The 230,686-nt window shown below is 46.3% G+C and carries 218 protein-coding genes, 1 pseudogene and 1 other annotated feature (1 of these 220 cut by a window edge); of the genes and pseudogenes, 200 read left to right on the top strand and 19 right to left on the bottom strand.

Going from position 1 to position 230,686, the window contains the following annotated elements; all coding sequences use genetic code 11:
* From ABIE27_RS11500 to ABIE27_RS11460, 9 genes are all read left to right on the top strand, one after another.
* Positions 1 to 306, top strand: the 3' portion of a protein-coding gene (locus ABIE27_RS11500; protein ID WP_429350561.1) for an ATP-binding protein. The gene continues 1,458 nt to the left of window position 1, outside the view; 306 of the gene's 1,764 nt are visible here — the last part of the coding sequence; the start codon falls outside the window, past its left edge; it ends in the stop codon at positions 304 to 306.
* 82 nt (positions 307 to 388) lie between these two features.
* Complete coding sequence (locus ABIE27_RS11495; RefSeq protein WP_123064390.1) at positions 389 to 1,333, top strand: alpha/beta hydrolase; 945 nt, start codon at positions 389 to 391, stop codon at positions 1,331 to 1,333.
* A 169-nt stretch (positions 1,334 to 1,502) separates the two neighbouring features.
* Complete coding sequence (locus ABIE27_RS11490) at positions 1,503 to 1,751, top strand: hypothetical protein (RefSeq protein ID WP_161556920.1); 249 nt, start codon at positions 1,503 to 1,505, stop codon at positions 1,749 to 1,751.
* Between the two features lie 41 nt (positions 1,752 to 1,792).
* Positions 1,793 to 2,506, top strand: a complete 714-nt coding sequence (locus tag ABIE27_RS11485; RefSeq protein ID WP_429350560.1) for a class I SAM-dependent methyltransferase — start codon at positions 1,793 to 1,795, stop codon at positions 2,504 to 2,506.
* Positions 2,507 to 2,640: 134 nt separating this feature from the next.
* Entirely contained in the window at positions 2,641 to 3,075 is a 435-nt protein-coding gene (locus tag ABIE27_RS11480; protein WP_240036831.1) for a GNAT family N-acetyltransferase, read from the top strand.
* A gap of 208 nt (positions 3,076 to 3,283) precedes the next feature.
* Positions 3,284 to 3,742, top strand: a complete 459-nt coding sequence (locus ABIE27_RS11475; RefSeq protein ID WP_123064394.1) for a MarR family winged helix-turn-helix transcriptional regulator — start codon at positions 3,284 to 3,286, stop codon at positions 3,740 to 3,742.
* Positions 3,739 to 6,906 carry an MMPL family transporter gene (locus tag ABIE27_RS11470; protein WP_429350559.1) on the top strand — a complete coding sequence of 1,056 codons (3,168 nt, stop codon included), beginning with the start codon at positions 3,739 to 3,741 and terminating at the stop codon, positions 6,904 to 6,906. The genes ABIE27_RS11475 and ABIE27_RS11470 overlap by 4 nt, the downstream gene beginning before the upstream one ends.
* Before the next feature lie 183 nt (positions 6,907 to 7,089).
* Complete coding sequence (locus ABIE27_RS11465) at positions 7,090 to 7,752, top strand: GDSL-type esterase/lipase family protein (protein ID WP_240036833.1); 663 nt, start codon at positions 7,090 to 7,092, stop codon at positions 7,750 to 7,752.
* An 86-nt stretch (positions 7,753 to 7,838) separates the two neighbouring features.
* Positions 7,839 to 8,954 (top strand): phosphotransferase enzyme family protein, encoded by a 1,116-nt coding sequence (locus ABIE27_RS11460; protein ID WP_161556921.1) that lies wholly within the window; start codon positions 7,839 to 7,841, stop codon positions 8,952 to 8,954.
* Positions 8,955 to 9,063: 109 nt separating this feature from the next.
* Here the strand turns inward: ABIE27_RS11460 and ABIE27_RS11455 are convergent, their stop codons facing one another.
* Positions 9,064 to 9,741, bottom strand: coding sequence for a tetratricopeptide repeat protein (locus ABIE27_RS11455; protein WP_429350558.1), 678 nt, complete (start codon positions 9,739 to 9,741; stop codon positions 9,064 to 9,066).
* 107 nt (positions 9,742 to 9,848) lie between these two features.
* The gene (locus ABIE27_RS11450) at positions 9,849 to 10,727 is read right to left on the bottom strand and encodes an AraC family transcriptional regulator (protein ID WP_123064397.1); all 879 of its coding nucleotides are present in this window, start codon (positions 10,725 to 10,727) and stop codon (positions 9,849 to 9,851) included.
* Positions 10,728 to 10,920: 193 nt separating this feature from the next.
* Here ABIE27_RS11450 and ABIE27_RS11445 point away from each other — a divergent pair, with 193 nt between their 5' ends.
* A complete protein-coding gene (locus ABIE27_RS11445) occupies positions 10,921 to 12,438 on the top strand; it encodes a tagaturonate reductase (protein ID WP_429350557.1) in 1,518 nt (505 codons plus the stop codon).
* Positions 12,435 to 13,949: a UxaA family hydrolase gene (locus ABIE27_RS11440; protein ID WP_429350556.1), complete on the top strand. Its 1,515-nt coding sequence runs from the start codon at positions 12,435 to 12,437 to the stop codon at positions 13,947 to 13,949. The genes ABIE27_RS11445 and ABIE27_RS11440 overlap by 4 nt, the downstream gene beginning before the upstream one ends.
* A gap of 131 nt (positions 13,950 to 14,080) precedes the next feature.
* On the opposite strand, the gene ABIE27_RS11435 is transcribed toward ABIE27_RS11440, so the two are convergent.
* On the bottom strand, positions 14,081 to 16,111 hold the full coding sequence (locus ABIE27_RS11435) for a beta-galactosidase (RefSeq protein WP_429350555.1): 2,031 nt from the start codon (positions 16,109 to 16,111) through the stop codon (positions 14,081 to 14,083).
* A gap of 125 nt (positions 16,112 to 16,236) precedes the next feature.
* Here ABIE27_RS11435 and ABIE27_RS11430 point away from each other — a divergent pair, with 125 nt between their 5' ends.
* The 18 genes from ABIE27_RS11430 (at position 16,237) to coaD (ending at position 39,154) form a co-directional block, all read left to right on the top strand.
* The gene (locus ABIE27_RS11430; protein ID WP_123064400.1) at positions 16,237 to 17,070 is read left to right on the top strand and encodes a helix-turn-helix domain-containing protein; all 834 of its coding nucleotides are present in this window, start codon (positions 16,237 to 16,239) and stop codon (positions 17,068 to 17,070) included.
* Positions 17,071 to 17,372: 302 nt separating this feature from the next.
* On the top strand, positions 17,373 to 18,161 hold the full coding sequence (locus ABIE27_RS11425; RefSeq protein ID WP_429350554.1) for an alpha/beta hydrolase: 789 nt from the start codon (positions 17,373 to 17,375) through the stop codon (positions 18,159 to 18,161).
* 65 nt (positions 18,162 to 18,226) lie between these two features.
* Positions 18,227 to 18,886 carry an SGNH/GDSL hydrolase family protein gene (locus tag ABIE27_RS11420; RefSeq protein ID WP_123064402.1) on the top strand — a complete coding sequence of 220 codons (660 nt, stop codon included), beginning with the start codon at positions 18,227 to 18,229 and terminating at the stop codon, positions 18,884 to 18,886.
* A 14-nt stretch (positions 18,887 to 18,900) separates the two neighbouring features.
* Positions 18,901 to 19,782 (top strand): SMP-30/gluconolactonase/LRE family protein, encoded by an 882-nt coding sequence (locus ABIE27_RS11415; protein WP_123064403.1) that lies wholly within the window; start codon positions 18,901 to 18,903, stop codon positions 19,780 to 19,782.
* 346 nt (positions 19,783 to 20,128) lie between these two features.
* The gene (locus tag ABIE27_RS11410) at positions 20,129 to 23,203 is read left to right on the top strand and encodes a X2-like carbohydrate binding domain-containing protein (RefSeq protein WP_429350553.1); all 3,075 of its coding nucleotides are present in this window, start codon (positions 20,129 to 20,131) and stop codon (positions 23,201 to 23,203) included.
* A gap of 276 nt (positions 23,204 to 23,479) precedes the next feature.
* Positions 23,480 to 25,021, top strand: coding sequence for a response regulator transcription factor (locus ABIE27_RS11405; RefSeq protein WP_123064404.1), 1,542 nt, complete (start codon positions 23,480 to 23,482; stop codon positions 25,019 to 25,021).
* A 23-nt stretch (positions 25,022 to 25,044) separates the two neighbouring features.
* A complete protein-coding gene (locus tag ABIE27_RS11400) occupies positions 25,045 to 26,814 on the top strand; it encodes a cache domain-containing sensor histidine kinase (RefSeq protein WP_123064405.1) in 1,770 nt (589 codons plus the stop codon).
* Between the two features lie 331 nt (positions 26,815 to 27,145).
* Positions 27,146 to 28,444, top strand: a complete 1,299-nt coding sequence (locus ABIE27_RS11395; protein ID WP_192895096.1) for an extracellular solute-binding protein — start codon at positions 27,146 to 27,148, stop codon at positions 28,442 to 28,444.
* Positions 28,445 to 28,574: 130 nt separating this feature from the next.
* Complete coding sequence (locus ABIE27_RS11390; protein ID WP_123064406.1) at positions 28,575 to 29,474, top strand: carbohydrate ABC transporter permease; 900 nt, start codon at positions 28,575 to 28,577, stop codon at positions 29,472 to 29,474.
* Positions 29,467 to 30,297, top strand: a complete 831-nt coding sequence (locus tag ABIE27_RS11385; protein ID WP_123064407.1) for a carbohydrate ABC transporter permease — start codon at positions 29,467 to 29,469, stop codon at positions 30,295 to 30,297. The genes ABIE27_RS11390 and ABIE27_RS11385 overlap by 8 nt, the downstream gene beginning before the upstream one ends.
* 175 nt (positions 30,298 to 30,472) lie before the next feature.
* A complete protein-coding gene (locus ABIE27_RS11380; RefSeq protein WP_429350552.1) occupies positions 30,473 to 33,523 on the top strand; it encodes a glycoside hydrolase family 2 TIM barrel-domain containing protein in 3,051 nt (1,016 codons plus the stop codon).
* Positions 33,524 to 33,719: 196 nt separating this feature from the next.
* Positions 33,720 to 34,025 carry a hypothetical protein gene (locus tag ABIE27_RS11375; protein WP_090923916.1) on the top strand — a complete coding sequence of 102 codons (306 nt, stop codon included), beginning with the start codon at positions 33,720 to 33,722 and terminating at the stop codon, positions 34,023 to 34,025.
* A gap of 111 nt (positions 34,026 to 34,136) precedes the next feature.
* The gene (locus ABIE27_RS11370; RefSeq protein ID WP_123064409.1) at positions 34,137 to 34,427 is read left to right on the top strand and encodes a hypothetical protein; all 291 of its coding nucleotides are present in this window, start codon (positions 34,137 to 34,139) and stop codon (positions 34,425 to 34,427) included.
* 25 nt (positions 34,428 to 34,452) lie between these two features.
* The gene (locus ABIE27_RS11365; protein ID WP_429350551.1) at positions 34,453 to 34,890 is read left to right on the top strand and encodes a hypothetical protein; all 438 of its coding nucleotides are present in this window, start codon (positions 34,453 to 34,455) and stop codon (positions 34,888 to 34,890) included.
* Between the two features lie 270 nt (positions 34,891 to 35,160).
* Positions 35,161 to 36,027: an AraC family transcriptional regulator gene (locus tag ABIE27_RS11360; RefSeq protein WP_429350550.1), complete on the top strand. Its 867-nt coding sequence runs from the start codon at positions 35,161 to 35,163 to the stop codon at positions 36,025 to 36,027.
* An 832-nt stretch (positions 36,028 to 36,859) separates the two neighbouring features.
* Positions 36,860 to 37,657, top strand: a complete 798-nt coding sequence (locus tag ABIE27_RS11355) for a hypothetical protein (RefSeq protein ID WP_429350549.1) — start codon at positions 36,860 to 36,862, stop codon at positions 37,655 to 37,657.
* Between the two features lie 377 nt (positions 37,658 to 38,034).
* Positions 38,035 to 38,646: a 16S rRNA (guanine(966)-N(2))-methyltransferase RsmD gene (gene rsmD, locus ABIE27_RS11350; RefSeq protein WP_123064529.1), complete on the top strand. Its 612-nt coding sequence runs from the start codon at positions 38,035 to 38,037 to the stop codon at positions 38,644 to 38,646.
* Position 38,647: 1 nt separating this feature from the next.
* Entirely contained in the window at positions 38,648 to 39,154 is a 507-nt protein-coding gene (coaD, locus tag ABIE27_RS11345; protein ID WP_123064530.1) for a pantetheine-phosphate adenylyltransferase, read from the top strand.
* Here the strand turns inward: coaD and ABIE27_RS11340 are convergent.
* Positions 39,132 to 40,466 (bottom strand): nucleoside recognition domain-containing protein, encoded by a 1,335-nt coding sequence (locus ABIE27_RS11340; protein ID WP_123064413.1) that lies wholly within the window; start codon positions 40,464 to 40,466, stop codon positions 39,132 to 39,134. The genes coaD and ABIE27_RS11340 overlap by 23 nt on opposite strands.
* Positions 40,467 to 40,731: 265 nt before the next feature.
* On the opposite strand from ABIE27_RS11340, the gene ABIE27_RS11335 reads away from it, so the two are divergent.
* Positions 40,732 to 41,772 (top strand): SepM family pheromone-processing serine protease, encoded by a 1,041-nt coding sequence (locus ABIE27_RS11335; protein WP_123064414.1) that lies wholly within the window; start codon positions 40,732 to 40,734, stop codon positions 41,770 to 41,772.
* A 342-nt stretch (positions 41,773 to 42,114) separates the two neighbouring features.
* Here ABIE27_RS11335 and ABIE27_RS11330 read toward each other — a convergent pair whose 3' ends face one another.
* Both ABIE27_RS11330 and hmpA read right to left on the bottom strand, forming a co-directional pair.
* Entirely contained in the window at positions 42,115 to 43,359 is a 1,245-nt protein-coding gene (locus ABIE27_RS11330) for a nucleotidyltransferase (protein ID WP_123064415.1), read from the bottom strand.
* 346 nt (positions 43,360 to 43,705) lie between these two features.
* Entirely contained in the window at positions 43,706 to 44,941 is a 1,236-nt protein-coding gene (gene hmpA, locus ABIE27_RS11325) for an NO-inducible flavohemoprotein (protein WP_429350548.1), read from the bottom strand.
* 512 nt (positions 44,942 to 45,453) lie between these two features.
* Here hmpA and ABIE27_RS11320 point away from each other — a divergent pair.
* From ABIE27_RS11320 to trmD, 19 genes are all read left to right on the top strand, one after another.
* On the top strand, positions 45,454 to 45,960 hold the full coding sequence (locus ABIE27_RS11320; protein ID WP_090923907.1) for a YceD family protein: 507 nt from the start codon (positions 45,454 to 45,456) through the stop codon (positions 45,958 to 45,960).
* Between the two features lie 65 nt (positions 45,961 to 46,025).
* Complete coding sequence (gene rpmF / locus ABIE27_RS11315; RefSeq protein ID WP_090923906.1) at positions 46,026 to 46,199, top strand: 50S ribosomal protein L32; 174 nt, start codon at positions 46,026 to 46,028, stop codon at positions 46,197 to 46,199.
* A 400-nt stretch (positions 46,200 to 46,599) separates the two neighbouring features.
* Positions 46,600 to 47,148, top strand: a complete 549-nt coding sequence (gene fapR / locus ABIE27_RS11310) for a transcription factor FapR (protein ID WP_240036837.1) — start codon at positions 46,600 to 46,602, stop codon at positions 47,146 to 47,148.
* Positions 47,145 to 48,140: a phosphate acyltransferase PlsX gene (gene plsX / locus ABIE27_RS11305; RefSeq protein ID WP_123064418.1), complete on the top strand. Its 996-nt coding sequence runs from the start codon at positions 47,145 to 47,147 to the stop codon at positions 48,138 to 48,140. The genes fapR and plsX overlap by 4 nt, the downstream gene beginning before the upstream one ends.
* A gap of 8 nt (positions 48,141 to 48,148) precedes the next feature.
* Complete coding sequence (locus ABIE27_RS11300; protein WP_123064531.1) at positions 48,149 to 49,138, top strand: beta-ketoacyl-ACP synthase III; 990 nt, start codon at positions 48,149 to 48,151, stop codon at positions 49,136 to 49,138.
* Positions 49,139 to 49,163: 25 nt separating this feature from the next.
* Positions 49,164 to 50,102 carry an ACP S-malonyltransferase gene (gene fabD, locus ABIE27_RS11295; RefSeq protein ID WP_429350547.1) on the top strand — a complete coding sequence of 313 codons (939 nt, stop codon included), beginning with the start codon at positions 49,164 to 49,166 and terminating at the stop codon, positions 50,100 to 50,102.
* A 255-nt stretch (positions 50,103 to 50,357) separates the two neighbouring features.
* On the top strand, positions 50,358 to 51,107 hold the full coding sequence (fabG, locus tag ABIE27_RS11290) for a 3-oxoacyl-[acyl-carrier-protein] reductase (RefSeq protein ID WP_090923903.1): 750 nt from the start codon (positions 50,358 to 50,360) through the stop codon (positions 51,105 to 51,107).
* A gap of 151 nt (positions 51,108 to 51,258) precedes the next feature.
* Entirely contained in the window at positions 51,259 to 51,492 is a 234-nt protein-coding gene (gene acpP / locus ABIE27_RS11285) for an acyl carrier protein (protein ID WP_024630176.1), read from the top strand.
* 174 nt (positions 51,493 to 51,666) lie between these two features.
* A complete protein-coding gene (fabF, locus tag ABIE27_RS11280; RefSeq protein WP_429350646.1) occupies positions 51,667 to 52,905 on the top strand; it encodes a beta-ketoacyl-ACP synthase II in 1,239 nt (412 codons plus the stop codon).
* Positions 52,906 to 52,918: 13 nt separating this feature from the next.
* A complete protein-coding gene (gene rnc, locus ABIE27_RS11275; protein WP_429350546.1) occupies positions 52,919 to 53,617 on the top strand; it encodes a ribonuclease III in 699 nt (232 codons plus the stop codon).
* A gap of 418 nt (positions 53,618 to 54,035) precedes the next feature.
* Positions 54,036 to 57,605 (top strand): chromosome segregation protein SMC, encoded by a 3,570-nt coding sequence (smc, locus tag ABIE27_RS11270; protein WP_123064421.1) that lies wholly within the window; start codon positions 54,036 to 54,038, stop codon positions 57,603 to 57,605.
* Between the two features lie 101 nt (positions 57,606 to 57,706).
* Positions 57,707 to 58,720 (top strand): signal recognition particle-docking protein FtsY, encoded by a 1,014-nt coding sequence (gene ftsY, locus ABIE27_RS11265; protein ID WP_123064422.1) that lies wholly within the window; start codon positions 57,707 to 57,709, stop codon positions 58,718 to 58,720.
* A gap of 141 nt (positions 58,721 to 58,861) precedes the next feature.
* Complete coding sequence (gene trhA / locus ABIE27_RS11260; RefSeq protein ID WP_123064423.1) at positions 58,862 to 59,509, top strand: PAQR family membrane homeostasis protein TrhA; 648 nt, start codon at positions 58,862 to 58,864, stop codon at positions 59,507 to 59,509.
* 269 nt (positions 59,510 to 59,778) lie between these two features.
* Positions 59,779 to 60,129: a putative DNA-binding protein gene (locus ABIE27_RS11255; RefSeq protein ID WP_123064424.1), complete on the top strand. Its 351-nt coding sequence runs from the start codon at positions 59,779 to 59,781 to the stop codon at positions 60,127 to 60,129.
* A 68-nt stretch (positions 60,130 to 60,197) separates the two neighbouring features.
* Positions 60,198 to 61,574, top strand: coding sequence for a signal recognition particle protein (gene ffh / locus ABIE27_RS11250; protein ID WP_123064425.1), 1,377 nt, complete (start codon positions 60,198 to 60,200; stop codon positions 61,572 to 61,574).
* 54 nt (positions 61,575 to 61,628) lie between these two features.
* Positions 61,629 to 61,901 carry a 30S ribosomal protein S16 gene (rpsP, locus tag ABIE27_RS11245; RefSeq protein ID WP_056700527.1) on the top strand — a complete coding sequence of 91 codons (273 nt, stop codon included), beginning with the start codon at positions 61,629 to 61,631 and terminating at the stop codon, positions 61,899 to 61,901.
* Positions 61,902 to 61,924: 23 nt separating this feature from the next.
* Positions 61,925 to 62,155 carry a KH domain-containing protein gene (locus ABIE27_RS11240; RefSeq protein WP_123064426.1) on the top strand — a complete coding sequence of 77 codons (231 nt, stop codon included), beginning with the start codon at positions 61,925 to 61,927 and terminating at the stop codon, positions 62,153 to 62,155.
* Between the two features lie 292 nt (positions 62,156 to 62,447).
* Complete coding sequence (gene rimM / locus ABIE27_RS11235) at positions 62,448 to 62,960, top strand: ribosome maturation factor RimM (protein WP_123064427.1); 513 nt, start codon at positions 62,448 to 62,450, stop codon at positions 62,958 to 62,960.
* A 1-nt stretch (position 62,961) separates the two neighbouring features.
* Complete coding sequence (gene trmD, locus ABIE27_RS11230) at positions 62,962 to 63,723, top strand: tRNA (guanosine(37)-N1)-methyltransferase TrmD (protein ID WP_123064428.1); 762 nt, start codon at positions 62,962 to 62,964, stop codon at positions 63,721 to 63,723.
* Positions 63,724 to 63,820: 97 nt separating this feature from the next.
* Here trmD and ABIE27_RS11225 read toward each other — a convergent pair whose 3' ends face one another.
* Positions 63,821 to 64,768, bottom strand: a complete 948-nt coding sequence (locus tag ABIE27_RS11225) for a polysaccharide deacetylase family protein (RefSeq protein WP_192895097.1) — start codon at positions 64,766 to 64,768, stop codon at positions 63,821 to 63,823.
* 406 nt (positions 64,769 to 65,174) lie between these two features.
* Here ABIE27_RS11225 and rplS point away from each other — a divergent pair, with 406 nt between their 5' ends.
* The 8 genes from rplS to ABIE27_RS11185 all read left to right on the top strand — a co-directional run bounded on the left by rplS (position 65,175) and on the right by ABIE27_RS11185 (position 72,060).
* The gene (gene rplS, locus ABIE27_RS11220) at positions 65,175 to 65,516 is read left to right on the top strand and encodes a 50S ribosomal protein L19 (RefSeq protein WP_024630190.1); all 342 of its coding nucleotides are present in this window, start codon (positions 65,175 to 65,177) and stop codon (positions 65,514 to 65,516) included.
* Positions 65,517 to 65,820: 304 nt separating this feature from the next.
* Positions 65,821 to 66,441, top strand: a complete 621-nt coding sequence (gene lepB, locus ABIE27_RS11215; RefSeq protein WP_111269987.1) for a signal peptidase I — start codon at positions 65,821 to 65,823, stop codon at positions 66,439 to 66,441.
* Positions 66,442 to 66,476: 35 nt separating this feature from the next.
* On the top strand, positions 66,477 to 67,340 hold the full coding sequence (gene ylqF, locus ABIE27_RS11210; protein ID WP_123064429.1) for a ribosome biogenesis GTPase YlqF: 864 nt from the start codon (positions 66,477 to 66,479) through the stop codon (positions 67,338 to 67,340).
* Positions 67,341 to 67,754: 414 nt separating this feature from the next.
* On the top strand, positions 67,755 to 68,459 hold the full coding sequence (locus ABIE27_RS11205) for a ribonuclease HII (RefSeq protein ID WP_123064430.1): 705 nt from the start codon (positions 67,755 to 67,757) through the stop codon (positions 68,457 to 68,459).
* A gap of 30 nt (positions 68,460 to 68,489) precedes the next feature.
* On the top strand, positions 68,490 to 70,598 hold the full coding sequence (locus tag ABIE27_RS11200; protein WP_429350545.1) for a DNA ligase: 2,109 nt from the start codon (positions 68,490 to 68,492) through the stop codon (positions 70,596 to 70,598).
* Positions 70,595 to 70,906, top strand: a complete 312-nt coding sequence (locus ABIE27_RS11195; protein ID WP_123064432.1) for an EscU/YscU/HrcU family type III secretion system export apparatus switch protein — start codon at positions 70,595 to 70,597, stop codon at positions 70,904 to 70,906. The genes ABIE27_RS11200 and ABIE27_RS11195 overlap by 4 nt, the downstream gene beginning before the upstream one ends.
* Positions 70,900 to 71,298: a YraN family protein gene (locus tag ABIE27_RS11190; RefSeq protein WP_123064433.1), complete on the top strand. Its 399-nt coding sequence runs from the start codon at positions 70,900 to 70,902 to the stop codon at positions 71,296 to 71,298. The genes ABIE27_RS11195 and ABIE27_RS11190 overlap by 7 nt, the downstream gene beginning before the upstream one ends.
* Before the next feature lie 210 nt (positions 71,299 to 71,508).
* A complete protein-coding gene (locus ABIE27_RS11185) occupies positions 71,509 to 72,060 on the top strand; it encodes a nitroreductase family protein (RefSeq protein ID WP_123064434.1) in 552 nt (183 codons plus the stop codon).
* A 108-nt stretch (positions 72,061 to 72,168) separates the two neighbouring features.
* Here ABIE27_RS11185 and ABIE27_RS11180 read toward each other — a convergent pair whose 3' ends face one another.
* Together ABIE27_RS11180 and ABIE27_RS11175 are read right to left on the bottom strand one after the other, a co-directional pair.
* Positions 72,169 to 72,831 carry a hypothetical protein gene (locus tag ABIE27_RS11180; RefSeq protein WP_429350544.1) on the bottom strand — a complete coding sequence of 221 codons (663 nt, stop codon included), beginning with the start codon at positions 72,829 to 72,831 and terminating at the stop codon, positions 72,169 to 72,171.
* A 106-nt stretch (positions 72,832 to 72,937) separates the two neighbouring features.
* Positions 72,938 to 74,548, bottom strand: a complete 1,611-nt coding sequence (locus tag ABIE27_RS11175) for a YifB family Mg chelatase-like AAA ATPase (RefSeq protein WP_429350543.1) — start codon at positions 74,546 to 74,548, stop codon at positions 72,938 to 72,940.
* A 410-nt stretch (positions 74,549 to 74,958) separates the two neighbouring features.
* Between ABIE27_RS11175 and ABIE27_RS11170 the strand changes: the two genes are divergently transcribed.
* The 106 genes from ABIE27_RS11170 to ABIE27_RS10645 all read left to right on the top strand — a co-directional run bounded on the left by ABIE27_RS11170 (position 74,959) and on the right by ABIE27_RS10645 (position 183,249).
* Positions 74,959 to 75,414, top strand: a complete 456-nt coding sequence (locus ABIE27_RS11170) for a MarR family winged helix-turn-helix transcriptional regulator (RefSeq protein ID WP_123064437.1) — start codon at positions 74,959 to 74,961, stop codon at positions 75,412 to 75,414.
* Positions 75,415 to 75,663: 249 nt separating this feature from the next.
* Positions 75,664 to 76,824 carry an ADP-forming succinate--CoA ligase subunit beta gene (sucC, locus tag ABIE27_RS11165; RefSeq protein WP_123064438.1) on the top strand — a complete coding sequence of 387 codons (1,161 nt, stop codon included), beginning with the start codon at positions 75,664 to 75,666 and terminating at the stop codon, positions 76,822 to 76,824.
* Positions 76,825 to 76,887: 63 nt separating this feature from the next.
* The gene (sucD, locus tag ABIE27_RS11160) at positions 76,888 to 77,817 is read left to right on the top strand and encodes a succinate--CoA ligase subunit alpha (RefSeq protein WP_090923883.1); all 930 of its coding nucleotides are present in this window, start codon (positions 76,888 to 76,890) and stop codon (positions 77,815 to 77,817) included.
* 244 nt (positions 77,818 to 78,061) lie between these two features.
* Positions 78,062 to 79,192, top strand: coding sequence for a DNA-processing protein DprA (gene dprA, locus ABIE27_RS11155; RefSeq protein WP_429350542.1), 1,131 nt, complete (start codon positions 78,062 to 78,064; stop codon positions 79,190 to 79,192).
* Positions 79,193 to 79,285: 93 nt separating this feature from the next.
* Positions 79,286 to 81,385, top strand: a complete 2,100-nt coding sequence (gene topA / locus ABIE27_RS11150; protein ID WP_123064440.1) for a type I DNA topoisomerase — start codon at positions 79,286 to 79,288, stop codon at positions 81,383 to 81,385.
* A gap of 17 nt (positions 81,386 to 81,402) precedes the next feature.
* On the top strand, positions 81,403 to 82,746 hold the full coding sequence (gene trmFO / locus ABIE27_RS11145; RefSeq protein ID WP_429350541.1) for an FADH(2)-oxidizing methylenetetrahydrofolate--tRNA-(uracil(54)-C(5))-methyltransferase TrmFO: 1,344 nt from the start codon (positions 81,403 to 81,405) through the stop codon (positions 82,744 to 82,746).
* A 24-nt stretch (positions 82,747 to 82,770) separates the two neighbouring features.
* A complete protein-coding gene (gene hslV / locus ABIE27_RS11140) occupies positions 82,771 to 83,313 on the top strand; it encodes an ATP-dependent protease subunit HslV (protein WP_090923879.1) in 543 nt (180 codons plus the stop codon).
* 115 nt (positions 83,314 to 83,428) lie between these two features.
* Positions 83,429 to 84,835 (top strand): ATP-dependent protease ATPase subunit HslU, encoded by a 1,407-nt coding sequence (gene hslU, locus ABIE27_RS11135; RefSeq protein ID WP_123064442.1) that lies wholly within the window; start codon positions 83,429 to 83,431, stop codon positions 84,833 to 84,835.
* A gap of 1,004 nt (positions 84,836 to 85,839) precedes the next feature.
* Entirely contained in the window at positions 85,840 to 86,247 is a 408-nt protein-coding gene (flgB, locus tag ABIE27_RS11130) for a flagellar basal body rod protein FlgB (protein WP_123064443.1), read from the top strand.
* Between the two features lie 5 nt (positions 86,248 to 86,252).
* Positions 86,253 to 86,705 (top strand): flagellar basal body rod protein FlgC, encoded by a 453-nt coding sequence (gene flgC, locus ABIE27_RS11125; RefSeq protein ID WP_123064444.1) that lies wholly within the window; start codon positions 86,253 to 86,255, stop codon positions 86,703 to 86,705.
* Between the two features lie 55 nt (positions 86,706 to 86,760).
* Positions 86,761 to 87,075: a flagellar hook-basal body complex protein FliE gene (gene fliE, locus ABIE27_RS11120; protein WP_123064445.1), complete on the top strand. Its 315-nt coding sequence runs from the start codon at positions 86,761 to 86,763 to the stop codon at positions 87,073 to 87,075.
* A gap of 131 nt (positions 87,076 to 87,206) precedes the next feature.
* Entirely contained in the window at positions 87,207 to 88,793 is a 1,587-nt protein-coding gene (fliF, locus tag ABIE27_RS11115) for a flagellar basal-body MS-ring/collar protein FliF (RefSeq protein ID WP_123064533.1), read from the top strand.
* Between the two features lie 11 nt (positions 88,794 to 88,804).
* On the top strand, positions 88,805 to 89,821 hold the full coding sequence (fliG, locus tag ABIE27_RS11110) for a flagellar motor switch protein FliG (RefSeq protein ID WP_123064446.1): 1,017 nt from the start codon (positions 88,805 to 88,807) through the stop codon (positions 89,819 to 89,821).
* The gene (locus ABIE27_RS11105) at positions 89,814 to 90,671 is read left to right on the top strand and encodes a FliH/SctL family protein (protein WP_123064447.1); all 858 of its coding nucleotides are present in this window, start codon (positions 89,814 to 89,816) and stop codon (positions 90,669 to 90,671) included. Before fliG ends, ABIE27_RS11105 begins: the two co-directional genes overlap by 8 nt.
* Entirely contained in the window at positions 90,658 to 91,977 is a 1,320-nt protein-coding gene (gene fliI, locus ABIE27_RS11100; protein WP_123064448.1) for a flagellar protein export ATPase FliI, read from the top strand. The genes ABIE27_RS11105 and fliI overlap by 14 nt, the downstream gene beginning before the upstream one ends.
* A 10-nt stretch (positions 91,978 to 91,987) precedes the next feature.
* Positions 91,988 to 92,437, top strand: a complete 450-nt coding sequence (fliJ, locus tag ABIE27_RS11095; RefSeq protein ID WP_123064449.1) for a flagellar export protein FliJ — start codon at positions 91,988 to 91,990, stop codon at positions 92,435 to 92,437.
* Between the two features lie 43 nt (positions 92,438 to 92,480).
* Entirely contained in the window at positions 92,481 to 93,419 is a 939-nt protein-coding gene (locus tag ABIE27_RS11090; protein WP_123064450.1) for a MotE family protein, read from the top strand.
* A 37-nt stretch (positions 93,420 to 93,456) separates the two neighbouring features.
* Positions 93,457 to 94,920, top strand: a complete 1,464-nt coding sequence (locus tag ABIE27_RS11085) for a flagellar hook-length control protein FliK (RefSeq protein ID WP_123064451.1) — start codon at positions 93,457 to 93,459, stop codon at positions 94,918 to 94,920.
* Between the two features lie 19 nt (positions 94,921 to 94,939).
* The gene (locus ABIE27_RS11080) at positions 94,940 to 95,497 is read left to right on the top strand and encodes a flagellar hook capping FlgD N-terminal domain-containing protein (RefSeq protein ID WP_123064452.1); all 558 of its coding nucleotides are present in this window, start codon (positions 94,940 to 94,942) and stop codon (positions 95,495 to 95,497) included.
* The gene (locus ABIE27_RS11075; protein WP_123064453.1) at positions 95,494 to 95,877 is read left to right on the top strand and encodes a TIGR02530 family flagellar biosynthesis protein; all 384 of its coding nucleotides are present in this window, start codon (positions 95,494 to 95,496) and stop codon (positions 95,875 to 95,877) included. Before ABIE27_RS11080 ends, ABIE27_RS11075 begins: the two co-directional genes overlap by 4 nt.
* Before the next feature lie 81 nt (positions 95,878 to 95,958).
* Complete coding sequence (flgG, locus tag ABIE27_RS11070) at positions 95,959 to 96,777, top strand: flagellar basal body rod protein FlgG (protein WP_123064454.1); 819 nt, start codon at positions 95,959 to 95,961, stop codon at positions 96,775 to 96,777.
* A gap of 66 nt (positions 96,778 to 96,843) precedes the next feature.
* A complete protein-coding gene (locus ABIE27_RS11065) occupies positions 96,844 to 97,065 on the top strand; it encodes a flagellar FlbD family protein (protein ID WP_123064455.1) in 222 nt (73 codons plus the stop codon).
* The gene (locus ABIE27_RS11060) at positions 97,065 to 97,523 is read left to right on the top strand and encodes a flagellar basal body-associated FliL family protein (protein WP_123064456.1); all 459 of its coding nucleotides are present in this window, start codon (positions 97,065 to 97,067) and stop codon (positions 97,521 to 97,523) included. The genes ABIE27_RS11065 and ABIE27_RS11060 overlap by 1 nt, the downstream gene beginning before the upstream one ends.
* 39 nt (positions 97,524 to 97,562) lie before the next feature.
* A complete protein-coding gene (gene fliM / locus ABIE27_RS11055; protein ID WP_123064457.1) occupies positions 97,563 to 98,561 on the top strand; it encodes a flagellar motor switch protein FliM in 999 nt (332 codons plus the stop codon).
* Positions 98,551 to 99,861 carry a flagellar motor switch phosphatase FliY gene (gene fliY, locus ABIE27_RS11050; RefSeq protein WP_123064458.1) on the top strand — a complete coding sequence of 437 codons (1,311 nt, stop codon included), beginning with the start codon at positions 98,551 to 98,553 and terminating at the stop codon, positions 99,859 to 99,861. Before fliM ends, fliY begins: the two co-directional genes overlap by 11 nt.
* Positions 99,862 to 99,889: 28 nt before the next feature.
* Positions 99,890 to 100,255: a response regulator gene (locus tag ABIE27_RS11045; RefSeq protein ID WP_090923862.1), complete on the top strand. Its 366-nt coding sequence runs from the start codon at positions 99,890 to 99,892 to the stop codon at positions 100,253 to 100,255.
* Positions 100,256 to 100,266: 11 nt separating this feature from the next.
* Positions 100,267 to 100,803, top strand: coding sequence for a flagellar biosynthetic protein FliO (locus tag ABIE27_RS11040; protein WP_123064534.1), 537 nt, complete (start codon positions 100,267 to 100,269; stop codon positions 100,801 to 100,803).
* Positions 100,800 to 101,555 (top strand): flagellar type III secretion system pore protein FliP, encoded by a 756-nt coding sequence (gene fliP / locus ABIE27_RS11035; protein WP_123064459.1) that lies wholly within the window; start codon positions 100,800 to 100,802, stop codon positions 101,553 to 101,555. Before ABIE27_RS11040 ends, fliP begins: the two co-directional genes overlap by 4 nt.
* Positions 101,556 to 101,580: 25 nt before the next feature.
* On the top strand, positions 101,581 to 101,850 hold the full coding sequence (gene fliQ, locus ABIE27_RS11030) for a flagellar biosynthesis protein FliQ (protein WP_123064460.1): 270 nt from the start codon (positions 101,581 to 101,583) through the stop codon (positions 101,848 to 101,850).
* Positions 101,851 to 101,860: 10 nt separating this feature from the next.
* Complete coding sequence (gene fliR / locus ABIE27_RS11025) at positions 101,861 to 102,649, top strand: flagellar biosynthetic protein FliR (protein ID WP_123064461.1); 789 nt, start codon at positions 101,861 to 101,863, stop codon at positions 102,647 to 102,649.
* Positions 102,646 to 103,755: a flagellar biosynthesis protein FlhB gene (gene flhB, locus ABIE27_RS11020; protein WP_123064462.1), complete on the top strand. Its 1,110-nt coding sequence runs from the start codon at positions 102,646 to 102,648 to the stop codon at positions 103,753 to 103,755. The genes fliR and flhB overlap by 4 nt, the downstream gene beginning before the upstream one ends.
* A 24-nt stretch (positions 103,756 to 103,779) precedes the next feature.
* A complete protein-coding gene (flhA, locus tag ABIE27_RS11015) occupies positions 103,780 to 105,813 on the top strand; it encodes a flagellar biosynthesis protein FlhA (RefSeq protein WP_123064463.1) in 2,034 nt (677 codons plus the stop codon).
* A complete protein-coding gene (flhF, locus tag ABIE27_RS11010) occupies positions 105,810 to 107,174 on the top strand; it encodes a flagellar biosynthesis protein FlhF (protein ID WP_429350540.1) in 1,365 nt (454 codons plus the stop codon). The genes flhA and flhF overlap by 4 nt, the downstream gene beginning before the upstream one ends.
* Positions 107,171 to 108,058: a MinD/ParA family protein gene (locus tag ABIE27_RS11005; protein WP_123064465.1), complete on the top strand. Its 888-nt coding sequence runs from the start codon at positions 107,171 to 107,173 to the stop codon at positions 108,056 to 108,058. Before flhF ends, ABIE27_RS11005 begins: the two co-directional genes overlap by 4 nt.
* A gap of 32 nt (positions 108,059 to 108,090) precedes the next feature.
* Positions 108,091 to 109,536: a protein-glutamate methylesterase/protein-glutamine glutaminase gene (locus tag ABIE27_RS11000; protein ID WP_123064466.1), complete on the top strand. Its 1,446-nt coding sequence runs from the start codon at positions 108,091 to 108,093 to the stop codon at positions 109,534 to 109,536.
* Between the two features lie 32 nt (positions 109,537 to 109,568).
* The gene (locus ABIE27_RS10995; RefSeq protein WP_429350539.1) at positions 109,569 to 111,641 is read left to right on the top strand and encodes a chemotaxis protein CheW; all 2,073 of its coding nucleotides are present in this window, start codon (positions 109,569 to 109,571) and stop codon (positions 111,639 to 111,641) included.
* A 43-nt stretch (positions 111,642 to 111,684) separates the two neighbouring features.
* Positions 111,685 to 112,146, top strand: coding sequence for a chemotaxis protein CheW (locus ABIE27_RS10990; protein ID WP_123064468.1), 462 nt, complete (start codon positions 111,685 to 111,687; stop codon positions 112,144 to 112,146).
* 9 nt (positions 112,147 to 112,155) lie between these two features.
* Positions 112,156 to 112,776 carry a chemotaxis protein CheC gene (locus ABIE27_RS10985; RefSeq protein ID WP_123064535.1) on the top strand — a complete coding sequence of 207 codons (621 nt, stop codon included), beginning with the start codon at positions 112,156 to 112,158 and terminating at the stop codon, positions 112,774 to 112,776.
* Positions 112,769 to 113,266 (top strand): chemotaxis protein CheD, encoded by a 498-nt coding sequence (locus tag ABIE27_RS10980; protein WP_123064469.1) that lies wholly within the window; start codon positions 112,769 to 112,771, stop codon positions 113,264 to 113,266. Before ABIE27_RS10985 ends, ABIE27_RS10980 begins: the two co-directional genes overlap by 8 nt.
* A 3-nt stretch (positions 113,267 to 113,269) precedes the next feature.
* Positions 113,270 to 113,710 carry a hypothetical protein gene (locus ABIE27_RS10975; protein WP_429350538.1) on the top strand — a complete coding sequence of 147 codons (441 nt, stop codon included), beginning with the start codon at positions 113,270 to 113,272 and terminating at the stop codon, positions 113,708 to 113,710.
* 15 nt (positions 113,711 to 113,725) lie between these two features.
* A complete protein-coding gene (locus ABIE27_RS10970) occupies positions 113,726 to 114,514 on the top strand; it encodes a FliA/WhiG family RNA polymerase sigma factor (RefSeq protein WP_123064471.1) in 789 nt (262 codons plus the stop codon).
* A gap of 60 nt (positions 114,515 to 114,574) precedes the next feature.
* Positions 114,575 to 115,984 (top strand): DUF342 domain-containing protein, encoded by a 1,410-nt coding sequence (locus ABIE27_RS10965; protein WP_429350537.1) that lies wholly within the window; start codon positions 114,575 to 114,577, stop codon positions 115,982 to 115,984.
* Positions 115,985 to 116,035: 51 nt separating this feature from the next.
* Positions 116,036 to 116,350: a hypothetical protein gene (locus ABIE27_RS10960; RefSeq protein WP_123064473.1), complete on the top strand. Its 315-nt coding sequence runs from the start codon at positions 116,036 to 116,038 to the stop codon at positions 116,348 to 116,350.
* Between the two features lie 63 nt (positions 116,351 to 116,413).
* Entirely contained in the window at positions 116,414 to 116,995 is a 582-nt protein-coding gene (locus ABIE27_RS10955; RefSeq protein ID WP_429350536.1) for a hypothetical protein, read from the top strand.
* Between the two features lie 2 nt (positions 116,996 to 116,997).
* Positions 116,998 to 117,624: an endolytic transglycosylase MltG gene (locus tag ABIE27_RS10950; protein ID WP_123064475.1), complete on the top strand. Its 627-nt coding sequence runs from the start codon at positions 116,998 to 117,000 to the stop codon at positions 117,622 to 117,624.
* Positions 117,625 to 117,867: 243 nt separating this feature from the next.
* Complete coding sequence (gene rpsB / locus ABIE27_RS10945) at positions 117,868 to 118,566, top strand: 30S ribosomal protein S2 (RefSeq protein WP_024630243.1); 699 nt, start codon at positions 117,868 to 117,870, stop codon at positions 118,564 to 118,566.
* A 123-nt stretch (positions 118,567 to 118,689) separates the two neighbouring features.
* Positions 118,690 to 119,340, top strand: a complete 651-nt coding sequence (tsf, locus tag ABIE27_RS10940) for a translation elongation factor Ts (RefSeq protein WP_123064476.1) — start codon at positions 118,690 to 118,692, stop codon at positions 119,338 to 119,340.
* A 232-nt stretch (positions 119,341 to 119,572) separates the two neighbouring features.
* Positions 119,573 to 120,301 carry a UMP kinase gene (pyrH, locus tag ABIE27_RS10935; RefSeq protein ID WP_111270032.1) on the top strand — a complete coding sequence of 243 codons (729 nt, stop codon included), beginning with the start codon at positions 119,573 to 119,575 and terminating at the stop codon, positions 120,299 to 120,301.
* Positions 120,301 to 120,855 carry a ribosome recycling factor gene (gene frr / locus ABIE27_RS10930; protein ID WP_123064477.1) on the top strand — a complete coding sequence of 185 codons (555 nt, stop codon included), beginning with the start codon at positions 120,301 to 120,303 and terminating at the stop codon, positions 120,853 to 120,855. Before pyrH ends, frr begins: the two co-directional genes overlap by 1 nt.
* A gap of 89 nt (positions 120,856 to 120,944) precedes the next feature.
* Entirely contained in the window at positions 120,945 to 121,712 is a 768-nt protein-coding gene (locus ABIE27_RS10925; RefSeq protein ID WP_123064478.1) for an isoprenyl transferase, read from the top strand.
* Positions 121,713 to 121,728: 16 nt separating this feature from the next.
* On the top strand, positions 121,729 to 122,523 hold the full coding sequence (locus ABIE27_RS10920; RefSeq protein WP_123064479.1) for a phosphatidate cytidylyltransferase: 795 nt from the start codon (positions 121,729 to 121,731) through the stop codon (positions 122,521 to 122,523).
* Between the two features lie 72 nt (positions 122,524 to 122,595).
* A complete protein-coding gene (locus ABIE27_RS10915) occupies positions 122,596 to 123,735 on the top strand; it encodes a 1-deoxy-D-xylulose-5-phosphate reductoisomerase (protein ID WP_123064480.1) in 1,140 nt (379 codons plus the stop codon).
* A 113-nt stretch (positions 123,736 to 123,848) separates the two neighbouring features.
* Positions 123,849 to 125,120, top strand: coding sequence for an RIP metalloprotease RseP (gene rseP / locus ABIE27_RS10910; RefSeq protein WP_123064481.1), 1,272 nt, complete (start codon positions 123,849 to 123,851; stop codon positions 125,118 to 125,120).
* Positions 125,121 to 125,182: 62 nt separating this feature from the next.
* Positions 125,183 to 126,637 (top strand): proline--tRNA ligase, encoded by a 1,455-nt coding sequence (gene proS, locus ABIE27_RS10905; RefSeq protein WP_123064482.1) that lies wholly within the window; start codon positions 125,183 to 125,185, stop codon positions 126,635 to 126,637.
* Between the two features lie 148 nt (positions 126,638 to 126,785).
* Positions 126,786 to 131,108, top strand: a complete 4,323-nt coding sequence (locus ABIE27_RS10900) for a PolC-type DNA polymerase III (RefSeq protein ID WP_123064483.1) — start codon at positions 126,786 to 126,788, stop codon at positions 131,106 to 131,108.
* Positions 131,109 to 131,376: 268 nt separating this feature from the next.
* Positions 131,377 to 131,838 carry a ribosome maturation factor RimP gene (rimP, locus tag ABIE27_RS10895; protein ID WP_123064484.1) on the top strand — a complete coding sequence of 154 codons (462 nt, stop codon included), beginning with the start codon at positions 131,377 to 131,379 and terminating at the stop codon, positions 131,836 to 131,838.
* 124 nt (positions 131,839 to 131,962) lie between these two features.
* Complete coding sequence (nusA, locus tag ABIE27_RS10890) at positions 131,963 to 133,060, top strand: transcription termination factor NusA (protein ID WP_123064485.1); 1,098 nt, start codon at positions 131,963 to 131,965, stop codon at positions 133,058 to 133,060.
* Between the two features lie 28 nt (positions 133,061 to 133,088).
* The gene (gene rnpM, locus ABIE27_RS10885) at positions 133,089 to 133,397 is read left to right on the top strand and encodes an RNase P modulator RnpM (RefSeq protein ID WP_123064486.1); all 309 of its coding nucleotides are present in this window, start codon (positions 133,089 to 133,091) and stop codon (positions 133,395 to 133,397) included.
* Positions 133,390 to 133,719: a L7Ae/L30e/S12e/Gadd45 family ribosomal protein gene (locus ABIE27_RS10880; RefSeq protein WP_342555501.1), complete on the top strand. Its 330-nt coding sequence runs from the start codon at positions 133,390 to 133,392 to the stop codon at positions 133,717 to 133,719. The genes rnpM and ABIE27_RS10880 overlap by 8 nt, the downstream gene beginning before the upstream one ends.
* Positions 133,712 to 136,300: a translation initiation factor IF-2 gene (gene infB / locus ABIE27_RS10875; RefSeq protein ID WP_429350535.1), complete on the top strand. Its 2,589-nt coding sequence runs from the start codon at positions 133,712 to 133,714 to the stop codon at positions 136,298 to 136,300. The genes ABIE27_RS10880 and infB overlap by 8 nt, the downstream gene beginning before the upstream one ends.
* A gap of 25 nt (positions 136,301 to 136,325) precedes the next feature.
* The gene (gene rbfA, locus ABIE27_RS10870; RefSeq protein WP_090923831.1) at positions 136,326 to 136,691 is read left to right on the top strand and encodes a 30S ribosome-binding factor RbfA; all 366 of its coding nucleotides are present in this window, start codon (positions 136,326 to 136,328) and stop codon (positions 136,689 to 136,691) included.
* 19 nt (positions 136,692 to 136,710) lie between these two features.
* Entirely contained in the window at positions 136,711 to 137,688 is a 978-nt protein-coding gene (locus ABIE27_RS10865) for a DHH family phosphoesterase (RefSeq protein WP_123064489.1), read from the top strand.
* Entirely contained in the window at positions 137,682 to 138,605 is a 924-nt protein-coding gene (gene truB, locus ABIE27_RS10860; protein WP_123064490.1) for a tRNA pseudouridine(55) synthase TruB, read from the top strand. Before ABIE27_RS10865 ends, truB begins: the two co-directional genes overlap by 7 nt.
* A 69-nt stretch (positions 138,606 to 138,674) precedes the next feature.
* Positions 138,675 to 139,613, top strand: a complete 939-nt coding sequence (locus tag ABIE27_RS10855; RefSeq protein ID WP_429350534.1) for a bifunctional riboflavin kinase/FAD synthetase — start codon at positions 138,675 to 138,677, stop codon at positions 139,611 to 139,613.
* Positions 139,614 to 139,773: 160 nt separating this feature from the next.
* On the top strand, positions 139,774 to 140,043 hold the full coding sequence (gene rpsO / locus ABIE27_RS10850; RefSeq protein WP_056700672.1) for a 30S ribosomal protein S15: 270 nt from the start codon (positions 139,774 to 139,776) through the stop codon (positions 140,041 to 140,043).
* A gap of 258 nt (positions 140,044 to 140,301) precedes the next feature.
* On the top strand, positions 140,302 to 142,404 hold the full coding sequence (pnp, locus tag ABIE27_RS10845; RefSeq protein ID WP_123064492.1) for a polyribonucleotide nucleotidyltransferase: 2,103 nt from the start codon (positions 140,302 to 140,304) through the stop codon (positions 142,402 to 142,404).
* 179 nt (positions 142,405 to 142,583) lie between these two features.
* Complete coding sequence (locus ABIE27_RS10840; RefSeq protein ID WP_192895098.1) at positions 142,584 to 143,579, top strand: polysaccharide deacetylase family protein; 996 nt, start codon at positions 142,584 to 142,586, stop codon at positions 143,577 to 143,579.
* Positions 143,580 to 143,681: 102 nt separating this feature from the next.
* Positions 143,682 to 144,962, top strand: a complete 1,281-nt coding sequence (locus ABIE27_RS10835; protein ID WP_429350533.1) for a M16 family metallopeptidase — start codon at positions 143,682 to 143,684, stop codon at positions 144,960 to 144,962.
* Positions 144,928 to 145,371 carry a dUTP diphosphatase gene (gene dut / locus ABIE27_RS10830; RefSeq protein WP_111270048.1) on the top strand — a complete coding sequence of 148 codons (444 nt, stop codon included), beginning with the start codon at positions 144,928 to 144,930 and terminating at the stop codon, positions 145,369 to 145,371. The genes ABIE27_RS10835 and dut overlap by 35 nt, the downstream gene beginning before the upstream one ends.
* A gap of 189 nt (positions 145,372 to 145,560) precedes the next feature.
* A complete protein-coding gene (gene dpsA, locus ABIE27_RS10825) occupies positions 145,561 to 146,460 on the top strand; it encodes a dipicolinate synthase subunit DpsA (RefSeq protein ID WP_090923824.1) in 900 nt (299 codons plus the stop codon).
* Positions 146,457 to 147,053, top strand: a complete 597-nt coding sequence (locus ABIE27_RS10820; RefSeq protein ID WP_123064494.1) for a dipicolinate synthase subunit B — start codon at positions 146,457 to 146,459, stop codon at positions 147,051 to 147,053. The genes dpsA and ABIE27_RS10820 overlap by 4 nt, the downstream gene beginning before the upstream one ends.
* A gap of 71 nt (positions 147,054 to 147,124) precedes the next feature.
* Positions 147,125 to 147,310: a hypothetical protein gene (locus ABIE27_RS10815; RefSeq protein ID WP_161556922.1), complete on the top strand. Its 186-nt coding sequence runs from the start codon at positions 147,125 to 147,127 to the stop codon at positions 147,308 to 147,310.
* A gap of 47 nt (positions 147,311 to 147,357) precedes the next feature.
* Positions 147,358 to 148,575, top strand: coding sequence for an aspartate kinase (gene dapG, locus ABIE27_RS10810; protein ID WP_090923822.1), 1,218 nt, complete (start codon positions 147,358 to 147,360; stop codon positions 148,573 to 148,575).
* 47 nt (positions 148,576 to 148,622) lie between these two features.
* The gene (gene dapA / locus ABIE27_RS10805; RefSeq protein ID WP_123064496.1) at positions 148,623 to 149,501 is read left to right on the top strand and encodes a 4-hydroxy-tetrahydrodipicolinate synthase; all 879 of its coding nucleotides are present in this window, start codon (positions 148,623 to 148,625) and stop codon (positions 149,499 to 149,501) included.
* A gap of 512 nt (positions 149,502 to 150,013) precedes the next feature.
* Positions 150,014 to 151,663, top strand: a complete 1,650-nt coding sequence (locus tag ABIE27_RS10800) for a ribonuclease J (protein ID WP_429350645.1) — start codon at positions 150,014 to 150,016, stop codon at positions 151,661 to 151,663.
* A 245-nt stretch (positions 151,664 to 151,908) separates the two neighbouring features.
* A complete protein-coding gene (locus ABIE27_RS10795; protein WP_123064537.1) occupies positions 151,909 to 152,673 on the top strand; it encodes a ClpP family protease in 765 nt (254 codons plus the stop codon).
* Complete coding sequence (locus ABIE27_RS10790; RefSeq protein WP_123064498.1) at positions 152,670 to 152,903, top strand: YlzJ-like family protein; 234 nt, start codon at positions 152,670 to 152,672, stop codon at positions 152,901 to 152,903. Before ABIE27_RS10795 ends, ABIE27_RS10790 begins: the two co-directional genes overlap by 4 nt.
* 90 nt (positions 152,904 to 152,993) lie before the next feature.
* Positions 152,994 to 155,768: a DNA translocase FtsK gene (locus ABIE27_RS10785; protein ID WP_429350532.1), complete on the top strand. Its 2,775-nt coding sequence runs from the start codon at positions 152,994 to 152,996 to the stop codon at positions 155,766 to 155,768.
* 180 nt (positions 155,769 to 155,948) lie between these two features.
* A complete protein-coding gene (gene sleB, locus ABIE27_RS10780; protein ID WP_123064500.1) occupies positions 155,949 to 156,782 on the top strand; it encodes a spore cortex-lytic enzyme in 834 nt (277 codons plus the stop codon).
* 126 nt (positions 156,783 to 156,908) lie between these two features.
* On the top strand, positions 156,909 to 158,192 hold the full coding sequence (gene yfmF, locus ABIE27_RS10775; RefSeq protein ID WP_429350531.1) for an EF-P 5-aminopentanol modification-associated protein YfmF: 1,284 nt from the start codon (positions 156,909 to 156,911) through the stop codon (positions 158,190 to 158,192).
* 2 nt (positions 158,193 to 158,194) lie between these two features.
* Positions 158,195 to 159,475, top strand: coding sequence for an EF-P 5-aminopentanol modification-associated protein YfmH (gene yfmH, locus ABIE27_RS10770; protein WP_429350530.1), 1,281 nt, complete (start codon positions 158,195 to 158,197; stop codon positions 159,473 to 159,475).
* Between the two features lie 57 nt (positions 159,476 to 159,532).
* Positions 159,533 to 160,297: an elongation factor P 5-aminopentanone reductase gene (gene ymfI, locus ABIE27_RS10765; protein WP_123064503.1), complete on the top strand. Its 765-nt coding sequence runs from the start codon at positions 159,533 to 159,535 to the stop codon at positions 160,295 to 160,297.
* A gap of 174 nt (positions 160,298 to 160,471) precedes the next feature.
* Complete coding sequence (locus ABIE27_RS10760; protein WP_123064504.1) at positions 160,472 to 160,735, top strand: DUF3243 domain-containing protein; 264 nt, start codon at positions 160,472 to 160,474, stop codon at positions 160,733 to 160,735.
* A 198-nt stretch (positions 160,736 to 160,933) separates the two neighbouring features.
* A complete protein-coding gene (locus ABIE27_RS10755; protein ID WP_123064538.1) occupies positions 160,934 to 161,701 on the top strand; it encodes a DUF3388 domain-containing protein in 768 nt (255 codons plus the stop codon).
* Positions 161,702 to 161,767: 66 nt separating this feature from the next.
* Positions 161,768 to 162,850, top strand: coding sequence for a RodZ domain-containing protein (locus tag ABIE27_RS10750; protein WP_429350529.1), 1,083 nt, complete (start codon positions 161,768 to 161,770; stop codon positions 162,848 to 162,850).
* A gap of 73 nt (positions 162,851 to 162,923) precedes the next feature.
* A complete protein-coding gene (locus tag ABIE27_RS10745; RefSeq protein ID WP_167375816.1) occupies positions 162,924 to 163,088 on the top strand; it encodes a hypothetical protein in 165 nt (54 codons plus the stop codon).
* Positions 163,089 to 163,682: 594 nt separating this feature from the next.
* Positions 163,683 to 163,961 carry a hypothetical protein gene (locus ABIE27_RS10740; protein WP_429350528.1) on the top strand — a complete coding sequence of 93 codons (279 nt, stop codon included), beginning with the start codon at positions 163,683 to 163,685 and terminating at the stop codon, positions 163,959 to 163,961.
* A gap of 187 nt (positions 163,962 to 164,148) precedes the next feature.
* Positions 164,149 to 164,640, top strand: a complete 492-nt coding sequence (locus tag ABIE27_RS10735; RefSeq protein WP_090923812.1) for a YajQ family cyclic di-GMP-binding protein — start codon at positions 164,149 to 164,151, stop codon at positions 164,638 to 164,640.
* A 317-nt stretch (positions 164,641 to 164,957) separates the two neighbouring features.
* Positions 164,958 to 165,545: a CDP-diacylglycerol--glycerol-3-phosphate 3-phosphatidyltransferase gene (pgsA, locus tag ABIE27_RS10730; protein ID WP_123067084.1), complete on the top strand. Its 588-nt coding sequence runs from the start codon at positions 164,958 to 164,960 to the stop codon at positions 165,543 to 165,545.
* A 109-nt stretch (positions 165,546 to 165,654) separates the two neighbouring features.
* Positions 165,655 to 166,911 (top strand): competence/damage-inducible protein A, encoded by a 1,257-nt coding sequence (locus ABIE27_RS10725; protein ID WP_123067085.1) that lies wholly within the window; start codon positions 165,655 to 165,657, stop codon positions 166,909 to 166,911.
* A 240-nt stretch (positions 166,912 to 167,151) separates the two neighbouring features.
* A complete protein-coding gene (gene recA / locus ABIE27_RS10720) occupies positions 167,152 to 168,216 on the top strand; it encodes a recombinase RecA (protein WP_123067086.1) in 1,065 nt (354 codons plus the stop codon).
* Positions 168,217 to 168,460: 244 nt separating this feature from the next.
* Complete coding sequence (locus tag ABIE27_RS10715; protein ID WP_429350527.1) at positions 168,461 to 169,231, top strand: regulatory protein RecX; 771 nt, start codon at positions 168,461 to 168,463, stop codon at positions 169,229 to 169,231.
* A gap of 312 nt (positions 169,232 to 169,543) precedes the next feature.
* Positions 169,544 to 171,088 (top strand): ribonuclease Y, encoded by a 1,545-nt coding sequence (rny, locus tag ABIE27_RS10710; protein ID WP_123067087.1) that lies wholly within the window; start codon positions 169,544 to 169,546, stop codon positions 171,086 to 171,088.
* Between the two features lie 80 nt (positions 171,089 to 171,168).
* Positions 171,169 to 171,963 (top strand): TIGR00282 family metallophosphoesterase, encoded by a 795-nt coding sequence (locus ABIE27_RS10705; protein ID WP_123067088.1) that lies wholly within the window; start codon positions 171,169 to 171,171, stop codon positions 171,961 to 171,963.
* Between the two features lie 117 nt (positions 171,964 to 172,080).
* On the top strand, positions 172,081 to 172,341 hold the full coding sequence (locus ABIE27_RS10700) for a stage V sporulation protein S (protein ID WP_007430104.1): 261 nt from the start codon (positions 172,081 to 172,083) through the stop codon (positions 172,339 to 172,341).
* A 118-nt stretch (positions 172,342 to 172,459) separates the two neighbouring features.
* Positions 172,460 to 173,440, top strand: a complete 981-nt coding sequence (locus ABIE27_RS10695; RefSeq protein WP_429350526.1) for a dipeptidase — start codon at positions 172,460 to 172,462, stop codon at positions 173,438 to 173,440.
* Positions 173,441 to 173,671: 231 nt separating this feature from the next.
* Positions 173,672 to 174,244 carry a phosphate propanoyltransferase gene (gene pduL, locus ABIE27_RS10690; RefSeq protein ID WP_429350525.1) on the top strand — a complete coding sequence of 191 codons (573 nt, stop codon included), beginning with the start codon at positions 173,672 to 173,674 and terminating at the stop codon, positions 174,242 to 174,244.
* Positions 174,245 to 174,549: 305 nt separating this feature from the next.
* Positions 174,550 to 176,106 (top strand): tRNA (N6-isopentenyl adenosine(37)-C2)-methylthiotransferase MiaB, encoded by a 1,557-nt coding sequence (gene miaB / locus ABIE27_RS10685; RefSeq protein ID WP_123067090.1) that lies wholly within the window; start codon positions 174,550 to 174,552, stop codon positions 176,104 to 176,106.
* A gap of 334 nt (positions 176,107 to 176,440) precedes the next feature.
* Positions 176,441 to 176,854 carry a RicAFT regulatory complex protein RicA family protein gene (locus ABIE27_RS10680; protein WP_090921137.1) on the top strand — a complete coding sequence of 138 codons (414 nt, stop codon included), beginning with the start codon at positions 176,441 to 176,443 and terminating at the stop codon, positions 176,852 to 176,854.
* Between the two features lie 131 nt (positions 176,855 to 176,985).
* Complete coding sequence (locus ABIE27_RS10675) at positions 176,986 to 177,390, top strand: PaaI family thioesterase (protein WP_123067092.1); 405 nt, start codon at positions 176,986 to 176,988, stop codon at positions 177,388 to 177,390.
* Between the two features lie 84 nt (positions 177,391 to 177,474).
* Positions 177,475 to 178,284 carry an NUDIX hydrolase gene (locus ABIE27_RS10670; RefSeq protein WP_090921102.1) on the top strand — a complete coding sequence of 270 codons (810 nt, stop codon included), beginning with the start codon at positions 177,475 to 177,477 and terminating at the stop codon, positions 178,282 to 178,284.
* Between the two features lie 129 nt (positions 178,285 to 178,413).
* Positions 178,414 to 178,971 (top strand): cysteine hydrolase family protein, encoded by a 558-nt coding sequence (locus ABIE27_RS10665; RefSeq protein ID WP_123067093.1) that lies wholly within the window; start codon positions 178,414 to 178,416, stop codon positions 178,969 to 178,971.
* Positions 178,972 to 179,063: 92 nt separating this feature from the next.
* Entirely contained in the window at positions 179,064 to 180,518 is a 1,455-nt protein-coding gene (locus tag ABIE27_RS10660; protein ID WP_123067094.1) for a nicotinate phosphoribosyltransferase, read from the top strand.
* Positions 180,519 to 180,923: 405 nt separating this feature from the next.
* On the top strand, positions 180,924 to 181,568 hold the full coding sequence (locus ABIE27_RS10655) for a hypothetical protein (protein ID WP_123067095.1): 645 nt from the start codon (positions 180,924 to 180,926) through the stop codon (positions 181,566 to 181,568).
* 13 nt (positions 181,569 to 181,581) lie between these two features.
* The gene (locus tag ABIE27_RS10650) at positions 181,582 to 182,589 is read left to right on the top strand and encodes an oxidoreductase (protein WP_429350524.1); all 1,008 of its coding nucleotides are present in this window, start codon (positions 181,582 to 181,584) and stop codon (positions 182,587 to 182,589) included.
* A 93-nt stretch (positions 182,590 to 182,682) separates the two neighbouring features.
* Positions 182,683 to 183,249: a hypothetical protein gene (locus ABIE27_RS10645; protein ID WP_429350523.1), complete on the top strand. Its 567-nt coding sequence runs from the start codon at positions 182,683 to 182,685 to the stop codon at positions 183,247 to 183,249.
* Positions 183,250 to 183,291: 42 nt separating this feature from the next.
* On the opposite strand, the gene ABIE27_RS10640 is transcribed toward ABIE27_RS10645, so the two are convergent.
* The gene (locus ABIE27_RS10640) at positions 183,292 to 183,810 is read right to left on the bottom strand and encodes a MogA/MoaB family molybdenum cofactor biosynthesis protein (protein ID WP_429350522.1); all 519 of its coding nucleotides are present in this window, start codon (positions 183,808 to 183,810) and stop codon (positions 183,292 to 183,294) included.
* Between the two features lie 170 nt (positions 183,811 to 183,980).
* Here ABIE27_RS10640 and ABIE27_RS10635 point away from each other — a divergent pair, with 170 nt between their 5' ends.
* The 6 genes and pseudogenes from ABIE27_RS10635 to ABIE27_RS10610 all read left to right on the top strand — a co-directional run.
* The gene (locus tag ABIE27_RS10635) at positions 183,981 to 185,078 is read left to right on the top strand and encodes a CobW family GTP-binding protein (protein ID WP_429350521.1); all 1,098 of its coding nucleotides are present in this window, start codon (positions 183,981 to 183,983) and stop codon (positions 185,076 to 185,078) included.
* 72 nt (positions 185,079 to 185,150) lie between these two features.
* Entirely contained in the window at positions 185,151 to 185,489 is a 339-nt protein-coding gene (locus tag ABIE27_RS10630) for a four-helix bundle copper-binding protein (protein WP_123067098.1), read from the top strand.
* A gap of 77 nt (positions 185,490 to 185,566) precedes the next feature.
* Positions 185,567 to 185,858, top strand: a binding site (T-box leader).
* Between the two features lie 66 nt (positions 185,859 to 185,924).
* The gene (gene argS, locus ABIE27_RS10625) at positions 185,925 to 187,700 is read left to right on the top strand and encodes an arginine--tRNA ligase (protein ID WP_429350520.1); all 1,776 of its coding nucleotides are present in this window, start codon (positions 185,925 to 185,927) and stop codon (positions 187,698 to 187,700) included.
* Positions 187,701 to 187,841: 141 nt separating this feature from the next.
* Entirely contained in the window at positions 187,842 to 188,387 is a 546-nt protein-coding gene (locus tag ABIE27_RS10620; protein WP_123067100.1) for a hypothetical protein, read from the top strand.
* Positions 188,388 to 188,516 (top strand): hypothetical protein, encoded by a 129-nt coding sequence (locus ABIE27_RS10615; protein ID WP_275670056.1) that lies wholly within the window; start codon positions 188,388 to 188,390, stop codon positions 188,514 to 188,516.
* Positions 188,517 to 188,540: 24 nt separating this feature from the next.
* A pseudogene (locus tag ABIE27_RS10610) lies at positions 188,541 to 188,675 on the top strand (ElyC/SanA/YdcF family protein); the annotation flags it as partial.
* A 216-nt stretch (positions 188,676 to 188,891) separates the two neighbouring features.
* On the opposite strand, the gene ABIE27_RS10605 reads toward ABIE27_RS10610, so the two are convergent.
* Positions 188,892 to 190,985 carry an ABC transporter ATP-binding protein gene (locus ABIE27_RS10605; protein WP_429350519.1) on the bottom strand — a complete coding sequence of 698 codons (2,094 nt, stop codon included), beginning with the start codon at positions 190,983 to 190,985 and terminating at the stop codon, positions 188,892 to 188,894.
* Positions 190,986 to 190,997: 12 nt separating this feature from the next.
* The gene (locus ABIE27_RS10600; RefSeq protein WP_123067103.1) at positions 190,998 to 192,743 is read right to left on the bottom strand and encodes an ABC transporter ATP-binding protein; all 1,746 of its coding nucleotides are present in this window, start codon (positions 192,741 to 192,743) and stop codon (positions 190,998 to 191,000) included.
* Between the two features lie 525 nt (positions 192,744 to 193,268).
* Here ABIE27_RS10600 and ABIE27_RS10595 point away from each other — a divergent pair.
* Both ABIE27_RS10595 and ABIE27_RS10590 read left to right on the top strand, forming a co-directional pair.
* On the top strand, positions 193,269 to 193,568 hold the full coding sequence (locus ABIE27_RS10595) for a HesB/YadR/YfhF family protein (protein WP_123067104.1): 300 nt from the start codon (positions 193,269 to 193,271) through the stop codon (positions 193,566 to 193,568).
* A 56-nt stretch (positions 193,569 to 193,624) separates the two neighbouring features.
* On the top strand, positions 193,625 to 194,074 hold the full coding sequence (locus ABIE27_RS10590) for an NUDIX domain-containing protein (protein ID WP_123067105.1): 450 nt from the start codon (positions 193,625 to 193,627) through the stop codon (positions 194,072 to 194,074).
* Positions 194,075 to 194,256: 182 nt separating this feature from the next.
* Here ABIE27_RS10590 and ABIE27_RS10585 read toward each other — a convergent pair whose 3' ends face one another.
* From ABIE27_RS10585 to ABIE27_RS10575, 3 genes are all read right to left on the bottom strand, one after another.
* On the bottom strand, positions 194,257 to 194,769 hold the full coding sequence (locus tag ABIE27_RS10585) for an ADP-heptose synthase (protein WP_123067106.1): 513 nt from the start codon (positions 194,767 to 194,769) through the stop codon (positions 194,257 to 194,259).
* Between the two features lie 197 nt (positions 194,770 to 194,966).
* Complete coding sequence (locus ABIE27_RS10580) at positions 194,967 to 195,410, bottom strand: DUF441 domain-containing protein (RefSeq protein WP_090921075.1); 444 nt, start codon at positions 195,408 to 195,410, stop codon at positions 194,967 to 194,969.
* 5 nt (positions 195,411 to 195,415) lie between these two features.
* Positions 195,416 to 196,435: a YpdA family putative bacillithiol disulfide reductase gene (locus ABIE27_RS10575; protein WP_123067107.1), complete on the bottom strand. Its 1,020-nt coding sequence runs from the start codon at positions 196,433 to 196,435 to the stop codon at positions 195,416 to 195,418.
* A 179-nt stretch (positions 196,436 to 196,614) separates the two neighbouring features.
* Between ABIE27_RS10575 and ABIE27_RS10570 the strand changes: the two genes are divergently transcribed.
* The 5 genes from ABIE27_RS10570 (at position 196,615) to ABIE27_RS10550 (ending at position 201,480) form a co-directional block, all read left to right on the top strand.
* Complete coding sequence (locus tag ABIE27_RS10570; protein ID WP_123067108.1) at positions 196,615 to 197,208, top strand: metalloregulator ArsR/SmtB family transcription factor; 594 nt, start codon at positions 196,615 to 196,617, stop codon at positions 197,206 to 197,208.
* 578 nt (positions 197,209 to 197,786) lie between these two features.
* A complete protein-coding gene (gene rsgA / locus ABIE27_RS10565) occupies positions 197,787 to 198,806 on the top strand; it encodes a ribosome small subunit-dependent GTPase A (RefSeq protein ID WP_240037246.1) in 1,020 nt (339 codons plus the stop codon).
* Positions 198,807 to 198,863: 57 nt separating this feature from the next.
* Positions 198,864 to 199,202 (top strand): L,D-transpeptidase, encoded by a 339-nt coding sequence (locus ABIE27_RS10560; RefSeq protein WP_123067109.1) that lies wholly within the window; start codon positions 198,864 to 198,866, stop codon positions 199,200 to 199,202.
* A 131-nt stretch (positions 199,203 to 199,333) separates the two neighbouring features.
* A complete protein-coding gene (locus tag ABIE27_RS10555) occupies positions 199,334 to 199,855 on the top strand; it encodes an N-acetyltransferase family protein (RefSeq protein WP_429350518.1) in 522 nt (173 codons plus the stop codon).
* A 143-nt stretch (positions 199,856 to 199,998) separates the two neighbouring features.
* On the top strand, positions 199,999 to 201,480 hold the full coding sequence (locus ABIE27_RS10550; RefSeq protein ID WP_429350517.1) for an aldehyde dehydrogenase family protein: 1,482 nt from the start codon (positions 199,999 to 200,001) through the stop codon (positions 201,478 to 201,480).
* Between the two features lie 647 nt (positions 201,481 to 202,127).
* Here ABIE27_RS10550 and ABIE27_RS10545 read toward each other — a convergent pair.
* Complete coding sequence (locus ABIE27_RS10545) at positions 202,128 to 202,367, bottom strand: hypothetical protein (protein ID WP_110892980.1); 240 nt, start codon at positions 202,365 to 202,367, stop codon at positions 202,128 to 202,130.
* Between the two features lie 420 nt (positions 202,368 to 202,787).
* Between ABIE27_RS10545 and ABIE27_RS10540 the strand changes: the two genes are divergently transcribed.
* From ABIE27_RS10540 to hrpB, 10 genes are all read left to right on the top strand, one after another.
* Positions 202,788 to 203,108, top strand: a complete 321-nt coding sequence (locus ABIE27_RS10540; protein WP_090921061.1) for a hypothetical protein — start codon at positions 202,788 to 202,790, stop codon at positions 203,106 to 203,108.
* Between the two features lie 54 nt (positions 203,109 to 203,162).
* A complete protein-coding gene (gene essC, locus ABIE27_RS10535) occupies positions 203,163 to 207,167 on the top strand; it encodes a type VII secretion protein EssC (RefSeq protein WP_429350516.1) in 4,005 nt (1,334 codons plus the stop codon).
* A gap of 16 nt (positions 207,168 to 207,183) precedes the next feature.
* Positions 207,184 to 208,014 carry a hypothetical protein gene (locus ABIE27_RS10530; RefSeq protein WP_123067113.1) on the top strand — a complete coding sequence of 277 codons (831 nt, stop codon included), beginning with the start codon at positions 207,184 to 207,186 and terminating at the stop codon, positions 208,012 to 208,014.
* Positions 208,015 to 208,020: 6 nt separating this feature from the next.
* On the top strand, positions 208,021 to 208,569 hold the full coding sequence (locus ABIE27_RS10525; protein WP_123067114.1) for a WXG100 family type VII secretion target: 549 nt from the start codon (positions 208,021 to 208,023) through the stop codon (positions 208,567 to 208,569).
* 182 nt (positions 208,570 to 208,751) lie between these two features.
* Positions 208,752 to 209,027 (top strand): WXG100 family type VII secretion target, encoded by a 276-nt coding sequence (locus ABIE27_RS10520; RefSeq protein WP_123067115.1) that lies wholly within the window; start codon positions 208,752 to 208,754, stop codon positions 209,025 to 209,027.
* A 156-nt stretch (positions 209,028 to 209,183) separates the two neighbouring features.
* Positions 209,184 to 211,238: a hypothetical protein gene (locus tag ABIE27_RS10515; protein WP_429350515.1), complete on the top strand. Its 2,055-nt coding sequence runs from the start codon at positions 209,184 to 209,186 to the stop codon at positions 211,236 to 211,238.
* Positions 211,239 to 211,272: 34 nt separating this feature from the next.
* Positions 211,273 to 212,025 (top strand): vWA domain-containing protein, encoded by a 753-nt coding sequence (locus ABIE27_RS10510; protein WP_123067117.1) that lies wholly within the window; start codon positions 211,273 to 211,275, stop codon positions 212,023 to 212,025.
* A gap of 10 nt (positions 212,026 to 212,035) precedes the next feature.
* Positions 212,036 to 212,878: a protein phosphatase 2C domain-containing protein gene (locus tag ABIE27_RS10505; protein ID WP_429350514.1), complete on the top strand. Its 843-nt coding sequence runs from the start codon at positions 212,036 to 212,038 to the stop codon at positions 212,876 to 212,878.
* A gap of 210 nt (positions 212,879 to 213,088) precedes the next feature.
* On the top strand, positions 213,089 to 213,895 hold the full coding sequence (locus tag ABIE27_RS10500) for an SDR family oxidoreductase (RefSeq protein WP_123067119.1): 807 nt from the start codon (positions 213,089 to 213,091) through the stop codon (positions 213,893 to 213,895).
* 357 nt (positions 213,896 to 214,252) lie between these two features.
* Positions 214,253 to 216,781, top strand: coding sequence for an ATP-dependent helicase HrpB (hrpB, locus tag ABIE27_RS10495; RefSeq protein ID WP_123067120.1), 2,529 nt, complete (start codon positions 214,253 to 214,255; stop codon positions 216,779 to 216,781).
* A gap of 43 nt (positions 216,782 to 216,824) precedes the next feature.
* Here hrpB and ABIE27_RS10490 read toward each other — a convergent pair whose 3' ends face one another.
* Complete coding sequence (locus tag ABIE27_RS10490) at positions 216,825 to 216,989, bottom strand: hypothetical protein (protein WP_161557065.1); 165 nt, start codon at positions 216,987 to 216,989, stop codon at positions 216,825 to 216,827.
* A 163-nt stretch (positions 216,990 to 217,152) separates the two neighbouring features.
* Here ABIE27_RS10490 and ABIE27_RS10485 point away from each other — a divergent pair, with 163 nt between their 5' ends.
* Positions 217,153 to 217,761 (top strand): general stress protein, encoded by a 609-nt coding sequence (locus tag ABIE27_RS10485; protein WP_123067121.1) that lies wholly within the window; start codon positions 217,153 to 217,155, stop codon positions 217,759 to 217,761.
* 204 nt (positions 217,762 to 217,965) lie between these two features.
* Here the strand turns inward: ABIE27_RS10485 and ABIE27_RS10480 are convergent, their stop codons facing one another.
* On the bottom strand, positions 217,966 to 218,166 hold the full coding sequence (locus ABIE27_RS10480) for a hypothetical protein (protein WP_123067122.1): 201 nt from the start codon (positions 218,164 to 218,166) through the stop codon (positions 217,966 to 217,968).
* 22 nt (positions 218,167 to 218,188) lie between these two features.
* Between ABIE27_RS10480 and ABIE27_RS10475 the strand changes: the two genes are divergently transcribed.
* From ABIE27_RS10475 to ABIE27_RS10455, 5 genes are all read left to right on the top strand, one after another.
* Positions 218,189 to 219,421, top strand: coding sequence for an acyltransferase (locus ABIE27_RS10475; RefSeq protein ID WP_123067123.1), 1,233 nt, complete (start codon positions 218,189 to 218,191; stop codon positions 219,419 to 219,421).
* Positions 219,422 to 219,615: 194 nt separating this feature from the next.
* Positions 219,616 to 219,990, top strand: a complete 375-nt coding sequence (locus tag ABIE27_RS10470; protein WP_123067124.1) for a helix-turn-helix transcriptional regulator — start codon at positions 219,616 to 219,618, stop codon at positions 219,988 to 219,990.
* 2 nt (positions 219,991 to 219,992) lie between these two features.
* Positions 219,993 to 221,009: a Gfo/Idh/MocA family protein gene (locus tag ABIE27_RS10465; RefSeq protein ID WP_123067125.1), complete on the top strand. Its 1,017-nt coding sequence runs from the start codon at positions 219,993 to 219,995 to the stop codon at positions 221,007 to 221,009.
* Between the two features lie 295 nt (positions 221,010 to 221,304).
* Positions 221,305 to 222,561 (top strand): MFS transporter, encoded by a 1,257-nt coding sequence (locus ABIE27_RS10460; protein WP_429350513.1) that lies wholly within the window; start codon positions 221,305 to 221,307, stop codon positions 222,559 to 222,561.
* A gap of 89 nt (positions 222,562 to 222,650) precedes the next feature.
* On the top strand, positions 222,651 to 223,436 hold the full coding sequence (locus ABIE27_RS10455) for an ArsR/SmtB family transcription factor (RefSeq protein WP_429350512.1): 786 nt from the start codon (positions 222,651 to 222,653) through the stop codon (positions 223,434 to 223,436).
* Between the two features lie 267 nt (positions 223,437 to 223,703).
* Here the strand turns inward: ABIE27_RS10455 and ABIE27_RS10450 are convergent, their stop codons facing one another.
* Positions 223,704 to 224,270, bottom strand: coding sequence for a TraR/DksA C4-type zinc finger protein (locus tag ABIE27_RS10450; protein WP_429350511.1), 567 nt, complete (start codon positions 224,268 to 224,270; stop codon positions 223,704 to 223,706).
* A 201-nt stretch (positions 224,271 to 224,471) separates the two neighbouring features.
* On the opposite strand from ABIE27_RS10450, the gene ABIE27_RS10445 reads away from it, so the two are divergent.
* The 8 genes from ABIE27_RS10445 to ABIE27_RS10410 all read left to right on the top strand — a co-directional run bounded on the left by ABIE27_RS10445 (position 224,472) and on the right by ABIE27_RS10410 (position 230,566).
* Positions 224,472 to 224,849, top strand: a complete 378-nt coding sequence (locus ABIE27_RS10445; protein ID WP_123067129.1) for a DivIVA domain-containing protein — start codon at positions 224,472 to 224,474, stop codon at positions 224,847 to 224,849.
* 41 nt (positions 224,850 to 224,890) lie between these two features.
* Positions 224,891 to 225,340 carry an Rrf2 family transcriptional regulator gene (locus ABIE27_RS10440; RefSeq protein WP_123067130.1) on the top strand — a complete coding sequence of 150 codons (450 nt, stop codon included), beginning with the start codon at positions 224,891 to 224,893 and terminating at the stop codon, positions 225,338 to 225,340.
* 17 nt (positions 225,341 to 225,357) lie between these two features.
* Entirely contained in the window at positions 225,358 to 225,855 is a 498-nt protein-coding gene (locus tag ABIE27_RS10435) for a metallophosphoesterase family protein (protein ID WP_123067131.1), read from the top strand.
* A 278-nt stretch (positions 225,856 to 226,133) separates the two neighbouring features.
* The gene (locus ABIE27_RS10430) at positions 226,134 to 227,054 is read left to right on the top strand and encodes a sugar phosphate isomerase/epimerase family protein (RefSeq protein ID WP_123067132.1); all 921 of its coding nucleotides are present in this window, start codon (positions 226,134 to 226,136) and stop codon (positions 227,052 to 227,054) included.
* Positions 227,051 to 228,223 carry a Gfo/Idh/MocA family protein gene (locus tag ABIE27_RS10425; protein WP_123067133.1) on the top strand — a complete coding sequence of 391 codons (1,173 nt, stop codon included), beginning with the start codon at positions 227,051 to 227,053 and terminating at the stop codon, positions 228,221 to 228,223. Before ABIE27_RS10430 ends, ABIE27_RS10425 begins: the two co-directional genes overlap by 4 nt.
* A gap of 299 nt (positions 228,224 to 228,522) precedes the next feature.
* On the top strand, positions 228,523 to 229,620 hold the full coding sequence (locus tag ABIE27_RS10420; protein WP_123067134.1) for a Gfo/Idh/MocA family protein: 1,098 nt from the start codon (positions 228,523 to 228,525) through the stop codon (positions 229,618 to 229,620).
* Positions 229,621 to 229,938: 318 nt separating this feature from the next.
* Positions 229,939 to 230,319 carry a DUF7674 family protein gene (locus ABIE27_RS10415; RefSeq protein WP_240037248.1) on the top strand — a complete coding sequence of 127 codons (381 nt, stop codon included), beginning with the start codon at positions 229,939 to 229,941 and terminating at the stop codon, positions 230,317 to 230,319.
* Between the two features lie 106 nt (positions 230,320 to 230,425).
* A complete protein-coding gene (locus ABIE27_RS10410; protein ID WP_161557068.1) occupies positions 230,426 to 230,566 on the top strand; it encodes a hypothetical protein in 141 nt (46 codons plus the stop codon).
* Positions 230,567 to 230,686: the final 120 nt, after the last annotated feature.

Below are 230,686 nucleotides of genomic sequence, written 5' to 3'. Positions count from 1 at the left end.
AACACGGATGGCAGTCAAACGTTGCTCAGCATGTTGCTGGAGATGTACCGTGCGGAAACGCCGGGTAAAATTGAGGACCTGCGCAGGCATGTTGTTTCAGCCGATCATGAAGCGGCAGCCGAGACAGCCCATGATTTGAAATCAGGAAGTCTGAGCCTCGGTATTAGTTATCTCTCAACGTTGTTCAGCCAGATTGAGGAATACGCGAAACAGGAACGAACCCATCAAGCAGAACCATTGCTGGACAAGCTTCTTCCCGCGTACCAGGTTGCTTGCGGAGCGCTTCAGCAGGTTAACAAAAGTTGAAGCATGCTAGGTTGTGAAGCATTATAACCTGATTAAACATGGAGTCGCTATAACTCATTGACTGAAATGGAGGATCTTTTACATGATATTTTATGGGCTGGCGGCTCTCATAATAACAATAATGGCTCTGCTATGGGGCGGAGGGCTTTATTTCTTCAAGACAGCCATTCGTCGTACACCGAAAACATTTTTGGCGGATAACCCCAATCTTAAGATGGAAGTGGAAGATGAACTGATCAGCACTGTTGCTGATTTACACTGGCTTGATGCTCAGGATAGCAAGACCGTTACCATTCAGTCTCAAGATGGATTGAGACTTTCCGGCATCTGGCTCTCATCAAAGAACGAGTCTGCAAGAACAGTTATTCTGGCTCACGGCTACTCGGGGAAAGGCAGAGAAATGGCGGGGTTCGCCCGATTTTACGCTGAAACTCTGGGTTATCACGTATTAATGCCGGATGATCGCGGACATGGTCAGAGTGAAGGAGAGATCATCGGATTTGGCTGGTTAGACCGGAAAGACTATATTCAGTGGATCGGTTGGGTTCTGGATCATGTGGACAAAAATGCAGATATTGTTCTGCATGGCATATCGATGGGAGGTGCCACTGTGCTGATGACAGGCGGGGAAGAACTGCCGGATCAGGTCAGAGCCATCGTATCGGACTGTGCGTATACCTCGGTGGAGGAGGAATTGACGTTTCAGTTGAAGCAGTTGTACAAGCTACCGGCCTTTCCGTTCATTCCGGTGACCAGTTTGATTACCAAATGGAAAGCAGGGTACTCGTTTAAAGAAGCATCCGCACTGAAACAACTAGCCAAGGTTAACGTTCCTGTGCTGTTCATCCATGGTGAGGCGGACATGTTTGTGCCAACGGAAATGGTGTATCGTTTGTACGAAGTTTGTAAGGCAGAGAAGGAACTGCTGACGATTCCCCGTGCAGGTCACGGAACGGCGTTTCAGGTTGATCGCGAGAAATATAAAGCGGTGCTAGAAGCTTTTTTGCAGAAACACATGCCGCGTTGAGAGAGGGTTCACTGATTACCTAAATGTTGTTAAACTTTCAGTTATATATTGACCATCCAACATAGATTTCACTTGGAGGGAGATAGATATGCCACGTTTTTCAAGAGAATGCTCGTATTGTCATCAACCTATGGGAGCGGATGAATTCAAATGTAAGTCGTGCGGCAATATGGTAACGACCAAAACGGCAAAGCCAGATCAGCCATATATGGTGGAGTATGAAGAATCGACATTGGATCGTTACTCTATGGTACTGCTCGTCATCATGACGATATTTTTTGCGCCTATTGCGATGACTGTCGGTGGAATACTGTTATTTAATGACTATGCGAGTAAACGAGATGCGGGGAAAATACTTGTCACGGCCAGTTTAGTCATGATGGTGATCTATATGATTCTTTTCTTCGCTTTTGGGTGAACGTTACTGTAAGGTCTAAATCCATTACAGGAGGTACCGGAATGCGAGAAGAACAGTTTGAGGCTGCTCGTCAAGCTGAAGCGGGATATCATTCTAACTTTTATAAAAACAATGAACTGTTTGAAGAAGGAACATGGATGTCCAGACCCATGCCTATGGTGGTGGAGATGTTGGAACGTTTGCTTGTTCATAAACAACAATTACGTGTACTTGACCTGGGATGCGGTGTGGGCAGACACACCATACCGATTGCACAACGTTTGTCAGACACAAACAGCGAGGTTATTGGCGTGGATCTGCTGGATGAAGCGGTAGACGGACTTCGTAAGTATGCGAAGCAGTATGAGGTGGATCACATCGTTCAGGCCGAAAAAGCAGATGTTGAGCATTACCGGATTCAACCGAATGCCTTTGATTTTATTGCGGCTTGTTCATGTTTGGAGCACACATCCAGCAAAGAGGCCTTTCTTGAAACAGTGGAGCGCTTAAAAGAGGGAACCCGGCTCGGAGGTATCCATTGTATTACGATGAGTACCAGTGTGGAAGAAAAAGAAATCCAGACAGGCCGTCAGATCGAGCCATTGATTGAATTGAACTTGCCCACATCCGAAGTCATCGCATTACTGGAACAGGCCTACGAGGACTGGAACATTCTGTTTCAGGAGCATGTAACCCAGACGATCCAAGAAGAGAAGTATGATGAACCTACAGAGTTTCGTTGCGAGTTGCTTCGGTTTGCTGTGCAGAAAGACTAAGTACTTTTCTTGAACTTTGCAGCGATACCGTCTACAATACGATAGCGGGTTGAGTTAGACCTAGATCGATAGTAGGCTGAACAGGTTTAAACATTCTCGGCACGAGAAGTACGTATATTGGAGGAATTGTTTTGTTGAAAAATTTGAAGCCACGACTGCAGGAGCCGGAAGTACAAGAGTTGCTCTCATACGCTATCTTTCCTGACCCGGATCAGGTCACTCAGACGGTACAGCAGTATGTTACACAAAGTAACCTGTTTTTGACCGGATATGAGGATGAAGGGCAGCTGGTCGGTCTAATTGGCTATGAACATACGGGAACGAGCGAAATTACGATTCGCCATATTGCAGTTCTGCCTGAGAACCGCTTCAAAAATTATGGGCGGGGCATGATTTCACAGCTTCTAGCAGAGTACAATCCGGATACTTTGATCGCAGAGACAGATCAGGAAGCGGTGGAGTTTTACCGAAACACAGGATTTGTTGTCTATAGTCTTGGCGAATTGGTTCCAGGTGTGGAGAGATTCCGCTGTGTGCTTGAGAAAGAAGACGATGAGCACGATGTTTAGCGAGGGATGTGCGTAAAGCATTCTGTGTATAATCTTATACGAAAATTCAGATAGGATATTTGGCTTGGCAAAGGTGCTGAGCCGGATGTCCTGTTTTTTTGTTTAAAAAGTAGGAGAAAAGTATTGCTTTGCGCTATAGTTTCATTATAGAATAGTTTTGCTGACGAATAGTTCGATAAGTGAACTAATTTTGGGAGGAAAAAAATATATGAACATTCCAGATGCCAAAAGTTTGGTAAACCGTTATCTGGATGCGTCTTTTCTGGTTAACAAACGGTTTGATACCCAGATACGAGAAAAGGTAGGGCAGACAGTCACAACGGATCAGTTTTGTGCACTGCGTCTCATACATGAGAAGCCTGCCTGCACCCCCTCTGATCTTGCAGAGCTGCTATGTGTGGGCAAGAGCAGCATTACGGCTCTGGTCAACAAGCTGGCTGATCGGAATCTGGTGCATCGTACAGGGGATGAGCGTGATCGTCGTGTCATCTATCTGACTCTGACCGAGGAAGGTCTTCAGATTTACAAGGAAACCGAGCTGGAAATTCAGAAGGTTCTTGAACCTTACTTGAAACATTTTACACCAGAAGCGGTTCAGAACTTTATTGAATCTTTTGAGAAGCTGGCAGCGCTGCTAACACAAGAAGAAGGGCTGGAGAAGCAATGAGAGCGATATTAAAAGGACGCTGGTGGATCATGGGGCTGTGGATTGTCGCGGCCGCTGTATTGATGTTTACCGCGCCAAACATGAGTGAGTTAATTCGGGAGAAAGGGCAATTCTCGGTTCCCGAGGGGTACTCTTCCACAAAAGCAGCTGCAATTCTGGATGAAGCTGCAGCTCAAAATGGAGAACAGAAAGGTACCTCGATCGCACTGGTATTTTATAATCCGGATGGTCTTGGCAAAACAGGCAAACAAGAGGCGGAAAAGGCAGTTAAATTACTCGAGGCCGATAAAGAAAAACTCGGCATTTTGTCTGTTCTGGACCCATTCTCACAGCCAGAACTGTCAGACAAAATGATCTCGAAGGATGGTAAAACCATTCTGACTTCACTCTCGATTGAAATGGGTGACCGCACCGTAAAGGAAATGCGGAATGATCTGAATGGTGCGCTGAAATCAGTGAATGTTGAGCATTATATTACAGGTAAAGGTTTGATTGATGAAGATACGATTGAGAGTTCTCAAGAAGGACTCAAGAAATCGGAATACATTACGGTTGTCTTTATTTTGCTTATTCTTTTCCTCGTATTCCGCTCGTTCGTAGCTCCATTTGTACCGCTATTGACGGTGGGGATCAGTTACATCGTATCCCAGCAGATTGTTGCGTTCCTGGTCGATGGGGTTAACTTCCCACTTTCGACGTTTACACAGATCTTTATGGTTGCGGTCATGTTCGGGATCGGTACAGACTACTGCATTCTATTGATCAGTCGGTTCAAGGAAGAGCTTGCACACCATGAGAACACATGGGATGCCATTATCGCTACATACCGCACCGCAGGTAAAACGGTGTTTTTCTCAGCTCTAGCAGTGCTGGTTGGATTCGTGGCCATCGGTTTTGCACAGTTTATGTTGTACCGTTCTGCGGTCGCTGTTGCTGTAGGAATTGCCGTGATGATGCTGGCACTCGTGACGATTGTGCCGTTTTTTATGGCTGTACTGGGCAGAAAGTTATTCTGGCCGTCTAAAGGGTCGCTCGAACATGCCGAGAGCAAGATCTATGGTGCAGCAGGTAAATTCTCACTTAAACGTCCGTGGGCGGCTTTGTTGATTGTTGCCGCAGTTACTGTGCCTCTTTTGGCGACATACGACGGGAAGTTATCATTTAACAGTCTGGATGAGATTGGTGATAAGTACGATTCGGTCAAAGCCTTTAACATTATTTCAGATAGCTTTGGACCAGGTGAATCCCTCCCAGGTCAGATCGTCATTCAGAATGACGAAACGATGGATAACGCCAAATATATGGCTGTGGCAGAGAAGATTAGCCGCGAAGTAGAGAAAGTTCCCGGGGTTGCGGGTGTTCGCAGTATGACCCGTCCAACGGGGGATGAGATCAAAGATTTTGAAGTAACAAAACAGGTAGGCACACTATCGGATGGTCTGGGCGAGGGCAAGACAGGCCTGGATAAAATCAGCGATGGTCTTAGCAAAGCGAGTAATGAATTGAGCAAAAATGAACCCCAGCTTAAAGAGGCCGCAAACGGAGCAGGTCAGCTAACCAAGGGAACAAGCCAGCTGCAATCTGGTATTACGCAGCTCAGCGATGGACTGAAGCGCATTGAAAAAGGTATTCGGGATGGATCATCTGGTGCAGGGGATCTGAAAGCCGGTCTTCAACAAGCTAAAACCAGTGCAGAGCAACTCGCCAAAGCGAATGATCAGTTGTTGCAGGCTTATCGTCAAGCTGGAGCAGGTGTTGCTGCGCTGGGCGATGGAACGAAGGAACTGGAGCAGCAACTGACAGGTGTTTCAACAGCTTTGACGAGTCTTACAGCATCTTTCTCGGCTCTGGAGGAGCGTTTCCCCGAGTTGCAGCAAGATGCTGACTATCAACGCATCAAAGGTACAATAGGTCAAACCGGTTCAGGCACAGCGCAGCTTGCGCAGGGACTGTCCCAAATTCAAACGAATCTGAGTGCAGCGGCGGCTGGAATCAATCAAGCGAATGAAGGTTTTGCTTCCGCAGCATCCGGACAGAAGGCTTTGGCCGATGGTCTGGGTCAGATTGTAACAGGTATTGGTCAACTGGAGACAGGATTGAAACAGGCTGCCGATGGTCAAGGTAAAGTGATCAAGGAGATTCCTTCGATCCAGAACGGTCTGGGTCAACTTCAGGGAGGACAGGAGAAGATCCAGAAGGGCTTCTCGGATCTCAGTGGTCAATTAACACAACTGACAGACGGCTTGAATCAAAGTGTTGATGGAATCAAGAAGGTATCAGGTGGCTTGGATTCTGCTCAGGATTATTTGACACAACTGCAAAATTCACCGGATTCGGATCTCGCAGGCTGGTACGTACCTGAAGAAGCCTTGAATAACAAGGACTTCAAAAAGGTGTTTGATACGTACCTGTCCAAGGATCGCAAAACGATGACGCTGGATGTTATTTTTGCAGAAAATCCGTATGGTACAGAAGCGATTGGCCGTGTGCCGGATATCGAAGCAGCAGTACATCGTGCAGTTCAGGGCAGTGCGCTTGAAAAAGCTGACGTTGCTGTGGGCGGTGTAACGAGTACATTTGCCGATTTGCAGTCGATCTCGAACAAAGACTACACACGTACGGTTATGCTGATGCTGGCAGGAACTTTTATCATTCTGGTGATCTTGCTTCGTTCTGTTATCATGCCGATTTACCTCATTATTTCGCTGCTGCTTGCGTACTTCACATCGATGGCACTTACGGAAGTAGTCTTTGTGAATATCATGGGTTATGCCGGAATCAGCTGGGTTACGCCATTCTTTGGATTCGTTATGCTGATTGCGCTTGGCGTAGATTACAGCATCTTCCTTATGGATCGATTTAATGAAAACAAAGGGTTGAGAGTACAGGATGCGATATTGTACGCGATGAAAAACATGGGAACCGTCATCTTGTCCGCGGCGGTCATTCTAAGTGGAACTTTCGCTGCGATGTACCCATCCGGGGTACTCTCGATGATGCAAATTGCTACCGTTGTTCTTAGTGGTCTGGTTCTGTATTCCCTATTATTCCTGCCATTCTTCGTACCCGTGATGGTGAAGATGTTCGGGCGGGCGAACTGGTGGCCGTTCCGTAATAAGGAACAGTCGGAATCTTCCGAATCGAATCATACCATTGGCATGTAAACATCTGGCATGTATCATCATTGATATGTTGATATTTCATATGGAAGGGAGGCTCTGCCGCATCATGCGGCGGGGCTTTCTTTTTTTATAATATTCATCATGGACACAAAGATGGGTACGTGCCTAAGGACACTATCCCGCGCTTTGCCGAATCGATCTTCATAGGATATAGGGAGTTCATGAATGATCAGGGAGATCAGCAGAGAGAGGGGCGGCGGGATGGTATATCGTTATGTAGCTATAGGGGATTCCTTGACGGTAGGTACAGGAGCATTGCTCGGAACCGGATTTGTTCCAATCTATCGCCGTATGGCGGAAATGAACCTTCGTACATTTGTATCTATGGACAATTTGGGTGTAAACGGACTAACATCGGCAGAACTGCAGCAGATGATTAACGGGCATCCTCGAGTGCGTCAAGCGCTGCGTGAAGCAGATATGATTACGGTATCCATTGGTGGTAACGATCTGATCCGTACATTTAAAGCTAGCGGGGGTATTCCCAATGCCGGGAAAATGACACAGGTGCTCGGTGAAACACGTCATCATGTATCTCAGGTCATGAGACAAATTCGGCAGTTAAAAGGGGATCAGAAGTACTTTGTTCGTTCCATTGGATTGTACAACCCGTATCCACAGTCAACCGAAGCTGCATATTGGGTGCGACAGTACAATTCTTATCTGAATGGTGCAGGTTCAGGCAACTATGCATGTGCTCAGGTGTACGACAAGTTTGAAGGGCGTGAGCGAGAGTTGCTGTTCTGGGACAGAGTCCATCCAAACGCAAGGGGATATCGGATTATCGCGGAGCAGTTGAATCGAACGGGTTATGTTCCTTTTGCTTGAAGCCTGAAGAAGACTAGACCCGCCTTACAACTTCCGATATGATGAAAGAGTTCGTACAAATTATCATAACAGAGGAGTTCGAATCGGTGTCTAACAAACAGCAAAATTCTCTTCTTCCAACGGAAAAGCAACTCATCTCTGAAGTGTTAGCGTTATACGGCTTCAGATCGGAGTGGCAAGGTAAGCGCAGCAATGGAGGTATGAATAACTCTACTTTTGTGCTTCACACCAGTGATGAAGATTATGTTATGAGACAATACGAAACACATAATGATCAAGCGAAAATAGCTTTTGAACATGGCGTGCTTACGGCACTGTCCAATACAGATTTTGAACTTCATTCCCCAACACCAGTCATTTCATTATCTAGTAGCAGCCGTGAGGACGCAGATCAAGAATTTAAGGAAAGTAATCATTCTAATGAGGAAAATAGGCAGACTTACCAAATTGTACGAGATCATATCACGGGAACATTTAAAATCGTGACTCTGTTTCGTTATCTGAAAGGTGTTAATCCGGTATGGGATTCCCCCGATCAATTGCTTCCTTTGGGACGGGCAGCAGGACATCTCTCAACAGCGCTTGCCAAGCTTAAATTGGAACTTGAGCCAGTATACCCGCCATATTACCGGATCGACGAGGCTTATCCGCTGTGTACACCAGAACGTTTACTAAGAATGTGCGCTTCGCCGCCGGAAACGCTGGAGGCTTGTACTGATGAGTTAAGGCAGTTGCAGGATGAACTGCCAGGTTTGTTCAAAGCACTGCGTGGAATGGAGCAGCTTCCGCATCAAATCGTGCATGGTGATGTGAACGCATCCAATGTGCTTGTGGATCCAGAAGGCAACATGAGTGCGATTCTTGATTTTGAGTTTGCGACCTGGGATCTTCGGGTCATGGAACTGGCGGTTCCGATGTCTGACATGCTGACCATGGACAAGAGCGAAGAATGGATGTGGCAGGCGCAGGCTAATCTGGTGCAGGGGTTTCGAGAAGAGGTTGAACTCACCGCTGACGAACTGGAAGCCATTCCGCAGCTGATCTTGCTGCGAAGTTTGGACGTGGTGATGCATTTTATCAGCAGGATGCTGGAAGGGACAGATAAACCAGAAGTGGCCGCAGGACAAATTGTGAAACTGAAACAGCGAATGGACTGGATGCAGCGGAATGAAGAACAATTACGTCAATTGTTAATGAAATAACATACGTGGAAATAAATAAAATGCACTGGTTTTGCTATGGATAAAAAGCAGAACCAGTACATTTTTCTTTTTTTGTATGATGCTTGCTGACATACGGAGGCAGTTCAATCTACAAAGCACGTTTTCGGAACCAACTGCGGACAGCCCAGCGCCGTTCCTGACGTTTTTTATATTTGGGCAAGGAACGATACACATTCAGGGATTGATCATATGCCTGTTTGGCATCATCATTACGTCCTAGCGAACGGTATACCGAGCCAAGCAGATAAAAGGCTTCACTGGAGGAAGAATGAATTTCCTGAAATTGCTGTACATAATGAAGGGCTTTGTCACGATCCGTATCCTTGAAGGCTGTAGCCAGATTCAGATAAGGCTGTCCGTACTTCACTCTAGGGTTAATCTCAAGTGCGTGCAGAATATGACGTTCGCCCTCCGAGATTTTGCCCAGATACAGTTCAGTTGTTCCCAATGCTTCCCAGTATTCAGCAGACTGCTCGTAAGGGCGTTCCAGTTCAAGCAAAAAGGTATGTGCCTCACTGTAACGTTTGCGTTCAATGAGCAATCGGGCTAATTCAAGCTTGGAAGACACTTCGTTAGGATTCAGAGCTAGCTGCTGTTTCAACCGGGAAATGTTACGCATGCGTTTGATGGGTTTAGTGAAGCTTGGAAATACGCCGACAAAGCGACGATCGAGGAAGTACAGGATAACGAGCAAAATCAGAATGGCAAGGAACGGATTTCCAATGATCTGCCAAAGCAGGCCAAAAATAAGAAATTTAATAATCACAGGTTCAACTCCAGTAACAATGTAATCGTGTTGCACAGACCTTGAATATCATACCATATCCTATCTTGGAATAATATGTTTGTGTGTGTATGTGCCCGTCTCACTTCCTAGCGATGACGTACCATCGTTCTGCGATATGCAGCTGGTGTCGTGCCCGTCAGTTTCTTGAACTGTCTGTAAAAATGAGGCAAACTATCAAATCCACAAGCGTCTGCGACAGCTGCCATCGTTTCATCCCCATTCAGGAGATGCTCTTTTGCCATAATGACTCTACGAGCGAGGACATAATCTGTTAATGTCATTCCTGTGTAGCGCTTGAATGCCCGGCTAAGATGGGCAGGAGACACGGCAGCTTGTTGTGCAAGCTCAGGTAAGGTCAATCGATTGCGCAGTTTAAGATCAATGTCAGACAGAATCGAGGACAGCCATGACGGAGCAGGCAGTGATGTTGTAGCATGACCAGGACCAGTGGCTGATTCCAGACGTTCAAGGAAAATAAGCAAGAGTTGCAATCGGAGCAGTGCGGCGTGAGAGCTCAGATGATGATCGGAACGAAACTCGGCATGAATATCATCAATGAAGGCAGACACTTGTGCCTGCTCGGCATGGTTCAGCTGCCTTTTGTATATTCGCCGTTTGCGGCAACGTTCAAATGGGTGTAGCAGGGAGGAGGACATGCCTCCGGCAGTTGAAGCCAGTAACCCCGGACTGAAGAACAGTGCTGAAGAGGTAACTGGATTACCCGCATCAGGCAGCGCACGGTGCACGGTACTGCCTGGAATAAGAAATAAATCTCCTTCCTGCATATCTTCGAGACCCGTATCAATAAAAATACTTCCCTGTCCCCGATAGACATAGATAATTTCATGCCAGTCGTGCAGATGATCCGGTAATTCATTTTGCGGAGATTTCGTATCACTATAGACAAGGCGAAACGGTATGCCCGATTCGGTCTCAATGGTGGTGCGAACTGGTGAATGTTCCATAAGGGCTCCTTTGGAGACAATGGTCTCAGATAAGATGTCAATTCTGATCAAAAAACAGTATATTTAACGCAATATAAGCAATTTAATTTCCTTTTATTGATGATACAATGAATTTAAAGCGTTTACAATAAAAGGATGCCAGCTTTTGCTGTTCGCATTCTGAGTTCGCAAATAATCGGTGAGGTGAGTGTCCATGTCTGCAAGCACAAAGCGGCCAAGATTGAAGCTGCATCTGCTCGGCAATGATAGTCAGCGCAAATGCAAAGAAATGATTGAACGTCCCGTCAAAGTTTTGCAGATCGGGGAAGGTAATTTTTTACGGGGATTCGCAGACTGGATGCTTCATGAAAGTGCTCGGCAAGGCAAGTTTCACGGCTCTGTAGCCGTGACACAGCCTCGGCCTGGTGGCAAGGCCAAGCTGGAGCAGATTCGTGATCAGGATGGACTATATACAATGATTACGCGTGGTCTCTCTGAAGGAAAACGTGTGGAACGTACGGAAATGGTCTCTGTCTTCTCCCAATTTATTAATCCGTACGAGGAGTGGCAGACGTTTCTGGAACTTGCGGAATTGCCATCGCTTGAATTTGTAATCTCGAATACGACAGAATCCGGCTTGAAATATATCCAATCAGACTACATCCCAGGAGAACCCGTTCAATCCTTTCCTGGTAAATTGACGGTTTTCTTGCATCAAAGATATGTACGTTTTGCTGGAGATCCATCGAGAGGACTCATCCATCTGCCATGTGAATTGCTGGAGGGCAATGGTGATGTTCTGCGAGAATGTGTGCTTCGTCATAGTGAAGATTTCGGATTCTCAGACAGCTTCCGCTCCTGGATCGAACATCATAATCTGTTCTTGAACAATTTAGTAGATCGTATCGTAACGGGTGCACCTACCCAAGAAGAGGCAGAAGCCCTCACTGAACGCTGGGGTTATGAGGATCAACTGATTAATACGGCAGAACCTTATCATTTCTGGGCAATCCAAGGCGAGGAGTCGCTGGACAAGCGCCTTCCATTGAAACAAGCAGGACTCAATGTGCACTGGGTTAAAGATTTGAAACCATATCAGCTTCGGAAAGTGCGCATCCTGAACGGCTCACACACACTGATGTCTTCTCTGGGCTTGCTTCGCGGTAAACAACATGTAAGAGAAACAATGGAAGACCCGCAGTTTAGTTCTTGGATTAGGCAAGCGGTGCTTGAAGAGATTGTGCCTGCTATGGATATGCCTGAGCTGGGATTGGAGCAATATGCGGAAGAAGTCTTCGAACGTTTCTTAAATCCATACATTGATCACAAATTGCAGGATATTGCACTGAATACGGCCGGTAAATTCAAAGTACGTGTACTGCCAACCCTGCTCGCCTATGAACAGAGTCAGGGAAGCTGGCCTGAGCGGTTAATACAAGGTTTTGCCGGATTCCTCTATTTATATCGCCCATTGCAGACGCAGGAGGGCTACAAAGCTCAGCTTTTGAGCGGAGAAACGATTCCACTCAGAGATGATCCTGATGTACTGGCAGCTTTGGCGGCTCATTGGGAAGGCTACGGTCACTCGACCAGTGGAACGGATGAACTGGAGCAAAGAGTTGCTGCGGTTCTCTCCAATGAAGTGATCTGGGGAGAGAATCTGGATGCAAAACAAGGATTGCGAGCAGCACTCGTACATGAAATCAGTAAACTGGAAGGTGAAGGGAAATGAGTACAACAAGCACAATCAACGACTGGATTGCGATCCAGCCTCAGGACGATGTCATCATAGCACTTCGCGATTATGTGAAGGGAGAGCGTATTGATCTGACGGATGGTCACTCGTTCACACTGCTGGATGATGTACCTAAAGGTCACAAAATCGCTGTGCATGATCTTGCACAGGGAGCAGACGTGATGAAATATGGCTTTTCCATCGGCATCGCCCAGGAAGCAATAGCGCAGGGGAACTGGATACACAGCCATAACTTGAAGACAGGTCTGCATGGATTGCTTGAATATGAATATCAGCCAGGACAACCGATGACGATAGACATGCCTCCTGAACATTTGCGAACTTTCGATGGTTATTTGCGTCCGAATGGGGAAGCGGGAATTCGCAATGAAATCTGGATCGTCAATACCGTTGGATGCATTAACAAGGTGTGTGAAGCTCTCGCACGGATGGGACAGTCCCAGTTCGGTACTCGGGTTGACGGCGTGTATCATTTTCCGCATCCTTTCGGCTGTTCCCAGCTGGGGGATGACCTGAAATATACTCAGCAGTTGCTGGCTTCGCTGGTCGAGCATCCAAACGCTGGGGGTGTACTGGTCATTGGTTTAGGTTGTGAGAATAACCAGGTGGATCAGTTCCGTGAGTGCATCGCACCGGAATATCGGGAGAAGGTACGTTTTCTCAAAGCGCAGGAGACCGAGGATGAGTTGGAGGAAGGACTGCGTTTAATGGAAGAGCTGGTTGAGCTTGTGGAACAAGAGAAACGTCAGCCGCTGCCACTCAGCAAACTGAAAATTGGTTTAAAATGCGGAGGTTCGGATGGTTTATCCGGCATCACGGCGAATCCACTCGTAGGCGCTGTTGCGGATCTGCTCGTTGCTGCGGGCGGGACAGCGATTCTGACAGAGGTTCCGGAGATGTTCGGTGCGGAGACGATTCTGATGAACCGGGCCGCAGATGAGCATGTTTTCAACGATCTGGTAGACCTTGTGAATGGTTTCAAGCAATATTTCGTGAATCATGGTCAAAATATCTATGAAAATCCTTCGCCGGGTAACAAAGCAGGCGGAATTACGACACTTGAAGAAAAATCACTCGGATGCACGCAAAAGGGAGGACGCTCTTCGGTTGTCGATGTGCTCCGGTACGGTAAACGGGTGACCAAAACGGGTCTGAACATTGTAGAAGCACCAGGCAATGACCTGGTTTCCGTGACCGCTTTGTCTGCGGCAGGAGCGCATATCGTACTGTTTACGACAGGGCGCGGCACACCGTTTGGCGGTCCGGTACCTACGGTTAAAATTGCAACGCAATCGGATCTGGCGAACCGTAAAAAGCACTGGATTGACTTTAATGCAGGTCAGCTGCTTGAAGGGCAGACGATGGAACAGGTCAAAGAGCAATTATTCAGTCAGATTATTGATATTGCTTCAGGACGTGCACAGACCCTTAGCGAACAGCATGGTTTCAGGGAGATCGCGATCTTCAAAGACGGAGTTATTCTCTAAACCTAATCTACGTGTTGCAAAATAAAACAAGACAACAATCCGGCGATTGGTAATAACCTGCCGGATTGTTGTTTTATTTAGGTCGGAGTTTTATGCGCGCTTAGCGAGCGGTGCAACATGAAATATACCGCTTACGATGTGCGTTCGAAAATGTGTACTCCGCGGGCTTCAATACTAATCTGTCCGGTGTAATCCGTGCCTGTTAACAACTCACGAACGCTCGAATTACCGAGATCATATGACTGCGGGGAAGCATTGTGATTCATGACAAAAAGATAAGTTAACCCGTCTTTCGTACGTGCACTTACTTCGACACCTTGCGGGGTTTCGAGCAAAGGCTTAATATTTTTTTCGGCTGCGAGCTCTGCAAGTAAACCTTCGAGGAAAATGTTATCCGGATCAGAGGCGACGTACCAGGCTTGCCCTTGACCAAAGGTGTTGCGTGTAAGTGCAGGCATGCCTTGATAGAAGTCTTCACCGTACTCGGCAATCACTTCTGCACCTTCACTGTGCAGGAGATCGCATAACATACCGCATTCGTATACGCCTTCAAGTGCGCCCAATGTTTCCTTCAGAACGATGCTATTCTTCTGTTCAGGCAACAAGGCATCAATCTCTTCGACCCAGATGCCAAGCAGGTTTCGAAGCTCACCGGGGTAACCGCCAGTGGTCACGAGATCATGCTCGTTGACAATTCCGCTAAAGAAGGTGGTCAGGAAGGTGCCGCCGGCCGCAACGAACTGCTCCAATTTTGCAGCAAAGCCTGGTTTGACCATATAAAGTACAGGCGCAAGAAGCAGATCGTATGAGCTGATATCGCTGTCTACACTTACAATGTCCACTTGAATGTTGCGGTGGAAGAATGCTGAATAATATTTGTGAATTTGCTCGACGTATTTCAGAGCCACTGTTGGCCCGCTTGATTTTTCAATCGCCCACCAGTTATCCCAATCGAAGACAATCGCTACCCTGGACTGAACTCTAGCATCAAGAATGGTGTCACCAAGCACCAGAAGCTCTTTTCCAAGCTCTGCAACCTCTCTAAACACCCGTGTGTTTTCATGTCCCGCATGTTCAATGACGGCACCATGATACTTCTCGCATGCACCGACGGAACGGCGAAGCTGGAAGAACATCACGGTATCTGCGCCGTGTGCGACGGACTGATAACTCCATAGACGCATGACACCAGGGCGTTTCAGTGAGTTATAAGGTTGCCAGTTTTGCTGGCTGGGTGTCTGCTCCATCAGCATAAATGGCAGACCGTCTTTGAGGCCACGCATGAGATCATGAGCCATGGCGGTATAGCTGATGGGTGTCGCGAGACCGGGATAACTGTCCCAGGACACGATATCCATATATTTAGCCCATTTGAAATAGTCCAGTTGTTTGAAAAAGCCCATTAAATTTGTAGTAACGACGGAGTCGGGGATATGCTTTTTAATGGCATGATACTCAAGCAGGTAACATTCCAACATACTGTCTGAATTAAAGCGGGAGTAATCTAGCGAGATTCCTTGAAAAGATGAACTGTTATGTCCCCAATGTTCACTTAGATTGCTTGGAAGCACAATCTCGTCCCAATCATAGAACGTATGGCCCCAGAAGTTTGTGTTCCATGCTTTGTTGACCTGTTCAATGGTTTGATAACGTTTCTTGAGATATACACGGAATGCTTTTTCGCAGTTTTCACAATAACAATCGCCGCCATATTCATTGGAAATATGCCAGACAAGGACTGCGGGATGGTCTTTGTATCGCTCGGCGAGTTTGTCTGCGATGATTTCGGAGTACTTCCGGTAGGTCGGACTGTTCGGGCAGGAGTTATGCCGTCCGCCAAATTTCCGTTTGCGTCCGTCCGCATCTACGCGCAGGACATCGGGGTAATTTTTGGCCATCCAGGCTGGGTGCGCAGCGGTACTTGTAGCAAGGCAGATATATACTCCGTTTTCATATAAACGATCAATTAATTGATCCAGATATTCAAAGTTATACGTCACCTCGTCAGGCTGAATGAGTGCCCAGGAAAAAACGTTAATCGTGGCCATATCAATACCTGCCAGCTTAAACATGCGGAGGTCTTCCAGGTGGGTCTCATGATCCCATTGTTCAGGGTTGTAATCGCCTCCATAAAACATTTTAGGTAATTTGCTGCTGATCAATGTGCTCACCTCTTGTATAAGAATAAACCTATACTATATGATACATATGACTTTTAAAATATAATAAAAGTAATGATCGATATAAGAATATGGAACTAGATTCTATTATGTTTAAGGAGGTTACCATGCTCATTTCACCGGGGCATCAGCGTTATTTTATGACACCGCGGGACCAGCCGCTTCCGCTATATATCGAGAGTATAGGATATAACGGAAATCAGGAAAAAGTCTCCAGACCAGCGGGTTATCCGTATTACCACTGGCTGCAAACGGTCAAAGGAGCAGGAGAGTTCGAGCTATCAGGAACTTCGGTCATTCTGGGCGAAACCTCGGGTATTTTACTTCCTCCAAATCTGCCTCATGGATATGCTCGTGTTCAAAGCGAGTGGGAGACCATCTATATTACATTTGGTGGTTCACAGTGTGCCGGCATCGTAGATTCGTTAGGTTTGGGAGAGGCCGATATTCGTCAGTGGGAGACAGATAGCCCACTAAACGATTATGCTCAGCATGTGCTGAATTCGATCGGGAGTGACCAGGATTTATCCGGGCTGGAAGCTTCGGCGGACATGTACCGTTTTTTGATTTTGCTGAAAAAACACGGAATGACCGGCAATCGCTCCTCCATCTCTCAAGCTGTAGCAAGACTTGCTCCGCTGCTTGCCTTTATGGAGCAACATTACGGCGACCCGGACATCGGGCTAGAGCAAATGGCATGGATTATCGGAATCTCATCCAGGCATATGAATACGCTGTTTAAACAATCCTTTGGCATAACGGCCTACAGTTACTTCATTTTGCTTCGCATACGTAAAGCCAAAGAAATGCTGACGGGCAGTATGGAACTTACGATCAAGGAGACTGCGGCACGGGCTGGGTTTCGGGATGCCAGTCATTTTGTTGCTACATTTCGGCGGATTGAAGGGGTTACACCTGAACAGTTTCGCAACTTGTACTAGGGCGTGTCTTGAAACCGACTGAAGTGCATCTTTTACCACCTTTTCGCCCCCTGCTGCGTCACTTTCCCTTGATGTGCCCCGTCACACCTGCGGGAAACTTCCTGGCTTGGAACAAAAATTCGGCAAAATCTGCTTCCTTCAGCGTTTTCAGACACGCCCTAATCGAGACCAGGTTGAACAAAAAAGATATGCAGAAGGGTATTGATGCTTCCTTCTGTTGCCGTTATGATGATATCGAATCCTAGAATCGAAAACGATTAAACGAATCTATTCCATATGCATGAGAGAGGATGAGTCCGATCATGAATTCAATTATTCCTTTGTGGGAGCAGGCCGCCCCGCACGCAGCTGCAGGTCATGAAGACGAAATGCCACATCTAATTCCTTTTATTCAACCGGGTTCCGAGAGCGCTGTCATTGTATGTCCAGGGGGCGGTTATGGTCATCTCGCTGACCACGAGGGAGCACCTGTTGCTGCGTTGTTAAATCGCGCCGGAATCAGTGCTTTTGTACTCAAATATCGAGTAGCACCGCACAGTCACCCGGCACCTCAGGCGGACGGGCAGCGTGCAATCCGTTATGTACGTGCTCATGCGGAACACTTCGGGATCAACCCGTCCAAAATCGCAGTACTTGGCTTTTCGGCAGGTGGCCATCTCACAGCAACATTGGGTACGCAGTACGATGGTGGACAACCGGGACATGAGGATCGGATTGAACGGGAAAGCTCTAGGCCGGACCGAGTCATTCTCTGTTATCCGGTCATCACGATGGAGTCTTATGGACATGCCGGCTCGCGTATCAACTTGCTAGGCGAGGATGCAACCGAAGAACAGATTCAAGCTTTCAGTGCAGAGCGACAGGTTCGAGCAGATGCTCCTGAAGCATTTATCTGGCACACGAGTGATGACCAGGCTGTACCCGTGGAGAACAGTTTGCGATATGCCTTGGCTTTGGGTGCGCATGGGATTCCATATGATCTTCACATCTTTGAAAAAGGTCCACATGGTCTGGGGCTAGCGGAGCATGATGACACGGTTCGAGTATGGTCTGATTTGTGTCTCACTTGGCTTAAAAATCAAGGCTGGTAATGTTGGCACACACTTTATTTTGCCAGTGAACAAACGGATCAATATCCAGCAAAGGGGACAGCGCCATGAAATTGCAAAAGAATGACAGACTTCTTTTTATCGGGGATTCCATTACGGATTGCGGACGAACACATCCTGTAGGTGAAGGAAGTTCAGGTCTGGGACACGGTTACGTGGCACAGGTGTATGCAATATTGCGGTCCATTTATCCAGAACTGATGCTGCGAGTGCAGAATGTGGGTAATAGTGGGAATACCGTTCGTGATTTGAAGCAACACTGGCAACAAGATGTGCTTGATCTGAACCCGGACTGGTTGACTATTATGATCGGTATTAACGATGTATGGCGTCAGTTCGATCATCCGCTCGCGGATTCACAGGTGTTTCTGGAGGAGTACGAGACAACATTGCGTGAGCTGGTTGCATCCGTGCGCCCGAATCTGAAAGGCCTTGTGCTTATGACACCCTATTATCTTGAAGCGAACCCGGAAGATCCGATGCGGGCGACGATGGATATCTACGGAGATGCGGTTCGCAGGGTGGCATCGGAGTATGACGCGCTGTTTGTAGATACGCAAGCAGCATTTGCGCCACTGTGGGATCATTTTTATACATCGGTTCTCACACATGATCGAGTACACCCAGATGCTACGGGTCACATGGTACTTAGCAAAGCTTTTCTGGATGCGATTGGATTTGAATGGACGAGAAATACGAAATCCTAAGAAGGAGCGATATTATGAGTCATGTAACTGTAGTTGTGGATACGCCAGCACAATTGGGAGAAGGACCAAGCTGGGATGCGGAAAATAATCGTTTGTTATGGGTAGATATTGAAGGGTTTAAGGTACATGCATACGAACCCGAGACAGGTAAGGATCAGGCTTATGATGTTGGTGAACATGTCGGAGCAGTGGTTCCCTATCGTGGAGATGAAGTGATCGTTGCACTACGAAGCGGCTTCTATACATATCATCTGCTCACGGGTGAGAAGCAAGCGATCGCGGACCCTGAGCAAGACAAAGCTACCAATCGGTTTAACGATGGAAAATGTGATGCATACGGTCGTTTTTGGGCTGGCACGATGAGCCTGAACAACGAGCAAAAGGCTGGATCGCTATATTGTCTGGAGGAAGGAAAGCCTGTACGCAATATGGTGCAGCAAGTATCCACCTCCAACGGTCTGGGTTGGAGCCCGAATCGTGAGTCCATGTATTATATCGATACGCCGACACGCTCCGTGGATCGTTTTGATTTTGATCTGGCTTCAGGTACGATCTCCAATCGGAAGAGTATCATTTCAGTTCCGGAAGATATGGGATTCCCCGATGGTATGACTGTGGATGCTGAGGGTATGCTGTGGGTGGCCCACTGGGGTGGAGGAAGAGTTACACGCTGGAACCCGGAGACAGGGGAACTGTTGCAGCAGATTGAAGTGCCTGCAGATCAGGTGACTTCCTGTTGTTTTGGCGGCCCGAATCTTGAAGATTTATATATCACTACCGCACGTATCGGAATTAAGGAAGAGCGCTTACAGGAAACGCCGCAAGCCGGTTCACTATTTGTCGTTAAGCCTGGTGTTCAAGGGCAGGAAACTCATGTTTATGGACGAAAAGCTTAAGCAAAGTCAGCAGAAAAAGTTATAGTGGGTTTAAAGGTGCTGTGAGAACAGCATCTTTTTTTGTTTTGCTAAAGCAAAGAATTACAAATTTTTTTTGGAAAGTGGTTATTTGCACAGAGGGGAAAAACGTTTTCTATCGAATGTTATTATTGAAAGAATTATCCATTTTCCGGCGGTTTTCGATAACATTTGTAAGCGCTTAACAATGAAGTGAAGTGAAGGGAGGTGAGGCTCCTCTAAAGGATTAGGTATGGATTCGTCTGATACGCCATCATCAGCAGGATGAGACAGCGGGGATAGACCGAATTGCCAAGATGTACAAACGTGAAAAGGAGGAGTTGTCGAGATGAAAACGTGGATGAGCAAGTTCCGAATCCTGAGTTTAAGTGTGGCTATTGTTACAGCTTCACTGGGTGGTCTGGGGATGGCAGGAACTTCAGAGGCGGCGCCGAGTGAGGCCTACGAATGGAAAAGCGTCGTTACTGGCGGAGGCGGAGGTTTTATACCCGGCATCATCTTTAATGAATCTGAAAAGGACTTGATCTATGCACGCACCGATATAGGAGGAGCTTATCGCTGGAACCCGGTGGACAGCAGCTGGACTCCGCTTACTGACTTTGTAGGCTGGGACGACTGGAACAATAACGGGCTAGATGCACTCGCCTCCGACCCTGTTGATCCGGATCGGGTGTATATGGCGGTAGGGACGTATACGAACTCATGGGTAAAAGACAACGGATATATCTTCCGTTCCACTGATCGCGGAGATACGTGGGAGAAAACCGAGTTACCCTTCAAGGTTGGAGGGAACATGCCTGGACGTTCCATGGGGGAGCGCCTGGTTGTAGACCCGAATGATAACAGCATTTTGTATTTCGGAGCTCGCAGCGGCAACGGATTATGGAAAAGTACAGATTATGGGGTGACTTGGAGTGAAGTAACCAGTTTCCCGAATCCAGGTAACTATGTTGAAAACCCAGCCAATGAGTATACAAGTGACATCATAGGTCTGGCCTGGATCACTTTTGATGAAACAAGCGGCTCTGCGGGACAGGCCTCACAGACCATTTATGTCGGCGTAGCTGATAAAAGTGAAAGTATATATCGCAGTACCAACGGCGGTTTGACCTGGACTGCTGTTCCTGGACAACCTACGGGTTATCTGCCTCATCATGGGAAAATGGATGTAGATGGAAGTTTATATATAACCTACAGTAATGGTGCTGGCCCCTACGATGGGACGAAAGGGGATGTCTGGAAGCTGAATACAGCAACAGGTGTATGGAAGAACATCAGTCCTGTACCAAGCAGCAGTTCGGACAACTACTATGGTTATGGCGGCTTGGCCATTGATGCACAGGAGCTTGGTACATTAATGGTTGCAACGCTTAATTCCTGGTGGCCGGATGCTATCCTGTTCCGAAGCAAGGATGGTGGAGATACTTGGACTCGGATATGGGATTTTGAAGGTTACCCTGACCGCAAATTCAGATATACGCAGGATATTTCCGCGGCGCCTTGGTTAACCTTCGGTGTGAATCCTGCACCGCCGGAAATCTCGCCTAAGCTGGGCTGGATGATTGCTGCTCTGGAAATTGATCCGTTTGATTCCGACCGATTGATGTATGGAACGGGGGCAACCATCTACGGAACCAACAATCTGACCGATTGGGACGAGGATAAGAAAATTAACATTTCCGTTATGGCCAAAGGCATTGAAGAAACCAATGTCATGGATTTGATTAGCCCGCCAAGCGGAGCGAATCTGCTCAGTGCACTCGGTGATGTTGCCGGGTTCCGTCATGATGATCTGACCAAAGCTCCAGCGACGATGTTTACGAATCCGAATTATCCTTCAACGGAGAGTATCGACTTTGCCGAATTGAGCCCGAACACGATGGTACGGGTGGGTAAAGCGGATTACACGGTTGATCCCAACGCGAAGTCTATTGGCTTATCGAGCGACGGTGGAAAAACGTGGTACAAAGCAAGCGCAGAGCCGTCAGGTACTGCCGGAGGCGGAACCGTTGCCATCTCGGCGACAGGCAACCGTCTGGTATGGAGCACATCGGATCGCGGTGTATTCCACTCTGCCGGCGGTAATTCATGGACGGCAAGCACGGGCATACCCGCTGGAGCCAAAGTCATTTCCGACAGAGTCAACCCGAGCAAGTTCTATGGCTTCGCCGCAGGGAAAATTTACGTGAGTGTTAATGGCGGAGCATCATTTACTGTATCTCCAGCTACCGGGCTCCCTGCCTCAGGCAATTCGGACCTCGACGCTGTACCAGGTGTAGAAGGAGAACTGTGGTTTGCTGGAGGGAATGAAGAAGAAGGACCCTATGGATTGTGGCACTCAACCGATTCTGGAGCGACCTTTACGAAACTTTCCAATGTAGAAGAAGCTGACAGCATCGGTTTTGGTAAAGCAGCTCCCGGGCAGAATGTTGTCGCCTTGTATGCCGTAGCACAGATTGATGGAACTCGCGGATTTTTCCGTTCTGATGATGGTGGTACGAACTGGGTGAGAATCAATGATGATCAGCATCAGTACGCCCGAGTAACCACAATTACAGGTGACCCGCGAATTTATGGCAGAGTCTATCTCGGTACCAACGGACGCGGAATACTGTATGCGGACCCGGTTAACGGCAATGGGGGCACACCAACTGTCCCGAATTCGACCATTACCCCGGTAACGGCTCAATTTGATCTGAATGTGGATCAGCAGGCCAATATTCCTGTCACATTAACACTTAACGGTCATACACTAACCTCTATTCGGAACGGAAATACGATACTTGTAGCCGGAACCGACTATACCGTTGCGGGTAACCAGGTTGTGCTTTCAAAAAACTATTTAGCCACATTGTCCAAAGGATCAGCTGTGTTAACATTCCAGTTTAGTGCAGGCAATCCTGCGGTGCTGAACCTGACCATTAAGGATACAACAGTGGTCATCCCAGGTGGAACAATTCGCATCGAGATGTACAATGGAACAACGGCAGCTGCAGGCAGTTCAATCACTCCTAAATTCAGATTAACCAATACCGGCACGACCCCACTCAATCTGTCCGATGTAAAAATTCGATATTACTATACGATTGACGGTAGTCAGCCTCAAAATTTCTTCTGCGATTGGGCTGCTGTGGGAAGTGCCAACATTACCGGTACGTTTAGTTCCATTACTCCGGCATTACCAGGAGCGGATCATGTGTTAGAAATCGGATTCAAGGCAACTGCGGGAACGCTGAACGCAGGACAGAGCACGGAAATCCAGACTCGCTTTTCCAAAGACAATTGGACTAATTACAATCAAACGGACGATTATTCCTTTGAAGGAACGCATACCTCTTACGCTGATTGGTCTAAAGTAACAGGATATGTTGCCGGTCAGCTTGAATGGGGAATGGAGCCGTAACATTCGGTCCGTGAATGAATTGAGAAAATAAAAATGAACAAGAGGTCTCAAGATGCCCAATTAGGTCGTGGCGTTTTTGGGACTTCTTGTTTTGTCGAATTATAGTGTAAACTATAAGTAGTTACTATTGCTTAAACATAGGATTTAAGATATAACAATATGTACGATTATTATAATGTTCATGTAACCGCTAACAAGAACAACTTCAATAACCAACATATAGAGGGTTAAACGGTACAGATATAGAGTGATAGAAGAGACAGGGGGGTCGCGATCATGAACCGGTTGTGCAAGGTGCTGATTGTTGACGATGAATTTCTGGTTAGACAGGGTATTAAGCACCACATGAACTGGGAAGCTGAAGGGTTTAATATTGTCGGAGAAGCATCCAATGGCGAAGAGGGCTTGCAACAGGTGGCGTTGTTAAAACCGGATATTGTCATTACCGACATCGTGATGCCTGTTATGGACGGTGAAACTTTTGTTCGTACACTCAAAGCGGGTTATCCGCATATTGAGGTTATTGTGCTGAGCAGTTTCAGTGAATTTGAATATGTTCGATCTACATTGCAGCATGGAGCGGCAGATTACATATTGAAGCCCAAGCTGGACACGAATGAACTTCTGGAAGTGCTAAGACGTACGGCAGGCAAAATACCGGAGCTTCAATATGAGCCTTCCCATGATGGCTGGCGTCTTGGTCAGTTAATGGAGAAAATGTTGTCCGGATTTACGCTGGACGAAGACAACGAAATGCCTGTTATTCGGGAAAACTTTCCGTTAGGCGCTTTTCGTTTACTCGCATTTCAGGTGGCTGAAGGCAGTTTGAAAAATCAGGATCATGAACAGATTGAAGCTGAGGTTCGAAAACGGATGCCTGAGATTGAATGTGCCATTTTACCAGCTGACAGCCAATTGTCTGTTATGTTGCTGAACATGAAACCTGAGCAAGATGAAGGTACGGTTGAACAGGTCAGGGAATGGGCTTCGGAAGCAGGAGCAGGACAGAATTCTCCGGTGTGGGTGCTTAGTGAGAGATTTCATCCTTTTGAAAAGATGGGAACCATCTATCGTGAGCGTCTGCTTAAATTAATGGAGTTTTGCTTCTATTATACGAATCGTGCGATTCTAATTGATGGTGAGCTTCCGCCAATGCATCCTGCTGGGTATCAATTCAACGTCAATATGTTTTTGCAGCATGTAAAACGCAATCGGGTGGAAACGGCCAAAGAATATTTGCATGAACATGCAGCGACACTAGGGAGAGACTACATTGCTGATGTATTTGAGATCAAATCATTTTTGGGTAACTTGATCTTTAATGTTACGATTACTTTGGCAGATATGGATGTGCAGTCAGCAGGGCTTGAAGAGAGTAAATATACGTATTTTAAAAATGTGGATGGAGCGTCGACGCTTTCAGAAGTGATGCTGGTTCTGGATCAATTCATGACGGAGGTTCAGGAATGTGTTTCCGGTTCAGGGGGCAAACGAAGTGATCCGAATATGACCATGTTGCTGGATTACATGCATGCAAACTATGACCAGCCCTTGGGACTGTCCGAAGTGGCCAAACATTTTCATTTTAACCCGTCATATCTATCCAGTTACTTCTCGTCACATAAGAAAGAAGGATTTAATGAATATCTGAATAAGATTCGCATTGAGAAAGCGGAGGAATTGCTGCGATCGGATGATGTCACGATATCGGAAATTAGCAGCATGGTAGGGTATTCAGATCACAGTTACTTCTGTAAAGTGTTCAAAAAATTCACGGGACTATCTCCAAGTCGCTATCGGCGTAAATTTTGGGCTTAACTAGAAATGGATGAGATTACTTCATGAAAAAGTGGAAAAATGGCTTGTCGCGTCTCGGATTGTTCCCCAAGCTAATTCTGGTTATGGTTGTCAGTATAGTTCTGGTATCGGTGCTTATATTGTGGACAACGATTCATATGTCGACCAACCTGTTTACTGAAACGTTCAGTATCACGAATTCGAAGGTGCTGAGCCAGATTAAAACGAATTTTGATGCGTTTAACGACTCTATTGCTGCGGTGACGAACAATGTAGCGCAAAGTGGAGCTATTCGGGGGTTTCTATCGGATGGGGATGGGGATTCGGTTACCATGTCCAAATCGTATTACAGTATGCGTGAAACGATGAAGCGGGTTCAGTCCATCATTGAGTTTTATGAAGTAGGTATAACGATTGCAGGGGTAAATGGACGAAGTTTTTCGACTAATCCCTCATACATCCAGAAAACAGCGGAAGAATTAAAACAGGATAAGATTACGAAGGCAGCGACCGAATCGCCCAGCCGTCTAATCTTCGATGACTATCAGGCCCAAACCAAAGAGGGTACATTGCAAATGATCTCTGCGACCAAATCGTTGACGGATCGAACGCGAAGCAGAATTTATGGTACGGTTTATATCACGATGAGAGAAGAGTCATTCCGTCAGTTCTATGCTAATTTTACAAGTCGGGGCAATGACGTCGTCATCATGAATGAAAAAGGCGAGATCGTATCCTCTAACCGGGAAGACTGGATTGGCACGACTCAACCTGAACTGTTATCATATGCCGAAACCATAAATGAAACGGCACCCAAAAACATTACGGCACGAGTCATGGGGCAGGATAGCATCATATTATCTGAATATTTGCCCTTTTACCGTTTGTATATGGTGAACATCGTGGATAAGGAATCTGCGATGGGACAGCTCATTGATATGAAAACGGTCGCGTTGATCTGTGCTGCGATTGTGTTTGCGGCTCTGTTGCTGGTATTCCTGATTACGAGTCAGATGACGAAGTCGCTGCGCAGACTGGTCAAACAGATGTCCAACATTACGAAGAGCGATCTGGATAACTATATCCCGATCAGCGGCAGTTATGAGAGCAGGCAGTTAGGTCATGCCTACAATTATATGCTGGATGAATTGCATGATTACGTGGATCAGCTTGTACAGACGCAACGGGAGCAACGTAATGCTGAGCTTGCGGCGCTTCAGAGCCAGATTAATCCTCATTTCCTGTATAACACCTTGGCTTCTGTCAAAGTTCTGGTACAGCAAGGAAACAAAGACCGGGCCGCGGAGACGATTAATGCACTGATTGGTTTGTTGCAAAATACGATTAGTGATGTCAGAGAAACGGTGACGGTAGAGCAAGAAGTCGAGAACCTGAAAAACTATGTCTTTATTAATCATGTGCGTTATGGTGGACGGATTAAAGCAGCCTTTTACGTGGCACCGGACTGCACGCATTATCATGTTCCCAAGCTGGTGATTCAGCCATTTATCGAAAATGCCTTCTTCCATGGCTTTATCAAAAAGGAAACAGGCACGATCCATGTGATGGTTTCCCGCGCGGGAGAATCATTAGTGTGCGAGATTATGGATAATGGAGATGGCATTGAAGGACTTAATGTAGAAGGGGCACTGCCCAATCCGAAAAATAATCGTCAGCTATTCAGCGGTATAGGGATTCGAAACGTCCATGACCGAATTGAGCTTCTGTATGGCTCACCCTATGGTGTGACGATTATGAGCAACGTCGGAGAGGGGACGAGAGTCACTGTAACGCTGCCGCTGATTACAAGTTAAATAGCTCATAGACATTTCAAAATTCACGGACCCTTCATTTCTGATACCCAGAGATGAGGGGTTTTTTATATTCCAAATCATAAACGACTTGCATAGTTGTAAAATGTTCAGCTCAAAATAGTACAAAATCAAAAGAAAGTACAAAAAACCAAATTATGTGCAACCGTTTTCTGTAAAGGTTTTCATTGTGGCAATAAGAAGACAAATCTGCACAAAATTTTTACTAACGAATGGAGAAATGGGAATGATAAGATGAATACATCGAAAGCAACCGCTTTCAGAAAACGCAAACAAATTTACAAACAAAGAGGTCGAAGGGGAGTTGAATGGTTTGAAAAAAATGTGGGTATTGATGCTCGTAACGGTATTGCTGTTGTCCGCATGTTCATCCGGCGGTGGAGGTAAAGAAGCTGCTAGCGGTGGTGGCGGCGAGAAAGCAAAAGAAATTACGATCTGGGCTTGGGATAAAGCATTTAACGTCGCTGCTCTGGAGCAAGCTAAAGCCATTTATCAAAAAGAAAACCCTGATCTGAAAATCAACATCATTGAGAATGCTCAAGATGCGATCATTCAGAAGCTGAACACTGGATTGAACTCCGGAACAAGCAGCGGTCTGCCAAACGTAGTTCTGATTGAAGACTATCGTGCACAAAGCTTCCTGAGTGCTTATCCAGATGCGTTCAAAGATTTGTCTTCGACAATCAAAGCTTCCGATTTTGCAGAGTATAAAATTGGACCAACTTCTTATGAAGGTAAACAATACGGGATTCCGTTTGACTCCGGCGTAGCTGGTTTGTACTACAGAACAGACTTGCTTGAGCAAGCAGGCTACAAAGCTGCTGATCTGCAAGATATCACATGGGATGATTACATCAAAATCGGTGAAGCTGTAAAAGCAAAAACGGGTAAAGAACTTCTGTCTCTGGACCCGAACGACCTGGGTATCATCCGTATGATGATCCAAACTGCAGGTAAATGGTACACAGCTGAAGATGGTAAAACACCTGATCTGAACAACAACCCTGCATTGAAAGAAGCGTTCGAAACATACAAAAAAATGATGGATGCTAACGTTGTTAAATTGCACTCCGACTGGAGCCAATTCGTTGCCAATGCCAATAACGGTGACGTAGCAACAATTCCTACAGGTAACTGGTTCTCACCATCCGTTCGTCAAGAAGCTTCCCAATCCGGTAAATGGGCTGTAGCTCCAATGCCGAAAATGGCTGGTCAAGCAAACTCTGTACACGCATCCAACTTGGGTGGTAGCTCATGGTATATCATGAACGATGTTCCTGGTGCAGATCAAGCGGCTGACTTCATGGCTAAAACTTTTGGTTCTGACAAAGAGTTGTATCAAGAATTGTTGACTAAAATCGGTGCAATCGGTACGTACACACCGGCTGTTGATGGTGATGCATACAACAAACCAGACGAGTTCTTCAGTGGTCAAAAAATCTTCGCTGATTTTGCTAACTGGACTAAAGAAATTCCAAAAGTAAACTATGGTAGCAACACTTATGCAATTGAAGATATCTTGGTTGTTGAAATGCAAGCATACCTGAACGGTAAATCCATTGATGACGTTCTGAATGATGCGCAAAAACAAGCTGAGGCACAATTAAACTAATATCCCAAGGTAACTTATAGAACCTAGGAAACAACGGAGCCATCTCCCTTGTCCGGCGCAAGTCGAGCTGGACATGGTGAGAGGCTCTGTAGGTTCTACCCATGTTGCATGGAGAGAGAGGAGCCATACTGTGAAAGCCATAAATACAGGAGACAGTCTCCAAAAGAAAAATAATTTGACTGGATGGGCTTTTGTTTTGCTGGCTGTTGTCGGAATTGTAGCATTCTACTTCTATCCGATGATTCAAGCGCTGCTCTTATCATTCAAGTCAGGCAAAGGTGCCAACCTTGAGTTTTCGGGCCTCGCAAACTACAAAAGATTGCTCGTTGATACCACGTTCCGTACGGCATTATCAAACACGTTTATTTACTTAATCATTCAAGTACCTTTAATGATCATTCTCGGTTTGTTCATTTCCGTATTGCTGAATGACAGCACACTGCGTTTCCGGAGCTTTTTCCGTACAGCAATTTTCTTGCCTTGTGTAACTTCACTTGTTGCTTACTCGGTTGTATTCAAGTATTTGTTCGCACCGGACGGTATGGTAAACCAGGCTTTGATGGGTTTACACATTATCGGCACACCAATTCAATGGATTACTGACCCGTTCTGGGCTAAAATTACGATCATAATCGCCGTTACTTGGCGTTGGACCGGATATAACATGATTTTCTATCTGTCATCCTTGCAAAACATCGATCAATCGATCTATGAAGCAGCGAAGATTGACGGAGCGAATGCTTTCACTCAATTTTTCAAAATCACTGTACCTTTGCTTAAACCGATTATTCTCTTTACATCCATTACATCAACGATTGGTACACTGCAAATCTTTGATGAAATTATGAATATTACCAAAGGTGGTCCGGGTAACGCGACCATGTCGATCTCACAATACATCTACAACCTTTCGTTTAAATATTCACCGGACTTCGGTTATGCAGCAACCGTTTCGTATTCCATCGTAATTCTGATCATTATTTTGTCCATCATCCAGTTCAAAGTGGCAGGTGATAATAAAAATGGCTAAATCAAGAGCAAAACGCATTTTCACATATGTTTTCCTGTCCGTCGTCGCTTTTATTTCCATCTTCCCATTTTTCTGGATGATCGTCAGCGCTACAAACAAATCGGTAGACGTAACTAGAGGCACTTTGCTGCCGGGCTCTGCTTTGATTGAAAACATCAATAAATTGCTCGACACCACGAATCTGATTCAGGCACTGGGCAATTCAGCGATTATCTCGATCGTGTCAACCATTCTTGCTCTCTTGATTGGTTCCATGGCAGGTTACGGGTTTGAAGTATTCCGCACAAAATCCCGCGATGTCGTGTTTAACATCCTGTTGATGTCGATGATGATCCCGTTTGCAGCGATTATGATTCCGCTCTATCGGATGTTTGCAACCATTTCGAGTGCAGCACCGGCAATCGGAATTAATACGATGGCTTCGGTTATTATCCCGACCATCACAACAGCGTTCCTGATCTTCTTCTTCCGTCAGAACACCAAAATGTTCCCGAAAGATTTGCTGGAAGCTGGACGTATTGACGGTCTGAGCGAACTGGGGATTTTCTTGAAAATCTATATGCCTACGATGAAAACAACTTACGCAGCAGCAGCGATCATTACATTCATGAGCAGCTGGAACAACTATCTGTGGCCACTCATCGTATTGCAAACGCCGGATCAGCAAACCATTCCGCTCCTGATCTCCAACCTGGGTGCAGGTTATGCTCCGGATTACGGGGTTATCATGACCGCAGTTGTTATTGCAACACTTCCAACTGCACTGGTGTTCTTCATTATGCAAAAACACTTCGTTGCAGGTATGGTTGGTTCCGTAAAATAAGCATAAGTGCATAACACGTCCAACTGGACGAATGCAGGAAAGAAGGGAGGACGCCTGTACAGGCGTACCTCTATCTTTTTTGTATAGAAGCAGAATCAAACACTAAGCGTAAGCTTCAATGAACTCACAACGAAAACTCATAACGAAATTCGCATTATAGAGGGAGAGAGAGCCGATGAAAGCAACAAAAGCAGATATCAACTGGTTAGGGGACGTAAGTGTATTTGAGGTAAACCGTCTTCATGCCTATTCCGATCACCGCTATTATCAAACGATGGAAGAGGCTGTGGCTTCTGCTGAGATGGCACTTCGTTACGATCTGAATGGAACATGGAAATTCAACTATTCCATTCGTCCGGATTGCCGTCCTGAACTATTTTATACGTCCGAGTACTCCAGCGAAGGCTGGGATGATATCGAAGTACCGGGACATATCCAGCTTCAAGGTTACGGACAGATTCAATATGTGAATACGCAATATCCGTGGGATGGATTGAATGAACTTCGTCCGCCGGCTCTGCCGCAGGATAAAAACGCGGTGGGTAGTTACATTCGCACATTCCATCTGCCAGCAGGCTGGGAAGCGAATCCGGTATACATTTCGTTCCAAGGTGTGGAATCAGCATTTTATGTATGGCTGAACGGAGAGTTCGTAGGCTACGGGGAAGACAGCTTCACACCATCTGACTTTGACCTGACACCGTTCCTGCAAGATGGAGAGAACAAACTGGCGGTTGAAGTATACCAACGAAGCACAGGCAGCTGGTTAGAGGATCAAGACTTCTGGCGTTTCTCCGGTATTTTCAGAGATGTATATCTGTACACAGTGCCGGCTGCACACATTCGTGATGTTCATGTTCGTACCGATTTGGATGCTTCATATACGAATGGTACATTGGAACTCGATCTGAAACTGGAAGGAAAAGCGGCAACAGGTGCGCGGATCGAAGCTGAGCTGTTGGACAAAGAGGGCAACTCAGTTAAACGTTTAGACGGGAATGTCGTGGACGACGGTCTGCTACAACTGCGTGAAGAAATTGGCCAAGTCAACCTCTGGAGTGCAGAGATTCCGTATTTGTATCGTTTGTACATCCGTGTGTATGATGCAGCTGGCAACCTTGTGGAAGTTGTTCCTCAAGCCGTTGGTTTCCGCAAATTCGAAATGATCGACAAAGTGATGCACATTAATGGCAAGCGTATTGTGTTCAAAGGCGTAAACCGTCACGAGTTCAACCCGCGTCGTGGTCGTGCGATCACGAAGGAAGATATGCTGTGGGATGTGCGTACGATTAAACAAAACAATATGAATGCCGTTCGTACATCACATTACCCGAACCAAAGCTTGTGGTACGAACTATGCGATGAGTACGGACTCTATGTGATTGATGAGATGAACCTGGAAACGCACGGCTCTTGGCAAAAGCTTGGCGCTGTTGAGCCTTCATGGGTAATCCCTGGCGATAAGCCGGAATGGCATGACATTGTTATGGATCGTGCAATTTCAATGGTGGAACGTGACAAAAACCATCCGTCCATTCTGATCTGGTCTTGTGGTAACGAATCCCATGGTGGTGAAGTGATCTACAAAGTGTCCCAATACTTCAAATCGGCAGATCCAACACGTATGGTTCATTACGAAGGTGTGTTCCACGACCGCCGTTTCAATGACACAAGTGACATGGAATCCCGGATGTATGCAAAACCGGCTGACATCGAGGAGTTCCTGAACGATAACCCGACCAAACCATATATTAGCTGTGAGTACATGCATGCGATGGGTAACTCCATTGGCGGTATGCATAAATACACGGAACTGGAAGACAAATATCCGATGTATCAAGGTGGATTCATCTGGGATTACATCGACCAATCCATCTACAAAAAAGATCGTTACGGTAAAGAGTATCTGGCATATGGCGGGGACTTCGGCGATCGTCCATCAGACTATTCGTTCTGCGGTAACGGGATTGTGCACGCAGATCGTAAAGTGACAGCTAAAATGCAGGAGGTTAAATTCCTGTATCAAAATATCAAGCTGTTCCCAAGTCGTGACGGCGTTAAAATTGTAAATCAGAACCTGTTCGCAGACACATCTGCGCTTGAACTGGTGTACAGCCTGGAGCATGAAGGGCATGAAGTATTGCGCGGCACACTGGATGTAAATGTTGCTGCGGAAAGTGAAACCGTAGTAGAGCTTCCTTTGAATGCAAAGGCTCTTGAAGGTGGCGAATATGCTGTCAACGTGGCGTTTGTACTGAAAGAAGCAACGCTGTGGGCTGACAAAGGTGACGAAGTAGCATTTGGCCAGTTTATTTTCACCCAAGAAGGTAGCCAAGCATCTGTTGCAACAGATAAAAACGTTGTGAGCGATATTCAGGTGGTCGAAGGTGACGTCAACATCGGCGTTCGCGTTGGTCAAACGCATGCGTTGTTCTCCAAGCAGTTTGGAACACTGGTTTCCCTGAAGTTCTCCGGTCGTGAAACAATTGCGATCCCGCCTGCACCACTGTTCTGGCGTGCAACGACAGACAATGATAAGGGTACAGCAATGGGCTTCGAGCTTGGTGCATGGTATGCTGCCAGCCTGTTGCCGCGTTCTGTAGAATGGAAGCATGAACAAAAATCGGATCAATACCGGATTGAGTTCACCTATAAATTGAACATCTCGGCAGATGTAGAGGTGAAAGTGATCTATACGGTGCTTGCCGATGGAAGTGTACATGTGCATAACACGTACAAAGGTACCGAAGGATTGCCAAACTTGCCAATCCACGCATTGTCTTTCAGAACATCTCCAGATTATGAGAACGTGGAATGGCTGGCAATGGGACCAGAGGAAAACTATTCGGATCGCGCATTTGGCGCTCGTCTGGGCATCCATGGCAGTAAGGTTGCAGATACGATGGCTCCATATCTCGTACCGCAAGAGTCGGGTAACCGTACAGGGGTACGCTGGGCTAAGCTAACGGACAATGCTGGACGTGGTTTCAAAATTGAAGCTTCCGGTGCACCGGTAGAGTTGAATGTTTCACCATATACAGCGTTTGAATTGGAAAATGCGCAGCATGTGTATGAGTTGCCACCCGTGCATTACACTGTCGTTACGGTAGCCGGCAAACAAATGGGTGTTGGCGGTGACGATAGCTGGGGCGCTCCGGTACATCCGGAATATCAAATTCCTTCCAATGGTGAGCTGAGCTTTGAATTCGTTATTCGTTCACTGTAACAGGGAAATATACGGCAAGAACAACAGGTGATGTTGCCACCCGTGTCAATGTAGCGGTAACTTGGCTTGAAGCGTGATCATATCAAATGCAGAGGTTCCCTTGGATGGGGCCTCTGTTTTTTTGTTTTCCCTTATTGAAACCGTTCTCGCTCCATTCTCGTAGAGTACTGGACAAAGATACTGAGGAGGGGACAGAATGAGCAGGAAAGCAAAAACGGGGGTATGGGTGACGGTGATAGCCGTTCTGGGAATCATTGTAGGATCATTTATTTGGTATTTTAATACGGCTTCCGGTGAACGCGCACTTAAAACGATGAGATCCAATAACGCAGGTGGTTTAGAACGGGTAGTGAAGGTGTACAGCAATTCGGGTGAACTGATTCAAACGTACGAGGGCAAGATTGATGTGCAGGATACGGAGTACGGAAATAAAGTGCTGTTTGATCTGAATGGCAAACGTGTTGTGATCTATAATGCAACGATTGTGACGGAAGAGAAATGAAAGTTGTGAAGTGAAGGGTATTCTGGTGATCCAGAGTACGTAGACAGATCAGGATACATAATCCTACTTCTGTGGTAAAATTAAGGAAAAATGAGAGTCGAGTGATTCGGAATGACGATGTTTCTTGTTGCTCTTGCGTTGCTGGGCATGTTAGCCTTCTATAGTTTGCTGGCTTATGTATTGATTCGTTTTATTTCAAAAAGAGCGTTTAAAGTGACGTTAACTAAATTAGAAATGTTGGAGATTATAACCGGGCTTGCTTTGATATTTGTCGTGTTCCAAGGCATTCGATGGGGATCAACTTCTACGATCTTACCGTCTATATTGCTTATCGCACCGTTAATCAATATGCGTATTTCGAATCGTAAACAAAGAGAACGCCTTAAACAAGAATTTACTTAAGTTGTTGTGGATAGGAGGGTGTGCTTTGATTCTGAGCAAAACAACGGATACGTCAGGGCTGACCAAAGTTAGCGAGCTATCTGATGAGTTGCAGTCTGTTTTTGATAAAGCCGCTGAAAAGTATGCTTCATGTAATATTGAATTGTACTTTGTGTTCCGCTGTCTGCCGGAAGATTACGGACGCAAATCAAGCGTCAGACATGTGAAGGCAGAAAAAGTGATCTATTTCGATATGACGGTTAGTGAAGACCGTTATAAGACTTGGAGTAAAAGCAGGCAGCGATATGCATTAAGCCATGCGTTGTATACATTTCTCAGCGAAAAGATAAAGAAGTATAAAGTGGATGGTCTGGACACCGATGAATTTATTGCTGATATGGGGATGTGGCTTAAAGAGGTTGGGTGGCTACAGACGGAAGAGCAAGCAGATCTGGGGGAGTTTGAAGAGAAGTATAGATCGTGAAATATCTGTATTGTGTACTGTGGAAATCGGGCGAGAATGAAACGTACACATGTACGTGAGGCAAGACTGGGCGTTCCTATTCTCGTTCTTCCGATTATCAAAATGGAACAAGGTAACGAATACATATGAGAGTTAATCTTTAAGCTCTTTGAATAGACAAATGATAGCATCTCCTAACAAGAAGATCATTAAGGTTTCTTTTACACTGTAGAAGAAAGGAGATGAGAGATCCTGGAAATATTCAAATTACTTCACCAATCCATTGATTATGTGGAACGACATCTTCATTCACCGATTGAGATTGAAGATATAGCTAGGGCAGGCATGAGTTCGAAATACCATTTTCAGCGAATGTTCCATGCAGTAACCGGCGTAACCGTTACCCAGTACGTAAGAAATAGACGTCTCACACTTGCCGCTCAGGAGTTAGCAGGGACAAACTGTAAAGTTATTGATGTTGCACTTAAGTATGGTTATGACAGTCCAGCAGCATTTACAAAAGCGTTCCAAAGGATGCATGGGGTAACACCTCTTGAGGCAAAGAAAATGAATGTGAAACTTAAAGCATTCCCTCGAATCTCCTTTCAAATTCAGGTTAGAGGGGAATCAGAGATGAATTATCGAATTGTCGAGGAAAAAGGCTCTATTGTATTTGGAAAAAGCGTTCTCATCCATGAAGATGCGTATAAAGAGGTACCCGTATTTGTGGAGGGCATTTGGAAAGATGGGACTCATGCTCAGATACTCGAGTTGTTAGAGAGACCGGATGGAACATTGTTATATGGTTATCATTATGATTTCGCTGAGGATGGTTCGAAGCGTTATTTAATGGGAGCAGAGGTGCCAGAGGGCATTCAGGTATCGGATGAATTCACCGTTCTTCATATACCTGATCAAACTTATGCCGTTTTTGACAGTGGAGGTAAGATGGCAGATGATGTCGAGATTGATTTGAGTATTTTGAATGTTTGGAAACGGATCTACACCGAGTGGTTCCCGTCAACGAGTTTTGAACAAGTGGAAGGACCCTGCATAGAGAAATATTACTGGGTGGATGATCAACATCAAAATTTCATCACCGAGGTATGGATTCCGGTTCGTAAAATTGCAGAAGGCATTAAAAGATTTAAGAAATGATTTATCCACTCTACAAACAAAAAGAAGCTCTCGTATGAGAGCTTCTTTTTGTTGTAAGAACGTTGGCTTCTACGTCTTCAAAAGCACTAACTACTGCTTTGTCCACCGATTTGACAACCGACTATTTCTTACGTGTCATGATATTACAAGAAACACTCTCCACTAAGTGAGAGAGTGATATGTCTATTTTACTAAGGACGATTCTTTTTTTGCGTTGCTATGATCTTTTAGGCTAATAAATAGTTTTATTATTCTTCCTACTCCTACTAAATAATCAAAGGTGACTTAACCTTTAACAATTCACCAATTGTAGCGACAAAGTTCATAGTCTTATTATTTCCAATGTACTAGTATACAAAGTGTAAATAGAAAATATTAGAAAAAATTCTAATAATATAGAAAAAAATATCAAAGGTTAAGAAACTTTCATTTTGCTGAAGAAGATAGTGATGTAAGGAGGTGATTTCGATGTAGACCCTGGATCAGTGAAATTCTATCTCAATTAGTTAGTCCTTGTAACGGGTTGTGGTTTGATTGAAAACTCATGGGGAGAGCTTGGAGACCAAGACCGTGTCTAACCAAGCGACGCTTGTCCGCTCCCATCCTCGACGATATCAAAACCAGCCAAAACAGGTTTTGTTCGTATCGGAGTATGAATCTTAGTAGCAAAATGTGCGCTATCATCCAAAACGAGTATACATCAATTTGTAGGAAATTTTCTCGAAGGTAGCCTCTTCAACGACAAGTCTATCTCAGGTTTTCTTATCTTCTGAGTAGTTTCACAGATTCAAGTGCAATAGAGCAAAACTATATAATATTAAAAATTAAACAAATGGAGGATTTTGAAATGGAAGGTAAAATATTTAAGCTATTATTGACCGTTTCCTTTACATTTAGCACTCTATTTGCTTCAAGTGCAGTTTCGGATGCCATGCCTAGTTCCAATGCGTCAACTGTCAATAGTATGAATCAACATCTTGAGGAGAGTATACTTCTAATACAAGAGGATCTTGAGAAACAAGGGACTAGTATTGAAGCAGGTTTAACAGACCTCGCTCTTTTATTTGAACAGCAAAAACAAGGGAGTTCTGATCTCAAAGAGATCGAAAAGTTGGAACAACTAGTTAGTACAATTGGAGACTTATCAACAGACTATAAAAATTATAAAAATGGGGACTTATCGACAAATAAAAAAAATAACATTACTTTGCAGGCACAAGGGTCGATTTACGCTCCAGCAGTTGCAGCAATTGCTAGTTGGTTTGGATCACAAGGGTACCTTTTATCTGCAGAATTATTGTTACATGCTAAAGATAATACAATCTATATGTCTAACTACAGTCCAGCTTACGGCTCTCGTGTTAGAAGTTCTTCAGTAACTCAAAGGATACTGGCAAGTTCCGCGAGATCAGGTTCGGGAGAATTTCCTAATTCGGGAGGCCAGATAGACAGAGATCTTTATTATGCAATACATTATTTTAACTGGACGAAAACCCCGTCCTTTCTTATCTCTGATGTATATGATTTTGCACCTGGTCAGTATAGTGGTCTTGCAGGTACGGCTGTAAACGCTATGTATTTTGCTCAGCAAGAAGGGTATCTAACACCATACAAGGTTTTGTGCAGATAATTAATCTTTATAAAAACTAAAAGACATATTAGCTCCTGGGTATTACCCTCGTTAAACAGAGATAAAAAAAGAACTATTAAAGGACGTTCCCAATCAGAACTCAACTGCGGAGAGATGATATGTATTTCAACAAAAATAGACCCTCTTTCGAGGGTCTACTTTTCATGGGAGAGGAGAAACCGGACGAAGAGCTTATGGGGAAACGTAAGTCTTCTCCGCGGTTGTCTACGACACTTGTGATGTCGATAATTATAGAATGGCCCAAGGGTTTCCTTTTTATACATATTGGCCAAGAGTATTTTTCAAACGGAACCGGAGTGTGGTACGATAGCTTTAAGAATAAATATATGTACATAGAGAGAAAAGGTGACGTATTCGTGAGAGTGGTATCTGGAAGTGCGAAGGGCAGGCCGCTGAAGGCTGTTCCCGGCACAGGTACGCGTCCAACCACTGATAAGGTGAAGGAAGCGTTGTTTAGCATGATTGGCCCTTATTTTGAGGGCGGAGCAGCATTGGATCTGTTTGCAGGCAGTGGAGGTCTCGGGATTGAGGCACTCAGCCGTGGCATGGACAAGGCTGTTTTTGTTGATCTGGAATCGAAAAGTATTGAAGTAATCCGTGCGAATCTGAAGGCTACGAAGCTGGAGGATCAGGCGGCTGTATATCGTAATGATGCGGGTCGGGCGCTCAAAGCGCTGGCTAAACGCAATACAACCTTTGATCTGGTGTTTCTCGATCCGCCCTATCGCATGAAGAACGGACACGAGTTGATGTTAACGATGCACGAACTGGAACTGCTTACCCAAGGTGCAACCATCGTGTTGGAGTATGAATCCAAACATGAATACCCGGAGCAAGTTGGCCCGTTTGAACAAACGCGCAAAGCGGTGTACGGAGAGACAGCGGTATCCATATACGATTATGTACCTGTTGCGGCAGAAGATGAGCAAGAAAACCGCATCACAGAAGAGGAGGCTCCTCATGACTGAAATGATTCAGCGGCAGGAACGCATTGCCGTATATCCAGGAAGCTTTGATCCCGTAACGATGGGGCATCTTGATATTATTGCGAGAGCGTCGAAACAGTTTGATCGTGTCATCGTCGCTGTCTTGAACAATATGAGTAAAAATCCACTGTTCACCGTAGAAGAGCGCAAAGAGCTAATCCTTACTGTAACCAGCCACCTGCCGAATGTGGAAGTGGATAGCTTCCGTGACTTGACGGCTAATTATGTAAGGCAAAAGGAAGCGTCGGTTATCGTTCGCGGTATTCGCTCCGTAACCGATTTCGAGTATGAGTTGCAGCTCGCGTCGACCAACAGCAAGTTGAACCCGGATGCGGAAACGATTTTTATGATGACTAACCCGAAATACTCCTACCTCAGTTCCAGTATCGTTAAAGAAATCGCCCACTATCATGGTGATGTAACGGATCTGGTATCGCCTGAAGTTGAAGCTGCGCTTCGCCAGAAGATCAGCGGGAAAAAAGGCGGTTAATCCATAAGGTAAGGCCCGAGAGACTAATCATTACCCCAAGAAGTAAAGCGAGACTTAGGGCTGCTGCAGGGAAGCTGTTCCAGATGAGTTGCCATGTACTTATGGTGTCTGGAAATTCCAGAAACGGCCAATAGAATAAAGAGTCTGAGCGCTCCACTGCAGTGGTCTGCCACGTGGTCGATACTTCTGTGGTATAACGGCTGAATGGTTCCCACAACCAGAGGGTAAGGCCAAAGGCAGCTAACCCATGTCCTAATCGAACGATAACGAAAAATAGCATGGATTGCAGTCCAGGCATGGCTGTTCTTAGCATCGATGAGACTTGCAAATGCGAGCATACGCCTCCCCAGCCAAGCGCACCTGCCAGGAATGCCATCAGTAGGGCGGGTGCTATTGCTGTTTTGCTAATGTGGTATGTCCCTAAGTGAAGCTCCAGCACAGAAGGCCAGACTGCAGCTGAAATACCGGGAGTCAGGTAGAGTGAGAGCAACCGGATGAATACTGCAAAAACGATGATATACCCTCCAGTTAACATTAGAATCTGTACGGCCTGAGATACGGTGTCACCCAGTAATTTGCCAAAACCTCGTGCATCCCGGCTATGTGCTTCTCTAGCGGCGAGCAACATACGCGAACCGATGCGAAGTTTCTGAGAATTCTGAGCTAAGGGATGCAGTTGCTTCATTTCGGTCTCTGCTTGATTTTGGGCTGGTGAGAGAGAATGGACAGCTTTGTTAGATGATATGGGGTCTGGTACAAGATTTTTTTTTAGGGATGCAGGGATGAAACGAATGGCAACCGCGGCTGCAATCCAGCCGCTAATCCAGTGTATAATGAGGAGAAAATATCCGGCAGCAGGGTTATGTAGAAAAGCACCTCCAACAACAAGCAGAATCATCATGGGGTTGGCAAAATGAGCTGCTGCCGCAATAATAACCGCCTGCCTGGCGGTCATTTGTTGATCCTTGACTAATCGAGATACGGCATCTGCGGCGGCTGGAAAGCCTCCACACATGCCCACAGCGAGAGCGAAGCCGGCATGGCCTGGCAGCTTGAACAAGCGCCTCATCATGGGCTCTAGCAGAACCCCCAAGGCGTGGGTAAAGCCAAACGCGGTCAGCATCTGGGATAACATCAGGAACGGCAACAGGGCTGGAAAGACAATTTTCCACCAGATGTCCAGTCCCTGAATGGATGCGTCGAAGGCTTCTTTCGGAGATGCAACTATCGCAACAACCAGCATGAATGCACTAGTGCTTAGGAATACAGTTCGTACCAAACCGGGACTTCGAGCTTCACTGGATACGGTCATCGTTTCACCTCATATCAATTAACGCCTCTCGGGCATTGGGATTACAATGGACGGCCGAATCACGTTCGTAAACGGTTCGGCCTTGACCGGATAGACGGCGAATCATACTGCGGCCTATCCGGCCTGTACCATTGTATGCAGGAACAACAAGGTGTTAGACTTGGATTGTAATCATATGTAATAAGATGAGCTGAATAATTACAGGAAAGCAACTCTTGTGGAGTGGATTCAGCTTGTAGAGAGATAAAGAACGGAGGCTCATGAGATGAATCGGTTCCGGAAAACAGGTGGTTTCAGAGCTTCGATCTATGTGATCGCGGTGGCTCTGATTGTCTATCTTACGGTGTACATGCCAACGCCGTATATTATTTATACGCCTGGCAGCGCGGATGAAGTTAAACCGATGGTTACCGTGAAGGACGGTGACAAAGATGAAAAGGGCGTATTCATGATGACCACCGTGTCGGCGACGTATGCCAATTTATTTTTGCTAGCTACTTCGTACTTTGATAAAAATGCGCAATTGGATAAAAAGGAAGATCGTCTGCGTGGCAAAAGCGAAGCGGAATACTCCGCTGAACAGGTCTGGTTCATGAGTGATTCGCAATCCTCTGCCATGGAAGCGGCCTATGAGAAAGCGGGCATTACATACTCCATTGTGCCTGAGCACATCTTTGTGTTTGGTCTTTCGGAAAATCCCAAACCGGATGGGGATATTGAACCTGGAGACATTATTCTGGGTGTGAACGGTACAGCTACACCGGATAATAATGTGCTTGCCAAAGAGCTGGAGGGGAAAAAAGCCGGGGATACAGTGGAGATGCAATTGGAGCGCGGCGGTGAAACGATTAGCCGGGATATCACGCTGGTTGAGGTGAAAGACAGCAAGACAGGCAAGATGCGAACTGGGCTTGGAGTAATGATTGGCGCGGTGCAGAAGGTGAAGCCGGAAGACCCGAACAAACAAATCACATTTTCAAGCACACAGGTAGGGGGTCCTTCTGCCGGGTTAATGTTCACGTTAGAGATTTACAATCAGTTAACTCCTGGTGATCTGACCAAGGGACACCGGATTGCGGGTACAGGTACGATTACGAAAGATGGTGTTGTAGGAGCGATTGGCGGTGTGCAGCATAAAATTGTCGCTGCTGACCGTAAAAAGGCGGAAATCTTCTTTGTACCGAAAGATAATTATAAAGAAGCCGAGGCCAAAGCAAAAGAAATCAACACCCCTATGAAGCTTGTGCCCGTTAGCACACTTGATGATGCTCTGACTTACCTGAACACCATGTCTGTAAAGTCGTAAGTGGAATGAGATTGTCTTAAGATTGGGCTTAGAAGAGCCTGGACAGTGGCCTCTTTTAAAATATGAAGGTACGCTGGAAAACAGGAGATTCATTAAAGAAGAGCGTAAATCAGTGAGAAGAACGATGTAAAAGTGAGTACCAAGGTCAGGTTGAATATTACGATAAGTGTTATGCATTGGTAGGATATCCGTGTAAGCCATTGCTTTTAAAAAGGACGAAATGACGAAATCCCCTGTGATGACAGCCAAAGGCTGGGCACAGGGGATTTTTAGTTGGTTTTATGGTTTGCATCCTATTGGCATTTATGCATGTTGTAGCTTTGATTCATAGGGCGAGATGAATCAGATTCTCATGGGTGATTCGTAGTAGTCGCTATACATTATGCGTGATATGTTGCGCGAATCCTCTTGGTCATGGGCAAGAGCATAGGCGGCTTGCGCCTGGATATCCAACTCCAGTTGAGCATGATCAAACGTGGATGGCTTTGTTACCACAGGCAGGGAGGCTGTTTTTTTCATCTGTTTGAGCAGACTCTGGCCTGTTGAAGTAAAGCCGAGGACACGCAGATATCCGGGGCCGGTGGCTAACTGCTCTGGTGAACACTCGTCCTTCGTGTGGTTCAGGAGCATGTGGGCGAGCATGCGCTGCAGTTTGGTGCGCGTGTAACGGCGGGTTTTGAGTGCATTCAGGAGAGCTTCGACGGAAGGCTCTGGGAGCTGGGCGAGCGTTCGCATCAGCCGATGCTCTAGCCCTTCCGTGACTTCGGCGATGCGTTCCAGCTCGGAGGCACGGCGGGTAGCCGCGATGTGCAGCAGCGGCTGGGCAAAGCGCTCCCAGTGCATGGGAGCGCGTCCTTCTTGCCATTCGCGATGCAGAATGGCAAGTGTTGCCGCCGGCACGTATGGTGCGGCGGCGTTGGGCCCGTCCGCCAGCAACAGGCGGCGGACAGCTGTGGCACTGGCGATCGCCCCCGGGCCGGGCGTCGCCTGGTGATAGGCGGCACCGGTACGTGCCGCCGTCAAGGGCTGGATCGCGCTGCCCAGCCGTTGCAGCGCGATGAGGTAGTGCAGCCCAAGCGAATTGTTGGGCTGCTCCAGCAGTGCCGCGGCGTCGTTAGCATCGACGCCGCCGGGCGCCAGCGCCGCCGCCGCGCCTGCGTACGCGGCGGGGTAGCTGGCGCCTTCCCGCAGGCGGCGCGCGATATCCTCGCGCAGCCCTGCGGGCTCCACAGCCAGCACGCGCGCAATGCGCTGCAGGCTGTCGATGTCGCCGGACTCGCTGCCAAAGCAGAGCGAGTCCACAACCCCGGTGCGGTGCAGCAACGATACCGCACCAAAGGCAAACCACTCCGCCGGTTGAACCGCGTAGGCAACCGGCAGTTCAAGCACGAGATCGGCGCCAGCATGGAGCGCCATCTCGGTGCGTGCCCTTTTACCAACGATGGCGGGTTCGCCACGCTGGAGAAAAGGGCCGCTCATCACGGCAACAACGGCGTCTGCTCCGCTTAGCCGCCGTGATTCATTCAGATGATGCACATGTCCGTTGTGCAACGGGTTATATTCCACAATAACGCCTACAGCTTTCACGAGCGTTACTCCTTCCTGCCGCGTTAAAATCTCCCATAGGGTCGTTAATCACGCGGGTCATGACTTTTTTACAATATTAGATATAAATAGTCTGTTCACCGTCAAAGCTCATTTTACCTCTTTCATCATAGAGTAGAGCTGGCATTAGAGCAAATGATGAAAAAAGGCACAGAACCAGCATCCGCAGATGCTGCCTGTACCTGAAATATAGCCCTGATTATCTTTAAGAAAACTCCCATAAGAAAAACTGCCTAAGGAACGACCTAAGAAGTAACCGCCACTTCCCCGAAATCCATTTTTGTGCTCGCCAGATGAATTTTACACATTCTTCGGCTGTATTTTATGCTCACACATTCTCCGCAGCAGGAACAAGACTGGCTTTTGGCCCGAAAAATTCATAATGGATACGATCTGATGCAACACCGATGGACAGGAGCTCTGCATATACCGAACGCATAAACGTGACAGAGCCGCACAGATAATAGTTCGCATCCGGTTCTTGAATGACTTGACGAAGCCAAGCCGCATCCATGTATCGCCGTTTATAAACTAGCTCATTTTCCAGATCAGAATCAGCAGAAGAGGTGTAACAATAGTGCGCGTTAAGATTAACATGCTCCTGAGACAGTTGATCTACATGATCGCGGAACGCGTGCGATAAGCCGTTTGGGCTAGCATGTAGAAAGGTAATGGAACGCTGATCATCCGACTCCACCAGTGTATTTAGCATGCTAACCATAGGGGTTATGCCTGCACCTCCGCTTAACAGCACAACAGGACGCGGATCTTCTAAATCCAATATGAAATCACCCGCAGGAGCGGAGAGTTCGACCAGGCTTCCCTCTGTAATATGATTGTGAAGATAATTCGAAATTACACCGTCAGGACGATCCGATCCGCCTGATTCACGTTTCACGGATATACGATAATAGGGTTTGCCAGGTGCGTCGGAAAGGGTATACTGACGAATCTGGGTGAATTCCTGTCCGGCAGGCTGAATTTTAATGCTGATATACTGTCCTGGCTTGTACGAAGAGATAGACTTGCCATCTTCCGGTATCAAATAAAACGAAGTGATGAGTTCGCTTTCTTGCACTTTCTTCGCAACTTTGAAGGTTCTGAAACCGTCCCATCCACCCGTTTGATTTGCGGCTTCGCTATACATATCCTGCTCAATACCAATAAAGGCATCGGCAATCACTTGGTAAGCATCGCCCCAAGCAGCTAAAATTTCATCGGTTGCAGCTTCGCCGAGCACATCTCCGATGGCTTGAAGCAGGTAAGTGCCGACGATAGCGTACTGTTCAGGTACAATGCCAAGGCTGCGATGTTTGTGAGCAACCTGACGGACGGCTGGCAAAATAGCCGCGAGGTTATCAATGTGCAGTGCCGCGGTGTAAACCATGTTGGCGAGTGCCGCTTGCTGACGACCTTGTTTTTGATTTGCATGATTGAAAATGTTTAATAGCTCCGGATGAGCCGTAAACAGCGTTTGATAGAAATGGCGTGTAATGGCTTCTCCATGAACTTCAAGTACGGGTACAGTAGATTGGATCACGTCAATCGTTTGTTGGCTTAACATGTAATTTCCCTCCCGATATTTTTTTGGAATATCAATGATAGATTGTTATAAAAATGGTTGTGAAATTTTGCTCTGTGATTGAATCTACAACAAGTATAGGTATCGGGTTTAGGGACCTGTGTGACATAGATCACACCAATCGTTAACGATTGGTGACCGATGTGAGGAGTGGAGAGTATCAGATAGTAAGTAAGGGATAGAATCATAAGTATAAGTGTTAGAGATGACTTGTAGTTATGATGGAGTAGGTCTATAATAGATCAGATGTGACGGTTTAATCGGAGTGATCGTTTTCCAGAAAGGGTGTAAAGTTAAAAGTGTTGACAAACCTCTTGGAAAATCGGTATAATGATTTTTGTTTGTTAAGTCAGTTTCATAAATCTTTTGTGAGTGACAGATAGCATACATACAGTCAGGAATGAACGCACATATTAGGATCGTCTTGTACTGTATACTGCCGCCATTCGTTAGACAACTATTTATGAAATTGGTTTCGTTTGGAGTGATAGAACATGATAATGCCATTTCGCAAAGTGGCAACCAGTGATCGCCCCCTGCGCTTTAACGAACAGTGGGATATCAAACATCTGGTTTCTAACCGACAAGATATCACAGCCGTTACCCCGCTGACTGCGGATTTGTCTGCAGAGATCAGAGAGGAGAACGTTGTGGATGTTCATGGCAAACTGACAGTAGGAGTGGACATGTTATGCTCCCGTTGTCTCAAGCCGCTAAGTGAACATTTTCATATTGATTTTCATGAGCAATTCAAGCAGGGAAAACAACCAGAGGAATTATCTGAGGACGACGATACTCTCTATGTGGATGAGGATAGCGTTGATCTGAAAGGTTATGCCGAGGAAGCTTTTCTGCTGGATCTTCCGTTTGTACCGCTCTGTAGCGAGACATGCAAGGGACTTTGTCCTAAGTGTGGCCATGAGCTAAACGAAGGTGACTGCGGTTGTGATAACCAGGTTATCGATCCGCGGCTTGCAGGACTCAAGGATTTTTTTAAATGAGCATGATTGAAAATCGAACGTAACAACTACCTGCAAAGGTTGATTTTGATAAGGAGGTGGGAATAATGGCAGTACCTCAACGGAGAACGTCCAAGACGCGTCGCGACAAACGTCGCACTCACTTTAAATTGGCTGTACCGGGCATGGTGAAATGTGAACAATGCGGCGAATTGAAGCTTGCTCACCACGTGTGCAAAGTGTGCGGAACGTACAAAGCAAGAGAGATCATCTCTCAATAATAGCTACACATCAAGCAACACTTCATTTCGATGGGGTGTTGCTTTTTTGTGTGAAGAAAAAGCGAACGAATACGCTTGTTCGAGCGAGTTTGTATGCGTGGTACATATGTTCATTTAGTACTTTGATGAAGTGATGTGAATTTGTTATACTAGCCTTTCTTTTTGACAAAGGATGAGATATACTATAGTTTAGTACCAGGTTCTAAGATTTGACGTTACATACAGATCATCATAAACTTTTATTTTACAAGCTCTCTGAATAAGCAGGGCTACAGCATATAAAGAAGTAGGTTTGAAAGAGTGAACTTAACCAACAAGGTGGGTTCTGGAAACGATATAGCGGGGGGTGTCAGGCATCGAGCGTTTACCGAAGAGACAGAGGCAACAGCAGTTAACCAAAATGATAGACGAGAATCCGTTTGTGACAGATCAGGAGCTTACACGTCAATTGAAGGTAAGTATCCAGACGATCCGTCTTGACAGGCTGGAACTTGGCATACCGGAGCTTCGGGAACGGATGAAACTGATGGCGGAGCGCTCGTATGATCAGGTGCGATCACTGCCCCTGCATGAGATTATCGGTGATATTGTGGATTTACAGCTGGACAAGAGCGGGATATCCTTATTTGAGATCAAAGAGGAACATGTTTTTTCAAGAACAGGTATTGCCCGCGGGCACTATGTCTTTGCACAAGCGAATTCACTTGCAGTCGCTGTCATTAATGATGAGATTGCGTTAACCGCTTCGGCAGATATACGTTTTGTTCGCTCTGTTCGTTTGGGAGAAAAGTGTATTGCCAAAGCATATGTGAAATCAATTCCCGGTCAGAAGGGGAAAGCCAAAGTTGAAGTGTTCACCTATGTTGGTGAAGAAATGGTGTTCCAAGGTAATTTTGTGATCTATCATTCAGGTGGAGAAGACAGCAAAGAAGGAGGTCATTTGGAATGAAAATCGTCATTGATGCCATGGGAGGAGATCATGCTCCTGCGTCAACCGTAGAAGGGGCTATTGCCGCGGCTGCGGAATGGGCGGATACACAGATCGTCCTGGTTGGCGATGAAGCCAAGATTGAACCTCTTTTAAGTCAGTCTGGAGCTAGACCGGCCAACTTGAGCGTTCGGCACGCTTCCGAAGTGATTGGTTCAGATGATGAACCGGTAAAGGCAGTAAGGCGCAAAAAGGATTCTTCCATGGTTGTAGCCGGACGTATGGTTAAAGAGAAGGAAGCCGATGCCATGATCTCGGCAGGGAATACAGGAGCGTTAATGACGGCTGGTTTGCTTGTTGTAGGCCGGATGGACGGGATTGAACGTCCTGCACTTGCCCCCATGATTCCTACGATGGATGAAGTAGGTGTACTTGCCCTAGACCTTGGTGCGAACATGGATGCTAAGCCGGAACATTTGGCACAATACGCGCTGATGGGCAGTTTGTATCGGCAAAAAGTACAAGGTATTGCATCTCCAAGAGTGGGATTGCTCAACGTGGGTACAGAGCCAGGCAAAGGCAACGAACTGACCAAACATGCCTATCCGCTGTTAGAACAGCTTCCGATTCGTTTTGTGGGGAATGTAGAGGCGCGTGATGTACTGACTGGTGCCTGTGATGTGCTGGTGTGTGACGGGTTCGCCGGCAACATCTTGCTGAAATCACTGGAAGGTGCGGCAGGAGCGATTTTCGGCCTGCTCAAAGAAAAGTTTACCTCATCCTTCAAAAATAAACTGGCTGCGGCGGTGCTCATGCCTGAATTACGCGGACTTAAGAGCAAGCTTGATTATACGGAGCACGGCGGTGCCCCATTACTAGGTTTGAGCGGATTGGTCGTCAAAAGTCATGGTTCCGCGGATGGCAATGCGATTAAAAATGCCGTGCGTCAGGCACGGATTGCAGTACAAAACCAGTTGGTGGACAGCATATCTAAGGAAATTAGTGGGAAGTGAGTGACGATATGAATAATTTGCGCCCGGTAGGGATTATTGGTACAGGTAAATATGTACCAGAGAAAATTTTGACAAACAGTGATTTGGAAAAAATGGTCGATACGAATGACGAGTGGATTGTCAGCCGTACAGGAATTAAGGAGCGGCATATCGCTGCACCGGATCAAGCCACTTCTGATTTAGCCTATGAGGCGGCGATAAGAGCGCTTGAATCTGCGGGCATGACAGGCAGTGATCTGGATCTGATTATCGTTGCTACAATTACACCGGATTCCTCTTTCCCGTCGACAGCTTGCATTCTGCAGGATAAATTGGGTGCCAAGGGCGCTGCTGCATTTGATTTGTCTGCTGCTTGTTCCGGGTTTGTATATGGTCTTGCAACGGCAACCAGTTTCATTCAAAGTGGCATGTACAATAACGCGCTTGTTATCGGTGCAGATTGTTTGTCACGTATTACGGATTATACAGACCGTAACACCTGTGTGCTCTTTGGTGATGGAGCAGGGGCTGTCGTTGTTGGTGAAGTTCCGCAAGGCCGCGGTTTCAAAGCATTTGATCTCGGTGCAGAAGGTGCAGGGGGCAGCCTGCTTCAAATCGAAGGCGGTGGTTCACGTCTGCCGGCAAGTGCGGAAACGGTTGAGAATAAAAAGCATTATATTTATATGAACGGCCGTGAAGTGTTTAAATTTGCTGTTCGTGTCATGGGTACAGCAACGATTGAAGTTCTTCGCAAAGCTGGCATGGATCGTACCGATGTTGATCTGTTCGTTCCGCATCAGGCGAATGTACGTATTATTCAATCGGCTATGCAACGACTGGAACTTCCAGAGGAGAAAGTGGTTGTCAACGTAGACAAGTATGCTAACACGTCGGCAGCATCCATTCCACTTGCACTGGTTGAAGCTGCAGAAGAAGGCCGTATGAAAGCAGGAGATACTGTTTTGATGGTCGGCTTCGGCGGCGGTTTGACTTGGGGCGCATCCGTACTCGTATGGTAAACTAGACAGCTGGAGGATGAACGAAATGGGTAAAATCGCTTTTGTATTCCCTGGACAGGGATCACAAAAAGTAGGTATGGCCAAAGATGCATATGAGTCTGTACCTGCAGCCAAGGAAGTTTTTCGCACAGCAGATGAAACGCTGGGCTTCTCCCTGAGCAACCTGATTTTTGAAGGACCAGACACGGAGCTGAAACAGACATCCAATACACAGCCGGCTTTGCTCACCGCGAGCATTGCACTGCTGGAGGCTTTCAAAGAAAAAGGAATTGAGGCAGACTATGCTGCTGGTCATAGCCTGGGCGAATACAGTGCATTAGTGGCAGCGGGTGTTCTTTCTTTTGAGGATGCTGTGCGAATCGTCCGGGCACGTGGCCAATATATGGAAGAAGCTGTTCCAGGTGGACAAGGAGCAATGGCTGCTATACTGGGTGCAGATCGGGAAGCGCTGGGGGTGCTTTGCCGTGAAGTATCAGAAAGCGGACAGGCAGTTGAACTGGCCAACATCAACTGTCCTGGACAAATCGTTATTTCAGGTGTAAAAGAGGGCGTTGATGCCGTGTCAGAACGGGTGAAGGAAGCAGGCGGCAAACGCGCACTTGCACTTGAAGTAAGTGGTCCGTTCCACTCTTCACTGATGAAAGGCGCCGCAGAGAAGCTGGCGGATAAGCTGAGTACAGTTACGTTCTCACCTGCCAAGCTTCCTGTAGTAGCTAATGTAACCGCAAGACCTGCTGAAGAGGGACAATTTCAGAACTTGCTTACGACTCAGGTCTATTCTCCGGTTTTATGGGAAGACAGTGTGACTTGGCTGATCGAGCAAGGTGTGGATACGTTTATTGAGATTGGTTCAGGCAATGTATTAACCGGTTTGATTAAAAAAACAGATAAAACCGTAAAATTATACAATGTAAACAGTCTTGAAACCTTGGAAGCAACCGCAGCTGATCTTAAAAATAATTAAATCACATAAGTAGAACTATTTATTTACACTTTAGCGGAGAGGACAGAAAAACCTGAAAAAGCGAAGCTAAAATTCTTATGAAAGAAAGCTGCATCGGAAACAAATGCTTCGCCTTTATCACCGGATTTTCCCTTTGGAAAAGGGGATTAAAAAAATCTGGGGATAACAGCGATTGGAAGGTTATTCTGTCACCTTAGTGCATGTGTAAATAACTTAGGTTCAACTTATGTAGATTCAGGGAGAGGAGGAATGGTTATGTCTAAACCGTTAGAAGGTAAAAATGCATTAGTGACCGGAGCGTCCCGCGGAATTGGCCGCAGTATTGCACTTGCCCTGGCTGAAGCCGGAGCGAATGTAGCTGTAAATTATGCGGGTAGTCAAGCTGCGGCAGAGGAAGTAGCCGAGGAGATCCGTGCAAAAGGTGTTCAGGCGATTACGATTCAGGCGAATGTAGGTCAGATGGTTGAAGCGGAACAGATGGTGAAAACGACGCTTGAAGCATGGGGCAATGTCGATATTCTGGTGAATAATGCGGGGATTACACGGGACAACCTCATTATGCGGATGAAAGAAGAAGAGTTCGATCAAGTCATCGAAACGAATCTTAAAGGGGTGTTTAACTGTCTGAAGGCAGTAACACGTCCAATGATGAAGCAACGTTCAGGAAGAATTATTAACATCTCTTCTGTTGTAGGCGTGCTGGGTAATCCGGGTCAAGCCAACTATGTGGCTGCTAAAGCGGGAGTTATCGGTTTAACGAAGGCTTCTGCTCGAGAACTTGCTTCTCGCGGAATTACGGTGAACTGTGTTGCACCAGGTTTCATTGAAACCGATATGACTAAAGAATTGTCTCAAGAGCTGGTCGATGGTATGCTTAGTGGCATTCCGTTGTCCCGTCTGGGACAGCCGGATGAAATTGCTGGTGTGGTTACATTCCTTGCATCAGAAGCTTCATCTTATATGACAGGTCAAACACTGCATGTCGATGGCGGCATGTACATGTAAATTTCCTGGACTTTGAATCAAAGTCGGGGAACAGGCGCTGGACGATCCGAAATGCCGGAAAAAGGCCGGGTTCCCCGGCCGGGAGCCGCATATGTCTTCTATGGCATTTTGCCTGCGATTCTCGTATAATACCAAGGAGGAGGTGAACCGGATGTCCGATGTATTGGAGCGTGTAAAACGCATCGTCGTCGACCGCTTGGGCGCAGACGAAGCTGAAGTTACACTTGAAGCATCTTTCAAAGAAGATTTGGGTGCTGATTCTTTGGATGTAGTGGAATTGGTCATGGAATTGGAAGATGAATTCGATTTGGAAATCTCTGATGAAGATGCAGAAAAAATTACGACCGTAGGTGAAGTTGTAAACTACATACAATCTCATACCTAAAGTCAATTCAGTCCCGCTCCTGTTTTCGAACAGGCGGGACTTCTCATCATTCATTGGTTTTTCACATCCCGCAGACAAGGTGCTTGCTGATCTTTGGAGAGGCGTCTTGCATTCAAGTCTGCGGATATTCCCACAAAATACTTGCGTAATGCAGTCGATATAGAGGTGAGTCGGTTGAAACAAAGAGTTGTAATTACCGGAATGGGCGTAATGACATCGCTCGGAAAAGACTTAGAAACGTTCTGGGGCAGTTTAATGGCAGGAAAGTCCGGAATTTCTCAGATTGAGGCATTTGATGTTAGTGAATACACGACACAGATTGCAGCCGAGATCAAAGATTTCAACCCGGAAGAATATATGGATCGAAAAGATGCACGGAAGATGGATCGTTTTGTACAGTTCGCTGTGGCAGCTGGTTTCAAAGCGGTGGAAGATAGTGGTCTGAAAATCAACGAGAACATTGATGCAGAGCGTTTTGGCGTATCGATTGGTTCTGGTATTGGTGGATTAGGAACTTGGGAAGATCAGCACAATGCGCTTTTGCAAAAAGGCCCTAAACGTGTGAGCCCGTTCTTTATCCCGATGATGATTTCGAATATGGCATCTGGACAGATGTCCATTTCACTGGGTGCCAAAGGACCAAACATCAACGTTGTTACCGCTTGTGCAACAGGAACACACTCCATTGGAGATTCGTTCAAGCTGATTGCCAATGGTGATGCGGATGCAATGATCTGCGGCGGTGCTGAAGCAACCATTAGGCCAACAGGACTTGCAGGTTTCTGCGCGATGCGTGCAATGTCCACACGCAATGATGATCCTACGAAAGCAAGCCGTCCCTTTGATACAGGTCGTGACGGATTTGTTATGGGTGAAGGTGCCGGAATTCTGATTCTGGAATCTCTGGAACATGCTCAGGCTCGTGGTGCACGAATCTACGGTGAAGTAATCGGTTATGGTCTGACAGGTGATGCTCACCATATGACAGAACCAGATCCAGATGGTGCAGCACGTTGCATGACGATGGCGCTTCGCAATGCTGGCATTCAGCCGGAAGAAGTGGATTACATCAATGCACACGGAACTTCAACACCGGTAGGTGACCGTTCCGAAACGTTGGCCATCAAAAAGGCGTTTGGCGATCATGCGTACAAGCTAGCCGTAAGTTCCACCAAGTCGATGACAGGGCATATGCTTGGCGCTGCGGGCGGGGTAGAGGCTGTGATCTGCGGATTGTCCCTGACACATCAGACACTGGCTCCAACGATCAACCTGGAAGATCAGGATCCTGAATGTGATCTGGACTATGTACCTAACGTTCCGCGTCAAACCAAAGTGAATGTAACAATGTCCAATTCCTTTGGATTTGGCGGTCACAACGCCACCATTATTCTCAAAAAATTTGAAGCATAAGGGGCTAGTTCGTTTGAGTGAAGATCTGAAGCAGTTACAACAAAAACTTCAAATCAAATTTGACAACAGACAGCTTCTAAAACAAGCGTTTACCCATGCTTCTTACGTAAACGAACATCGATTCAGTCAACATCAGGATAACGAACGTCTGGAGTTTCTGGGCGATGCTGTATTGGAGTTGACTGTATCGGAGTACTTGTATCATCTGTATCCTAACCGTCCGGAAGGAGAACTAACAAAGATGCGGGCATCCATTGTCTGTGAACCTTCCCTCGTCAAATTTGCTGAAGCGCTCAGTTTTGGACAATATGTACTTCTTGGAAAAGGTGAGGAATTAACCGGAGGACGTACACGTCCAGCTCTTCTGGCGGACGTGTTCGAGTCATTTATTGGTGCATTATACCTGGATCAGGGTCTTGAACCTGTGCGAGCATTTCTGGATCAGCATGTGCTTCCGTTAATCGTTGTTGGCAGCAAGCTGCAAATGAGTGACTACAAAACAGAGCTGCAGGAACTCACACAGCATCACAATATGGGGGCTCTGGAGTACCGGATCGTCGAAGAGCGGGGACCAGCCCATGAACGTGAGTTTGTCTCGGAAGTCCATATGGGCCAAGAAAGACTTGGCCGAGGTACAGGACGCTCCAAAAAAGAGGCGGAACAACAGGCAGCATCTGCGGCGCTTGAACGATTGAAGCTTCCAGAGGCCTGAATTGTACCAGGCAGAGCTTAGACAAACGAAGAGCAAAGAGCAGCCCGCGGGCCCGCCCCGGCGGAAGTAATCGGCCGGACTGCTTTTTGCTCTTTTTTTTGTAAAGAGACTCGGGAGGCATTATCGGATCTTTTACTATATAAGTTGAACTATTCATTTACACTCTAACGGAGAGGACAGAAAAAACCTGGAAAAGCGAAGCTAAAAGCTTTCTGCAAGAAAGCTACATCGGAAGCATAAGCTTCGCCTTTATCACCGGATTTTCCCCTTTGGAAAAGGGAATCAAAAAAATCTGGGGATAACAGCGATTGGATGGTTATTCTGTCATCGGAGTGGGCTGTGTAAAATCTTTAGTTCAACTTATATAGGTGCTGAAAGCATTAATTGAAATTTGCAAGAGGAGGTGACGAGAAGCCCTATGTTTCTGAAACGAATAGAGTTGGGTGGATTCAAGTCATTCGCCGACAAAACGGAAATGGAATTTGTTCGTGGCATTACAGCAGTTGTAGGTCCGAACGGAAGCGGTAAAAGTAATATATCCGATGGAATTCGCTGGGTATTGGGGGAACAAAGTGCAAAGTCACTCCGTGGCGGTAAAATGGAAGATATTATTTTTGCAGGCAGCGATGCGCGTAAAGCTGTCAACTACGGAGAGGTTTCCCTTACACTGGACAACGAGGATCATGCACTCGCTCTGGATTTCGGTGAAGTGACCGTGACCCGCCGTGTTCATCGCAGCGGGGACAGTGAGTATTTTATCAATAAACAATCCTGTCGCCTGAAAGATATTACCGAACTGTTTATGGATACGGGGATTGGTAAAGAGGCTTACTCGATTATTGGACAAGGACGAATTGAGGAGATCTTGAGTACTCGTTCCGAGGATCGTCGGGGAATCTTTGAAGAGGCTTCAGGGATCGTTAAATATAAATCGCGCAAACGCGATGCAACGCGCAAGCTGGATGAGACAGAGCAAAATCTGCTGCGTATTCACGATCTTGTAACCGAACTGGAAGATCAGATCGGCCCGCTTAAAGAACAATCCGAGAAAGCCATGCATTACAAACAACTTCGTTCCGAACTCAAATCGAAGGAAATTTCGATGTATGTATATCAGATTGAACAGATTCATGCTTCCTGGAGCAAAGCGAGCGAACGTCTGGAATCACTCAAACACGAAGAGGTTGGATTAGCGGCGATTGTATCAACGCATGACGCGAAGCTGGAGAATGATCGGAATGCACTGCGTCTGTTGGAAGCGGAGACGGAAGAACTTCAATCTGCTTTGCTGCAGTTTAGTGAGGCAACAGAGAAAAGCGAAGGGCATGGGGAACTGCTTCGGGAGCGAGCGCGGCATCTGCAAGCGAATCAGGAGCAACTGAGGGAAACGCTCGCGGTGAGCGAGGAGAGACATCGGGAGCGTGAAGCTGAGCTGATTGCCTTGCGGGAGAAGTTTAGCAAGCTTGAACTGGAACTGGCTGATGTGAAAAATCGCTTGTCTGAAGAAGAAGCCAAGCTGGTTGGTGTTACGGGCGGAATAAGTCAGCAACAGGAGGAGAGCCTCAAAGGGAACTTGCTGGAACTGATGAATCAGATGGCGCAGGCGCGAAACGAAATACGGTATGTGGATCAGCAGAAAGAAACGCTGGAGCGCAGAATGAACCGTGCATCAGAAGAATCCGGCAAATGGGAAGAACAGAAAGAAACGTTAGAAGGCCGTAAAGCTGACATTCAGAAAAAAGTGGTTCGGTTAGGTAAGGAAATCAGTGAACTGCGCGGGGGTTATATTTCGGAAAGTGAACGGCTACAGTCGTTGCAAAAACTTTTGGAAGAGAGCCGCAGCACCGTACGTAAATGGGAGCAAAAGCGTGAGGCACAAGTGTCCCGCCGGGATACGATGAAAGAAATGCAGGATGATTTTGACGGCTTCATGCTGGGTGTAAAAGAAGTGCTCAAAGCTTCTCGGAAAGGGACGCTAAACGGAGTACATGGTGCAGTGGCAGAACTCGTTAAAGTTCCTGAGAAGGTCGAACTTGCGGTAGAAACAGCGATGGGGGCTGCGCTACAGCATATCGTCATGGAGAACGAGGCAGTATCGAGACAGGCTATTGCTTTCTTGAAGCAACGCCAACTAGGACGTGCAACCTTTCTTCCGCTGGACGTTATTCGTCCCCGTTCAATCGGTGCTGGCGAACGCTCTATGGTTGAGGGGATGGATGGTTTTGTCGGCATCGGTGCTGAACTGGTACAGTATGACTCAAGATATGCCTCAATTATCGGCAGCTTGCTCGGCAATGTCATTATTGCAGAAACGTTGGAGTTTGCGAATAAAATTGCAGCGCGTTGTCAGTATCGCTTCCGCGTTGTAACCCTCGAAGGAGATGTCGTCAACGCTGGCGGTTCCATGACAGGCGGCAGCCAGCACAAAAAGAATGGCAGTCTGCTCAGCCGCAAGCGGCAGCTGGATCAGCTGGATCAAGATATTCTGGATACCGAGCAGCAGATTGTGAAGCTGCATCGAAGTGTGGAAGACGTCAAAACTCAGCTGGAGCAGTGTCAGGATAAACTGGATCAGTTACGTCAGTCTGGTGACGATACCCGAAATGCAGAGCAACAAGCCTCGATGGAGATGAAGCAGCTAGAACATGAACTGCGCCACGTATTGGAGCAAGTTGCTGTGGCAGGTCAGGAAAAGAGTGGTTTCACCGAAGAAATCAAGGAACTGGACAAATCCCGGCTTGAAGCGGAGAAGAAACTTGAGCAGCTTGAGGAAGAGGAGAGAGCAACTCATCGCGCTATTCATGCGGCAGAGTTTGCCCGGAAGGCCAATGAGTCTGCAAAAGAAGAGCTGCAAACGCAGTTGACCGAACTGAAAGTGCGGGAAGGCAAGCTGGATCAGGAACGCTTCTCAAATGAGGAGCAATTGCGGAGACTGGAGCGAGAGGTCGATTCACTAGTCAAAGATCTGCGTCAGAATCGTACGTTGCTCGCTTCAATGGAAGCGGATTTCAAGAAAACACAGAGTGAAAGTGTAAAACAGATTGAAGATTTAAACGAGTACAAGCTTAAAAAGGCACAGGCTTCTCAAGAATTGGACTTCAAACGTGCCGCGCGCAGTGAACTGTCCCAAAAGCTGGAGCTGGCCGAGAGTGAAACGAAGGAGCAGCGCACACAGCTCAAAGCCGTGGAAGAGCAGATGCGTCAGACTGAAATTTCTGTGAACCGTCTGGATGTTGAACTGGAAAATATTTTGCGTAAGCTGACGGATGAATATGAGTTAGGCTATGAGCTTGCCAAAGAACGTTATCCAGTACCCGAGGATGTGGAGAGCACACAAGCAGAGGTACAGAAGCTAAAACGTGCGATATCGGCTCTTGGCGATGTGAACCTCGGTGCAATCGAAGAGTTCCAGCGTGTGAATGAGCGGTATGAGTTCCTGAACGAACAGAAAAATGATTTGGTGGAAGCCAAAACGACACTGTATCAGGTCATTAAGGAAATGGAAGATGAAATGGCGAAGCGGTTCAAAATTACGTTTGATGCGATTCGCCGCGAATTCGGCACTGTATTCACAAAGCTGTTTGGCGGAGGCCGTGCTGATTTGGTTCTGATGGACCCTGAGCGACTCCTCGAAACAGGCATTGATATCGTAGCCCAGCCACCAGGTAAGAAACTGCAAAATCTGCAGCTGTTGTCTGGCGGAGAACGGGCCTTAACAGCGATGGCACTGCTCTTTGCCATTCTGCACGTGAAACCTGTACCATTCTGCGTACTGGACGAAGTCGAGGCTGCACTGGATGAGGCGAACGTCGTTCGTTTTGCCCAGTACTTGCGTGAGTTCTCTGAACAAACCCAATTTATTGTGGTTACTCACCGGAAAGGCACGATGGAAGAAGCAGATGTCCTATATGGGGTTACGATGGAAGAGGGCGGAGTATCCAAGCTTGTTTCGGTTAAACTGGAAGATGAGGAAGCGGAAATTGCCTAATTGCATCGAGACTAATGCGCGCTTCAAATAAGGATTCATTTCATTTTCACAAAAAAACATTACTATTAACGATTTAATTATGTACACGATGGAGGGGCTTTATGAGTTTCTTTAAAAAGCTACGGGACAGCATTGCAAGTAAAACGGAGTCCGTCACGAAACAGTTCAAGGATGGCCTGGAAAAGACACGCAAAGGGCTTGTGGAAAAAGTAACCGATCTGGTCATTCGCCGCAAAAAAATTGATGAGGAATTTTACGAGGAACTTGAAGAAATTCTGATCGGAGCAGACGTAGGTGTCAATACGGTCATGAATCTGATCGAAGACCTGCGCGCAGAAGTGAAGAAACGCAAAATTGAGGATGCGGCCGAGTTGCAGCCTGTGTTGTCCGAGAAACTGACAGATTTGCTTCGTGGGGAACAAAACAATGAACTGAAAATGAATCCGGATGGCATTACAGTTATTTTGTTTGTTGGTGTGAACGGTGTTGGTAAAACAACCACGATCGGCAAGCTGGCTCACCGTTTCAAGCAACAGGGGAAAAAAGTCATTATGGCAGCGGGCGATACGTTCCGCGCTGGAGCGATCGAGCAACTTGAAGTATGGGGACAGCGTGCCGGCGTAGATGTGATCAAACAGCAATCTGGTTCTGATCCGGCTGCTGTTATGTATGATGCGGTGCAGGCGGCGAAGCAGCGCGGAGCCGATGTGTTGTTATGTGATACGGCAGGCCGCTTGCAAAATAAAAGCAACCTGATGGACGAGCTGAACAAAATCTATCGTGTCATTCAGCGTGAGATTCCAAGTGCGCCACATGAAGTGCTGATGGTGCTGGATGCCACGACAGGACAAAATGCGCTGAATCAGGCCAAACTTTTCGGTGAGAAAAGTGGTGTAACGGGTCTTGTGTTGACCAAGCTTGATGGAACAGCTAAAGGTGGTATTGTGGTTGCGATTCGTCAGGAGCTGGACCTACCTGTGAAGCTGGTTGGTCTTGGGGAGAAGATTGACGATCTGCAGGAGTTTGATTCTGAGCAGTTTGTTCACGCGTTGTTTGCAGGATTAATTCAGGAGCAACCAGCAGAGGGTGCAGAAGACGAGAATACGCAATCCTGATCTTGATCTTGGGTCGTAAACGAATAATCATATTCATCGTATTGCCGCTGCATCATGTGAGAGCTCACGTGTAATGTCATCGGCAATACGTGTATAATGAAAGGTAACTGATATTGTACTGGGTTAGAAAGGAAGGTTGATATGGCCAATACCTATACCTATTCCCGCCGTGAAGAGGTCGCTAATGCCGTGACACATGGAATTGGTGCTGCGCTTAGTGTAGCTGCGTTAGTGTTGTTAATTGTATTCTCCAGTATGAAAGGCACGGCCTGGCATGTTGTAAGTTTTACAATCTATGGTATTACCATGCTGATGCTCTATACGAATTCAACATTGGTGCACGCGCTCAAAGAGGGAAAGGCAAAAGATTTGTTTGAGTTTTTTGACCACTCTTCCATCTATCTGTTTATTGCAGGCACATATACACCGTTTTTATTCGTCGCAGTTCGTGGAACACTGGGCTGGACGCTATTCGGTGTCATCTGGGGCATTGCACTGGCCGGAGTGATCTTCAAAGCCTTTTTCACCAAGAAGTTTCTGTTTATGTCGACGATCTTCTACATCGCGATGGGGTGGCTGATCGTTATTGCTTGGCAACCGCTTGTGACAGTCATTCCCACAGGTGGGATTGTGTTGTTGGTTGCAGGAGGCCTGATGTATACGCTGGGTACATTGTTCTATGTATGGAGAGGTTTCCCGTTTCACCATGCGATCTGGCATCTGTTTGTACTGGCAGGCAGTATTCTGCATTTCTTTGCGGTCTTAATCTATCTGACTCCGCTTCGTTAGAAGCGTTAAACGAAGCGTCTCTTCTTTAGGGATGTTTCGTTTTTTATTTTGGTACGGGGTTGAAAGGCTTCTAGTTTGCTTTATGGAATAGAAAGAAAATAAGGCCTTATAACGCCTATAGATGGCATTTTTAAACTGTCCATGGCAGGCTTTTCATCTCTTTTTATTGTGACAAGTATTTTTGCTTGACATCCTGATTTGTTTTAGGTATTATTAGGAACGTTGCAAGAGTGTAAAGTGTTTTTCCTTGACGAAGGGAGTGCCCCGATATGAGTCAAGAAAACCGGCTTGAGAAAACAAACCGGATTAACTTGCTGTTTGCCTTTTATGAATCACTGTTGACAGAGAAGCAGCAAACGTTTCTGAAATATTACTTTCATGATGATTTTTCACTTGGTGAAATTGCAGCCGAGTTTGAGATCAGCCGCCAGGCGGTATACGAACATATCAAGCGTGCTGAGCAAGTACTCGAAAACTATGAAAGCAAGCTTGGCTTGCTGGAGAAGTATGAAAGACGCAGCCGCTGCCTTGAAGATTTACAACAAGCACTGGAACGCGCTGGCGTTACCGTGGATAACAACAAACCAATACACGATCTCGTTGCTTTGCTGGGAGAATAACCATTGTTTGCAGTGAAGTGAGACGAATCGGTCCTAAAATGGAATGGAAGCATGAAGGAGGTGGGATCATGGCATTTGAAGGATTAACGACCCGATTGCAGAATGTGTTCAGCAAGTTGCGCGGCAAAGGCAAGGTGTCTGACGAAGACGTAGCCGAAGCGATGCGCGAAGTACGTCTGGCATTGCTTGAAGCGGATGTAAACTTCAAAGTGGTCAAGGAATTCATCGCCAAAGTGAAAGAGAAGGCTGTCGGCAAAGAAGTAATGGACAGCTTTACACCCGGAATGGTCATCATTGACATTGTTAACAAAGAGTTAACAGAGTTAATGGGTGGAAGTCAGGCTAAGCTGGCGAAGGCAAACAAACCACCTACGGTCATTATGATGGTTGGTTTACAGGGTGCGGGTAAAACGACGACTTCCGGTAAACTGGCAAAAATGTTGCAAAAGCAAAATAGCAGACCTTTGTTAGTTGCAGGTGATATTTATCGTCCGGCTGCGATCAAACAATTGCAAGTTCTGGGAGAGCAGTTGAAGGCGCCAGTGTTCACCCTTGGTGATCAGACAAGCCCGGTGGAAATTGCTCGCCAAGGTTTGCAACATGCAAAAGATAACGGACATGATTATGTGATCGTGGATACGGCCGGACGTTTACATGTTGATGAAGAATTGATGGAAGAGTTGCGTCAGATTCACAGTGTAGTAACCCCGGATGAAGTATTGCTGGTTGTTGACAGTATGACAGGCCAGGATGCTGTTAATGTGGCAGAGCACTTTAATCAGCAACTTGATCTGACCGGAGTTGTACTGACCAAACTGGATGGCGATACGCGTGGTGGTGCGGCACTGTCTGTTAAAGCAGTTACAGGCTGTCCGATCAAGTTTGCTTCCCTGGGAGAGAAACTTGATGCACTGGAGCCATTCCATCCGGAACGTATGGCTTCACGTATTCTTGGTATGGGTGACATGTTGTCCTTGATTGAAAAGGCACAGTCCAATATTGATACCGAGAAAGCGAAGGAAATGGAACGGAAGATGCGGAATGCAGAATTCACGTTCGAGGATTTCCTGGAGCAGATGGATCAGGTGAAAAAGCTTGGACCAATTGACCAGATCATGGATATGATTCCGGGTATGGGCAAGATGAAACAAGCGAAAGACCTGAAGGTTGATGATAAACAGATGGGCCGGATCGAAGCGATTGTCTATTCGATGACAACCGAAGAGAAACGTAACCCGGATATGATTAACCATAGCCGCCGGAAGCGGATTGCTACCGGAAGTGGAACGTCGCTTGCAGAGGTGAATCGTCTGATCAAGCAGTTTGATGAGATGCGCCGCATGATGAAGCAGTTCTCGGATATGATGGGCCCTAAAGGCGGCAAGAACAAAGCAATGAAGCAGTTGAAAGGTCTCGGCAAAGGAATGAAGTTTCCTTTCCGTTGATTGAACAATAGCTTACATGGGAACCAGATTTCATTGAAGGAGGTGAATTTTCAAATGGCAGTTCGTATTCGTCTGAAACGTATGGGTGCTCACAAAGCTCCTTTTTACCGCGTAGTGGTATCGGATTCCCGTTCCCCACGTGACGGTCGTTTTATCGAGGAGATCGGTTACTACAACCCGGTTGAACAACCGGCTGTTGTTAAGATCGATGAAGATAAAGCATTGCAATGGCTTCAAAACGGTGCGCAAGCATCCGACACTGTCCGCAACTTGCTCAGCAAAGCGGGCGTGATGAAGAAATTCCACGAGTCCAAATTATCTAAATAAGGTGCTGATTCGGAGGGTCATCTATGGAAGAATTAGTAAGCATAATTGCTAAGGCTTTGGTCGATCATCCGGATGATGTGGCGGTTCGGACGGTTGAGAAAGACCGGCTTGTCGTTTATGAGTTGACGGTGCATCCCGACGATGTCGGAAAGGTGATCGGAAAACAGGGACGAATCGCAAAATCTCTTCGTACGGTCGTCACATCAGCAGCAGTTAAGATGGATAAACGGGTTACCGTCGATATCATATCTTAAAGATATACGAAAGGGGGTTAGGATGAATGTCCTAGCCCCTTTTCGTGCATGCTGAACTTATCATTTAATTGTTTAATGGGAATTTAGGATTAAAATTAATTTGGAGATTACACTTTAACGGAGCGGGCAGAAAAAATCTGAAGAAACGAAGTGTTCGCCTTTAGCACGGGATATCAACCTTTTGATAATATATTCAAGATATCCGGGGATAACAGCGATCGGAAGATGTTTCTGACTGCGGAGTGTGGGTGTAATCGGTTATCATTTTGATTGAATTTCGTAGGAGGATTGTATGGCAGAGTTTATGAATGTAGGTAAAGTTGTAAATACGCATGGAATTCGCGGCGAGTTAAAGATCATGCCTTTGACTGATTTTCCAGAAGTACGTTTCGCCAAAAATGCTGAATTATTTTTGTTTACCCCGGATAATCGTCCGGTGCCGGTTACAGTGGAATCTGCGCGTTTGCATAAAAATATGTATATCGTTCGTCTGAAAGAATACGGCAACATTAACGAAGTGGAGAAGTTCAAGGGGGGGATAGCGAAAGTATCCAAGGAAAACCTTGCTGAACTTGAAGAAGGGGAATATTACTTCCACCAAATCGTAGGGTGTGCTGTCATTACGGAAGAGGGAGAGACACTCGGAACGATTTCGGAGATTCTCACCCCAGGTGCGAATGATGTATGGGTAGTCAAAACCCCAGCGGGAAAAGAAGTTCTGATTCCGGTTATCGACGATGTTGTTCTGGATGTGGATGTAGAGCAGAAGCTGGTCAAGATTCACCTGATGGAAGGACTGCTGTAACATGAAGGTGGATGTATTAACGTTATTTCCGGAAATGTTCGATGGAGTGTTCGGCACGAGCATTCTGGGTAAAGCACAGACCAAGGGGCTTGTCTCGCTTGGGGCGACCAATTTCCGCAATTACGCAACCAATAAACATAACACTGTCGATGATGCACCTTATGGCGGCGGTGGAGGCATGGTGCTTAAACCTGACCCGATTTTTGCTGCCGTAGAGGATGTTTTGGAACAGCGTGGAGAAGCTGCCTCCACGATGAAAGCTCCCCGGATTATTCTGATGTGTCCACAGGGCGAGACGTTTACACAGAAAAAGGCGGAAGAACTGGTTCAAGAAGATCATCTGATCTTTATTTGCGGTCATTATGAGGGATATGATGAACGTATCCGTGAATTTCTGGTGACGGATGAACTATCTATCGGTGACTATGTGCTGACTGGCGGAGAACTACCTGCCATGGTGGCCATTGATAGCATTGTGCGGCTGATTCCAGGCGTACTAGGGAACGAGACAAGTGCAGTGACAGATTCGTTCAGTACGGGGTTGCTTGAGTACCCTCATTACACCCGCCCACCGGAATTTAGAGGCATGAAGGTGCCGGATATGCTCTTGTCTGGGCATCATCTGAATATCGAGGCTTGGCGGAGAGAACAGTCGCTGATTCGTACGTTGGAGCGCAGACCTGAATTGTTAGAGTCGGCAGATCTGACAGAGAAGGAACGGAAATGGCTGGAGCAGTACCGTGCCGAACAAGATAAGAAATAATTAAAGATAAAGCCGAGTGGACAGCTTAGACTGTATCCATCGGCTTTTTGAATTAATCAAGGCAGAATTGAATTATTCGTTTGAAAGTAATACTAGTCTAGAACCGCTCACTGAGTATATTGGAACCCGTTTGTAGCAGGGTAGGGAGATCGGTATCATTTGTAACGGTTAAGCGAGGTAAAACCATAGGTGAATCCCCAGGGTGAACGAATCCGGGTCTAACCGTGAATCCCATGCGATATCCATGCTGATGGAGTTTGTAAATCATTTGTTCACTGAAATATCCATAAGGGTAGGCAATATAGGGCGTATTGATACCGATATGTTTGATCTGTTCAATATCGTGATCCAGCAGGCTTGTATCCAGCGTAACGGGCAGATCGTCTCCACATACCATATATCCTTTGTGATGCAGGTTAAAGGTATGGCTATTATACTCAAATACATCGCTTCCTGCGGCCATCTCTTGCTTGGAGATATCGCTTTTTTTATTAGGGTTAAAAGCGACTGGTGTGGACTGAATTCGGCTACCTATGACAAAAAGGGACGCATGGAAATGATATTTTTTGAGTATGGGATAAGCCAGCGTATAATTGTTTTGATATCCGTCATCAAAGGTAATGACAAATGATTTCTCGGGTAGAGAGATTTCACCGTTAACGTATTGTTCAAGCTGAGCCAGAGTAACGGTTCGGTACCCACTTTCGTATAAATATTTCATATTCTGCTCAAACACATCCAGGTCAATGATGGATTTATTCTTTGGCTCGTGATTGTCTACTTTTGGCGTAACATAATGATACATGAGAACAGGAACTTTTGTAGCCGTGCCTTGTTTGATAACAAAGTTAGAGCGATCCAGCTTGGAACGAAGCGAAAAGTCCGAGTGAGTTAACGTGAAGAATTTACGTTGTACGATATTCCAAGACGAGCATGCCTTGTGGGATAACGCGTTGGTGGGATGATTAACAGCATAAGCGTATAATGTAACGGTGCATGTGAGTAATGCAAGTGCGGCTAACAATAATTTTTTGAAGTATTTCATGTCTCTCCTGGTTCTCCTTTAGCATTCATCTATTTCTTAAAATTCGTTACGCTGCTCGTGTAATGAGCTTTTAAGTACATGATAGACGATCTTCTATGTCGGAAAGTTACATTATTTTATCCACGAGAGCGGTTGACTTTTTAAAAATGGACCAAAACTTTTCACCTATTTTCTAAGAAGAGAAGAAGTGGATACGAGAATTGCGAACTATGGGCTGATGATAAAAAAACACAGATGTATGTAAGATGATCTATTATAAATTTGTTTATTTTAGCTTGTGTTTTAATATGCCACGTGATATAATAATTCTGTTATGTGGAATACGGCGGTCCTCTATGGATAATGAAAGAGACAAGGTGATCTCTGGAAGAAGTATGAACGCCTGTACGGAAGGAGGGAGTCATAGATGAATATCGTTCAAGCGATTACACAAGAACAACTTCGCAAAGATATTCCGAGTTTTCGTCCTGGTGACACTTTGAAAGTGCACGTTAAGGTAATCGAGGGAACTCGTGAGCGTATCCAATTGTTCGAAGGTGTTGTGATTAAACGCCGTGGTGGTGGAATCAGTGAGACTTTTACAGTTCGTAAAATTTCTTACGGTGTAGGTGTGGAAAGAGCTTTCCCGCTTCATTCCCCTAAAATCGATAGAATCGAAGTGGCTCGCCGTGGTAAAGTGCGTCGTGCGAAGCTTTATTATCTTCGTGAACTACGCGGTAAAGCAGCGAGAATTAAAGAAATTCGTTAATATAACGGATACCGGGAAGGGCTTGGAGACAAGCCCTTTTCGTTTTTGTCCGGGAAAAGTTGAACCGGAGGTACACTTCCGAGTAAAATGGTATGGCGGATATGCGGCGTAAAGTCCGGGAGGATTGCGAAATCAGTTATCCAAGGCATTTGAATTGTGGTTCAATGTATGGTTGTAATGCTTGGCTGCAAGAATTACATAACTGAGTTGAATAATTTGTTTTCTCTAGTCTTATGTAGGGAGGAAGCAAAAAGCTGAATGTATACTGCTATAATCATGTACTGTGAAGAGAGGAAGATCTTGAATGGAACAAGAAGTTCAACAGGACCAGGGCATACCTGCGGAAGAAAAAAATAATCGATCCAAAAAAGCGAAAAATGAAATTGTCGAGTGGTTGAAGGCCATTGTCATTGCACTCGTGCTTGTCATTCTGATTCGCTGGTTGCTTTTTAAACCATTTGTGGTGGACGGGCCGTCCATGCAACCGAATTTCTCGACAGGAGAACGTGTCATTGTCAATGAGATTCTGTACGATATCCGTGAGCCAAAACGTGGTGAAGTCATCGTCTTCCATGTACCTTCCGAAGGACGGGATTTCATTAAACGTGTTATCGCGGTAGCGGGAGATACGGTGCAGGTTCAGGGGGACACGGTAACGGTCAATGGACAAAAGGTGAATGAGACCTATATCCAGGGCGCTATTGATGCGGCTGAAGCTAACGGTGGAACGTATAACGTGAAGGATTTCCCGAATGAACAATTCCCAGATGGTAAAGTGCCAGCGGGTCATGTGTTTGTTATGGGGGATAATCGACCAAACAGTACAGATAGCCGAATGATCGGATATGTATCGCTGAAAGATATTATTGGCCGTGCGGATGTTATTTTCTGGCCTATTGGAGAAATTAAGTGGATCAACCACTAAAATCTAAAGTATGTATTAAATGAGGTGAAGACAAGGTGACGATACAATGGTTTCCAGGTCATATGACCCGAGCCAGACGCCAGATTCAGGACAAGTTGAAGCTCATTGACGTGGTCATCGAACTATTGGATGCCCGTCTGCCTGTCTCCAGCCGTAATCCGATGATTGACGAAATTTTGATGGATAAACCCCGCATGATTTTGCTGAACAAGTCGGATTTGGCGGATGCCAAAGTGACGCAAGAGTGGATTGAGTATTTTAAAAAAGAAGGTATTACAGCGTTCCCTGTGGATGCTTCGACAGGTACGAATGTCAAAGATATTCCTGCTCAGGCACGACTTCTTCTAAAGGAGAAGATTGATCGTCAACTGGCAAAAGGCATTAATCCCCGAGCCGTTCGAGGATTGATTGTCGGTATTCCCAACGTAGGTAAATCCACATTGATCAATCGTTTGGCTGGACGGAGCATTGCTGCAACTGGAGATCGTCCAGGTGTAACCAAAGGCCAGCAATGGATTAAAGCAGGCAAGGACATGGAACTGCTGGACACACCAGGTATTCTGTGGCCGAAATTCGAAGATCAAAATGTGGGATACCGTCTTGCTGTAACGGGTGCGATCAAAGAAGAAATCCTGAATGCAGAAGATATCGCATTTTTCGGAATCAGTTACCTGATGCGTTATTATTGGGATGCGCTGGAAGAGAGATATGGTCTTCAGGAGTTCTCCAGAGATGCGGATGATTCGGACAGCGTTATTGCCATTATGGAGCAGGTCGGCCGAATCCGCGGGTGTGTCATCAGTGGCGGACGGATTGATCTGGAGAAGGCATCGCGAGCATTTCTGCGGGAGTTACGAGCAGGCAAGATGGGGCGTTTCTCCATGGAAGCTCCTTACTAATCGAAAATATCCTTACAAGAGCCGAAAGAAGCGGCCGTTACCGGATTACCGGGAACGGCTTTTTTTTGTGTTTTGAAGGCTACAGGGGATATAAACCTAGCGTAAATATGGTAAAAAAATGAATTTAAGTGTGCTTTGTGGAATTGTTTGTTCTGTATAGGAGCTGTCCTGAAATCATGCTATGATAAATGATGTTGAAAATTTGCAGAACATGAGTTTGTATGTATTCAATTTAAAGCTATGACAACCGATAAATGAAGACATCAGGATATTTTTATGAATACTTTTAACATGAAACATTGTGCAGTAATACGGTTAAGCAGAACAAATATGCGATGGCCTACGTCTAATTTAATTATATACATTACATGGGATTACACAGTTAGATGAAACATGGGTGAGGAGATGAACAGAATGACAGCAAACCATGAAATGCCGGAGCTTGCATTGCCAGAACTGCAACGCAAATCGAAGAAAAAGAAAAAAGAAACTAGCGAACCCCGGGATCTTTTGTTGTATGAGCGGGAGTATTGGGGGAGCGGGTTTGAATATATCGCAGGAATTGATGAAGTGGGACGCGGATGTTTGTTTGGAGATGTGGTAGCGGCTGCAGTGATCCTGCCCCAAGGGCTTATTTTGGAAGGGGTCAATGATTCTAAAAAGTTGTCAGAGAAGAAGCGTGATACGTTATATGACATCATTATGGAGAACGCGCTGGCTGTAGGTGTAGGATATGCAGATGCGGAAACGATTGATCGTCTGAATATTAAACAGGCCGCCAGACTAGCCATGAAACGTGCCGTAGAGGCACTTGATGTAACACCTCATTACATGCTGGTGGACGCGGAAAAGGTGGATTTGAATATACCGCAGTTATCTATTGTTAAAGGGGATGCAAACAGCCAATCGATCGCTGCGGCTTCCATTGTGGCCAAGGTAACGAGAGATCGGCTGTGCAAGGAAGAATGGGATACGTTATACCCACAATATGGTTTGTCGGTACATAAAGGATATGCAACTCAATTTCATCGGGAACAGATTATGGCACTCGGCGCAACACCGATGCATCGGCGTAGCTTTCTCGGTAATTTATTAGGTGAGCAACAAACGTTGTTTTAAATGAACGGGAACGGAAAGGAGGGGAACGAGTTGAATATCAGCTCCATGATTCGTGGTTTAATGGGAGACAGTAAACCCGGAAATGTTAAGCCACTTGAACTAAAGGAAGGTCAGGTCGTTCGTGGATCTGTCGTCAGTGTATCGGATGATGGTGGAGAGGCTGTACTTCAGATTCAAGGAGTACAAGTGCGTGCAAAACTGGAGACTCCGCTCCGTCCGGGTGAGACGACACTTCTGCAGGTTCAGCCTCCAGGTGAAAATGGTATAACCGTAATGAAACCAGTTGCTGGTTCTCTTGCAGAATTACCACAGGCTTCATTGAATAATTTGTTGCAAGAGGTAGGCTTGGCGGATACCAAAGACAACCGGGAACTGCTTCTTGCCATGCAACGGAGTGGGCTTCCGCTGACCAAGGATAATATAGCGATGGTGCAAAACATGATGGGAGCCAAACCTGCACAGGTGCCTGTGGAGGAATGGATACAGGCGGCAGGCATTGCCTTCCAGCGTGGGTTGCCTGTTACGGCAGAAACGGTGAAAGGATTACATCAGACCGTATTTGGACCTCCTTTGCACCAGTTGTTAAGTGGTCTTGCAGATCAACTGGAGTCACTTTTGTCTCAAACGGTGGCAGGTAAGCCGCTTCTTGACGGAGCAGCAAGCTCGAAAGCAGGAGCGACTACAGGACAGGCTGGAGCTTCTGCAACGTTTCCGAATGTGGCTATTCAGCCGGAAGAAAGCACGCCAGCGGTAAATGTGAGCAGACCGGGAGTTGGAACGCCATTAGTCTCTCCTGCGGCATCACAGCCGAATCAGGTTCAGACTACTCAAGCGACGGGTGCAACAGTTGCTGCAACTGGCGTGGAAGGTGCAGTAGAAAGCACACAGCAGCAGGTTAAAGGGAACGGGAACGTGCCGCTGAATGCAGGCCAGGCGAATAGTGGACAGACAGGGGCTGAGGCTGCTGCGAAGGATGTTGCCAGCCAAGCGGAAACGGCTGGCAAAGGGAATGCAGGTATTCCGTCAGGCACTGGAATACCTGGGGAAGGCCCGCCGCGCGCTGCGGATGCGGGCCAAGTTGTAAGCCGCCCGGGCACACCGGGGGCGGCGGAAGCTGCGGCTGGCCGTGCAAGTGCTGGCCAGCCGGAAGGTGCGGCCGTGCGTGCAGACGGCCGCGCAGACACGCCTGCTGCTGCGGCAACACCGTCCGCAGCAGGGCAGGCAGCGCAAGCAGCGCCTACGCCAGCACAGCTGGCGCCAAAGCTGCTTGCGCTGCTGGACGCGCTGCGCAGCGCGTCCACTGCCGCACCGGCACAGCCGGGTGCGGCAACGCAAGCCGCCCCTGCTGCGCAGCAGGGCGGCCCAGCGGCTGCGGCTGCCCTAGGCTCGCCGCAGCCCTTGCCAGCCGGCGCTGATGCGCAGCCGGCTGGCGGTGTTGCCGCCGCACCTGCAGGAGCGGCGGCGCCCGCGCCCGTCACCCACGGGGGAGACCCGTGGGTGGGGCGCGTGCTGAAGCTGCTCGGTGCGGAGCACGAGCAGCAGGCCGTTCACGGCGCGGCGATGCAGCCGCGCGTGGGTGAGGCAGCGAGTCCGGCGAACACGGACACGCTCAAGGGTTTGCTGCTGCAACTGGCCAGCAGCGATAGTGCTCCGGCGGCGCTGAAAGATGCCGCCAATCAAGCCATACAATACCTGACAGGTCAGCAGCTATTGCTTACAACCGATCGCGGTGCAGCGTTTGCGCAAATGCACTGGTTTATCCCCATCACGGGTCCGGACGGGGAACAGACGGCCTCTGTGCAGATTCAATCACGCCGCGGTCCGCGCGGGGAGTTGGATGCCTCGAATTGCCGTTTGCTGTTTGACTTGGATATGAAAAGTTTGGGACATACCCTTGTTGATGTACATGTGGTCAATAACATTGTCAGTTTGCGTGTTCTTAATGATCGGGAAGAAATGGGAGCGCTCTTGGAGAGTGGACGTGAAGTGATCCATCAATCGCTGGACAAGCTTGGATATCAGCTGTTGACCTTCCGGGCAGAACCTTGGCCGGCAGGGCAGGAGCCCGGGACGGAGCGTAAGATGACTGCTGCCGATTATAGCCCTGAGCGATACAAAGGGGTGGACTTCAAGGCATGAAAGAGGAATCAGCACAGTCGGACCTGTTATCGAAAAAAGCAGTTGCGCTAAAATATGTTCCAGGAGAAAGTGAAGCACCTGTTGTCGTAGCCAAAGGCCGTGGCAAAGTGGCTGAAGCCATTCTGGACAAAGCCAAGGAAAACGGCGTTCCCGTACAGGAGGACGCAGCTTTAGTTGAAGTGCTCTCCAAGCTGGATCTGGATGAACAGATCCCGACAGAATTGTATCAGTTGGTAGCAGAAGTGCTTACCTATGTTTATCGAGCCGATCGGCTTGCTTCAGGCCGAAGTGATAACGAATCATGGTAGAACAGGGATCTGGACAGAAGCCTAGTGGCAAGCTGACTCGTCAGCAGAAGGGCAAGATCGGCGAAGAGGAAGCTTGCCGTTGGTTAAAGGAACAGGATTATTGTATCCTGCAACGAAACTGGCGTTGTCGCAGCGGAGAAGTCGATATTATTGCAGCACGTGAAGAGTTGTTGATTTTTGTTGAGGTGCGAAGCCGAAGTTCCCATTCAGGATTCGGAACTCCACAAGAGTCTGTCGATCAGCGCAAAATGCAACAGGTTCGTTCGACGGCGGCCGTTTATATGCAAATGACCGGAGAACATACTCGTCAGATTCGATTTGATGTCATTGCGGTGATGATGAACCATGACGGGGAGATCCTGTCCATAAATCATCTGGAAAATGCATTTTAGCTTTGAGTTAGTTGATAAAAAAAAAGGATGAGCTTTTAGACAAGTGTAACGTCTAAAGTTCATCTTTTTTCATTTGATTCGTATTTAACTGCACAAACGAAGAGACCGTTAAGTTTTTCTTATCTGCCGTCCTTTGAATCTGGTCAACAGAGAGGTGTATAATGAAAATTGCAACCTGGTGTGTACCATTTGGAGAGGGAGGCATGACCCATGAGTAAAACGACGAAGACAATCAACGAAGTCCGCCATGCGATCGAGAATCGCCGCACCGTCAAAAAATTCAAGAAAGATCCTGTTCCAACGGAGCAAATCATCGATTTGCTGGATACAGCCGTTTGGGCACCTAACCATAAATTGCGTGAGCCGTGGAGATTTGTGTTGTTTAATGGCAAAGGACGCAAAAAGCTCGCAGAGGCCATCGAAGCCGAGATGGGTGAGGACAACAAGTTTTCGGCGAGTGTGCAGCAGGTGCCTGCCATTTTGCTTGTTGTGCTGGAGGAAGACCCGAGACAAGCGATTTGGGATGAAGATTTCGCCGCAGTCAGTGCCATGGTTCAGAACTTTATGCTCGCAGCATGGAGCGAAAATATAGGCACGTTTTGGGTGACCAAACCATTTTTATATGCACCTAAATTTCGGAAGCCACTAGGTATCAAGGCAGGAGAAAAGATTATTGGTATGATCTATATGGGATACCCCGATGTCATTCCATCCGCGAAAGAGCGTACACCTGCCAAAGAGAAGCTAACGTTGTTTGAATAAAAGAACTCCATTCGAGACCACATACATGTGGTCTTTTTAATTTGCGATAGAGATTGGTGACAAGCTGCAGAGTTAGACAACGCCTAAATTCCCAGGCAATCAAACGGATCAGCTGTTTCGTAATAATAGCTCCTCAAGCATGCTTAAATATTCCCTCTTAATCGTTTTCTTGTCTTTTAGCTTTAACAATAATTGATAAAAACCTTCCCTATAATCAGAATAATGTGAGATGTTCGCTTTTTCCATCATTGCTGCAAATCGATTTTCAAACTGTTGCGCATCACGCATCATGTATTTATAATTCATCACCCATAGTTTCATCAGATGGATCCAATGATCATTTTCAAACTGTGTTTTGTCATAGACCAAATTCCTGTCGGTATTTAGAATACCGATATCATAAAATGTAAAAGGGTTATCTCCTCCAATAAATGTGGATATCAAAAATTTATCGGGCATCAGGCTGTTTGCATAGTCATACCAAGCCGGTTGGAACTTTGCTTTTACACTTTCGGTTACTTCGTACAATGCGATGTCTGGAGTAATATCTTTAATTGATAGCAATATATCTACATCTGAGTAATCGTCTGAGGTTTGTTCAACACGACTGCCGATTACATCTATTTGGGTTATAAAGGGCAACCCTTCTATGTGGTCTATTAACTGTTCGGTCAAAGCTTCACTATTGGATGATCCCACGATATCCCCTCCGATAAGCTCTCTGTATGAAAAGAAACGTTCATTTAAATTATGATCGCCTTTCCCTGCCATCTCACTTTTGAATGTGTGCTTGTGTTGCCATCCACGCCGTATATGTACTCCTCATTAACATGTAAGGAGAGTGCATATACGGCTTATATAAGAACGGAATATAGTATTAAAACAAACTCAAGTCTAACTGCCGATATTGTATGGCTTCCGCCACATGGGCTGTCACAATCTCACCTTCATGATCCAGATCAGCAATGGTTTGTGCCATTTTCATAATTCGGTCATGGGCACGCATGCTCAGGTTCAGCGTCTGTATCGTTTGATCCAATAACTGCTCTGCTTCACGAGGTAGACGGATTGTTTTCCGTAAAAATGTGCCAGAGAGCTGACTGTTCCAGCGCATTGAACGGTTCGTGTACCGTTTGGCCTGAATGGAATGGGCTTCCATCACTTTGGCCTGCATCTCGGCAGATGAAGGAGAAGTACCAGCCATACGCCAATCTCCTGGTGGGGGGACCTCAACTTGGAGATCGATACGATCGAGCAGTGGGCCCGAAATTTTTGCCCTGTATGCTGCTACGCGAGCCGGGCTGCAGATACAACGCTGCTCCTCCGCCTGAGCGGATAAATATCCGCAGGGGCAGGGGTTCATCGAACAGGCCAGCATGAATTGAGCGGGAAAAGTGAACGCAGCCCTTGCCCTACTGATTGTAACCGTCTGATCTTCTAGCGGCTGTCTTAGTACTTCAAGAACCTGACGCTGGAACTCTGGTAGTTCATCCAGAAACAAAATTCCGCGATGAGCGAGACTGACCTCGCCTGGCTTTGGAATGCCGCCACCCCCAATCAAGCCTGAGGTAGATATCGTATGATGAGGTGAGCGAAAAGGTCTGTCAGCGATCAGCCCTTGGGGAGCTTCTTTTAGATGCCCTGCAGCACTTAACACTTTCGTTACTTCAAGCGCTTCTTCTTCCGATAAAGGGGGTAAAATCGTCGGTAGTCGTTTAATCAACATCGTTTTGCCTGTACCGGGTGGACCAACTAACATGATATTATGCATGCCCGCAGCGGCAATCATTAGTGCACGCTTGACATGATGTTGTCCGAGTACGTCACTGTAGTCTTCGTGTGGAGAAGAAAACATTTTTCTACCCTCACTTAACCGTTCACTGGACAGTCCAGAGATATAGAGGTGACTGTAGTCTTGTAATATGATTGGTCCCGCACTCATTGTTCCCCCTGATGTGTTGCCATTTAATCCTTGGGATGTAGGGGGATGTTCAGGAGCGAGGTCCTTCAGATGCCGAAGCCCATAGATCCCGATTCCACGAATCAAACGTGCCTCCTCCACGTTCTCATAAGGAAGCAGAACCGAAGTAAAGCCTTGCCTTTTGGCTAGATCAACCATGGACAACATACCGGGTACAGGCCGGATTGAACCATCCAGTGCCAGTTCCCCGAGAACTAAAGTGCGTTCCTGTGGGGGAAGAATAAGCTGACTGCTGGTCGTAAGTAAAGCAATGGCAATAGCAAGATCAAAGGAGGAGCCTTCCTTGCGCAGATCAGCTGGGGCCAGATTAATCGTAATGCGCTGCAAAGGATACTGATACCCACAGTTTTTAATCGCCGCCCGAACGCGTTCTACCGCCTCTCTGACGGCCGAATCCGGTAGTCCGATAATTGAAGTCAGAGGTAAACCATTAGATAAATCCGTTTCAACTTCAATTAATACCCCGTCAATTCCATACAGACATGAGCTATACAACTTTCCGTACATAACAAGGAAACACCTCACTCGAATAGTTGGCTCCGCGCAGGGCGAGCCGGTCTCGAATTAAGGTGCTTCCTCAGCTTCTACTAGCATTTTATATAAAAGGAATCAGAGCGTCAACCCGGTGTGAATGGTTATGCAATGAGTTTGTCTGAATCCTGAATTGTTCTAATGATCCTCCCTGGCATAAGTGGGTTATCCGTCCCTTTTGATCACCTGTAATTATATTTTATGCAACTTAATTTAACATGATTAAATAAGAAAGTAAAATAATTTGTGCTCAATTATTCTTTTTTTAATCTATTTTGTGATAAGATAGTAATAGGGAAACTCAATTCGCCATAAATAAAGGTGAAGCAGCATGATTAACCCAAGAGTTGCAATTTAAAGTATATTAGGCAGGTGAGATAGACAACATGCAGACAGACCGTTTAAAGCTGGATAATCAATTATGCTTCGCCATATACGCTTGTTCACGTGAAATCACAAAATTGTACCAGCCCTATTTGGAGGTGCTTGGTGTAACGTACTCTCAATATCTGGTTTTAATGGTATTATGGGAGCGGCAGGAATGTACGGTGAAGGAGATTGGCGAGGCCCTATACCTCGACTCAGGTACGCTGACGCCTCTTCTCAAACGTTTGCAATCAGCTGGTTTCATCCATCGTGAGCGCTCTGCACAAGACGAACGTAAAGTGATGATTACACTAACCGATGCAGGACGTGAGCTTAAGAATAAAGCATTATCCATACCTGAAGCCATTCAGGGAGATGCTTGCTTGAACAGCACAGAGTTTGAAATGTTGCTGGGACAGTTTAAGGGCTTACTTGAGAAAGTTCATGAAACAAATATGAACACCGCAAAAAAATAATAATAAAAGCCTCTAAGTGATGAAAAACCTTAGCCTACTCGGTTGAGGTTTTTTCCATATATATCCAAGCATTCACAAAAAGGGATCATATCCATATCAAAATACTGTCTATTAACCATTACTTTTTTAAGGAAAGCGTTTTAAAAACATGTTACAATGAATTGGGTTTAAGTGAAAATAGTCAACATATGTCTTTTGTTCGTCTACCAACCCGCCTTGTTGCAGTCATGTTGATAGGAGGATTCGAGAATGAATATCCATGAATATCAAGGAAAAGAAGTACTGAAACAGTATGGAGTTACCGTTCCAAATGGAAAGGTTGCTTATACAGTCGATGAAGCGGTTGCGGCCGCAGAGGCACTGGGCAGTCCGGTGACTGTAGTTAAAGCGCAGATTCACGCAGGAGGCCGGGGTAAAGCTGGCGGCGTGAAAGTGGCAAAGAGCTTAGAGGAAGTTCGTGCCTATGCATCCGAAATTTTGGGCAAAGTATTAGTAACCCATCAGACAGGACCAGAAGGTAAAGAAGTAAAACGTCTTTTGATTGAAGAAGGATGCGATATCCGCAAAGAGTATTATGTGGGTGTTGTTGTCGATCGTGCTACAGGACGTGTAGTCATGATGGCTTCCGAAGAAGGCGGAACAGAGATCGAGGAAGTCGCTGAAGCTACACCTGAGAAAATTTTCAAAGAGGTTGTTGACCCTGCAATCGGATTGCAAGTGTTCCAAGCTCGCAAGCTGGCTTACAGCATCAAAATTCCGAATGAACTCGTGAATAAAGCTGTTAAGTTTATGCTTGCGTTGTACAAGGCATTTGTCGAAAAAGATTGCTCCATTGCCGAAATCAACCCGCTGGTTGTTACCGGAGATGGAAACGTTATCGCGCTGGATGCAAAGCTGAACTTTGACTCCAACGCTCTCTTCCGTCACAAAGATATTCAAGAACTTCGTGACCTGGATGAGGAAGATGAAAAAGAAATCGAAGCTTCCAAATATGACCTCAGCTACATAGCGCTTGACGGCAACATCGGCTGTATGGTTAATGGTGCGGGGCTTGCGATGGCTACGATGGACATCATCAAATATTATGGCGGCGACCCGGCCAACTTCCTTGATGTTGGGGGCGGTGCTACCACGGAGAAAGTTACAGAAGCATTCAAGATTATTTTGTCTGATGCCAAAGTAGCTGGAATCTTTGTTAACATCTTCGGTGGTATCATGCGTTGTGATGTCATTGCCAATGGTGTTGTTGAAGCCGCGAAGCAGCTTGGCCTGACTAAACCGCTGGTTGTTCGTCTTGAAGGAACTAACGTGGAACTTGGCAAACGCATTCTGGGTGAATCCGGATTGAATATCGTTCCTGCTGATTCTATGGCCGATGGTGCACAGAAAATTGTTGCCCTCGTAAAATAAGTTCATTCCTTCGTACCGGAGCTGTCCGGGAATTGAAAAATAACCGTAAGGATGTGAAGCAACGTGAGTATTTTGATCGATAAAAATACAAAAGTCATTACGCAAGGCATTACGGGTTCAACGGGAATGTTCCACACGAAGGGCGCATTGGACTACGGAACCCAAATGGTAGGCGGTGTTACGCCAGGTAAAGGCGGAACCAATGTTGACATCACGCTGGAAGACGGTTCAGTAGTCAGCTTGCCGGTATTCAACACGGTGCAGGAAGCGAAGGAGGCTACTGGCGCAACAGCGAGCGTCATCTATGTTCCTCCTGCATTTGCAGCAGATTCCATTATGGAAGCTGTTGACGCAGAACTGGATTTGGTCATCTGTATTACTGAAGGTATTCCGGTGTTGGATATGGTCAAAGTAGACCGTTTCATGGATGGAAAAAATACAGTATTGATTGGTCCTAACTGTCCAGGTGTTATCACACCGGGCGAGTGTAAGATCGGCATTATGCCAGGATACATTCATATGCCAGGACATGTTGGTGTCGTTTCACGCAGTGGAACACTGACGTACGAGGCTGTTCATCAGCTTACAACTCGTGGTATTGGTCAATCTTCTGCAGTAGGTATCGGAGGAGACCCAGTTAAAGGCTCCGAGTTCATCGATATCTTGAAACGTTTCAATGAAGATCCACAGACACACGCTGTCATCATGATTGGTGAGATTGGTGGTACTGCGGAAGAGGATGCAGCAGAATGGGTAGCGGCTAACATGACTAAGCCGGTGGTAGGATTCATCGGTGGTGTTACAGCGCCTCCAGGCAAACGTATGGGTCATGCAGGTGCGATTATCTCCGGTGGTAAGGGTACAGCCAAAGAGAAAATTGCAAAGCTGGAATCATGCGGTATTAAAGTTGCTCCAACACCAGCCGAAATGGGTTCCACTTTGGTAAGTGTGCTCGAAGAACGCGGTATTTTGAATTTGTGCACGACACATTAATCTGATCCCGTTATAATAGAAGAAACAGCTCGGAAATGACTCATTTCTGGAGTCGTTTATTCAGGAAACGGTAAAGGTAAGCAACCTTTTGTCCTTTAAATAGGGCGAAGGGTTGCTTTTTTTGCGTTTTTTTTTAGAAATGTAGACGAGCCTTAAAGTGCAATTGGCGCAAGCGCTTGCAATTTATCGTTGCTTATCACACAATATGAGGGGAGTTTTTCTCTCCTTTACGGGAGGCAGAAACATGGAAGAACGTTGGATTTTGTTAGGGCTCTATGAAATGGAAGGCATCGGGAAGAAAAGTATTGCAAAATTGATAACAGGCCAGCATTCGTTGCAGGAACTGCTTTATTATGAGGAAGGAGACTGGATTGAAGCTGGACTGAAAAAAGATCAGGCGACTCGTTTGGCTAGAGAGTTTGATACTGGCTGGATTGAGAGTAGAAGAGAGCAGGTTTATCATCGCGGGATCGAGGTTATTACTTATCTGGATTCAAATTATCCTATATTAATGAAGGAAACCGCACAGCCGCCTTGGGTGATGTACGCTCGAGGAGACACTCGGTTATTACATCAACCTTCAATTGCCATGGTAGGAACAAGGATGCCAACCGTTTACGGACGTAAGGTTGGTGAAAAGCTCGCGGAGCAATTGTCTGATGCGGGATTAACCATTGTAAGTGGACTTGCCAGGGGCATAGATCGTGTGTGTCATGAAGCTGTATTGCGAGCAAATGGTAAAACTATTGCTGTTTTTGGCACAGGGGTAGATATGGTTTACCCACCGGAAAATACGAGCCTTGCAGAACAAATTGCGGAAACAGGTCTGCTTTTGTCAGAATACCCTCTGGGAACTAGAGCTCGTCAGGGGCTTTTTCCCGAGCGAAACCGGATTATCGCAGGATTAACATTGGGAACGCTCGTTGTAGAGGCTGATATACGAAGTGGCTCACTGATTACTGCTGATGCCGCACTGGAGGCAGGCAGGGATGTTTTTGCGGTTCCAGGGCCGATAACCTCGCCGAAGAGTCGTGGGGCACATAACTTAATTCGTCAGGGGGCCAAATTGGTCACTTGTGCGGCTGATTTATTGGAAGAGTATCATTCGGACTTGCAAAATGCAGAACAACTTCCTTACAATAGAGGACGTTCGGCAGAAAACGCGAGCTCTGAAGAGCAAGGTTTGTTTCCGGCGGTGGAGCTTTCTACAGACGAACAACGTATTATCGTTTTAATTGAGCAGGAAGAGCAATCTTTGGATCAACTTATTGAGCAATTAGGTTGGGATTTTGGACATTTACATTCAGTTCTGTTATCTTTAATCATAAAAAAGCAGATTAGCCAATTACCAGGAACCAAATATGCTAGGGTATGACGATGCTGCAACCTGTGCAGTATGTGGAGTATATAATACGAAGTATGAAGTGAAGTACATGAACAGTTTCATGACTGAGAGGAGGATGAACCTATGGCGGATGCACTCGTAATCGTGGAGTCGCCCTCAAAGGCGAAGACGATCGGCAAATATTTAGGTAGCAAGTTCATCGTGAAAGCTTCGATGGGACATGTGCGCGATTTGCCAAAGAGTCAGATCGGCGTTGAGGTAGAGAATGATTTTAATCCGAAATATATTACGATCCGCGGCAAAGGTTCAGTATTGAAGGAACTTAAGGATGCACGCAAGAAGGTGAAAAAAGTGTATCTCGCGGCCGACCCCGATCGTGAGGGTGAAGCCATTGCCTGGCATTTGGCACATGCACTTGAACTGGATGACACGGCGGATTGCCGAGTTGTATTTAATGAAATCACCAAACAAGCGGTTAAGGACGCATTCAAAACGCCGCGTAAAATAAATATGGATTTGGTCAATGCACAGCAAGCTAGGCGCATTTTGGATCGGCTCGTTGGGTACAAAATCAGTCCACTATTATGGAAGAAAGTAAAAAAAGGATTATCAGCAGGACGAGTTCAGTCTGTTGCCGTCAAAATTATTTTGGATCGTGAAAATGAAATTGACGAATTTGAACCGGAAGAGTACTGGAGCATTACAGCCAAACTGAGTGCAGATGGCAATCCGTTTGAGGCAAAGTTTCATAAGTTGAACGGCACGAAAACAGAGCTTGGCAGTGAGGCTGAAGTACAGGCGATTTTGAAACAGATCGAAGGAGCTGACTTTACGATCAAGGAAGTGAAGGAGAAAGAGAGAACTCGAAATCCTTCGGCACCCTTTACAACAAGTTCACTACAGCAGGAAGCGGCACGTAAACTTAATTTCAGGGCTTCCAAGACGATGTCGGTTGCGCAACAGCTTTATGAAGGTGTAGACCTTGGAAAAGAAGGCACAGTCGGTCTCATTACGTATATGCGTACAGACTCGACGCGTATTGCTTCTTCTGCGCAGGAAGAAGCCAAAGAATATATCGTTGGAAAGTATGGCGAGACATTTGCACCAGAGAGCCCGCGTAACTATTCGAAAAAGGCTTCAAACGCTCAGGACGCCCACGAAGCGATTCGTCCGACTTCCATTTTGCGTGATCCAGATTCGATTAAATCGTTCATGAGTCGTGATCAGTTCCGCTTATATAAGTTGATTTGGGAACGTTTTGTAGCCAGTCAGATGTCTTCGGCTATTCTGGATACACTTTCGGTTGATATCGCTGCGGGAGATACAATCTTCCGTGCGGCGGGTTCCAAGGTGCGCTTTCAGGGTTTCATGAAAGTGTATGTAGAAGGAAACGACGATGGTACAACCGAGGAAGACCGTTTGTTGCCTCCGCTCAAGAGTGGAGATGTGCTGGAGAAGCAGGAGATTGAGCCTAAACAGCACTTTACGCAGCCGCCGCCACGTTATACCGAAGCACGGTTGGTTAAAACCTTGGAAGAGCTCGGCATAGGTAGACCGAGTACATATGCGCCGACACTGGAGACCATTCAGAAACGCGGATATGTTGCGATCGAAGAGAAGAAATTTATGCCGACAGAGCTGGGAGAGCTGGTCATTGAGCAGATGGAAGAATTTTTCCCGGAAATCCTGAATGTAGAGTTTACCGCTAATATGGAAGGTGATCTCGACCATGTAGAGGAAGGCTCTGAAGATTGGGTTAAAGTGCTGGCTGAATTCTATGAATCTTTCGAAAAACGGCTGGAGTTTGCTGAGGAAGAAATGAAAGAGATCGAGATCGAAGACGAGGTGTCGGATGAGATCTGTGAGAAATGTGGCAAGCCGCTCGTGTATAAACTGGGTCGTTTCGGAAAGTTCCTCGCATGCTCAGGGTTCCCTGACTGCCGCAATACGAAACCGATTATTAAAGACATCGGTGTAACTTGTCCGAAGTGTAAGGAAGGGCATGTGGTGGAACGCCGCAGTAAAAAAGGACGTATTTTTTATGGCTGTGACAAATATCCGGAATGTGATTTTGTATCTTGGGATAAACCTTCCGCTAAACCTTGTCCGAGCTGTGGATCGTTAATGATCGAGAAGCGAAACAAAAAAGGAACAAGATTGCAGTGTACTTCATGTGATCATCAGGAGCCGGTGGAAGAACCGGAAGATGAATCAACGGATTAGCATAATGATGGGGGTAAATGATTTTGACAAGTGAACAACAAGTAACGGTAATTGGAGCGGGACTGGCTGGATCAGAAGCGGCGTGGCAGATTGCCAGTCGCGGTGTGCGTGTGAAGTTATATGAGATGAGACCGGTTGTCAAAACACCGGCTCATCATACGGATAAATTTGCAGAACTCGTATGCAGTAACTCTCTGCGTGCCAATGGACTGGCGAATGCTGTTGGCGTTCTAAAAGAAGAGATGAGAATGTTGAATTCGCTCGTACTCGGGGCAGCTGATCGACATGCTGTTCCGGCAGGAGGAGCTTTGGCTGTTGACCGGGATGGCTTCTCGGGTGAGATTACATCGACATTGCATCAACATCCGCTGATTGAAGTGGTGAACGAAGAACTAACTTCGTTACCAGAGGACGGGATAGTTGTTGTTGCGACTGGACCACTGACTTCGCCGGCGTTGTCCGAGCAGATTAAAGCATTAATGGGTGAGGAATACTTCTATTTTTATGATGCTGCTGCTCCGATTATTGAAAAAGATTCCATTGATATGAACAAGGTATACCTTGCCTCTCGTTATGATAAAGGAGAAGCGGCTTATCTCAACTGTCCCATGACAGAAGAAGAGTTTGATATCTTTTATGAAGCTCTTATTACCGCAGAGGTTGCTCAGTTAAAAGAGTTCGAAAAGGAAATCTATTTCGAAGGCTGCATGCCGATTGAAGTCATGATGAAACGGGGCAAACAAACAGCATTGTTTGGACCTATGAAGCCGGTAGGCTTGGTTAACCCGCATACAGGTGAATTGCCTCATGCTGTAGTACAACTTAGACAGGACAATGCAGCGGGAACGTTGTATAATCTGGTGGGCTTCCAAACGCATTTGAAATGGGGAGAACAAAAACGTGTCTTCTCACTGATTCCAGGTCTTGAAAATGCTGAGTTTGTGCGTTTCGGTGTCATGCACCGGAATACATTTATTAACTCACCGAAGCTGCTTCGTCCAACGTACCAATTCAAAGAGCGTCCTAATTTGTTCTTTGCTGGTCAGATGACAGGGGTAGAAGGATATGTTGAATCTGCCGCATCGGGTCTCATTGCCGGCATGAATGCAGCTAAAGCAGCATTAGGACAAGAACTTGTTGTATTGCCGGTAGAAACGACACTAGGCAGTATGGCTCAATATATTACAACAGCGGATTTCAAACACTTCCAGCCAATGAATGCTAACTTCGGTTTGTTGCCAAAATTGGAAACGAAAATTCGTAACAAAAAAGAAAAAAATGAAGCACTTGCAAACCGTGCCCTGGATGGCATCGCCAAGTTTGCTGCTTCAGAAGGTCTAACCGTTCCAGAACGCGTATAAATTATTCGTGGGGGAGCTGATATCATGGATATGTCATTTCATGCGACAACGATCTGTGCTGTCCGTCATAATGGCAAGGCAGCGATTGCGGGCGATGGTCAGGTAACTATGGGCCAGAGCGTTGTAATGAAGAATACAGCCAAAAAAGTAAGACGTTTATATCGTGGACAGGTTGTTGCTGGGTTTGCCGGTTCTGTAGCCGATGCAATTACACTGTTTGAAAAATTCGAAGGTAAACTGGAAGAGCACCATGGCAATCTGCAACGGGCTGCTGTTGAACTTGCGAAGGACTGGCGGCAGGATCGCATTCTGCGGAAGCTCGAAGCTTTGCTGATCGTGATGGACAAAACAGGAATGCTTCTTATTTCAGGCGGTGGCGAGATTATCGAGCCGGACGATGATATCATTGCAATCGGTTCAGGCGGTAATTTTGCTTTGTCCGCTGCGCGGGCGCTGAAACGCCATGCTGGACAGATGGAAGCAAAAGATATCGCGCGTGAGTCGCTTCAGGTGGCTTCCGAGTTGTGTGTATACACGAATAGTAATATTATCGTCGAAGAATTGTAGCAACAAAGAAATCTCCCGTACAGGACAAGATGCTGCATCTGCTCCGGTTTACGTTAAGGAGATTCTTTGCTCTTGTGGCAGAATTGACGTCAACATACTCGTAGGAGGGAAGTATATGAATTCTCAAGCTTTAACGCCAAGACAGATTGTTGCGGAACTGGATAAATATATCGTAGGTCAAAAACAGGCGAAGAAATCAGTGGCCGTAGCGCTTCGTAATCGCTATCGACGCAGTCTTTTGCCAGAAAATACACAGGATGATATTGTACCTAAAAATATACTGATGATTGGACCTACAGGTGTCGGTAAAACGGAAATTGCGCGTCGTCTTGCAAAGCTGGTAGGGGCACCTTTTGTAAAAGTCGAAGCAACCAAGTTTACTGAAGTGGGATATGTCGGACGTGATGTGGAATCCATGGTTCGGGATTTAATTGAAACATCCTTGCGTATGGTCAAGCTTGAGCGAACTGAAAAAGTGAAGGATAAAGCGGAAGAAGCTGCTAACGAGCGCATTGTACATATATTGGCTCCTTCTCAGTCGAAGTCTAAAAACCAGCGTAATCCGTTTGAAATGATCTTTGGAAACAACGGGAATGGAAATGCAGCGCAGGATCAGGATGAACCTGAACCTGATGCAGGTGTAGCCGAACGTCGTCGTAAAATCAAGTTTGATCTGTTGTCTGGTAAATTGGAAGATGACATCATTGAGATTGATGTAGAGGACAATACGCCGAACATGATGGATATGTTTGCTGGCCAGGGTAATGATCAGATGGGCATGAACATGCAGGAGATGTTTGGCAGTTTGTTGCCGCGTCGTACGAAGAAACGTAAATTGGCGATTAAGGAAGCGCGTAAAGTGCTTATTCAAGAAGAAGCGAGCAAATTAATTGATATGGATGATGTGACTCAGGAGTCCATAAGACGTGCAGAGCAGACAGGCATTATTTTCATCGATGAGATTGATAAAGTAGCCAGTCAAGGTCGTGGAAGTGGGCCAGATGTGTCTCGTGAGGGAGTTCAGCGTGACATTCTACCCATTGTCGAAGGATCAACGGTCATGACCAAGTATGGGCCCGTCAAAACGGATTATATTCTGTTTATGGCGGCTGGTGCATTCCATGTGGCTAAACCTTCGGATCTGATTCCAGAGCTTCAGGGGCGCTTCCCGATTCGTGTAGAGTTGAACAGTCTTACTCTGGAGGAGTTTGTCTCCATTCTAACGGAACCTCAAAATGCGCTAACGAAGCAATATGTCGATTTGTTGCGCACAGAGAATATTGAGATTGAGTTCTCGGAAGAGGCAATACGGGAGATTGCCAAGCTCGCGGAAGCTGTTAACCAAAACACAGAAAACATTGGAGCTCGCCGTCTGCACACCATATTGGAAAAACTTCTAGAAGACTTGTCCTTCGAGGCTCCTGAGCTTACGTTGGAACGTATGGTGATTACACCAGAGTATGTGCGTGAAAAATTACATGATATTGCGACCGATCGAGATTTAAGTCAGTACATCCTTTAAGTAAGAGCAAAGAGGAATAAATGTAGCTTGTATTACCACATGATATGATGGTTGTATGGAGTAAAACTTGGGGTATGTATCAAAAACAGTAGACATTCTTTCATATGCTCTGTGCCTTTTGTGCAGATCATGCTGTGTTAGGTGTCGTGTTTTTGAGTACGTACCCTTATTTTTATTATGATCTAACCTTTTCTGATGATTAGACCGATAAAAGAGAGGTGGCGACAATTTATGTTAGAAACTAGGACTTGGGCCGCATTTATATCAGTATAAAGGGTAGCGGGTTAGTTGGTATTCCCATTTTTAAGCAACCATGAATTTCCATTAAAAGAATTTTAATTATTTAAATGTTATCTGTTGCTAAGCGAATAAGCTGGAAAAGTTTGCGCAAATGCGCAAAACGTCGTTTTGTGGAAAACAGAGAAGGCAACAATTATTTTCGAAATATAAAATAGTAGTGACCTATACAATTGTTAAGAAAGTGTTGCGTCAGAAATGATAGATGGAATGAGTTCCTATACATAAAATGTGAAATAAAATAGAGTCGACTTCCTAAAAATACAATGTACTATAAGCTTAAAACCCTAATATGGCGGTAAAATATACTAAACTTAACAAACAGAAATTCTGATGTGGAAAGGTACATTTAGATGTGTTCAGACTGAAATGCAGGCGGGAATAATGAGTTTTATTTTAAGAATGTTTAAGGCGATGCCTCAAGATTGTTAACACATTTTTGATTTGGGACTGAATATTTACGAAAAAAATCATATTTTGCAGAAAATACACAAAAAGCCCTCTCTTTAAGAAAAGATAGGGCTTTTTTCTTATTGTAATATATCCCAAACTCGAAGAAACTTATGTTATACGACAACATCAGAGTTAATTCTACTTAAGTCCTAGAAAACCGTGTAAACACGAATGTTTTTGTCGAAAAAACAACAGCAGTTTCGCGCAAAAAGATTCAATCTTTTTCCATATATACTAATGAGAGGAGGGATATTGTGAATCTTTTAAACGATATCAGCTTTAAAAGATTACAAGGTGCGCTCGATGCGTCGAACATGAGACAACGAACGATATCTGATAACGTAGCGAACGCCGATACCCCGTATTTCAAGCGATCAGACGTTTCTTTCGAAGAAATGTTACAGGATCAGATGAGCGGCGGTTTACCTGTTCTTAAAGGAAAAGTAACGGATCCAAGGCATTTTGTCATAGGTCCTTCCTCTTCAGTACCGACACCAGTAGTTAATATGGACCAGTCCACTTCCATGAATAATAACCAAAATAATGTGGACATTGATCGAGAGATGAGCCTTCTGGCGGATAATCAATTGCGTTACAACGCTTATATCCAGCAAGTAAACGAACAAATTAAAATGATGCGAGTAGGCGTAGAAGGGAGATAACCACGTTGAACATTAGCAACAGTTTCGGAATCAGTGCCTCGGCTCTTACAGCTCAACGTTTGCGTATGGACGTTATTTCTTCCAATATTGCAAATGCAGAAACCACGCGCGCGAGCATGTCGAATGGGGTCGCAGTTCCCTATAAGCGCAAAATGGTAGTACTTGAACCGAATAAAACATCCTTCAGCACGATGTTGCAAAACCAGATGCGTGGCGGAGGTTCAAGTGATGGTGTCAGAGTAACCGAGATTCGGGAAGATCAGTCACCATTCAAGCCGGTCTATGACCCGACTCATCCAGATGCAAACGCAGAAGGTTACGTGTTCATGCCTAATGTGGATATTGCAAAAGAAATGGTCGATATGATCTCGGCTTCACGTTCTTATGAGGCTAACGTGACCGCACTGAATTCAACCAAAGCGATGATTTCTAAAGCGTTAGAAATTGGAAAAGGTTAACTGTTGCATTCTTCGACAACGATCTAAAAAGAAGAGATAAAAGGGAGGGACATTCATGATTCAGAACAATATGTTTAACACTCAGGGAGTTCAGCCGTTGCAGATGAAGAGTGTGGCAACTGAAAATAAACCTTCTACACCAGCCGAAAGCATTCAGAGCTTCGGTACATACTTACAAAATGCACTGGGTTCTGTCGCCGCACAGGAAACTCAGGCCCATGAAATGTCAAATCAATTTTTGGTAGGTAAAGCGAATGTTGATCAGGTGTTGATTGCTTCGGAACAAGCCCTGCTTAGTCTGCAACTTACCACTCAGGTACGTAACAAAGTGGTTGAGGCATATCAAGAGGTTATGCGCACGCAACTATAAGATTTCATTTGCGCAAACAGTAGCGCTGATCATTACGACAAGCAGCTGCGATGCTGCTCCTGAACAAAGCTAGGAGAACGCTCAGGCTTTTGTCAGGACAGACTAAGCAAAGTTTCGGATGGGGTGACAGAGTGAATGAGAGAATTGCCCAGTACAGGGACAAGGCTTCACAGTACTGGAATAGCTTTAGCAAAAAGCAGAAAACATTATTTATTTCAACCTTCCTATTTCTGATTTTGGCAGCAGTGGTTCTCACGATGCAGTTATCCAAGACAGAATATGAAGTGGCGTTCACAGATTTAAATGCAAGTGATTCAGCTGGTGTAATCAATTATCTGAACTCCTCTAATATCCCATATAAACTTAGCGCGGACGGAAAAAGTATTTCTGTACCTAGTACAGATGTAGCGCTAACGAAAGTGAATATCGGATCCCAAGGCATTATTCAGAATGGTTCCCTTGGTTATAAAGCGTTTGAAAGCTCATCATCACCAATCGGCATGACAGATAAAGAGTTTGATGTGAAATACAATAATGCGTTAAATGGAGAAGTTGAAAAGCTGCTCCAGCGCATGCAGGGGATTCAGGATGCCAAAGTCCTTGTTAACATGCCAAAAGATAATATCTTTGCAGGCTTGGAAGAACAGGACAAAGCTTCGGCTTCCGTAGCGTTGCAGTTTAAACCGGGGTATCACCCGAACCAGGCAGCTGTAGATGGATACTTTAATTTGGTTAAAACAGCTGTTCCGAACTTGCCCATCGAGAACATCACCATCACGAACACGGATGAGGCTGAACTCGTTCCAACCGCTCGCGGTGGCAGTGGTGGCTTGTCATCTGAAGTGCAGGAGAATATGGCATTACAGAAAAAGTTTGAGAGCGACGTACGAAATAACGTGAAGCAATTCCTCTCTCAAATTGTAGGTGAGGATAAGGTCAACGTTCTGGTGGCCTCCAAACTGAACTTCGATAAAGTGACAAGTAAAGAAAATCTCGTTACACCTGTTGATCAAGAGAACATGAAAGGGATCGAGATCAGTGTGCAGCAAATTCAGAAGAGTTACACCGGTGGAGCAACTCCGACAGGTGGTGTAGCAGGAACCGGCCAACAGGATGTGCCTGGGTATCCTTCTTCTGATTCCAATAGCAATGCGAATTCGGAAGAATCATCAAGTACGATCAATTATGAAGTGAATCGAATTGCCAAAGATATCATTTCAAGCCCATATACTGTAAAAGATTTAACCATCAACGTGGCGGTTGAACCACCCGCAGGGCAAACCGAATTGCAACAGCCTGTTCGAGATGCGATCGAAAATATTCTAGTTAATATCGTTCGAGCGTCATTGGCAGACTCAGGCACAACGATAACTGACGCAGACCTGACAAAAAAAGTATCCGTCATGTCACAGGGCTTTGCAACAGCTGCAGATGCAAATACGGGCTTCCAGTTAACACCAGCGATGATGTGGGGTGGCGGAGCACTTATTGCGGTCTTGATCGCTGCGGTAGTGATCTTGTTAGTACGTCGTCGTCGTAAACAAAATGAGATTCTAGAAGAGGAAGAAATCCCGCTTCCAGTAGCAACAGAGTTCCCGTCCATAACACTGGACAGTGTGACGAACGAAAGTCAGGTGCGCAAACAATTGGAGAGTTTGGCCAAGAAAAAGCCGGACGAATTCGTCAATCTGCTGCGTACGTGGCTGGCTGACGAATAGAGGTGAACGCATTGGCAAAAGCAGGCAATGCCGGATTAACTGGCAGACAAAAAGCAGCAATATTGTTAATTACATTAGGTCCGGAAGTGTCTGCTCAGATCTTTAAACATCTCCGAGATGAAGAGATTGAGCAACTTACGTTGGAAATTGCCAACGTGCGCAAGGTTGACGCATCCGAGAAAGACATGATTATGTCCGAGTTCCATCAGATTTGTTTGGCACAGGAGTATATCTCTCAGGGCGGTATTACCTATGCGAAAGAAATATTGGAGAAAGCACTTGGTTCCACCAAAGCGCTTGAAGTTATTAATCGTTTGACAGCTACGTTGCAAGTTAGACCGTTTGACTTCGCACGCAAAGCTGATCCGAATCAGATTCTGAACTTTATTCAGAATGAAAGTCCACAAACGATTGCACTTGTACTGTCTTATCTGCAATTTGAGCAAGCAGCGGCCATTTTGTCCTCGCTCCCTCAGGAGAAACAAGCAGATGTTGCTCGCAGAGTAGCTGTGATGGACAGCACATCACCAGAAGTTATTTCACAGGTGGAACGTGTGCTGGAACAGAAGTTGTCTTCTACAGTGACGCAGGATTATACAAATGCAGGCGGTATCGAATCCATCGTTCAGATTTTGAATGGTGTCGATCGGGGGACGGAACGTACGATTTTGGACTCCCTTGAGATTCAGGATCCGGAACTTGCAGAAGAGATCAAAAAACGGATGTTTGTTTTCGAAGATATTGTCAATGTGGACGATCGCTCCATTCAACGTATTATTCGGGATATCGACAATGCCGATCTGCAGCTTGCACTTAAAGTGGCAAGCGAAGAAGTGCGTGAAGCCGTATTCCGTAATATGTCGAAACGGATGTCCGAAACATTCAAGGAAGAGATGGAATTCATGGGCCCTGTGCGGCTTCGTGATGTGGAGGAAGCTCAGACACGTATCGTAGGTACGATCCGCAGACTGGAAGAAGCCGGTGAGATCATTATCGCACGTGGTGGAGGAGATGATATCATTGTCTAATTTGATTAAATCTTTCCAGTATGTACCGGTCGAAGACCATAAAAGGCTCGAAAATCATCACCATTACGGCAGTGAAGAAGAGACTGGATTGGATGAGGACGGTGCGGCAGGTTCTGAATCGGAAGTGCTTCAGGCACGAGTCGATGAAGAAACGGAACGTCTCACTGCTGAGATGCTGGAAGATGCCAAGGAGTTTGCGGAAAAGCAGGTGCGTGATGCTTCAGAAGAGGCGGAGCGAATGCTTCAGGAAGCCCAGGAACAGATTGATCGCTGGTGGCAGGAGCAACGAGAGCAGGATGAACATCTGACTGAAGCTCTCCGCGCTCAAGGCTTTCAGCAAGGGTTTGAAGAGGGACGAGCACAAGCTGAACGGGATCTCCAAGTGAAGATCGAAGAGATGATGAAAGAAGCACAAGCCGTGCTTCAGGAAGCGTACGTAGCCAAAGAACAGATTATTCAGGAAGCTGAGCCGTTTCTTGTTGAACTTGCATGTGGCATTGCGGAGAAAGTGATAGATAAACAGCTTACGGTAGAGCCCGAACAAACGATTGAACTGATACGTCAGAGTTTGTCCAGAAAAAGAGAGCAGGGGCAGATCACGCTCTGCGTGGCGCCTGATCAATTTTCTTTTGTACAAGCAGCTAGGGAGGAACTGGCTCTTTCCATTGATTCGCAGGCAGAGTTACAGATTTTGCCTGATGCTACGGTTAAAGATAAGGGCTGTGTTATTCGTTCTTCATTTGGAAGTGTTGATGCAAGAATCGATACACAGCTTGCCGAGATTAAAAAAGAACTGATCCGCATAGCACTTGAGGATGAGGAGCGAAGAAATCAACATGAAGGTTCTTAGTTCACAGCGTTATATGGAGCATCTGCGGCAATTCGATCCTGTGCGTATAAATGGAAAAGTAACCCAGGTCATTGGACTTATGGTGGAATCAGAAGGACCGGATGCCAGCATTGGCGACGTATGTTACATCTATCCTGGTAAATCTGCCAAGCCGTTGCAGGCTGAAGTTGTAGGGTTCCGGGATAACAAGGTGTTGCTTATGCCACTGGGGGAACTTCAATCCATTGGTCCGGGCTGTGACGTGGTCGGAACCGGTAAACCCTTAGGTGTACAAGTAGGATCTGAATTGCTTGGTAAAGTGCTGGATGGACTCGGACAGCCGCTTGACGGTTCATTGTTGCCGTCTCGAATGCCGATGTATTCCACTTCCAATACCCCTGTTAACCCGATGGATAGACCGCGTGTGCTTGAAACGATGAGTGTGGGCGTTAGAGCAATCGACGGTTTGCTCACTGTAGGAAAAGGACAGCGTGTGGGTATATTTGCAGGTTCAGGTGTCGGAAAAAGTACATTGATGGGGATGATCGCTAGGAATACCGCTGCAGATGTGAATGTGATTGCACTGGTGGGTGAGCGTGGACGTGAGGTTCGTGACTTTATTGAAAGGGATCTTGGTCCGGAAGGCTTGGAACGGTCAGTCGTGATCGTAGCAACGTCAGATCAGCCTGCTCTGATTCGAATCAAGGGAGCTGTCATAGCAACGACGATTGCGGAGTATTTCAGAGATCGCGGTATGAACGTGATGTTAATGATGGATTCGGTAACCCGTTACGCAATGGCGCAGAGGGAAGTCGGCTTGGCTGTAGGAGAACCGCCGGCAATGAGAGGTTACACTCCTTCCGTTTTTGCAAGTCTACCGAAACTGTTAGAACGTGCAGGGACAGGGCCGACAGGGTCGATAACGGCCTTCTATACCGTGCTAGTCGATGGGGACGACATGAACGAACCGATTGCAGACGCAGTCCGAGGGATATTGGACGGTCACATCGTGTTGAACCGTGCGATAGCGAATAAAGGCCATTTTCCAGCGATTGATGTGCTTGCAAGCATTAGCCGTGTCATGAAGGACATCGCTCCTGAAGAGCAGATTGATGCGGTTAACAATATGAAACGTCTGATGGCTGTATACAAGGAGTCCGAAGATCTGATCAACATCGGTGCCTATCAAAGGGGATCAAATGCCGCCATAGATGAAGCAATGGATCAGATTGATCATATCTGGAATTTTACGAAGCAGAAAGTTGATGAAAAGGTAACGTTGAGTGAAGTACAGGAGCGTTTGATTCTTGAATTCGCAAGGAGATGAAGGGTAAACGATGAAATTTCGATATCATTTCCAGAAGGTTGTTGACCTGAAAAGCAATGAGAAGACACAGGCTGAATGGATGTTATCCACAGCGATCGGCAAACTTCAGACGGAAGAAGAGCACTTGTTGCAATTGATTAATGATCGAAATAATCTGATGAACATTATTCAAGCAGCAACTGAAAATTGTGCTTCCGTATCTAGCTTGCAGGAAATGCAGCGATATGCATATCACCTTGACGAATGCATATCGCGTAAGAACAGTGATGTCGAGCACGCTCAGGTCAATGTGCAGCGGAATCAGAGCTTTCTGAATGGTAAAGTGATTGATGAAAAAGTGTGGCTTGGAGCGAGAGATAAGGCTAAAGGCAGATTTCAGCAGGAGATGCTCCTCCGGGAACAGAACGATCTGGACGAGATGGCTACTGTACGCTTCGCCGCCAAAGCCCGCGCGAACTGATGTGAGCCGGATGCGAAGTTGTCTCGTGAAGGAGGAATGAACGGTGGCTGTAAAAGACACTGATATCGAAAAAGAGTCCGGGAGTGGATGGGAAAAGTTTCTCATGATTTCGATCCCGATTGTATTTACGGTTGTGCTCTTAGGTGTACTGCTTACTCTATTTAATGTAGATATTCGGAATAACGCGCTCGAACTTGCCAAAAAAATTCCTGTAGTCAAAAATTGGGTGCCTGATCCGGTGCTTGATCCTGAGAAGGAAAAGTTGGAAAAGAGCGAAAAGCAGGTTGAGAGTGCGGAAGCAACGATTGAAAAGCTGAAATCTCAGGTCACTGCGAAAGAAGCAGAACTCAAAGCGGCCAAAGACGCGGCTACTGCGGAGACGCAGAAAACGGCTGATCTGCAAAAGAAACTGAATGACGCGAATAAGGCTGCTGAAACAGCTGCAACTGCTGAACCGGAAACCGAAAGTGATTATCAAAAGCAGATTAAAAGTCTGGCTAAGATGTATGCTGACATGAGTCCAAGTAAAGCTGCGCCGATTTTGCAAAATATGACGAATGAAGAAATGGTGCTTATGTTAAGTGCGATGCAGTCGACTGCCCGGACGAAGGTGCTGGAAAAGATGGACCCGAAGACAGCAGCGGATGTGACCATGCTGATGAAGGATGCAAAGCCTTCAGGCGATCTTGCTTTGGATGCCCTGCAGTCCCGATTGAAGAAGGAAACAGCAGCAGCGACCACGACAACAGCAACCAACAGTAAGAACTTGGATAAAAATCAGTTGAGCCAGACCTTTGCTTCGATGTCTGCGTCAAGTGGAGCCAAACTCTTGCTCGAAACTTATAAAATAAGCCCGGATAAAACACTGACCATACTCAATTCAGTCAATGATGCAACTCGATCTCAACTGTTGGAAAACATGTCAAAAGAAGATTCGGTTGAGACAGCCAAAGTGTTAAATCGGCTAATGGGCAATAAGTAGCAACTCTATCCTTAACGCATGGAGGGGAGGTGAAAAAATGTCACTCGTATATCAAATGAACGCTGCAGCTTCTTCCAAAACATCTGGCTCATCACAGTCATCCACAGCGCAGGCCAAAGGTTCCGTTACGGGAACTGGAGCTGAGTTCTTGCAGACACTGGCACAGTCATTGGCTGGGGGAAGCGGAACTGGTGAAGGTACTGATGGGACAAATGGTGCATCAACAACAAAGACGTCTGCTCCGCTGATGTTTACTTTTGCCTCAGAAAATGAAGAAAAGAATACATCTGTAACGGATGCGTTAAGTTCACTATTCGTTGATACTGATTCGTCAGATTTAATGGGAAAACTCGAAAAACTATTTGGTGATCTGGATACGTTAGATAAAGCGTTGGAAAATGATCCGTCCATGCTTGCAGGTCTTCAATCGTTGATCCAGCAATTGTACGCATTATTAAGTAAAGATTCGGACGGAAATCAGCAAGCTTCGTCAAGCGAAGTCGGTTCTAATTTAGATCAAGCTACCGAATCTGTATCTGCTGTCGATCTGTCTCAGCATCCGGCTGCAGTCCGCTTTGTATTACAGGATGTGCTAACACAATTGTCAACACAAGTTCTTAAACAAGATAGTAATGTAGTCAAGCAAGCTCCGGAATTCCAACAGTTGCTTCAGCAGTTGCAAAGCCAGTTGAAGGAAGCCGGAGTCGAAACGGATGGCAAAAAAGGTTGGTCTGAACTCAAATCGATACTGGATACATTCTCAGCAATAAAGGATGCATCTGTTCAATCTCTTAATGTTGCTCCGACTACTGTACACAAAACAGATGCAAAAGCAACTCAGATCACTGCATCTGCAGGAGTGCAAACAGAATCTAAAGCAACAACAGTAACGGTTAAAGCTGATTCAGCACCCGTTACCGATGCGGAATCTGTAATCCATCATTCGAACATTGTAACAGCTGGGGAGTTATCCTTGCGAAGCTCAGGTACAGCCGTGAGCAAACCTGCTGAGCCTGTCATGCAAGCAACGAATTTTGCTAAGGAAATGACGCAATTTGTGGTGAGCAAGCTGGATATCGTGAATCAAAAAGGATTTTCTGAAGCCACAATCTCACTCCGCCCTGAGCATTTGGGGAAATTGGATGTACAGATTACATTACAAAACGGACAATTGGTTGCCAGGTTCATGACTGAACATGTCATGGCGAAGGACATGCTTGAACAACAGATGATGCAATTACGTTCCTCGTTACAGTCTCAGGGCATTCAGGTGGAACGGCTTGAGGTCACTCAGAACAGTTCGCTCGGATCCGAAATGTATCAGGATGGCGGACGTCAACAAGGGAATCAATCTCAGCAACAAAGACGTTCCCGTGAGCGTGGGGAGCATACCGATGAAGCTGTGACATCTGCGGGACTGCAGGAAGAGTTGCGCAACTGGCGTAGCGAGCAAGTGGAAGGCAACGAAATTCTGAGAGATTCATTTACTGCAGAGGCTTAAACAGGGATGAGGTGAATATATGGCAAATGAAATTGTTTCTACAAATAATACGTGGCCTAATTACGCTGCTGCGAATAGGGCTACAACAAGTGCTTCAACGAAAGAACTTGGTAAGGATCAATTTCTGAAAATTTTGATTACACAGTTGCAGAACCAAGATCCGATGCAGCCGATGGAAGATAAAGAGTTTATCGCACAAATGGCGCAATTTAGCTCGGTGGAGCAACTGGTCAACATTTCTACGCAGCTCAAAACGTTGAATCAGTCACTTGGAGCGGTATCGGGCATGATTGGCATGGAGATTAGTTGGCTTTCTTCTGATAAAACAGACAATGGTACGCTTCGCCAGGGTATTGTAGATTCTATCATTGTGCGAGACGGGGTTCAGTATGCAAAGGTAGGTAATGACGAAATTAAACTGGATGAAATTATCCAGGTGAACCGTGCCAAACAAGCCGAAGAAACGAAGTCGTCTGTCCAGAATGTTCAAAGTGATACTTCAAATTCTAATGGTAGTGACCCGTCTGATGTAAATGTCGGGAAGAGTGAATCCGAAGATCGAGAGCAAAACATATGAGTGATCGCATAACCGTTGGACAGTTATATACTGGCCCCGTTACTCCCAATTTGCTTCGCAAACCCCAAACGGGGGACACATCTAGCACACCAACTAAACCTTTTGCTCAAGTACTGGAAGACAACCTGTTAAAACTCAGCAACCATGCAGCTAAACGATTAGAACAGCGTGGCATCGAGTTGAAAACCGAGCAAATGAAGAAAATTGGTTCTGCACTGGATAAGGCTGCTGCCAAGGGAGCAAAAGAGTCTCTCATTTTGATGCAGGATATGGCTTTTATCGTAAATGTCAAAAATCGTACTGTCGTTACAGCAATGGATAGCGCAAGTATGAAAGATAATGTCTTTACTCAAATCGATAGTGCTGTAATTATTTCTTAGCCGGCTGGCCCTTCTCGGGAGCCGGAATGCCGCTGACCGACTGACGCGGCAACCAATATAAGGCTGGGAGGATTTTGTAAAATGTTGAAATCGATGTACTCAGGCGTTTCCGGGATGAGGGGTTTTCAAACCAAACTCGATGTCATTGGTAATAATATCGCGAATGTAAACACGGTTGGATTTAAAGGAAGCCGAGTGATGTTCAAAGACATTATGAGCCAAACGACTAAAGGGGTAACGGCTCCAACGGATACACCTTCGGGTGGTGTCAATGCACAGCAAATAGGTCTAGGTGTTTCCGTAGGATCAATTGACACAATGCACTTGGCAGGAAGCCCGATGACTACCAATAATCCAACCGACCTTCGAATCAATGGAGATGGATTTTTCTTGGTGCGTTTGAGCGATGCGCAAGAAGTACCTTATTTGACTCGTGCGGGTGATTTCCACGTTGATGCTGCTCGTAACCTGGTAACTTCTGACGGATTGTTCGTCATGGATAATGGCGGTGCGAACATCACAATCCCGGATGATGTTGTATCCTTCACCATTGGGCAGGATGGGTTTATCAATCAAACGATGGCTGATGGAACGACTCAAGCCGGAGCACAGCTTGGGATTGGTAAAGTTGTTAACCCTTCAGGTCTTGAGAAAATTGGCGGCAACTTGTACCGCATGACGGCGAATGCCAATCCGGATGGTGCGCTTGCTCCGGTGACAGCAAATAGTGCAGAAGACGGTACGGGGGCTATCATTGCCGGTCAGCTCGAAATGTCAAATGTTGATTTGACGAATGAATTTACCGAGATGATCGTGGCACAACGTGGTTTCCAAGCGAACTCCCGGATCATTACAACATCAGACGAAGTGCTTCAAGAGGTCGTTAACCTGAAACGTTAATAACTGATTAGTGATTTTGAAATGGTGGGGGAGCTTGCTCCTCCACTATGATTGAGGGGGCTTGGCATGATTTCAGTTACGCGGTTAAATGGTTCTCCCATGTGGTTAAATGCGCTGATGGTCGAGATCGTGGAAGAGACGCCGGACACGTATATTACTCTGGTAACGGGAAAAAGATTAATCGTGCTTGAAAAGGCCGATGAAGTGATTACCAAAATCAAAGAATACAACCGTGAAATTGGAGTTCAGGCAGCCACGATTAAAGTGCAGCAAACGGAGGAGTCCTGATGAAAAAGATGATGCCCTGGATTGCAACAGCATTGCTTGCAATCACACTCATTGTGGTCGTAGTTTTTGTATTTATGCAAGGTCAAGGCAAGAGCGACAATACACATACAGCGGCAGCTGCTGAAGAAAAAAAACTGACTGCAGATGAAATTGTAGAGGTTTCATCCGAGCTTGGACAGATTAAGACCAATTTGGCTGATGGAGATCGTATTATTATGGTTAGTTTCTCTTTCAAGTTATCGGATAAGAAAGCTAAAGAAGACTTTGAAAAAATTAAAAGTATCACGGTTAAGCCAATCATTATTGAGGCACTTGCGGACACCAAGGCTGAGGCACTGAGTTCGGCCAAAGGTATGAAACAATTCAATGAGAGACTGACGGCGCTGATTAATGAAGCATTGCCTGAGCCGAACTTGAAAAGCACTAACGTTTCAGACATTGTTATAGCACCAATGTAATGAATAGAACAAGCTGTAGATCTGTAAGGGGGTGAGAACATGGTGGATGTATTATCACAAAACGAGATTGACGCCCTATTAGCAGCCCTTTCTTCTGGTGAAATGGACGCCGAGGAATTGAAAAAGGAAGAAACTCAGAAGAAAATCAGATCCTATGATTTTAAGCGAGCAGTTCGTTTTTCCAAGGATCACATTCGAAGCCTGACGCGTATTCACGAGAACTTTGCTCGTTTTCTCACCACTTATTTTTCGGCCCAGTTGCGGACGTTCGTTCAGATCAATGTCGTGCAGGTAGAACAGTTGCCTTATGACGAGTTTATTCGTTCTATTCCCAAGATGACGATTTTGAACATTTTCGAAGCAGAGCCATTACAGGGACGAATGGTAATGGAGGTTCACCCCAACGTGGGTTATGCCATGCTGGATCGTCTACTTGGAGGAACAGGCAGTGCTCCGACCAAAATTGCAAGCATGACGGAAATTGAGACGACAATTATGGAACGGATATTCAGCCGAGCCTTTGAAAGTTTGCAGGAAGCTTGGAAGACGGTACTGGATATATCGCCAAGAATGGAAGCGTTGGAGACGAATCCGCAGTTTATGCAGATTGTATCCCCCAATGAGACCATTGCCTTGATCTCACTAAGCACCAAAATTGGTGATACCACGGGCATGATCAATTTGTGTATACCGCATGTCGTTCTTGAGCCTATTATGTCCCGGTTATCAACGCACCAGTGGTTTGTTTCGGAGAAGAAAACGAGAGCTCCGGAAGAATACGAAGCGCTGAAATCACGTGTAAACAAAGCCAAATTACCTGTTGTAGCCGAACTTGGTGAATCCAGAATTTCGATAGCCGAGTTTTTAGGATTATCGGTTGGTGATGTCATCACGCTGAATAAACCGGTGGAAGAGGGGCTTTCCATTAAAGTTGGTGACAGGCTGAAGTATATCGGCAGTCCAGGAACCATTAAGGACCGTGTGGCTGTGCAAATAGATCAAATTGTCACCGAAGGAGTTGAAGAATTTGACGAGTAAGGATTATTTATCCCAGGAAGAGATCGACGCTTTGCTTCGGCAATCGGAATCCATCTCGAGTTCTGAACCCGCTGAGAAAACGGTTGATGATTTTCTAACGGAGCTGGAACAGGATGCCCTGGGCGAGATTGGTAACATCACCTTTGGCAGTGCTGCGACTGCGTTGTCCACACTATTAGGCCTTAAAGTGGATATTACAACACCTAAAGTATCAATTATTAGCCGAACACAGTTCGAAGAGGCTTTTCCTAAACCACATGTTGCTGTTCATGTGAACTATGTGGATGGATTCGAGGGCATTAACTCACTGGTTATCAAAAAGAGAGACGCGCAGATTATCGCTGATCTAATGTTGGGCGGTGAAGGAAATCCGGCCGACGAAGAATTGAACGAAATTCACATTAGTGCGGTACAGGAAGCGATGAACCAAATGATGGGGTCTTCTGCCACATCTATGTCGACCATCTTCAACCGGTTTGTTAATATTTCTCCTCCAGGGATTGATATTCTCAACTTGGAAAGCGGCGAGGGTGTGACCAATCTCCCGCCAGATGAAACACTTATTCAAGTTTCGTTCCGTCTGTTAGTAGGGGATCTGATTGATTCGAATCTGATGCAGCTGCTTCCTGTACATTTTGCGAAAAATATGGTGGATATGTTAATCGGAGGTGCTCAAGAGTCGACCTCCAGTGCTCCTGTAGCTTCAACACCCGAGCCTGCGCCGACACCACCACCTGTTGCGCCTCCTACGCCAGCGCCAACGCCGCAACCAGCTATGGAGCAGCCGCCAGCGGCTCATCAACAGATGCCTCCACATGTTCCACAGCAGCCAGTTCAGGACTATAGTGGATATGGTCAAGCTCCGATGGGGATGCCTCCACAGCAACCATACGGTATGCCACCGCAGCAACCATACAATATGCCACCACAGCCAGCTTACGGCGAACCTCAACACTATGGTGGTGCACCAAATAGGAATGTGAATGTACAGCCTGTTCAATTCGCCAATTTGCAAAATGGGGCTTTTGCTCATGTGGACGAGAACAATTTGAATTTATTGATGGACATTCCCCTTAAAGTCACCGTAGAATTAGGAAGGACCCAGAAGCAAATTAAAGATATATTGGAATTATCACAAGGTTCGATTGTCGAACTGGATAAGTTGGCTGGTGAACCTGTCGATATTTTGGTCAATAACAAACTGATCGCCAAGGGAGAAGTTGTCGTCATTGACGAAAACTTTGGTGTTCGTGTTATAGATATTCTAAGCCAATGGGACCGTATTCAGAAATTACAATAAGCACAATCTAGGGAGGATTTGAACCAACATGGCAAACCGAATTTTAGTCGTAGACGACGCTGCATTTATGAGAATGATGATCCGGGACATTTTGTCCAAAAATGGGTACGAAGTCGTAGGAGAAGCACCAGATGGTGCACAAGCAGTTGAGAAGTTCAAGGAACTTCGTCCGGATCTGATTACAATGGATATTACAATGCCTGAGATGGATGGTATTGCTGCTCTGAAAGAAATTAAAAAAATTGATGCAAATGCAAAAGTAATTATGTGTTCTGCAATGGGCCAACAAGCAATGGTTATTGATGCCATTCAAGCTGGAGCCAAAGATTTTATCGTTAAACCTTTCCAATCTGATCGGGTTATCGAAGCAATCAGCAAAACACTGGGAGCTTAAGAAACATGTTGATGGCTCAGGGGGGTACTCCAGAACCAGCTGGCGCGGGAATCAATTATTATCTACAGCTAGTATGGGTGATTGTTGTCCTGGCCGTCATCCTGGTTCTTATTGTCTACCTGATCCGATTCTTGAACAAACGAAATCAGCAATGGTTTCGAAGCGGAACCATTCGCATTCTGGGCGGAGTCGGACTAGGGCAAAACAAGTCACTGCAAATTTTAGAGATTGGCGGAAACGTTTATTTGATTGGTGTGGGCGAGAATATACAGTTGCTGGATAAGGTTTCGGATTTGGAAGAAGCACAGCGAATCATAGATTCCTTTGAACGGGATGCTGTTTCACAGCAAGGAAGCCTTCCACCCATCATAGCCAAGCTCGCTAAACGTCTTCGTAAAGAAGAGCCGCCTCGGGAAATGGAAATTGAGGACACTGCTTCTTTTCATGAGATGTTTGAGTCCAAACTTCGGCAGATGCCAAACCGTAAAGAGAAGATGGAGAAGCTCCTGGATCAAGACAATACTACAGATCGGTCGAGGGATTCATGAAGAAAAAGATTTGGTTAGCGTGTTGTTTCATAGGACTTATCAGCCTGGCATCCGTTACGGTGGCTTTTGCCGAGCCGATTCCTAATATTGATATACAGATTGGGAACGGTGATGGCAGCACGCCAAGTACTAGTTCATTATCTATTATTCTATTAATTACCGTGCTTAGCATAGCCCCGGCATTGCTGGTACTGATGACCAGTTTTACTCGGATTGTTATTGTGCTTGGGTTTGTCCGAACTTCACTTGGAACCCAGCAGATGCCTCCGAATCAGGTGTTGGTCGGTCTGGCCCTTTTTCTTACACTTTTCATCATGTCTCCTACGTTGTCTTCCATTAATCAGGTTGCATTGCAACCTTACCTTAAAGGAGATTTAACACAAACGGAGGCGCTGGAAAAGGCAGCAGATCCGATTAAGAAATTTATGTTTACTCATACGCGTGAGAAGGATATCTTACTGTTCATGAAATACAATCAGGCGGAACAGCCTAAATCGTATCAGGATATTCCAATTACGGTAATGGTACCGGCATATGCAATCAGTGAGCTCAAAACAGCTTTCCAGATGGGGTTCATGATATTTATTCCTTTCCTGGTGATCGACATCGTTGTGGCGAGTACGCTCATGGCCATGGGTATGATGATGCTTCCCCCGGTCATGATCTCATTACCTTTTAAAATACTGCTCTTTGTTCTGGTAGACGGGTGGTATCTGGTAGTCAAGTCACTGTTGCTGAGTTTTAATACTTGAACCGGAGAGTTAAAGGAGGACGGTCATGACTTCGGAGTTTATTATCGGTCTGGCCGGAAAAGCAGTATACACGTCATTGCTGGCCAGTGCACCTATGCTTATACTAGCTCTGGTTGTAGGACTTATGATTAGTATTTTCCAAGCAACGACTCAGATTCAAGAGCAGACGCTCGCCTTTGTACCTAAAATTGTTGCAGTGCTGCTGGCGGTGCTTTTGTTCGGGCCTTGGATCTTGAATATATTAATCGATTTTACGTTTAACATACTCGACAATTTGTACAGATACATAGGGTAGGCTTTAGCCGATGGAGACATTGCTGCAAAGTTTCCCTGTTGCTCTGCTTATGTTTTGTCGAATAGCCTCATTTTTTGTAACTGCACCGGTCTTTTCAGCTCGAAATGTACCTACATCGTTTAAAATAGGGATATCTGCTTTCGTAACGTTGACAGTATATATGACCTTTGGAATTCATCAAACCGTTCCAACGGACTTGAGTTACATTCTGCTAATAATCAGAGAAATTCTCATCGGTCTACTTTTGGGATTTGTGGCTTATCTTTTGATGACGGCTGTACAGACTGCAGGTGCATTTATTGATATCCAGATTGGTTTCGGTATAGCTAATGTGTATGACCCGATGACAGGTGCATCCGCACCTCTTACAGGTAACTTTAAATATGCTTTTGCTGTACTTCTTTTTTTAACTATGAATGGACATCATTATCTGCTGGATGGCATCGTATACAGTTATCGATGGATCCCGCTATCGAATATATTCTTTTTGAAGATGGCGGACGGCAGCATTGCGGAATTTCTAGTACGTACGTTAGGAGAATCCTTCATGCTTGCTTTTCAGATGGCCGCTCCCATTGTGGTTGCTCTGTTTCTGACGGATGTAGGGTTAGGCTTTTTAGCCAAAACGGCTCCACAGTTTAATGTATTTGCTGTAGGTATGCCGCTCAAGGTACTCGTTGGAATTGCTATTTTGCTCCTGCTGGTTCCCAGCTTCGCCTTTGTGTTTGGTCAATTGTTCGAGGTCATGTTCCGAACAATGGAAAAACTGCTTGGGACAATCGGACAAAGGCCGGGATGAGTGAAACGGAGGACAGGATTCAGATGAAACTTCAACTTGACCTCCAGTTATTTTCTGGGGAGAAAACAGAGAAAGCCACCCCTAAAAAGCGGCAGGATACACGGAAAAAGGGCCAAGTCGTCAAAAGCATGGAATTATCCGGTGCCTCGATTCTCCTGTTTACATTTCTGACCATGATGATGTTTAGCTCGTTCTATAAAGAGCGCATGGTAAAGCTGTTTACGGATATTTTTATTAATCGACTCAGCATGAATGTTACCGAAGAAAATGTGATGGCACTAATGATGCGTTACGGGATTGAAGTGATGTTGTTGCTCGCTCCCGTGTTGCTTGGCGCAGCTCTGATTGCGTTAATCGTTAACTACATGCAAGTGGGTTTTCTTCTTATAGGTGAGGGCTTAAAGCCGAAGCTCGAGAAATTAAATCCAATCAAAGGTTTTAAAAATATTTTTTCACTTCGTTCATTAGTGGAATTTGCAAAATCCATATTGAAAATGTCTATTATCGGCTACCTTGTATACAGCACGATTATTAGTTACCAGTCTGATATTGCTTCATTATCACACTTTTCAATGGATGCGATTTTACAGTTCGCCGCTTCAATTACTTTGAATCTTGGTGTCAAAATTGCAGTTGCACTCTTAGTACTTGCCGTATTCGACTACATGTACCAGAAGTACGATTATGAAAAGAATATACGCATGTCGAAGCAAGATATCAAGGATGAGTATAAGAAAATGGAAGGCGATCCGCTGATTAAGGGCAAAATTCGGGAGCGTCAGCGTCGTATGGCTATGCAGCGTATGATGCAGGAAGTACCGAATGCAGATGTAATCATCACGAACCCGACACACTTTGCAGTAGCATTGAAGTATGAGGGGTCTGAGATGGAGGCTCCGCAAATTATTGCTAAAGGGCAGGATTATGTCGCTCTGCGCATTAAAGAAATTGCCAAAGAACACGGTGTGATTACGATGGAAAACAAACCACTGGCACGGGCATTGTTCCAGAGAGCTGAGATTGGTGACGCTATACCGGCCGATTTGTTTCAAGCTGTAGCCGAAGTGCTGGCTTATGTATATAAACTTAAGGGCAGAACGAAATAACAGGGATCGGAGGCCGTACATTCATTGAAAACAAAAGATTTAGCTATCCTTGCGGGTATTATCGGCATTGTGTTGATGATGATTCTCCCGATCCCCATCTGGCTGCTCGATATGTTGCTCGTTATCAACATCTCTATTGCTTTGATGATCTTGCTTGTTGCCATGAACAGCAAAGAAGCATTACAGTTTTCCATATTTCCGGCGTTGTTGCTCATTACTACGTTGTTCCGGCTGGCACTTAACATCTCAACTACCAAGCTGATTCTGGGTAAAGGCGATGCAGGAGCGGTTGTTGCAACATTCGGTAGCTGGATTGCCGGAGGCGAAATCGCAATAGGTTTCATCGTGTTTTTGATCCTGGTTGTGGTACAGTTCATCGTAATTACCAAAGGATCCGAGCGCGTAGCTGAAGTAGCGGCAAGGTTTACTCTCGATGCAATGCCTGGTAAACAAATGAGTATCGATGCGGACTTGAATGCTGGTTTGATCAACGAACAGCAGGCGCGTGAGCGTCGTTCCAAAATTGAACGTGAAGCCGACTTTTATGGAGCGATGGATGGTGCCAGCAAATTCGTAAAAGGAGATGCCATTGCAAGTATTATCATTCTCCTGATCAACCTGATCGGTGGATTTATTATCGGTATGACGGTACACGGTCTCGACTTTGCAACATCACTCTCCACATACTCGGTATTGACCATCGGAGACGGATTGGTTAGTCAGATTCCCGCGCTGCTTATTTCAACTGCAGCAGGTCTGATCGTAACCAGAGCTTCATCGGAAGGAAACTTGGCTGAAGATATTACCGGCCAGTTGTTTACATATCCGATACTCATCTATATCGTAGCTTTTGTTATTGCGATGCTGGGATTCTTTACGCCAATTCATGTGATTACGACGCTCCCTCTGGCAGGTATGCTGGCTTTTGCCGCCTGGCGAATGCAGAATAATCTGAACTTGAAACAAGAGGCGGAAGAGCAATTGGAAGAAGAACAGCAGATTGAAGAGGTCAGAAGTCCCGAAAGTGTTATTAATTTACTTCAGGTGGATCCGATCGAATTTGAGTTTGGTTACGGCTTGATTCCACTGGCTGACAATCAACAAGGTGGAGACTTGCTTGATCGGATTATTATGATTCGAAGACAATGTGCGCTTGAGTTGGGTTTGGTGGTACCAGTCATCCGTATTCGTGACAATATTCAACTAAGGCCCAATGAGTATGTAATTAAAATTAAGGGTAATGCGGTTGGTGGCGGAGAACTGCTTCTGAACCATTATCTTGCGATGAGTCCTGGATATGATGAAGAGTCTGTAACAGGAATCGAAACAACAGAGCCGGCTTTCGGTCTGCCTGCGTTATGGATTGATGAAGTGACTAAAGATCGGGCAGAACTCGCTGGATATACGGTAGTCGATCCGCCTTCTGTCGTTGCGACTCATCTGACAGAACTCATCAAAAAACATGCACATGAACTGCTTGGAAGACAAGAGACGAAGGCGCTTGTGGACAACCTGAGAGAGAATTATGCTGCACTGGTGGATGAACTGATTCCTTCCGTCCTATCCATTGGTGATGTACAAAAGGTACTAGCCAAGTTGCTGCGTGAGAAAGTATCGATTCGAGACATGGTTACCATCTTTGAAACGCTTGCAGACTATGGAACTTATACGAAGGATCCAGATGTGTTAACGGAGTACGTTAGACAATCGTTATCTCGTCAGATTACACAACAATTCTCGCAAAAAGGTGAAACCCTTCAAGTGATTACGGTTGGACCAGGTCTTGAGAAGAAAATTGCTGAAAGTGTGCAACAATCAGAGCAAGGCAGCTATCTTGCGCTGGATCCAGTCTCTACTCAAAGTGTGTATCAAAAACTGAGTGAACAAGTAAATCGTTTGATTCAATCGGGTCAACAGCCCATCGTGTTAACTTCTCCAACCATTCGAATGTATCTGCGTCAGGTGATTGAACGAACGATGCAGGATATTCCGGTGCTTTCCTATAGCGAGTTGGAGCCGAATGTTGAAATTCAAAGTATCGGGGTGGTGAACTTATGAGAGTAAAACAATACGTTGTTGAGACCATGCCCGAAGCTATGCTTCAAATTCGCAAAGACCTGGGAAGTGACGCCGTCATTCTGTCCACCAAAGAAATTAAGGTGGGCGGAGTGCTCGGGATGTTCCGCAAAAAACGTATCGAAGTGGTTGCAGCAGTAGATAAAGAACAGTCCAATCAAGCGAATGGTTCTTCTGTTAAGAAAGCGCAAAATTCATTTACGCCTGTGCCTCGTTCGTTTGTACCTGAAGCTTATGCTCAAACCGCTCGTTCGTTTGTAGCTGGTTCCGATGACAGAGGAACTGTAGCGACGGAGGACCAAAAAGGGCAGGAGAAACCGGCGGCTGTTCAATCTGTATCCAAATCGAGTGGTATAGATGAAAAAATGGATTACGGCTCAGATTTTCTGAGCAGTGAGCATAAACCGCGACCGCAAGGGGCGGATTTTTCGGGTTTAACGCCTAGTGTTCAAGATCGTGGTTTGGACCAGCAACAGGACAAGCTGTTGAACGAGTTACAAGACTTGAAGCAGATGATGACCAAGCTTTCCAAGCAAGGTACCGTTGCGACAACAATCCCTGAAGAATTAATGAAAAGCCAAGAGCGGCTTACGGATCAAGAAATTTGGCCGGAAGTATGGGAATCATGGTTTGAACCTATTGAGCAGGGGTTAGCCGAGGGTAAATTGCAAGAATCGGATGTCGAAGAGGCACTTCGGTTGGAGGTAGCGACTTTTCTGAAAGATCGCATTCAAGAGGGCATTATGCCTAGCACTCGGATTGTATACGTGGCTGGACCTACAGGAGTCGGAAAAACAACGACGATTGCCAAGCTGGCTGCGGAGCAGATGTTTAAAAAACAACGTAAAGTTGGCTTTATTACTTCAGATACGTACCGTATCTCTGCAGTTGAACAGCTAAGAACGTATGCATCGATTCTGAACGTGCCGCTTGAAGTTGTGCAGTCGCCAGGTGATACGCAACGTGCCATCTCACGGCTGGAAAACTGTGATCTGATCTTTATGGATACGGCAGGCAGAAACTATAGAAATGAATTGCTTGTCTCCGAACTGCAGAGTCTACTTGCGCCTGTTGAGAACAGTGAAACCTTTCTCGTGATGAGTATGACTGCTAAAAGCATGGATATGGTACAGATTACGGAGCATTTCAGTAAATATGGATTGGATAAAGTGATCTTTACCAAAATGGATGAAACTGGAACGTGCGGCCCGCTGTTTAATCTTCTTCATCGTTTCCCGCTCAAACTGGCGTATGTGGCAAACGGTCAGAATGTTCCAGATGATCTGCTGAAGCCTGATGTGGAATGGTTGTCCAGGGCTTTATTGGGAGAAGAAATACGATGACGGATCAGGCAGCATCACTCCGAAGTTTGGTCTCTGCGCCACTCGAGAACGATGAAAGCAAAGTGAGTAACCGTTCCTCCAAAATTATTACGGTAGCTAGTGGTAAAGGTGGGGTGGGTAAGTCCAATTTCACACTAAACTTTGCACTAACTCTTCATTCTATGGGTAAAAAGGTACTGGTGTTTGATGCAGATATCGGTATGGCAAATATCGATGTTTTAATGGGAACTTCTTCTTCCTATAATCTGTATCATCTTTTATACCGACATAAAACTATAAGGGAAATCATACAACTTGGTGCTGATGGCCTGCCATATATTGCAGGGGGGTCGGGAATGAAGGAATTATTCTCTTTGTCTGATCGTGATCTGGAGTTTTTTGCCAGTGAAGTGGAGGACATTGCGCAAGAGATGGATTACGTCATTTTCGATACCGGGGCGGGCCTTTCCAGGGAAAATATGAGATTCATCGGTGCTGCTGATGAATGCCTGATTGTAACTACTCCTGAACCGACTTCAATAACGGATGCTTATGCCTTAGTTAAAGTCATGCACGGCCAGGAGCATGCAACTCCTTTTCGAATGATCGTAAACCGGGTTGAAGATGAAAGGGAGGCGGAGCGTGTAGCAGATAAAATCGCTGGAGTGGCGAGGAGGTTTTTGCAAACAGATATCCCGCTCTTAGGGTATATTTCGGAGGATGCTCAGGTTGTGACAGCGGTGAAGAAACAGATGCCTTATCGATTAGCCTATCCTCATTGCAAAGCTTCTAAAGATATACAAAAACTTGCCCTTCGATATCTGGCTGTACCTGCAGCTCCGGAATCCGGAACCTTGTCAGGAATCAGGGGATTTATGAAAAAGTGGCTTAAACGAACAACATGATTTCTGAATAAAGGAAACAGAGGTGACACAATATGGCGGTCTATCAGGTATTGGTTGTCGATGATTCCGCTTTTATGCGCAAAATTGTGACGGATTTAATTGAAGCGGACTCAGAGTTTAAGGTTACGGCCACTGCGTCAAACGGCAAAGAAGCCATCCAAAAAGCATTAGAGTTGAAACCTGATATCATCACGATGGATGTCGAAATGCCGGAAATGAATGGACTGGATGCGCTAAAATCAATCATGGAGGACTCCTTCATTCCTGTGATTATGCTCTCTGGTATTAATGAACAAGGTATGAAAGAGACCATTATGGCTCTTGAAGCTGGCGCATTTGACTTTATTCGTAAGCCTTCTGTTGTGCATGATCAGGATATTGCTCAGGTTGGCAAAGCCTTGGTTGAACGAATGCGTGCTGCCATGCATGAAGTGAAGCGAAAAGCTGAGCGTAAAGAATCGATCAAAAAAATGGAGGCTTCCCGCAGTACTATGATTCCTCCAGTACAACCGGTGAAGAAGGATGAGGCAACGAGGGAGATGGTTGAACCGCTTCAAAAAACAGCTCCGCCCATACTTCCAAAAAGCGAGCGTTCATTTGAAAAGCGTACTGAAGTCTCTCAAGCTAAAAAGCAGCCAAGTGTCCCGCCTTCTCCTCCGAAATCGGAGCGTACGATCACGAAAAAGGATGGCTTAGGTAAGCCTGATCAATCTGCTCGGACGAAAACGGATATAGCAAGCAAGCTGCCTGTGAGCCCACTGCAAGCCCGTAAAGAGGTCAGATCGCCAGAGGTGCCACGGCTCCCTTCGAAGCAGCCAGTAGCCAGTTCTGCACCTGTTCCTGCGAAGGAGCCAGTTAAACTTAATACGGCGTATAAAGCTTCAGCGGGATCGGAAGGATCGTTCAACAAACTTGTTGCGATCGGCTCTTCAACCGGTGGACCAAGAGCTTTGAAGACTTTACTTGAACAGTTGCCAGCAGATTTGCCAGCCCCAGTTATTATTGTGCAGCACATGCCGCCTAATTTCACCCGTTCACTTGCACAACGGTTGAATACATTTAGTCCGCTCCATGTAGTCGAGGCAGAAGACGGTATGGTGCTTAAAAAGGGAACGGCTTATATTGCGCCTGGTGGTTTCCATTTGAGAGTTCACAAGGCAGCAGATGGAAGATTTATCTTGAAGCTGAGTGAGGATCAACAAGTGAATGGGCACAGACCTTCAGTGGATACGATGTTTGAGTCGCTTCTGCCGTTTACATCTTTACAACGACATCTTGTTCTCCTGACAGGTATGGGAAGTGACGGGGCGCGTATGATGAAAAAATTATACGAGACTGGAGTCACATCAACTTTTGCCGAAAATGAAGAAACTTGTGTTGTCTATGGTATGCCGCGTTCAGCTGTAGAGCTGCAATGCGTGCGTCATCTTCTGCCCTTACAGGAGATTGCGCCAAGACTTGTTCAAGCAGTGAAATAACGGAGTGTAACTTACGGAGGAGGTGCCTCACAATGGACATGAACCAATATTTATCCATGTTTATTGATGAGTCTAATGATCATCTACAATCTCTTAACGAAAACATGCTACAACTAGAAGCGAATCCGGAAGATCTGGGTATAGTGCAGGTCATCTTCCGCTCAGCTCATACTCTCAAAGGTATGGCGGCAACCATGGGATTCGAGGATTTGGCTTCACTGACACATAAAATGGAAAATGTACTAGATATGGTTCGTAATGAAAAGTTGAAAATGCAGGATTACATTTTTGACACCATGTTCAAGAGTTTGGATGCTTTGGAGACTATGGTTCAGGATATTACCGGAGGCGGTGAAGGTAAAGCGGATGTCTCCTCCATTGTTGCTTCGCTTCAGGCTATTGAAAGTGGCGAATGGACAGGAGGCAGTGCTCCTGCTGCAAAAGCAGACAAGCAAACGAACTCCTCGATCTCCAATGCTGTAGAACTGGACGAATTCCAATATTCAGTTCTTGATCAGTCGATCGCAGAAGGCCACCGTGTATTCTATATTGATGTCATTGTGAGTGAGCATAGTCAGTTAAAAGGTGTTCGGGCATACATGGTATTTGACATGCTTGAGCGTTCAGGTGAGGTCGTTAAGGCTTATCCTTCTGTTCAGGATATCGAGCAAGAGAAGTTTGAGCGCAGTTTCTCGTTGTATTACATAACGACTAAAGAGGCGCAAGAACTGGAAAAGGGCATTATGAGCATCTCGGAGATCGAGAGTGCCAAATTGATTCAGCTGGATCAAGAAACGTTGCAGCAGATGACGAATCAGGTGGCTGCCGCAGTTGCGGTAGAAGAAGCACCAGCCCCTGTGATTAGTAAGGAAGCGCCTGCTTTAGATTCGAAGCCTCAAGAAGAAGGTAAAGCAGCTTCCACGAAGGCAGCAACGCCGAAACAGGCAGCTGCACCTTCACGCACAATTCGCGTGGACATTGAGCGTCTTGATGTACTGATGAACTTGTTTAGTGAACTATTGATCGACCGTTCACGCCTTGAACAATTAGCTAGTGAGACAGGCAATAACGATCTGTCGGATACTGTAGCCCACTTGAGCCGCGTGAGTACGGACTTGCAGAACATCGTACTGAAATTGCGGATGGTTCCTGTAGATACAGTCTTTAACCGCTTCCCACGAATGATTCGTGACTTGGCTAAAACATTGGATAAAAAGATCGATCTCGTCATTACAGGTGCTGAAACAGAACTGGACAGAACGGTTATTGATGAAATCGGAGATCCGCTTGTGCATCTGTTGCGTAATGCGGTTGACCATGGGGTTGAATCCATCTCGGAGCGTGTTGCAGCTGGAAAACCGGAATTGGGTACAGTTAATCTGCGAGCTTTCCACAGTGGCAACCACGTGTTTATTGAGATCGAAGACGATGGTAAAGGGATTTATCGTGACAAACTCCTGCAAACAGCGATCAAACGAGGCGTTGTGACGGAGGAACAAGGTGCGAAAATGAGCGATGATGAAGTTAATCAATTGTTGTTCGCTCCTGGATTCAGTACAGCTGATAAGATCTCGGATATATCTGGCCGCGGAGTAGGTCTAGACGTTGTAAAATCTAAAATCACTTCGCTTGGCGGTAATGTAACCATTACATCAACTCCAGGCAAAGGTACGAACTTCTCCGTACAGCTTCCATTGACTCTGTCTATCATTGCTGCAATGCTTGTACGACTTGGTTCAGAGAAGTATGCAGTTCCATTGTCTTCGATCGTAGAGACCGCGATTGTACAGCGTGAGCAAGTTCGTAATATCCATGGCAATAAAATGATTACGTTCCGTGAGTCTTTGATTCCGTATCTGTCATTAAGCGAAGTTTTCGGAGTGCCGGATTTCAACGATGCGGATGAGAAAGAAACCGAGATTGTTGTGATTCGAAAAGGAGAGCGTCTGGCAGCTGTCGCTGTTGAAGAATTCATTGGTCAGAGTGAGATTGTTCTGAAGTCTATGGGCACGTATCTTCCTACGATTGAAGGAATCTCCGGTGCGACGATACTTGGAGATGGACAAGTGGCTCTGATTCTTGATCCAAACGCATTTATTAAATAAGCATGATGATGGAGTTTTAAATCGAATAGGGAGGTTTTTTTACATGGAAGAAGAGTTGAAAGTCATCGTCTTTAAATTGGGAACCGAAGAGTATGGTATTGAGGTAGACAAGGTTCAGACTATTGAGCGCATGATGCCCATTACCCGCGTTCCCAAAACACTTTCCTTTGTAAAAGGAGTGATCAACCTGCGTGGTGTTGTTATTCCGGTTATTGATCTCCGCGGACGCTTCTCCCTTGCGGAAACGGAGTATACAGATCAAACACGGATCGTCATTGTTGGTGTTGACGATATGCAGGTTGGTTTTATCGTTGACTCGGCCAATGATGTTATCGACATTAAAAGCAGTTCGATCGATACTCCGCCAGAAGTGGTTGGCGGCGTGAAAGCAAGATATCTTCGTGGTGTTGCGAAATTGGAAGATGGCCGCTTGTTGATCATGCTCAACCTAAACGAAGTATTAAATAAAAGCGAGATTGTGCAGCTGGAAAGTGTTGAGGGCTAGCACGTGGAGATGTTTAACCGATTTGAGGGTTTCCAAATGGATGTGCTCAAAGAGGTCGGTAATATTGGAGCAGGCAACGCCGCTACGGCGTTGTCTCAACTCCTTAACAGGCCGATTGATATGGGCGTACCCACCGTTCAGATGCTTCCATTTGAGGAGGTTGCTGAGAAGGTGGGTGGGGATGAGCGCATTGTAGTCACAATATTTCTTCGTGTAGAAGGTGAAGCGCCTGGCAATCTCTTCTTTATGATGACACCAGAGGCTGCTAAATTGTTATTGAACCGTCTTGCTGGCTTTGAGCTAAAAGAAGGCTTGGCGTTCACTGATATGGAACATTCAGCGCTATCAGAGATTGGAAACATTCTCGCTGGATCTTACCTGTCTTCTCTGGCGGATTTCACAAAGTTATCGATGTATCCAACGGTTCCGGGGCTGGCGATTGACATGGCAGGAGCAATCCTTAGTTATGGGCTATTGCAATTTGGAGAGATGGGCGATGCGGCATTATTGATTGACACTTCTTTCTTTGAAGGTGAAGATCAAGTAGAGGGACAGTTTTTCCTCATTCCTGATCCATCGTCATTTGCCAAGATTTTCGAATCGCTAGGGGTGCCACTGGACCATGATTGAGGACAAGAGCATCGTTAAAGTCGGTATGGCGGATCTGAATATCGCTCAACTTCCTGGCGTAATCCGTACAACTGGCTTAGGGTCATGTGTGGGGCTAACGATGTATGACCCACATTTAAAACTCGCTGGAATGGCACATGTCATGCTTCCGAGTTCAGAGATTGCCCGGGAGGGTAATCTGAACACGGCTAAATACGCGGATACAGCATTGCCAGAATTGCTTGAGAAGATGCTGAAGATGGGCGCGTCTCAATCCCGAATTGTATCTAAGATGGCCGGAGGTTCGCAGATGTTTGCTTTCTCGGGTGCAGGGGATACAATGCGAATCGGACCACGAAATGCAGATTCCTGTCGGGAAATGTTGGAACAGCTCAAAATTCCACTTTTGGGCGAAGATACAGGAGGAAATTACGGTCGAACTATCGAAATGAATTGTGAGACAGGACTTTTAACTATTCGTAGCGTACAAATGGGTGTAAAGGAATTATAATACATGATAGGAAACTACCGCATTAATCTTGGAGCAGGCATAGTCGGATTCGTTCTGACTTTTTTTGTAGCATTCAGCAGCAATGTGTTGATGACCAGTTTAATACGCGGATTAATTGGATTCGTAGCCTGGTATGTTCTTGCATATGGTCTGCGTTGGGGATTGGGAATATTGTTTAACCCTCGTGTAGAAAATGGATCTGGGTATGATTCAGAGGGGACTCAAGATCTAAGAGGTTCACAGGTGGACATCAAACTCGAAGACGATGGACAAGAGCTGAATGACTTGCTCAAGAACGGACAGAGCGACTCCGCCGGGGCTGATTATCCGCCATCTGAGACGAAAGCTCCAACGGGATTTGCCCCTTTGGATCCGCCTAAACTTGTCCGGACCAAAGACCCGGAGGAGTTGGCGCAGGCCGTTCGTCACCTGACAGACAAATAAGGAGGGTGAAGGCGATTGAACGAGCGTAAAGCTTCACATTTGAACCATTCAGATCTGTGGGAAAAGTGGAAAGAATACGGAGATCTTGAAGCAAAAAAAATGTTGATCGAAAAATATCTTCATATTGTTAACTATGTGTCTGGCCGTCTGGCCGTCGGTTTACCCAAAAATGTTCCGAAAGATGACTTGGAAAGCAATGGGGTAATGGGTCTCATTGATGCATTGGAAAAATTCGATTATGAACGAGGCTTGCAATTCGAGACATACGCTTCATGGAGGGTTCGCGGAGCCATACTCGACGGATTACGTCAAGGAGATTGGGTTCCCAGGTCTGTACGTGAGAAAGCGAAACGGATTGAAGATGCCTACCAGCAACTGGAGCAGACCTATTTGCGTTCTGTCAGTGATGAAGAAATGAGTCAGTATTTGGACGTGTCAACCAAGGATTTTCAACATATGCTTCAGGAGGTGGCAGTGATGTCGCTCTGCTCGCTGGAAGATCCGATTCGGGAAGAAGAGTCAGAGACACGTCTATCTTTAATGGTAGATGAAAAAGCCAAAAATCCGGATTACAAAGTCAATGAGTTTTATTTAAAAGAAGCGTTGGTGCAAGGGCTTGAGAAGCTGACAGTGAAAGAACGAACGGTGGTCTCCCTTTTATATTATGAAGACCTTTCTCTAAGTGAAATTGCAGAGGTTATGTCTCTTTCACCGTCTCGTATCTCCCAATTACATTCCAAAGCCATATTGCGGCTTCGCGGCACACTGGATAAACAAAAAGATCTACTGATGCGTAAAGACTAGAGAGCAGAAGTGAACCACATGTATAGGGAGTGGACAGGCTACAAAGGAGGAAGATCTGCGTTGACACAACGGACTGCTATGGAAAAATCACTAAACGTTGTTTTATCCGATGATAAATGTATCGCTTATCTTGAATATTACAACGAAGAAGAGGGCTTTTCCTGTACCGCGGAAGAGCTTGAACAATTTGTGGAGAGCAAGGGCGTTAAACATGGTCTATTGCGAGAAGCATTATTAGTTTTTGTGAATAACCCGTCTGCCTACCTGAAAGATAAATGCAAGATAGCCGAAGGCGTTTCTCCTGTACAAGGGATCGATGGATATATTCAAGTCTTGATTGGTAAAGAAGATGACAACGAGCAACGACCGCTCGAAGCAGAAGATGGAAAAGTGGATTACAAAGAGCTGATCCGGTTAGACAATGTGCGTAGTGGTCAGATCATTGCAAAGCGTATCGATCCTGTAGATGGCATACCAGGCAAAGCAGTGACTGGTGAAGAGATTCCTTTTCGTTCCGGAAAAGAAGCTCGATTCAAGGTTGGAAAAAACGTTGTTGTCAGTCCTGACGGCTCTGCGATGTATGCTGCAATTGACGGCTTGGTGAGTAGAACAGATGGAAACAAACTTAACGTATTTCCAGTGTATGAAGTCAATGGTGATGTCGACTATAAGCATGGAAATATTGACTTTGTAGGTAACGTCGTGATCCGAGGCAATGTGCTTACTGGCTTTAAAGTAAAAGCGGCAGGTGACATTCGTGTCGTCGGAGGTGTCGAAGGAGCAGAACTGGAGGCAGGCGGCTCTATCGAAATTACCGGTGGGATCATCGGTTACAACAAAGGTTTAATTCATGCCGGGCATCATGTGAAATGCACATTCATTCAAGAAGGCAATGTTGATGCAGGTGAAGATGTACTTGTGTCCCAAAGCATTATGCACTCCAACATCCGTGCGGGTCACGCTGTAATCTGTGCAGGAACAAAAGGGCTTATCGTTGGCGGCTCGACACAGGCCGGAGAGCATGTATCTGCGCGTGTTGTAGGTAACACAATGTCTACAGTCACCTCGATTGAGGTTGGTGTGTTACCCAGACTCCGAAACGAAATGAATGAATTGCGTAAGGAAATGAGAGAACAGATGGATTCCTTGGACAAAACCAAGAAAGCATTGACTCTTCTGGATCAACTGGCAGCAACAGGACAACTAACGCCAGACAAGATGGCGATGAGAATCAAATTAAACTCAACTCAGAAATCAGCTCTTCATCAGACTGAAGAAATGAAAATGCGTATCTTGGAAATTGAAAAGGTACTTGAAGATACAAGTAGAGCTCATGTTGATATTTTGAAGATGATCTACGGGGGCTCTAAAATAGTTATCGGCAGATACACGAAATTTATTAAAGATCCCGTTAGCCGAATGTCATTTTATTATCAGGACGGAGATATTACCATGGTGCCGTACGTTTAAAACTAGCAACAGCCTTTTGAGGAAATCCATTCGAAACCGTGAGGTGAGCGTATGAGTTTCAAAGCAGTGGAGTTGCAGATTGCGGTGCCGCGAACAAGTGAAGCGGGACGGTATCAAAGTGAAGCCCAGCAGAGACCGGTTACCGACCAGAATCTGCTCGCTGAACAGACGAGTAAAGAAGCCAATGAAGCACGGCAGCGCAGTGAAGCCCTGGCTGAGACGTCGCATACTTCGGTACGAGATGGTCATGCTGACGGGGGAGACCAGCATAGTGGTACTAATGGACGGGAGACGATGGATGAGCAGGAGCACTTCAAACCTGCTGAGCATCCCTACAAAGGTAAACATATTGATCTGTCTATGTAAAAGACTACAAACATGCTGGAAGCTTGCGCCCGAGGTTGGTCGTAACAAAAGGAGAGAAGCAATTTGTCACCATGGATCATTATTGTCATATTAGGAGCTTGCGCAATTGCTTATGCACTCATTATGCCTCGAAAAGACAAAGTACAGCAACCATCGCATCAGTTGGTGCAGGAGATGGAGTCAACGCTCGAACATTACATGACAGAGATTGAACAAGATAACGATGCTCTTATTCAACGTGTGGCTGAACTTAAAGGGGAGGCCACTGCAGCAGATCAGCGGATGCACTCACAGCTTCAGCAATTGCAACAACGGCTTGACCAGCTGGAGCAACAAAAGGGTAAGACCACTGAACTCAACCCTGCAGAGATCATCATGAGCCAGAGATCAGAGGGTTTACAAGCACAAAGCCTCATGGACAGTGTTATGGCTGAAACGAATCAACAAATGGCATCAGCATCAGAGCTGCAAGGTAACCCAGAGCAAGAAGAAGATCCGAAGCGTGAATCGATTAAAGATCGTTACACAGAGCTTTTTAGGCTATATGATGAAGGAAAGTCTATGGATGCTATTTCTAGACAAACAGGCATACAGCTTGGTGAGGTGCAATTGATACTGCAGCTTGCAGAGCGGGAGGAGAGCTGACCATGGACAAGCGATCTTTGTGGATTGGTATAGGAAGCGGCATGATTACTGGAGCAATCCTGCTTCAACTAGCCACGGTAGGGCAAAAGGCCCTGTCTGACAGTAATCTGGAACCTGTACAACCTGACAATTGGACGAAAGAACAACTGGAAACAGCTGCAAAGAGTCTGGATATGAAACTGGTGGGTACCCAAGACGAGTTATACACGGAAGCCGAGTGGGTGTTAAAGAAAAAGCAGGAAAGCAGCCAGATGCAAGGGAAGTCGGCTGAAAAACCAGAGCAAACTACCTCTGCTGCACAACCGACAGAACCAAAGCAACCACAGGAGCCAGAGTCCAGTAATGTAAAAACTCAAGCACAGACAAATCAGCCAAAGACCAATGCACCTGTGACGCCAACTAAACCTAATGGACCCGCTGTAACGTTTAAGGTGCGTTCTGGAAATAGTTTGGTTATGGTTGCCGAAAACTTGAAAGAAGCTGGTATTGTGGACGATGCACAAGCTTTTATCAAGGCAGGGAAGTCTCAGGGTATTAATAAAAAAATTCAAGTAGGTACGTATTCTCTTGAAAAGGGTGAGAGTTTTAAGTCGATTATCGCCAAAATTACCAAAGAACCGTCAAGCTGAGCGCACATGCTCGGACTAGACGGTTCTTTTTGATGATCGGTGGATTATTTCTAATATAATGAAGCTATAAAATTTAGATTCAGATATTGTTGCAACAGAATGACACTTGTGATATATTAGATAACGGTGTTAAAACACACGCTGTGCTAATTTTGTTGAGGGTGCTTTCCTGATGGAGAGTCTTAGCGAAAAATGATGCTGGCGGAGGACACAATAAAAAACCATATTAGGAGGTGTGTGAAGATGGCAGTAATCTCCATGAAGCAGCTTCTCGAAGCTGGGGTACACTTCGGTCACCAGACTCGTCGTTGGAACCCAAAAATGGATCGTTATATCTTCACTGAAAGAAACGGAATTTACATCATCGATTTGCAAAAAACGGTGAAAAAAGTCGAAGAGGCTTACAACTTCGTTAAAGGAATCGCAGGCGAGAATGGTACTATTCTTTTCGTAGGTACTAAGAAACAAGCTCAAGATTCTGTTAAAGAAGAAGCTGAACGCGCTGGTCAATTCTACATTAACCAACGTTGGCTCGGCGGTACCCTGACTAACTTCTCTACTATTCAAAAACGTATTGATCGTTTGAAACAGTTGGAAGCTTGGGAAGAAGACGGTACTTTCGCTGTTCTGCCTAAAAAAGAAGTTATCTTGCTTCGCAAAGAAAAAGATCGTCTCGAGAAATTCTTGGGCGGTATTAAAAATATGAAAGGCCTGCCTAGCGCCCTGTTCATCATCGATCCACGCAAAGAGCGTATCGCTGTTGCTGAAGCTCGCAAATTGGGCATCCCAATTGTTGGTATCGTTGATACTAACTGCGATCCAGACGAGATCGATTATGTTATCCCAGGTAATGACGACGCGATTCGCGCTGTTAAATTGCTGACAGGTAAAATGGCTGATGCCGTTATCGAAGCTAACCAAGGCGAAGAAACTTCCGCTTAATAGTTTTCGAACATAACATTCATGAATTAAATGAAAAGGGTGGTTGGTAGGTGGATAACCTCTCACTGCCCTTTTTTTAGAGTGTACGTGTACGTACAATACTTAATCTGGAGGGAATTTATAATGGCAGTTAATGCGAGCGCAGTAAAAGAACTTCGCGAAAAAACGGGCGCAGGTATGCTCGATTGCAAAAAAGCACTGGAAGAAGCAAACGGTGATATCACGAAAGCGGCTGAGTTGTTGCGTGAGAAAGGTCTTTCCGCAGCAGCAAGCAAAGCAGGACGTGCAGCTACTGAAGGTGTAGTAGAATCTTACATCCACGCTGGCGGACGTATCGGTGTATTGGTTGAAGTTAACTGCGAAACAGACTTTGTGGGTAAAACAGACCAATTCAAAGATTTCGTTAAAGATGTAGCTATGCAAATCGCGGCTGCTAACCCTAAATTCGTTACACGCGAAGAAGTTCCTACAGATGAGCTGGAAAAAGAGAAAGAAATTTTGAAAGCTCAAGCACTTAACGAAGGTAAACCAGAAAAAATCGTTGAGAAAATGGTTGAAGGCCGTATCGGTAAATACTACGAAGAATACTGCCTGATGGAGCAAACTTTCGTTAAAGATCCAGACAAAACAATCGCTCAATTGCTGAATGAAAAAATCAGCCAAATTGGTGAGAACATCTCTATCCGTCGTTTCGTTCGTTATGAACTGGGTGAAGGTTTAGAGAAAAAAGTGGATAACTTCGTAGAAGAAGTTATGTCCCAAGTGAACAAATAAGAGGTTTATCAAGCCGACAAAACAGGAATGATTTTCGAAGATATAAGAATGATGAAACTTCGAAGCGTAAACTCCCTTATATCTCTGGAAAACAGTGACTGAACGGTTAATCGTTTTTCCTAAAAGAACGGAACACTTCTGTGTTCCTTTCTTTTTAAGCAGGAGTCCATGCGCGAGAAGTTTTGTTGGTTGGGCACTGGAAGGTGTTCAATTCAAAGTGGAGGGTGAACAATTGGAACAGCCAGTATTTAAACGTGTTGTCTTAAAGGTGAGCGGAGAGTCTCTTTCCGGTCAAAACGGCTATGGCATTGATGCAGCAACGATTTCATCCATTGCTCAGCAGGTAAAAGATGTAGTTGCCCTTGGCGTGCAGGTTGCGATTGTATGCGGCGGAGGAAACATCTGGCGGGGTATTGCTGGCAGTGAAAACGGGATTGATCGTGCAACTGCGGACTATATGGGGATGCTCGCGACGGTGATGAACTCTCTGGCGTTGCAAGACGCACTTGAACAGATTGAAGTGCCAACTCGTGTGCAGACATCAATTGCTATGCAGCAGATTGCTGAGCCGTACATTCGTCGTAAAGCCATTCGTCATCTGGAGAAAGGCCGTGTCGTTATTTTTGCAGCAGGTACAGGTAATCCGTTCTTCTCCACGGATACAACAGCAGCACTGCGCGCAGCAGAGATTGAGGCAGAAGTGATCTTGATGGCCAAAAATAAAGTGGATGGTGTCTATTCGGCAGACCCATTCAAAGACAGCACAGCTGAGAAGTTTGAACAGTTGACGTACCTGGATGTGCTTAACAAAAACCTTGGCGTAATGGATTCAACGGCATCTTCGCTTTGCATGGATAACAACATTCCGTTGATCGTATTTAACATTACAGAACAAGGTAACATCAAACGCGTTGTTTTGGGCGAACGTATCGGAACAATCGTTAAAGGGAGTGTAGATTAATGCCACAAGCAGTTAAACAACATGCTGAAGAGCGTATGGAAAAAGCAATTCAGGCACTGCGCCGTGACTTGGCTACCTTGCGTGCAGGTCGTGCAACACCAGCTCTTCTGGATCGCGTACAAGTAGAGTATTATGGTGCAATGACGCCTTTGAACCAGCTCGCGAATATCAGTACTCCGGATTCCCGGACGCTGATGATCCAGCCATGGGACAAATCTTCGATGAATGATATTGAACGTGCAATTATGAAATCAGATCTGGGACTGACCCCAGCTAACGATGGTAGCATGATTCGTCTATCCATCCCGCCGCTGACGGAAGAGCGCAGAGCAGAACTTGTCAAACTGACTAAAAAGTTTGGCGAAGAAGGTAAAGTTGCGATTCGTAATATCCGTCGTGATGCGAACGATGACATTAAGAAAATGGAAAAGTCCGAGATTTCCGAAGATGAATCCCGGAGACATCAGGACGACATCCAAAAGTCGACTGATAAATTTATCGCTGAAGTCGATAAGGTACTTGCTGCCAAAGAAAAAGAAATCATGGAAGTGTAAGACAAGCGCAGCCCCTCCAATACGGTGGGGTTTTGTCTCTTTTTCCAAGCTTCAGATGAAGAAACTTCAGGGATTTTGGAGGAACAGGAATGATCAAACGGGTTCGGTCGTGGTGGAATGGGGCTGACAAGCAGGAAACGCTGACTATATCCGAGGATAATATCCCGCAGCACGTCGCCATCATCATGGACGGCAATGGACGATGGGCCAAACGTCTCGGTCTCCCGCGGATAGCTGGACACCAGAATGGCATGAAGGCAGTTAAACGTGCAACCATCGCGGCGGATGAACTGGGCATCAAATATCTGACGATGTACGCTTTTTCGACAGAAAACTGGACGCGTCCAAAAGAAGAAGTGGATTTTCTGATGAGACTTCCGCAAGAGTTTTTGGCTATTGAGTTAGAAGAACTGATAGAAAAAAATGTACGTATCCGCATGATGGGACATGAGGAACATCTGCCTTCACATACGGTTAACGCTTTGCGGGAAGCTATTCGTCTTACGGAACATAACACTGGTCTGGTGTTGAATTTTGCGATGAACTATGGAAGCCGCCGGGAGATGACGGAATGTGTGAAAGACATTGCTCTGCAGGTGAAGTCGGGGGAACTGACTGCGGAAGATATCACACCTGAACTTATTGACAAACATATGCTAACCGCAGATATGCCAGATCCGGATCTGTTGATTCGAACGAGTGGAGAACTGCGACTGAGCAATTTTATGTTATGGCAGCTTGCGTATAGCGAATTATGGTTTACGGATATATACTGGCCCGAATTTGGCAAACAGCATCTGCTTGAAGCAGTAGCCGAATATCAGCGCAGAACAAGGCGTTACGGCGGTTTGAAATAGATGGAGGATGAAGCCGTTGAAACAGCGATTAACGACGGGAATTATTGCAGGTGTATTGTTTTTGGGTTTTTGTATGCTTGGCGGACCCTGGTACCACGGGTTGGTCTTGCTTATGGCTCTCATCGGTTATTATGAATTTGTGAAAATGACCGGGGTGAAGCCCTTTTCAGGTGTAGCTCTAATTGGATATGCTGGAATTGTTTCTATGGTATTTCCTTGGGAAATGGTATGGGATGCAAGACCGTTATCCTTGTTTCAAATTTCGTGGATCATCATGCTAGTTTTGATGACCGCTTCGGTCGTCACGAAGAACAGATTACCGATTAATACAATTGCTATGCTTTTCATCGGCGTATTGTATATTGGAACGGGATTCTATTACATCGCAGAATCTAGACATTTACATCATGGTTTATTCTGGACATTCCTTCTGCTAGGTTCAATCTGGGCAAGTGATGCCGGAGCATATTTTGTAGGTAAATGGATAGGGAAAAACAAACTTTGGCCTTCGATCAGTCCGAACAAGACGGTGGAGGGAGCACTTGGCGGCATTGTCATTGCGATTGCGACCGCGGTGGTGTTTGCCCTGGTGTCAGATGGCTTACTCTCCTGGCAGAGAGCAATTCTAATCGGGGTTGCTTGTGCAGTAGTTGGACAGATGGGTGACTTGATCCAGTCAGCTTACAAACGCGTTTACAACATTAAGGATTCAGGCAATCTTCTTCCTGGGCATGGTGGTATTCTGGATCGGTGCGACAGTTGGATTGTGGTGTTTCCATTTGTACATATACTGATGCTACTGCCTTATTAGAAGAAGACAGCTTCAAGATGACTGAAGTGGCTCGCCCACAAGCATCGGATTCGTTAGAGGTGAGGTGCAGCAATGAAAAAAATAGCGATTCTTGGCTCGACAGGGTCGATTGGGACACAGACATTGGATGTTGTTGATATGCATCCAGAACACTTTCAAGTGGAAGCACTAGCTGCAGGGAGCAATACAGCTTTGCTGATTGAACAGACTAGACGTTATCAGCCGAAAAAGGTTTCGGTAGGCTCAAAAGAGTTGGCTGATAAGATTTCTCCACATGTGCCAGCAGGCACGAAAGTGTATTACGGTTCGGAAGGTCTCATCGAGGTTGCGGCAGGAACAGATGCAGATACGGTTGTTACGGCTGTTGTAGGAAGTGTTGGGCTGGAGTCTACACTTGCAGCGATCGAATCCGGGAAACAGATTGGACTCGCCAACAAGGAGACGTTGGTTACGGCTGGGCATATCGTTACAGAGAGAGCTGCCTCCAAAGGAGTTTCTATTTTGCCTGTAGACAGTGAACATTCAGCTATTTTCCAGTGCTTGAATGGAGAAAATCGATCGGGTGTGGCTGGAATTACATTGACTGCATCAGGTGGTTCGTTTCGACATCTTACACGTGAGCAACTACAGCAGGTGACTGTAGAGGATGCACTCAAGCATCCAAACTGGTCAATGGGCTCAAAGATCACGATTGATTCTGCAACGATGGTAAACAAAGGTCTTGAAGTCATTGAGGCACATTGGTTGTTTGGTCTTGACTATGAGCAGATTGATGTTCTACTTCATCCAGAGAGCATCATTCATTCCTATGTGGAATTCGAAGACACAAGTATCATTGCCCAGCTCGGTACTCCGGATATGCGGGTCCCAATTCAATATGCTTTGACCTATCCTGACCGTATGCCTTCTCCGGCAAAACGGTTGTCTCTTGCCCAAGTTGGACAACTTCATTTTAGGGAGATGGATATGGATCGTTTCCCATGTTTAAGAATGGCATACGAATGTGGTAAAATGGGAGGGACTGCAACGACGGCTTTTAATGCAGCTAACGAGGTTGCTGTAGCGCGTTTCTTGCGGAAAGAGATTTCATTCCTTAAAATAGAGGATATCATTGCTTCTGTGCTGGAAGCGCACCGGAATGTGGACAACCCTGATCTGGAGCAAATAGCTGCTTGTGATCAGGATAGCCGCAAGCTTGCGTCCTTGCTGTAATCTCTTTTTTCAAGACAAACGGAAAGAAGCGATTCTCTTGTGCGGCATTAGAGAATAATGATAGTCTAGAGGGACAGACTGCGGTACGTGCCGTGAAGGAGGATGAATAGGGATTGGAAACCATACAAGTGGTGTTTCTAACGGTGCTCATGTTCTTTGTCATCGTAACAGTGCATGAATGGGGGCATTATTATTTTGCCAAGCGCGCCGGTATTCTTGTACGGGAATTTGCGATCGGTTTTGGTCCCAAATTATTCTCATATAAAAGAAATGAGACGCAGTTCACGCTGCGCTTGCTGCCTTTTGGCGGATATGCACGGATGGCAGGAGAAGACCCGGAACTGATTGAAATCCAGGAAGGACAGACCATAGCGGTACGAACAGTGGACGATCAGGTCAAAATGATCTATCTAGACCAACTGGATAACCGTAAAAATGTGATTCGCGGAGAAGTGATCTCCATTGACATGGAGAATGCGCTTAAGTTACAACTGGATGTGGATGGTGAAGTACAACATTATCAAATTCATCCGCAAGCGATGTTGGTTAGCCGTGGTAAAGAGACACAAATTGCACCTAAAGATCGACAGTTCGGCAGCAAAACGGTGGCTCAACGCGCGATGGCTATTTTTGCAGGTCCACTCATGAACTTTATTCTTGCTTTTGTTCTGTTCGCTGTTTATGCGCAAATGGCAGGTGTTCCAGTGGAAAATCCAAAGAATCTGCAGATCGGTGAAGTGTTTAAAGGTGGAGCTGCAGATGAGGCGAACTTGCAAAAAGGGGATATCATCGAAACCATTAATGGTACGGTTATTGGTATAGATTCTAAGAAAATGGTGACGATGATTGCTGAATCCAAAGACAAGCCTATGGAATGGACAATTCGCCGCGGAAACGAGACATTTAATGTCAACATTACACCTCGTGCGGTAGAAGGTCAAGAAGGCGGAAAGGTTGGAATTGCGCCTGTCTTACCTACTCGTTCTGTTGGGTTCGTGGAAATGTTCAAGTTCTCGGGAGTAGCTATGGTGGATACGACCAAGGTTATCTTTGAAGGATTCAGACATTTGATTAATCAGTTTAGCATGGATGACATTGGTGGACCTGTGCGTACGTTTGAGGTAACTGGTCAGATCGCCAAGCAAGGTATTGAGCAATTAACAAGATGGGCGGCGATTCTAAGCCTTTATCTGGGAATCTTCAATTTGCTCCCGATTCCTGCGCTGGACGGCAGCCGTCTCGTTTTCCTCGGAATCGAAGCGTTGCGTGGACGTCCGGTTGACCCTAACAGGGAAGGTATGGTGCATTTCGTCGGGTTCGCGATGCTCTTTGTACTGATGCTGGCAGTAACATATAATGATATACTACGTTTAATTAACGGATAATTACGGTTTGACTATGTGCTGATTATTCAGTACTAGTCGTTATGGGAGGACGCAGGAGTCTTATGTCAAAGGAAAACGATAAACAGTTCGTAACAGAAATTACACCGCAGGGTGAGGATTTCTCTCGCTGGTACATTGATGTTATTAAAAAAGCAGATCTGATGGATTACTCACCAGTTCGTGGCTGCATTGTATTTAAACCGGACGGTTTCGAAATTTGGGAGCACATTAAAGATGAGATGGATCGTCGCTTCCGTGAAACAGGTCACCGCAATGCGTACTTCCCAATGTTCATTCCCGAAAGCTTTTTCCAAAAGGAAAAAGAGCACGTAGAAGGGTTTAACCCTGAGTTGCCTTGGGTAACTGAAGCAGGCGGAGAAAAGCTCGAAGAACGTTTGGCGATCCGCCCAACTTCCGAGACGATCATTGGACATATGTACTCCAAATGGATTCAGTCCTATCGTGATCTGCCAGTATTGATTAACCAATGGGCTAACGTGGTCCGCTGGGAAAAGAGAACGTTGCCCTTCCTTCGCACTAGTGAGTTCTTGTGGCAAGAGGGCCACACAGCGCACGAGACAGAAGAAGAAGCACGCGAAGAAACGATGAAAATGCTTGAAATCTACCGTGAAGTCGTCGAAGAATACCTTGCCATTCCGGTTATTACAGGGCAGAAGACCAAATCCGAGAAGTTCGCTGGGGCAGTGGATACGTTCTCGATTGAAGCCATGATGAAAGATGGACGTGCCGTACAGGCAGGTACTTCTCACTACATGGGGACTAACTTTGCCAAAGCTTTTGAAATTCAATATTTGAGCCGTAATAACGTTCTGGAACTTGCGCATACCACTTCATGGGGAACAAGTACACGTTTGATCGGTGCTTTGATTATGGTTCACGGGGATGACCGTGGTCTTGTACTGCCGCCTAAAGTGGCACCAACTCAAGTGGTAATGATCCCGATTGGACCGCCAAAAACACGTGATGCCGTTGTTGGTCGTGCGGATGAATTGTTTGCTGAACTGAAAAAAGCTGGCATTCGTGTGAAAATGGATGATCGTAGTGATGTCCGTCCAGGCTGGAAGTTCAACGAGTATGAGATGCGTGGTGTACCGATCCGTTTGGAGATTGGCCCTCGTGATATGGAGAATGGCGTATGTGTGCTTGTCTCCCGGATTACTGGAGAGAAGAAAGTAGTTGAGCAAGCAAACCTCGTTGAAGAGATTCAAACGATGTTGACACAAGTTCAGGCAGACATGCTTGATCGTGCTCGCACATTTATGTCTGACAATTTCTACTCCGTAGATACACTGGATGAGATGAAAGAATTGATGGAAAACAAACGCGGATTTACACTGGCTGGCTGGTGTGGATCAGAAGCATGTGAAGATAAAGTAAGAGAAGTTACGGGTGCAACCAGCCGGAACATTCCGTTCCAGCCTGCGGAAGAAAAGCACACATGTCTGGCTTGTGGTGAAAAGGCGCAGCACACGGTTGTGTTTGCAAGAGCATACTAGTTAACGGCTTCATGAAGAGAGCTTATTTACCGGTTTAGTAATGAATGAAGAGCTTCTGTCGGATAAAATGGATCGGTGCGGGTTCGGATCGGGGACATTTTTGAATACAGGAGCTTTTCATGTTTTAAGGGGGCACAGGAGGAACACGATGAGTGGATTTGAGGAGAAGAGAAAACGGTTTGAGTTGTTGATGAAACAGGCAGAACTTCCGGCAGGTTTGACTGACCCTTATTTCTTGGATGGGTGGATTGAACAGGTCGAGACCAATCGTACGAATCGCGAATGGCATATCCAGATTGGTAAGGACACACTGGTGCCTGCGCCGATCTATCGAACGTTCAGTCTGCATATTCAGGAGAAGTTAAATCATATTGCCAAAATTACATTTGCTTTTAAATATACAGACAAGGTGCTGTCTAACGATATCGTAAATGAATATTGGAACCTGTTTCTGGAGTGGGTTACTCGTGAAATTCCGTCTGTAAATGGCTGGATGAATCGTGCGACAGTGGAGTGTGAAGCCGATCTGCTGCAACTGACGATGAGTGATTCCACATCCATGGAACTTGCTCGCAAAAAGCAGATTGATCAAGCCATTACCAGATTCTACGAAAAGTATTTTCACTTGCCACTTCGTATTAAAATGCAGGTGGGCGAAGCGGGAAGCAACAAAGAAGCAATGGAGCAATTCCAGGCTCAGAAGAAAGTAGAAGAACGACAGGTTATCGAAAAAATGATGAGTGAAGTCATCGAGACCGAGCTGCCAGAAGAAGAAGATCAAGGTGATGTGCGGTTGCAGATGGGGTATGAGATCAAAGAGCCGGCTGTACCGATGCAAGAAGTTCAGGATGAAGAGAAGAAAATTACACTCCAGGGAACGATCTTTGGTCTGGACCGCAAGGAACTGCGGAATGGAAATACGTTATTCACCTTCTATCTGACAGACTTTACGGATTCAATGCAAATGAAGATGTTTGCCAAAACCAAAGAAGATGTCAAAATACTCAGCTTGCTGGCAAATGGAAAATGGGTGAAAGTTCGTGGACGTGTAGAGTACGATCGTTTTATGCAAATTCCTGAGCTTGCTATGATTCCTTCGGATCTGACTGAAATCAAAGCACCGCCATCTCGTAAGGATACAGCAGAGGAGAAACGTGTAGAATTCCACTTACACTCCACGATGAGTACGATGGATGCCGTAACGTCGATTGATAAATATGTGAAAACAGCTGCTGATTGGGGACACAAGGCGATTGCCGTCACTGACCATGGTGGTGTTCAGGTCTATCCGGAAGCAGCCAAGGCAGCGAAGAAAAATGGCATTAAAATGATTTATGGCCTGGAAGCGAATGTGGTGAATGACTCTGTAGCGGTTGTCCTGAATCCACAACCAATGGATCTGAAAACGGCCACGTATATCGTCTTTGATATCGAGACCACGGGACTGTCGGTAACGCAGAACAAAATCATTGAGATTGCCGCTGTCAAAGTTCAAGAGGGGAAAGAAGTGGATCGTTTTGCTACCTTTGTCAATCCGCATGAACGAATCCCATACAACATTCAGCAGTTAACCAACATTACAGATGAGATGGTAAAAGATGCACCAGAGCTTGAACCGGTTATTCGTGATTTTGTTGCTTTTGCAGGAGATGGTGTATTGGTCGCGCACAATGCACGGTTTGATATGGGCTTTATCCAGGCATCCCTCAAAAATCTGGACATGCCTGAGCTGCCAAACCCGGTGCTTGATACCTTAGAACTGGCTCGTCTTTTATATCCCAAAATGAAAAATCACCGGTTGAATACACTGGCCGATAAGTATAAAGTTGCGCTGGAAAGCCATCACCGGGCGATCGACGATACGATTGCTTTGGCGGGTATTTTAAATGGACTGATCAATGATGCAGCTCAATTAAAAGGTCTGACGATGTTGGATCGTTTGAATGATTTCGTTGGGGTAGATTTGTCGAATACACGTCCTTTCCACTGCGGAATCTACGCGTTGAATGATGTAGGCAAGAAAAATCTGTATAAGCTGGTTTCCCTCTCACATACCGAGTACTTCAAACGTGTTGCATGTATACCGAAGTCCAAGCTGGTAAGCTTACGCGAAGGATTGGTTGTCATATCTGGCTGTGAAAAGGGAGAGTTTTTCGAGGCAGTTCTAAACAAATCGGTAGAAGAAGCCGAGGAAATCGCCGAGTTTTATGACATTCTGGAGATTCAACCGCTGACCATGTACATGCATCTGGTGGATAAAGGACTTGTTGCCACACCCGAAGAGTTGAAACTTGCGGTTCGTAAAGTCGTAGATATCGGTGCCAAATTGAATAAACCTGTCATAGCTACAGGTAACGTTCATTACTTGGAGCCAAGAGATAAAATTTATCGGGATATTACGATTCATGGGATTACCGGATTCAGTCCGCTTAAAGATCAGCGCAAACCGGATGCTCACTTTAGAACGACAGCCGAAATGTTGGAGGAATTCCAGTTCCTTGGACAGGATAAAGCGTACGAAGTTGTGGTTACCAATACCATTGAGCTAGCCGATCGTTTTGAGGAGATCAAGCTCTTCCCGGACAAACTCTTTACGCCGATTTTGGAGGGCGCGGAGGAGGAAATCCGTAACACCTGTTACAACACGGCCAAATCGATCTATGGTGAAGACCTGCCGGAAGTGATTATTGCTCGTTTGGAAAAAGAATTGCAGCCAATCATCAAATACGGATTTTCTGCCAACTATCTGATCTCGGAACGTCTCGTTAAAAAATCAAATCAGGATGGTTATCTTGTAGGTTCGCGGGGATCGGTGGGTTCGTCCGTCGTAGCAACGTTCCTTGGTATCTCAGAAGTTAATCCGCTTCCTGCACATTATATCTGTGTGAACCCTGAATGTAAGCATAGCGAATGGTTCCTTGACGGTAGTGTACCGAGTGGATTTGACTTGCCAGACAAACCATGTCCTGATTGCGGGGGGAAACTCAAAGGGGAAGGACAGGATATTCCGTTTGAAACTTTCCTTGGGTTTAAAGGGGATAAAGTTCCCGATATCGACTTGAACTTCTCGGGGGATTATCAGCCCCATGCCCATAACTACACGAAAGTGCTGTTTAGTGAGAAAAGTGTGTTCCGTGCGGGTACGATCGGAACGGTCGCTGAGAAAACGGCGTTTGGTTTTGCGAAGAAATACGAAGAACAACATCAAAAGAAATGGCGCGGCGCCGAGCTGAATCGTCTGGCATCCGGCTGTACCGGTGTAAAGCGAAGCACGGGACAGCATCCCGGCGGAATCGTCGTTGTACCGGATTATATTGAAGTGGAAGATGTTACACCTGTCCAGTATCCGGCAGATGATGTTACAGCAGAGTGGAAAACAACCCATTTTGACTATCACGCATTTGAAGAAAACCTGCTGAAGCTTGATATTCTGGGACACGATGATCCGACGATGATGCGTATGCTGCAGGATCTTACGGGCGTTGATCCAACAACGATTCCGATGAATGATCCCAAAGTAATGAGTATGTTCAACTCCACGGATGCCCTTGGCGTAACCCCGGAGCAGATTCGCTCCCCTGTTGCCACATTCGGTGTGCCAGAGATGGGTACGAAATTCGTGCGTCAGATGCTTGTCGAATCCCAGCCGTCGTCTTTTGCCGATTTGCTGCAGATTTCGGGGCTTTCTCACGGGACGGGCGTATGGCTTGGTAATGCGCAGGATCTGATCAAGAACGGCACATGTAACATCAAAACGGTAATTGGCTGTCGGGATGATATTATGTTGTTCCTGATCTACAAGGCGGGAATGGATGCGAGTCTGGCCTTTAAGATTACAGAAAGTGTTCGTAAAGGACGTGGACTGCCGCAGGAATGGATTGATGAGATGAAAAACTGCAAGGTACCGCAGTGGTACATTGACTCCTGTCTCAAAATCCAATACATGTTCCCGAAAGCCCACGCGGCTGCTTACGTTATTTCAGCGGTACGTACAGCATTTTTCAAGTTGTATCATCCGATTGAATATTATGCGACATACTTTACCGTTCGTGCAGACGAGTTGGACATTGAGCTGGTGTGTCAGGGCTATGATGCCATCTATCGCAAAATCGTAGAGATCGAACAGCTCGGTTTCCAGGCACCGCCAAAAGAGAAAAACATGTTACCTGTCCTCGAAATGGCACTGGAGATGACCGCCCGCGGCTTCTCGCTTAAACCGATTGATCTGTACCGTTCGGAAGCGACAAAATTCATCGTGGACGAGAAGTCTTTGATTCCTCCATTCTCTGCACTTGCGGGTATTGGGGATAACGCGGCTCGTAACATTGCTGCGGCTCGCGAGCATGGTGAGTTTTTGTCCATTGAAGATTTCCAGCAGAAGTCCAAAGCAACGAAAACGATCGTTGAACTACTGACCAACATGGGATGTTTCCGTGGTTTGCCTGAGAGCAATCAGCTGTCCTTGTTCTAATAGGTAGAAAATTAGCAGAATAACTTCATTGGTTATGTCCTTAAGCCATATACTTCGATTTTTCCTTCATTAGTGTGGTTGCTATGCAAAGGTGGGTTACTTGTCACTATTACCAGACTATGTTATAATTTTTGAAGTGAACGAGATAGTACGAATTTCTGAAGAGTGGGGAAACCCACTCTTTAGTCTTTGGTATACAAGAATCTTGGGTATTTAATCATCTGCCAGCGATTATAGTTGGTGTGACCTAAGTTGGAGGTTATCGGTTTTGAGCACAACGAATATTAAATCTACCGTGGAAGAAATGATCCAACCCTACTTGAACGAACAAGGCTTCGAGCTGGTTGACATCGAATACGTCAAAGAAGGCAGCAACTGGTTTTTACGGGTGTATGTCGACAAAGAGGGTGGAATCGACATCGACGATTGTGTCTTGATCAGCGAAAAGCTGAGCGCCAAGCTGGATGAGAACGATCCGATCCCATCTGTCTATTTCCTTGAAGTGTCTTCTCCCGGTGCGGAGCGTCCACTGAAAAAAGCGGAGGATGTTGCCAAAGCCGTAGGCAAAAACGTATTTGTTACAACCTACGAGCCGGTGAATAAATTAAAGGAATTCGAAGGCAAGCTGCTTTCCTTTGATAATGGGGAGCTTGTGATTGAAACAGGCAAGAAGCAGCATTCCATTTCTTATGAAAAGGTTGCCAGTGCGCGCTTGGCCATTTTGTTTTAAAGTGCCTTGTTCACTTGATTAATGAAAAAGACACATCTCACGATAACGGCAAGGTGCTCACAAGTTTCGAGCCTTTCGCCGTTTTACGTATGGGATGCCATGTTTGAAAGGGGGATCAACATTCATGAGTATGGATTTTATTGAAGCAATGAATGAATTGGAACGGGAAAAAGGGATCAGCAAGGATGTGCTGTTTGAAGCGATCGAGGCTGCACTTATCTCCAGTTACAAGCGTAATTTTAACACGGCGCAGAATGTACGTGTTGACATGAACCGCAATACGGGGGTTATTCGCGTATATGCCCGCAAACTGATCGTGGAAGAAGTCCTGGATTCACGCACTGAGATTTCATTGCCTGCTGCACGGGAAATCAATCCACACTTCCAGTTGGAAGATATTGCGGAGATTGAAGTTACGCCGCGTGACTTTGGACGTATCGCCGCACAAACGGCTAAACAGGTTGTAACTCAGCGTATTCGTGAAGCCGAACGTGGCCTGATCTACAATGCTTTCGTGGATAAGGAAGAAGATATCGTTACGGGAGTAGTGCAACGTCAGGATCTGCGCAATATCTACATCGATCTGGGCAAAATCGAAGCGGCACTGCCACTCACCGAATTAATGCCGAACGAGAAGTTTGTTCACGGTGACCGCATCAAGGCGTACATCACTAAGGTCGAGAATACGACTAAAGGGCCGCAAATCATTTTATCACGAACTCATCCAGGTCTCTTGAAACGTCTGTTTGAACTGGAAGTACCTGAGATTTTTGACGGTGTAGTTGAAATTCGTTCGGTTGCCCGTGAAGCAGGATTCCGCTCCAAAATTGCAGTACATTCTCGCAACGAGGAAGTTGATCCGGTTGGATCTTGTGTAGGTCCAAAAGGGATGCGCGTGCAGACCATTGTGGGTGAGCTGCGCGGTGAGAAAATCGACATCGTTCGTTTTTCCGAACAAGTGGACGAATATGTGGCAAATGCTCTGAGTCCTTCCAAAGTCTTGGAGGTTCACGTGTTCGAGGAGGAGAAGATGGCTCGGGTGATCGTTCCTGACTATCAACTGTCCCTTGCCATCGGCATCAAAGGTCAAAATGCTCGATTGGCAGCCAAATTAACAGGCTGGAAGATCGACATTAAGAGCGAGAGCCAGGCGGAGCAGGAATTCGGCAGAGAAAAAGATTCTTCTTCGGAAATGCATCAGGATTCCGTCTCCGTCGATTAAAGGAAAGCACGGAGGGGGGCGCTGACGTATGAAACCTAAAAAAGTGCCGCTACGCAAATGTGTGGCATGCCAAGAAATGATGCCCAAAAAACAACTGATTCGCATTGTTAAAACGCCTGAGGACGAAGTGTTAATTGATTTGACTGGTAAGAAGTCCGGACGAGGCGCATATCTGTGTGGCAAAGAGTCTTGTTTCAAGCTTGCACTCAAAAATCGTGCGCTTGATCGAGCCCTGAAGAGTAAAGTTTCACCAGAAATCTATGAACAGCTCGCTGCTGATTTCGTTGCAGTTGAGGATGAATTCATAGCTGCACAGGAGCGTGAACAGGATGAGTGATACGAAAGTGTTGTCTTACCTCGGTCTATCCATGCGCGCTGGTAAGTTGCTCACGGGTGATGAGATTGTGCACAAGGCGGTCCGTTCGGGTGAAGCCAAGATGGTTATAGTTGCAGGAGACGCCTCGGCGAATACACAAAAGAAATTTCGCGACAAATGTGCTACTTACAAGGTTCCGCTTCTTATCGGATTGGATCGTGACCGTATCGGGTCAAGCATCGGTAAAGACACGCGGGTGGTTCTTGCAGTAACAGACCTTGGGTTTGCAAAAATGATCTCCAAGCAAGTCGGTATAATGTCGGAGGTGGAGTATATTGAGTAAACAGGAAAACAAGGAAAAATTGCGAGTTTATGAATATGCGAAGTCCCTTAACATGAGCAGTAAAGAAATTATAACCATTCTTAAGAAGCTGGACATTCCCGTTAACAACCATATGAGTGTGATGGAGAATGGTTCAGTCGGTAAAGTGGAACAATTTTTTAAAGATATTAAATCCACTGCCGCTTCGAAACAAGGTGGCGAAGCCAAGTCTGTTGCGACTTCGGCTGTACGCAGTGACAAACCAGTGGACAGCAACAAGCCGGGCGGCGGAGTGAACACGCCGAGTAACAGTACAACAGCCGGTAGTCCCGTACAAACAAAAATACAACAGGAAAAGCAGGTAGGTATGAACAATAGACCAAATTCCAACAATAACAATGGCACTCAAAGACCAAGCGGCCAAGACAGCCGTAACAGAACAAATTCTTCTTCCCAAGGCTCAAGCCAAGGAGGACAAACAGGAAACCGTCCAAGACCAGCTTCAAGTGGTCAAGGCAGCACAGCTTCACGTCCACAAGGTTCGGGTCAACGTCCGAACAATAGTGGCGGTCCAGGCAGATCTGCAGGACCGAACAGCGGTGGCAACTCTGGCAACAACACTAACCGTACTGGTGGTCAGGGACAAGGTCAGGGACAACAAGGTGGCCAGCGTAGAGGTGGTCAAGGCAATTCCGGTAATAACAGCGGCAACCGTTCCAACAGTGGTGGCGGTGGCGGACGTCGTTTCGACGATAACCGTGGTGGCGGTAACTTCCGTAATAACCGTGGTGGCAAGAACAACCGTAACAGAAATCAGCAGCAGTATGTGCAACGTGAGAAAATCGATAATACACCGAAGAAAATCATCGTTCGCGGCGATATGACGGTTGGTGAAACAGCGAAACTTCTTCACAAGGATGCTTCTGAAGTTATTAAAAAGCTGATTGGTATGGGTGTTATGGCAACCATTAACCAAGAGCTTGATATCGATACCATTCTCCTGCTTGCAGGTGAATTCGGTGTTGAAGTTGAAGTGAAGATTGTGCTTGAAGACGATCGTTTCGAAACTGTGGAAGAGAATGATGATCCAGCAGATCTTCAATCCCGTCCTCCGGTTGTAACGATCATGGGTCACGTTGACCATGGTAAAACAACATTGCTGGATGCCATTCGTTCTACGAATGTAACTGGCGGCGAAGCGGGCGGAATCACGCAACATATCGGTGCTTATCAAGTTGAGATTAACCACAAGAAAATCACGTTCCTGGATACTCCGGGTCACGAAGCATTTACAGCTATGCGTGCGCGTGGAGCACAAGTTACGGATATGACGATTATTGTAGTAGCAGCTGATGACGGTGTTATGCCACAAACGGTTGAAGCGATTAACCATGCCAAAGCAGCAGGTTTGCCAATCATCGTAGCGGTTAACAAAATTGATAAGCCGGGCGCTGATCCTGACAAAGTGAAACAGGAACTGACCAACTATGAACTCGTTCCGGAAGAGTGGGGCGGAGATACGATCTTTGTAAACGTATCTGCGAAACAAAGAATGGGTCTGGAAGGTTTGCTTGAAATGATTCTGCTCGTTGCAGAAGTAAATGAATACAAAGCAAATCCGGATAAACGTGCCCGGGGTACGGTCATTGAAGCTGAGCTCGATAAAGGCCGTGGACCAGTTGCGCGTATCCTTGTACAGCATGGTACACTGAAAGTCGGAGATGCGTTCGTAGCGGGTAACTGTTTTGGTCGTGTCCGTGCAATGGTCAATGATAAGGGCCGTCGTCTCAAAGAAGCCGGACCATCTACACCGGTAGAAATCACTGGTTTGACCGAAGTACCAGGAGCAGGAGATCCGTTCATGGTGTTTGAAGATGAGCGTAAAGCTCGCTCCATTGCTGAAAAACGTGCGATTACGCAACGTGAATCCGATCTGGGTACAAACACTCGTGTAACTTTGGATGATCTGTTCCAACACATCAAAGATGGCGAGATCAAAGATTTGAATGTGATCATTAAAGGTGACGTGCAAGGTTCGGTTGAAGCATTGAAAGGTTCCCTTGCGAAGATCGAAGTTGAAGGTGTACGCGTGAAGATCATTCATAGCGGTGCTGGTGCGATCACGGAATCCGACATCATTTTGGCTGCGGCTTCCAATGCCATCGTGATCGGTTTCAACGTTCGTCCTGAAAACCAGGCAAAAATCACTGCGGATCAAGAACAAGTAGACATTCGTCTGCACCGCGTCATCTACAGTGTTATCGAAGAGATTGAACAAGCAATGAAGGGTATGCTTGATCCAATCTACAAAGAAAAAGTGATTGGCCATGCTGAAGTACGGAATACCTTCTCCATCAGTAAAGTGGGTACCATTGCAGGTTGTATGGTTACCTCGGGCAAAATCACTCGTTCTGCGGAAGCACGCCTGATTCGTGATGGTATCGTCCTTTACGAAGGTAAGCTGGATTCCCTGAAACGCTTTAAAGATGATGCCAAAGAAGTGGCTCAAGGTTATGAGTGTGGTATTACATTGGATAAATACAACGATCTCAAGGAAGGCGACGTTATCGAAGCCTTCATTATGGAGACCGTACAACGATAAGCAAGGAAGTATGAGGTGAACATCAATGGCTAAGATTCGTACAGGTAGAGTAGGCGAGCAGATTAAAAAGGAATTAAGTTTGCTTATCCAGTCAGAACTGAAAGATCCACGCATCGGTTTTATTACGGTGACGGGAGTTGAGGTAACTGGCGACTTGTCGCAAGCCAAAGTTTATCTGAGTGTCTTCGGTGAACAGGAGCAAAAAGATAACTCGCTTAAAGCACTTGCCAAAGCAAACGGCTTTTTGCGCACGGAGCTGGGCAAACGTATCCGGTTCCGTCATGTTCCCGAGTTGATATTTAAGATTGATGAATCAATTGCATATGGCAGCCGAATTGAAAAGCTGCTTGGCGATATTGGTTCCGACAACGACAAAAACGAATCCCAGTAACAGAATAGAGGAGACGGCAATGCACACTTATGAACAGGCGCTCCAGGCAGGAAAACAATTCCTGCTGGAGCATGACGATTACCTGGTCGTGTCGCATGTACAGCCGGACGGTGACGCAGTCAGCTCGACGGTAACGATGGGCTGGCTGCTGTCATGTCTGGGAAAAACATTCACAATGATTAATGAGGGTGAAATTCCATCACGCATGCGTTTTCTGTGTCATGCGGATGCCATTGTGAACATGACCGAAAACCATCCTGAGCGTAAGTATAAAGCAATCATTTGTGTTGATTGTGCTGACTTTGCCAGAGTGGGGCTTACCCGTCAATATTTTGAAGAAGATGCCATTATTTTGAATATCGATCATCATCCTACGAATAACGGATATGGTGCAGTGAACATTATAAAATCCGATGCAGCAGCAACGGCTGAAATTTTGTTTGATTTGTTGCAGCTCTTCGACATTACATGGGATAAGGATATAGCTACGGCAGTATATACAGGTCTGCTGACAGATACGGGTGGATTCCGTTATGCGAATACAAGTCCCAATGTGATGACTGTTGCTTCCCGCTTACTGGAGCATGGCGTAGATGGGCCTTATTTGGCACAAACGCTGCTCGAAGAGGTCACTCTCCCGCAGATCCGCATCTTGAACAAGGCACTGTCATCCTTGCAAATGTCAGAAGACGGTAGAGTTGCCTGGGTTGTTATTACACCAGAAGATATGCAGGAATGTGGAGCAGCGAACGAAGATCTGGAAGGGATCGTGAACTATACCCGTAACATTCGTGGGGTAGAAGTGGGTATCTTTTTCAAAGTGATCAACGACAATGCTGTTAAAGCTTCCTTGCGCTCTGCCGGTAAAATAGATGTTGCAGCACTGGCACAAACTTTTGGTGGCGGTGGACATGTTCTCGCAGCTGGATGCCGACTTGAAGGCAAGGTCGAAGAAAGCGTGGAAAAAGTGTTGAAGCAGGTGAATACACAATGGTAAAACCGTTTGAAGGTATTCTCCCGGTATACAAACCAGCGGGATTTACTTCTCATGATGTTGTAGCCAAAATGCGTCGGATTTTGAAAATGAAGCGTATCGGTCACACGGGTACACTCGATCCACAGGTAACCGGAGTTCTTCCGTTGTGCCTTGGACGAGCGACACGGGTGGTGGAGTATTTGCAGGAACTTCCGAAGGAATATCTGGCGACACTTCGTCTGGGGCTTGCTACAGACACCGAGGATCTGACGGGTGAAGTTATTGAACGTTCGGAATCGCCTGTAGAAGTAACTCAGGAGCAAGTGCAGGAGGTACTGGAGCAGTTTCTTGGCACCATCTCACAGGTTCCGCCCATGTATTCTGCCGTAAAGGTTGATGGGAAACGATTATATGAACTTGCACGTGAAGGCAAAACGGTAGAACGCAAGAGTCGTGAAGTCACCATCTATGAGCTTGAGCTTATCGGAATGGAAACCCACGATGGAACAACGGATATATCGTTCCGCGCCTTGTGCTCAAAAGGGACGTATATTCGCACATTGTGTGTAGACATCGGTCGTGAACTTGGTTTCCCGTCCACCATGGTCAAGCTGGAACGCACCATATCTGCTGGTATATCAGCAGATCATTGTCTTCGTATCGAAGAGGTGGAACAGCATATGAACGAAGGCACGCTTGCTGAAGCATTGATTCCCGTAGATGAAGCAATCTCTTCCATTCCCGCCCATAAGGTTGGAGAGGAACAGACGAAGGGCGCTCTACAGGGCCAAAAGCTGTCAGCACGTTTACTGGAGCCACCTGTGGAGAAGCCAGGGCTACTGCGTCTGTATGCTCAGGATGGAACGTTTCTGGGGATTTTTGAACGGGATGAATTGAAACCAACCGTGAGGGCTGTTAAAGTCTTCTTACCGGAATAAAGAGGCACCGGCTTGGCGTGATGACGAGGTTCAAGCTTGGCCTATCAAGTGAAATGCAGGTGAATGATTGTGAAAACCGTAATGCTAACCTATCCGCAAACATTGCAATCGGCGGAACTGAGTACACATCCCCAAGTGTTGGCTATCGGTCAATTTGACGGGCTGCATCTCGGACATGCAAGCGTCATTCTATCCGCTGTTCGCATCGCTAGGGAATCGGATATGAAGGCAGCCGTCATGACCTTCCACCCACACCCGAAGGAAGTTATGCGCAAAGGGGATTACGAGGGTTATCTCACGCCTCTGAGAGACAAAGAAGAAATTTTGGCTGGCATGGGCGTAGATATACTCTATGTTGTCGAGTTCAATGAATCATTTTCACAGCTCTCGCCAGAGCAATTCGTTCATGAACTGTTACTTCCTCTTCAAACGCGTACAGCTGTTGTTGGATTTGATTTCCGCTTTGGGCACAAAGGTGCAGGGGATGAACAAATGCTTCGTACGCTTGGGCATGGAGAAATGACAGTAGAGACTGTTCCTCCTTTCTTGCTGGGCGGGGAGAAAGTAAGCAGCTCGCTGATCCGTGCTCTGTTGAAGCGTGGTGAGATGGATGAGGCAAGCCAGTGGCTTGGACGTCCTTATAGTGTCAGAGGTACTGTGATTCACGGAGAGAAAAGGGGACGGACGATCGGTTTTCCTACCGCCAATCTCGAACTTACCGATCACTATGTTACACCTGCCAAAGGTGTATATGCTGTACGAGTGAATGTTGGCGATCAACAATTGACAGGTGTGATGAACCTTGGTGTCAAACCTACCTTTCACGAGAATGGAATGAGACCGACGTACGAAGTACATCTGCTTGATTTTGACGGCCAAATTTATGATCAGGAACTGAAAGTGGAACTGGTGCACTACATTCGAAATGAACGAAAATTCGATTCCATTGATGCTCTGATTGCTCAAATCCGTGAAGATGCACTGACTGCAGCTCGCTTACTATCCTAAAAACTATTTAATAAAATGGATGTTTACATTTACTTTGTCCGGGCAAGTATGGTATAATGTACTACGTTGTCGAGTGAGACAACATTAACCTTAGCTTGGTTACACGCTCTCACCGGCGGTGACGAGGCTAATGGCGATTATAATGAAGGAGGTGAATAGGATGGCATTGACTCAAGAACGTAAACAACAACTGATCGACGAGCACAAAACTCATGAGTCCGATACTGGATCACCTGAGGTGCAAGTTGCTATCCTTACGGAAAACATCAGAAGTTTGACAGACCACTTGCGTACGCATAAGAAAGACCACCACTCACGTCGTGGACTTTTGAAAATGGTAGGTCAACGTCGTAAGCTTTTGGCTTACGTGAAAAACAAAGATGTTAAACGTTACAGCGCACTGATCGAAAAACTCGGATTGCGTCGTTAATTATCGTACATGTTTTCAAAATCAACCTGGCTGTTATCCGCCTTTCTTTTGTCTAAAAGGACAAGCGGAGCTTACAGCCGGGTTGTTTTGTAGATGAACATGTTGCCATATATTTGTAGCTGAGGGCTCCGCAAGGAGCTTTTGTTTTGCAAGTCAGCCTGTACTCTGTCCACCATAGCTAATGAATGCTGGACAAGCAGGAAATACTGTGAATATGCAGAATCCATTGTGATAGGAACGAATTAAAGGAGGGATTTCATGGAACAGCGTGTTGAAATGCAGCTTGGTGGAAGAAAGCTTACGCTTGAAACCGGGCGTTTGGCCAAGCAGGCAAATGCTGCCGTAAAGGTAACGTACGGGGATACCGTCGTATTGTGTACCGTGACAGCATCCAGTGAGCCGAAAGATTTGGACTTTTTCCCACTAACGGTGAACTATGAGGAAAGATTGTACGCTGTTGGTAAAATCCCGGGAGGATTTATCAAGCGTGAAGGTAGACCATCCGAGAAAGCAATTCTGGCAAGTCGTCTGACAGACCGTCCGATTCGCCCATTGTTCCCGGAAGGTTTCCGTAATGATGTACAGGTTCTGAACATTGTTATGAGTGTGGATCAGGATTGTGAACCACAAATCGCAGCCATGATTGGTACTTCAGCAGCACTGAGCATTTCCGATGTACCTTTCAGTGGGCCGATTGGCGGTGTGAAGGTGGGCCGTATTGATGGAGAGTTCATCATTAACCCAACGATTGCACAGCTTGAAATCAGCGAACTTGAACTCGTGGTTGCAGGAACTAGAGATGCGATTATGATGGTTGAAGCCGAAGCGAATGAATTACCAGAAGAAGTGATGCTTGAAGCAATCATGTTCGGGCATGACGAGATCAAAAACATTGTGACTGTCATTGAACAGCTTGTACAAGTTGCTGGTAAGGAAAAAATGGAAGTGAAGCTGCATGCCGTTAATGCAGAAGTAAACAGCAGCGTTCGTGAGTTTGCAAGCGCACGTCTGGTGGAAGCAGTTAAAATTGCAGAGAAACATGCTCGTCAGGATGCCATCGATGCAGTCAATGACGAAACGGTTGCTCACTTCGAAGAAAAGTATATTGAAACACCCGAACTGCTCAAAGATGTGAAAGAAGTGCTGCACGATATCGTCAAAGAAGAAGTGCGCCGTCTGATCACTCATGATAAAGTTCGTCCAGATGGACGTGGCCTTGCCGAGATTCGTCCAATTGAGTGTGATACTTCCCTGCTTCCACGTACACACGGTTCAGGTCTGTTCACACGTGGACAAACACAAGCACTGAGCATCTGTACACTGGGTGCACTGGGTGACGTACAAATTCTGGATGGCATCAGTCTGGAAGAAACCAAACGTTTCATGCATCATTACAACTTTCCGCCGTTCAGCGTAGGTGAAGCTCGTCCGCTTCGTGCGCCAGGACGTCGTGAAATCGGACATGGTGCGCTAGGTGAGCGTGCGCTGTCCAAAGTCATTCCTTCTGAAACGGACTTCCCGTACACAATCCGCTTGGTGTCTGAGGTATTGGAATCAAACGGTTCTACATCCCAAGCAAGTATTTGCGCAAGCACACTTGCCATGATGGACGCGGGTGTACCAATCAAGGCTCCTGTAGCTGGTGTGGCGATGGGTCTGATCAAAGACGGAGAGCACGTATCTATCCTGAGTGATATTCAAGGTATGGAAGATCATCTGGGCGACATGGACTTCAAAGTAGCAGGAACACCTGAAGGCGTAACAGCGATTCAAATGGATATCAAAATTGATGGAATCGATCGTCAAATCTTGTCCGAAGCGCTGGCTCAAGCCAAAGAAGGACGTATGCACATTTTGGGTAAAATGACCGAAGTGATGAAAACACCTCGTGAGCAATTGTCCCAATATGCGCCTAAAATTACGACCATGCATATCAATCCGGATAAAATCCGTGATGTTATCGGCGCTGGTGGTAAAATTATCAACAAAATCATCGAGGAAACTGGCGTTAAAATTGATATCGAACAGGATGGACGTGTCTTTATCGCCTCTTCTAACCAGGAGATGAATGATAAGGCCAAAGCGATCATCGAAGGCATTGTACGCGAAGTATTAGTTGGCGAGATCTATGTCGGCAAAGTAAAACGTGTGGAGAAATTCGGTGCATTCGTTGAAGTGTTGCCAAACAAAGAAGGACTGGTTCACATTTCCCAACTGTCCACGGAGCGTGTAGCCAAGGTGGAAGATGTTGTTGCCATTGGTGATTCCATTACGGTAAAAGTAACCGAGATTGACCCGCAAGGTCGGATCAACTTGTCCCGTAAAGCAGTACTAACAGCAGAGGCTCCTGCGCAATCCTAGGTTGCTGACGTTCGTTGGAATAACATATGCATGATTGAATGAAGAGACAGAATGTGAATTTCTGGCTCTTTTTTTAACGTTTAGATGACAGTGCGTCTATTGATAAGATTGCAGTTTCTATTCATATTCTTGCCCTTGTCCTCATATGATGGGGACAAAGACGGCAGGAGGATGGAACTGTGAGAAACCAATCCAAAAAACTGGCGGTTGTTCTCGCGGGTGTGGCAGCGGTCATGCTAATCGGACAAGTCGACAGTGTACGTACATACATTACGGAGATCCGTGATGGTCCGGGAACTCAGAATGCCTTTGATATGTTCAAGGAAGCGACGGGAGAAGAATCATTGTTATCAGCGATCAAGGATAAGGCAGCCGAAACTCGAATTGCACCGGTGAATGCGAGAGTCGATCGGGTATGGAAAGCGATCCCGGGTTATAACGGCCTGGAGATCGACGTAGAAGCAACGTATCGCAAGGCGCTGGGTGGCATGCTGAATACCAAAATTCCATATGTCTATCGCCAAGTTGAGCCGGAAATTCAATTAAAAGATCTGGGAGCACATCCGATTTATCGAGGCAATGCGAGTAAACCTATGGTTTCTTTTATGATTAATGTGGCTTGGGGCAATGAATTCCTCGTTCCAATGCTGGACACGCTTGATGCGGAGAAGGTGAAGGCTACTTTTTTTCTGGATGGAAGTTGGCTGAGCAAAAATGCAGAACTCGCCAAGGAAATTCAGAAGCGTGGACATGAGCTTTCCAACCATGCATATTCACATCCCGACATGAGTCGTTTGAGTGCAGAGCGGGCCCGATTAGAAATTAGCAAAACCCAGGAGTTGTTGCAGCAAACGCTCGGTGTGAAAAATCGCTGGTTCGCCCCGCCATCGGGTGATTTCAATCAAAAAACGGTGGATATTGCGGCTTCCATGGGTTTGCAAACGGTTCTATGGACGGTAGATACGGTGGACTGGCGCAAACCGAGTCCAGACTCTGTCATAGCCAAAATTTCGAATAAAACCGAAGCGGGATCGTTGATTCTCATGCATCCTACAGCTTCCTCGGCAGGAGCACTAAAAGGCATGATTGATTCCATCCACGCCAAAGGTTTGTCGTTAGGAACTGTAAGTGAAACGTTGTCTTCTGAACGGGTGCAAGGCCATACGGTTGAGTGAACGCCGTTTTTTTGTTAATATCAAAAAGTTGGAACCAAATGTCGATTTCAATTTGATCATTATTGAGATCAGGGCAATTATAGAGATGTAGGAGGGCCAACCGTGAAAAAAATTCAGCTGGGCAATGGCCTCAGAGTTGTGATGGAACAAATCCCAACCTGTCGTTCCGTGTCATTTGGAATCTGGGTCAAAACAGGTTCGCGTAATGAGCGAACAGAAAATAACGGGGTATCCCATTTTATTGAACATATGCTTTTTAAGGGTACGGAACGGTTTGATGCTAAAGCGATAGCGGAGCAGTTTGATGCGATCGGCGGTAACGTGAATGCATTTACGTCCAAGGAATATACCTGCTATTATGCAAAAGTATTGGATGAACATCTGCCCATTGCGGTGGATGTGTTGTCCGACATGTTCTTCCGCTCCAAAATGGACGACGGTGAACTCGTCAAAGAGAAAAATGTGATTTTGGAAGAAATCTCAATGTACGAGGATACGCCTGACGATATGGTTCACGATTTGATGGCGCTCGCTGCGTATGGAGAGCATCCACTGGCATATCCAATCCTGGGAACCGAAGAACGTCTTAAAGCGATGGATTCCAGTCATTTACGTGCATATATGAAGGAGCATTACACCATCGAGAATACCGTGATCAGTATTGCGGGTAACATTGACGATAGTGTGATTGATCTGATGGAGAAACATTTTGGCGCGTTTGATGTCAAAGGTGTAACCGAGGAAGTGAACGTGCCAGCTTTTCAAAGCGGTCAGCTCTTCCACAAAAAGAAAACGGAGCAGAATCACATCTGTATCTCGTTTCCGGGCTGCAAAATCGGAGACCCGTTGCAATTTGCCATGGTTGTTCTTAACAATGCGATTGGCGGCGGTATGAGCTCCAGATTGTTCCAGGAAATCCGTGAAAAGCGTGGGCTGGCTTACTCTGTCTATTCTTATCATAGTTCTCATGCGGACAGCGGACTGTTCACGATCTATGCGGGTACAGCGCCGAAACAGACCAAAGAAGTGCTCGATCTGACCAAAGAAGTGCTGAGTGATCTGGCTGTAAATGGATTATCCGAAGATGAACTGCGCAAAGGCAAGGAGCAGCTGAAAGGCAGTCTGATCCTGAGTCTGGAAAGCACAGGCAGTCGTATGAACCGATTGGGGAAAAACGAATTAATGCTTGGCAGACATCATACGCTTGACGAAATGATTGCCAAAATTGAGCAAGTCACGATGAAAGACATCGACGCCGTGCTTGATCTGATGTTTGCAGAGCCATTTGCACTCGCGATGGTAGGTACTTCAGACAAGACGATTGCTGGACTGAGAAGGGATGATTTGGTTGCATTACGTTCAAATAAAGAAGTTACCGGGTAACGAAGATATTAAACTGCCGCAAAAGATGTCCGAGCTGGCTGCTGGCTTTGATGTTGTGGCGGCATTGGAAGAAGAGGTTGTGCTACAGCCGGGGCAACGTACCTTGATCCCGACGGGTCTTGCGATGGCGATGCCAGCTGGGCTGGAAGCTCAAATTCGTCCACGTAGCGGACTCGCGTTCAAACACGGGATTACCTGCCTGAATACACCGGGAACCATTGATGCGGACTATCGTGGTGAGGTGAAGGTGTTGCTCATTAATTTGGGTCAGGAGCCCTTTACGATTGTGCGTGGGGAACGGATTGCTCAAATCGTGTTTCAGACGGTGCCTGCCATTGAATTAACGGAAGTGGCTGAACTTTCAGAGACCGTGCGGGGTGAAGGTGGATTCGGACACACAGGTAAATAACAGTAGTGTAAGTTATTTCTTTTTACAAGTATATAGTTGAGTAAATATAAGTACATCGTGTATCCCAGCCGTCCTTTACAGGGCGGCTTTTTTATGTTGGACACGGATTTCATTTTCTGATTGTTTTCACCCCCCTGTAGGCCACTGCATACGATAAGGCATACATGTGGTGAAAGGAGTGACGTCCCGATGCTGACCGGAGTCCGGATAGTCGTTCTTGGCGGAGATGCAAGGCAGCTTGAAGTCATTCAAAAATGCGCCGAGTTGGATGCAACGGTAAGTGTAGTAGGCTTCGATCAACTGGAGCAAGTGATTCCGGGCATTGAGCACCGCGAACTTAAGGATGAAGTGTTTGCTTCTGCAGATGTATTGGTCCTGCCTGTTGTGAGCTGTGATGATCAAGGAAAAGTGAGCTCTTCGTTTAGTGGTGAACCGATTGTTCTGAAAAAGGAACATATGGCCGCCCTGCCGGAGCACTGCACCGTATTTACTGGCATGGCAAAGCCGTTTTTGCGTGAGCTTTGCGAGGAGAATGGCCTTCGGCTTGTGGAAGTGCTTGATCGTGATGATATCGCACTCTACAACTCTATTCCGACAGCGGAGGGAGCCATCGCCATTGCAATTAAAGAAACGGATTTTACGATTCACGGGTCTGAATGCATCGTACTTGGCATTGGTCGAACAGGGTTTACGCTAGCCAAAACATTGCAAGGACTTGGAGCTAATGTACGAGTGGGAATTCGGCGGAATGAGGATGTTGCCAGAGCAACAATCATGGGCTGGAAGCCTTTTATGACAACGGATTTGGCCGCTCAAACCGGGGAAGTTGACTTGCTTTTTAATACGATACCGACTATGATAATCACAGCACAAATCCTGTCCAGAATGCCTCAAAAAGCGGTTATTATTGATCTTGCATCCGCCCCTGGCGGCTGCGATTTTAGATATGCCGACAAACGTGGCATCAAGGCACTGCTCGCACCAGGCCTCCCCGGCATTGTTGCTCCAAAAACGGCTGGCGGCATTATTGCCGACGCGTTAATCCGTTTGCTTTTGGAAGAACAGAACGCACGGGAGGTTAAATCATGAACTGGCAGGGTAAAACGGTAGGTTACGCAATTACGGGGTCTCATTGTACGTTTGAAGAGGTTATGCCAGTCATTAGCCGCTTTGTATCCGAAGGCGCGAATGTCGTTCCGATTATTTCGAACTCGGTACTGACGACGGATACACGTTTCGGTACAGCGCAGAATTGGCAAAAACAATTGAAAGATATAACGGGTAATGATATCATCTCTACAATTGTTGAGGCGGAGCCTTTAGGGCCCTCTAAGCTGCTTGATGTGCTGGTCATCGCTCCATGCACGGGGAATACCACAAGCAAGCTGGCGAACGCGATGACTGATAGTCCGGTGCTTATGGCTGCAAAAGCGCAGATGCGTAATCAGCGTCCGCTTGTGCTGGCGATATCGACGAATGATGGACTTGGTTTGAATGCAGCTAATATCGCGAAATTATTAGTGGCCAAATATGTATATTTTGTACCGTTTGGTCAAGATGATCCAATGAAAAAACCAAACTCGTTAGTTGCCAAAATGGAGCTTATCCCGGAGGCTTGCTGGAGTGCACTAGAAGGAAAGCAACTGCAACCGATGATTGTGGAGCGTGCTCCACAGGCTTAAGGATGGCATTCAGGGCAATAACGGTTATGCGCTTGGAGAAATGAAGAAGGGTACGAGAGACAAAGAAAATCATGGGGGACGATAGCTGGTCCATACAGCTACCTCTAAACACGTTCCTGTTCATAAGGGCATTCCTGCTTGCATATGGTCTTCATGCAGCAAGCAGGGGAGATGTATTTGAAATACATGTCATGCATGCCGTATACATTGCTGAGATTATCGCATCGGAACGCTCCCAAGGGTTATGCATTTGTTGATTTGACCCGTGTCCAGTCTTCTTGCGTACACAAATGGAGGAATAAAGATGCGTATTATGGTACAAAAATTCGGAGGTACATCGCTCTCTACCGTGCAAGCGAGAGAGCATGTGCTCCGTCATGTTAAACGTGAGCTAGAAGCGGGTTTTAACCTTGTTATTGTGGTGTCAGCTATGGGGCGCCGCGGTGAGCCTTATGCCACGGATACACTCTTGGACTGGGCTGCACAGAACGGAAATGCTTTATCTGCTCGCGAAAAAGATTTACTGCTGTGCTGTGGTGAAATTATTTCTGCAACAACGCTCAGCAGTTTGCTTGAACATGAAGGCATTCCAACTTCAGTGCTGACCGGCGCACAAGCGGGTTTTGTGACGGACGACAATTTCGGGAATGCCCGGATATTGGATGTCCGTCCTGTTCGTGTGCTGGAACAGCTTCAACTCGGTCGTGTTGTCATTGTAACTGGATTTCAGGGACAGACGGAAAAAGGTGATTTTACCACACTGGGGCGTGGAGGCAGTGATACATCTGCTACAGCTCTGGGTGCAGCACTACGAGCTGAGATGGTGGACATTTACACGGACGTTAACGGGATATTAACTGCTGATCCTCGGATTGTTGAAGATGCTCGTCCACTGACCGTCGTAAGCTATGCAGAAATCTGTAACATGGCTCATCATGGGGCGAAGGTTATTCATCCGCGTGCCGTCGAGATTGCGATGCAATCGCAGATTCCCGTTCGGGTAAGATCTACTTTTGCTGACACAGAAGGTACGCTTGTTACCCACCCGGAAGGGTTTCAGGATGTACAGACTGGCATTATTGACCGCTATGTGACCGGTATTGCTTATGTGAGCAATGTTACGCAGATTACGGTGGATGTCCCTGGTGGGACAGATCGCCTGCAATTAAAAGTTTTCAAAACGATGGCTGAAAATTCAATTAGCGTTGATTTTATTAATGTTACCCCCTCGGGAGTTGTCTATACCGTATTTGATAGTGATTCCGAGAAGGCTATACGCGTGTTGCAGGAGATCGGTCTAAAGCCTCAAAGTTTGTCCGGCTGTGCCAAAGTATCTGTTATCGGCGGAGGAATTAACGGTGTGCCTGGTATTATGGCCCGTATTGTGGAGTCACTGACACTTGCAGACATTCAGATTTTGCAATCTGCGGATTCCAATACAACGATCTGGGTGCTTGTCAAAAAAGAAGATATGGTTCAGGCCTTGAGGGCACTTCATACCTCATTCGAACTTCACTTGTAACTCACCCATGTTAGCGGAGCCAGACTTGTTTTGAGGGAGGAATCGATTTGGACTTTGGAAGATTGATTACAGCAATGGTCACTCCGTTCAATGCACAAGGAGAGATTCATTGGGAGGAAACGGCACGTCTCATCGATTATCTGATCGTTGATCAAAAGTCGGAGACTCTCGTGATTTCTGGAACAACAGGGGAGTCGCCAACACTTAGTGATACAGAGAAAGTTCAATTATTCGAATTTGCAGTGAAACATGCGGCCGGAAGGTGCAAGATTATAGCGGGAACGGGAAGCAACAATACAGCGCATTCCATCCATCTGACAGAGGAAGCTGAACGTGTCGGGGTAGACGGAGTATTATTAGTTGTACCTTACTACAACAAGCCGAGCCAAGAAGGTATGTTTAGACATTTTGAAGCGATTGCTGCTGCAACGACGTTGCCAGTGATGCTCTACAATGTACCTGGACGTACTGTAGCAAACCTGTCTGCCGCAACCACATTGCGACTGGCACAAATCCCGAATATTGTGGCGACTAAGGAATGTGCCTCTATGGAGCAGGTGACTTTAATTGCTGCGGGCGCGCCTGATCATTTCAGAGTCTATTCAGGGGATGACGCAGCTGGCCTGCCTGCCATTGCAGTCGGTGCTCACGGGATCGTTAGCGTGGCGAGTCATGTCGTAGGCGCAGAGATGAAAAATATGATCGATGCCTTTTATGGCGGCGATCCTCTACAAGCGCGACGCATTCATCAGAAGCTCTTCCCGCTCTTCAAAGGGCTATTTGAGTGCCCAGAGCCTTTGCCTAATCCGGTAGCGGTAAAATATGCATTAACATTGCGTGGACTGGACGTAGGCTCAGTGCGTCTGCCTTTGATTCCGCCTACTACAGAGGAGCAGGATTACATTAAAAATCTGCTTCAATTGTAAATAAAAGTTGAATTCTTTAGACGTTTATTAATGATAAGCACGAACGCTTTGTTTAACGAAAGAACCGCACCTCTCAGGTAGAGGCAGCGGTTCTTTTTTTGATGAGCGATGTAAGGTTTCTTTTTTTGCAGGAAGGGAAACCTACAGGTTAACGAGAGAGTGACTTGTTTTTTCTGTTTTTAATCATGTATAATGATGTCAAGTGACTGGGTGCGGTATTTTTTTGAAATTGAAAGCGACATCGTTTCGTTGGTGTGGCTTTGCGGTGAAAAAGGAAGGAACGGCTAAGAGGGAAAATTCGGATCCAACCTGTTGGTGATGGGGTATAACTTCGAAGAACTTCTTCCAAATATCGTGAATAAAGGTGTTCTTTTGCATTCATCCCTAATTCATTGGGGTGTGATGTTTGAACTACTTTTCTTAACTTACAATAAATAATAAGGTACGACGTCCAACTACCATAGGAGGTTCAGATTCATTTGTCTAAGAAAAATAATAATAACGAGAAGCTGATGATTTTTGCATTGGGCGGCGTAGGCGAGATTGGTAAAAATATGTATGTTATCCAATACGCGAACGACATTGTAGTCGTAGACGCTGGTCTTAAATTCCCAGAAGAAGATATGCTTGGTATTGATATTGTCATCCCTGACATTTCGTACTTGACTGAGAACCGTGATAAAGTACGCGGCATCATTTTAACTCACGGACACGAGGATCACATCGGCGGTTTGCCATATGTCCTCAAACACTTGAATGTTCCTGTTTACGGAACCAGACTTACACTTGGTCTCGTAGAGAACAAACTGAAAGAAGCTAATTTGCTGGGTGAGACGAAACGTATCCTCATCAATGCAGATTCAGAGATCGAACTGGGAACAACGCTGAAAGCATCATTCTTCGCTACTAATCATAGTATTCCGGATTCCGTCGGGGTATGTGTAGAAACGCCGGAAGGTGCAGTTGTTCACACGGGGGACTTTAAATTTGATCATACGCCAGTGAATGGTCAGTATGCAGATCTTCAACGTATGGCACAGATCGGAACCAACGGCGTACTTGCATTGCTGTCTGACAGTACCAATGCGGAGAAACCCGGATTCACTCCATCTGAGAAAAACGTAGGCATTGTTCTGGAAGATATTTTCCGCAAAGCAAGCCAGCGTGTCGTTGTCGCAACGTTTGCTTCCAACGTACACCGTATTCAACAGGTTATCAATGCAGCAGAGGTTACTGGACGTAAAGTTGCAGTGATCGGACGCAGCATGGTAAACGTGGTGGGTATTGCTTCGGATTTAGGTTATCTGGAAATTCCAGACGGAATGATCATTGAGCCAGAAGAAGTTGGCAAAATGGCTGCAGATCGTGTAGTTATTCTTTGCACAGGCAGCCAAGGTGAGCCAATGTCCGCATTGACACGTATGGCGCGTTCTACGCATCGTAAAGTGGACATCCTTCCTGGAGATACCGTTATCATTGCAGCAACACCTGTACCAGGAAACGAGAAGTATGTAGGCCGTACAATTGACGAACTGTTCCGTCTGGGAGCTAACGTACATTACAGCGGAGCTAACAGTGGCGTTCACGTATCTGGTCACGGTAGCCAGGAAGAATTGAAGCTCATGCTCAACCTGATGAAACCGAAATACTTCCTGCCTATTCACGGTGAATTCCGGATGCAACGTCGTCACGCGGTTCTCGCTGAATCTGTAGGCATCGACTCTGACAATATTTTCATCACTGATATCGGTGAAGTTGTTGAGATTCAAGGTGGAGCTGCACGTAAAGCAGGCAAAGTAACTGCAGGTAACGTGTTGATCGATGGTCTGGGCGTAGGTGATGTTGGTAACATTGTATTGCGTGATCGTAAGTTGCTGTCTCAGGATGGTATTCTGGTTGTCGTAGTAACACTCAGCAAGCAGGATGGTAAAATCGTCTCTGGTCCGGATATTATCTCCCGCGGATTCGTGTATGTACGTGAATCAGAAGGACTGCTGGATGAGGCTAATCGCATTGTAAGCAGTACTTTGCAGAAGCTGATGAGTGAAAATGTAAACGAGTGGGCTTCACTTAAAACAAATGTTAAAGATGCTTTGGGACGTTTCCTGTATGAGCAAACGCGTCGTAGACCGATGATTTTGCCAATCATTATGGAAGTTTAAAATAGGTTTAATGAAAAACATATAATCAGGCACACAGTCGCCCCTTCTTCTACGAGTAATATTGGACGGTTCCTCGTAGAGAAGGGGCTTTTTTTATTTTAAAGACTGAAAACGAATGCCGAAAAGCGATTCATGGAAATGTTTGTTCAGGGAAAGTATAAGGTTGTTGACAGATTCCCCATACTAAGGAAAAGACAACAATTATATTTTTCAGGAGAAGGAGACAGCATTTCATGAATGAGCAGATGAATGACAACAAACGAATGCCAAAATCCAATCAGTCGGAGGCCGAGGCTCCAGATATTCCGGTGCAGGAGGAGAAGCAGCTTTCTCCAGTCACAGAATCCATTCAGCAGTTCGGGCAAACACAGTCACCAGCCAGCGAATCTAATATTTTCTGTATGACCATTATCGGTCAGGTTGAGGGACATTTGATTTTACCCCCACAGAACAAAACAACCAAGTATGAGCATATTATCCCGCAGCTGGTAGCGGCAGAACAAAATCCGAAGATTGAAGGCATTTTGATCATTCTGAATACCGTAGGTGGCGATGTGGAAGCTGGCCTTGCTATTGCTGAGATGATTGCCTCTTTGAGCAAACCAACGGTGACCGTTGTCATTGGAGGAGGGCATAGTATTGGCGTACCGATTGCCGTTGCTTCCACGTACTCGCTTATTGCGGGAAGTGCCACAATGACGATTCACCCGATACGTATGAATGGACTTGTCATAGGTGTACCCCAGACGTTTGAGTACATGGAGAAGATGCAGGAGCGTGTTGTACGGTTTGTAACTTCGCATTCCAACATTTCTGAAGACATGTTCAAAGAATTAATGTTCAAGACAGGTGAGTTGAATCGGGATATTGGAACAGCGGTAGGAAGTACAGACGCGGTCAAGTACGGGTTGATGGATGCTGTTGGTGGTATTGGCCAAGCGATTGCACAATTGAACAAGCTTATGGGAGATAAAAGACAAGCGATACAAGCGGGAGGATACACACAATGACAACTATGTATACTGTGATGCCTCCCGAGCAACTATGGTCAGGCATGTGGACAGAGATTGGGGATACGAAAGAGATCCGAATGAATGGTTTGTTAATGCAAGTCAGACCGGTAAATGACACCGAAGCTGTTATTGTGCGTTTACTTGACTGCCCACTTGAAGCGTATCTGGATCCGTCCAATCTGCCGGGTTCAACTGTTCCGCTTTCGGGTAACACAAGCCCAACATAACGCGACGAATTTAGACAAATGGTGCAGAAAAAGAACATATGTACGGAATATATTTGTATGGTATAATATTCTTCTGGGGGTGACCTGATTTTGGCCAGAAGAAAAAAGAGGAAAAAAAAGGGTGCCGGATTTAGTGGCGTCTTAAAATATGAAATTTACGGCATTGTGCTAATCACGCTGGCAGTTATAGCTCTATCGGGTGAAGCCACAGTGGGACGTTCGCTTTCCAAGATGTTTGGACTGATGCTTGGCAAGTTTTATTTTGCGATTCCGCTTGTGGGCATATATTACGGTTTGATGGTGATGATTCATCGGAAGTGGCCGAGTGGCTGGACTACACGCAAGACCGGTTTGGTACTGCTGGTCTTTGCTTTAACCCTGATGAGTACCATATCCGCCATGCATCAGAAGTTGCTTCCGGTTGACGCACTTGAACCAGGTGCGGTGCTGACCCAAGTACATAACGATATGCAAACTGAACTATTGACCCCTGCTGTCTCTGGAGAACGGGATTCCATGCTTGGTAAGGATATTAGCGGCGGGTATCTTGGTGCAGGACAGTTTGCTTTATTTTTGTGGTTATTTGGCAGTCTTGGCGCAAGATTGATCATGATCGTGATGTTTGTGATTAGCTTTATGCTTGTTACGGGGCTTTCCTACGTTGATTTGATACGCATATTCCGAACAAAAATTTGGGATGCTGGCAGTTCCATGTATAAAAAGCTTGAATCCAGACCTGCAAAACGTTCCGCTTCCAATGTGGCGGGGGTTAAAAAAAGCAATGCACGTAAACTTGCGCCTGTACCCGTTGATGATGAGGAAGAGGATGACGATTATGATTCTCCCGATTCCCAAGAAGGACAGTTGCCCAAACGTAAGGCTCCGATTTTCTTCCAGTTGTTCGGGAAATGGGGAGCGGATCGTCAGCCCGCGAAACAGGCTGAGGAATCATCAGAAACAGATGTGTTTGACTCGGAACAGGTCGTTTATCGTGCTGGGCAGGAGTTGCCAACTGAGGCATGGTCTGGAGGGACTGGGTCATCTGTGATCAAAGGTTCTGGAGTAGCAGCTGTTGGTGCAGCAGCATCGGTAACGCAGACCAAGGCTGATTCGGCACCGATTATTCGTGACTTCTTTGAACATGTCAGATCAGAGGGCTCTGACAAAGATGATGATCTGGATGATGCCTATCCTTTCCCGGATGATCTGAATCATAACGACAGCACTCTAGGTCAGGTAGACAAAGCAGATATTAAATTTACAGATGAACTGGTAGAAGCAGAGTGGACTGATGCGCATGGCACAACAGACATGCTTCAAGCCGATCCTGAGCGAGAGATGACGGATGGAGGGCCGAGTAAAACGTTGAACTCTGGAACGGAGCAGGATGGTGTGGCAGGAGAGAATGCGCAACCGATCGTACCGCCACCACCCCCGCCGAAGCCATACAAGCTTCCTTCATTCCGTCTTTTGTCCAAGCCTAATAATAGTGGAAAAGGCAGCGATCAGAAGGATTACATGCAGACTGCGCGCAAGCTGGAAGCAACGTTAGAAAGTTTCGGTGTACGTGCCAAAGTTCTGGAGGTTGTCCGAGGTCCAGCGGTTACGAGGTATGAAATTCAGCCAGATATCGGGGTCAAGGTTAGCCGGATCGTCAGTCTTACCGATGATATCGCTCTAGCTCTGGCTGCGAAAGATATTCGGATGGAAGCACCGATTCCAGGGAAATCGGCAATTGGTATTGAAGTTCCGAATGGCGAGGTATCCGTTGTGACCATGCGTGAAGTGATGGAAACAGCTACGTTCCAGGATGCTGAATCCAAAGTAACGATTGCGTTTGGACGTGATATATCCGGTCAGACGATCATTGGCAACTTGGCTCGTATGCCTCACTTGTTAGTGGCTGGTGCTACCGGATCAGGAAAATCGGTATGTATCAACGGCATTATTACCAGCATTTTGTATAAAGCAAAGCCGGATGAGGTCAAGTTTCTAATGGTTGACCCCAAAATGGTCGAGCTGAATGTTTATAACGGAATTCCGCATCTGATGGCACCGGTTGTGACCGATCCGAAAAGAGCGTCGCTTGCGCTCAAAAAGATTGTAGTTGAGATGGAGAAAAGGTATGAGTTGTTCTCCAAATCAGGTACACGTAACGTTGAGGGATATAACAATTTGATGAAAGATAACCCGGCAGCGGTATTGCCTTACATTGTGGTCATTGTGGATGAGCTTGCTGATTTGATGATGGTAGCGGCTGGAGATGTAGAGGATGCGATTGCGCGCCTTGCACAGATGGCTCGTGCAGCCGGCATTCACTTGATCATTGCGACGCAGCGTCCTTCCGTTGATGTTATCACAGGGGTAATTAAAGCCAATATTCCTTCACGGATTGCATTTGGCGTATCCTCACAAGTTGATTCACGTACGATCCTGGATATGGGTGGAGCGGAGAAGTTGTTAGGTCGTGGTGACATGCTGTTCATGCCAATGGGTGCTTCCAAGCCGATTCGTGTTCAGGGTGCGTTTATGAGTGATGAAGAGGTTGAAAATATCGTGAATTACGTTCGTGGTCAAGGTGAAGCGCAGTATGATGAATCCCTTGTGCCAGAGGTAGATGACTCCAGTCAAGCAACGGAAGAAGTACAGGATGAGTTATACGAGCAGGCTGTACAGATCATTCTGGAAGCGAAGCAGGCTTCGGTGTCACTCTTGCAGCGTCGAATGCGGGTAGGTTATACGCGTGCAGCGCGTCTGATTGACTCGATGGAAGCCAGAGGTGTGATTGGGCCATATGAAGGCAGCAAACCGCGCGAAGTGCTTGTTTCGCTGGAACAGTATCAACAGAACAAAATAAGCTCATAATGAAGCGTTAGAAAACCTTCAACCTTTATGGTTGGAGGTTTTTTTGCTGTTCCACAGCTTTTGAGGTTTTGCCATTTGCTCCAGAGATCGGATGGTTTGGTGCATAGGAAACATGACTGCTTGTCATAATAACGGTAGCGATTCTGTTAAATCCCACAAGAGAAAGGTAGAGCTTAGTCGATGCGAAAAATGAACCTATGGCTTTTCACTGCTATTTTGCTGATAACCGCGCTTGGAATCCGTTATTTGCTTCCTGAGCATACAGCGCCTCAAAATGCTGCTCAGAACAACCCTCCAGTAGAGGAAAAAGCAATGCCGACTTTCAGTAACAATACCGTCAAATATGGTAGTTACGGTCAGGATGTCTACGAGCTTCAGGGACGATTAAAGTATCTTGGTTTCTACAATGGCAAAATCGATAGTAATTTTGGCAGCAGCACGCTGAAATCAGTGAAATGGTTTCAATCTGAGTTTGGCATGAAGGCAGATGGTGTGGTTGGAGCCAAAACCAAGTTAAAGCTGTATAACGCCAGCACGAAATGGTCACCTACCGAGCCTCCTTTGCATAAAGAAGGGGCATCTGGGGGAGACACAGGCGGAGGTGGAGAACCTTCAAGTAATGAGAAGGACAATATGGGTTCTGCCAATGCGATGGGACTCTCCGAGAACGAGCTTAAAATTATGGCGAATGCCGTATATGGCGAAGCGCGAGGCGAACCGTTTGAAGGTCAGGTAGCCGTAGCCGCTGTTATTCTGAATCGCGTAAACTCACCAAGTTTTCCTTCTACTCCATCTGGGGTTATCTTTCAGCCGGGAGCATTTACAGCCGTAGCCGATGGACAGATCTATCTGGAACCGAACGCTCAGGCGAAAAAAGCTGTTGAACAGGCATTGAACGGGTGGGACCCTTCCGGTGGATGTTTGTATTATTTTAACCCGAAGACAGCCACATCCAAATGGATCTGGACTCGTCCGCAGGTGAAAACGATCGGGCAGCATATATTCTGCATGTAATCGGGCGGGAAGCAACCAGAAGGCATCACTTTGGTTGCTTCTTGGCTTTTGGATAGTTTAAAATGGTGGTTACGTTTAAGCTTAAGGACAGGTTATCTAAATGACGCCGTAAAGGGGTTTTGACATTTGAATACCGCAGCATTTGAACGGGGGAGCCGTAAACAGCTACGTATCCATGTGCTTCCAACCAAACGTTTCAAAACGTTTGCTATCTCACTGTATGCCGGAGTTCCGCTACGCGAGGACACTGTTACTCCTGTGGCATTGACACCGTTTGTTTTAAGAAGAGGGACAGAGTCCTATCCGGAAACAACGCAGTTTCGAGAGCAATTGGAGCATTTGTATGGAGCAGGATTTGGTTTTGACGTCTATAAACGCGGTGATTATCAGATTGTGCAGTTTCGTATGGATACCATTAATGATTCGTTTGTCGGAGGTGGGGAGCAGCAACTTCTGGATCGTTCGTTTGCGTTTCTTGGTGAAGTGTTGACCAAACCCGCAAGGGAAGATGGACACTTCAAAACGTCGTACGTGCAGGCAGAGCGCGAGACGGTTCGTAAAAAGCTGGAGTCCATTGTGAACGATAAAATGCGTTATGCGGCTGAACGGTGTATCGAAGAAATGTGCAAACATGAGCCTTACCGTCTTCATCCCCTGGGTGAACGAAAAACACTGCCCGTCATTGAGCCTCCTGAATTAACAGCTGCTTATGAAAACTGGCTAAAGGAAGCCAGTATGGACTTGTATGTGGTTGGGGATACAACACTTGAAGAAGTGGAGAAACTGGTACAGCGTCATTTTAACCTTGAACGTAAGATTTCCTCTGACTATCAGGCTCAGAAGGCGCTGCGTGGGGATGAGGAGCCAAATACGGTCATTGAACGGCTGAATATTGGGCAGGGTAAGCTGAACCTAGGGCTTCGCACTTCCATTACCTATGCAGATGATATATATGCAGCAGCGCTAATGTATAACGGTATTCTGGGTGGATATCCGCATTCGAAGCTGTTTGTTAATGTTCGTGAAAAAGAAAGCCTCGCCTATTATGCTTCTTCCAGATATGATGGGCACAAAGGCATTGCCACGATTCAATCCGGGATTGAGATTCCCAATTATGAAAAAGCAGTGACCATCATCAAGCAACAGCTTGAGGAAATGAAACTTGGTCATATCACCGATCTGGAGATGTCCCAGACAAAAGCGATGATCCGTAATCTGTTAAAAGAAATGCAGGATGCTGCTTTTGAGATGATTGCTTACGATTTTAACACTCAGTTGTCCGGTAAGGAGAGAACATCTGAAGAGCTGCTTGCACAACTCGAGCAGATTACCAAGCAGGATGTTCGTGAGGCCGCAGAGCAGTTCCGTCTGGATACGATTTATTTCTTGCGGGACGAGAAGGAGGAATAGTCGTGGAGAGCATTCGGTATGAACATTTGCAGGAGACATTATATTACGAAGTAATGGCGAGTGGACTGCATGTCTATGTTTTGCCTAAACAGGGTTTTCAGAAAACATATGCCACCTTTGCGACCAAATACGGGTCAGTGGACAATCACTTTCAAGTGGAAGGACAAGCTGAGGTAAAGGTGCCTGACGGTATTGCTCATTTTCTGGAACACAAAATGTTTGAGGAGCCAACGGGTGATATTTTTGCAACATTTGCTTCCCATGGTGCTTCTGCCAACGCATTCACAAGTTTTGATCAGACCGTTTATTTGTTTTCGGCAACCGAAAATATGAATGAAAATATACAAACATTAGTTGATTTTGTGCAAAATCCGTACTTTACAGATCAAAACGTCAACAAGGAAAAAGGCATTATTGAACAAGAAATAAATATGTATGCCGATAATCCGGATTGGCGGGTTTATTTCGGATTGATTGAAGCGATGTATCAAAAACATCCGGTGCATATTGACATTGCGGGCACGGTTCAATCCATTAACACGATCACAAAAGAAACGTTGTATACGTGTTATAACACATTTTATCATCCAAGCAATATGCTCTTGTTTGTTGTCGGCGGTGTTGATCCTGAGCAGGTCATTAGCATGGTTCGTTCCAATCAGGAGCAGAAAAATTTCGAGCCGCAGGGCCCGATTCACCGCTTCTTTGAACCAGAGCCAGAGCAGGTGGGAGAGGCCAGACGAGAGGTCAAATTATCCGTTTCCCTGCCGAAATGTTTGTTTGGATTCAAAGAAACAGATGTTGGACTTACAGGAGAGGCACTTTTGCGCAGGGACACAACCACGCAGCTGATGATGGATCTATTGTTTGGTTCCAGCACACGTCTGTTTCAGAAGCTTTATGATGAAGATCTGATCTCGGATAGTTTTGGACATGACTATATCAGTTCACCGCAATATGCCTTCTCTGCGGTTGGTGGGGATACCAAAGACCCGGATCAATTGTTGAAACGGATACGCGAGGAAGTCGAAGTGATTGTGCAAAAAGGATTCGATGCTTCCGATTTTGAACGAGCGCGCAAAAAGAAAATTGGCGGTTATTTGCGCATGCTCAATTCACCGGAAAACATAGCGAATGAATTCACACGTCAGCAATTCCGTGGCGGTGACTTTTTCAATATGATTTCATTGTATGAAGCGATTACGCTTCAAGATGTAAATCAAAGACTGAAAGAGCATATTCGTTGGGATCAGCTGGCTGTATCACTCGTTGTTAGTCCTTAACCATGGAGAGGAAACAGGACGAAGTTTGAAGGGTTCACTAGATTGGGAGTGAAAGTTATGGGGGGACACATTGTGAAAGCTATAGGGGAAATGACTGTTCTGGTTACCGGGGCAAGCGGAGGCATAGGAGCTGCAATTGCAGAGCGGTTTGCCAGTGTAGGTATGAACGTGGTGTTGCACTATATGAAATCGCATGAAGCGGCCAATGAAGCGGCAAGACGTTGTATGGAGCGGGGAAATGGACGCATTATGACGGTGTCAGCGGATCTTCGCAGCAGGGAACAGATTCAGCGCATGCGGGAAAAATTGGCTTCTCACGAGTTGTTGCCGGATATTCTTGTGAACAACGCAGGTATATCTCACTATGGTTTGCTTGCGGATGTGACAGAGGAAATCTGGGATGAAGTGATGGCGATTAATCTGAAAGGTACTTTTCTATGCACACAAGAGATGATGCCACATATGATCTCCCAAAGATACGGCCGAATCATTAATGTGTCGTCAATCTGGGGGTTATCTGGTGCATCTTGTGAAGTGTTGTATTCCACAACCAAGGGCGGGGTAAATGCCTTCACCAAGGCACTTGCCAAAGAGCTTGCTCCCTCCGGCGTTACGGTGAACGCCGTTGCTCCAGGGGCTGTTCAGACGACGATGTTAGACCATCTGGATCAGAGTGAGCTGAAGATGTTGGAAGATGAGATTCCTGCGGGGCGACTGGCGCAGCCGGACGAAATTTCGTCACTGGTTTATTTTCTCGCGCTTCCTGAGTCGGGATATATCAATGGACAGATTATCAGCCCTAATGGAGGCTGGCTGACTTAATGCCGGTGTTCAAGTTATAAGACCAGCATATGCTTAGCTGAATATGGTATATAGGTGTTTGAGTTCTGACATACAGCTTGATTTAATTTTAAAAGCTCGTATATAAAATGTCCGGGAAGCACATATTACAACTGTTGATTTTAAATCTCATGCGTCAGCTAAGGAGGATTTATCATGTCAACAGAAAACACAGTAGTTTCTAACTTTGACACATGGAAGAAGTTCCTGGGTGATCGCGTTCGGCAAGCCGAGAAGATGGGAATGAGTGAAGAAACCATCAACAAACTGGCGTACGAGATCGGTGACTTTCTGGATGAGAAAGTTGATCCGGCGAACCATTCCAACCGAGCATTGAAGGAACTATGGGATGTCGGCGATGCGGATGAGCGTCGTACGATTGCGTGCCTGATGGTCAAATTGGCCAAACAAAACGCATAAAGGCAAGAGATGAAGAGCTCCCGCAAGGGGGCTTTTCTCTAATGATTACAAACGGATTACAGAGCTGTTCTTGTAATTCATTTTCATTTTATATATCATTAACGTGACCCATTTTTAGAAGACGACCCGAAATAGCGTCCAGTGGACACGTTCGGATGTTGTCAAATAATGTGGAATAATGCATTACGGGGTGTATACATGGAAACTAAACAATGGTATATGGAATATAAAATACATAAGAACAGACCTGGTCTTTTGGGGGATATCGCCTCTATGCTGGGGATGCTTGAAGTCAATATATTGACCATTAACGGTGTGGAAGGCAAAACGCGGGGCATGTTGCTCGAGTCAGATGATGATGAAAAGATCCGTCTGCTCGGAGAGATGCTTGGTAAAGTCAACAGCATTACGGTATCGGCACTACGTCAACCCAAATTGGTGGATATTCTGGCTGTGCGACATGGTAGGTACATTGACCGGGATTCGGATGATCGCAAAACATTTCGTTTCACCCGGGACGAACTTGGGTTACTAGTTGATTTTTTGGGTGAAGTATTTAAAAGAGAGGGAAATCAAGTGATCGGCTTGCGCGGTATGCCGCGAGTTGGTAAAACAGAATCAATCATCGCAGGCAGTGTATGTGCTATGAAGCGTTGGACTTTTGTATCTTCTACCCTTCTTCGCCAAACGATTCGGAGCCAAATGTCCGAAGACGAATTGAACCCGAATAATGTGTTTATCATTGATGGGATTGTCAGCACAATTCGCTCCAGTGAGCGGCACTATAATCTGTTGCAGGATATTATGTCGATGCCTAGTACGAAAGTGATTGAGCACCCGGATATTTTTGTGCAGGAATCCGAATATGATTATAATAATTTTGATATTATTATTGAATTGCGTAATAATCCTAACGAAGAAATTATTTATGATACGTTTACGGCAAGCTATACCGACGAACTGTAAAGCTCCGTACGGAATCATGGAATAGATCCGCAACAACTGAAGAGATAAACAGAAGGAGGAGATGGCATGTCTGAACTGGGTCAGCAGTTAAGAGAGGCCCGGCTGCAAAAAGGGATGAGTCTCGACGATGTACAGGAAATGACAAAAATTCGCAAGAGGTATTTGGAGGCTATAGAAGCAGGGGATTATAAAGTGTTACCTGGCAGCTTCTATGTGCGTGCATTTATAAAAACCTATGCGGAAACGGTGGGACTGAATGCCGATGAGCTGCTGGAAGGACATAAAAAGGACGTACCCGCAGAAACTGCGGAAGCAACCATGGAACCGGTAATCCAGAAGCGCTCCAGTCGGCCGGCGGAGCGGAGCAACCGCTGGATGTCTGTTGCTCTAATGTGGACGTTCCCTATTCTGATTATCGTGCTTTTGTATGTGTATATGGCAAACAACAAAGGTGATGACACCAATCCACAAGGTCTAGATGATACAAAAATTACGGACAGTCAGAAGCCTGCTAATGACAAACCTGATCAACCATCCGATAACGGGCAAACTGCAACTCCGCCTGCAACCGATTCGGGATCGAATGATACCGGTAAAGGTGATGCCGGCGGAAACGGCGGCGGTAATGAAGCGAATGGTCAGACCGACGGTGAAAATAACACTCAAACCGATGGACAGACTGACGGACAAACCGACGGACAAACAGGTGAGAACCAAGAGGGAACACCGCCAACTACGCCTGGTTCAGTTACTGTTTCTCAGGATGGTAAATCAGGCAATATTACAAACTTCAAAGTTAGCGGAAGCGCAGGTCAGCCTGTAACTGTTACGATCAAGGCAACAGGTAACAGTTGGCTTGAAGTGTATAAAGGCGAGAATTCAAGCGGTGAGAAGCTGGAGTATGGCAATACAGCCGACGGTGACACGTTTACATTTACTTTGGACAGTGCAGGCATGTACATTAAATCCGGTTATGCGGCGGCAACAACCATTGATGTTGGCGGTCAAGTAGTAACGGACGGCAAAGCAACCAACCGCATTCGTCTTAAACTGGATACAGATAGCACAGCTTCTTCCACGGGAACTGAAGGCATGACAGGCACAACGACCAGTGGTTCCTCAGAAGGCGGAAGCTCCAGCAACGAATAACCTAGCTAACTGCAGGAGACAATAATCTTGTCTTCAATTGCAGTTAACTTATGGTGAAGTGAGGTGGATGGCCGTGACAGTCAGCTGGATCGTAACCGGTTTAGGGATTATTGTCAGCCTCCTGGGTTATTACCTGACTCCAAATGCCTGGGGTTACGGAATATTGGGCTTTGGACTTGCGCATATCGTCCTCGGTGTGCTCGATATGTTCAGACAGCCTAACCGTAGCCGGTATTAAGGCAGCTCAACCAGCAAGCATTTTTGGTGACCGAATGGTACTCCAAAAATGCTTTTTTCTATGAGGCGTGCCCAGCAAAGCACGCATCTTCTAGCCGGTGAAAGTCCGGTCGCAGGAGGGGCCAAGCCCCTGCGTAGCTAGGATATTTGCGTATGGCGAAATCTGTGCGTAAAAGCATATCGGCAAAAGTACCTGTCAGAGACAAAGCGAGCGACATGCCAGGCCGTAACATCAAGTGAATTCTGCCGCATCGTCAAAAAGGCCTCGCAAGAGGGACAAGAGGAAGCCGAGTCGCGCTCATATCGACGAAGGTCAAGGAAACTGTTTGGAACTTGGAGCGACAGCGGAGAATCCTCCGGCGTAAAGGGAGCGGCATGGTCTGAAAGAGGATGCAGTGAACTGGGGAGACCCTCCCCCACACGGGATTTTTTTTAACCCCCGTAAAGAGACGCTCTATAAGTCCAAAAGACGAAGTGAAACGTCTGTGGGAAGGGAGTCCGAGGGGCTCATAGTACCGAAGAACCCAAGGACAACATAACCTTGGGGAGGGAAGGAGCCCTACTTTGTTTATGCTTTTGGAGGAGGTACGAGTGAGTGAATGCCAACCGGCTAACAACACCAAAGGAAGAAGTTCAACAACTCCAAGAAAAGCTAGGTCATGTGGCCAAGGAGAACAAGAAGCGTAAATTTCATGCTCTGTACGACAAAGTCTACCGCTCCTACAGCCAAAAGAAATTAGCGAAGCTGGACTGGTATATGTTGCAACGGTTAACCCGGTGGTACGCGAAGAAGAGACAACGCAGAAAATGGATAGGTTCAATAGCCGAGGTGAAGTACATCGCCAGTCAATATGAATTAAAAACGCTATTGTAATCTGCATGCCCATGAATGACAAACATCGGAAAGCCGTATGAGGGAAAACCTCACGTACGGTTTGATGAGGAGAGGCCGGGTTTTGCCCAGCCTTTTACTCTAGTAAACATGACTAAAATTAGACTTTTGCTTGAAGTTTACTCTATAATGTTACAGAACATATGATTAATTGAAAGGGTGACTCGGTTTGAGTTCAGAAAATTCATTTGATATTGTGTCCAAAATGGACTTGCAAGAATTGACCAATGCCGTTACGCAAACGGAAAAAGAAATTGGTGCTCGTTATGATTTCAAGGGCAGTAAAAGCAGCTTGAAACTGGATAAAGATGCTCTTACGATTGTGTCTGATGATGAGACAAAATTAAAAGCGGTTATTGAAGTTTTACAATCGAAAATGGCAAAGCGTGGGCTGCCGCTGAAAAATATGGATTACGGGAAAGTGGAGCCAGCTTCCTCTGGTACTGTTCGCCAGCGTTTGAATTTTAAACAGGGCATTGATCAGGATGTGGCTAAAAAAATTAATATCCTCATTCGTGATTCCAAACTGAAGGTGAAGAGTCAGATTCAGGGAGACCAGCTTCGGGTGACAGGTAAAAGCAAAAATGATCTGCAAGCCGTTATGCAACTTCTTAATGGAGCTAACTTGCCACTGGATCTGCAATATACCAATTTTAAATAAAAGTTCTTGTACAGAAATGTCTTTTTGACACTGTATTGGTACGTATATTATACTGAATGTGCATTGCTGGCAGTCATGCATCAAGCCCAGTCTTCATCGTTAGCTGACTTTGTGAAAAGCAGTACACTTCTGGAAGTCGCCGGAGCGTTTAAAAGCAGTTTTGCGTTTGAGCGGTAGACTTTATTTTTTGCGTTTCTACATAGGCTTTTATGTAAATATAAGTCGACGTTTCAATCGTTCATTTCTTGCTTCAGATGATGAATACGGAATTAAGATGATTGTTTGAAGTAATGGAGGATACAAAGGGAGGGCGTCTTGTGAATTTACCCAACCGGATTACGCTTGCACGAATTTGCTTAATCCCTTTTTTGATGGTGTTCCTGCTTGTGGATTTTCCGTTTTATCCAGAGCCGTTACATTTTGGGAGCTTTACGCTTCCGTATAACCAGTTAATTGCTGCTTTTATTTTTATCGTTGCTGCAAGCACGGATGGAATAGACGGCTATCTTGCAAGGAAAAACAATATGGTCACCAATCTGGGCAAGCTGCTTGATCCTCTGGCAGACAAGCTTCTGGTCACCGCTGTTTTGATTTCATTGGTTCAAATGGGCAAGCTGGATTCGTGGATTGCAGTCGTTATTATCAGCCGTGAATTTGCCGTGACCGGTCTACGTCAGATTGCTTTGTTGGACGGTTCGGTTGTAGCGGCGAGTGCATGGGGCAAACTGAAAACAGTAGTGCAGATTGTAGCCATTGTTTTGCTACTGCTGAACAATTTCCCCTTCTCATACACGGGTATTCATGTCGATGAAATTGCGGTATATGTAGCGGCTCTGATCACCATCTGGTCTGGAATCGACTACTTTATCAAAAACAAAAACTTGCTTCATTTATCTAAAGCGTAATGATTTAAGCTGAAACGGGTAATGATGAAAGACTCATTGGGTCAAAGGGCAATAGGAACTCATCCTATTGCCCTTTGACTACTCCACATATGTACAGGAGGAAGCCAAAATGAAGGCAGAGATTATTGCAGTTGGGACAGAGTTACTGCTGGGACAGATCGTAAATACCAATGCCAGATACCTTTCCCGGGAACTTGCTGCAATGGGGATTGACGTATATTTTCAAACGGTAGTTGGAGATAATCAGAATCGGCTTAGTGAAGCGATACGCATCGCGCAGGGGCGTGCAGACATTATTCTATTTTCCGGGGGCATCGGGCCAACGCAGGATGATTTGACAAAAGACGCGCTGGCTGCAGTGCTAAATCGGAAGTTGCATATTGACCGTATGGCTATGGATAAAATTGAAGGTTTCTTCCGCGATCGGAATGTGGAAATGACAGAAAATAATCGGCGCCAAGCCATTGTTCTAGAGGGTGGAACCCCTCTGGCGAATGAAACTGGACTTGCTGCAGGAAACGCGATTGCGGATAACGATAAATATTATGTTGTTATGCCTGGGCCACCTAAAGAATTGATTCCAATGTTCGAGCAGGAAGCCAAACCTTGGTTGCTCCAGCATGCTCTTACAGAAGAAATGCCGATTTATTCACGAATGTTGAAATTCGCAGGCATCGGAGAATCTGCTTTGGAGGATCGGTTGCTTGACTTGATCGACGGACAGACAGACCCTACGATTGCTCCTTACGCGAGTGAGGGAGAAGTGACCGTACGTGTGTCTACCAAGGCTCCGAGCGAAGGAGAAGCCAAGCTAAAGCTGGATGCGATGGAAGTGCAGATCCGTGAGCGTTTATCTGAACATCTCTACGCTAACGAGGATGTGCCTATAGAGTACACGATTGTTACAATGATGTCTGATATGGGGCTGACTCTGAGCGCGGCCGAAAGCTGCACAGGAGGGCTTGTGATGCAGAGTTTAACTTCGGTGCCTGGAAGTGCATCAATGTTAAAAGGTGGCATTGTATGTTACTCTAATGAGATCAAAGAAAAGCTGTTAAATGTGCCTCACAGTTACCTGGAGGGTGAAGATGCACCAGGTGCTGTTAGCCCAGAGGTGGCAAAAGTGCTTGCAGAGCAGATCCGCATGATCGGGGATGCTGATTTTGGTTTGGCGATTACCGGAGTAGCCGGCCCGGGATATTCGGAACGTAAACCACCAGGCCTCGTGTTTATCGCTCTGGCTGAGCGTGGGAAGGATACGGAGATTCATGAACTCCGGATTAACGGTAACCGGGAAACGGTTCGCATTCGCTCGGCAAAAGCGATTCTGTATCGGTTATGGCAAAAGTTAGTCGCTATTGATTGATGATTACGCAGGCAGATTGCATTTGCATAATTGAGGAAGTATAATGATTGTAGACGGAAGAACCGTAAAATGTGGCTTTACAGCCTTGTTTACGGTTCTTTTTCTGTTTTTTCATCGATTTCCATGAGGAAGAGGCGCCTCGGCCTGAACAAAAAAACGAATATATGTTCGAAAAAAAGCTTGGCAAACGAGTTAAAACAAGGTATCATTATATTATAAACAGTAAAGGGTGTGAGTTTATTGTCAGACCGTCGTGCCGCGCTTGATATGGCGCTCCGTCAAATAGAGAAGCAATTTGGTAAAGGTTCCATCATGAAATTGGGTGAGTCAACTCACATGAATGTGGAAGTTATTCCCAGCGGATCTTTGGCTTTGGATATTGCATTAGGAACAGGCGGCTTGCCGAAAGGCCGTATTGTTGAAATATATGGACCTGAATCTTCAGGTAAAACAACTGTGGCATTACATGCTATTGCTGAAGTTCAACGTGCAGGTGGACAAGCTGCGTTTATCGATGCTGAGCACGCGCTTGATCCGAATTATGCAAGCAAACTGGGTGTTAACATTGATGAATTGCTCTTGTCTCAACCGGATACAGGTGAGCAAGGATTGGAAATCGCCGAGGCTCTTGTACGCAGTGGTGCAGTAGATATCATTGTTATTGACTCGGTAGCAGCACTTGTACCAAAAGCGGAGATTGAAGGAGAGATGGGGGATTCCCACGTTGGTCTGCAGGCTCGTTTGATGTCTCAGGCACTCCGTAAATTGTCCGGTGCAATCAGTAAATCTAAAACGATTGCCATCTTCATCAACCAGCTTCGTGAGAAAGTTGGTGTTATGTTTGGTAACCCGGAAACGACACCAGGTGGCCGTGCATTAAAGTTCTATTCCACGGTTCGTCTAGATGTACGCCGTATCGAGAGTATCAAATCGGGCAATGACATTACGGGTAACCGTACTCGTATTAAAGTTGTTAAAAACAAAGTGGCGCCTCCGTTCAAACAAGCGGAAGTTGACATTATGTATGGTGAAGGTATTTCCAAAGAGGGAAGTATCATCGATATCGGTACAGAGCTGGATATCGTGAACAAAAGTGGTGCATGGTATTCATACGAAGGCGAACGTTTAGGTCAAGGCCGCGAAAACGCAAAGCAGTTTATGAAAGAACATAAAGAAATTGCTGATGTGATTGAGCAGAAAATTCGTGAAGCCAGCAATCTGACAACGGCTGTTCCTGCTCCTACGAGTGAAGAGCAAGAAAAAGAAGCAGCTGAAGAACAGGAATTATTCGAAATTAATGAGTAATTCTTCTGTGCGGGAAGGCTTTGATCTTCTTTCACAGTAAACTTTGTATTGAGCGATTGCTAATGCTTTAGCTAGCTAAATAGGATTGGTTTTTCGCGATGCTAACAGCCTCTGTCCATTCCGGACAGAGGCTGTTAGCATCTATGCCATCTGTAACCTGAGCTGAATCGAGATCGTAAGAGCGACCGAAGGGGATTCTCATTTTTAACCCGAAATATAAACAAAGGGGAGCGTGAAGATTGTAGTGAAACATCGCCAAAAGGAACAAGAATATGACAAACAAGATGATGAAGAAGAATTGCAAGAATCAGCAAAATTAAATGGCATCTCCCAATTTCCAGATGATGAAGAACTTATCATTACCCGGGTAGAACGCACCAAGAGCAGAGAGGCTCGCTACCTGATTTCATTTGGCAACTACTCACTTACGGTTCTGGAAGATGTGATGATTAAATACAGGATGACACGCGGCAACATTTTCATGAAGAAAGATCTGGAGGAAATCATCATTGCGGATGAACGCCAGCGAACGTATGTGCAATCGTTACGTTTCTTGGAGTTTAAGCAACGGACGCGTCATGAATTAAAGGAGAAACTAAAGCAAAAAGAGTTCGCTGTGACAATCATTGACGAGGTTTTGGATCGGCTGGTACAAGAGAAACTCGTTGATGATGATCTATTTGCTAAGGAATGGACAAGACAGCGTATGGAGGGGCAGCGGAAGGGGAAACTGTGGATAAGGCAAGAATTGCGTCAAAAAGGCATTGCAAGTGAACTCATTGCTGAGGTACTAGATGACGTGAGTGAGGATGCGGAATACGACACCGCATTAATAGCTGGTCGTAAGAAGTGGAAACAGGTTCGTGGAGATGTGCAGGAGAAGAAACGTAAAACGTTCCCGTACTTGATGCGACGCGGTTTTAGCACGGATCTGGTGCGCCGGGTCATGAATCGTTTAATGGAAGAGGATGGAGCAGAAGATGCCGAAGATGATGAAGCATTGTTATGGGACTAGACGAGAAGACTAACAATACTGCATTCTCTTGACAATTTCTTTCGTCAAATACTAAAATGGACATGAGTCTGTTAAGAAAAGGACAACCCTTTTTCCTTCCAAAAAAGCGGTTTCGGTTTCTACAGATTTATACCATTCTTAATTATGGGTTCACTGGATACGGTGAATAGTACATGTATTCATGTACATGTGAAATGAAAATCGGCGGGGGATCGCCGTGAGTATTCGTTATTCCCAAACATATGTAAGGCATGAAAACAGAAAAGTTGACCCAAGGAGTGCCTTGGAGGAACCAACGAGGAGGTGAACAGTATGGGCGAAATCGCTATCACGATCATTCTCGTTGTGGCCGCGCTCGTTATTGGGTTCGGAGTCGGATATTTTATTCGCAAATCTCTTGCAGAGGCTAAAATCTCTAGTGCGGAACAAGCTGCCGTACAAATCGTGGAGAACGCGAAAAAAGAGGCAGAGGCACTGAAGAAAGAAACGGTGCTGGAAGCGAAGGATGAGATTCATCGCATTCGCGCCGAAGCTGAAAAGGACACTCGTGAACGTCGGAACGAAATTCAACGACAAGAGAGACGATTGTTGCAAAAAGAAGAGTCGCTGGATAAAAAATTGGAATCACTCGAACGTAAAGAAGAGCAAGTGGCTAACAAAGAGAAACGTATCGATGAAACACAGCAGCAGATCGAAATGATCTACAAAAACCAGGTGACGGAGCTTGAACGAATCTCCAATCTCACGATGGAAGACGCACGCAGTATCATACTGTCCAACGTAGAACAGGAAGTCCGTCATGAGACGGCTCAAATGATCAAGGACATTGAACAGCAAGCGAAGGAAGAAGCGGACAAAAAGTCCCGCGAGATCATTACACTCGCCATCCAGCGCTGTGCGGCTGACCATGTAGCCGAGACAACGGTATCCGTTGTAACGCTGCCTAATGAAGAAATGAAAGGCCGGATTATCGGTCGTGAAGGACGTAACATCCGTGCGCTTGAAACCCTTACCGGGATTGACCTCATTATCGATGATACGCCAGAAGCTGTTATTCTGTCGGGCTTTGACCCGATTCGCCGTGAGATTGCCCGCACTGCACTGGAGAAACTGGTGGCGGATGGACGGATTCACCCGGCGCGTATCGAAGAGATGGTGGAAAAATCACGTAAAGAAGTGGATGAGCGCATCCGTGAATACGGTGAACAAGCTACCTTTGAAGTGGGCGTGCATGGTCTGCACCCGGATCTCATCAAAATTCTGGGCCGCCTGAAGTTCCGCACAAGTTACGGTCAGAACGTCCTGAAACATTCGATGGAAGTTGCTTATTTGGCAGGACTAATGGCTGGAGAACTTGGAGAAGACGTGACTTTGGCAAGACGTGCAGGTTTGTTGCATGACATCGGTAAAGCGCTGGATCACGAAGTGGAAGGATCACACGTCGAAATTGGCGTGGAGCTGGCGAAGAAATACAAGGAACACCCAGTGGTTATTAACAGTATCGCTTCCCATCACGGGGATTGCGAAGCAACTTCGGTTATTGCGATGCTGGTGGGTGCAGCTGATGCGCTGTCTGCAGCTCGTCCGGGTGCACGCCGCGAAACATTGGAGACATACATCAAACGACTTGAGAAGCTAGAAGAAATTTCGGAATCTTTCGAAGGCGTCGAGAAATCGTACGCTATCCAGGCTGGACGTGAAGTTCGCGTCATGGTGCAGCCTGAGAAGATTGATGATGCTGAAGCTTTCCGCCTCGCACGTGACATCACGAAGATGATTGAGAATGAACTTGATTATCCAGGTCATATCAAAGTCACCGTGATCCGGGAAACCCGGGCGGTTGAATACGCAAAATAGAGCATTTTGGAAAAGTGGCCGCTACAGTGGGCCACTTTTCCTGTTGATAAGCCATGCAGGAATTGAGGAGGCAACAAATCATGAAAGTTTTGTTTATTGGGGACATCGTAGGAAACGTAGGGCGTAAAGCGCTTAAAGAGAATTTGCCATATCTGAAATCGAAATATAAACCCCATGTGATCATAGTAAATGGTGAGAATGCTGCAGCAGGACGCGGGATTACAGGCGCGATTGCAAATGAATTTTTTAACTGGGGTGTGCATGGCATTACGCTTGGCAACCATACTTGGGACAATAAGGATATTTTTGATTTTATAGATGATGAACCGCGGATGATCAGACCTGCCAATTTCCCCCCAGGAACACCTGGACGCGGGTATACCGTAGTTAAGGGCGAAGGGAAAGAACTTGCGATCGTGAATCTGCAAGGCAGAACCTTCTTGCCTGCGATTGACTGTCCGTTTCGCGCAGCGGATGAAATTGTGGACAAGCTACGGAGAGACTATAACTGTATTCTTGTGGATATGCACGCGGAAGCAACGTCTGAGAAGATCGCGATGGGCTGGCATCTCGATGGACGTGCATCCTTCGTTGTAGGTACGCATACCCATGTGCAAAGCAACGACGAACGCATTTTGCCTGGGGGCACAGCATATTTGACCGATGCGGGTATGGTTGGACCGCGTGATGGTATTCTGGGCATGGAGCGTGAAGCGGTGCTGCGCAAATTTTATACCCAGCTTCCGGTAAGGTTTGTGGTTGACGACGGCAAATGGCATTTTCATGGCGTGGTCGTGGATATTGATGAAGCAACCGGTGCGGCTACGCGAATTGAAAAAATTCGATTAATGGAAGACGAGTGGCGCATGGAATAGGGGCATTGTCCCATTTTGCCGGGAAACCCTGCTAAAAAGAAGGAATTTTTTTTCCTCCCGCGAATAACATCTAGTAAGTGGAAACAAACTTTCAACATTCCCAGGGAGGTACTTACCATGGATGTATTAAAAGTTTCAGCAAAGTCCAATCCTAACTCTGTAGCCGGCGCTCTTGCAGGAGTTCTTCGTGAACGTGGAAATGCTGAACTGCAGGCAATTGGAGCGGGAGCACTGAACCAAGCTATTAAAGCGGTAGCGATTGCCCGGGGATTTGTAGCACCAAGCGGAGTTGACCTGATTTGTATTCCAGCTTTTACAGACATTGTGATTGACGGTGAGGACCGAACGGCCATTAAGCTGATTGTGGAGCCCAGATAATACATGAGTTGAACGTACGCATGAGCCTGTTTACGAATAAAGTAGACAGGTTTTTTTGCGTTATTTTACAAAATAATCGAGCGAAAAGGGTAATTATACGTTATTAGGAGGGTGGGCTATGTCGAGAATAGGCCAGCGTATCGCTGATTTTCATTGTGATGCACTAAGCAAACTGCTGATGAAACCTGAACTTTCTTTTGTGAAAGCTTCCGAACTGGATGTCAATGTGGAACGCATGCAAGAAGGTGGCATACATCTGCAGGCGTTTGCGATTTATTTGCCGGAAGTGCTGGGCCGAGGCAAGTTTGAACATGTCATGGGACAATTGGAGCTGTATCGTAAAAAGGTCGAGCATAGCGCACAGCGCTCCGGCGGGGTCAAGACACTGCTTTGGCGCGAACAGGTAGCAAACTTGCATACGGAGGCGGAAACCGCTCCATGGGGCTTAATGACATTGGAGGGGGTCGATGGGCTGGAGGGAAACCTGTTTTATCTGGAATTGTGTTTTCAGATGGGGGTACGCGTCGTTGGTCTTACATGGAATCATGCCAATTGGGCAGCAGACGGAATTATGGAAAAGCGGGGGGCGGGTCTGACAGAGAAAGGCAAGGAACTGGTGCGTCTCTGCAATCAGATGGGAATGCTCCTGGATGTGTCTCATTTATCGGAAAAGGGGTTCTGGGAACTGGCCGATCTGAGCGAACGTCCTTTCATAGCCTCGCATTCAAACAGCTATAGCGTATGTCCGCATGTGCGTAACTTGAAGGATGACCAGGTTCAGGCCATAGTTGCAAGAGATGGACGTATTGGCTTGACGTTCGTACCCTGGTTTGTCAAAGAAGCGGATGAGGTGCGTATACAGGATTTGCTGCCGCATATTGAGCAGATCTGTTCGCTTGGCGGGGCTCATCATCTGATGATGGGATCAGATTTTGACGGGATATCAACCAAAATTCAGGGTCTGGAGCACGCGGGATGTTATCCGAAGTTGACAGAAATATTGCTGAAGCATTATGACGAAGCACTGGTACATGGTTGGTTATGGGGGAATGCAATGCGCTATCTCGGGGAACACTTGCCAGAGGGTAAACACGGGTAAATTCAATTCATAAAGGACAGGATGAAAAGGAATAAAGCAGGAAGAAGAATGTAATAAATCTCACTTTTTTTCAAAATAAGTGCCTCGAAATGGAAATGATTCAGCGAAAATAAGTGTATTTCATGAATTTTCATTAGTTTGTTTTCATTTCACAGTAAAAAGGAGTATAATACCACTTGGATTGTTAAGAGCCTGTCTACAGGCCATAGATAAACAAGGAGTGAATTTACGATGAGTAAAACAGTACCTGTGGGCGTATCCGCCCGTCACATTCATGTATCCCAAGAGCACGTTGACATTTTGTTCGGCAAAGGTTATGAACTGACTGAATTTAAACCTCTGTCCCAACCCGGACAATATGCTGCGAACGAAACGGTAGCGGTCATTGGTTCCAAAGGACAGTTTGATAAAGTGCGTATCCTCGGACCTGTTCGTCCGGAAACACAATTGGAAATCTCCATGACAGATTCTTTTGCGATCGGTGTAAAGGCACCTGTGCGTGAATCTGGAAGCATTGAGGGCACACCAGGCATCACAATCAAAGGCCCGACTGGCGAAGTAACGATTGACAAAGGTGTCATTGTGGCCGCTCGTCACATCCACTTCCACACGTCCGATGCAGCAAAATGGGGCATTGAAGACAAACAAATGTTAAAAGTTCGTTTGGGTGGGGATCGTGGTCTGGTATTGGAAAATGTACTGGCTCGTGTATCCGATTCCTTTGCACTGGATATGCACATCGATACAGACGAAGCAAATGCAGCAGGCGCTCGCAATGGCGACACTGCTGAAATCATTGACTAATGATTCTACACGGCCTATAGCGTTGCAGTGCAACATGGAGGCTGGATATAAGTGACAATGACCTGAGTACACTGGCAGAGGCAGTTCATCTTGAACTGTGCGTCAACGTGCTCAGGTTTTTTTGTATAAGGCTGATAGGACGGTAAAATGGAGTTGGTAGCGCCGTGTTTGCTTGTGGAACTACAGCCCAATTCATGTTATAATTTGCTGTAATGCTCTTTTGAAGCATGAGGAACCAAATGGTTGAATTTTGTGATGAAAAGAACGCTTTTATGAATAGAGGCTGTAAGGAGTGACCGAAGGAAATGGCTAAAGACTCAAAAAAGGATTACTCCCAATATTTTGATTTCTCCGATGCCAAAGTAATTTCGCAAGATGAATTCAGCAAAAAGATTAGAATTCGTGGCCGCGAGATTAATATCAAAGCGGAACCGAACCATCGTCAGGAGAAACAAAGGGGCAAGGAAGACATTCAGGTGCTGTATGAGACGGCTGTTCCCGAAGAGCTGAAAACGATCGGAAAGGGCAAGCATTATATCGTATACACTTATGGATGTCAGATGAATGAACACGACTCCGAGACGATCAAAGGTCTGCTGGAGACGATGGGGTATCAAGCTACGGAAGATCGCAAAGCGGCGGATCTCATTTTACTTAACACGTGTGCGATTCGTGAAAACGCGGAAGACAAAGTATTTGGTGAACTGGGCCATCTAAAGACGCTTAAGCTGGAAAACCCAGGCTTATTGCTTGGCGTATGCGGGTGTATGTCTCAAGAAGAAGGTGTCGTTAACCGGATCATGCAGAAGCATGGTTTTGTTGACATGATCTTTGGTACCCACAATGTACACCGTCTACCACACCTGATTCAGGAAGCGCTCTTTAGTAAAGAGATGGTTGTCGAAGTGTGGTCTAAGGAAGGCGACATCATTGAGAACCTGCCGAAGAAACGGGAAGGCATGCGCGGCTGGGTAAACATTATGTATGGTTGCGACAAGTTCTGTACATATTGCATTGTACCGTTTACTCGGGGGAAAGAACGTAGCCGTCGTCCAGAGGACGTTATTGCAGAAGTAAGGGAACTGGCTAGACAGGGATTTAAGGAAATTACACTGCTAGGTCAGAATGTGAATGCGTACGGCAAGGATTTTACGGATCTGAAATACACCTTTGGTGACTTGATGGACGATATTCGTAAAATAGATATTCCACGCGTGCGTTTTACAACGAGCCATCCGCGTGACTTCGATGATCATTTGATCGAGGTGCTTGCCAAAGGTGGCAATCTGGTGGAGCACATCCATCTGCCAGTGCAATCAGGCAGCACGGAAGTGCTCAAACGTATGAGTCGTAAATATACGCGGGAACACTATTTGAATCTAGCGGCGAAGATCAAAGCGGCCATTCCAAACGTCGTTTTGACAACGGATTTCATTGTGGGATTCCCTGGCGAAACGGACGAGCAGTTTGAGGATACGCTCTCTCTGGTTCGTGAAGTCGGTTATGATTTTGCCTATACGTACATCTACTCTCCACGTGAGGGTACGCCTGCAGCGGTGATGGAAGATAATGTACCGATGGAAGTGAAAAAAGAACGTCTGAAACGTTTGAACGAAACGGTGAACGAGTACAGCCAGCGCAGCAACGAGCAGCAACGTGGCAAGATTGTTGAAGTACTTGTCGAAGGCGAGAGCAAACGTAATTCGAATGTTCTGGCTGGACGTACACGCAGCAACAAGCTGGTTCATTTTGAAGGGCCTAAGGAACTGATCGGCACGTTTGTACAAGTTGAAATTACCGATCCGATGACGTTTTATATTCGCGGCAACTTGCTTACGGAGCCGGTAGCAGCGAATCAGTAAAATCTCATGAGATTTTCGGTCTCAATACCAACATCTCTTAATTAAGATGAATGTTTTTTTGAACTTAGGTCAAGTGTGCGACGAGACATAGCGGAGGGGACGGAATCGATTCTGTAGAAACGAAGTGCTCGCCTTTATCGCTGGATTTTCCCCTTTGAGAAGGGGATCGAAAAAAATCCGGAGATAACAGCGATCGAAAGAACGATCCGAACCCGTAGCGGCTACCCAAGCCTTAGTCCAAACAATGTTTAACCGCAGTCTCATCCTTATATCATCTCATACGAATGGAGCGATTACAGTGGCGCAGGAAGAAGTGCAGTACAACCATTATGGAATGCCAACCTACGATACGCGCAATCTGATCATACGCGACGACATTATGGGAAAGGCCAAAGAACTGGCAGATATGCTCGGAACGAGCGAAGAAGTAAGACAGTTTCAACAGGCAGAAGCCAAAATCCGAGATCATGAGCGCATTCAGCAATTGATCGCAACGATTAAGAAAAAACAAAAAGAAATCGTTGCTTTCGAAAGTTTCAACAACAGTGCCATGGTTAGCAAAATTGAACAGGAAATTGATGACTTGCAAAACGAACTGGACAGCATTCCGCTAGTAACAGAATTCCAGCAGAGTCAAAGTGACATCAATTATCTGCTTCAACTAGTTATTTCGGTGATTCGGGATACAGTATCGGAAAAAGTCAATGTCGAAGCTGGAACGGATTCACCTCCGACCAGCTGCGGTTAAATGAACGGAAGGGTGCGGACGCAGTCCGCGCCTTTTTTGACATCATGGAGATCAATGAACCCCGAATGAAGCAACGAAAAAGACATCTAGAGTGAGTTAAACAACGTGTGGAATAGAAGGAGAAATGAAACATGAGTATTTTGGACAAAATGGTGGAAGACGGCGATGGCCGATTCTGGGGATTTCTTGGGTGCCGATATATCAAGGGCAATAAACAAGAAGTCCAGATTGCGCTGACAGCAGGAGAGCATCATACCAACTCGATGGGCATAATTCATGGTGGTGTGTTGACCTCATTGATGGATCAGGCGATGGGCATGGTCGCAACAGCTGCTATGGAGGTCGATAGTTGTGTCACCACAAACCTCAATGTACATTTTCTGGCTCCAATGAGTCAGGGCGAGTTAATCGTAACGTCAACCGTGTTGCACCAAGCTGGGCGTAGCATCACGACCCAATCTGAGGTTCGCGATGCCTCAGGAACGCTGGGATGTATGGCTACAGCGACGTTCCGTGTGGCCAAATCGAGAGCCTGAAGACGGAAAACGGAGTCCACTGTTGACAAAAGTTATTATTATGTCATAATGAGATTATCAAAATGAATATAGTCGGTGGTGCCCATGAGCGAAAACAACAAACACGTTAACACTGAATCAGCAAACGATGAACTGGAAGCACGTAATTATAGTTCCAAAAAATATCGTACCCCAGACGGGGTTCCTGCAGATATCGTCATGTTCACCTTGACGAAGCGGGAGCGCAAAACAGTAACGAAAACCCTCCCGATTCGGGAGTTGAAGGTTATGTTAATTAAACGCAAGGGCTGGCCGTTTGCCGGAAGGTGGGCATTGCCTGGTGGATTTTGCCAAGAGAATGAGTCCATTTACGGTGCGGCGAAGCGCGAACTGATGGAGGAGACCGGTGTAGACGGCGGGCATCTCGAATATCTGAACGTTTACAGTCAGCCTGGGCGTGACCCCAGAGGTTGGATTATCTCTCATGCCTTCTTTGCACTTGTAGAGGAATGGATGCTTGAACACAGGCAGGCAGCGGATGATGCGGAAGATGTCGGGTTGTTTACGATCCAGGAGGCACTGGAAGAGCTGGAACTCGCCTTTGATCACAGAACGATCATCGAAGATGCATACAGACGAATCCAGCAACAGATGCTGGAGACAACGATTGCGAGACAGTTTTTGCCGCGTGATTTTACGTTAAGTGAATTATATCAGGTCATCCAGAGTGTTGTACCCGATTTCGAAGAGCCTAATTTTATTCGTAAAATAACATCTACACGCAGCCGTAAAGGGATTGTCGAGGAGGTACGTGACGATGAGGGCAATCTGGTCAGCTCCAATCAGTACTCCCAACGTCCAGCACAGTTGTATCGATTTACTGAACTAGTGCCGCGTTTATCCATCTATACGTAAAAAAGGGTCTCGATGTATCCCAAGCATGTTACGTATGAAGCCAGTTTGGAATGAACGCTTTTGGTCAGCTAGGTAAGATGAGTTTTGCATGATGCATTCAACCATATTCAAACCAAGGGAGTGTGGACGATGAAAGCATTGATTGTGATCGATTTTACACGAGATTTTGTGACGGGAGCATTGCCAGTGGGTCAACCCGCCGTAGAGATTGAGGAAACGGTAGCGGAGATTACCGAGGCGTACCTCAATAATAAAGATGAAGTGATCATGGCAGTAGATCTGCATGAAAAAAATGATCCTTATCATCCGGAAACGGTGCTTTTCCCGCCTCATAACATCCGTGACACAGAGGGAAGACAGCTATACGGCCGTCTTGCCGAGGTAATGGAGAAGCACGTGAGTGAAATTCGGTGGATGGATAAAACGAGATATAGCGCGTTCTGCGGAACAGACCTGGAGCTGAAGCTGCGCGAACGAGGCATAACGGATATTGCGCTAATCGGGGTATGTACAGATATATGTGTATTACATACCGCTGTGGATGCCTATAACAAAGGATTCCATATTACGATCTATGAGGATGCTGTAGCCAGTTTTAACCCTGCAGGTCATGAATGGGCGCTTGGACACTTTCGTTCGAGCATGGGGGCACAAGTGGTTAAGGCAAGTGAAACGATTTTGGCCTGATTCGCCACCGAAGATTGCGGTGTAATCAGCTTTAAGCCCGTATTTTCAGGAATGATCTGAGAAGCGAGCGGAAGTCAGAGAGGATGAGACAAATGCAGACAACAAGCCTGGCTTTACATACGGATAAATATCAGATCAATATGATGTATGCGCACTGGGTGAATGGTACACACAAACGGAAGGCGGTATTTGAAGCCTACTTCCGTAAGCTTCCTTTTGGCAACGGATATGCCGTATTTGCCGGATTGGAGCGTATTGTGAATTATATCAGCCAGCTACGCTTCACGATGGAGGACATCAAGTTTTTATCCAAACAACCAGAGAACTATGACCCGGTCTTTCTGGAGGAATTGCTTCAGTTCTCTTTCCAGGGAACGATTCATTCCATGAAGGAAGGTGCAATTGTTTTTCCTGACGAACCGCTCATTCGGGTTGAAGGAACGATTATGGAAACGCAATTGGTGGAAACAGCGATACTTAACTTCATGAATTATCAGACGCTGATTGCAACGAAAGCTTCTCGCATTAAACAGGTGGCGCAGCAAGATACATTGCTTGAATTCGGAACACGCCGTGCACAAGAAGCGGATGCTGCGATTTGGGGTGCACGTGCTTCATATGTTGCCGGTTTTCATGCTACATCCAATATGCTGGCTGGTGAACAGTTTGGCATTCCGACAGCAGGCACACACGCACATTCCTGGGTGCAGAGTTTTATGACGGAGCAGGAGGCGTTTGATGCGTATGCAAGAGTGCTGCCGGATCAGGTGACGCTACTCGTGGATACGTTTGATACGCTGAATAGCGGCGTGCCTCATGCGATCAAAACAGCCAAGTGGCTGGAGAGTCAAGGCAAAAAGATGAATGCTATTCGTCTGGATAGCGGAGACCTTGCCTATCTTTCGATTCAGGCCCGTCAGATGTTGGATGAAGCCGGACTGGACTATGTGAAAATCGTAGCTTCGAATGATCTCGATGAAAATACGATCTTTAACTTGAAAGCTCAAGGTGCGCGGATCGACACATGGGGTGTCGGTACACAGTTGATTACAGCATCGGATCAGCCTTCTTTGGGAGGCGTCTACAAGCTGGTAGAGCGTGAAGTGAACGGAGAAATGTTGCCAACGCTTAAAATATCGGCAAATCCCGAGAAGGTGTCTACACCGGGTAAAAAAGAAGTCTTCCGCATCATTGATCCGAAGCATGGCAAAGCTATTGCGGATTATATCTGCTATCCGGATGAGGAGCAGCCGCTCCAGGGAGGACCGCTCAAGCTGTTCAACCCGCTACATCCTTATCTGAAAAAAACGGTAACCCGTTATGAAGCAGTTAACATGCTGGAGCCGATATTTGTGCATGGACGTAAAGTGTATGAGCTGCCTACGCTCGATGAAATACGTGCGTATCATAAGGAGCAGTTAAACCTTTTCTGGCCGGAGTACCAACGGAAGCTGAACCCGGAAATTTACCGTGTGAACATCAGCCCGGCCGCATGGAATATGAAGCAAAAGCTGATTGCTGAGCATGTGAAATCAACGGAAGAGTAATATCATAGCTGTATGTGAGAATCAGGAAGGCATAACCGGTAGGAATTACTGGCTTATGCCTTTTTGATATGATTGAAACGATGATGATTTTCAATTAACATGTGTGCAGTTTCATAGAAGTATGCTGGAGGAAGATGTATACTCTCTGAATAAGCAATAATTATGAAGCGACTTTTGCATAGCATCCCATCCCATCCATTGCATTACCTATTCCAAGCGTTCTCCGAAGTAAGATCAAATCAATTATTTCTCGGGAAAGCGCAGGAAACGCCAAATGCCGCCACATTTCGAAATTTACTTCGTCAGGAGGGGGAACCCTTTAGAAGAACAGTTGACCAGGAATGAAAATCAACACTGTTTCAAACTGATGTCAGCAGGGGATGAAAGGTAGAGGAGGGTTGGCTGATGACATATATGCTTGGACTGCTATGGGTTGCATTTATAGCTTATGCGCTGTTTATGGCGCCGGGGAACTCTCCCGCGAATGATCCGATATTCAAAGAATTACTTACATTGCAGAGCAGGGAGCCATGGCTACTGACAGTGTTTTCATGGCTGGGCATTTTTCCAGCTGTTTTTGCATGTATTTTACTTCGGAAATCAAAGGTAGCATCGAAGGGGCAGCGGATACCAGCATGGCCGTTTGTCTTGTTTTCTTTTGGGCTTGGAGCATTTGCGTTATTGCCCTATTTTGCGCTGATTTCACCATCCCGAACTGGCATGCATGATCCAGCACAATCTGTTAAACAGTCGAAACGAGGTGTTTCGCGAGTGGTATCGCATAAGCTGACCCATCTAATCCTGTTGTTTCTAACAATAGGATCAGCACTTTATGCGTTGACCGAAGGCAATCCCGATCGTTTCATGGATGCATTTTATCAATCCTCGTTTGTACATATCATGACGATTGATTTCGTAGTACTGACGTTACTATCTGCGTATGCTATCTTTCGGGATGCCAGAGTGAACGGACGAACAAGAAGCTGGGCGTGGGTAGGGTTACTGCCGCTTGCAGGGCCATTATTATATCTGATCACGGAACGAAAATAAGGAGATGAGACAGATGAAAGAACAATTTCAGGCTTATGTGGTACGTAAGGATGATCAGAAGGGAGTCACAGCAAATATTGAGCAGTTGAAAAAAGAGGACCTTCCTAACGGGGATGTGACCGTACAGGTACACTATTCCAGTGTGAATTATAAGGACGGATTAGCCTCTCTTGAAAAAGGAGGCGTCATACGGAATTATCCCATGGTACCTGGAATCGATATGGCCGGAACGGTAGATGAATCCGTGAGTGGACGTTTTGCACCTGGGGATCGGGTCATTAGTACGGGATTTGAACCCGGAGTCTCCCATTACGGGGGATATAGTGAGTATGCTCGTCTTCGCAGTGAGTGGTTAGTGCCTCTCCCGCAAGGGCTGAGTGAAAAAGAAGCGATGGCTATCGGAACGGCAGGTTTCACCGCTGGACTTTCGGTAGACGCCTTGTTACAAGCGGGGGTAACGCCATTAATGGGCAAAGTGCTAGTTACTGGCGCCACGGGAGGTGTTGGCAGCATGGCGATAGCTATCCTTGCAAAGCTTGGTTTTGAAGTAACGGCAAGCACAGGTAAAAAGCAGCAAGAAGAGGAACTGCTTCGCAATTTGGGAGCTTCCGAAGTCATTTCACGTGAAGAAGCGGATGCCCCAATCAAAGGAGCCATGGGCAAACAGCAATGGGCAGGCATAGTTGATCCAACCGCGGGTCCAGCAATGGCGGAGCGATTGAAGCAAGTTCAGTATGGCGGGGCTGTTGCTGTCTCCGGTCTAACTGGAGGAAATCAATTTGACTCAACCGTGTTCCCGTTTATTTTACGAGGTATCCAGTTGATTGGTATTGATTCAGTGTATTGTCCTATGGAACGCCGAGAACGAATCTGGAACAAGCTGGGCGGTGAATGGAAGCCAGACCGTGCACTTGCGCTGGGGGTTCAGGAGATTACACTAGAGCAATTGCCGCATACATTAGGGAACATACTGCAGGGCGGTGCAGTTGGGCGTACCGTTGTACGTGTCTCCTCTGAATAAGAATTACTTGGAATAAAATGTGTATTTCCTAGACATGCTAATTCTACCTGAAAGAGTCACTGTTACCGTGGCTCATGGAAAGGAAGGATAGGCATGTTGTTAAAGGAGAAAAAAACGAAACTTATAGGGCAAAATGTAAAACGCTTTTTAATGTTAAGTGGCGTGGTATTCCTGAGTGTCGTATCCCTAGTAGCTTGCACATCTTCATCTATTGAACAGGAACGTAAGCTCTATACAGGGGAAGCAACAACGGAAGGGAATTTCAGAGCCAAGCAACAAGGTCACGGGTTAAATGGTGCTTTGGCGAAAGAAATGGCAACTCGCTTTGCAGCCAAACATATTAAGCTGATGAACAATATGTTTGAGGAGGATGCTGATGGTGGTGGTATGTCATATATGTATTTATTAAACGGTAGTGCAAGACATATCGTAAAAGTACACATTTACCGTGATGCGAAGATTCGTGCAGCACAAATGGAAGAAATGTATGGAGAACCTAAAGAGAATGCGGTTCTGGAGAATGTAATGGGCAGAACGACGATCCGCAGCAAAGGTCATGTATCATTGGTTTATACGGCTTCAGGTGGAGAGAAAGATGTGTATGCACGGGACGTCCTGCAAGTATTTGAACAGGTGTTGCAACAAATAAAAGAGCAGTGACATACATGCTGTTCAAGTGGAAAAAACAACCCGTCTGATGATTCAGACGGGTTTATATATTTCGCGCATCACATGGCGCAGTTCAGGCAAAATAATGCGTTCCATGGCAAGTTTAACGGCCCCGCGAGAGCCTGGCATTGAAAATACAGCTGTACGCCCGATGGTTCCGGCAACCGCACGGCTGAGAATAGCTGCTGAACCAATATCTTCGGTATAACTTAGGTAACGGAATATTTCACCAAAGCCTGGCAGCTCTTTGTCCAGAAGGGAAGAGACAGCTTCATATGTAGTATCCCTTGGAGCAATACCGGTACCTCCGCTTAACAGTACGGCTTCGATATCATCCCTTACAACGGCATCTTGAAGAATCGTCTGAATCTGTTCTGTCTCGTCAGGTGTAATGATATACTCCACAACCTGATAGCCAGACTGGTGCAACAACTCATGCATAAGTTGACCGCTCGTATCGGTTTCTTTGGTACGTGTGTCCGAAACGGTAACAACCATGCAGGCGACCGTTTGTGGAGCCTCCTGACGGTGCTGTTCAACTGAATTGGTCATTGAAATCCTCCTCAAATAAACATGTCCTCATAGCATAGAACATTCATGTAAATCCGGCAATGAAGTTTTTGTTAACAGAACAGGCGTATTGCACAACAATTGAAGGATGGTGTACACTCGCTTAATAGAGTCAGACTAAGGGTAGGTATGGGCAGAGAGGTGTGTAAATGATGAGTATCACGAATGAACAAAAACCAAGTATTCCTGTATATATTTTGTCCGGTTTTTTGGGAAGCGGTAAAACAACATTGCTTGTAAAGCTCATAGAACACTGGAAACAGCAGGGTCTGCGTCCAGCCGTGGTGATGAATGAACTGGGTGAAGTGAATCTGGATGGTCAGATCGTAGATGATGAAGTACCCATGGCAGAAATGTTGGGCGGATGTATCTGCTGCACTGTACGAGGAGATCTTGGACTTCAGCTGGCAGACCTCATTCAAGAAGAGTCACCCGATGTTATCGTAATCGAAGCAACGGGTGCAGCGAATCCGATGGAAATTTTGGATGCGGTGACGGAAACTTCTCTCTATATGCGTTTGGAGCTGAAAAGTTTGATCACCGTAGTGGATGCAGCTCATCTGTCAGGTCTGTACCAGGAGCAAAAAGGAAAAACCTTCAAATTGATGCAAGAACAGATTCGTTGCGCTTCGGTGTTACTTTTGAATAAAACCGATCGGGTTCAAGCGCAACAATTGCAGGACTTGGAAAAGCTTCTGAATAGATGGAATGGCTTTGCCCCCGTAATTCCAACGGTCAAATGTGAAGTGTCTATGGAACTATTGCTACATAGTGGTGCCGACGTCCACATTCACCAATCCCATATAGCAGGCGATGGGTCGAAAAATGCAGGAGAGACTCATGTGCATACAGAAGCATGCCGTGCTCATGGATGCAATCATGGACATGATCACACGGATCAACGTGACAGCAACCATTCAAGCAACCACCACGAGCATTCTGTCAAGTCACATACATCACATGAACATGTCATGGTATATACACATTATTTCAGTCAACCTGTGAACAGCGAAGCATTCGAACAGTTTGTGATTAACTTGCCGCGTGACGTATATCGGGCAAAGGGAATCCTTTCATTTAGCGATACTGCAAGCCGGTTCTGGTTTCAGTATGCTTATCGTGAGTCGGATTACATGAAGATCACACCTCAAGGAGATGTGCCGAATGTAGCTGTGTTTATCGGTGAGCATTTTGATCAGACTGCCATCCGCGAACAATTGCTGGAATTGGAAGCGGTAAAACAAGACTAGGTTAATGGTTCAAAGTTCCTCCCGGGTGGGTATTAAGAAGCATAGCAAACTTTGCCTGGGAGGTAACTTTAAATGACACAACAACAATACCAACAATGTATCGATGCTTGCCTGGAGTGCATGAATGCTTGCAATGTATGTTACATATCGAGTTTGAAAGAATACGATTTGGCGATGCTTCGTGACTGTATCCGTCTGAACCGGGAATGTGCTGATATATGTGCATTTGCAGCGCAAGCGATGACACGTGGAAGTGATTTCATCGGTGAAATCTGTGAACTGTGTGTCAAAGCATGTGAAGCCTGCGCAGCAGAATGCGGGAAACATGAACATGATCATTGTCAGGCCTGCGCTGAAGCTTGCCGTAGATGTGCTGAGGCTTGCCGTTTAATGGCTGCGGTTGCTAAATGATCTTTAGTATCACTTTCAAATAACGGGGTTGCTAATCCATACCAGGATATGTATAATGATTTGAAATGATCGAAACAGCAATATCCGTGATCGGGAGAGTAGCTCAGATTCAACCATGGCAGCGAGCCGGGACAGGTGTAAGCCGGTATGTGATGAACTGTGTGAAGCGCACCCGTGAGATGGTTATCCGAAGTCATGTATAGGCGCCATTTGGAGTTCGTTGTATATGAATTTGAGGGTAATCCGGCATGCAACCGTTATTTGCACCGAGCGGATCGGTTTTACTTGACTTGCAGCTTGCTGTAATGCAGGTGACTGTTCACTTAGAGTGGTACCGCGGGAACTGTAAACACAGCTCTCGTCTCTTATTTGAAGAGACGAGAGTTTTTTTGCGTTTATTTTAGGCATATTTCATGCAGAGAAGGAGTGTTGGATGTGTTATTGAAACAGGCTGCAACTCAGATTGCCCCGTTAACCGGGCTTACACCAGAAGAAGTATTGAGATTATTGGAAGTTCCACCGCAAGAGGAAATGGGAGATGTTGCATTTCCGTGCTTTACGCTAGCCAAGTCGCTACGAAAGGCACCGGTCGTTATTGCTGGAGAAATTGCCGTTGCATTACAGACTGAGGGTATGGATGCTACAGCTGCGGGTCCTTATGTGAACATTCGTTTTGACCGGAATGTTCTGTCGCCCCAATTGCTCGAGGAAGTGGGTAGTGAGACATTTGGTAAACTGCAGCTCGGGCAAGGAGCGCGTGTTGTCATTGATATGTCCTCGCCTAACATTGCGAAACCGTTTGGCATTGGGCATTTGCGTTCGACGGTTATTGGTGCAGCATTGTATCGTTTATATAACGAAGCGGGTTATACCTCAGTAAGTGTGAATCACCTAGGGGACTGGGGAACCCAGTTTGGCAAGCAAATCACGGCATATAAGCGGTGGGGAAATGAAGAGACACTACAAGCGGATCCGATTCGTAATTCTCTCGAACTATATGTTCGTTTTCATGATGAAGCAGAGAAAGATCCTTCTCTAGAAACCGAAGCACGGGAATGGTTTCGTAAGCTGGAGCAGGGGGATGAAGAAGCGCAACGTTTATGGACCTTCTTCGTAAACGTGAGTATGCAGGAGTTCAACCGGATGTATGAACGCTTGAATGTGGATTTTGACCATACGCTGGGTGAGAGCTTTTATAATGACAAGATGGGTGCAGTTGTGGAGGAACTTCGAGCCAAGGGACTGCTGGAGGAAAGTGACGGTGCGCTCGTTGTACGGCTAGATGAAGAGAACATGCCACCATGTCTGATTATTAAAAAAGATGGAACCACGATCTACCCAACCCGGGATTTGGCAACGGCAATCTATCGTCATGATGTGATGCAGGCAGATAAGTTGTTGTACGTTGTGGGTGGGGAGCAAAAGCTTCACTTCCGTCAAGTATTTACGGTATTGTCCAAGATGGGGTATGACTGGGCAGACCATTGTGAGCACATTCCGTTTGGTCTGATGCGTTTCGAGGGACGGAAGATGTCCACACGCCGGGGAAAGGTGGTTTTTTTACAGGAAGTACTGGATGAAGCCGTCGCTCGTGCCTTGCAAATTATTCAGGAAAAAAATCCGAATCTGGAGCAGGCTGAGCAGGTAGCCGAAGCCGTTGGTGTAGGGGCGATTATTTTTGGTGATCTGCGCAACAACCGCATGAACGACATTGATTTTTCGCTGGAGGACGCGGTAAGTTTTGAAGGGGAGACTGGCCCTTATGTGCAATATACTCATGCCCGTATTCAAAGCGTGCTTGCCAAAGCCGCTAATGTGTCACATGATGAACAGGAAATGGATTTGGACACGAATGGCTCTATTGCGGAGAGCACAGAAGCGAGTGCTGAGGTTGGAGAAACACACTTGGAGAAGGATCGGATGAATAACCTTCCGGTGGCTATTATCGGCGATACTTCTTGGGCGTTGCTGAAATTGCTTAGTGACTATCCGTCTTATCTGGAAAAAGCAGTGCTTCGCAACGAACCATCGGTGATTGCTAAATACACGATAGACGTTGCCCAAGCCTTTAACCGGTTTTATCATGCTGAACGGATTGCGGATGCGCCGTCAGGTGTCAAAGCTTTTCGGGTGAAATTGGCCGAGCACACCGCCAAACGTCTGGCTTACAACTTGTCTTTATTGGGCGTACGGGCTCCCGAGCGGATGTGATCTAAGTTCAGATTACGAAAACAGGAGGGAATCCGAAGTTAGGCGCTGGCTTTTCCGGCAACTTGAATGTTGTTTGCAGTTTGGTTACGATAGAGACATAATAAACAGCCAAGGTGCACGGATGGAAAGGAGCGCTCGCATATGCATAACACGAATTTCCAGGATGATTTCATGCTGGACAGCGAACACTCCAAAGAATTGTTTGCCTATTACGGCTTGGCCGTATATTATGGACAGGCGCTGGAACAGCAACTGGTTAATCTTATTTTGCTAACTAAAATGTCACAAGGCAAGGTAGTAACTGAGGAGGAACTGGAGGAGCTGTACGAGCGGAAAATGAGTAGTTCACTGGGGCAACTTATTCATGAGGCACGCCATCATTTTACGTTTTCCGAAGAAGAAACAAGCAGTCTGAATGAATTATGGCAACAGCGAAATCGGATCGTGCATCATTATTTCAAAGAGCGCATTCATGAAACTTTCAGTCCGGAAGGTCGGACACGTATGATTAAGGAATTGCATGATTTTAAAGAACGAGCACAGGAACTGGAGCTCATACTCCAGCAATATATAAGTGCCTGGATCGCAGCATTGGGATTAAAGGATGAGTCTGCGGCAGCATGGGCTGCTTTGGAACGAATGCATGCCGCGAGGTTTCAGGAACGTGGTCCAGATGAGGAGTCATGAGTGCCAAACATTCAAGCAGAACGCAGCTATAAAGGTATTACAAAACGCAGTGTAGTTATGGGGATGGCATTGCTGTTCTTATTTGTTCTCATCTGGGCAGGGATCACAGCTGCAAGCATCCTCTCTTAGATGCATGAAAGTTCACCAAGAGCATCTGATGCAGCGATTGTGTTGGGTGCAGCGGTGCAAGGAGACATCCCTTCGCCGGTATTTCGTGAACGAATTGAACAAGCGATAAGGTTATATAAGGTAGGCACGGTACGTAACCTCATTTTTACAGGTGGCTCCAGTTGTCCGAGAAATAATCATGTATATGGGATATACACTGAGGGGTTGGAATTAGGCGGCAAACTTGAAGGTGAAGAACCAACCTATAATTAATAAATAATAAAACCCGCGCTGACAGTAACCGGAAGGCTGCTGTACAGAACGGGTTTTATGTGTTGCTGTAAGACGTGTTGTATGTCTTTGCTAACGAACATAATGATATGCAATGTAAAGAGCTTAAACATGTCCTCCAGCGAGTGACGCCGAAGCTGTACTTAAGGTATCGGCTGAACGAGTCGAACCATCAGCGATGGCTTCTCCTTGAGCCCCTTGCTGCAACTGATACATCTGATAATAGCGTCCTTTCCGCTCCATCAGCTCATCATGCGCCCCTTGCTCTACAATTTTTCCACGATGCAGAACGAGGATCTGATCTGCGGAGCGAATCGTTGACAGACGGTGGGCGATGATGAAAGTAGTACGTCCTTTTTTGAGGACTTCCAGCGCGCTCTGGATTAAAGCTTCCGTTTCCGTATCAATGTTGGCAGTGGCTTCGTCCAGAATCAGGATTGCGGGATCAAAGGCGAGTGCGCGTGCAAAAGAAATCAACTGCCGCTGTCCGGCAGACAGTGTGCTGCCTTTCTCAACCACCGGCTCGTCAAAACCTTGTGGCAGATGGGCCAGAATACGCTCTGCACCTACATCACGCAGTGCCTGCTCAATGCGTGTCCGGGAAATTTTTTCATCACCGAGACTGACATTGGAAGCAATCGTGCCTGTGAAGAGATATGGGTCTTGCAGTACGATCCCCATATGTTCACGAATCCACTGCTTAGGCAATTCCTTAACGTTCTGTCCGTCAATCGTGATTTTGCCTTTTTGCGGATCATAGAACCGGAACAGTAGATTGATGATCGAACTTTTACCAGAACCGGTGTGACCTACGAGTGCCACGGTCTGACCTTGCGAAGCTTTGAACGAAATGTTATTCAGCACATAATCCTTTTTATAGGCGAACGACACATCGTCGAAGACGACATTACCTTTGTATCTCGGCATCGATCCGTCTGTAACCGGTTCTCCTTTTTCATCCATCAGCTCAAATACACGGCCGGCGGAGACAAGGGAAGAGTCCAGGTTCGCAAGCTGGTTGACCATACCGATGATCGGCTGGAACAACCGACCGAGAACATCGACAAAAGCATACAATACACCGAGTGAAATAATGCTTGTGCCTGTGATTGCACCTGCTCCGAAGTACCACAGAACTACGGCAAAGGCAATATTCCGCAGTACATTTACCAGGTTATGAGAGGTAAAGGCATTCAGATTCAGCATTTTGTTCTGATGTTTCATATAGTCTTCATTTAGCTCTTCGAATTCCTGCCGGGTTTGCTTCTGGCGGCGGAACACACGAATGATGGACATGCCCTGAATGGACTCATTGATGATGGCATTAATCTCACTTAGCCGCGAGCGAATAATCGTATTATAACGGGTAGCAAACTTGCGATAGAGCACAATCCACGCAATGAGCATCGGTACAACGAACAATGAAATCAGACCCAGACGTACATCGAGCAAGAAGAGAGCAACATAAACTCCCGTAATCGTAATGATGCCTGAGAAAAAGTTGGACAGAACCGCCACGAACAGATCTTTGACGGCCTCTGTATCGTTGGTGACCCGGGAGACAACCTTTCCAGCGGGCAGGTTATCAAAAAAGTTTACCGGCAGCCGCTGAATGTGTGCATACACATCGTTGCGAAGCCGCTGAATGACCTTGTTGGCAGAGGATTGCAGCCAGAAGGTTTTACCGAACTCCATAATAACGGAGATCACAAGAAAGATCAGATAATACACAATCAATTGATAGATGCTGGGCATCTCGGGTTTGTAAAAGGCAAAAAGTTCACTGGCAGATAGCGGCACCGCCGCGTATTGCCCAGTAACTTCACCCGCGCGAGTCACCGTTAAAGTTCCGTTCGCGTATGAACGATCGCCATCGGGAGCACTGACCGGTTCACTGACAAAGTAAAAGCTTTTGCCAGCTTGCAGAACGCGTATCTCGGCTCCTTTGGTTTCGCCCGGTGTAAACAAACCTTCACGTTTATAGCTTTTTCCTTGATAAATTGCAGCTTCTGGTGAAGCGGCCGTTTCATAGAATGGCTGCTCAATGGCGAGCAAGTGATTATCAATCATGGATTTGGCGATAAAGGGTCCGGCGAGTTCAGCCGCAACACCAATCGTCAGCATGATTAAGGCAGCGATGAATGTACCTTTGGCTTTCAAGGCATAGTCCAGCAGCCTTTTACCTGTATTGGACTTCAAAGTATTGACCTCCTACGTGGACAGATTGGACTCGACCTGTTGCCGTTCATATTGTTCACGGTACCAGCCATTCTTGGCGAGTAGTTCCTGGTGAGTGCCTTCTTCCGTAATTTTACCGTGCTCCAGCACGATGATCCGATCTGCGTGTTCGATAGCGGACAGGCGGTGTGTCGAGATCAGTGTTGTTTTGCCAGCACGTTTGCTGCGAATGTTTTCAATGATTTTAGCTTCTGTGCGAGCGTCAACAGCAGACAGGGCATCGTCAAGAATGAGAATATCCGGATCTGCGATAAAAGCCCGAGCGAGAGATACCCGTTGTTTTTGTCCACCAGACAAGGCGATGCCTTTTTCACCAACGAGTGTATCCAGACCATCAGACAAGGTTCCGAGGTCGCCGTCAAAGGCGGCAGTACGAATCGCTTCCATAATGACATCATCAGACGCGTCGGGTTTACCGAATTGAATGTTCTGACGAACCGATTTGGAGAACAAAACTTGTTCCTGTGGCACGTATCCAATCCAGCTGTGCAGGTCATCCTTCGCAATATCCTCGATGGAATGTCCTGAAATACTGAGAGTACCTGATCCAGCAGGGTATTCGTGAAGTAACTGTTTTAGCAGAGTGGATTTTCCACTTCCCGTGCGTCCTACCACGCCAAGTGTCTGCCCGCGCTGAAGGGTGACATTGATATGACTGAGATTGTCGACGGTAGAGGTCGGATACCGGAAAGTCACGTCTTCCATAACAATCTCATCCGGTTGCGTAATATGAACAGGATGTTCTTTGTCCTGAACAGCAGGCTGAACGGATAACGTTTCGTTCACCCGATCCAGAGAAGCGCTCCCCCGTTGCATGAGGTTAATTAATTCACCGATGGCAAACATCGGCCAGATCATCATCCCTAGGTACATGTTGAACGATACGAGGTCTCCCAGGGTGATTTCATTGTGGAATACAAGATAAATACCGTAGGCCAGTGCAATGACATAACTTAGACCTACGAATAGTCGAATGGTTGGTTCAAATAAAGCATCCATCCGGGCAACAGCCAGATTTTTGCGGTATACATCTTCCGTGACATCAGCAAATCGTTTCTCGTCCAGACGTTCCTGAACGTACGCGCGTACAACACGGATACCTGCAATGGACTCTAACACCTGATCGTTCATATCACCAAAGGCGTCCTGTGCCAACGTATAACGTTGATGCACTGCTTTACCATAGATCATCATCGCGATGGCGATAAAAGGCAGGGGCAGAATTGCAGCCAAGGTCAGCTTCCAGCTAACGAGGAAACCCATGGCGAACAGTACAGTTAAGAGAAATGCTGTGGAGTCTGTTAACGTGAGCATACCGAAACCTGCGGTTGTGGCAATCGAACGAAGATCGTTGGTGGCGCGAGCCATCAGATCCCCGGTCCTGTTTTTTTCGAAAAAGGGTGGTGTCATGCGCAACAAATGATCCATGAAGCGAGAGCGTAGTAATCGTTCTACGAGATTGGCTCCGCCGAATAATTTGTGCATCCATATGTACGTAATCAGATAGATAATAATGACCGTCCCAAGAATAAGTGCAATGTAAAACGTTAATGAGGCGCTTGTGATGGAGCCGCGTACGATCTCGTCGATGGCGTTCCCCAGAAGGCGCGGAGGCAGCAACTCAGCAATGCCCACAAGGATGAGCAAAATGACACCAATCAGGTATCTTTTGCGTTCCAGCCTGAAGAACCAGGCCAGGTTTTTAAGTACGGAGAACAAGTGTTATCCCTTCCTTTCGTTGTCCAAGAAGTGCAAAGTTTCGTTCAAAATGACATTAAAGCTTCTTAAGGTCCATTCAAGCGCAGTTCGATTCAATAAAAAACCCACAAAAAAAGACACACCGCACGCAGGCGGTATGTCTTTTATCTTCATACGGCAGCATGACTCCGAGAGCAGAGCCGCCGCCGTACATAAGGTATTGTGAGCGAGCTTGACAGGGATCTGATAAAAAGAGACACCTGAAGTGCTGTCTTATGAACGGAAAAGTGATTTCGGGGATACTCCGGTATTTAATTGTGTGTGAATGTGAACCAACTTATGTGTGTTAAACACCGTAATCACCCTTTCTTGTTAATGGAAATAAATGCAATGTAGACCTCGTATGTTTGCATCTTACCACCCGTTTTTACAATCTGTCAAACATTTTTCACAAGCTCGTATGCCTATATATGATTTACAGGGTTTGTGTTCAAGCCGCTCTAGCGATATGATGTAACATATATATACAAAAGGAGCTGACATCACATGAGTACCATACACGTATCCGACCAAGCTGCTCGCTGGTACAAAGAAGAATTGAATTTGAACGAAGGAGACAGCATCCGCTTTTTTGCCCGTTACAGCTCTGGCGGTGGTCTTCATCCGGGATTTTCTTTGGGAATTGCCGTTGAAAAACCGAGACATCCTGCGGATCAAACGGAAGTTTCCGGCATTCAATTTTTTATGGAAGATCACGATTACTGGTATCTGAAAGGGCATCAGTTGCATGTAGATGTTGTAGAGGATGGCCGGGATATTGAATATCGGTATACTGAAGTGCAGTAAACACTAGCTAATAACTGAAAGGGGAGCACCGTCTTTTTGAAAAGGAGGGATGAGGAGTGGATCTGCCGGCGCGGGATATTGGGCAATATATTGCCAAACGTGCAAATATTGTAGTCAAAGCGGCCATTATGGCTGCGAATGAACAAGGTGAGCTGCTGCTCATCCAGCATGCGGAACAGGGGCATTGGCGATTGCCTGTCGGAGAGATGCGCCCTGGTGAGTCTATTGAAGAGGCGGCGCATCGTGAACTTTGGGAAGAGACAGGGTGGACTACGGAATCTGTAATTTTTGAAGCGTTATACTCCGGCCCCGAGTTGAGGCAAGTGCATGCGAACGGCGATGAGGAATACTATGTCATTGCTTTGTTTAAGGCCCTAATTATTCATGATCATCTTGTGGAAGCGCGGGTAAACAGCGATGCGGGATTGAAGTTTTTTGATCCGAATGCACTGCCTTCGATGAACAGCATCAGCCAAACGCTACTGGAACAGTCTGGCTTAAAGTAATATGTGCAGGCAGCACGAACGTTTAAGGTAACAGGATAAACTTCAGTGTGTACATTGTGGATCTTTAGTATGTGCAGAGTGAATTTGAAGATGAAACTGTAGTGTATGAACTCAAAAAAAGACCTCGACTGCCACTATACAGTGGAAGTTGAGGTCTTTTGCATTTTTTTGTGTTCTTTGGATTATACCTGATCCAGTGGCGCATCATCCATTGCAAAATCGAAATCATCGATATCAAACACCTGCACAGGTGACTCGGACTCAATGATGCGGGCAATTAACTCCACTTGATCGGTCAGGATTGGAACGCCCAGACGCTGAGATGTGAGAATCAGTTCTGTCTCAATCGGATCAAAATATTCGCCATATTGGGCGGTGTCCATCGAGTTAACGATGGTAATGGAAGCTTGATTACCAAACAGAATGGCAGGGCTTTTTGCCCAGGGAACCGCTAGGGCGCGCTCAATCTTTTTCTTATTTAAGGGCTCCTCGAAATAGGAGATCAATTCGTTGATTTTGGATTTGACGTGCTGGTCATCTGTGGGATTATCCATCATGGGGTCAGCACTGCTCTGAAATTCATATAGTTCAAGGATGGTGGTGTAAGGAACGATATATTCCACAGGCGCCGGCGGCGCAAGCAATTGACCGTAAATAGCCACCATCACGGCTTCGGTAACAAAGGGACGTGACATGGTTCCTGAATCCTCCTGAGGACGATAAACGTCGTGAAGTGCTAAATGAGTTCATCTGACAAGGCGAGAAGGCTGCCCATTCCCTGTTGCAGATGAAGTATCTGTTTGCATGAATAGAAGTATAGCACAGAGCGGTGGGAAATACAGCCAGTTTGCAAAAGCATACATGCTTACCGAACTGTATCATTCCGTACGCTTCAGGATTTGCCTAAAAGCAGGGACAGGATGCCTGCTGCAATCAATGGCCCGACGGGTACACCTTTGAACAAGGCAACGCCTAGAACTGTACCGATCAAGAGGCCTGCCACAACTGTTGGCTGTGTGCTCATCAGCGATGCGCCGCGACCACCCAGATAAGCCACAAGCAAACCAACGCCGATGGCGAGCAGTGACTTCCAATGCAGAAATGATTCACCGATGGTCTGCAGGCTCATTTTACCACTGGCAAGAGGAGCCATGACACCAATCGTCAGAATGATAATACCCAGTGTGAGTCCGTATTTTTCAAGCCAGGGAAAGGCTTGATTGACGTTCAATACACGAAGCAGTAACAGGAATACCATCGCTACAGTTACAGGTGTGTTACTGCTAATGATGCCAAGCGCTGCGAACACAAGCAACAGAAGGGAGGTCATATCCATGGATTTCATTGCTCCTCAGATTGAGCATGATTACTGCCGCCACGATGTTCTGTTTTGCTAATAATATGTTCAGCAATGTAGCGTCCATGCCAGCGGCCTGATTCGATGAATACTTCATTGGCATTGCGCCCTGAAGCGATAACACCCCCCACATAAACGCCTGGTACACTGCTTTCCATCGTTTGGGGATCGTATAATGGCTTATCCATATCCTCAGACATCTCTGCTCCAATGGAGGCAAGCAATTGGCGATCAGGCCTGAACCCGGTCATGGCGAGCACGAAGTCATTCTCAAGTTCGCTCTCCGAACCATCTGTGTGCACAATTCGAATGGAATCATCCAGGATTTCATTAACACGTGAACCGAGATGAAGCGTAATGCGGTTTTTCTGCACCATACTTTCGAATAACGGGCGAACCCAAGGCTTGATATGCTCGGACAGACCTGTACCGCGGTATACCATATCAATATGAGCGCCAACCCGGACAAGCTCCATGGCGGCGTCAACCGCTGAGTTACTTCCACCAACGATGGCCACGCGTGTATTGGTATATGGGTGCGCTTCACGGAAGTAATGGGTGACTTTATCCTTGTCTTCACCAGGGATGCCGAGGTAATTCGGGTGATCGAAATAGCCGGTAGCTACGACGACATGTCGCCCTTGATGTACGATGGTTTCTCCACGCCGATTAACCGTATGTACCTCGAAGGTGCCGTCTTCTTTACGCTGGATCTTACGGGCTTCCTCATAATTATGAATACGCAGGCCGAAATGTTCGGCTACTTTGCGATAATAGGCAAGTGCTTCATAACGAAACGGCTTGTCATTGGCCGAACTGAATGGCACGTTCCCGATCTCCAGCAACTCGGCTGTACTAAAAAATTGCATGTGAGTCGGGTAGAGATAGATGGATTGTACGATATTGTGTTTCTCAATAATGACAGCGGACAATCCTACCCGCTCACATTCAATGGCAGCGGACAGACCGCATGGGCCTCCGCCAATAATAATGACATCTTCCATGTTCTTAATCCTCCTTCATTACAAGCAATATAATCCTACCGTAAATAACACTTCAATGCCAGTTCTGCCAGGCGTCACAATGTGATAAAAAATCAAATAATAAATTGAATTGACTTCCAGATGAATAAAGATTAGTATCAAATTAGATACTTATCTAATTAAATGTGAGGTGTACATTGATGCAGCTTGAGAAAATTGTGGCCTATCACAAAGCCTTGGCTGATCCTACACGGCTGCGGATGCTCCTGCTTCTTTCCGAAGGAGAACTGCATGGACAAGCGCTCGCGGAGCGCCTTAACTTGTCTCAGCCGACGGTGACTCATCATGCTGCCAAGCTGAGAGAAGCTGCGCTTATTCAAGAGCGGCGGGAGAAAAATACGGTTTATTTTACACTGAACCCTGCGTTTATTCGCGAACATGCTCAGGCTTCAGTTGATTTTATTTTCAAAAGAAAGGAGCAGTCTGATATGACAGATGTGAACGAAACCCTGAAAGCGTCCATCATGAGGAACTTTTTTTCCAAGGATGGCCGGCTTCGTCAAATTCCTGCACAGTACAAGAAAAAGCTGGTCGTGCTTGAATATCTGGTGGAGCAATTAGAGTTTGGACGCAAGTACAGCGAAAAAGAAATCAACACGTTTATTCAGGAATATCATGAGGATTTTGCTACCCTTCGCCGGGAATTTATCATGCATCAGTTCATGTACCGCGAAGACGGAGTGTATGAATTAAATCCGCGAGAAATGTGGACGAGATGGGATCAGGTGAAATAAAGAGAGAATAGCAATAAAAAATAAAGGGCTTGACAAACGCACAACAGACTGTGTAACATGATGGCATATTCTACAAGGGAGGCGATGTTCATGACAAATCTAACGGCAGTATACGTGGAGTTGAATAGGAACAGCGTCTCCGGAACGGATCAAGGTACATCGATTTTGCTATAGCTGGATAGAAATATCCAACTTTGGCGAGCGATGATAAGACCTTCAGACAAAGTCACGGGGCACGTACCCGTGGCTTTTTTGTGTGCTGATAGGGGGGAGTTCCAGGGCTAGAATAACGGAGTGGGTATAGGCTAACCGTTATTCCATATGCTGTGGGGACAACCTTATTCAGATAACTATGATTTGCCGCGGGTGTGAACAACCTCGTGGTTTTTTTGTTTGGATCTGTAATCGGAGATGCAGGATGGTGTCGTGAAAAAAATTGAATTTAAACACACTTAAACTGAAACATAAACAATCTGGGAGGAATTTTTATTTTAAATCAACGTATTGAAAAGAATGGTATTGAAAATTATGGCTGGTCTGCGGCATGGGAGAAACGATGGTCTGAGGAACAGCTGGTCTTGGAATGCAGACGACCTGCCCGAATTATTGCGGATCATGGACAAATGCAGCGTCTGATCACAGCGGGCGGAGAATGTTGGGGCAAAATGTCAGGAAAACTTCGTCATGATAACTTGGAGACAGGACTTGCACCAGCTGTTGGCGATTGGGTAGCTGTGGCAGGAGAACAGGGTGAGGAAGCGATTATTCATCATGTTTTGCCACGTCAGAGTCGTGTATCCAGGCAAGCCGCTGGCCCGGTAACGAAAGAACAACTGATTGCAGCAAACGTAGACACCCTTCTGATCGTTGCGGCCCTTAATCATGATTTTAACCTCAGAAGACTTGAAAGATATGTGTTAATGGCTTGGAACGGGGGAGTTAGACCGGTTATCGTCCTGAGTAAAAGTGATCTGTGTGATGAAGTGCAGGAACGAATCCGTGAGGTGGAGGGTATTGCACCAGGCGTGGAGGTACTGGCGATCTCGGCAATAGAAGGACAAGGGAAGGAAATGCTGGAAACCTATCTGAAACCAGGAGCAACTGTAGCGCTCACAGGCTCCTCCGGAAGTGGCAAGTCCACACTCGTTAACTGGATGATGGGCAAAGATGTTCAGATTACGCAATCGGTGCGTGAAGGGGACAGCCGAGGCAGACATACAACGACACACCGGGAGATGTTTGTATTACCACAGGGAGCTGTCTTGATCGATACGCCAGGCATGCGTGAACTCCATCTCTGGGACGAAGGAGAAGAAGGCCTTTCACAGGCATTTGGAGAGATTGATGAGTTGTCTGGTGCGTGCAGATTTATGGATTGCAGTCATACGAAGGAAGAGGGCTGTGCAGTTAAAGAGGCCGTTGAAAACGGTGAACTGGATGAGAAGAGGCTGTATAACTTTCTCAAGATGCAGAAAGAAATGCAGTATCAGCGGCGCAAGGAGGAGATGGCTTCACGCAAACGGACAGCTTCAAGCAAACCGGTAAAAACGCGCAAGGCCAAGCATGCCCATCGGGCCAAAGATTGGGAACAGGACTGATATGAGGCGGGGCATCCGTAGTTGTCTTGCATAGGATAAGGCAGGAGGGATGTCGTGATGCCGAGTTACAGAATCATCGTGGACTTGTCCGACCATATGTTATATCTGCTGGATGGAGATCAAGTCGTGAAAGGTTATCCGGTAGCCACAGGTAAAATGCTTACCAGTACTCCAAACGGAGAGTTCACCATTGTCAACAAACAAGAGAATCCTGGAGGGCCCTTTGGTGTGCTCTGGATGGGTCTTTCTAAGCCACATTATGGTATTCATGGAACGAATGAACCTTCGTCGATTGGCAAGTCCGTATCACATGGTTGCATTCGGATGTACAATTCAGACGTGCTGGATTTGTCCTCGAAGGTATCCGTGGGAACCCGAGTTACGATCCGGCCATAGGCCGGATTCTACTTCTATTTTAGTAAACGTGATGGATATGATAAACGTGATAGATATAGTAAACGTGGTGAATGTTCATAGTCCATTGAGTGTGGAAGAATTCATTTTAAGAGAGAAGGGGGGAGAAATCTATGCGAATTAGACTAGCACGTGAAGGGGATGCGTGGGGGATCGCATACGTACATACAGAGAGCTGGAAAACGACATACCGAGGAATTGTGCCAGATCATGTTTTGGATTTTTTGACTGCAGAATCCCGATTAGCTCAGTGGGAACAGCAGTTACGCTCTGACGAAAATGATCAGATTTTGATCGTCGCTGAGGATGAAGAGGGGAAAATTGTCGGTTTTGCCTGTGGAGGTAAGGAACGCGAAGGTCAATTAACCTATGATGGCGAACTGTACGCCATTTATCTGCTCCAGTCTCATCAGCAGTCTGGAATAGGCAGACAACTTGTGAAGCGGGTGGTTCAGCATCTCCAGACATGCCAGATTGGTAATATGATTATTTGGGCTTTGGAGCGAAACCCGGCGTGTAGCTTTTATGAAAAAATGGGCGGCATACCTGTTCATACACAGTCGATTCGTATCGGGGACAAAGATTTGGTGGAAATCGCGTATGGCTGGTCTGATCTAGCTTCTTTTGAGGCATAGTGCCCACGTGGCTTTGAACATGTTGTGACAAAGCCCGATCCGCTTTCAGGTTGCATTATCCGTTTGCCTAACTTCGAACAAGGTTAATGAATGGGACATCGTTTTTTATGTACATTCTAATCTGAAGATCGGAGGCATGTATCATGACTTTAGTGGATAACCAACATAAAACGGCAACGTGGACTAAACAGTTCATTTCAGGTAAATGGGTGGAAGGCTCAGGCGAGAAAACGATAGAGAACATTAATCCGTATACGGGTGAAGTGATCGCAACCTGGCGTTCTTCCAGTCAAGAAGATATAGATCAGGCTTATGAGTCTGCGCAAAAAAGTTCGGTGGAATGGAAAGCAACGTTGCCTTCCATGAAGGAAGGGGTACTCCGTAAAGTCTCCTCTTTAATGGAAGAACGAAAAGATGAGATTATACAGCTACTCATTACGGAATCCGGTAGCACACGCATCAAAGCTGAAGCAGAATTTGCCGCAGCGAGACGTATCGCGGATGAATCGGCTTCATTTCCTTTTCGAATGAAAGGCGAACTGCTTCCGTCCAATACGCCGGGCAAAGAAAATCGGGTAGTCCGTGAGCCCAAAGGGGTTATCGGCGTTATTGGACCATGGAATTTTCCGCTACATCTATGTTTGCGTTCCGTCGCACCCGCGATCGCACTCGGTAACGGTGTGGTGATTAAACCCGCTTCGGATACCCCGATTACAGCAGGATGGCTGATTGCGGATCTGTTTGAACAAGCGGGTCTGCCAGAGGGGGTATTAAATGTAGTTGCCGGAAGTGGAAGCGAGATTGGGGATTATTTTGTCACACATCCTATTCCCAAGGTCATTTCATTTACGGGTTCTACAGAAGTGGGCAAGGGCATTGGTAAACTCGCCGGTGAACATCTCAAAGAAACTGCACTGGAACTCGGTGGCAACAATGCCATGATCGTTCTGGATGATGCGGATGTTGAGCATGCGGCACAGGCTGCAGTGTTCGGAAAGTTCCTGCATCAGGGTCAGATTTGCATGGCGCTAAACCGTATTATCGTACACGAAGATATTTACGACCGGTTTGTTCAATCCTTTGTTAATAAAACGAAAAACATACATGCCGGTGACCCGGCTGACGAGAAAACACTAGTTGGCCCCCTGATCCGAAAGAAAGAAGTGGAACGGCTTCTAGAGCTCGTAAAGCAGGCTAAAGAGGAAGGTGCACAATTAGTGCTTGGAGGAACACAGCAGGAAAGTGTGCTTATGCCCACGGTGCTTGCAGACGTCAAACCCGAACAAGAAATTGTACAGCAGGAACTGTTCGGACCAGTAGCCATCATTATGAAAGCTAAAGATGAGCAGAATGCTATCAGGCTGGCTAATGATACCCCTTATGGTCTGAGTGGCTCTGTATTTACGGGCAACTTGGAGCGGGGCTACCAAGTGGCAGAGCAGATTGAATCGGGTATGGTACATGTGAACGATCAAACGGTGAATGATGAAGCGCATGTCATGTTTGGCGGAGAGAAATCGTCCGGCATAGGTCGTTTTGGCGGAGACTGGGCGATTGATAAATTCACACGTACACGCTGGATCAGTCTACAGCATCAATTTCGGGAGTATCCGGGCGTGAACTAAGTCGAATATGCATGAATAGAGATTGGCAGTCCGTGGTGTATACGAGTCGGTTCGCGATGAAGCGACAGGAGATGCATGAAGCCCGTCTGAGCAGTATTGGGAAGGGCTTTTGCATCATTTTACAACGGATGCAAATACCGCTCTCAATTGAATGGAAAAGCTGTTTGGGCAACTTCTGATCTGGTTATTTATGGATACACGGACCAAAGTGCTCCGTAAATATCATGGCAAAGGGGCTTGGAGCTTATGTCCATTGACCGCTTTATTTTAAGGAAAATAAGTACCTGTCAGGAAGAACATACACGAGCAAATTTGGTTAGATTGTTTGTCATTCGAATACGAAAAGCTGAGTGTGCAGAAGAACATGATGCGGCTTATGTGTTGGAAAAGCTGAAATAAAAGGAATAAAGGGTGCGGAAGGAATGTTTCTAGTAATGATACTAGAAGTGTTACTAGTAGTGAAGTGACGCTAATAATGCATTAGAAGATGACCGAAATTGGAGTTTTGTCTCAACATCCTTGCGGGGATGTGCCGAAAACCATGTCAAAAAGGAAGCTTGTCCTTCATAGGGAAGCTTCCTTTTTCATGGTAACGTATAAACGAAGGAGAATAGATTCTTCTTCAATGATAGTGCACTGACTCTTCTTCAATATAAGGATAGAGCAAGAGAGTCGTTTTCACTGCGGCTGTGAAGGATAGCTTCGCCGCCCACAATTTCAATACTAATCAAAGAGTGCAGACATTTTTGCAAAGCGCGTTTACCATTACTGATCTTATGCTCAAGAGCACTGCTAAGCAATCTTAATGTTTTTTGCACAGGTTGTTTGTTTTCTTGATTAAAATATACAGGGATTGATTTGTTTTGAAATGTTATTAGAGTTCTCACTTGAAATCACCTCACGAGAGTTATTTCATACAGGTAATATTAAATACCAATACTTAAAATTACCTTAAAATCAGCTTATGAAAACATAAAGGTGGATAAAGTTTGAAAAGTGTTCACAATTCAATTGTGGACGAAGGAATAAAAGTCCCGAATTCATTCTTTTATTTTTCTATTAAATGGTAATTTGGGCGAGGTTTTCGCATCGTTGCAATTTTTTTATGGAACTATGACACGAAAGTTCTGAGTCAAATGAACGATATTTTAATATAAACGTGGGTCATATGTAACAAAATTACAGCGGATACGTTGCAAACAAGGATTTTATATAAGAAAATAGGATGGAATACCGTTTCACTCGCAATTTTTTGATTTAATCTGACATTAGGACAATTTACATATGAGACCTTGGGAGGGATTCACATGATTCTAACCGTGTATTCCGGCCGGGAGGAAGGCGAATGGTTCGACATTGAGGTTCCGGATGAATGCACCATTGAACACCTGAAGACGTTGCTCGGTGTACGAATATTCGGACAGGCACCGGGAGATGGCATTCAGTATATTTTGGAAGCTAAATTTCCTGAGGGACTATGGTTTACCCCCCAGAACGCCCAGCAACTAATGGAGACGGGTCTGCGTCAGGGAAGCTGTGTGCGTGTACAGCGGGCTTTTTCAACGACTTCTGAAGAGGCCCCGATCTACGGGAGACGCTCGTTATTTCAGCAGGAGAGCAACGAATGACGCTCTGCGGCGTATCATTCATTAATTGAACGACTAAAAGGAGGTCTTTTCTTCGTGAATGTGTTATATCAGCGTTCTCCGAGAATGACACCGGTTTTGAAGGAAGAGAGCCTTGAAATTCTCAGGCCGCCTGCGGAGCCGAACAAACCTACATTTTCCATGATTTCAATCGTGGTTCCCGTGATGATGACGATGGTCAGCATCGGTTTCTATGTCTACATTAATATGACTGGCAAAATGAATAACAGCAATTATATGATGTTTCAAATGATGACAGTTATGATGATGCTTACATCGTACACCATCCCGTTCTTTGTATATCTCAGCAATAAAAAATCATATCGCAAAAAGATTGAGGAACGTAAAGTGATGTATCTTGCACAGCTGGATAAACATCGTGAAGAACTGAAGGAAGCACAGGCGGAGCAAGTGAAGAGCCTGCATGAAATACACGGTGACCCATCCACCTGTCTGCAAATTGTAAAAAATCGAAACAGCTCGCTCTGGGAACGTTCCCCAGAGGATGACGATTTTTTACAGGTACGTATCGGTACAGGTGAAATTCCGTTTCGCATCAAACTTCAGGTACCGCGCATCGATGGATATGAGAAGGATGAGTTAATTGAGGCCGCTCATGGACTCGCTGCGGAATTCCAGACCGTGCCTGATGCCACGATAACGCTGCCTCTTTTTGAGTCCAAGGTGATGGGGCTTGTGGGTGAAAGGGAAGAAGTCATGGCTTCGCTGCGGGTTATCGTCTCACAGCTTACGGTAAGGCACTCACCAGATGAATTGAAACTGGCTGCTTTTTATGAAGAAAAGGATACCAGAGAGTGGGAATGGCTCCGCTGGTTGCCCCATATCTGGGATGAGGATCAGGGACAGCGATATATGGCCGACAGGCACAGCAGTGCGCATCAATTGGCGGACAGCTTGTTTTCCGTTTTGAACCGTCGCCGAAATAATAAGGAGGACCGTTACAAAAAAGCCGTGCAAACTCCTTGTTATGTTGTCGTTCTGTCGGATACGCAACTGATTGAAGAAGAACCTTTACTTCCATTGTTGCTGGAGGCTGCGCAAGAGATCGATGTATGCACGATTGTGCTGGCGAACCGCAAACAATCCCTTCCTATGCACTGTCAGTTAATTATGGAGGCTTCCAAAGGCAAAGGAGTTTATATCAAAAAGACGGAAGATGCGGATGTCATCTCGCAAACATATAAACCGGATGTGATCTCCAAGGAGACGGCAGAGGCGTTATCCCGTTATATGTCACCGATTCGTCTGAAGCGTTCCTCCGCTTCGGAGATACCGCAAGTGTTGCCACTATTCGATATGCTCAGCACTTCACGGGTGGAGGATCTGGATGTTGTCTCCCGCTGGGGACAAACCAGATATCCAGATACATTACCTGTACCTATGGGGGTAAGAGCTGGTGGTAAAAGAATTTCTATCAATCTGCACGATAAAATTGAACGGCAAGGGCATGGTCCCCATGGTTTGATTGCAGGTACAACCGGCTCGGGTAAGAGTGAGGTTATTCAGTCTATTGTTGCTTCACTGGCTGCCGAGTTCCATCCGCATGATCTGGCTTTCATGTTGATCGACTATAAGGGTGGAGGCATGTCTAACACCTTTGTCGATCTACCACATGTTGTAGGTACGATTACGAATCTGGATGGCAATCTCATTGAACGTGCCAATGTTTCTCTTCGAGCTGAACTGGTGAGAAGACAGAAAATTTTAAATGATGCGGGCAACCTGCAACATATTGATGAGTACTACAAAATTTTGCGTTCCAGACATGAACAACCACTGCCGCATCTTGTGATTATCATTGATGAGTTTGCTCAACTAAAACGTGACCAGCCGGAATTTATGGATGAGTTGATCAGTATTGCGGCGATCGGTCGGACACTTGGTGTTCACTTAATTCTCGCAACCCAAAAACCTGCGGGAGTTGTGGATGATAAAATTTGGAGTAACTCTCGTTTCCGTATCTGTCTTCGTGTTCAGAGCGAAGGAGATAGTCGAGATATGATAAAAATCCCCAATGCTGCGTGGATTACGAAGCCTGGCCGAGGTTATTTTCAGGTCGGCAGTGACGAAGTTTTTGAAGAAATGCAATTTGCCTGGAGCGGCGCACCTTATAATCAGCAGGAGGATTCAACAACGGTACTTCCTGTAATGGAAGTTCGCCTCAACGGCAAACGTGAACCACTGCTGACCGGAGAGCGAAGAGCTGTTCTCAAGGGAGAGGATGTGCCGAAACAGCTGCAAGTGTTTATTGATTATGTGGCAAAAGCTGCTATAGAAGCCGGCATAGAGCGTTTGCCTGGACCTTGGTTGCCTCCGTTGCCAGAAATACTAGAACTGGATAGTCTTCATGACTGGAAGCAAAAGGAGAAAAGAGAGCCTCTGCTTGCTGATGGGGCTAATGGTCTCAAACCTTTGGTTGGTATGCTGGATGATCTTCCGAATCAGCGTCAGCTGCCGCTGGCCTTGCCTATGGATCAGGGTCATCTTGTCGTATACGGCATGCCTGGTCTCGGCAAAACGACTTTTGTTCAGACGTTATTGATGTCTCTTGCATGTACGGAACGTACAGAGCCGTGGAACGGATACATTATTGATATGGGCCGAATGATGAAAGACTTTGCGGGACTTCCGCAGATCGGTGGAGTGATGATGGCCGAAGAGGAAGACCGTATCAAGCGCTTGTTCCGTTATATTCTGAAAATCTCGGCGCAGCGCAAAGATATGATCTCGGAAGCAGGGGTTAAAACGATTTCGGCATATCGTCGTACTGCTCATGCTACAGTTCCACAGATTGTTGTCATTATTGACGGATATATGTCTTTCCGTAATGCTTACCCAGATGAAAATGAATCGCTGGAGACCATTTTGCGAGAAGGAGGAAGTTTAGGTATCACCTTTGTGCTGACCGCCAATCGGGTCACTGATATTTTTGAGAAGTTCAGAAGTAACATACAAAATGCTGTTTCATTTGAGCTATCTGATCCAAGTGATTACTATTATGCTGTGGGGCGGCCTTCCAAGGCGCCAAGCCAGCTTCCTTCTGGCCGAGGTCTCGTGAAGGGGCAAGTCCCTCCGCTGATGTTCCAGGCTGCGCTGCCATCTTCAGGAGCGGACGAGGGTGAACGATCTGCCGCTTTGCGCAGGGCAATTACGGAGATTCGTCAAGGCTGGACGGGTGAGGAAACGCCACAAATTGCGCCATTACCGGATGAAATCAAGCTTAAAGATCTGCTGGTTCGTACAGGTTCCTTCGGAAAAGTAGGGGAAACTTCAACGGTGAATGTACCTGTGGGTCTGCTCACGGATGATTTGGAGCCGTTTGAACTTAACTTGCGTGAAGGGCCTCACTTTATGGTGACCAGTCCGATGGAAGGCGGTAAAACGACTTTCTTGCAAACGTGGATGTTATCACTTGCCTACCATGCTTCACCTGAGGATGTGCAAATATACACAGTAGATATGAGGTATGGGTCAGGTGGATTAGGTGAAATCAGCAGTTTGCCTCATGTCCGTGGACACGTATCGAGGGAAGAATTGCTTGCGCCTGTCATTCAGGAGTTGTACGATGAAGTTCTAAAACGTGGTGAGATTACCGGAGGACCCGAAATCGTGCTTGTCGTGGATGACGCGGACACCTTATCCAAACAGCTCACCGATTTTAATATCAAAGATCAACTCGGCGTTATTGTTCGTCAGGGTAGAGACAGAGGCATTCATGTTATTCTCTCAGGCGTCCCGGCGGACTTTCCAACGTTCGGTTCAGATTGGGTAAGTGATGTAAAAGCATCCCAAAGTGGATTGCTGTTCGGGACTTTGGACCCTAATGATCTCTCGTTCTTCCGTATACCTTATTCGGAATCCGGGGGTACCGCAGGTGGGCTGAAGGTACTGCCACCAGGTCAAGGTTATTATATAAAACGCAAATATTCCAGGGTTAAAGGTGCAGTTCCATGCGATAACAACTGGAAAATGAATAATTGGATTTCAGAAATTCGTGACCGATGGCATGTTGTAGTTTGAGGGGAGGTGGCTCATAATGTTGACGGTTCATGATTCTAAGCAAAAGGTGGTCACGTTGCAGATTAAGGAACTATTTTTCCTAGCTGGTATTCTCGGTTCAGATCGATTGCTCGGCGTGGAAGATCCTTTCCGAGGTTATATGGCAGAAGATATTGCCAAGGAATGGGAGCGTGTCAAAACCTCTTTGCTGGACAAAGGCTACTTGATTCAGGATCAAGATAGCAATGAGCTGATCATGACACCAACCGTTTTTTCCAGAGTAGCCATTGCCGGATTATCCGACAGAGCATGCTGGCTCCGCTATACGATTGACGGGAAGTCGCAGGAAAGTTATATACACTGCACGGATGAACGGGTCGTTGAAGTAGCCCGCGCTACGGATGTCCCCGATTCGTTCCGCCTAAGCGACCTGGGAAATGTTCGTGAAGCCATTGATGTTCTGATTGAACGGATGAAGTGGAGCGGCCATTCTCCAGTGGATAAACCGGCACTGATGTGTTCCAAGAAAAAGTTTTATGATGTCATGAACGGGTTGAAGGGTTATGAGGTACAAACCGTGGCTGATGAGCTCTCACAGGAAACGAATGATCCTGAAGGTTCCCTGGCATTAGCACGTTGTCTGGTAGGCAAGCAATCTGACGGAGAGCTCAGATTACTTGTATGGGGACAGGAGGGCTGGCAGTCACAATCGGCGGCATTTACCGCGAGTGCAGCCTCCAACTGGTTATTCCGAATGAGCACGGCGGCTTCGGATGACTGGCTCGTTGCAGCGCTCACAACAAAAGAACAGTTTCACGAAATGCTGCTGGACTGGCTTAAACAGCCTGCAGGGGAAGAGGAAAGGTGATGGTAAATGCGCATTCGTGTGGAACCGGATGTGCTTCGGGCACTGAGCAGGCAGATTCAGTATGCAGCGGAGCAAATACAGCAAAAAATGACAGTGTTGGATCAGGCGATACATTCGCTGGATTGGGATATCGAGTCCCGTGCAGCGGTGATGAGCGAATGGAATCGTAGTAAACGGCTGGGTGAGGAAGCCCTTCGTCGTTTGATGGACTTAAGTGTACAGCTTGGACGCAAGGCAGTGTTATTCCAACAAGCAGACATGGAGTATCGTTCCGTGCTGAGTCATGTCAATGTGGCCTATGGCAATGCGGTCAATATGCTGAATGTTCTTCAGAGTAGCCGCAGTGGCGATATCTTGCCTGCGCATGCTGCTGATGTAGCTGTTGTATCTGATCCGCTTTCCGCTATGGCGGCTGTGTATCGGATACAGGATAGTGCTCCACCTGATGGTTCTCCGGCCACGCTTGTTCAGGCTACACAGCCTGAGCCTGTTGCATGGAGATTCAGAGACCCCTCTTTTCGAGAAAGAAGAGGAACTGAACCTGTAGTTTCATAGCGGTCTAACAAATGTAGTACAACTGCACGTGAAATAATTTGTAAATAGTCTGTTAGTTGAAGTTTCATAGGCTAAAAATGGGGTAAATAGGATTAGGTCCTTCGGCTTTTGTCCGAATGATCCTTGTATAGTACAATTTGAACAAACAAATTTAATTGCACACATCAAGGAGGAATTTAACAATGGCAGGACGTATTTTAGTTACCCCAGAACAACTGGATCAGGTTTCGAACCAATTCAAACAAAGTGGAGAACAAAGTCAACAAATCGTATCAACATTGACTCAATCCATCACAAGCATGGAAGGGCAATGGGAAGGTATGACGAAGCAACGTTTCTTCCAAGAGTTCCAGGAAGCTAGCAAACAAATGCAATCCTTCGTTCAAACGTTGAATAGCATTAGTGCTGAACTTTCAGCAATCGCGACTAAATTCCGCACAGCAGACCAATCTCGTTAATCTGCTTTTACATAGGTCAAGACGATTTGGTAATTCGCATCGTCCTGACTATATGCGGGCAGCAAGTTAAAGATTGCACAATTACGGCAAAAACCGGGTGGATTACACCCGGTTTTTGCCGCAACTATGACACAAAAAACAGAGAGAGGGATGAGCATGTCTTTTCAACCGAATCCCGGCGATGAAGTGGTGATTAATGATATTGCCTATACGATTGGTCAGCATCCGGCTGCGCCGGGGCTTGCTTATGCCCAAGCGGGAAGGCAAGGTATAGTTTATCAATTGATTCCCCGCACGGGTACCATTCATGGGGCCAAAGCACTAAAAGTGTTTTTTCCAAAATTCCGTATTCCGGCGATGGTCTATCAGTCCGAGCATATGGAGCCATATAGTGAACTGCCAGGCTTGCGGGTATGCAAGCGTGAAGTGCTCACTCCGGAAAGAAACGGAGCGCTTATTGGAGAACATCCCGATCTGTTATATGCAGTACTGATGCCATGGGTACAGGGTCTGACCTGGTTCGATGTGATCAGTGATCAAAAGCAACTGACAGCGGAGGAAAGTCTGCAGCTGGCTAGAGCACTTGCAGGCACAGGTTCTGCAATGGAGCAACGTGGACTTGCACATTGTGATATGTCGGCTCCCAATGTAATGATTCCGTTTTTTTCCGAAGTGCAGAACTCGGCCCTGACTTCTGCAGTTGAATTGGTTGATGTGGAGCAGATGTACGGCTCCAAGATGGATCGACCAGATGCATTGCTTGCTGGTTCGCCTGGTTATGCGGCCCACCGAACGGTACACAGCGGCTTGTGGAGTTCTTATGCAGATCGATTTGCCGGAGCTGTGATTATCGCCGAGATGTTATGTTGGTCTGACCCCGCCATCGTAGAGAAAGCTTGGGGAGAGAGTTATTTTGATCAACACGAGATGCAGACCACGAGCGAGCGTTATTTCGCGATGCGTGGTTCCCTTGAGAATCGCTGGGGTTCCAAATTATCAGATCTCTTTATCCGGGCATGGGAAAGTCATGATCTGAGCAGTTGTCCAACGTTTGGAGAATGGTACATTGCCCTTGCGTCTGTCGACACCCAGCAGGCTGAGGCCGTTCTGGCTGCTCTGGAAGCGCCGCAAGAGGATGTAACAGGATCTTCAGAAACGGACGTGGTTGCTTCGCCAAAAGATGCTGAAACATCAACGAGTGTGAAGCAAGATGGTGGAGCTGATAACACATCGAATTCAAAACAATCTCCGGACCAAGAGGCTGTTGTAAACCGGCTGTTTTTGCAAGCAAGAGCGCTGGAGGATGAAGACAAACCTGCGGCGGCGCTTGAGGTTTATCGTTCACTGTATCACTTTATTCCGGATAACAGTGCGATGCAGTTGGAAGTAGAGGCTGCGATCAAGGAACTGGATGCCAAAATCAACTCGAAAGCGGAGAGCACGGAGCCCGTAGCGATTCCATTTTACAGATCCAGAAAATTCATGATCTCCTCTGCAGTGCTCATTGTACTGCTTGCTGGGGGCGTACCCACAGTTAAAATTCTTGCCGATCAGGCCGAGGTTAAACAGCAGGAAGCTGCTCGTCTAGCCGAAGCAAAAGCGGCAGAAGCCGCCGAAGCCGCCAAGCTCAAACAGGCAGAAGCAGAAAAGCAAAAAGCTGCAGAAGCGGCAAAGCAGGAAGCTGATGCGAAGAAAAAGCTTGCTGAGGCTAAGCAAAAGGAAAAGGAAAAGAAGAAACAAGAGGAAGAACGCAAAGCCTTACAGGCTAAATACGAAAAACAAGCTAAATATGAAGCTTATCTGGCGAAGCAGGAGCAACAGAAAAAGGAAGCTGCACGTAAAGCACTGCAAGCAAAATATGACCAGCAAGCGAAGTATGAAGCTTATATCGCGTGGAAAAAAGAAAATGACGCCAGAATTGCAAAAGAGAAGGCTGCTGCTGAAGCCAAGCGTAAGCAAGAGTTGGCGCAGAAAGAAGCTCTTAAGAAAAGACGGGCTCAAAACGTCGTGACACTGATTGCAAGCTATAACAAAGCATACAATGCACAAATAGGAAGAAAAACGGAGAGCGCTCTCTCGTATGCTCGCGATTTCAAAAACCTATATAATACGGACGCTTCGTATTTTAAGGGTGTAGGAAAAGTGGCCGCACGGATGAGTGCAATCAACAAACTTTTGAGTAATTCCAAGTACTCACTGCCAGATTTATAAATTTATATTGAATAATAGAGGTGACACACTCTAGATGAACTACACAATTCAAGCATCACAGCGTACACCTGCCCTTATTATTTATTTAATTGATATTAGCGCCTCCATGAATATGGTTCTGGACAATCGTCGCCGGATTGACATCGTTTATGATGCTTTATCTTTGGCGATTCGCCAAATGGTATTTCGTTCAACCAAAGGAAATCGGCTGACGCCACGTTACCGAATTGCTATTTTGGCCTACAGTGATGATGTATATGACGTATTAAACGGAATTAAAGGAATCGATGAGATTGCGGCGGTAGGTTCGTTGCCTGATTTGACACCTAGACGTTTCTCAGACTCCGCAAAAGCATTTTTGCAAGCAGAGAAAATTTTGCAAGCAGAAATACCCAACATGCAGGACTGTCCGGCTCCACTCGTATGTCATATGACCGATGGAGTTGCGACTGGAGAAGACCCGGAGCCTATTGCCAAGCGCATTATGGGTATGAGTGTGCCGGATGGTAATGTTTTGGTTGAGAATATATTTATAAGTGATCGCCTGCTCGAAGCTCCGATTGCAGAGCCTAGACGCTGGAAAGGAATCTCTCCAGAGACGAACCTGCAGGACGAACATGGGGAGAAGTTGCGTAATATGTCATCCGTGCTGCCTGAAAGCTATCGCGAAATGTTGGTGGAGGCAGATTATTTGCTGGCACCAGGCGCACTCATGATGTTGCCTGGTACTTGTGCAGAACTGGTATCCATCGGATTCCAGATGTCTGCTGCAACACCTGTAAGATAGGAGGGGAATCATGCGAGTAATGCGTATGGCAACATTGTCTGCCAGTGATCGAGGAGGTCATGTGAAGCAACAACATGACAATTTTCGCTATGTAAGCATTCAGACTGGAGAACAGCCGTTAACTCGCTACCAGGGCAAGCTGAAATGCAGATACGGATATGGACGTGCAGCAGAAACCGTGAACCAGGGTGACGCAGGGCAAGACTTTGTTGCGATTCGCATGCAAGGTAATGTCTGTCATTTTGTATTGTGTGATGGAGTTGGCATGAGTTATCTGGGTGATTTTGCTGCGCGTTTTCTCGGTAGTGCACTGCTGGAATGGCTGGAAACGACGTCATCATTAACCACTGAAGGGGTCGAACAGTTTCTCCAACTGTTAACGGGTTCTGCATCCGAACAGCTTGAACAATTACAGCCTTTGGATACCTCGCCGCTTCTGTTGCGGGAGGTGTTGATGGAAAAACGAAGCCAAGGAAGTCAGGCCATGTATGTATGCGGACGCATTGAACTCACGTCTGGAAGACGGAAGAGCCGAGTTTGGCTGGCATGGCAAGGAGATTCCAGAATCCGGCTCTGGCGTAATGGACAGGAGCAGTCGGAACCATTCCAGAAGCACTGCAAGACGAGTGAACGTTGGTCTACACGAGAAGGCTCCATAGGGGGAAGACCCCATGTTTTCGAAATGAAAGGTTCAGGAAGTGAATCATTTCGCCTTCAACTGTATACAGACGGACTGAATGATCTCGATGCCATTGGTACATATATCCCAGATGAGCATATTCAAGTGTTGCTGGATGCCGCCCATACGGGTGGACTTGAGGATGATGCCGCTTTTATCGAACTGGAGTGGTGAACGCGACCTGTAACGAGGATCGTTTTTTGAGATGAGCCGGGGAGTTGCTGGTACAGATCGTCAGTGCATGTAGTTGCCTGAAAAATGAAAAAGTTTACGGGTGTTGATTTAAAAGCTGCTCGTTTTGGGTAATCTTGTGAAGAATTGATTGAATTAAAAATCGGATTGAATCTTCTTACATAATTTCCAAAACGAAGGAGTGGGTGGGCGATGACACAACACAGTAACAGATTACCTTTTCAAGGTAAGGTGGCTATCATTACAGGAGCTGGCTCGGGAATCGGCAAGGCCACGGCACTCAAGCTGGCGAATGAAGGGGCGCATGTGGCGTTGTTCGATTTGGTGAATGATCGCATTTCGAAGACAGAAGCCGAGATTAATGCGAACCATGAAGGGGCTGCACGAGCATTCGATGTGGATATTTCCGATCCGGCGCGGGTTGAAAAAGCTGTACTGGAAACGGTGGAATTGTTTGGAGGGCTGGATATCGTTTTTGCCAATGCGGGCATTAACGGGGTATCGGCTCCAATCGAGGAAATTCAGGTGCAGGACTGGAAGCAGATTATTACGACGAACCTGGACGGCACATTTTTCACCGTTAAATATGCACTCCCACATCTGAAAAAACGCGGCGGCGGCAGCATTATTATTACGAGCTCGATCAATGGGAATCAGCGTTTCTCCAGCTTCGGCATGTCGGCGTATAGTACGTCAAAAGCAGGACAGGTGGCTTTTGCCAAAATGGCGGCTTTGGAGCTGGCGAAGTTCAAGATCAGAGTCAACGTGATCTGTCCAGGCGCGATTGCTACCAATATTGATCAAAGTACAATCAAGACAGATGACCTTCAGGATATTATCATCCCGATGGAATTCCCGGAAGGACAGCAGCCGCTCGCGGATGGACCCGGACAGCCCGAGCACGTTGCGGATCTGGTTAGCTTCCTCGCTTCCGGGGCATCCAAACATATTACTGGAGCAGAGATTGTGATCGATGGTGCGGAGTCTCTGCTAAGTTGATCTGGTAAGAGATAGGGGCTTAATCAAATTAGACCGTAACGGGTTATACCCAAATGATTAGGGCGTGTCTGAAAACGCGGAGAAAGCAGATTTTGCTGATTTTCGTTCCAAGCAAGGAAAAGTGACGTAGCAGGGGGCGAAAAGGGGGAAAAGATGCACTTCAGTAGGTTTCAAGACACGCCCTAGCTCGTAGCTGAGTACTTAGGTGACTGGATGAGTTTAAGTGATATCGTCAAAAGTCATGGATGTCGGATAGTCGTTCCTTCGGGACGGCTTTTTTTGTTATAATGCTAACATTCGAATACTGAACTTATAGAATGATATTGAAACGGTAAGATATGCATTAGGAGCGATGATATGTACACTGATTTACCAATACAAGCGATTATTCCGGAGGTACAGCAGTTGTTCCGTGACCAGGACACAGGTGTTTTGATTGCTGAACCGGGAGCCGGGAAGACAACGGTTGTGCCACTAGCGATGCTTGAGCAGCCTTGGCTGGATGGCAAAAAAATCATTATGCTGGAGCCGCGGAGACTCGCTGCTCGTTCAGCCGCATCGAGAATGGCAGCAACGCTGGGTGAAAAAGCAGGAGAAACGGTCGGATACCGCGTACGAATGGATACCCGGGTAAGCCCGGCTACTCGAATCGAAGTGGTCACTGAGGGCGTATTAACGCGTATGCTGCAGCAGGATCAGGAACTCGAAGATACGGCGATGATCATTTTTGACGAGTTTCATGAACGACACCTGCACGCGGATTTGGGGCTGGCTTTGGCGCTGGAATCGCGGGCCATGTTGCGGCCTGATCTGAAGCTGCTGGTCATGTCGGCAACGCTTGACCCGGAACCGGTTTGTCGTATGCTAGGCGAAAATACACAGGTTGTGCATTGTAAAGGACGCACGTTTCCAGTGGAAACGAAATATGTCGCGAAGCCTGCCGCTGTTGAACTGGAGAGCTGGACGGCTCGTACCATTATTCGGGCATTGAGTGAAGAACAGGGGGATGTTTTGGTTTTTCTTCCCGGGGCAAGAGAGATTCATCGTACGGAAAGGGAACTGTTGCAAGCATCTCTTCCTCCGCAGGTTCTTGTGCATACCCTGTATGGCAGTATGTCAGCCGAGAAGCAGGATGAAGCCATCCGGCCTGCGGCGGGTGGCTGGCGCAAGGTTGTGCTGTCAACTTCCATTGCGGAGTCGAGTCTGACTCTTCCGGGAGTAAAAGTGGTCGTGGATGCCGGACTCAGCCGGGCGTCGGCTTTCTCGCCAAGGACGGGCATGAGCCGGCTTGTCACACAGCCGGTCTCCAAGGCGTCCGCTGATCAGAGGCGCGGACGTGCGGGGCGTATTGCCCCGGGGGTGTGTTACCGGCTATGGAGCGAGGAGGCTCATGGCGCGCTGCCTGAAGCAGCACGCCCGGAGATCACCTCCGCGGATCTTGCGCCGCTGGCGCTGGAGCTTGCCGCGTGGGGTGTCCAGTCCCCAGCTGAGCTGAGCTGGCTGGACATCCCGCCTGATGCGGCTTACGCTCAGGCACAGGCGCTGCTGCGCCAGCTGGGCGGCCTGGACAACGCAGGCCGCCTCACGCCCTTTGGGCGGCGGATGAACACACTTGGCGTTCATCCGCGGCTGGCCAGCATGTTGCTCCGCGCGGCGGAGCTTGGGCTGGCCAGCTACGCCAGCACGCTGGCGGCGCTGCTGCAGGAGCCGGCAGGCCTCCGCAGCAGCAGCGCAAGTGCTGGCGGCGCGGGCACGGACTTGCGCCCGCGCGTAGAAGCGCTGCTGGCCGCAGGCAGCAGCGGGAGGGCGCCGACGGCAGCGGCTGGCGCAGACGGCGCTGCCGTGCGGCGCATGTTGCAGGAGAGCCGCCAGCTATGCTCGGCGCTCGGCAACGCGGCGGCCGATCCGGTGCGGCCGGATGAGGACAGCTGCGGGCTGCTGCTGTCCTTTGCGTATCCGGACCGGATCGGGCAGCGCCGCGAGGATGGCCGCTATCTGCTGAGCAGCGGCCGCGGGGTGCGGCTCGCGGGGGCAGAGTCGCTGAGCCGTTCCGCCTATCTGGTCGCAGCCGAGGCCGACGACCAGGGGGCAGATGCGCGTATCCTGCTGGCTGCGCCGGTGCAGGAGCAGGCGATGCTGCGTGCAGCACAGCATCTGTTGCACGAGGAGGTGCTGGTGGCTTGGGATCGCACGACCAGAAGTGTGCGGGCACATAAGCGGCAGCGCATCGGAGCAATAATCATCAAAGAAAGCACGATTGCACAGCCACCGGAAGATCAGGTGCTGGAAGCACTATTGTCGGGGATACGACTGGAAGGATTGGACATCCTGCCCTGGAGTAAAACATCGCGCCAACTTGCGGAGCGCATGCGTTTTCTGCATCTGCACATGCCAGACTGGCCTGATCTGATTGAAGATCATGTAACGGATGAGCTGGAGGAACAGCTTGCACCGTATCTGGCAGGAATGCGCTCGGCCGCTGATCTGAAGAAATTGTCCATGCATGATGTACTTTTGGGCGGACTTAGCTGGACGCAGCGGCAGCAGCTGGATGAAGAGGCTCCAACTCATATCCAGGTTCCAAGTGGTTCTCGTATTCCCGTGGATTACAGTAATCCGGAGGATCCAATCCTGGCTGTTCGATTACAAGAGATGTTTGGACAGCAAGAGACCCCTCACATCGGGGGTGGTCGCGTGCCGGTCACGTTGCATCTGTTATCTCCAGCGCAACGTCCTGTGCAGGTCACAAGAGATTTGGCCAATTTCTGGCGTGAGACCTATTTCGAGGTTAAGAAAGATTTAAAAGGGCGATATCCGAAACATTACTGGCCTGACAATCCGCTTGAAGCGATCGCAACCAACCGGGCGAAACCGCGAACAACCTGATAAGCGGGTTGTTGATAATCAATACTAGTCAAACTGAAAATGTCTATCCTAAGTCTGATGACAGAATAACCCTGCTGAACGCTGTATTCTCGCCTTGTCTTGTATGCCCTCTCTCGTCGGCGGAGATCCGATAATCAAGACGGAGCATATGCATCAGACGCAAAATTTCATTCTGAGAAGGATCATTCCGCAGCATCGCTGTTTCCAATTTTTTCTCTGGATGATCTCGTCATTTTCTTTGCCCACGGGCATTCGTTCTTTTGTCCTAAATTAGTATTTATGCATATAATCATTGGCCCAGAAACGTTTGAAAGAAAGAATGACGGGTAATAACATAGCGAACCACTCAAATTTATGAGGAGGTATTCACTATGAAGAAGAAAATCGTAGGTGTGTTTAATACAGAGCGTGAGGCATCTGAGGCGATTGAAAGTTTGAAAGCCGAAGGATTTACATCGGATGAAATATCTGTCGTGACGCAGGACAGAGATGAGCTGAAGGCTATTCGGGAAGAGACAGGTACAAAAGCACCGGAGGGTGTAGCAGCAGGTGCGGCTACAGGTGGTGTACTTGGAGGCGTAGCAGGTTTGCTTGCTGGCATTGGGGCATTGGCTATTCCCGGGATTGGCCCGATTCTGGCTGCAGGACCTATTGCCGCAGCATTTACAGGTGCGGCTGTAGGTGCAGGAGCCGGCGGATTGGTTGGTGGACTTGTAGGACTGGGAATTCCAGAAGAGGATGCGAGACAATATGAGGAGTATGTGCAGCATGGTAAAATTCTGTTGCTCGTTGACTCATCGGATCGGGACGGCGCGGTATACGATGTGTTTAACCTTAACCGTCAGACTCATTCCAACATCGATCCTGTGCATGGTGAAGATGTGAATACTGCTGATGCCCGTCCGGATCTCGATATGGAAGAACGTCGGCTGGAAGCGCAGACCAAAGCCGCTCGTTTCGGCAACAACACCTTTTTGTAAAAAAAACGATAAATTAACACCCTAGAACACATGCTAGCTCATTTGAATCGAGTCTTTGAAATAGGAATGATGCCTATGAACGATAACAAGGACTGCAGCCGGTCTCCGCTGAGGAGACCGGTTTTTGTACTCATACGGGGGTTGGCTGTTTCAGGTTTGCATTGGGTTTGTAATGATAAGATCCGAATATTGTTTTTCACATGGTCAGACAGGGAATAACAATACATACAGAAGCACCGCCAGCGCGAGGCCAATCACAAGCAACAGGAGACTGAGAAAAGTGATAAGTCCGGTAGTAGCTTGGAAGGTCTGCTCATTAATCTGTGTGCGTTTACGGTGGTAAGCAATCGCCAGATGTTGTTGAACCGTTTTGGATTCAGGTATACTGGATGATTTGTCTGACATTCGTTTTACATACCTCCAATGGATGGTCATCGTTTTTTATTTTGATTTTGCAAGGATAAACAAGAAAGGTAGGTTGAGTGATTTGCCTCGCAAAGAACGAATTACTGAAATAGAAACACTACGAGGCTTGGCCTTTGCAGCGGTTGTACTGCAACATTCGATTGCTCATTATTCGCTGGTTCCTCAGGTTGGACTTCAGGATGGCGTTGTGCTGGCCTTGTTACTGATGTTAGCGAAGTTCGCTGTGCCACTTTTTATATTTATTACCGGGATGGTGCTGTTCTACAACACAGGTGATAAGCTCCATTACGGCCGGTTTATGCGGAAAAGAGTCATGGATGTCATCTTGCCCTATGTGGTCTGGTCACTCATTTATTTTGTACTTGCCCCGCGTAACTGGGCAGCATTTGGCTGGCAGGACATTCCTGACCTCGCTCTGAAGCTGGTGACGGGTAAAACGGCTTCGCATTTCTGGTACATTATTATGCTCATTCAGTTTTATGTGTTTTTCCCATTATTTTTGCGCGGAATCCGGTACGTGGTTCACCGTTACCAAGCCAAGGGGAGAATGATCGCTTTACTGATCTCGGGTGTCGTATTTCTCATCTTGGCGGATCAATTAAGGAACATTGCCGGCTGGATGGAGCGGCTGCAAATCCCCGTTCTCACAGATGCGTTTACAACCTATGCAGACCGTAATTTCATCTATTTCTTTTTTTATTTTGTACTGGGCGCTGCGGCGGGACTTTCGGTACAGCGCTGGAAAGAATGGATTGAACGTTTGCGCTGGGTCTACTGGCTGGTGTTTATGATCTTAGGTCTACGGTTTATGTATCTATTAATGCTGGAGTTTCAGACACCCGAAGGAATTCAAATCCGATTTTATACCGTCAGCCTGATCAGGCCCGATATGATTCTGTTCCTGATTGCCTCCATCATGGTGATGTATCAATTAGCTAGTAAGCTTCATCACCATCGCGTTCTCTACTGGCTGGGATGGATCGGCGGCATGTCCTATGGTGGATATTTGATGCACATGCTGGTGCTTCGTTACAGTTACATTCCAGACGAATGGTTGTATGTGGCGTGGGGATGGAATCCCGCGATACGCATGATTGTAACGTGGATTGTGGCACTGACCGTATCTTGTGTGCTGACCTGGCTGATCTCGCGTTTTAAATGGGGAAAATGGATCGTAGGCGTTGTACCGAAGCACACTCAAGCCAATAAAACGATTGCTTCGATCCAAAGGTGATTGTTTCATCATGTGAAAAATTCATAATAATAAGAGCTGTGCTTTCTTACATTAGCCCTCCTACATTTAATCTCTTTATCCTGCTTACTCTCCATAAGAACACGTTACAAGAGTGAAATCAGGATCAAGATGGCAGGATCAGAACATATGTTTTATAATGAGAGATAGACAGGTTCTGACAGGAGGGAAAGCTCATGGCTTTTATGATTGCACAGCGGGCATTTATCAAAGTTTATCTTATCACGATGGTGGAGCAACATAGGGGTTATGGTTACGAGATGTTGGAAGCGATGAAGCAGGAATTCAAAGATTACGGATATGTACCTCCCCAAAGTGAGGTATATCGGGCATTACATGAGCTGGTGCAGCAGGGTATCTTTTATCGAACCAAAAAATTAAAGGGAAACGATCCCAAAGTTGATTTTCAGGAGATCGTTCTTTATCACTTCACAGATGATGGTGCGGCCAAAGCAGAGTTATACAAGAAACAGGTGAAAGCTGATCTGGATCGTTGTCTTGGCATTTTGCACAAGGCAGAAGCGGATAATTACGGTATGAAAGGAAGATGAGCATGAACAGACCTCTGCAGTGGGGTGTACTGGGTACTTCAACGATTGCCAAAAATGCAATTATTCCTGCAATTCAGCAGTCTGAACGCGGTGAAGTACTGGCAATTGCCAGCCGCTCGAAGGAAAAGGCAGCAGCTCTGGCTGAAGAGATGGACATTGTCAGATCGTATGGCAGTTATGAGGAACTTATTGCTGATCCGGATATCCAGGCCGTTTATATCCCGTTGCCAAACCATTTACATCGAGAGTGGACGATTAAAGCTGCCGAGGCGGGAAAACATGTGCTTTGTGAAAAACCAGCGGCTCTGAATGCAAAGGAATCCATAGAGATGATAGAGGCATGTGAACGTCATAGGGTGTTATTCTCGGAAGCCATCATGTATCGATATCATCCGAAGCACAGACGGGTGCAGGAGATTATCGAGAGTGGCGAGATTGGAACGGTCAGAGCGATTCATGGTAATTTTACATGTAATACCGCAGATGACAAAGACAATGTGAGATTCAAAAAACATATGGGTGGCGGTTCTATTTTTGACCTCGGCGTATATCCGATTTCTGCGGCACGGATGTATCTGGGACAAGAGCCAGAAGCCGTTACGGTTCATGCCTTATTTTCAGAGGAACATGATGGTGTGGATATGATGGCTTCAGGGCTGATTGAGTTTCCGAACTCAGTGGCACTGACCTTTGATTGCGGTATGTGGGCGTCAGGACGGGCTGAGATGGAGATTCTCGGAACGGAAGGACGTATTGAGCTGCCTAAAGTGTTCGGCTGGGAGAATAGTGATATTCCGCCTCAGATCATCATTCATACGGATTCCGTCAGTAGGGAGGAACGAGTTTCGGTATCCAACTCCTATGTGCTTCAGGTGGAAACGTTTGCGATGGCAGCTCTTGAAGGAGAAGCGTTGCCATTCGGTCCGGACAACACCATTTTGAACATGCGTGTGATTGATGCCTGTCTGGAGTCTGCGCGCAAACGTCAGCGGGTGCTTGTGGATCGAAGTCCGATTTAAACAACTGCTGAAGCTGTAGTGCAATGATCTCCAGACCTCAACCTCTTAGGTTGAAAATTTAAAATTAGAGATGAATTAGGACTCCATCGATGACGATGAGAGTCTTTTTTGTGTGGTTAAGCTAGAGCAATCAGGATGGATAGTCAGGCCTGATATTTTTATAAATATTTGCCGTTAAAAAAATCATTAAGAAACAACGTTAAAAATATTTTCACGTTTGTATTGATTTTTGCATAAACTTCGTTAAAATAATATTAACATGAAAAATATTTTAACGTTGAGGAGTGGAACAATGATGAACGAGGGTGCTGTGGCGGGGAAACAAGGCTTGGGAGAATTAATTCGAATCAGGCCATATATGCAATTCATATTGAGTAAAATGGTGTCCCGCTTTGGAGATTCCATTGATTCGATTGCGTATAGCTGGATGGTGTACATTTTAACCGGCTCGAAGGTACTGATGGGCACACTGCTAGCCGTTAACTTTTTACCGAATATTCTGTTTGGGCTGTTCGCTGGTGCACTCGTGGATCGGTTATCCCCCAAAAAAGTCATCGTCATGACGAATACCGGACGCGGAGTAATGGTTGGACTTACAGCACTTTTATTCGCTCTGGGTCAGCTTGAAGTCTGGCACTTATTCCTATTCACGATCTTGAACTCCTTGCTGGAATGTTTCACGTCACCTGCCGAGGTGTCCAGTGTTCCCAGATTACTCCCTCAGTCCATGTTGCTTTCCGGTAACGCGATGACCTCTTCGGCCACTCGATTGGCTGAACTGGCGGGGCTAGCTGCGGCAGGCGCTTTAATTGCAACCGTAGGTATTGCGTGGACCATCTGGATTGACGCCGCGTTGTTTGCACTGAGCGCAATCTTGATGAGCCGGGTGGACTATCCTGAATGGATGTCACCACGAGCCATGTCATCTGGCGCCAGGAGTCTGATCTCCGAGATGGCGGATGCTTTTCATTTTCTCCGTAAACATGCTTTGTTACTGGTCTCATCCGTATTATTTGCTTGGGTTAACTTCTGCCTGATGCCATTTAATGTGTTGCGTACACCTTACGTGATGGAAACACTGCAAGCAGGTGCTTGGGGATTAAGTCTGCTTAGTGGACTTTTAGTTGGGGGAATCGTGCTTGGCGGTCTGTGGATGTCGCAACAGGGGACTCGGTATCGCAAAAGTGTACTGGTTATCACCGGCATTGTTATGCTTGGTTTCGGGTACGCCATGACTGCTCTTCCGGCTTATATGACGTCATACCAGCTCCCAACGGCAGGGGTGTTCTGTCTGCTTATGGGTTTAGGCATTCCGCTTGCTACAACGCCACTCGTATCTTATTTGATGGAAGTGACACCTGCCCATATGCTCGGGAGAGTATCTGCGCTACAAAGCATGCTGGTATTAAGTGTTTCACCACTAGGCAGCCTGCTGTCCGGTGTTCTGGCTGACTGGTTTTCGATGCCGGTCTTGTTCATACTATTTGGCGTGCTGCTCGGTTTGTCTGCGTTATTACTGCTTACCAGCAAAAGTTTTCGGCGGGAGATGTAAGTATACATCCTTTTGACCACAGTCCTGTCTGAACGGTATAATATAGGGAACGAAGGGCAGGCAGGTCCCCCGGAAATGAGGATTCGGATATGCAGCAACATAAAGTGCTCTCAACAATTGAAGAGATTAAAATTTATTCTGATCCGTATCGGATACAGATTATGAATATGTTTAACCGCCAGGGCAGACCTTCCACCGTGAAGGAAATTGCGGATCTGATGGGAGAGGTGCCTGCGAAGGTGCATTATCATGTGAAAAAGCTGGAGAAAATCGGTCTTCTAAGCATGGTGTCCACTCGCGAAATCAACGGCATTATCGCAAAATATTATGAACCCTTCTCGGGTGAAATCCACCTTCGTCACAAGGATGAAGAGGATGAGAATTCACCGTTGAAGCAGGTTTTTCGCTCCGAAACGCTAAAGTTGCTGAACGAAATGTTCGAACAGAGCCGACAGCGCTTTATGAATCATGCAGAGCATGATCGTCAGGAGAAACGTTTTATCTCGGATATGACGCTGTACGCTACGGCGGATGAAGTAGAGGAGTTATATCAGAAGATTGTGGAGCTGTGCAAACCGTATTTAACCAAGGATGAACAGAAATCAGACCATCAGGTTTTTCAGCTGTTCACGGCGCTGTCCAAAGAAGTTCAAGCTGCACCGCAAGCTGATTCCGGGACAAAAAAGAAAAAGGCGGCTGGGCAGAAAAAAGAAAAAGAAAAAGAGTCTGCTTCCAAGGCACCTACAAAGGTACCTTCAGAGGCGTCTACAACATCTGACATAACAACCAAAACATCTAGTACAGCGAACAAATTGAAACCTGCTGCCAAACGGAAGGCTTCAGAATCTAAAGCCTCGGAGTCTACAGACGGATAGCTGAGTGAAATCGAAATGAACAGGGTATTCTTCCTCGTCTAGAACACAGGACAAATCGCATTTCATCGGTAATGACGTCAATTCAGTGAGATTAGGAAGACAGCGCAATGGGGTAGCATGGAGTTACAGCAAAAAAGCCGCTAATGGCGGCTTTTTGTTGTCATATTGCGACAGGTTTGATTCCATCAGATCCAATGTCGAGGCTGCTGAATCATGAGATGTCTGAATCACTTGATTAACTTGGACTTGAGATGCTTTTCTTGTTACTTACATGTTCTCGTCGTAATCCTTCACATCTCGTTTGGCGGCCATCGCGGGGGAATTGGATGTACCATAGTCCTCAACAGCTTCCCATGCTTCGGCATGGTCAAACTTGCCCGCATTACGCTGTCTCACTTCCCCGGCACCACTCGGTGGCATCGTCATGACCTCTTCCTCAACAGGGCGGTCATTGCTTATATTCCGGTTTGGAGTATCATCGATGCAATAAGCGGTATAAGGTATAGCTTGCAGCCGTTCAAAAGGGATTTCTTTGCCGCATGTAACACAGGTTCCATATGTACCCTCATCCATACGTTCGAGGGCTTCATTGACCTGATTAAACTCTTCGGTTAGTGTATCGTCGATTGCGAGATCACGACTGCGTTCAAACGTTTCTGTTCCCGCATCTGCCGGGTGATTATCGTAAGAGGATAGTTCGCCTGTAGAATCTTTTAACGACTCTGCCGGTGCGCCATCCTCCATACTGGATTCAAAATGACGTTGCAGATCCTCACGCTGTTCCAGCAGGGCTTCCTGCAATTCTTTACGTTGTTCTTGTGTTAATGTACTCATAAGGACATGCTCCTTTCCCGCTTGAGGGGTTGTAGTGACTTCTTACCCGAAAAGCAAGCGAAGCAATCATTTTGCACGGGAGAGGGCTGTTTCGTTTTATATTCGATGCATTATGTGTTATAAAAAATAGAGAGAGAAATTGCCGTGTGTTCTTTTCGTATGAATGGAACCGTTGCTTGGCTATAATGGAGGGTTGTCAAGATGGATGAACATATGAAACGAAGATTGGACAAACAGAGACAATTGTTCAAACAACTGGGTGTACAGCTGGATGCTTTATCAATTCATGAGAAGCAGTTTAATTATAAACTTCGTGGTTATGACCCGGACGAGGTAGATGCATACCTGGATCTGGTGATTAAGGATTACGAGCGCTTTTATGCGAATATTGCGGACTTAATGGATAAATGGCAGGAGCAACAATTGACCATTCGTGACCTCAAAAATTCGGTCAAACCTGTCGATGACCCGAATAAGATTGATCGCAAACAACTGGATGACATCGTGAAGCAACTGGAGTATACTGTGCGACAACTCAAAGTCAGAGCACGTCCCGAAAAGGATCTGTTTACGGAATAAGGCTTGAACATCCGGGATTATATTAAAAAAGGTGGTTAATCATGAGTACTCATTTTTCGGTCAGTGTGCATTGTTTGTTGTTACTGTCTCTCAGCGCGCCTGAACGAATCACGTCTGCTGAAATTGCGGGCAGCGTAAACACCAATCCTGTCGTTGTCAGACGTATTCTGGGAGGGCTGAAAAAGGCAGGATTAGTCAATTCTTCACCAGGCACTAGAGGATTTTATTTGGCAAAGCCAGCGAGTGAAATTACACTTGCCATGGTTTATGAGGCAGCCAAGGATGAAGGACCATTGTTCCCGATCCATGGCAATTGTAATCCCAATTGTGAAGTAGGCCTTCAAATGGATGGACTGCTGACCAATCTGTATCAGATTGCTGAATCAAAAGTGGAGCAGTTTTTTGCGACGATTACGCTTGAAGATATGGAACGGACTAGTACCGAGCGGATTCAGGCTTCACAATTAGAGACGAATCAGAAGTCGAACTAAGGGAAGGCGGTTGTCACATGAAAATCATTGTTATCTCCGACACGCATCTACCGAAAAAAGCAAAAACGTTACCAGCACCATTGGTTGACGCATTGACTGGTGCAGACCTCATTCTCCATGCGGGTGATTGGTCAGACTGGAGTGTGTATGAATTGCTAAGCCATTACGCTCCGGTCGAAGGCGTAGCTGGTAACACGGACCCATCCGAGATTGGAGAGAAGATTGGTTTCTCCCGAATTGTTGAAGCGGAAGGGTTACGGATTGGACTTGTGCATGGTCATCGTGGATCAAACGGCACAGAGCAGAACGCCATTCAGACCTTTGCTGGAGAGCAGCTGGATGCGGTAGTCTATGGGCATTCCCATATCCCGGTGATGCACACCGTAGACGGTTTACTTGTATTTAATCCGGGTTCACCTACGGACCGCCGATTTCAGAAGCGATTTTCGTTCGGAATTATGACGGCAGAAGATGGGAAATTGCAGGCAGAGCATGTTTTTTTTGATCGGGAATAGATCGTGTTTGTATGGACAAGTTTGCTTGGACAACAATAGAATATCATTCAATATAAAAAGTGTCTCTGAACAGAACTCATTTCTGATCTAGAGATGCTTTTTTTGTTTTCTGAGGCATCGTTACGGCTTGAAACGTTATCTCTGAATGGGGAATATGCGCGGTTTGTTATCTGTCATTCATCTGTTTGCGTTAGGCACTATGGCAGTGATCGAGAGAGTGATACAATGCGTTTACGACATAAAATGAATGCGTTTACATAAAGGGGAGGTTCAAGAACATGAAACTGTCCATATTCACCGTTGCTGTCCCTGATCTGGATGCTAATGAGCTGGCTTCCGCAGCGGCGGCAGCGGGTATCGCTGGAATCGAGTGGAGATTTCGTGGCATACCGGAGGATGCTGTGTCTGAACAACCTTCGTACTGGCGAAATAATCGCTGCTCCATCGATCCGGACAGGTGGCAGGAACAAATTCCTGTTTTTCGGGAAGCAGCCAAGGCTCATGACAGAAAGTCTATTGCCCTTGTGCCGTATCTGAATTGTGGGGATATGACTGCAACCGAGCAAGCATTCCAGGCCGCTTCTACACTTGGTGCTTCTATGATGCGTGTGGGTGTTCCGGGTTATGACCGGAGTACAGCTTATCCCGAATTGTACGGGAAGGGCGTTCGTTATCTAAACGAAGTTCAGGATATAGCGAAACAGTATAACATCAAGGCCGTCGTTGAAACGCATCATCAAACGATTGCGCCAACGGCTTCTCTAGCCTATCGTCTTGTACAATCTCTTGACCCTGAGCATGTCGGAGTACTCTATGATCCGGGCAACATGGTGCACGAAGGGTATGAAAACCACCGAATGGGACTTGAACTGCTTGGTCCGTATCTCGCCCATGTGCACGTGAAAAATGCAGGGTGGTACAAGAAGGAAGTCGGGATTACACCCGATCAGAAGGCGTTGACTGCGAGAAGTGACTCTGGACAATCGCTAAGCACATCTTGGCAATGCCACTGGGCTCCGCTGACGGAAGGTATGGTGGACTGGGTGCAGATGGTACGTGATCTGAGAGCAGTTGGCTACGACGGTTATTATGGCATAGAAGATTTTAGCGGAACTTTGGAATCCAGAGCGATGTTGCAGCATTTTGCAGACGTTTTTGCAGAAATTGAGCGTCGCGTAAACGAGGAGGAGCAAGCATGAGTATCGTTCGAGTAGCGGTTATTGGCATTGGAAACATGGGGGCGTCACATGCCAGAACATTGGTGGCTGGAGAAGTACCGGGTGCAGAATTGGTAGCTGTATGTGATGTGAGAAAAGAGATGGAGAGCTGGGTAACGAGTAACCTTCCGTCTACCGTAACGTATTGGCAGGATGCGGAGCAGATGATGTCTTCGGGAACGATTGATGCCGTCATTGTTGCCACGCCACACTATGATCATCCCGAACAAGCGATTCAGGCATTCCGGCATGGCCTGCATGTAATGATCGAAAAGCCGGCGGGTGTGTATACAAAACAGGTACGGGAGATGAACGAAGCTGCTGCGGAAAGCGGTAAAGTGTTCTCCATCATGTACAATCAGCGCACCAACCCGCTGTACATCAAGCTGCGAGATTTGATTGCCTCAGGTGAGCTTGGCGAGGTGCGGCGTACCAACTGGATCATTACGAACTGGTATCGCTCCCAGAGTTACTATGATTCCGGCGGCTGGCGTGCAACATGGGCAGGCGAAGGCGGCGGCGTTTTGATTAATCAAGACCCGCACCAGTTGGACTTGTGGCAGTGGACGATTGGCATGATGCCTGTGCGTATGCGTGCCTTCTGCTCCTTCGGCAAATACCGGAACATTGAAGTGGAAGATGACGTGACCGCCTATGTGGAATATGAAAACGGAGCGACCGGCGTGTTTGTAACCACCACGGGTGAAGCACCAGGAACAAACCGCTTTGAGGTTAGCGGCGACCGCGGTAAAATCGTCATCGAAGACGGACAACTCACCTTCTGGCGCTTGCGCGAATCGGAGCCAGAGTTCAATCAACGTTTTACCGGCGGATTCGGACAGCCGGAATGCTGGAAATGCGATGTGCCGATTACAGGCATTGAGACAGGTCATCCAGGGTTAATCCGCAACTGGGTTGATGCGATTCGCACCGGGGCACCATTGATTGCTCCCGGTCAGGACGGCATTCACGGCTTAACGTTATCCAACGCGATGCTGCTCTCCACTTGGACAGATAACTGGGTCGATCTGCCGATCAATGAAGACTTGTTCTACGAGCACTTGCAGGAGCGGATTGCCAGTTCAACTACGAAGAAAGACAAAGCATATGCGGGCGGTCAGCCTGCCGATCTGAGCCAGACTTTTAAATGATGTAAATAAGTTCAACTAGAGATTTACACGGAACACTCTGATGACAGAATAATCTTTCAATCGCTGTTATCCCCGGATTTTTTTGATTCCCAATAGCAAGGGGAAATTCCAGTGAACAGTGTATGCTTCCGATGTAGCTTTCTTGTAGAAAGCTTTCAGGCGAGCGCTTCGCTTTTCCAGATTTTTTCTGTCCTCTCCGTTTCTGTGTAAATGAAAAGTCAAACGTATTGATGGGTTTTGGGATATCAAAAGGCTTGATCAAAATACATTAAATGCAATAAAGAAAAGGATGGGATAACATGGCGAAAGACGGAATGTTCTATGCACCCAAAAGTGTAACAAAAGAAGTTGTCTGTGAACCGGGAGAGTTCACTATCGCAGCTGTAGCATTAGATCACGGACATATCTATGGTATGGTTGGCGGTTTGCTGGATGCTGGAGCTACACTCAAATGGGTATATGACCCGGACCCGGTCAAGGTGGAGGCATTCCGCAAACAGTTCCCGCAGGCACAGGTTGCCGCATCGGAAGCTGAAGTGCTTGCAGATGAAGAGGTGCTACTGGTAGCGAGCGCAGCCATTACATCAGATCGTGCGCCACTTGGCATGAGAGTGATGGCGGCAGGTAAAGATTATTTTACGGATAAAGCCCCGTTCACCACGATGGAACAACTAGACTTGGCACGTGAAGAAGTGAAGCGTACGGGCAAAAAATACATGGTGTATTACAGTGAACGCTTGCATGTGGAAAGTGCCATCTATGCGGGGCAGCTCATTGAACAAGGAGCCATCGGCAAAGTAGTACAGGTCATGGGCACAGGGCCACACCGCTTGAACGCGGGCGGCCGACCAGATTGGTTCTTCAACCATGAGCAATACGGCGGCATTCTCTGTGACATTGGCAGTCACCAGATTGAACAGTTCTTGACTTTTGCGTCGTGCAGTGATGCACAGGTAGCTTTCAGCAGAGTCAACAATTTCAATCATCCACAGTACCCCGAACTAGAGGATTTCGGCGAAGCTTCCCTGATCGGTGATAACGGGGCATCCGGCTACTTCCGCGTAGACTGGTTCACACCGGACGGTCTTGGAACCTGGGGCGATGGCCGTACCGTGATTCTCGGCACAGACGGTTACATCGAGCTACGCAAGTACATCGATATTGCACGCGAGCCTGAAGGGGATCAGGTATATCTGGTCAACCATGAGGGTGAGTTCAGATACAACGTCAAAGGCAAGGTCGGTTATCCATTCTTCGGTCAGCTCATCCGCGATTGTCTCGAACGTACTGAGACCGGAATGACACAGGAACACGCGTTTAAAGCAGCAGAGCTCTGCCTAATCGCCCAGCACAAAGCCATGAGCGAGCGCGTGGTATGGAGTGTCGGTGGCAAGTAAGGTTTAGGAGTAGGGAGTAAGATTTTAGGTATGAGGCAGTAAAGATCTAAATAAGCCTTAGCAGTCCCATTGTAACTGTAGATATGCTTGTTAGTTCGTACTAACAAACGACGCAGTTGTGGGACTGCTTTTCTCTATTTGTCACTTCGCGGATGGAACAAATTGGGTTATATTAGATGTAGTTCGCATATGAGGTTCAAATGAGAGGTTTATACGAAGTTCATAGATATGATGTTAGCAGAAACCTCTGTAAGAGCGATGTGAAAACAATGATTGAAAAACTTGAGTTTCTAAATATAAGCTGCATGAATAGAGGAGTTGGAAGTCATCAACAAACAAACAGATGAATTTCTAAGAGATATGTTAATGTTCTTGCCTGAAACAACAAATGATTTTTTGAAATCAATTGATGAACACGGTGAGATCTTAGTAACTGTCATAATCGAAGGTATCTTCATGCCAGAAATAATTTTGCTATTAAAAGAAAATAAAAACACACAGCTAATAGAAAGTATATTTGATTATTTTGAAGAAATATCTAATTGCAATGACGGTTACTTTATAAATAGCATTTTTTCAGTAACAGTATTGGAGATATTAGGTAACGATAAAAATATTCTAAGAACAGCAAAAGAATATATGGGACCTACAACCACGCAACTTCAAATTGAAGCTGACAGAGGTTTAGGTAGAAGCTAGTGCTAAGGAAACAAATAAATTTAGAACTTTGGTAAAGAATTGATATATGAGTAGAGAAGAGTGAAGTGTATGTTTTTCGAAGAAGACAGAGGCATCTGCTAACACCATGTTCACGCATCGGGCATTCGCCCTCGGTCCGGCCGGAGTAAGAAGAGGATTCAGAGAGGCATTTCAGAGTTCGGGGAAGCTGGATCAGCCGGACACATCCGCACCACCTAATCGCATCGCGGCCGCCCTTCGGGCTTAAGGTGGTGGGACGTCGTGAACACAATAACGTTATTGGAACAGACTTGCAATGGATTAAAAACCTTGAATGGATGGGATGAAAGAATTGAAAGATCAAAAATAGATAAAGGAAGAGATCAAA

Origin of the sequence: Paenibacillus sp. 4624 (genome assembly GCF_050435065.1) — a bacterium.
Classification (GTDB): Bacteria; Bacillota; Bacilli; order Paenibacillales; family Paenibacillaceae; genus Paenibacillus; species Paenibacillus amylolyticus_D.
This window is presented reverse-complemented; position numbering and strand designations above follow the sequence as displayed.

Coding starts and splice junctions, on each gene's coding strand:
- ABIE27_RS11495 (WP_123064390.1), top strand. CDS start 389: ATGATATTTTATGGGCTGGCGGCTCTCATAATAACAATAATGGCTCTG.
- ABIE27_RS11490 (WP_161556920.1), top strand. CDS start 1,503: ATGGTAACGACCAAAACGGCAAAGCCAGATCAGCCATATATGGTGGAG.
- ABIE27_RS11485 (WP_429350560.1), top strand. CDS start 1,793: ATGCGAGAAGAACAGTTTGAGGCTGCTCGTCAAGCTGAAGCGGGATAT.
- ABIE27_RS11475 (WP_123064394.1), top strand. CDS start 3,284: ATGAACATTCCAGATGCCAAAAGTTTGGTAAACCGTTATCTGGATGCG.
- ABIE27_RS11470 (WP_429350559.1), top strand. CDS start 3,739: ATGAGAGCGATATTAAAAGGACGCTGGTGGATCATGGGGCTGTGGATT.
- ABIE27_RS11465 (WP_240036833.1), top strand. CDS start 7,090: ATGATCAGGGAGATCAGCAGAGAGAGGGGCGGCGGGATGGTATATCGT.
- ABIE27_RS11450 (WP_123064397.1), bottom strand. CDS start 10,727: ATGGAACATTCACCAGTTCGCACCACCATTGAGACCGAATCGGGCATA.
- ABIE27_RS11445 (WP_429350557.1), top strand. CDS start 10,921: ATGTCTGCAAGCACAAAGCGGCCAAGATTGAAGCTGCATCTGCTCGGC.
- ABIE27_RS11440 (WP_429350556.1), top strand. CDS start 12,435: ATGAGTACAACAAGCACAATCAACGACTGGATTGCGATCCAGCCTCAG.
- ABIE27_RS11430 (WP_123064400.1), top strand. CDS start 16,237: ATGCTCATTTCACCGGGGCATCAGCGTTATTTTATGACACCGCGGGAC.
- ABIE27_RS11425 (WP_429350554.1), top strand. CDS start 17,373: ATGAATTCAATTATTCCTTTGTGGGAGCAGGCCGCCCCGCACGCAGCT.
- ABIE27_RS11420 (WP_123064402.1), top strand. CDS start 18,227: ATGAAATTGCAAAAGAATGACAGACTTCTTTTTATCGGGGATTCCATT.
- ABIE27_RS11415 (WP_123064403.1), top strand. CDS start 18,901: ATGAGTCATGTAACTGTAGTTGTGGATACGCCAGCACAATTGGGAGAA.
- ABIE27_RS11410 (WP_429350553.1), top strand. CDS start 20,129: ATGAAAACGTGGATGAGCAAGTTCCGAATCCTGAGTTTAAGTGTGGCT.
- ABIE27_RS11405 (WP_123064404.1), top strand. CDS start 23,480: ATGAACCGGTTGTGCAAGGTGCTGATTGTTGACGATGAATTTCTGGTT.
- ABIE27_RS11400 (WP_123064405.1), top strand. CDS start 25,045: ATGAAAAAGTGGAAAAATGGCTTGTCGCGTCTCGGATTGTTCCCCAAG.
- ABIE27_RS11385 (WP_123064407.1), top strand. CDS start 29,467: ATGGCTAAATCAAGAGCAAAACGCATTTTCACATATGTTTTCCTGTCC.
- ABIE27_RS11380 (WP_429350552.1), top strand. CDS start 30,473: ATGAAAGCAACAAAAGCAGATATCAACTGGTTAGGGGACGTAAGTGTA.
- ABIE27_RS11375 (WP_090923916.1), top strand. CDS start 33,720: ATGAGCAGGAAAGCAAAAACGGGGGTATGGGTGACGGTGATAGCCGTT.
- ABIE27_RS11370 (WP_123064409.1), top strand. CDS start 34,137: ATGACGATGTTTCTTGTTGCTCTTGCGTTGCTGGGCATGTTAGCCTTC.
- ABIE27_RS11355 (WP_429350549.1), top strand. CDS start 36,860: ATGGAGGATTTTGAAATGGAAGGTAAAATATTTAAGCTATTATTGACC.
- coaD (WP_123064530.1), top strand. CDS start 38,648: ATGATTCAGCGGCAGGAACGCATTGCCGTATATCCAGGAAGCTTTGAT.
- ABIE27_RS11340 (WP_123064413.1), bottom strand. CDS start 40,466: ATGACCGTATCCAGTGAAGCTCGAAGTCCCGGTTTGGTACGAACTGTA.
- ABIE27_RS11335 (WP_123064414.1), top strand. CDS start 40,732: ATGAATCGGTTCCGGAAAACAGGTGGTTTCAGAGCTTCGATCTATGTG.
- hmpA (WP_429350548.1), bottom strand. CDS start 44,941: ATGTTAAGCCAACAAACGATTGACGTGATCCAATCTACTGTACCCGTA.
- ABIE27_RS11320 (WP_090923907.1), top strand. CDS start 45,454: ATGATAATGCCATTTCGCAAAGTGGCAACCAGTGATCGCCCCCTGCGC.
- rpmF (WP_090923906.1), top strand. CDS start 46,026: ATGGCAGTACCTCAACGGAGAACGTCCAAGACGCGTCGCGACAAACGT.
- fapR (WP_240036837.1), top strand. CDS start 46,600: ATGATAGACGAGAATCCGTTTGTGACAGATCAGGAGCTTACACGTCAA.
- plsX (WP_123064418.1), top strand. CDS start 47,145: ATGAAAATCGTCATTGATGCCATGGGAGGAGATCATGCTCCTGCGTCA.
- ABIE27_RS11300 (WP_123064531.1), top strand. CDS start 48,149: ATGAATAATTTGCGCCCGGTAGGGATTATTGGTACAGGTAAATATGTA.
- fabD (WP_429350547.1), top strand. CDS start 49,164: ATGGGTAAAATCGCTTTTGTATTCCCTGGACAGGGATCACAAAAAGTA.
- fabG (WP_090923903.1), top strand. CDS start 50,358: ATGTCTAAACCGTTAGAAGGTAAAAATGCATTAGTGACCGGAGCGTCC.
- acpP (WP_024630176.1), top strand. CDS start 51,259: ATGTCCGATGTATTGGAGCGTGTAAAACGCATCGTCGTCGACCGCTTG.
- smc (WP_123064421.1), top strand. CDS start 54,036: ATGTTTCTGAAACGAATAGAGTTGGGTGGATTCAAGTCATTCGCCGAC.
- ftsY (WP_123064422.1), top strand. CDS start 57,707: ATGAGTTTCTTTAAAAAGCTACGGGACAGCATTGCAAGTAAAACGGAG.
- trhA (WP_123064423.1), top strand. CDS start 58,862: ATGGCCAATACCTATACCTATTCCCGCCGTGAAGAGGTCGCTAATGCC.
- ABIE27_RS11255 (WP_123064424.1), top strand. CDS start 59,779: ATGAGTCAAGAAAACCGGCTTGAGAAAACAAACCGGATTAACTTGCTG.
- ffh (WP_123064425.1), top strand. CDS start 60,198: ATGGCATTTGAAGGATTAACGACCCGATTGCAGAATGTGTTCAGCAAG.
- rpsP (WP_056700527.1), top strand. CDS start 61,629: ATGGCAGTTCGTATTCGTCTGAAACGTATGGGTGCTCACAAAGCTCCT.
- ABIE27_RS11240 (WP_123064426.1), top strand. CDS start 61,925: ATGGAAGAATTAGTAAGCATAATTGCTAAGGCTTTGGTCGATCATCCG.
- rimM (WP_123064427.1), top strand. CDS start 62,448: ATGGCAGAGTTTATGAATGTAGGTAAAGTTGTAAATACGCATGGAATT.
- trmD (WP_123064428.1), top strand. CDS start 62,962: ATGAAGGTGGATGTATTAACGTTATTTCCGGAAATGTTCGATGGAGTG.
- ABIE27_RS11225 (WP_192895097.1), bottom strand. CDS start 64,768: ATGAAATACTTCAAAAAATTATTGTTAGCCGCACTTGCATTACTCACA.
- rplS (WP_024630190.1), top strand. CDS start 65,175: ATGAATATCGTTCAAGCGATTACACAAGAACAACTTCGCAAAGATATT.
- lepB (WP_111269987.1), top strand. CDS start 65,821: ATGGAACAAGAAGTTCAACAGGACCAGGGCATACCTGCGGAAGAAAAA.
- ABIE27_RS11205 (WP_123064430.1), top strand. CDS start 67,755: ATGACAGCAAACCATGAAATGCCGGAGCTTGCATTGCCAGAACTGCAA.
- ABIE27_RS11195 (WP_123064432.1), top strand. CDS start 70,595: ATGAAAGAGGAATCAGCACAGTCGGACCTGTTATCGAAAAAAGCAGTT.
- ABIE27_RS11190 (WP_123064433.1), top strand. CDS start 70,900: ATGGTAGAACAGGGATCTGGACAGAAGCCTAGTGGCAAGCTGACTCGT.
- ABIE27_RS11185 (WP_123064434.1), top strand. CDS start 71,509: ATGAGTAAAACGACGAAGACAATCAACGAAGTCCGCCATGCGATCGAG.
- ABIE27_RS11180 (WP_429350544.1), bottom strand. CDS start 72,831: ATGGCAGGGAAAGGCGATCATAATTTAAATGAACGTTTCTTTTCATAC.
- ABIE27_RS11175 (WP_429350543.1), bottom strand. CDS start 74,548: ATGTACGGAAAGTTGTATAGCTCATGTCTGTATGGAATTGACGGGGTA.
- ABIE27_RS11170 (WP_123064437.1), top strand. CDS start 74,959: ATGCAGACAGACCGTTTAAAGCTGGATAATCAATTATGCTTCGCCATA.
- sucC (WP_123064438.1), top strand. CDS start 75,664: ATGAATATCCATGAATATCAAGGAAAAGAAGTACTGAAACAGTATGGA.
- dprA (WP_429350542.1), top strand. CDS start 78,062: ATGGAAGAACGTTGGATTTTGTTAGGGCTCTATGAAATGGAAGGCATC.
- topA (WP_123064440.1), top strand. CDS start 79,286: ATGGCGGATGCACTCGTAATCGTGGAGTCGCCCTCAAAGGCGAAGACG.
- trmFO (WP_429350541.1), top strand. CDS start 81,403: ATGATTTTGACAAGTGAACAACAAGTAACGGTAATTGGAGCGGGACTG.
- hslV (WP_090923879.1), top strand. CDS start 82,771: ATGGATATGTCATTTCATGCGACAACGATCTGTGCTGTCCGTCATAAT.
- hslU (WP_123064442.1), top strand. CDS start 83,429: ATGAATTCTCAAGCTTTAACGCCAAGACAGATTGTTGCGGAACTGGAT.
- fliE (WP_123064445.1), top strand. CDS start 86,761: ATGATTCAGAACAATATGTTTAACACTCAGGGAGTTCAGCCGTTGCAG.
- fliI (WP_123064448.1), top strand. CDS start 90,658: ATGAAGGTTCTTAGTTCACAGCGTTATATGGAGCATCTGCGGCAATTC.
- fliJ (WP_123064449.1), top strand. CDS start 91,988: ATGAAATTTCGATATCATTTCCAGAAGGTTGTTGACCTGAAAAGCAAT.
- ABIE27_RS11085 (WP_123064451.1), top strand. CDS start 93,457: ATGTCACTCGTATATCAAATGAACGCTGCAGCTTCTTCCAAAACATCT.
- ABIE27_RS11080 (WP_123064452.1), top strand. CDS start 94,940: ATGGCAAATGAAATTGTTTCTACAAATAATACGTGGCCTAATTACGCT.
- ABIE27_RS11075 (WP_123064453.1), top strand. CDS start 95,494: ATGAGTGATCGCATAACCGTTGGACAGTTATATACTGGCCCCGTTACT.
- flgG (WP_123064454.1), top strand. CDS start 95,959: ATGTTGAAATCGATGTACTCAGGCGTTTCCGGGATGAGGGGTTTTCAA.
- ABIE27_RS11065 (WP_123064455.1), top strand. CDS start 96,844: ATGATTTCAGTTACGCGGTTAAATGGTTCTCCCATGTGGTTAAATGCG.
- ABIE27_RS11060 (WP_123064456.1), top strand. CDS start 97,065: ATGAAAAAGATGATGCCCTGGATTGCAACAGCATTGCTTGCAATCACA.
- fliM (WP_123064457.1), top strand. CDS start 97,563: ATGGTGGATGTATTATCACAAAACGAGATTGACGCCCTATTAGCAGCC.
- ABIE27_RS11045 (WP_090923862.1), top strand. CDS start 99,890: ATGGCAAACCGAATTTTAGTCGTAGACGACGCTGCATTTATGAGAATG.
- ABIE27_RS11040 (WP_123064534.1), top strand. CDS start 100,267: ATGGCTCAGGGGGGTACTCCAGAACCAGCTGGCGCGGGAATCAATTAT.
- fliP (WP_123064459.1), top strand. CDS start 100,800: ATGAAGAAAAAGATTTGGTTAGCGTGTTGTTTCATAGGACTTATCAGC.
- fliQ (WP_123064460.1), top strand. CDS start 101,581: ATGACTTCGGAGTTTATTATCGGTCTGGCCGGAAAAGCAGTATACACG.
- fliR (WP_123064461.1), top strand. CDS start 101,861: ATGGAGACATTGCTGCAAAGTTTCCCTGTTGCTCTGCTTATGTTTTGT.
- flhB (WP_123064462.1), top strand. CDS start 102,646: ATGAGTGAAACGGAGGACAGGATTCAGATGAAACTTCAACTTGACCTC.
- flhF (WP_429350540.1), top strand. CDS start 105,810: ATGAGAGTAAAACAATACGTTGTTGAGACCATGCCCGAAGCTATGCTT.
- ABIE27_RS11005 (WP_123064465.1), top strand. CDS start 107,171: ATGACGGATCAGGCAGCATCACTCCGAAGTTTGGTCTCTGCGCCACTC.
- ABIE27_RS11000 (WP_123064466.1), top strand. CDS start 108,091: ATGGCGGTCTATCAGGTATTGGTTGTCGATGATTCCGCTTTTATGCGC.
- ABIE27_RS10995 (WP_429350539.1), top strand. CDS start 109,569: ATGGACATGAACCAATATTTATCCATGTTTATTGATGAGTCTAATGAT.
- ABIE27_RS10990 (WP_123064468.1), top strand. CDS start 111,685: ATGGAAGAAGAGTTGAAAGTCATCGTCTTTAAATTGGGAACCGAAGAG.
- ABIE27_RS10985 (WP_123064535.1), top strand. CDS start 112,156: ATGTTTAACCGATTTGAGGGTTTCCAAATGGATGTGCTCAAAGAGGTC.
- ABIE27_RS10980 (WP_123064469.1), top strand. CDS start 112,769: ATGATTGAGGACAAGAGCATCGTTAAAGTCGGTATGGCGGATCTGAAT.
- ABIE27_RS10975 (WP_429350538.1), top strand. CDS start 113,270: ATGATAGGAAACTACCGCATTAATCTTGGAGCAGGCATAGTCGGATTC.
- ABIE27_RS10960 (WP_123064473.1), top strand. CDS start 116,036: ATGAGTTTCAAAGCAGTGGAGTTGCAGATTGCGGTGCCGCGAACAAGT.
- ABIE27_RS10950 (WP_123064475.1), top strand. CDS start 116,998: ATGGACAAGCGATCTTTGTGGATTGGTATAGGAAGCGGCATGATTACT.
- rpsB (WP_024630243.1), top strand. CDS start 117,868: ATGGCAGTAATCTCCATGAAGCAGCTTCTCGAAGCTGGGGTACACTTC.
- tsf (WP_123064476.1), top strand. CDS start 118,690: ATGGCAGTTAATGCGAGCGCAGTAAAAGAACTTCGCGAAAAAACGGGC.
- frr (WP_123064477.1), top strand. CDS start 120,301: ATGCCACAAGCAGTTAAACAACATGCTGAAGAGCGTATGGAAAAAGCA.
- ABIE27_RS10925 (WP_123064478.1), top strand. CDS start 120,945: ATGATCAAACGGGTTCGGTCGTGGTGGAATGGGGCTGACAAGCAGGAA.
- ABIE27_RS10915 (WP_123064480.1), top strand. CDS start 122,596: ATGAAAAAAATAGCGATTCTTGGCTCGACAGGGTCGATTGGGACACAG.
- proS (WP_123064482.1), top strand. CDS start 125,183: ATGTCAAAGGAAAACGATAAACAGTTCGTAACAGAAATTACACCGCAG.
- ABIE27_RS10900 (WP_123064483.1), top strand. CDS start 126,786: ATGAGTGGATTTGAGGAGAAGAGAAAACGGTTTGAGTTGTTGATGAAA.
- nusA (WP_123064485.1), top strand. CDS start 131,963: ATGAGTATGGATTTTATTGAAGCAATGAATGAATTGGAACGGGAAAAA.
- rnpM (WP_123064486.1), top strand. CDS start 133,089: ATGAAACCTAAAAAAGTGCCGCTACGCAAATGTGTGGCATGCCAAGAA.
- ABIE27_RS10880 (WP_342555501.1), top strand. CDS start 133,390: ATGAGTGATACGAAAGTGTTGTCTTACCTCGGTCTATCCATGCGCGCT.
- rbfA (WP_090923831.1), top strand. CDS start 136,326: ATGGCTAAGATTCGTACAGGTAGAGTAGGCGAGCAGATTAAAAAGGAA.
- ABIE27_RS10865 (WP_123064489.1), top strand. CDS start 136,711: ATGCACACTTATGAACAGGCGCTCCAGGCAGGAAAACAATTCCTGCTG.
- truB (WP_123064490.1), top strand. CDS start 137,682: ATGGTAAAACCGTTTGAAGGTATTCTCCCGGTATACAAACCAGCGGGA.
- rpsO (WP_056700672.1), top strand. CDS start 139,774: ATGGCATTGACTCAAGAACGTAAACAACAACTGATCGACGAGCACAAA.
- pnp (WP_123064492.1), top strand. CDS start 140,302: ATGGAACAGCGTGTTGAAATGCAGCTTGGTGGAAGAAAGCTTACGCTT.
- dpsA (WP_090923824.1), top strand. CDS start 145,561: ATGCTGACCGGAGTCCGGATAGTCGTTCTTGGCGGAGATGCAAGGCAG.
- ABIE27_RS10820 (WP_123064494.1), top strand. CDS start 146,457: ATGAACTGGCAGGGTAAAACGGTAGGTTACGCAATTACGGGGTCTCAT.
- ABIE27_RS10815 (WP_161556922.1), top strand. CDS start 147,125: ATGGGGGACGATAGCTGGTCCATACAGCTACCTCTAAACACGTTCCTG.
- dapG (WP_090923822.1), top strand. CDS start 147,358: ATGCGTATTATGGTACAAAAATTCGGAGGTACATCGCTCTCTACCGTG.
- ABIE27_RS10800 (WP_429350645.1), top strand. CDS start 150,014: ATGATTTTTGCATTGGGCGGCGTAGGCGAGATTGGTAAAAATATGTAT.
- ABIE27_RS10795 (WP_123064537.1), top strand. CDS start 151,909: ATGAATGACAACAAACGAATGCCAAAATCCAATCAGTCGGAGGCCGAG.
- ABIE27_RS10790 (WP_123064498.1), top strand. CDS start 152,670: ATGACAACTATGTATACTGTGATGCCTCCCGAGCAACTATGGTCAGGC.
- sleB (WP_123064500.1), top strand. CDS start 155,949: ATGCGAAAAATGAACCTATGGCTTTTCACTGCTATTTTGCTGATAACC.
- ymfI (WP_123064503.1), top strand. CDS start 159,533: ATGGGGGGACACATTGTGAAAGCTATAGGGGAAATGACTGTTCTGGTT.
- ABIE27_RS10760 (WP_123064504.1), top strand. CDS start 160,472: ATGTCAACAGAAAACACAGTAGTTTCTAACTTTGACACATGGAAGAAG.
- ABIE27_RS10755 (WP_123064538.1), top strand. CDS start 160,934: ATGGAAACTAAACAATGGTATATGGAATATAAAATACATAAGAACAGA.
- ABIE27_RS10750 (WP_429350529.1), top strand. CDS start 161,768: ATGTCTGAACTGGGTCAGCAGTTAAGAGAGGCCCGGCTGCAAAAAGGG.
- ABIE27_RS10725 (WP_123067085.1), top strand. CDS start 165,655: ATGAAGGCAGAGATTATTGCAGTTGGGACAGAGTTACTGCTGGGACAG.
- rny (WP_123067087.1), top strand. CDS start 169,544: ATGGGCGAAATCGCTATCACGATCATTCTCGTTGTGGCCGCGCTCGTT.
- ABIE27_RS10705 (WP_123067088.1), top strand. CDS start 171,169: ATGAAAGTTTTGTTTATTGGGGACATCGTAGGAAACGTAGGGCGTAAA.
- ABIE27_RS10700 (WP_007430104.1), top strand. CDS start 172,081: ATGGATGTATTAAAAGTTTCAGCAAAGTCCAATCCTAACTCTGTAGCC.
- ABIE27_RS10695 (WP_429350526.1), top strand. CDS start 172,460: ATGTCGAGAATAGGCCAGCGTATCGCTGATTTTCATTGTGATGCACTA.
- pduL (WP_429350525.1), top strand. CDS start 173,672: ATGAGTAAAACAGTACCTGTGGGCGTATCCGCCCGTCACATTCATGTA.
- miaB (WP_123067090.1), top strand. CDS start 174,550: ATGGCTAAAGACTCAAAAAAGGATTACTCCCAATATTTTGATTTCTCC.
- ABIE27_RS10680 (WP_090921137.1), top strand. CDS start 176,441: ATGCCAACCTACGATACGCGCAATCTGATCATACGCGACGACATTATG.
- ABIE27_RS10675 (WP_123067092.1), top strand. CDS start 176,986: ATGAGTATTTTGGACAAAATGGTGGAAGACGGCGATGGCCGATTCTGG.
- ABIE27_RS10670 (WP_090921102.1), top strand. CDS start 177,475: ATGAGCGAAAACAACAAACACGTTAACACTGAATCAGCAAACGATGAA.
- ABIE27_RS10665 (WP_123067093.1), top strand. CDS start 178,414: ATGAAAGCATTGATTGTGATCGATTTTACACGAGATTTTGTGACGGGA.
- ABIE27_RS10660 (WP_123067094.1), top strand. CDS start 179,064: ATGCAGACAACAAGCCTGGCTTTACATACGGATAAATATCAGATCAAT.
- ABIE27_RS10655 (WP_123067095.1), top strand. CDS start 180,924: ATGACATATATGCTTGGACTGCTATGGGTTGCATTTATAGCTTATGCG.
- ABIE27_RS10650 (WP_429350524.1), top strand. CDS start 181,582: ATGAAAGAACAATTTCAGGCTTATGTGGTACGTAAGGATGATCAGAAG.
- ABIE27_RS10645 (WP_429350523.1), top strand. CDS start 182,683: ATGTTGTTAAAGGAGAAAAAAACGAAACTTATAGGGCAAAATGTAAAA.
- ABIE27_RS10640 (WP_429350522.1), bottom strand. CDS start 183,810: ATGACCAATTCAGTTGAACAGCACCGTCAGGAGGCTCCACAAACGGTC.
- ABIE27_RS10635 (WP_429350521.1), top strand. CDS start 183,981: ATGAGTATCACGAATGAACAAAAACCAAGTATTCCTGTATATATTTTG.
- ABIE27_RS10630 (WP_123067098.1), top strand. CDS start 185,151: ATGACACAACAACAATACCAACAATGTATCGATGCTTGCCTGGAGTGC.
- ABIE27_RS10620 (WP_123067100.1), top strand. CDS start 187,842: ATGCATAACACGAATTTCCAGGATGATTTCATGCTGGACAGCGAACAC.
- ABIE27_RS10595 (WP_123067104.1), top strand. CDS start 193,269: ATGAGTACCATACACGTATCCGACCAAGCTGCTCGCTGGTACAAAGAA.
- ABIE27_RS10585 (WP_123067106.1), bottom strand. CDS start 194,769: ATGTCACGTCCCTTTGTTACCGAAGCCGTGATGGTGGCTATTTACGGT.
- ABIE27_RS10580 (WP_090921075.1), bottom strand. CDS start 195,410: ATGGATATGACCTCCCTTCTGTTGCTTGTGTTCGCAGCGCTTGGCATC.
- ABIE27_RS10575 (WP_123067107.1), bottom strand. CDS start 196,435: ATGGAAGATGTCATTATTATTGGCGGAGGCCCATGCGGTCTGTCCGCT.
- ABIE27_RS10570 (WP_123067108.1), top strand. CDS start 196,615: ATGCAGCTTGAGAAAATTGTGGCCTATCACAAAGCCTTGGCTGATCCT.
- ABIE27_RS10560 (WP_123067109.1), top strand. CDS start 198,864: ATGCCGAGTTACAGAATCATCGTGGACTTGTCCGACCATATGTTATAT.
- ABIE27_RS10555 (WP_429350518.1), top strand. CDS start 199,334: ATGCGAATTAGACTAGCACGTGAAGGGGATGCGTGGGGGATCGCATAC.
- ABIE27_RS10550 (WP_429350517.1), top strand. CDS start 199,999: ATGACTTTAGTGGATAACCAACATAAAACGGCAACGTGGACTAAACAG.
- ABIE27_RS10540 (WP_090921061.1), top strand. CDS start 202,788: ATGATTCTAACCGTGTATTCCGGCCGGGAGGAAGGCGAATGGTTCGAC.
- ABIE27_RS10530 (WP_123067113.1), top strand. CDS start 207,184: ATGTTGACGGTTCATGATTCTAAGCAAAAGGTGGTCACGTTGCAGATT.
- ABIE27_RS10525 (WP_123067114.1), top strand. CDS start 208,021: ATGCGCATTCGTGTGGAACCGGATGTGCTTCGGGCACTGAGCAGGCAG.
- ABIE27_RS10520 (WP_123067115.1), top strand. CDS start 208,752: ATGGCAGGACGTATTTTAGTTACCCCAGAACAACTGGATCAGGTTTCG.
- ABIE27_RS10515 (WP_429350515.1), top strand. CDS start 209,184: ATGTCTTTTCAACCGAATCCCGGCGATGAAGTGGTGATTAATGATATT.
- ABIE27_RS10510 (WP_123067117.1), top strand. CDS start 211,273: ATGAACTACACAATTCAAGCATCACAGCGTACACCTGCCCTTATTATT.
- ABIE27_RS10505 (WP_429350514.1), top strand. CDS start 212,036: ATGCGAGTAATGCGTATGGCAACATTGTCTGCCAGTGATCGAGGAGGT.
- ABIE27_RS10500 (WP_123067119.1), top strand. CDS start 213,089: ATGACACAACACAGTAACAGATTACCTTTTCAAGGTAAGGTGGCTATC.
- hrpB (WP_123067120.1), top strand. CDS start 214,253: ATGTACACTGATTTACCAATACAAGCGATTATTCCGGAGGTACAGCAG.
- ABIE27_RS10485 (WP_123067121.1), top strand. CDS start 217,153: ATGAAGAAGAAAATCGTAGGTGTGTTTAATACAGAGCGTGAGGCATCT.
- ABIE27_RS10480 (WP_123067122.1), bottom strand. CDS start 218,166: ATGTCAGACAAATCATCCAGTATACCTGAATCCAAAACGGTTCAACAA.
- ABIE27_RS10475 (WP_123067123.1), top strand. CDS start 218,189: ATGGTCATCGTTTTTTATTTTGATTTTGCAAGGATAAACAAGAAAGGT.
- ABIE27_RS10470 (WP_123067124.1), top strand. CDS start 219,616: ATGGCTTTTATGATTGCACAGCGGGCATTTATCAAAGTTTATCTTATC.
- ABIE27_RS10465 (WP_123067125.1), top strand. CDS start 219,993: ATGAACAGACCTCTGCAGTGGGGTGTACTGGGTACTTCAACGATTGCC.
- ABIE27_RS10460 (WP_429350513.1), top strand. CDS start 221,305: ATGAACGAGGGTGCTGTGGCGGGGAAACAAGGCTTGGGAGAATTAATT.
- ABIE27_RS10455 (WP_429350512.1), top strand. CDS start 222,651: ATGCAGCAACATAAAGTGCTCTCAACAATTGAAGAGATTAAAATTTAT.
- ABIE27_RS10450 (WP_429350511.1), bottom strand. CDS start 224,270: ATGAGTACATTAACACAAGAACAACGTAAAGAATTGCAGGAAGCCCTG.
- ABIE27_RS10445 (WP_123067129.1), top strand. CDS start 224,472: ATGGATGAACATATGAAACGAAGATTGGACAAACAGAGACAATTGTTC.
- ABIE27_RS10440 (WP_123067130.1), top strand. CDS start 224,891: ATGAGTACTCATTTTTCGGTCAGTGTGCATTGTTTGTTGTTACTGTCT.
- ABIE27_RS10435 (WP_123067131.1), top strand. CDS start 225,358: ATGAAAATCATTGTTATCTCCGACACGCATCTACCGAAAAAAGCAAAA.
- ABIE27_RS10430 (WP_123067132.1), top strand. CDS start 226,134: ATGAAACTGTCCATATTCACCGTTGCTGTCCCTGATCTGGATGCTAAT.
- ABIE27_RS10425 (WP_123067133.1), top strand. CDS start 227,051: ATGAGTATCGTTCGAGTAGCGGTTATTGGCATTGGAAACATGGGGGCG.
- ABIE27_RS10420 (WP_123067134.1), top strand. CDS start 228,523: ATGGCGAAAGACGGAATGTTCTATGCACCCAAAAGTGTAACAAAAGAA.
- ABIE27_RS10410 (WP_161557068.1), top strand. CDS start 230,426: ATGTTCACGCATCGGGCATTCGCCCTCGGTCCGGCCGGAGTAAGAAGA.